The 216,648-nt window shown below is 41.7% G+C and carries 154 protein-coding genes and 1 tRNA gene; 83 read left to right on the top strand and 72 right to left on the bottom strand.

Features of this window, described 5'->3' with window-relative positions; genetic code table 11:
• The first annotated feature begins 193 nt into the window (after positions 1–193).
• The 4 genes from HMPREF9969_RS09225 to HMPREF9969_RS09210 all read left to right on the top strand — a co-directional run bounded on the left by HMPREF9969_RS09225 (position 194) and on the right by HMPREF9969_RS09210 (position 5,799).
• Complete coding sequence (locus tag HMPREF9969_RS09225; RefSeq protein WP_036895594.1) at positions 194–406, top strand: hypothetical protein; 213 nt, start codon at positions 194–196, stop codon at positions 404–406.
• A 33-nt stretch (positions 407–439) separates the two neighbouring features.
• The gene (locus tag HMPREF9969_RS09220) at positions 440–2,026 is read left to right on the top strand and encodes a fimbrillin family protein (protein WP_009435474.1); all 1,587 of its coding nucleotides are present in this window, start codon (positions 440–442) and stop codon (positions 2,024–2,026) included.
• 288 nt (positions 2,027–2,314) lie between these two features.
• Complete coding sequence (locus HMPREF9969_RS09215) at positions 2,315–2,785, top strand: HU family DNA-binding protein (protein ID WP_009435556.1); 471 nt, start codon at positions 2,315–2,317, stop codon at positions 2,783–2,785.
• Positions 2,786–3,228: 443 nt separating this feature from the next.
• Complete coding sequence (locus HMPREF9969_RS09210; RefSeq protein WP_009435471.1) at positions 3,229–5,799, top strand: beta-N-acetylglucosaminidase domain-containing protein; 2,571 nt, start codon at positions 3,229–3,231, stop codon at positions 5,797–5,799.
• Positions 5,800–6,029: 230 nt separating this feature from the next.
• On the opposite strand, the gene HMPREF9969_RS09205 is transcribed toward HMPREF9969_RS09210, so the two are convergent.
• From HMPREF9969_RS09205 to HMPREF9969_RS09185, 5 genes are all read right to left on the bottom strand, one after another.
• On the bottom strand, positions 6,030–7,103 hold the full coding sequence (locus HMPREF9969_RS09205) for an acyltransferase family protein (RefSeq protein ID WP_036895591.1): 1,074 nt from the start codon (positions 7,101–7,103) through the stop codon (positions 6,030–6,032).
• A 233-nt stretch (positions 7,104–7,336) separates the two neighbouring features.
• Entirely contained in the window at positions 7,337–8,749 is a 1,413-nt protein-coding gene (gene aspA, locus HMPREF9969_RS09200) for an aspartate ammonia-lyase (RefSeq protein ID WP_009435497.1), read from the bottom strand.
• Between the two features lie 52 nt (positions 8,750–8,801).
• Entirely contained in the window at positions 8,802–10,010 is a 1,209-nt protein-coding gene (locus tag HMPREF9969_RS09195; RefSeq protein WP_036895590.1) for a porin, read from the bottom strand.
• 182 nt (positions 10,011–10,192) lie between these two features.
• Positions 10,193–11,248 (bottom strand): L-asparaginase 2, encoded by a 1,056-nt coding sequence (ansB, locus tag HMPREF9969_RS09190; protein ID WP_009435453.1) that lies wholly within the window; start codon positions 11,246–11,248, stop codon positions 10,193–10,195.
• 90 nt (positions 11,249–11,338) lie between these two features.
• Positions 11,339–12,658: an anaerobic C4-dicarboxylate transporter family protein gene (locus HMPREF9969_RS09185; protein ID WP_009435481.1), complete on the bottom strand. Its 1,320-nt coding sequence runs from the start codon at positions 12,656–12,658 to the stop codon at positions 11,339–11,341.
• A gap of 403 nt (positions 12,659–13,061) precedes the next feature.
• Here HMPREF9969_RS09185 and HMPREF9969_RS09180 point away from each other — a divergent pair, with 403 nt between their 5' ends.
• Positions 13,062–13,700: a DUF4294 domain-containing protein gene (locus HMPREF9969_RS09180; RefSeq protein ID WP_036895589.1), complete on the top strand. Its 639-nt coding sequence runs from the start codon at positions 13,062–13,064 to the stop codon at positions 13,698–13,700.
• 368 nt (positions 13,701–14,068) lie between these two features.
• On the opposite strand, the gene HMPREF9969_RS09175 is transcribed toward HMPREF9969_RS09180, so the two are convergent.
• The 6 genes from HMPREF9969_RS09175 to HMPREF9969_RS09150 all read right to left on the bottom strand — a co-directional run bounded on the left by HMPREF9969_RS09175 (position 14,069) and on the right by HMPREF9969_RS09150 (position 20,661).
• Positions 14,069–15,091, bottom strand: coding sequence for a M28 family peptidase (locus tag HMPREF9969_RS09175; protein ID WP_009435439.1), 1,023 nt, complete (start codon positions 15,089–15,091; stop codon positions 14,069–14,071).
• A 24-nt stretch (positions 15,092–15,115) separates the two neighbouring features.
• A complete protein-coding gene (locus HMPREF9969_RS09170; protein ID WP_009435549.1) occupies positions 15,116–16,975 on the bottom strand; it encodes a gamma-glutamyl-gamma-aminobutyrate hydrolase family protein in 1,860 nt (619 codons plus the stop codon).
• 57 nt (positions 16,976–17,032) lie between these two features.
• Positions 17,033–17,497 (bottom strand): Lrp/AsnC family transcriptional regulator, encoded by a 465-nt coding sequence (locus HMPREF9969_RS09165; RefSeq protein ID WP_009435454.1) that lies wholly within the window; start codon positions 17,495–17,497, stop codon positions 17,033–17,035.
• A gap of 209 nt (positions 17,498–17,706) precedes the next feature.
• Positions 17,707–18,747: an FKBP-type peptidyl-prolyl cis-trans isomerase gene (locus HMPREF9969_RS09160; protein WP_009435533.1), complete on the bottom strand. Its 1,041-nt coding sequence runs from the start codon at positions 18,745–18,747 to the stop codon at positions 17,707–17,709.
• Between the two features lie 287 nt (positions 18,748–19,034).
• Positions 19,035–19,961 carry an FKBP-type peptidyl-prolyl cis-trans isomerase gene (locus HMPREF9969_RS09155; RefSeq protein WP_009435472.1) on the bottom strand — a complete coding sequence of 309 codons (927 nt, stop codon included), beginning with the start codon at positions 19,959–19,961 and terminating at the stop codon, positions 19,035–19,037.
• Positions 19,962–20,055: 94 nt separating this feature from the next.
• Entirely contained in the window at positions 20,056–20,661 is a 606-nt protein-coding gene (locus HMPREF9969_RS09150; RefSeq protein ID WP_009435419.1) for an FKBP-type peptidyl-prolyl cis-trans isomerase, read from the bottom strand.
• Between the two features lie 118 nt (positions 20,662–20,779).
• On the opposite strand from HMPREF9969_RS09150, the gene HMPREF9969_RS09145 reads away from it, so the two are divergent.
• A complete protein-coding gene (locus HMPREF9969_RS09145; RefSeq protein ID WP_009435489.1) occupies positions 20,780–21,472 on the top strand; it encodes an SIR2 family NAD-dependent protein deacylase in 693 nt (230 codons plus the stop codon).
• Positions 21,473–21,546: 74 nt separating this feature from the next.
• Positions 21,547–22,158, top strand: coding sequence for a glutathione peroxidase (locus tag HMPREF9969_RS09140; RefSeq protein ID WP_009435542.1), 612 nt, complete (start codon positions 21,547–21,549; stop codon positions 22,156–22,158).
• 285 nt (positions 22,159–22,443) lie between these two features.
• Here the strand turns inward: HMPREF9969_RS09140 and HMPREF9969_RS09135 are convergent, their stop codons facing one another.
• Positions 22,444–23,364 (bottom strand): YitT family protein, encoded by a 921-nt coding sequence (locus tag HMPREF9969_RS09135; protein WP_009435416.1) that lies wholly within the window; start codon positions 23,362–23,364, stop codon positions 22,444–22,446.
• A 262-nt stretch (positions 23,365–23,626) separates the two neighbouring features.
• Between HMPREF9969_RS09135 and ruvB the strand changes: the two genes are divergently transcribed.
• The 3 genes from ruvB (at position 23,627) to ybeY (ending at position 25,738) form a co-directional block, all read left to right on the top strand.
• Positions 23,627–24,664, top strand: a complete 1,038-nt coding sequence (gene ruvB / locus HMPREF9969_RS09130) for a Holliday junction branch migration DNA helicase RuvB (protein ID WP_009435515.1) — start codon at positions 23,627–23,629, stop codon at positions 24,662–24,664.
• A 151-nt stretch (positions 24,665–24,815) separates the two neighbouring features.
• Positions 24,816–25,262 (top strand): pantetheine-phosphate adenylyltransferase, encoded by a 447-nt coding sequence (gene coaD, locus HMPREF9969_RS09125; protein WP_009435467.1) that lies wholly within the window; start codon positions 24,816–24,818, stop codon positions 25,260–25,262.
• A 26-nt stretch (positions 25,263–25,288) separates the two neighbouring features.
• Complete coding sequence (gene ybeY, locus HMPREF9969_RS09120; RefSeq protein ID WP_009435537.1) at positions 25,289–25,738, top strand: rRNA maturation RNase YbeY; 450 nt, start codon at positions 25,289–25,291, stop codon at positions 25,736–25,738.
• A gap of 127 nt (positions 25,739–25,865) precedes the next feature.
• On the opposite strand, the gene HMPREF9969_RS09115 is transcribed toward ybeY, so the two are convergent.
• The 6 genes from HMPREF9969_RS09115 to HMPREF9969_RS09090 form a co-directional block, all read right to left on the bottom strand.
• On the bottom strand, positions 25,866–27,437 hold the full coding sequence (locus HMPREF9969_RS09115) for a S41 family peptidase (protein ID WP_009435475.1): 1,572 nt from the start codon (positions 27,435–27,437) through the stop codon (positions 25,866–25,868).
• Positions 27,438–27,756: 319 nt separating this feature from the next.
• Positions 27,757–29,700: a DNA topoisomerase IV subunit B gene (locus tag HMPREF9969_RS09110; RefSeq protein WP_009435465.1), complete on the bottom strand. Its 1,944-nt coding sequence runs from the start codon at positions 29,698–29,700 to the stop codon at positions 27,757–27,759.
• A 176-nt stretch (positions 29,701–29,876) separates the two neighbouring features.
• Positions 29,877–31,058: a hypothetical protein gene (locus HMPREF9969_RS09105; RefSeq protein WP_009435536.1), complete on the bottom strand. Its 1,182-nt coding sequence runs from the start codon at positions 31,056–31,058 to the stop codon at positions 29,877–29,879.
• A 289-nt stretch (positions 31,059–31,347) separates the two neighbouring features.
• Complete coding sequence (dprA, locus tag HMPREF9969_RS09100; RefSeq protein ID WP_009435447.1) at positions 31,348–32,466, bottom strand: DNA-processing protein DprA; 1,119 nt, start codon at positions 32,464–32,466, stop codon at positions 31,348–31,350.
• Between the two features lie 85 nt (positions 32,467–32,551).
• Entirely contained in the window at positions 32,552–32,968 is a 417-nt protein-coding gene (locus tag HMPREF9969_RS09095) for an acyl-CoA thioesterase (protein WP_004383025.1), read from the bottom strand.
• Between the two features lie 100 nt (positions 32,969–33,068).
• The gene (locus tag HMPREF9969_RS09090) at positions 33,069–34,427 is read right to left on the bottom strand and encodes a DUF2851 family protein (protein ID WP_009435500.1); all 1,359 of its coding nucleotides are present in this window, start codon (positions 34,425–34,427) and stop codon (positions 33,069–33,071) included.
• 174 nt (positions 34,428–34,601) lie between these two features.
• On the opposite strand from HMPREF9969_RS09090, the gene dapB reads away from it, so the two are divergent.
• The 3 genes from dapB to HMPREF9969_RS09075 are packed head-to-tail and all read left to right on the top strand — an operon-like array spanning position 34,602 to position 37,519.
• The gene (dapB, locus tag HMPREF9969_RS09085) at positions 34,602–35,357 is read left to right on the top strand and encodes a 4-hydroxy-tetrahydrodipicolinate reductase (RefSeq protein WP_009435539.1); all 756 of its coding nucleotides are present in this window, start codon (positions 34,602–34,604) and stop codon (positions 35,355–35,357) included.
• A gap of 14 nt (positions 35,358–35,371) precedes the next feature.
• Positions 35,372–36,901, top strand: a complete 1,530-nt coding sequence (gene lepB / locus HMPREF9969_RS09080; RefSeq protein ID WP_009435479.1) for a signal peptidase I — start codon at positions 35,372–35,374, stop codon at positions 36,899–36,901.
• Between the two features lie 3 nt (positions 36,902–36,904).
• A complete protein-coding gene (locus tag HMPREF9969_RS09075; RefSeq protein ID WP_009435404.1) occupies positions 36,905–37,519 on the top strand; it encodes a WbqC family protein in 615 nt (204 codons plus the stop codon).
• A gap of 668 nt (positions 37,520–38,187) precedes the next feature.
• On the opposite strand, the gene HMPREF9969_RS09070 is transcribed toward HMPREF9969_RS09075, so the two are convergent.
• Entirely contained in the window at positions 38,188–39,117 is a 930-nt protein-coding gene (locus tag HMPREF9969_RS09070) for a tetratricopeptide repeat protein (RefSeq protein ID WP_009435485.1), read from the bottom strand.
• Between the two features lie 142 nt (positions 39,118–39,259).
• On the opposite strand from HMPREF9969_RS09070, the gene yfcE reads away from it, so the two are divergent.
• On the top strand, positions 39,260–39,799 hold the full coding sequence (yfcE, locus tag HMPREF9969_RS09065) for a phosphodiesterase (protein ID WP_036895586.1): 540 nt from the start codon (positions 39,260–39,262) through the stop codon (positions 39,797–39,799).
• A gap of 90 nt (positions 39,800–39,889) precedes the next feature.
• Here the strand turns inward: yfcE and dusB are convergent, their stop codons facing one another.
• On the bottom strand, positions 39,890–40,846 hold the full coding sequence (gene dusB / locus HMPREF9969_RS09060; protein WP_009435493.1) for a tRNA dihydrouridine synthase DusB: 957 nt from the start codon (positions 40,844–40,846) through the stop codon (positions 39,890–39,892).
• A 135-nt stretch (positions 40,847–40,981) separates the two neighbouring features.
• Here dusB and HMPREF9969_RS09055 point away from each other — a divergent pair, with 135 nt between their 5' ends.
• The 5 genes from HMPREF9969_RS09055 (at position 40,982) to HMPREF9969_RS09035 (ending at position 47,810) form a co-directional block, all read left to right on the top strand.
• Positions 40,982–42,859 carry a heavy metal translocating P-type ATPase gene (locus HMPREF9969_RS09055; RefSeq protein WP_009435509.1) on the top strand — a complete coding sequence of 626 codons (1,878 nt, stop codon included), beginning with the start codon at positions 40,982–40,984 and terminating at the stop codon, positions 42,857–42,859.
• 268 nt (positions 42,860–43,127) lie between these two features.
• Positions 43,128–43,787, top strand: a complete 660-nt coding sequence (locus tag HMPREF9969_RS09050) for a hypothetical protein (protein ID WP_198005087.1) — start codon at positions 43,128–43,130, stop codon at positions 43,785–43,787.
• Between the two features lie 565 nt (positions 43,788–44,352).
• Positions 44,353–45,030, top strand: coding sequence for a succinate dehydrogenase/fumarate reductase cytochrome b subunit (locus tag HMPREF9969_RS09045; RefSeq protein ID WP_009435440.1), 678 nt, complete (start codon positions 44,353–44,355; stop codon positions 45,028–45,030).
• A 37-nt stretch (positions 45,031–45,067) separates the two neighbouring features.
• On the top strand, positions 45,068–47,050 hold the full coding sequence (locus tag HMPREF9969_RS09040; protein ID WP_009435555.1) for a fumarate reductase/succinate dehydrogenase flavoprotein subunit: 1,983 nt from the start codon (positions 45,068–45,070) through the stop codon (positions 47,048–47,050).
• 1 nt (position 47,051) lies between these two features.
• Positions 47,052–47,810 carry a succinate dehydrogenase/fumarate reductase iron-sulfur subunit gene (locus HMPREF9969_RS09035; protein WP_009435456.1) on the top strand — a complete coding sequence of 253 codons (759 nt, stop codon included), beginning with the start codon at positions 47,052–47,054 and terminating at the stop codon, positions 47,808–47,810.
• A gap of 370 nt (positions 47,811–48,180) precedes the next feature.
• Here the strand turns inward: HMPREF9969_RS09035 and HMPREF9969_RS09030 are convergent, their stop codons facing one another.
• The gene (locus HMPREF9969_RS09030) at positions 48,181–48,999 is read right to left on the bottom strand and encodes an oxidoreductase (protein ID WP_009435554.1); all 819 of its coding nucleotides are present in this window, start codon (positions 48,997–48,999) and stop codon (positions 48,181–48,183) included.
• A 297-nt stretch (positions 49,000–49,296) separates the two neighbouring features.
• Here HMPREF9969_RS09030 and HMPREF9969_RS09025 point away from each other — a divergent pair, with 297 nt between their 5' ends.
• From HMPREF9969_RS09025 to HMPREF9969_RS09010, 4 genes are all read left to right on the top strand, one after another.
• The gene (locus HMPREF9969_RS09025; RefSeq protein ID WP_009435441.1) at positions 49,297–50,493 is read left to right on the top strand and encodes a serine/threonine-protein kinase; all 1,197 of its coding nucleotides are present in this window, start codon (positions 49,297–49,299) and stop codon (positions 50,491–50,493) included.
• Positions 50,494–50,635: 142 nt separating this feature from the next.
• On the top strand, positions 50,636–51,367 hold the full coding sequence (locus tag HMPREF9969_RS09020; protein WP_009435532.1) for a M15 family metallopeptidase: 732 nt from the start codon (positions 50,636–50,638) through the stop codon (positions 51,365–51,367).
• Positions 51,368–51,494: 127 nt separating this feature from the next.
• A complete protein-coding gene (locus HMPREF9969_RS09015) occupies positions 51,495–52,805 on the top strand; it encodes a class I SAM-dependent methyltransferase (RefSeq protein ID WP_009435411.1) in 1,311 nt (436 codons plus the stop codon).
• On the top strand, positions 52,806–53,435 hold the full coding sequence (locus HMPREF9969_RS09010; RefSeq protein ID WP_009435526.1) for a hypothetical protein: 630 nt from the start codon (positions 52,806–52,808) through the stop codon (positions 53,433–53,435).
• A 208-nt stretch (positions 53,436–53,643) separates the two neighbouring features.
• Here HMPREF9969_RS09010 and HMPREF9969_RS09005 read toward each other — a convergent pair whose 3' ends face one another.
• On the bottom strand, positions 53,644–54,198 hold the full coding sequence (locus tag HMPREF9969_RS09005; RefSeq protein WP_009435403.1) for a DUF3332 domain-containing protein: 555 nt from the start codon (positions 54,196–54,198) through the stop codon (positions 53,644–53,646).
• Between the two features lie 56 nt (positions 54,199–54,254).
• Positions 54,255–55,916 (bottom strand): DUF6377 domain-containing protein, encoded by a 1,662-nt coding sequence (locus tag HMPREF9969_RS09000; protein ID WP_009435553.1) that lies wholly within the window; start codon positions 55,914–55,916, stop codon positions 54,255–54,257.
• A 233-nt stretch (positions 55,917–56,149) separates the two neighbouring features.
• Here HMPREF9969_RS09000 and HMPREF9969_RS08995 point away from each other — a divergent pair, with 233 nt between their 5' ends.
• From HMPREF9969_RS08995 to HMPREF9969_RS08975, 5 genes are all read left to right on the top strand, one after another.
• A complete protein-coding gene (locus tag HMPREF9969_RS08995) occupies positions 56,150–58,288 on the top strand; it encodes a glycoside hydrolase family 97 protein (protein ID WP_009435507.1) in 2,139 nt (712 codons plus the stop codon).
• A gap of 235 nt (positions 58,289–58,523) precedes the next feature.
• Complete coding sequence (locus HMPREF9969_RS08990) at positions 58,524–60,080, top strand: DUF6377 domain-containing protein (RefSeq protein ID WP_036895601.1); 1,557 nt, start codon at positions 58,524–58,526, stop codon at positions 60,078–60,080.
• Between the two features lie 787 nt (positions 60,081–60,867).
• Positions 60,868–63,162 (top strand): leucine-rich repeat domain-containing protein, encoded by a 2,295-nt coding sequence (locus tag HMPREF9969_RS08985; protein ID WP_009435442.1) that lies wholly within the window; start codon positions 60,868–60,870, stop codon positions 63,160–63,162.
• Positions 63,159–63,380: a hypothetical protein gene (locus HMPREF9969_RS08980; RefSeq protein WP_009435550.1), complete on the top strand. Its 222-nt coding sequence runs from the start codon at positions 63,159–63,161 to the stop codon at positions 63,378–63,380. Before HMPREF9969_RS08985 ends, HMPREF9969_RS08980 begins: the two co-directional genes overlap by 4 nt.
• Positions 63,381–63,509: 129 nt before the next feature.
• Positions 63,510–66,848, top strand: a complete 3,339-nt coding sequence (locus HMPREF9969_RS08975) for a glycoside hydrolase family 66 protein (RefSeq protein ID WP_009435518.1) — start codon at positions 63,510–63,512, stop codon at positions 66,846–66,848.
• A gap of 221 nt (positions 66,849–67,069) precedes the next feature.
• Here HMPREF9969_RS08975 and HMPREF9969_RS08970 read toward each other — a convergent pair whose 3' ends face one another.
• The 3 genes from HMPREF9969_RS08970 to HMPREF9969_RS08960 form a co-directional block, all read right to left on the bottom strand.
• Complete coding sequence (locus HMPREF9969_RS08970; RefSeq protein WP_009435457.1) at positions 67,070–67,573, bottom strand: TIGR00730 family Rossman fold protein; 504 nt, start codon at positions 67,571–67,573, stop codon at positions 67,070–67,072.
• Positions 67,574–67,727: 154 nt separating this feature from the next.
• The gene (locus tag HMPREF9969_RS08965; RefSeq protein WP_009435529.1) at positions 67,728–68,918 is read right to left on the bottom strand and encodes an FprA family A-type flavoprotein; all 1,191 of its coding nucleotides are present in this window, start codon (positions 68,916–68,918) and stop codon (positions 67,728–67,730) included.
• Between the two features lie 38 nt (positions 68,919–68,956).
• On the bottom strand, positions 68,957–69,895 hold the full coding sequence (locus tag HMPREF9969_RS08960) for a carbohydrate kinase family protein (protein ID WP_009435464.1): 939 nt from the start codon (positions 69,893–69,895) through the stop codon (positions 68,957–68,959).
• A gap of 142 nt (positions 69,896–70,037) precedes the next feature.
• Here HMPREF9969_RS08960 and HMPREF9969_RS08955 point away from each other — a divergent pair, with 142 nt between their 5' ends.
• From HMPREF9969_RS08955 to HMPREF9969_RS08940, 4 genes are all read left to right on the top strand, one after another.
• The gene (locus HMPREF9969_RS08955) at positions 70,038–71,279 is read left to right on the top strand and encodes a M16 family metallopeptidase (RefSeq protein WP_009435413.1); all 1,242 of its coding nucleotides are present in this window, start codon (positions 70,038–70,040) and stop codon (positions 71,277–71,279) included.
• 134 nt (positions 71,280–71,413) lie between these two features.
• Entirely contained in the window at positions 71,414–72,685 is a 1,272-nt protein-coding gene (locus HMPREF9969_RS08950) for an NAD(P)/FAD-dependent oxidoreductase (protein ID WP_009435551.1), read from the top strand.
• 782 nt (positions 72,686–73,467) lie between these two features.
• Positions 73,468–75,369, top strand: coding sequence for a DEAD/DEAH box helicase (locus tag HMPREF9969_RS08945; protein WP_009435483.1), 1,902 nt, complete (start codon positions 73,468–73,470; stop codon positions 75,367–75,369).
• 25 nt (positions 75,370–75,394) lie between these two features.
• A complete protein-coding gene (locus HMPREF9969_RS08940; protein WP_009435468.1) occupies positions 75,395–75,883 on the top strand; it encodes a methylated-DNA--[protein]-cysteine S-methyltransferase in 489 nt (162 codons plus the stop codon).
• A 275-nt stretch (positions 75,884–76,158) separates the two neighbouring features.
• Here HMPREF9969_RS08940 and HMPREF9969_RS08935 read toward each other — a convergent pair whose 3' ends face one another.
• The 12 genes from HMPREF9969_RS08935 to HMPREF9969_RS13290 form a co-directional block, all read right to left on the bottom strand.
• On the bottom strand, positions 76,159–78,282 hold the full coding sequence (locus tag HMPREF9969_RS08935; RefSeq protein WP_009435461.1) for a S46 family peptidase: 2,124 nt from the start codon (positions 78,280–78,282) through the stop codon (positions 76,159–76,161).
• Between the two features lie 58 nt (positions 78,283–78,340).
• Positions 78,341–79,786, bottom strand: a complete 1,446-nt coding sequence (locus HMPREF9969_RS08930; protein ID WP_009435478.1) for a lipopolysaccharide biosynthesis protein — start codon at positions 79,784–79,786, stop codon at positions 78,341–78,343.
• A 68-nt stretch (positions 79,787–79,854) separates the two neighbouring features.
• Positions 79,855–81,081, bottom strand: coding sequence for a nucleoside recognition domain-containing protein (locus HMPREF9969_RS08925; RefSeq protein WP_009435459.1), 1,227 nt, complete (start codon positions 81,079–81,081; stop codon positions 79,855–79,857).
• Between the two features lie 551 nt (positions 81,082–81,632).
• Positions 81,633–82,094, bottom strand: coding sequence for a copper resistance protein NlpE N-terminal domain-containing protein (locus HMPREF9969_RS08920; protein WP_009435407.1), 462 nt, complete (start codon positions 82,092–82,094; stop codon positions 81,633–81,635).
• Between the two features lie 91 nt (positions 82,095–82,185).
• Positions 82,186–82,662, bottom strand: a complete 477-nt coding sequence (locus tag HMPREF9969_RS08915; protein ID WP_009435450.1) for a DUF4625 domain-containing protein — start codon at positions 82,660–82,662, stop codon at positions 82,186–82,188.
• 149 nt (positions 82,663–82,811) lie between these two features.
• Positions 82,812–83,543 (bottom strand): DUF4625 domain-containing protein, encoded by a 732-nt coding sequence (locus tag HMPREF9969_RS08910; protein ID WP_009435501.1) that lies wholly within the window; start codon positions 83,541–83,543, stop codon positions 82,812–82,814.
• Between the two features lie 186 nt (positions 83,544–83,729).
• Positions 83,730–85,886: a TonB-dependent receptor gene (locus HMPREF9969_RS08905; RefSeq protein ID WP_009435415.1), complete on the bottom strand. Its 2,157-nt coding sequence runs from the start codon at positions 85,884–85,886 to the stop codon at positions 83,730–83,732.
• A gap of 261 nt (positions 85,887–86,147) precedes the next feature.
• Positions 86,148–86,486 carry a hypothetical protein gene (locus HMPREF9969_RS08900; protein WP_009435547.1) on the bottom strand — a complete coding sequence of 113 codons (339 nt, stop codon included), beginning with the start codon at positions 86,484–86,486 and terminating at the stop codon, positions 86,148–86,150.
• A 240-nt stretch (positions 86,487–86,726) separates the two neighbouring features.
• Positions 86,727–88,565, bottom strand: a complete 1,839-nt coding sequence (locus tag HMPREF9969_RS08895; protein ID WP_009435527.1) for a lamin tail domain-containing protein — start codon at positions 88,563–88,565, stop codon at positions 86,727–86,729.
• A 13-nt stretch (positions 88,566–88,578) separates the two neighbouring features.
• The gene (locus tag HMPREF9969_RS12885) at positions 88,579–88,773 is read right to left on the bottom strand and encodes a hypothetical protein (RefSeq protein WP_156787971.1); all 195 of its coding nucleotides are present in this window, start codon (positions 88,771–88,773) and stop codon (positions 88,579–88,581) included.
• Positions 88,774–88,988: 215 nt separating this feature from the next.
• Positions 88,989–91,244 carry a polyribonucleotide nucleotidyltransferase gene (pnp, locus tag HMPREF9969_RS08890; RefSeq protein WP_036895583.1) on the bottom strand — a complete coding sequence of 752 codons (2,256 nt, stop codon included), beginning with the start codon at positions 91,242–91,244 and terminating at the stop codon, positions 88,989–88,991.
• A gap of 138 nt (positions 91,245–91,382) precedes the next feature.
• A complete protein-coding gene (locus HMPREF9969_RS13290; protein WP_255346220.1) occupies positions 91,383–91,517 on the bottom strand; it encodes a hypothetical protein in 135 nt (44 codons plus the stop codon).
• Positions 91,518–91,998: 481 nt separating this feature from the next.
• On the opposite strand from HMPREF9969_RS13290, the gene HMPREF9969_RS08885 reads away from it, so the two are divergent.
• Complete coding sequence (locus tag HMPREF9969_RS08885; RefSeq protein WP_009435438.1) at positions 91,999–93,153, top strand: TlpA disulfide reductase family protein; 1,155 nt, start codon at positions 91,999–92,001, stop codon at positions 93,151–93,153.
• Positions 93,154–94,105: 952 nt separating this feature from the next.
• Here the strand turns inward: HMPREF9969_RS08885 and HMPREF9969_RS08880 are convergent.
• Positions 94,106–94,930, bottom strand: coding sequence for an alpha/beta hydrolase (locus HMPREF9969_RS08880; RefSeq protein ID WP_009435538.1), 825 nt, complete (start codon positions 94,928–94,930; stop codon positions 94,106–94,108).
• Positions 94,931–95,233: 303 nt separating this feature from the next.
• Between HMPREF9969_RS08880 and HMPREF9969_RS08875 the strand changes: the two genes are divergently transcribed.
• The 6 genes from HMPREF9969_RS08875 to HMPREF9969_RS08850 all read left to right on the top strand — a co-directional run bounded on the left by HMPREF9969_RS08875 (position 95,234) and on the right by HMPREF9969_RS08850 (position 102,057).
• Positions 95,234–95,770 carry an NUDIX domain-containing protein gene (locus HMPREF9969_RS08875; protein ID WP_009435448.1) on the top strand — a complete coding sequence of 179 codons (537 nt, stop codon included), beginning with the start codon at positions 95,234–95,236 and terminating at the stop codon, positions 95,768–95,770.
• A gap of 79 nt (positions 95,771–95,849) precedes the next feature.
• Positions 95,850–98,186: a type I DNA topoisomerase gene (topA, locus tag HMPREF9969_RS08870; RefSeq protein ID WP_009435473.1), complete on the top strand. Its 2,337-nt coding sequence runs from the start codon at positions 95,850–95,852 to the stop codon at positions 98,184–98,186.
• Between the two features lie 91 nt (positions 98,187–98,277).
• Positions 98,278–98,856 (top strand): shikimate kinase, encoded by a 579-nt coding sequence (locus HMPREF9969_RS08865; RefSeq protein WP_009435541.1) that lies wholly within the window; start codon positions 98,278–98,280, stop codon positions 98,854–98,856.
• Positions 98,857–98,913: 57 nt separating this feature from the next.
• Entirely contained in the window at positions 98,914–100,806 is a 1,893-nt protein-coding gene (gene speA, locus HMPREF9969_RS08860; RefSeq protein ID WP_009435484.1) for a biosynthetic arginine decarboxylase, read from the top strand.
• 269 nt (positions 100,807–101,075) lie between these two features.
• Positions 101,076–101,588 (top strand): RNA polymerase sigma factor, encoded by a 513-nt coding sequence (locus tag HMPREF9969_RS08855; RefSeq protein ID WP_009435466.1) that lies wholly within the window; start codon positions 101,076–101,078, stop codon positions 101,586–101,588.
• Positions 101,578–102,057, top strand: coding sequence for a hypothetical protein (locus HMPREF9969_RS08850; protein ID WP_009435544.1), 480 nt, complete (start codon positions 101,578–101,580; stop codon positions 102,055–102,057). The genes HMPREF9969_RS08855 and HMPREF9969_RS08850 overlap by 11 nt, the downstream gene beginning before the upstream one ends.
• Before the next feature lie 158 nt (positions 102,058–102,215).
• Here HMPREF9969_RS08850 and HMPREF9969_RS08845 read toward each other — a convergent pair whose 3' ends face one another.
• The 3 genes from HMPREF9969_RS08845 to HMPREF9969_RS08835 form a co-directional block, all read right to left on the bottom strand.
• On the bottom strand, positions 102,216–103,445 hold the full coding sequence (locus tag HMPREF9969_RS08845) for an anaerobic sulfatase-maturation protein (RefSeq protein ID WP_009435412.1): 1,230 nt from the start codon (positions 103,443–103,445) through the stop codon (positions 102,216–102,218).
• Positions 103,446–103,497: 52 nt separating this feature from the next.
• Complete coding sequence (locus HMPREF9969_RS08840) at positions 103,498–105,042, bottom strand: arylsulfatase (RefSeq protein ID WP_009435514.1); 1,545 nt, start codon at positions 105,040–105,042, stop codon at positions 103,498–103,500.
• Positions 105,043–105,141: 99 nt separating this feature from the next.
• Positions 105,142–105,531, bottom strand: a complete 390-nt coding sequence (locus HMPREF9969_RS08835) for a hypothetical protein (RefSeq protein WP_009435402.1) — start codon at positions 105,529–105,531, stop codon at positions 105,142–105,144.
• 468 nt (positions 105,532–105,999) lie between these two features.
• Here HMPREF9969_RS08835 and HMPREF9969_RS08830 point away from each other — a divergent pair, with 468 nt between their 5' ends.
• The 3 genes from HMPREF9969_RS08830 to HMPREF9969_RS08820 all read left to right on the top strand — a co-directional run bounded on the left by HMPREF9969_RS08830 (position 106,000) and on the right by HMPREF9969_RS08820 (position 112,776).
• The gene (locus HMPREF9969_RS08830) at positions 106,000–108,693 is read left to right on the top strand and encodes a 4-alpha-glucanotransferase (RefSeq protein WP_009435496.1); all 2,694 of its coding nucleotides are present in this window, start codon (positions 106,000–106,002) and stop codon (positions 108,691–108,693) included.
• A gap of 96 nt (positions 108,694–108,789) precedes the next feature.
• The gene (gene pulA / locus HMPREF9969_RS08825; RefSeq protein WP_009435423.1) at positions 108,790–110,703 is read left to right on the top strand and encodes a type I pullulanase; all 1,914 of its coding nucleotides are present in this window, start codon (positions 108,790–108,792) and stop codon (positions 110,701–110,703) included.
• Between the two features lie 228 nt (positions 110,704–110,931).
• Positions 110,932–112,776: a glycoside hydrolase family 13 protein gene (locus HMPREF9969_RS08820; protein ID WP_050899976.1), complete on the top strand. Its 1,845-nt coding sequence runs from the start codon at positions 110,932–110,934 to the stop codon at positions 112,774–112,776.
• 52 nt (positions 112,777–112,828) lie between these two features.
• On the opposite strand, the gene HMPREF9969_RS08815 is transcribed toward HMPREF9969_RS08820, so the two are convergent.
• From HMPREF9969_RS08815 to HMPREF9969_RS08795, 5 genes are all read right to left on the bottom strand, one after another.
• A complete protein-coding gene (locus HMPREF9969_RS08815) occupies positions 112,829–113,344 on the bottom strand; it encodes a hypothetical protein (protein WP_036895580.1) in 516 nt (171 codons plus the stop codon).
• A 42-nt stretch (positions 113,345–113,386) separates the two neighbouring features.
• Entirely contained in the window at positions 113,387–113,638 is a 252-nt protein-coding gene (locus HMPREF9969_RS08810; protein ID WP_009435546.1) for a hypothetical protein, read from the bottom strand.
• Between the two features lie 414 nt (positions 113,639–114,052).
• Positions 114,053–114,988, bottom strand: coding sequence for a redoxin domain-containing protein (locus HMPREF9969_RS08805; protein WP_009435525.1), 936 nt, complete (start codon positions 114,986–114,988; stop codon positions 114,053–114,055).
• A 101-nt stretch (positions 114,989–115,089) separates the two neighbouring features.
• Entirely contained in the window at positions 115,090–116,769 is a 1,680-nt protein-coding gene (locus tag HMPREF9969_RS08800; protein ID WP_009435418.1) for an ABC transporter ATP-binding protein, read from the bottom strand.
• 84 nt (positions 116,770–116,853) lie between these two features.
• On the bottom strand, positions 116,854–117,744 hold the full coding sequence (locus HMPREF9969_RS08795; RefSeq protein ID WP_009435488.1) for an NAD kinase: 891 nt from the start codon (positions 117,742–117,744) through the stop codon (positions 116,854–116,856).
• Between the two features lie 136 nt (positions 117,745–117,880).
• On the opposite strand from HMPREF9969_RS08795, the gene HMPREF9969_RS08790 reads away from it, so the two are divergent.
• The 4 genes from HMPREF9969_RS08790 (at position 117,881) to HMPREF9969_RS08775 (ending at position 123,074) form a co-directional block, all read left to right on the top strand.
• Positions 117,881–118,450: a DJ-1 family glyoxalase III gene (locus HMPREF9969_RS08790; protein ID WP_009435437.1), complete on the top strand. Its 570-nt coding sequence runs from the start codon at positions 117,881–117,883 to the stop codon at positions 118,448–118,450.
• A 14-nt stretch (positions 118,451–118,464) separates the two neighbouring features.
• Complete coding sequence (locus tag HMPREF9969_RS08785; RefSeq protein ID WP_009435499.1) at positions 118,465–119,133, top strand: 2-C-methyl-D-erythritol 4-phosphate cytidylyltransferase; 669 nt, start codon at positions 118,465–118,467, stop codon at positions 119,131–119,133.
• A 568-nt stretch (positions 119,134–119,701) separates the two neighbouring features.
• Positions 119,702–121,798, top strand: coding sequence for an ATP-dependent DNA helicase RecG (gene recG / locus HMPREF9969_RS08780; protein WP_009435455.1), 2,097 nt, complete (start codon positions 119,702–119,704; stop codon positions 121,796–121,798).
• A 271-nt stretch (positions 121,799–122,069) separates the two neighbouring features.
• Positions 122,070–123,074: a peptidoglycan DD-metalloendopeptidase family protein gene (locus HMPREF9969_RS08775; protein ID WP_009435490.1), complete on the top strand. Its 1,005-nt coding sequence runs from the start codon at positions 122,070–122,072 to the stop codon at positions 123,072–123,074.
• Between the two features lie 244 nt (positions 123,075–123,318).
• Here HMPREF9969_RS08775 and HMPREF9969_RS08770 read toward each other — a convergent pair whose 3' ends face one another.
• From HMPREF9969_RS08770 to rplM, 14 genes are all read right to left on the bottom strand, one after another.
• Positions 123,319–123,753, bottom strand: a complete 435-nt coding sequence (locus HMPREF9969_RS08770; protein ID WP_009435424.1) for a hypothetical protein — start codon at positions 123,751–123,753, stop codon at positions 123,319–123,321.
• Between the two features lie 107 nt (positions 123,754–123,860).
• The gene (locus HMPREF9969_RS08765) at positions 123,861–124,640 is read right to left on the bottom strand and encodes a glycosyltransferase family 2 protein (RefSeq protein WP_009435435.1); all 780 of its coding nucleotides are present in this window, start codon (positions 124,638–124,640) and stop codon (positions 123,861–123,863) included.
• Positions 124,637–125,911, bottom strand: a complete 1,275-nt coding sequence (locus tag HMPREF9969_RS08760) for a glycosyltransferase family 4 protein (protein ID WP_009435512.1) — start codon at positions 125,909–125,911, stop codon at positions 124,637–124,639. Before HMPREF9969_RS08760 ends, HMPREF9969_RS08765 begins: the two co-directional genes overlap by 4 nt.
• A 375-nt stretch (positions 125,912–126,286) precedes the next feature.
• On the bottom strand, positions 126,287–127,912 hold the full coding sequence (locus HMPREF9969_RS08755; protein WP_009435548.1) for a hypothetical protein: 1,626 nt from the start codon (positions 127,910–127,912) through the stop codon (positions 126,287–126,289).
• 57 nt (positions 127,913–127,969) lie between these two features.
• The gene (locus tag HMPREF9969_RS08750) at positions 127,970–129,451 is read right to left on the bottom strand and encodes a hypothetical protein (RefSeq protein WP_009435451.1); all 1,482 of its coding nucleotides are present in this window, start codon (positions 129,449–129,451) and stop codon (positions 127,970–127,972) included.
• A gap of 109 nt (positions 129,452–129,560) precedes the next feature.
• Positions 129,561–131,066 (bottom strand): hypothetical protein, encoded by a 1,506-nt coding sequence (locus HMPREF9969_RS08745; RefSeq protein ID WP_009435430.1) that lies wholly within the window; start codon positions 131,064–131,066, stop codon positions 129,561–129,563.
• 727 nt (positions 131,067–131,793) lie between these two features.
• Complete coding sequence (gene ispF, locus HMPREF9969_RS08740) at positions 131,794–132,297, bottom strand: 2-C-methyl-D-erythritol 2,4-cyclodiphosphate synthase (RefSeq protein WP_009435530.1); 504 nt, start codon at positions 132,295–132,297, stop codon at positions 131,794–131,796.
• A 35-nt stretch (positions 132,298–132,332) separates the two neighbouring features.
• Positions 132,333–133,502, bottom strand: a complete 1,170-nt coding sequence (porV, locus tag HMPREF9969_RS08735; protein ID WP_036895578.1) for a type IX secretion system outer membrane channel protein PorV — start codon at positions 133,500–133,502, stop codon at positions 132,333–132,335.
• A gap of 99 nt (positions 133,503–133,601) precedes the next feature.
• A complete protein-coding gene (porU, locus tag HMPREF9969_RS08730; RefSeq protein WP_009435476.1) occupies positions 133,602–137,186 on the bottom strand; it encodes a type IX secretion system sortase PorU in 3,585 nt (1,194 codons plus the stop codon).
• Positions 137,187–137,277: 91 nt separating this feature from the next.
• Positions 137,278–137,895, bottom strand: coding sequence for a fumarylacetoacetate hydrolase family protein (locus tag HMPREF9969_RS08725; RefSeq protein WP_009435428.1), 618 nt, complete (start codon positions 137,893–137,895; stop codon positions 137,278–137,280).
• Positions 137,896–138,045: 150 nt separating this feature from the next.
• A complete protein-coding gene (gene tsf / locus HMPREF9969_RS08720) occupies positions 138,046–139,044 on the bottom strand; it encodes a translation elongation factor Ts (protein WP_009435503.1) in 999 nt (332 codons plus the stop codon).
• A 120-nt stretch (positions 139,045–139,164) separates the two neighbouring features.
• Positions 139,165–139,980 carry a 30S ribosomal protein S2 gene (gene rpsB / locus HMPREF9969_RS08715; protein WP_009435436.1) on the bottom strand — a complete coding sequence of 272 codons (816 nt, stop codon included), beginning with the start codon at positions 139,978–139,980 and terminating at the stop codon, positions 139,165–139,167.
• Positions 139,981–140,202: 222 nt separating this feature from the next.
• The gene (gene rpsI / locus HMPREF9969_RS08710) at positions 140,203–140,589 is read right to left on the bottom strand and encodes a 30S ribosomal protein S9 (protein WP_009435516.1); all 387 of its coding nucleotides are present in this window, start codon (positions 140,587–140,589) and stop codon (positions 140,203–140,205) included.
• 11 nt (positions 140,590–140,600) lie between these two features.
• The gene (gene rplM / locus HMPREF9969_RS08705; protein WP_009435477.1) at positions 140,601–141,065 is read right to left on the bottom strand and encodes a 50S ribosomal protein L13; all 465 of its coding nucleotides are present in this window, start codon (positions 141,063–141,065) and stop codon (positions 140,601–140,603) included.
• Positions 141,066–143,050: 1,985 nt separating this feature from the next.
• On the opposite strand from rplM, the gene HMPREF9969_RS08690 reads away from it, so the two are divergent.
• The 11 genes from HMPREF9969_RS08690 (at position 143,051) to HMPREF9969_RS08645 (ending at position 162,583) form a co-directional block, all read left to right on the top strand.
• Positions 143,051–144,142, top strand: coding sequence for a lactonase family protein (locus HMPREF9969_RS08690; protein WP_009435505.1), 1,092 nt, complete (start codon positions 143,051–143,053; stop codon positions 144,140–144,142).
• Between the two features lie 419 nt (positions 144,143–144,561).
• Complete coding sequence (locus HMPREF9969_RS13050) at positions 144,562–144,723, top strand: hypothetical protein (protein WP_009435409.1); 162 nt, start codon at positions 144,562–144,564, stop codon at positions 144,721–144,723.
• A gap of 67 nt (positions 144,724–144,790) precedes the next feature.
• Positions 144,791–147,091 carry a hypothetical protein gene (locus HMPREF9969_RS08685; RefSeq protein WP_036895597.1) on the top strand — a complete coding sequence of 767 codons (2,301 nt, stop codon included), beginning with the start codon at positions 144,791–144,793 and terminating at the stop codon, positions 147,089–147,091.
• Positions 147,092–147,295: 204 nt separating this feature from the next.
• The gene (locus HMPREF9969_RS08680) at positions 147,296–149,926 is read left to right on the top strand and encodes a substrate-binding domain-containing protein (protein WP_009435445.1); all 2,631 of its coding nucleotides are present in this window, start codon (positions 147,296–147,298) and stop codon (positions 149,924–149,926) included.
• A gap of 195 nt (positions 149,927–150,121) precedes the next feature.
• A complete protein-coding gene (locus HMPREF9969_RS08675; protein WP_036895575.1) occupies positions 150,122–153,175 on the top strand; it encodes a SusC/RagA family TonB-linked outer membrane protein in 3,054 nt (1,017 codons plus the stop codon).
• A gap of 23 nt (positions 153,176–153,198) precedes the next feature.
• Complete coding sequence (locus HMPREF9969_RS08670) at positions 153,199–154,854, top strand: RagB/SusD family nutrient uptake outer membrane protein (RefSeq protein WP_009435444.1); 1,656 nt, start codon at positions 153,199–153,201, stop codon at positions 154,852–154,854.
• Between the two features lie 97 nt (positions 154,855–154,951).
• Positions 154,952–156,136 carry a DUF4960 domain-containing protein gene (locus tag HMPREF9969_RS08665; RefSeq protein WP_009435523.1) on the top strand — a complete coding sequence of 395 codons (1,185 nt, stop codon included), beginning with the start codon at positions 154,952–154,954 and terminating at the stop codon, positions 156,134–156,136.
• Between the two features lie 175 nt (positions 156,137–156,311).
• Positions 156,312–158,594: a LamG-like jellyroll fold domain-containing protein gene (locus HMPREF9969_RS08660; RefSeq protein ID WP_232212665.1), complete on the top strand. Its 2,283-nt coding sequence runs from the start codon at positions 156,312–156,314 to the stop codon at positions 158,592–158,594.
• A 66-nt stretch (positions 158,595–158,660) separates the two neighbouring features.
• Positions 158,661–160,352, top strand: coding sequence for a DUF4980 domain-containing protein (locus HMPREF9969_RS08655; RefSeq protein WP_036895574.1), 1,692 nt, complete (start codon positions 158,661–158,663; stop codon positions 160,350–160,352).
• 173 nt (positions 160,353–160,525) lie between these two features.
• Complete coding sequence (locus HMPREF9969_RS08650; protein ID WP_009435511.1) at positions 160,526–161,689, top strand: MFS transporter; 1,164 nt, start codon at positions 160,526–160,528, stop codon at positions 161,687–161,689.
• A 12-nt stretch (positions 161,690–161,701) separates the two neighbouring features.
• Entirely contained in the window at positions 161,702–162,583 is an 882-nt protein-coding gene (locus tag HMPREF9969_RS08645; protein ID WP_009435495.1) for a carbohydrate kinase family protein, read from the top strand.
• 283 nt (positions 162,584–162,866) lie between these two features.
• Here the strand turns inward: HMPREF9969_RS08645 and HMPREF9969_RS08640 are convergent, their stop codons facing one another.
• Both HMPREF9969_RS08640 and HMPREF9969_RS08635 read right to left on the bottom strand, forming a co-directional pair.
• Positions 162,867–164,195, bottom strand: a complete 1,329-nt coding sequence (locus HMPREF9969_RS08640; protein WP_009435498.1) for an MFS transporter — start codon at positions 164,193–164,195, stop codon at positions 162,867–162,869.
• 70 nt (positions 164,196–164,265) lie between these two features.
• The gene (locus HMPREF9969_RS08635) at positions 164,266–165,291 is read right to left on the bottom strand and encodes a LacI family DNA-binding transcriptional regulator (RefSeq protein WP_009435426.1); all 1,026 of its coding nucleotides are present in this window, start codon (positions 165,289–165,291) and stop codon (positions 164,266–164,268) included.
• A gap of 281 nt (positions 165,292–165,572) precedes the next feature.
• On the opposite strand from HMPREF9969_RS08635, the gene HMPREF9969_RS08630 reads away from it, so the two are divergent.
• The 4 genes from HMPREF9969_RS08630 to HMPREF9969_RS08615 all read left to right on the top strand — a co-directional run bounded on the left by HMPREF9969_RS08630 (position 165,573) and on the right by HMPREF9969_RS08615 (position 172,674).
• Entirely contained in the window at positions 165,573–168,641 is a 3,069-nt protein-coding gene (locus HMPREF9969_RS08630) for a SusC/RagA family TonB-linked outer membrane protein (protein ID WP_009435486.1), read from the top strand.
• 21 nt (positions 168,642–168,662) lie between these two features.
• Complete coding sequence (locus HMPREF9969_RS08625) at positions 168,663–170,297, top strand: RagB/SusD family nutrient uptake outer membrane protein (protein WP_009435460.1); 1,635 nt, start codon at positions 168,663–168,665, stop codon at positions 170,295–170,297.
• 105 nt (positions 170,298–170,402) lie between these two features.
• Positions 170,403–171,584: a SusE domain-containing protein gene (locus tag HMPREF9969_RS08620; RefSeq protein WP_036895596.1), complete on the top strand. Its 1,182-nt coding sequence runs from the start codon at positions 170,403–170,405 to the stop codon at positions 171,582–171,584.
• A gap of 82 nt (positions 171,585–171,666) precedes the next feature.
• On the top strand, positions 171,667–172,674 hold the full coding sequence (locus HMPREF9969_RS08615) for a DUF5115 domain-containing protein (protein ID WP_009435406.1): 1,008 nt from the start codon (positions 171,667–171,669) through the stop codon (positions 172,672–172,674).
• A 352-nt stretch (positions 172,675–173,026) separates the two neighbouring features.
• Here HMPREF9969_RS08615 and HMPREF9969_RS08610 read toward each other — a convergent pair whose 3' ends face one another.
• The 3 genes from HMPREF9969_RS08610 to HMPREF9969_RS08600 are packed head-to-tail and all read right to left on the bottom strand — an operon-like array spanning position 173,027 to position 176,761.
• Positions 173,027–175,573 carry an outer membrane beta-barrel family protein gene (locus tag HMPREF9969_RS08610; RefSeq protein WP_009435446.1) on the bottom strand — a complete coding sequence of 849 codons (2,547 nt, stop codon included), beginning with the start codon at positions 175,571–175,573 and terminating at the stop codon, positions 173,027–173,029.
• 4 nt (positions 175,574–175,577) lie between these two features.
• Positions 175,578–176,270 carry a DUF4974 domain-containing protein gene (locus tag HMPREF9969_RS08605; RefSeq protein WP_009435545.1) on the bottom strand — a complete coding sequence of 231 codons (693 nt, stop codon included), beginning with the start codon at positions 176,268–176,270 and terminating at the stop codon, positions 175,578–175,580.
• A complete protein-coding gene (locus tag HMPREF9969_RS08600; RefSeq protein ID WP_009435449.1) occupies positions 176,267–176,761 on the bottom strand; it encodes a sigma-70 family RNA polymerase sigma factor in 495 nt (164 codons plus the stop codon). Before HMPREF9969_RS08600 ends, HMPREF9969_RS08605 begins: the two co-directional genes overlap by 4 nt.
• 602 nt (positions 176,762–177,363) lie before the next feature.
• Between HMPREF9969_RS08600 and HMPREF9969_RS08595 the strand changes: the two genes are divergently transcribed.
• The 5 genes from HMPREF9969_RS08595 to HMPREF9969_RS08575 all read left to right on the top strand — a co-directional run bounded on the left by HMPREF9969_RS08595 (position 177,364) and on the right by HMPREF9969_RS08575 (position 186,825).
• Positions 177,364–179,388, top strand: a complete 2,025-nt coding sequence (locus HMPREF9969_RS08595) for an alpha-amylase family glycosyl hydrolase (RefSeq protein ID WP_009435504.1) — start codon at positions 177,364–177,366, stop codon at positions 179,386–179,388.
• Positions 179,389–179,802: 414 nt separating this feature from the next.
• Entirely contained in the window at positions 179,803–180,171 is a 369-nt protein-coding gene (locus HMPREF9969_RS08590) for a desulfoferrodoxin family protein (protein ID WP_009435463.1), read from the top strand.
• A 503-nt stretch (positions 180,172–180,674) separates the two neighbouring features.
• Positions 180,675–183,722 (top strand): SusC/RagA family TonB-linked outer membrane protein, encoded by a 3,048-nt coding sequence (locus HMPREF9969_RS08585; RefSeq protein WP_009435522.1) that lies wholly within the window; start codon positions 180,675–180,677, stop codon positions 183,720–183,722.
• 11 nt (positions 183,723–183,733) lie between these two features.
• Positions 183,734–185,656, top strand: coding sequence for a RagB/SusD family nutrient uptake outer membrane protein (locus HMPREF9969_RS08580; protein WP_083835316.1), 1,923 nt, complete (start codon positions 183,734–183,736; stop codon positions 185,654–185,656).
• Between the two features lie 35 nt (positions 185,657–185,691).
• Complete coding sequence (locus tag HMPREF9969_RS08575) at positions 185,692–186,825, top strand: SusE domain-containing protein (RefSeq protein ID WP_009435422.1); 1,134 nt, start codon at positions 185,692–185,694, stop codon at positions 186,823–186,825.
• Positions 186,826–187,343: 518 nt separating this feature from the next.
• Here the strand turns inward: HMPREF9969_RS08575 and HMPREF9969_RS08570 are convergent.
• Positions 187,344–187,417: transfer RNA gene (locus HMPREF9969_RS08570), tRNA-Asn, on the bottom strand.
• Positions 187,418–187,602: 185 nt separating this feature from the next.
• On the opposite strand from HMPREF9969_RS08570, the gene HMPREF9969_RS08565 reads away from it, so the two are divergent.
• The 12 genes from HMPREF9969_RS08565 to HMPREF9969_RS08510 all read left to right on the top strand — a co-directional run bounded on the left by HMPREF9969_RS08565 (position 187,603) and on the right by HMPREF9969_RS08510 (position 203,850).
• On the top strand, positions 187,603–189,291 hold the full coding sequence (locus HMPREF9969_RS08565) for a S41 family peptidase (protein WP_009435519.1): 1,689 nt from the start codon (positions 187,603–187,605) through the stop codon (positions 189,289–189,291).
• A gap of 487 nt (positions 189,292–189,778) precedes the next feature.
• On the top strand, positions 189,779–190,246 hold the full coding sequence (gene rimP / locus HMPREF9969_RS08560; RefSeq protein ID WP_009435524.1) for a ribosome assembly cofactor RimP: 468 nt from the start codon (positions 189,779–189,781) through the stop codon (positions 190,244–190,246).
• A gap of 5 nt (positions 190,247–190,251) precedes the next feature.
• Complete coding sequence (gene nusA / locus HMPREF9969_RS08555; RefSeq protein ID WP_009435452.1) at positions 190,252–191,517, top strand: transcription termination factor NusA; 1,266 nt, start codon at positions 190,252–190,254, stop codon at positions 191,515–191,517.
• Positions 191,518–191,652: 135 nt separating this feature from the next.
• The gene (infB, locus tag HMPREF9969_RS08550; RefSeq protein ID WP_009435408.1) at positions 191,653–194,514 is read left to right on the top strand and encodes a translation initiation factor IF-2; all 2,862 of its coding nucleotides are present in this window, start codon (positions 191,653–191,655) and stop codon (positions 194,512–194,514) included.
• A 356-nt stretch (positions 194,515–194,870) separates the two neighbouring features.
• On the top strand, positions 194,871–196,316 hold the full coding sequence (gene sufB, locus HMPREF9969_RS08545; protein ID WP_008823621.1) for a Fe-S cluster assembly protein SufB: 1,446 nt from the start codon (positions 194,871–194,873) through the stop codon (positions 196,314–196,316).
• 18 nt (positions 196,317–196,334) lie between these two features.
• Positions 196,335–196,739 carry a hypothetical protein gene (locus HMPREF9969_RS08540; RefSeq protein ID WP_009435506.1) on the top strand — a complete coding sequence of 135 codons (405 nt, stop codon included), beginning with the start codon at positions 196,335–196,337 and terminating at the stop codon, positions 196,737–196,739.
• Between the two features lie 12 nt (positions 196,740–196,751).
• Positions 196,752–197,507 carry a Fe-S cluster assembly ATPase SufC gene (sufC, locus tag HMPREF9969_RS08535; protein ID WP_008823623.1) on the top strand — a complete coding sequence of 252 codons (756 nt, stop codon included), beginning with the start codon at positions 196,752–196,754 and terminating at the stop codon, positions 197,505–197,507.
• Positions 197,508–197,759: 252 nt separating this feature from the next.
• Positions 197,760–199,103, top strand: coding sequence for a Fe-S cluster assembly protein SufD (gene sufD / locus HMPREF9969_RS08530; RefSeq protein ID WP_009435513.1), 1,344 nt, complete (start codon positions 197,760–197,762; stop codon positions 199,101–199,103).
• Between the two features lie 102 nt (positions 199,104–199,205).
• Positions 199,206–200,423: an aminotransferase class V-fold PLP-dependent enzyme gene (locus HMPREF9969_RS08525; RefSeq protein WP_009435528.1), complete on the top strand. Its 1,218-nt coding sequence runs from the start codon at positions 199,206–199,208 to the stop codon at positions 200,421–200,423.
• Positions 200,424–201,018: 595 nt separating this feature from the next.
• The gene (locus HMPREF9969_RS08520; RefSeq protein ID WP_009435410.1) at positions 201,019–201,621 is read left to right on the top strand and encodes a ribonuclease HII; all 603 of its coding nucleotides are present in this window, start codon (positions 201,019–201,021) and stop codon (positions 201,619–201,621) included.
• Between the two features lie 18 nt (positions 201,622–201,639).
• A complete protein-coding gene (locus HMPREF9969_RS08515; protein WP_009435443.1) occupies positions 201,640–202,593 on the top strand; it encodes a helix-turn-helix transcriptional regulator in 954 nt (317 codons plus the stop codon).
• Between the two features lie 57 nt (positions 202,594–202,650).
• A complete protein-coding gene (locus HMPREF9969_RS08510; RefSeq protein ID WP_009435510.1) occupies positions 202,651–203,850 on the top strand; it encodes an SGNH/GDSL hydrolase family protein in 1,200 nt (399 codons plus the stop codon).
• Here the strand turns inward: HMPREF9969_RS08510 and HMPREF9969_RS08505 are convergent, their stop codons facing one another.
• Complete coding sequence (locus tag HMPREF9969_RS08505) at positions 203,851–205,002, bottom strand: hypothetical protein (protein WP_009435543.1); 1,152 nt, start codon at positions 205,000–205,002, stop codon at positions 203,851–203,853. It abuts the gene before it with no gap.
• Positions 205,003–205,632: 630 nt separating this feature from the next.
• Between HMPREF9969_RS08505 and HMPREF9969_RS08500 the strand changes: the two genes are divergently transcribed.
• From HMPREF9969_RS08500 to HMPREF9969_RS08485, 4 genes are all read left to right on the top strand, one after another.
• Complete coding sequence (locus HMPREF9969_RS08500) at positions 205,633–206,088, top strand: energy transducer TonB (protein ID WP_232212664.1); 456 nt, start codon at positions 205,633–205,635, stop codon at positions 206,086–206,088.
• Positions 206,089–206,328: 240 nt separating this feature from the next.
• Positions 206,329–207,846, top strand: coding sequence for a 2,3-bisphosphoglycerate-independent phosphoglycerate mutase (gene gpmI / locus HMPREF9969_RS08495; RefSeq protein ID WP_036895571.1), 1,518 nt, complete (start codon positions 206,329–206,331; stop codon positions 207,844–207,846).
• Between the two features lie 108 nt (positions 207,847–207,954).
• Positions 207,955–208,620: a uracil-DNA glycosylase gene (ung, locus tag HMPREF9969_RS08490; protein WP_009435552.1), complete on the top strand. Its 666-nt coding sequence runs from the start codon at positions 207,955–207,957 to the stop codon at positions 208,618–208,620.
• A 44-nt stretch (positions 208,621–208,664) separates the two neighbouring features.
• On the top strand, positions 208,665–209,261 hold the full coding sequence (locus HMPREF9969_RS08485) for a DUF3109 family protein (protein ID WP_009435480.1): 597 nt from the start codon (positions 208,665–208,667) through the stop codon (positions 209,259–209,261).
• 82 nt (positions 209,262–209,343) lie between these two features.
• Here the strand turns inward: HMPREF9969_RS08485 and HMPREF9969_RS08480 are convergent, their stop codons facing one another.
• From HMPREF9969_RS08480 to rpsT, 4 genes are all read right to left on the bottom strand, one after another.
• On the bottom strand, positions 209,344–210,228 hold the full coding sequence (locus HMPREF9969_RS08480; protein WP_009435534.1) for a helix-turn-helix domain-containing protein: 885 nt from the start codon (positions 210,226–210,228) through the stop codon (positions 209,344–209,346).
• A 12-nt stretch (positions 210,229–210,240) separates the two neighbouring features.
• Positions 210,241–212,655 carry a glycosyl hydrolase family 95 catalytic domain-containing protein gene (locus HMPREF9969_RS08475; protein ID WP_036895568.1) on the bottom strand — a complete coding sequence of 805 codons (2,415 nt, stop codon included), beginning with the start codon at positions 212,653–212,655 and terminating at the stop codon, positions 210,241–210,243.
• 86 nt (positions 212,656–212,741) lie between these two features.
• Positions 212,742–214,715: a DNA topoisomerase (ATP-hydrolyzing) subunit B gene (gene gyrB / locus HMPREF9969_RS08470; RefSeq protein ID WP_009435517.1), complete on the bottom strand. Its 1,974-nt coding sequence runs from the start codon at positions 214,713–214,715 to the stop codon at positions 212,742–212,744.
• A 183-nt stretch (positions 214,716–214,898) separates the two neighbouring features.
• Positions 214,899–215,153 carry a 30S ribosomal protein S20 gene (gene rpsT, locus HMPREF9969_RS08465; protein ID WP_009435492.1) on the bottom strand — a complete coding sequence of 85 codons (255 nt, stop codon included), beginning with the start codon at positions 215,151–215,153 and terminating at the stop codon, positions 214,899–214,901.
• 206 nt (positions 215,154–215,359) lie between these two features.
• Here rpsT and recO point away from each other — a divergent pair, with 206 nt between their 5' ends.
• Positions 215,360–216,085 carry a DNA repair protein RecO gene (recO, locus tag HMPREF9969_RS08460; RefSeq protein WP_009435432.1) on the top strand — a complete coding sequence of 242 codons (726 nt, stop codon included), beginning with the start codon at positions 215,360–215,362 and terminating at the stop codon, positions 216,083–216,085.
• Positions 216,086–216,648: the final 563 nt, after the last annotated feature.

Raw genomic sequence — 216,648 nt, 5'->3', positions numbered from 1 at the left:
TCTCTCTCTCTCTAGTAGAGCAGGCGTAAATTACACATTTTTTCTTCTCGCGTACGCGCGCGCGAAGCGTACCGCAAACCCTGTAAACAAAGGACTTCTAGAAGTTTCCTTTGTTCTTTTTTTGTGTCCGTACCTAAACCGAAATATAGAAAAATTAAGCACGAAATAACAACTATTTTTAATCAATAAAACAATGGAGAAAAGGAAAGAAAAGAAGAGCTATTCTGCACCTAATTGCGTAATAGTTCAGGTAAACGAAACCACTAATTTAATGGCGGGGTCTCCTTTTAATGGTCAGCATAACCCAGCAACACCTGGAGGAACCATCAGCAGTGCTAAGCAAGCACCAGCATGGCAGGGAGCTGACAATGAGAACGAAGACGATTTTTCCGCTTGGGAAGACTAACAGAGAGTTATTAACAAAGAGAACTAAGTAAAAATGAAGAAAACGATGAAACGACATTCATTCATCACACGACTAGCGTCTTTGGCTATCGTGTGTGGTTTAACATTAGCCTTTGCCTCTTGTGCGAATGATGATTTAGCGCAGAACGGCAAAACCTCCACTGACGATAACGGCTTAACCGCATTCAGCACTGGCGAACCTGCAACGCGCACAACCATGGAGGCAGATGGTACATTTTATTGGGAAGCAGGCGATAAGATTTGGGTAAAGGATGATAGCGGCAATTGGAAGCAAAGTAGCAACTCGCCAACGGGCAAGACAGCCTCTTTCAAGTTCTTAATGCCAGGTAAATACACCGCCAAATCTTCATACGAAGTTTATTATCCTGGTAAGAATGGTAATCAAAACCAAGTGACCATCTCTGCGAATCAAACGCAAACAGAGCCTAACACCACTGCTCACTTCGGCGCATCAGGTGATTGCGGTATAGCCAAGGCAACACGCAATGCTACAAGTCACGAGTTCGAGTTTGCACTCGACCACAAGGCTGCTTACCTTGTTTTTAAGCCTTACACAAGCAATGATGTACTAAAGCATTGCTATCTCACTAAGATAGAAGTAACATCAGATAACGACATCACATCTACCTATACTCTTGACCCAACTGCAGCAACTGGTACAGGTGCATTGACAGGTATAGGGTCTGGTAAAAAGATAGAACTTATAACAAAAGGTAATTCAGGAAGTACATTCCAAAATGGTTTCCCATTGACAAATACTTCTGCCAGCTTAACAACGAATGGTGCTTACATGGTTATCAAGCCTGGCACGCACACTTTAAGGATTCGTTACTGGGTAAAGGATGTAGCAACGAACATAGAGGGAACAATTACCAAGATTATTCCTTCTCATACCTTTGCAAAGAATGAATATGTCAACATGGAAGCTGACCTACAAATAAAGAACTACGACGGTGACCATTACTATATGTGGGATGCACAGGAGCAATACTGGAAGGGACACGAATGGAACAATGGTGGCAGCCAGCCAACAATTAATAGAAATCAGCCAGGCGGTACAATTTCCAACGACTACGCCAAGAGCAACACAGACCTTCGTTACTGGAACAAAAGTTACCCAGGTGATGGTATAAGTAATCCAGCTACCCACAGCCCATGCGCAGGTCTTCCTAACGTAAATGAGATGGCATGGTACGCTGCAAAGGGCGATCCACGTTGGGACGCAGACGAGTTATGGACTACTATGGGTCATTTATATAAAGGTGGTATGTGGTTTAAGAAGAAGGCAAACATAAGCGAATTCGATCCTAATACTGCTGTAGACGGAAGAGATTGGCGAACAAATGGCGGTGAAAACAGCTGGCCTGCATCGAACACTCTCCCCTCTGCAGCCGATGCAAACAATTATTTTTACCTGCCCGCCTTGGGTAACTACGACTCTGGTAGAATGTTCAATGTTAGCTACTCCGGTCGCTATTGGTCGTCAAGTGCTCACCCATGGTCCAATACCGACGCGTACGATCTGTACTTCCGCAGTGGTGCAGTCAGCTTGACCTACGACCACCGCTACTTCGGTTACAGAATCGGGGCGTTTGAGTAGTTCTCGTGATATATTCATGAGTGGTTATCTTCTACTCTGTTTGATAAACAATAGTAGATAATTAATGTGAAAAAACATGACAAAAGAGAATAAAAATAGACTCTTTGTAAGTAATTAATAATCAAGGTCTTATAAATAGGGTGCCAAAGTATGATACTTAGGGGGTCTAAGTATGATACTCTGGTACCCTAAGTATGATACTTAGGTACCCTCAGTCCCATACCGAGGGTGGCTCGAATAAGAAAATAATTTACATATTGTATTTGCTAACTTTAAAACATTGGGATTATGGCATTTTTTAAGAAAGTAAAGAAGAAGCTAACAGGGCTATGGTATCCAGAAGCGATAACCGTAGGAAAACCCGTAACAACCGATCAAGTGGCTGACCGCTTGGCATTGATTTCAACGGTGAGTCGCGGTGACACGTATGCCGTGCTGAAGGATTTAGGTGAAGTGATGGCATCTTTTATGGCTGAAGGTCGCACGGTGAAACTGGAAGGTGTGGGTACGTTTTACTACACCATCAACGCCGATAAAGGTATCGCGAAGCCTGAAGAAGTGACGGCAAAGCAGATTAAGAATGTCCGTGTCCGTTTCATTCCCGAGACTTCGCGCACACAGAGCAATAAGGTTGCCACTCGTTCGCTAGTGTCTGATAATATTTATTGGGAGGAGTGGAAAGAGAAAAAAAGCCTCACCCCCGCCCCCTCTCCGAATGGAGAGGGGAGTGAAGACCACACAGGACCGCAGGCTGGGTAAAGCCTCCCCAAAAAGCCTCCCCAAGCCCCTCTGAGGGAGGGGATGTGCCTACGGGGCTAGTTAGGAAATGTGATACGGAAAGCCTTTCCAAGCCAAAGGAGGGGAGAGTGCCTAACGGGAGCTAGTTAGTAAGCGTTTTATTTGTATGATTTGAAACGATTTGCTAGATGTCTACTGTTAGGCACTCGTTGTTATTTTGTTTCTAAAGAGATATGTTACATTAGGTGTGTAGGTTCGTATGTTACTTTGTCTTTAGGACTCTGTTGATGCTGTTCTAAGGGTTTGTTTCCTTGCTTAAAGCAATTATGTTATTGTTATTCCGGCTCTAATTCCAATTAATTCCTTATCTTTGTAGCATTAATCAATATATTACGCAATAACATTCATACATGCTTGTCCGTGTTGATAGAGGGCAGGCAGGAATCTAAACATTAAAAACCTACATGATTAAAAAGAAACTTTTAGTTACATTTGCAGTAGGGCTATGTGCCTTAACTGCGGCTCATGCGCAGGATAATGAGTTCGATTTAGGTAGTCAGCGTTCGGAGATTCAGTTGGTAAATCCCGTTCCTGGCAATCGAATTGACCATCACGGACTCGTTATTAACCCAACTCCTCGTTCGTTGAAGATGATGAATGGTGAGACAATCGACGTCAGTAATGGTGTTCAACTCATTAATCCTGTTACGAACAAGAAGGTCAAGAGCATTGATTATCAGCCCGACCTCAACTTCATTCCATTGGTTAAGAAGGGGCTACCTCTGCGTATCGAGTTAGTGAAAAATACTGCCCAATTCACAAAGGATATGGCTGGCGTAGCTGCAACTAATGGTGCTTACGTGTTGAAGATAACTAAGAATGGAATCAACATACAGGCTGAGAACGATCTAGGAGTGTTCTATGCCATCCAGACCTTGCGCCAGATGATGGAGAGCCCAGCCGTTGAGATGGGTAAAAAACTACCTTGTTTGGAGATTACCGACAGTCCCGTTTTCCCTTATCGTGGCGTTGTTGAGGGCTTTTATGGTACACCATGGTCGCACGCTGTGCGCCTTTCTTTGATTGATTTCTATGGCAAATACAAGCTCAATACCTATATCTATGGCCCGAAGGACGATCCTTATCACAGCTCACCTAACTGGCGTTTGCCTTATCCTGAACGTGAGCAAAAGAACATCAAAGAGCTTGTTGACGCTTGTAAACGGAACCGTGTAGACTTCGTTTGGGCAATTCATCCAGGCAAGGATATCAAGTGGAACGAGGAAGATTATCAGAATCTTGTGCATAAGTTCGACCTTATGTATGCGGATGGTGTGCGTTCGTTCGCTATCTTCTTCGATGATATTGAGGGCGAAGGAACCAATCCTAACAAGCAAGTTGAGCTTTTAAACCGCTTGACTAAGGAGTTTGTAAAGGCGAAGGGCGACGTTTCTCCATTGATTATCTGCCCTACAGACTACTCCAAACTATGGGCAAAACCAGGTGAGGATGGCCCGTTGAGCATTTATGGAAAGACCCTTGATCCATCCGTGAGAGTGTTCTGGACAGGCGATGTAGTCTGCAGTGACGTTACAAAGAGCACCCTTGACTGGGTAAATAGCCGTATCAAACGACCCGCATTCTTCTGGTGGAACTATGCAGTTACCGACTATGTGCGCAACTTAATACTGCAAGGTCCGGTCTACGGATTGGACACCTCGCTCACAGCTAATGATATGTGCGGCCTCGTCAGCAACCCAATGGAACATGGCGAAGCCTCTAAGTTGTCCCTATATAGCGTTGCCGACTACACGTGGAATCCGTCTGCTTATAATGCAATAGATAGTTGGGAGCGTGGATTAGAGGTCATGATGCCACGCGCAAAGGCTGCTTATCGCACCTTCGCCATCCATTCTGCCGATACAGAAACAGGCTATCGTCGTGACGAATCATGGGAGACTGAACCCTTCCGGTTGGCTGATTACTCCAAAGAAAAGCGTGATAAGCTCTATCAAGAGTTCCAACGTGTGGCAGAGGCACCAGCTACTATAGAAGCAGGATGCACCGATTCGCTATTGCTCAAAGAGTTGAAACCATGGCTTGTAGAGTTTGGTAAGCTCGGAGAAAGGGGCAAGAAGGCTATCGAACTCATGGATCTCTATCGTTCAGGTGACGCTGGGAAGTTCTGGAAAGCGTATGTGAATAGTGGTATGACTGCGGCAGATAAGCAGGCATACGAGGCTCATAAGTCAGGAACAATGAAGTTACAACCCTTCTACGAGCACGCTATGTCCGACTTAGGCGATGCTTTTTACGAGCAGCAATCAGGTCAGAAAGCATTTACCTTGCGTGGGATTGGCTCTTACAAAAGCCTTAGTACTACCCAAAGTAAATTGATGTTAGATGGTGACAGCACCACTTTCTACACCTCAGGAGAGAGCCAGAAGGCTGGAGACTGGATGGGTGTTGCCCTCCCAGAACCTATGTCTTTGCGTGAGATACACGTACTTCAAGGTAGAAACTCTAAGGATGATTGCGACTTCTACGACCATGCTGCGTTGGAGTATTCCGTTGATGGCAAGACATGGAAGCCGCTTTTGAGCGATATGCACAACCAGTATGACATCCTGTGGAAGTCTGATAGTCCTATTGAAGCACGCTTTATTCGTTTGCGTCGACTCGATTCTGATCGTAAGAACTGGGCTTCTATTCGTTCGTTCGTAGTCACTCCTGTGGGTGCTGCTGATACAGCAACTGATGCGCTCCAGTTGGCGTTCGACCATCGTCCAGAGACTTCTTTCCATAGCACAGGTAGCCTTTCTTTCGAGGTTCCGAGCGGTATTACGGCTTACACCTTCCTACTTTCATTGCCAACGAACGAGCCAGTTTGCTTGCGACAATACGACAAGCGCGGTCGTTTGAAGGCGGAGATAAAGACCAACGAGCCGTTCTTCACCGCTAAAGTTGATAAGAAGGTAACCCGCATGGAATTAGTTGGTAAGGCTGAGGTCTACGAGATTATACCTAAAAAATAAGTTCATTCTTTATACGTTTTATCGCCCTTCTGCGATAGAACTAAAGCCAAAAACAGGGATACACAAGCGTGTATCCCTGTTTTGTTGATGATATTCTCCCTTGCTTAAAGCCTATTGTTCTCTATGAGTTCAGCACATTCCAGATTATTACAAAAGGCTTGTAATGGTTCTCCAAGTGCTTTGTAATGGTTCTCCAAAGCATTTGTAATAATCTGGAATGATATTTTCTGTTATTTTAAAAACGTTCTTTGTCCAAAGAAAAGGCGGGAGAGTCCGATCTTATCCATCACCCATGTGATGGCAAAAGAGCCCGTTATGGCAAAGAGAACGCTTATGAGAAGGAACAACATGCCCGTTGGTTCTATCTTAATCAGTAGGTTTTGATAGTACTTGGCAAGCATGGTGAAGATGGGAGAAAATAGCAATAAGGGGAAGGTATTGCGCCCAACAAAGAGCATGATACGGCGTAATTGCGTTGGAATTCGTAGGCGATAGAGCCACAATAACGTACTGATTACGAGATAAACGATACATATTCCGCCGTATGAAGCACGATTATAATTGTTGACATCAAGGCTAATTATGACCAAGAGAATGATGATCCACCATTGAGCAGGGAAACTTTTGCGGAAGTCTCCAACCCCTTGTCGGATGATGACCCCGCCTAAGAAGTAGGCTGCATTAGCCACTGAAAGGAGTTGACAACCATGGGATAGGAGCCAAAGAAACAAGGTTAGGAGGATTGTTCGACCTATCCAGAGCTGTTGAGGCTGGCTAAGAGTGTTGATGAAGTTAGCTATCTTGCCCTTTTTAGAGCCTTCTCTCGGCTTTAAATCCACATTGGTTGTATCTGTACCACTCGTCTTGAAAACTCGTTCTGACGGCGTTTTAAATGCCAAATAATAGGACAATCCACATAGAATTAACGTGTGTAAGTACCAATAAGGACCTATTGGATGTAGGAAGATATGGTCTAAGAGGATGGCAGGCGTTAGATGATTGATGTGTTCCCGAATGGGTAGGAGTGCCGCCATTAACGTGTAACTCGATTCCATAATGGCGTAAGGAATGAATATCCAAAGGAGCGTTTTGCCCAAAGCCGACCATGATTTGCGCACGTTAAAGAGGTAACCAGAAACTAAGAGAAAGCCTGGCATGTGAAAAGTATATACATATTGCTTAGCAACGGGATAGGTGTTACCGATGTAAACAAGGTGGAATGCAATCATTAAAGTTATGAAAACGCATTTGAGGAAGTCGAGTTCTTCCACCCTGGGCTTGGCTTTGTGTAATTGAATTATCATTTGCGCAAAGTTATGAAAAAGGTTGAGAATGACAAAGAAGAGTGTCGGTTTTCCTGTAAGAGTGGGTTTTCTTGTGGTTTTATATTATATGAAGAGAAGGGCGGTAGTTGCTTTGTTTGAGGCTAGATAAAAGGAAAGTGGATGTGTCGAAACCCTTGTTTTGACGCATCCACCTAACTTGTTTGTATGTGTTCAATAGACTTTATCGCCTAGAGAAACGCATGAAATTTACTTTACTTGATATGCTCTTCCGAGTGAAGCATGTGCTCTGGAGAGAGAATCGCATCCAACTTCTCCTTAGAAAGAATATTGTGTTTGAGGACGAGATCATAAACAGAACCACCAGTTTCGAGGGCTTCCTTGGCTATCTTTGTGCTGTTCTTGTAACCGATGTAAGGGTTCAGAGCGGTTACAATACCGATAGAATGCTTCACCATCTCTAGGCATCTTTCCTTGTTCACTGTTATGCCATCGATACACTTCTCACGTAGTGTGTCCATCGCATTAGGCAACCATGTGAGGTCTTCAATGAGGCATTCTGTGATGATAGGTTCCATGACGTTCAACTGGAGCTGACCTGCTTCTGCTGCAATCATGATGGTTGTGTCGTTGCCAATCACCTTGAAGCAAGTCTGGTTAGTGACCTCTGGAATGACTGGATTCACCTTTCCTGGCATGATACTTGAGCCTGGTGCCATAGGTGGGAGATTGATCTCGTTCAATCCACAACGTGGACCAGAAGCAAGCAAACGGAGGTCGTTGCAGATCTTAGATAACTTAACAGCTAGACGCTTCAAAGCGCTTGAGTAACTAACATAAGCACCAGTGTCTGGGGTTGCTTCTACCAAGTCTGAGCCTGCAACAAACTGATACCCGGTTAGCTCTGAGAGCTTTTCTGCACAGATCTTAGGGAATCCTGGGGCAGCGTTCAAGCCTGTTCCAATGGCAGTACCACCCATGTTGATCTCATGTAAAAGAGCTGCATTGCGGTTGAGATTAGCGACTTCCTCCTCTAGAGTGTTTGCGAAGGCGTTGAATTCCTGACCGCTAGTCATAGGCACAGCGTCCTGTAGTTGGGTGCGACCCATCTTGATGATGTTCTTAAATTCATTGCCTTTTTTGCGGAAGGCATTGATTAAGTGGTTCAGAGACTCTATCAGTTTGCTGTTGAGAAGGATGAGAGTTAGACGAATGGTAGTAGGGTAGACGTCATTAGTTGATTGACCACAATTAGCGTGATCATTCGGTGCGCAGTATTGGAACTCGCCCTTCTTATGCCCCATAACTTCGCATGCACGGTTCGCAATCACTTCATTGGCATTCATGTTAACTGACGTTCCTGCACCACCTTGTACCATATCGGTAACGAAGTTCTCATGCATCTTTCCACCAATAATCTCTCGACATGCTTGAGCCATCGCATCAGCTACTTCGTTGCTAATCTCACCTAACTGTCGGTTTGTCTCAAGGGCTGCTAGCTTCACATAAGCTATTGCTGTGACATAGTCAGGATAGTCACACATACGCTTGCGTGATATGTGGTAGTTATTGATGGCACGCTGTGTTTGTACACCATAATACGCCTCTTCTGGTATTTGAAGTTCACCTAGAAGGTCACTCTCAATACGAAATTTCTTTTCTTCCATTGCTTAATTAATATTTTGTTTAGTATTATTTAGTATGCTTTGATACGATACATTAGTATGCTTTAATGCGATACATGAAACCGAGTTCAATGCGGTTTGTATTGTAGTTACTCAATCCGCTAAGAGCTGTGTAATGCACCTTTTTACCTATGTAAGCCAGGAATATGCGTAAGTCTTGGCTCTTTACAGGATAGTATTCAATGCTCCCAATATAGCCATAACTCTTGCGGTAATCCTTGAGCGAGGTGATATCTTTAGCACTGGCAGTCTCATACATACCCTTTAACATTAGGTTCCATTGTGGTGCGAATTGCCAGTTTAACTTTGTGATAAACGAGTTGTAATGCACACCAGCAGCCCATACATTATCGTTATAGAGGGTTGGATTAGTTGATTGCATATCTCTAGAGACTATGCCTAAGCGGTCAACACTATCAAAGGAACCGATATAATCGAAGTACCATTGTAGGTTATCTAGGTTTAACTTCTGCCCTAGGAAGAGCATACGACTATACTTATGACGTGCCTCACTCTGTATTCCCCATGCCCAGCGAGTCTGTAGCTTGTTGCCAAGGAAGCTCCCGTTCCAATTGACAATATAGGTCAGTGGATTGCGGGCGGGCTTTAGCTGGTTAAGTGTAAGTCCATTACCATCTTCATACATGGCGTTCTGACCATACACTTCAGCAAACTTCTCGTTATGAGCATTAGATATTTCAACAGCAATCTCTTGCGTTGGTACTGGGTTATAAGTCACTGTCACGCCTGCAACGAAGTTGTCCATGTTGTTAAGCATATCAGAGTATTGATAGATGAACATGGGGTTCTCATCAAATTCAAAGCCTCCCCAAATCTGACACATCTTACCTGCTTCAACCTTCCAAGCGTCTGAGAACTTATAACCAACCATCATGATGTCGGTTGCCTTAGCAAAGTTATCTTCGCTTTTAGCGTCATTTGCCTTGTTTAAACGGTGCCTGAAACGATAGTAGAGTTTGTCTGTAAGGTTGCCTTTCACCTCTATTCTTAGTTGCTTGTTAGCAAAGCGTGAACTCCAGTCTTTGCTTGCGTCTTGTTCTACTTGCGCACTTGCAGCATAATTGAAGTACACATTAAACATGTCATTGTGCTTCTTTAGCTTCGCAATCTCTTCTGACAAAGACTTGAATTGACCATCACTAGCACCATATCCATGGTTGTCCTGCGCTGTAGCTGTTAGTGATAAAACTAGTAGACAGGCACATAATAGATTCTTTTTCATGCTTTTCAATCTGATTGATAATTGTTTTATATATAAGTATTAGGGCGCTTATTGATAAGTGATAATGAGTAGAAAGCAACGTTTCAGAGCTTTTTCATTTGTGTTTTTGAACCTTCTTGGTTCTTAAAATGAAATCATTTTTATCAGAGAAGTTGCTCTCTACCCCTTATTAATACTCCTATCTAGTATTCATTGAAGTACTGCTGAATCTTTTGCCAATCCTTTGTTTTAGTCAAGGCAAGCATTAGTAGTATTCGAGCCTTTTGTGGATTGAGGTTTAAAGAGGCTACAAAATGATATTTAGCATCGTCTACCTCGCCGTTCAAATTGGTTGGTCCGAACGCAACTCGGCTTGAGCGAACAATCTGGATACCGCTGTTTTGTGCCTTTACTGCTGCTTCGAATACATCTTTATAGAAGTTTCCATCACCTACACCAGCAACTACAATACCATTATACTTGGCATTTACGAATGCTTCAAAGGGTATTGCAGATGCGTTAGCATACCCATATACGATGCCAACTTTGGGTAGTGAGGTTAGAGAAGACACGTCGAACTCTGATGAAAGACCCTGTTTTGCAACTGGTTTATGCAAGAAGTAGGGCTTACCATTGTACACATAACCCATCTCACCATACAATCCTCCCTTGAAAGTAGACACATCTGTGGTGTGAGTCTTTATGAGTGCTTTAGCTTCAAAGAGCTCATTATTCATACAAGCCATCACTCCATGCCCCTTAGATGATGGGTCTACGAGAGTGCAGACACCATTATATAGATTGGCAGGACCATCTGCGCTGATAGCAGTTGATGGTCTCATTGACCCAACAAGCACTACTGGTTTATCTGAATGAACGGTCAATGAGAGGAAGTAAGCCGTTTCCTCCATCGTATCTGTCCCATGCGTTACCAATACACCATCATATCCTTCTTTATTCAAGAGGTCATTAATGCGTTTAGCCAACTTTAGCCAAACCTCATCATTCATATCTTGACTACCGATGTTAACAAGTTGCTCACCTGAAATATCAGCCATTTCTTTCACTTGTGGTACTGCATCTATCAAAGTCTGAACGCCTACTTGTCCTGCTCCATACGCAGAGCTAGTAGCCGATGCAGATACACCTGCTATGGTTCCACCTGTTGCAATAATGCGAATCTTTGGCTTCTGTGCCATGACGACAGTGCTTATGATCAATGCAATCACTGTCATGAATGTAATCTTGAAGATTCTCATAAGAATTTTATTTATTAGTTAAACGTTATTGAGTTAACTGATAGTTGGGGGATTCTTCCCTCTCTTTTCTGTTCTAGTAAGTCCTACTCTTTACAAGAACTGAATGACGAGTACACCCAAGAGGATGGACACTATCGTTGTTATAAAGCCTGGTAATTGGAAACTATGATTGATAACATACTTGCCAATATGCGTTGTTCCAGTTCTATCAAAGTCGATTGCTGCAACCTCTGTTGGGTAGTTTGGCAAGAAGAAATAACCATTGCAAGCAGGGAACATTGCTATCAATAAGAGGGGATTTACGCCTAGAACAATGCCCACAGGATAGAGTGTTGTGACTGTTGCTGCTTGTGAGAATAACATGATACTAAGCACGAAGAGTGCCACAGCAAATAGGATAGGAGCAGAAGTAATCATACTTGACAATGCTGCATTCAATACCTTTTCGTTCCCCATGTAGAATGTGTTTCCCATCCAAGCAATACCAAAGATAGCTACAACAGCATTCATTCCAGCCTTAAAGATGTTGCCATTTACAGCATTGGCTACCTTTGCTTTACCAACGAAAAGGATTAAGGCTGCATCTGACATCATTATCATTTCAATGGTTTGACTCATAGAGACTCCTTCTGGACGAAGGCTCGGAACGAAGCCAAACACTACAACCAAAGCAACTCCAAAGAGGAATGCGAAGACGGAACGTTTTGCCTCGGAACCACACTCTAAAGTAGACTCTTGAACGTTCTTAGCGTCTTCTTCTGGGTTGATAAGACCCTTTGCTATACGTCTCTTATACTCTGGATCGTCTACTAACTCTTTACCTACATGGTTCTGAACAAAGGCTGCCACAATGATAGATATTAGAGCCGTTGGAATACAGATCATTAAGACTGTCCCTAATTCAATGCCCTTTGCTCCGAGTAAATCTTGGCTTATTAATGCTGCTGTTGCTGCACTAACTGGACTACAAGTAATACCCAAAGAGGCTGCAATAACGCTCAGACTCAAAGGGCGTTCAGGCCTTATTTTGTTTGCTTGAGCAATCTCTGAGATAATAGGTAAGAGTGAATAAGAAGTGTGAGCAGTTCCTGCTACGACACAGAAGAGCCAACAGGTGATAGGACCAAAGTATGTGATATGTGTCGGATGCTTATGTAGAAATTTAGCAGCAACGCCCACTAAGTACTCCAAACCACCAGATGCCTGCAGTGCAGCAGCAGCCGTAATCACTGATACGATAATCATCATTACATCAATAGGAGCATTTCCTGGAGCCAGTCCGAAGCCGTAAACCAAGATGAAAACACCTATCATACCATAAATACCGAGGCCAATACCTCCCACACGAGCACCTATGAAAATAAGTGCCAAAATAATGAGTAGTTGTATAATTACTATTGTTGTAACCATTTCGAGATGATTATATTCTGTGAAGTGAGTTGTTTTTACAAAAGTAGGAAATTTATTAATACAAGTACTGGAGATGGCTAATAAAGATAAAGTGTTTAACAATCTTTAGTATCAGAAAGTAATCATCAAGATCATAGATAAGTGTTATTTGCGGATTAGAAGTGACATTCTGACAATTATTCTAAAAGTATTCTCGTGTCAAGAACATATACATTAGGAATACAGGTAAAGGTTCTTCTATAGTTTAACTCATATTCTTTATAATGCTTCTGGTTAAATGACAGAATAGAAGCGAAGCGTCTTTAACTGCCAACCAATGGTGTGTTTAGCCTTTAAGAAAATGATAAAAATAATATTAAAAACCTATTCGTCTTCAGAAATAAATGCTACTTTTGCCTATAATATGAGATTAATAAGAAAACTTTTCACGCTTTTGTCGCTGTTTGCCTTTGCTTCGGCTGCAATGGCACAAGACCATATTAACCCTGAAGATCGTGTTGTTGACATGAACTCTCCGACGTTTGTTCCGATGGTACACATCGGTAAAGCGAAGGTAGGAAGCGATAGTATTCAATACGTAAGGACAAGTAATGTGTATGTATTTCCGCCTATGGAGTTCAAAGATAAGGCTCAGGAAACGGCATATTATCGCTTGGTTTATAACATCAAGAAGGTTCTTCCTATTGCTAAAGAGTGTCATCAAATTATTCTCGAGACGGGTGCTTACCTCGAAACTATCCCTACAAAGAAGGAAAGAGATGAGCACATGAAGCGTGTGGAAAAGGAGATTTGGAACACGTATAAGCCTCGCATGAAGAAGTTAACATTCACTCAAGGCAAGTTACTCATCAAACTCATTGACCGTGAATGTAACTCTACTTCCTACGAACTAGTGCAAGCTTTCCTTGGTCCTGTTCGTGCTGGTTTCTATCAAGCGTTCGCTTGGGCGTTTGGAAGTAGCCTAAAGAAGCGTTATGATCCACAAGGAGCTGATCGTCTTGTTGAGCGTATTGTACTGCAAGTTGAGGCTGGTCAATTATAGTGGCAAGCCTTAACTATTACCCTGAATACACTTAGCTATACAGCAGAAGAGACTTATTAAATTTGAAAAATAGACTATTTTATTTTCGCTTTTAGTCTATTAATCTGTAGTTTTTAGTCTATTTTTATATCTGATAAACGCCTTTTCCCACTTTACATCAGGTTCTTTTCCTTCGTTGAAGGATGTTTCTTGGAGGATAGAAGAGGGTAGGGAGGACTGTGCAAAGCTTCATTCGGGGTAGCAATAGATGAGCTTTAATCTTTTAGGGAACGCTTTTCACTTGGCTTGAAAACATATAATATGAAAGAAGGCTAGCGTCTTTGAGATTACTCAAAGAGCTAGCCTTATATGGAAAAAACTTCTTTCTCTTATTTAGTATATAGAACTTGAATGATGGTCTGACCCACTGCCTGCAGTGTATTCTTATCAATGTGTTCCATCGTATCATTGATGGTGTGCCACGTAGGACCAAAGCTGCTCTGTGCGCAATCAGGGTAGTATGGGATAATATCTATCGTTGGTATACCTGCATTCTGGTTCACTGGGATATGGTCATCAGTAATCATTCCACCTGGAGAATCAGGGAAGTAAGAGCTAAAACCAGCCGACTTTGCTGCTGCCCACACCTTCTCAACAATGTTATTAGCGTATTGCTGCGACATTCCTTCACGATAGAACTGAGCGCCTTCACCGCCTACCATGTCCAAGAGAATGCCATATTCGGGCTTGATAGTGCCTGGGAAGTGCAGAGAATAGTACTGCGCACCGAGTGCCCAGCTGTCTCCTGTGTCCTTATAGTTGGTCTCCCACTGTGGAACTCCCCAATCCTCGGCATCGAAACAAACGAAGTCTACACCCATAGTAAACTTCTTATCTGCCTGTAACTGGCGTGCAATCTCAAGCATAACAGCAACTCCACTTGCGCCATCATTGGCTGCCATGACTGGTTTACGGTGGTTGGTAGAGTCTGGATCATTGTCTGCCCAAGGTCTACTATCCCAGTGTGCGCAGAGAAGAACACGTTTCTTTGCCTGTGGGTTGAGCCTAGCAATGATGTTAGTAGACTTTAGAACTGTTCCGTCATAGCCCTTTAAGTCTGCCTTTTGTTCCTCTACTTCACATCCAAAACGCTTGAATTGCTCCACAATCCACTTGCCGCATTGCTCATGGGCAGTAGAGTTCATGGTGCGAGGACCGAACTCGCATTGCGCAGCAGTGTATGCGTAAGCAGAGTCGGAATTGAACTTTGGACCAATAGGATGCGCTGTTGTAGCGGTATCTGCATCCGATGTCGTATTGTTATTACTTGCTTTTCCTTTGCATCCATAGGCTACGCTCGTCAGAGTGAGGGCTATGATGCACCCTAAAAGAATCCTTATTTTTGTTTTCATCATTGTTTATTGTAATCAAAAAAACTATCTTACACTCTGCACGCGAGCCATGACACGCAGCCAGTTACCACCCCATATCTTCTCTATATCACGTTCGCTATACTTGCGACGCAATAGTTGTAAGGTGAAGTTAATCATCTCGCTGGCATCAGCTAAGCCCCTTATCGTACCATCACCATCGAAGTCGGTGCCTATTCCTACATGGTCAATACCCATGATATCAATGGCATGTTCGAGGTGAGCAATAGCATCCATAATGGTTGCCTCACCGTCCTTCTTAAGGAATCCATGATACATAGTTATATGTGCAACACCGCCCTTCTTTGCCAGAGCACGCATCTGATCGTCAGTGAGGTTACGGGGTACATCACATAGAGCTTTACTATTGGAATGACTGCAGACTATCGGTTGTGTACTGATGTCAAGAGCGTCATAAAAGCTCTTCTCACCCCCATGACTCAAGTCGACCATGATACCATTTCGATTCATCTCTCTTATGACTTCCTCACCAAACTTACTAACTCCTCCATGCGTATTACAGCCTCGTGCCGAGTCACAAATATCGTTATCTCCGTTGTGACAAAGCGTGATGTAAACCACACCTCGTTGTGCGAAGTGCTTGATGTTCTCGATCTTATGCTCCAAAGCTAAGCCATTCTCTATGGCAAACATAATACTCTTGCGCCCCTTGCGCTTGTCTTCGTAGAGGTCGGAAGGAGTGCGAGCTATACTGATGTAACGCTGGTTCTGCTTCACAATCTCTTCTATCTTGTCGAAGATGAGATCAGCATATACCGCTGGAGAAAGATGGTCGAGAGCCTTAGAGAGAGTAGGGTTGTAATGCTTCAATCCAGCGACATCAATCTTAGAAGAGAAGCTCTCTCCAATCTTTGGTTGTGGAAGATAAGCAGCCATCGTTACGGCATCTTGATGTCCTTCTGTCATCTTATGAAGGTCGTAGAGAATACGTGGGTCGCGTTGGTCAAAACGCACTCCTTGAGGGAAGAACATCGGTGTGTCGCAGTGCGTGTCGAGTGTTAGAACACGCTTATGAAGCTGCTTGGCGATATAGAAGTTGTTAGCTTGTGTGACCAACCAAAGGAATAGTTTGCCTCCATCCTCACCCAAACACTCAGGGTGCCACTGCACTCCCATGATGGGTTTAAACTCTGTGCTCTCCATTGCCTCGATAACTCCATCAGGTGCAACAGCCGTTACTCGAAAGCGTTTACCTGGTGTTTTGACAGCTTGATGATGGAAGGAATTGACGTAGATGCGCTCTTCCTTGTAGAGAGCATAGAGTATTGACGACTTGTTAATCGTAATGCTATGCGTCCTCTCACTGCGTTCTGCGTCTTGAGAATGCTTGATGGTTGCGGCATGGAAGGTTGTGATTGTTTTATCCTTAGCTAATTTCTTCTCAACAGTAGCATCTGTTCTGATATATTCCTCATAGATATCCTGTTGTACAGAACCACCCAAGGCAGCAGCAAGTGTTTGTATTCCTCGACAGATACCCAGCATAGGTATCTGGCGATTGAAGGCTAATCTAGTAAGCATGAGTTCGGCTTGATCACGCTCAGCATTGATACCATGGAGATGAGTAGAGGGCTCTTCGCCTACCCAAAGTGGGTTTATATCAGCACCACCAGTCAATAGTAGTCCATCAAGATGGTCTAGTGTATTGACAAGAACATCCTTATCAGCAACTGGCGGGATGAGTATTGGAATGCCACCAGCGGTTACTACTTGTTTATAATAGACGTCTCTTAATGTGGCATCACGCTCTGTAAAGTTGGTCGTGATACCTATTATCGGCAGACGCTTTGCCTCGGGGTAAGTCGCATACACCTTGTCAAGATGCGACTGAAGGTCGTATTTCATCTTTCCGCTCTATGTTCTATAATTCGTTATATCGTTGTTATCAAGTCTAAAGCAGGCTTATAGTTCTTCTGTAATTGGTATTTCACGCTTGATACTCTGCTCTAATGAGATGAGAGTCTCCGTTGATACAACCCCTGGAATGCCCTGTAGTTGGTTGTTAAGGAGGTCCATTAATTGCTCATTATCACGTGCATATAGCTTTAAAAGAATGGTATATGGACCAGTTGTGAAGTGACATTCCACCACCTCGGGGATGGCACTAAGACGCTCAACTACCTTTTTATACATAGAACCACGTTCTAGGTTGAGGCCGATGTAAGTACAAGTTGTATAGCCCAAGCTCTTTGGGTTGACATCAAAACCACTCCCCGTGATAGCTCCATTCTCGATGAGGTGTTGTACACGTTGATGTATTGCAGCACGCGAAACACCGCATTGTGCGGCTACATCTTTGAATGGCATACGTACATTCTGCGATAGAATGCTTAAGATCTTCTTGTCTAATCGATCTACTTTCTCCATCTCTTTCTATTGATATACTTGATTTGTTATGTTGTTGAAAACGCTTATTTGAAGTAGAGCAAAAGTAGATAATAATTATTGAATAGGCAACAAAATGACAAACAAAATGCACCTCTTGGGTGCATTTTGTCTATATAGAAGCTAATAGTAAGGTCTTTCTTTGCCCATTAGCTTACGTTTCTTAATATCGAGGAAAGCGCCTCTAGACTTTATTTACCAGCCTTTGAAGATGCTTTCTTTGCGCTCTTTGGCTGAGATTTCTTCGCTGTCTTGCTATCCTTCTTAGCCTCGGTTTCCATAGAGGGAGTTGGCTGTGAAGATTTTACCACATGCACTCCATCAATGTCTTTAAGCTCCAATGTGAAGATAAGAGTTGAATAAGGAGCGATGTCGCGACCTGCTCCACGCTCACCATAAGCCAAGTTGTAAGGGATAAAGATTTCCCACTTAGAACCTACGGGCATAAGTTGTAAAGCCTCAGTCCAGCCCTTGATGAGCCCACCAACGTTGAAGGTGTCGAACTCGGTGCCGTGTTTTGCGGTTGAATCGAATACCTTTCCGTCGATAGTCTTGCCTTCATAGATTACCTGAACATCGTCGGTAGCCTTTGGAATGGCGCCTGTACCCTTCTTAATAATGCGATATTGCAAGCCACTAGGGAGCGTTACGACCCCTTCTTTAGCCTTGTTTTCAGCCATGAAAGCCTCGTTCTTTGCTTTATTCTCAGCCTCTCTTTGCTGTCTGATAGCTATCTCTTGTTCCTTAAAGAACTTTGCTGCGGTTGCAGGAGACATCGTTGTTGAGTCCTTGGACATAGCTGCTACGATTCCACTATATAGTATCTCTGTGTTAACTGGGCTCTTTGACTCTTCGAATTGACTAACCATATTCGGGAGCAAACGGCTTTCTATCTGGCGACTAACGGCTATTCCTACTCCATAAGCAGCAAAGTTCGCATCCTTGCGTTTGCAGATTCCTTCCTTCAAGCCCCTGATGAAGTCGGGCATTAACTCCTTTGTTATACCGAATTGTTGCTCAAGATAGGCGTCTAAGCCGTTTGACATGGTCATACCTGTTGCGTAACTCAATGAATCGGCAGCACTCTTCAATACGATAGGTGCCGTCTTGCAAGCCTCTGAACACTCTGTTGTAGCTTTGTTCTTCTTATCTTTTTTCTTACTCTGAGCGCTTGCTGTGTTAAAAGCTGAGCCTGCCGCAATAAGCAGAGCCAGCATGATTACTTTCTTCATAACCAATATTTGTTTAATTAAAGATGTTTCCCTCTCCAATAGACGTTGCTTGATTGGACTCGTGTTTCCAACTGATTATACACGTCTGTATAACTGATTATACTCGTGTGTATAATTGATTATACTCGTGTGTATAATTGATTATACACGTCTGTATAATTGATTATACTAGTGTGTATAATTCCCTATTCTATAAGAGATGATTGTTTACTTAAAAGGAGATGATTGAAAGAAGGTCAGGCTATGCACCTGACCCTCCTTATTTATTATCTTAAGATGTCTTGGAATTACTTTGCTGGCTTACCGCTAACCTGCTCTGGCATACCAGCAGGCATACCTGGCTGACCTTGTGGAGCCTTCTCAATACCCAACAACTCAACAGTGAACACAAGTGTTGAGAATGGTTTGATGTCTGGGCTAGGCTGTTGCGCACCATAAGCAGCACTATAAGGGATTGTAATCTCCCACTTAGAACCAACTGGCATAGTGGTCAATGCAGCTGTAAAACCAGGTATTACACCACCTACAGGCATAGTTGCATCATTGCGTTGATCAAATACCTTGCCCTCGATAGTCTTACCAACATAGTTGATTTTCACTACATCAGAAGCCTTTGGAACAGCGCCATTTCCAGCCTTAAGTTCTTTAATCTGTACACCCTGCGCAATGGTCTTTACGCCTGGTTTCTTTGCATTAGCAGCCATGTAAGCATCGCTCTTCTTCTTGTTAGGACCGTATGTCTTCTCAGCGTTCTTCATCTGAATTGCCTTTGAAGTAGTCTGCTCTATGTTACGAGCCTGCTCAACAGTCATCTTCTGATTCTTGCCCTTTGCACTTGCAGCAAAGCCTGCCAAGAAGTTCTTCAGAGAGATAGTCTTGGTTGAATCATCACCAAAGATCTGGCGGTTAATCTGCTGTTTAATGACCATATTCATCTGCTGTCCAACACCGATACCAGCGTTATAAGCAGCCTTCTTCTTGTCATCTGCACCCTGAACACCATCGTTCATACCCTTGATGAACTCGTCGATGTAAGCGGTATCAATCTGCATCTGCTGTAGATACTGCTTAACACTTTGACCTTGGTCAATACCGAATGCGTAGCTTAAAGAGTCTACATCAGACTTCAAATCCTCCTTAGGAGCAGAATTGCCACAGGCTGTGAAGCCTACAGCTGCCATAGCCATTGCGGCTAAAAGATAAACTTTCTTCATTTATTTTATTGTTTAGTTTTTAGGCATTAATATATGTTCTGTAGGGCTATCATAAATCATTAGGAGTACTTATAACGCCCTAGCAGATATTAATTTATAATACTTTGAGTAATTCAACATCGAATACAAGGGCTGCAAATGGTGGTATCTGTGCACCTGCGCCACGCTCTCCATAAGCGAGATTGTAAGGTATGAAGAAGCGATACTTAGCCCCTTCCGACATCAACTGTACGCCTTCTGTCCATCCAGCAATGACTTGGTTGAGTCCAAAAGTGGCTGGTTCGTTACGTTGATAGGAGCTATCAAAGATCGTCCCATCGATAAGTGTACCCTCATAGTGGCACTTTACCTGGTCAGTTGCGCTTGGTTTCTTACCATTACCCTCCTTTAGTACTTGGTACTGAAGACCTGATGGCAATACAACCACACCCTCTTTCTTTGCGTTCTCAGCCAAGAATGACTCTCCAGCAGCCTTTGCTACCTTTCCAGCCTCAGCCGCCGCAGCACGTTGCTTTTCCTCTTGTTCCTGGAAGAAAGCCTGTACTAAGGATTGTGCCTCAGCGTTATTAACCTTCAAAGGAGTGCCTGATATTACATCTTTAACAGCCTGTGCGAAGTCGTCGATATTTAATCCCTTCGCTCCCATACCAGCGAGTTGGGAACCGATACCGATGCCCAGTGCATAGCTTAATTTATCCATTTTAGTTCTTGAAGTTATTTATTATTAATGTGCAAAGATACTATTTTTTAAGGTATTGAATCACATTAATCGAATTAAAATAACTAAATTTGTGGAATAGAAACAAATGTAAGGTCGTATGAAGAAAGTAGTATTCTTAACGGGTGCAGGTATGTCTGTCGAAAGCGGCTTCAAGACTTTTCGTGGTAACGATGGGCTTTGGGAAGATTATCCCGTTGAGCAAGTAGCCTCACACGAAGGCTGGGAAGCAAATCCAACATTGGTTAACAACTTCTATAATAAGCTCCGAAGGAAACTTTACACAGCATTGCCTAATAAGGGGCATCAGCTGATTAAGGAACTAGAAAAGGCTTACGATGTGGTTGTTATCACGCAGAATGTGGATAATCTACACGAGAAGGCAGGGTCGAAGAAGGTTATTCATTTGCATGGCGAACTATCTAAGGTGTGCTCAAGTAACGACCCTTACGACTCGAGATATATAAGGGAATTGCCCCCAGAAGATTGTGAGGTAGCTCCCGGAACACTGGCTGGTGATGGTTCTCTGGAGCGTCCTTTCATTGTATTCTTTGGTGAGGCTGTACCCATGATAGAGCCTGCTATGGAGGAAGCTGCACAAGCAGATGTGTTCGTTATCATCGGTACTTCGCTGAATGTCTACCCTGCGGCAGGGCTCGTGAGATATGTTCGTCCAGGTGTCCCCATCTATCTCATCGACCCTGATAACGCTCCTGCAGGGAGTGCTGGACACGTCATTCACATTCAAAAGGGGGCTAGTGAAGGAATGGAAGAATTAATAAAGTTATTATAAAAGAACATCCACATTCATTGCAGCTACTCGATGAGTTTCGAAGGAGATGTGGCTTGGATGTGAAATAAAAGAGTATGAAAAGACTATTATCATTAGTTATCATTGCGTTGATGGCATTGCCTATTATGGCGCAGAAAAACGTTTATAAGTTCAGTGTAAAGGATGGCAATGAGAAGACCATCAAGTTGAAAGAGTACAAAGGAAAGGTGTTACTCATTGTAAACACAGCCACAAAGTGCGGCTTTACACCACAATATGAAGCCTTACAAAAGCTCTATGATACTTACAAGGATCGTGGTTTTGTCATCCTAGATTTCCCTTGTAACCAATTTGGAGCACAAGCGCCTGGATCGCTCAAGGACATCCACTCTTTCTGTACGGGTACTTATGGTATTATGTTCCCACAGTTTGCTAAGATCGTAGTAAATGGTAAGAGCGAGTCACCCTTGTACACTTACCTTAAGGTGCAACAGCCTTTTAAAGGTTTCGATACGACCACTCAGATTGGTAAATACCTTGATGAAAAGTTTAAGGCAGACAACCCTAACTATGCAAAAGACCCTAGTATCAAGTGGAACTTCACGAAGTTCCTCGTTGATAGAGATGGTCATGTCATTGATCGTTTTGAGCCTACTGCAGATATGAAAGACGTTGAGGCAGGTGTTAAAGCGGCTTTGAAATTGTAGAGAAAGCCCCACTCTGTCGCCCCGAAAAGCCCCACCCAACCTCCCCAAAAGGGGGAGGAGTGCCTAACGGAAGTCGGTTGGGTTATATAGTGGGAAGGGGTCGTTAGTGTGTAACAAAGTTGTGCCTCGTAAGCAAGAACGATAAGAATGAAAACAAAGAAACGCCCTTCTCGGATGGAGAAGGGCGTTTCTTTGACATGAAGAGAGGCTTTCTTTACATCAAAGAAAGCCTCTCTTCATATCCTACTATAATCTTCTCAATTTGAGAAGTATGCCATATTCTATCTAAATCGTCGTTGGTGTCTGTTCTTTATGTGCCTTACGTTTCACCTTAAACTTATCGAATCCCTTACCGAAAACACCCATTACTTGACTCTGTGTAACGAATGCGTCAGGGTCAATCTCATCTATCATACGATAAACGTAAGAGGCTTCTCGTTGGCGTGTAACCACGATTACAACCTTTAAGTCATGCCCCGTATAATAGCCCTTAGCGTCAATAATGGTGCTGGTGCGGTGAGGTTGGTCTTGAGATATCATATCGCATATTTCCTTATAACGCTCAGAAATAATCAAGAACTGCACTGACCTGCGACTTGAATTGATGACTTGATCAAGTACGAAGGACGTTATAATGAGGTTTACATAGCCATAAATCACTTGCTCCCAACTATGAAGAACGACGTAACTACCAGTTACGATCGTCATATCAACCAATAGGATGACCCGACCTAACGATATATCGCGATACTTGTTGACGATAGCTGCAACGATATCAGAGCCACCTGAGCTTCCGTTATACGATAGTCCGAAAGCAAGACCAACACCACAAAAGACTGCTCCGATGATTGCTGACATGAAAGGTTGCCCATGCAAGAGCATTGGATGAGGGAAGGCTTGGCTCAAGACATTCACTAAGATGGTAAGAACTACTACACCATAAATGGTGCGAATACAGAACTTTAAGCCTAAAACCTTTAGTGCCACAGCTAGTAAAATAGCGTTCAGACAGAAGTAAGTCCAGCTTACGGGGATTCCATTTCCCCAATAGATGATAGATGCAAAACCTGCTACACCACCATTGCCAATGTGGTTGGGCAATAGAAAGATAGTCCAACCGATTGCGTAGAAGAGCATTCCTGCGGCTATCATGATGTAGTCGAGGATCTCACGATAAAGTAGTTTCTTGTTCATTCTGTTGATCATACGTATAAGGATAAAGCGTTAGTTCATGTTGCAAATTTAGATAAATTTTCCGAAACAAAGCACCTGCACGGAAAAAATACACTACCTTTGCAGAAAATAAATAGCACTTGTAAAGAGCATAGGTCATATATCCAATTTGATAAAGAGTATATAACTGGAATCTTACAAACACTCAATAGATATTGAACGAGCCGTTTTGTCCCTACATAAGGATGTTTGACACGTTCGCAAGTACTCTTTTTTTCTAAAATAGAAAGATAACATGTCGGAAGATTTTGATATACATGAAGAGAGGATCTCATCGGCTGAGAAAGACTTTGAGAACGCTCTCCGCCCATTGAAATTCGATGACTTTAGTGGACAGCAGAAGGTTGTTGAGAACCTTCGAGTGTTCGTTGAAGCAGCGAAGTATAGGGGAGAACCACTCGATCATACGCTCTTGCATGGTCCACCAGGACTGGGTAAGACGACGTTGAGTAATATCATAGCAAACGAGTTAGGCGTTGGCTTTAAGATAACTTCTGGTCCAGTGCTTGATAAACCAGGTGATTTGGCTGGTATTCTGACGTCATTAGAACCCAACGACGTGCTCTTTATTGATGAAATTCATCGTCTTTCGCCTGTCGTTGAAGAGTATTTATACTCTGCAATGGAGGACTATCGCATCGATATAATGATTGATAAGGGACCTTCAGCACGTTCCATACAGATTGATCTGAACCCTTTTACACTTGTCGGAGCCACTACTCGCAGTGGACTTCTTACTGCTCCGCTTCGTGCGAGGTTTGGTATTAACCTGCATCTAGAGTATTATGACCCCGAAACAATACAACGTATCATCAAGAGGTCGGCGTATCTTTTGAAGGTCCCAATCGTTGATGAGGCTGCTGTTGAGATTTCTCGACGTTCGCGTGGGACGCCTCGTATTTGTAACTCATTGCTTCGGCGTGTGAGAGACTTCGCTCAGGTGAAGGGCAATGGAACGATAACTCCAGAAATAGCAATGATGTCCTTGCAGTCATTGAATATTGATCAATATGGTTTGGATGAGATCGATAACAAGATACTACTTACCATTATTGACAAGTTCAGAGGTGGTCCTGTTGGCGTATCAACCATTGCTACTGCCATTGGAGAGGACGCTGGAACGGTTGAGGAGGTGTACGAACCATTCTTGATTATGGAAGGTTTCATCAAGAGAACACCGCGTGGGCGTGTTGCAACTCAGCTTGCTTATGACCATTTAGGGCGCAACTCTTTTCATGACAACCCGCTCCAGCCTGGATTATTCGACCAATAAGAAAGTTGTTATCTATTTGGTTTTCTAATGGAAATAAACTATATTTGCGGTAGAAACAAGGAGGTAAACATGAATAGAACAATAAGTATTCCTGCTGCTGATAATGCTCTCTTGGAGATGTTGGCACAGAAGATTAGGTGGGAGATAATAGATGAATAAAGGACTCTTCGTTGGTAGTTTCGATCCATTTACTATTGGGCACGACTCTATAGTACGCCGTGCTTTACCGCTCTTCGACCATATTATCATTGGTGTAGGGGTGAATGAGCGGAAGAAGTGTATGTTGAGTGCAGAGGAGCGAGTGAAGCGTATCAAGCGTCTCTATGCTGATGAGCCAAAGATTGAAGTACGGGCATATAGCGACCTAACCATCGATTTCGCTCGTAGAGAGCAAGCGACATATATTATAAAAGGTGTTCGCAGTGTGAAAGACTTCGAATATGAACGGGAGCAAGCAGATGTGAATAGACTCTTATCGGGCGTTGAGACAATCTTTCTCTATGCTGAACCGCAGCTGTCAAGCATTAGTTCTACTATGGTGAGAGAGCTTCAACACTTTGGAAGAGATATATCGGAGTTCCTTCCAAAGGGGTATTAACAAGAATAGAAAAACAACTGAAGCAAATGATTACATATAGTGCAGAAGGCGTAAAAATGCCTAAAATCAGGAAACGTGATACTTCTCGTTGGATTAAAGCAGTCGCTGCTACCTACGGAAGGAAGGTCGGGGAAATAGGGTATATGTTTGTTGATGACGAGAAGATACTCGAAGTGAACAATGAGTACTTAGGGCATGATTATTATACGGATGTTATTACCTTCGACTATGATGAGGGTGATGTACTCAATGGCGATCTTGTAATTTCACTCGATACAGTGCGTTCCAATGCTGAACTATTTGGTAAGTTGTATGAAGAAGAGCTGTTTCGTGTTATCATACATGGCATACTTCATCTCTGTGGAATCAATGACAAGGGACCAGGCGAACGTGAGATAATGGAAGAGAATGAGAACAAGGCACTTGCATTGTTACGTCAGATGGAATCCGAAGAAGGTGTTTCGTTTATAAGATAAGGTTCTATTTCTGGAGGTTGATACACCTTATTAATATAGCGCATACACGATAAAAGGGGAAAAGGATAATGCTTATTGAGCAAGTCCTTTTCCCCTTTTATAGAATAGGAGAATCTTACTTCACTCCTTATTCTTTATCACTTGCGAGTTTAACAGCCTTATTCACAATGTCACTCTGTTCGTTCCAAACACGGTAGTATTCGTTCATATCCCATAGGTCACGTGCTACGAGTGCTTTTAATTGAACTTTGATATAAGGCATGGTAGCCGTTAGTTCTGCCTTATCCTTTGGTTCCACCTTCTCTTTCTTGCCCTCTGCTATGATCGTGTCAAGCAATGATTGTGGTACTACGTAATTCTTATTGAAGGTGTCAAACGATTTATAAAGTCCTTTCAGAGTTGTTCTGTTTGCATCAACATACTTCAGATAAGCATTCATAATGATGTTCTTTGCAGCCAAGAGACGATGATATTTCGTGTATTTAGTTGTATCTAAAGGCACGAAGTAATCGGGCATAATGCCACCGCCACCATATACTACTCGATGGTTACGAAGCGTGTAGAACTTCTGAGAAGTATCAAAGTGAATACTATCAGGATTGGTTAGTTCACCATGTTTCAGGCGTTTCTCAAGATCCATCTCATAGTCTTTCAAGTCGCCTTTCTTGTATGGTTTCTGAATACAACGACCGCTTGGTGTATAATAATGGGCGATAGTCAAGCGCATCATACTACCATCAGGGAAGTCGAAAGGACGCTGAACAAGCCCCTTGCCAAAGGTTCTGCGCCCAACAACTGTGCCTCGGTCGTTATCTTGAATAGCCCCCGTAACAATCTCTGCAGCCGATGCAGTGAACTCATTCACAAGTACATAAACACGTATCTTTTGTAGTCTTCCATTGCCAATAGCCTTGTAGTTCTGGCGTCGCACATTGCGTCCTTCGGTATAGACAATCATCTCGTTATCCTTTAGGAACTCATTGGCAATCTGTACGGCAGCCTGAAGATAACCGCCACCATTGTCTTGTAAGTCGAGTATCAGGCTCTTCATACCTTGCTTCTCAAGCCCCCTTACGGCATCCATGAACTCCTCGTGAGTCTTCATACCAAAGCTCTCTAAGCAAATATAACCCACAGTTGGGCGAATCATATAGGCTGCGTTGAGTGTATGAACAGGTATCTTATCACGTGTGACAACGAATGTTAGGATACCATTGACGCCTCGACGCACAATACCTAACTTCACCTTCGTTCCCTTCTTACCACGTAGCATCTTCATGATGTCGATACGTGGCATCTTTACTCCAGCTATTGTAGAGTCGTTCACACTGACGATACGGTCGCCCGCAAGGATTCCCACCTTCTGAGAAGGACCATTCACGATGGGTTGAATCACCACTAACGTGTCCTCAATCATGTTAAATTGGACGCCAATACCCTCGAAGTCGCCCTGTAAAGGCTCATTCATTGCCTTCGTTTCCTTAGCATCTGTATAAGTGGAGTGCGGGTCTAAGCCCTTTAACATCCCTCTTATGGCATCTTCCGAGAGCTTCTGTTCATTCACGGAATCCACATAGAAGTTAGTGATAGCCATCTCTGCTATCTGCAACTTACGTAAGGGTGAGTCGCTCTTAAGCTGCGCTGACAATGGTAAAAAGCTAAAGAAGCAAAGGAGTGAAAGATAGATATACCTTTTCATAGACTATTATTGTAAATTAATGAAACTCTATTTCGTTGAAAGACAACGCAAGGGAATAGTGTTCGAGTTCCTGCTCTTGTCTTTCTATCTTGTTGTTGTTATGATTTGTTGTTGCTTGTTTAATAGCATGTTCATGAGGATTGCAGAGCAAGTAGACGGCTTATTCTAATAGAACTAACGTCTCCTTTAAGAGAACACTCGACTGATTTGGAAAATTAGTCGAGTGTTTTAAAAAATCAGTCGACTGATTTGAAAGTCCCTATCGACTATGCTTTAGAGACGAGAAGATAGTAAATTAGCTTTATGACGAAGCCCTCCTTTACATCTCCCCTTGCTCTTCTGGCAAGTCCTCTTCGATTACGAGGTTGTCAATGATGAAGTTTTGACGCTCCATAGTGTTCTTTCCCATATAGTACTCAAGCAACTTTGCAACTTGATCATTCTTATGGAGTGTGACCTGCTCAAGGCGCATGTCGGGTCCTATAAAGTGTGCGAACTCATCAGGGGAAATCTCTCCAAGACCTTTGAATCGTGTTATCTCTGGTTCTGGACCAAGCTCGTTGATAGCTGCTACACGCTCCTCTTCAGAGTAACAATAACGTGTAATAAAGTCGTTCTTCTTCTCTCCTTTCGCACGACGAGCGTCGGCATCAGCAATAACCTGCTTATCCTTGATTTTTGTTCGACGGTTGCGAACACGGAAGAGGGGCGTCTGAAGGACATATACATGCCCTTTCTTTATCAGCTCAGGGAAGAACTGAAGGAAGAAAGTAATTATCAGTAAGCGAATGTGCATACCGTCGACATCGGCATCCGTAGCCACTATCACCTTATTATATCGGAGTGAATCGAGTCCGTCCTCAATATCGAGCGCAGCCTGAAGAAGGTTGAACTCCTCATTCTCATACACTACTTTCTTTGTCAATCCAAAGCAGTTAAGCGGCTTTCCACGCAATGAGAAGACTGCTTGTGTGTTGACATCACGACTCTTAGTGATACTTCCGCTGGCTGAATCACCCTCTGTTATAAAGATAGAACTCTCCTCCTTTCGATCGTTCTTCACGTCACAATAGTGTACACGACAGTCACGTAACTTACGGTTATGGAGGTTGGCTTTCTTCGCTCTCTCACGTGCCAACTTCGTTACACCAGCCATTGCCTTACGTTCCCGTTCGGTTTCTTTGATCTTACTCTCCAATATGTCGGTGAAATCCTCCTTGTGTATGTGAAGGTAATTATCGACATTTGTCTTAATAAAGTCGCCTACGTACTTGTTAATCGTCTCTCCATCGGGAGCCATAAGGGTTGAACCTAACTTGATCTTAGTCTGTGATTCAAACACAGGTTCCTCAACGTTAACAGCGATAGCAGCCACTAATCCGTTACGAATATCACCATATTCATACTTGCCGAAGAACTCTTTAATGGTCTTGGCAATATGCTCCTTGAAAGCAGTCTGGTGTGTACCGCCCTGTGTAGTGTGCTGTCCATTCACGAAGGAGTAGTACTCCTCGCCATATTGATTGGTGTGTGTGAAAGCTATCTCAATATCCTCTCCCTTCATGTGAACGATAGGATACAATGGATCTCCCGTCATGTTATCCGTCAGCAAGTCCTTTAGTCCATGCCTACTCAATATGCGTCTACCATTGTACATGATGGTTAGCCCCGTATTAAGATACGTGTAGTTGCGGAGCATCTCCTCGACTATGTCATCATGGAAAGAGTAGTTTTTGAATAGCGTGTTATCAGGTTCAAAGTAGATGTAAGTACCACTCTCATCGTTAGTCTTCTTTGTTTTATCACTTTGAAGATTACCTTTTTCAAACGAGAGCGCACGTACCTTACCCTCACGGAAGCTCTTCACCTCGAAGTGCGAACTAAGTGCATTAACAGCCTTGACACCGACTCCGTTCAATCCGACACTCTTCTTGAATGCCTTAGAATCGTACTTACCACCCGTATTCAGCACTGATACCGCTTCAACGAGCTTTCCCTGTGGAATACCACGACCATAGTCACGCACGCTAACACGCAGGTTGTCCTCGATATCTATCTCTATTCTATCGCCCGCATTCATCTTAAATTCATCGATAGAGTTGTCTATGACTTCCTTTAAAAGCACATAGATACCATCCTCGGGCAACTTTCCATCACCTAAACGACCGATGTACATGCCCGGACGGGTACGTACATGTTCCATATCCGATAGGTGTCGGATGTTGTCATCGGTGTATTCTACGGGTTTAACTAATTCGTCCATAAATATTAAAAGCTCACTTTCAATCCCTCTCTGAACGGAGAGGAGAGTTGTATGTTACCATGTGTGAGGAAAGGAACATACACTCTTTTGTCAGATAGAAGCTACTTAATTAATCTAAAATTAATGTATAACTAAACAATAACTATTATACCGAGACGAAAGGACTGAAGATCGAATTATTCACCTCCCCCTGCCCTTGTTTCAGGTGTGAGAGTGAGACTTCTTCTATAGCAACGCCTCTTCTTGTGGTTAATAGGGTCTAGTGGTCCCCACTGACTCTGCACTCCTTCGTTGCTCTCCATCTCTACTTGCGTCTCACCCCACTTGAATCCGTAGTTGACATAACGTGGGATAAGGTCGGCAAAGAGCAGTGCATTGGCTCCTTTAGACCTATATTCGGGTAGAAAACCCATCAAGAGAAGGTCCACACCATCGGTCTTATGGAACTTAATAGCGCGTAGTAAGTGCCACCAACCAAATGGGAACAGACGTCCGCGACGGCACTTTTGAAGTGCATGACTCAACGATGGGATTGTAATTCCTAGTCCGGCGAGTTGGTTGTCTTTGTTTCCATCCTCAATAACAGTGACGAGGTCGAGGTCAGCTAATGGGAAGTACATCTTGACATATTGGTCAATTTGACGATCAGTAAGCTCTGAGAACCCATAAAGATCACTGTATGTGAGATTGATGAGGTCGAAGAGTTTCTTGCCATAACCGCCTTGGAAGATGTCTTTCTTCGTCAGTTTGCGCACGTGGAGATTGTATCTTTTCTCCACCATCTCGGCTATCTTCGTATATTTCTCAGGTGATTTCTCTGGTACTACGAGGTAGTATTCAACGTAATCGTTGTCTTTCTCCCATCCACCGAGCTTCTCCATGTGTTGTGGATAATACTCATAATTATAGATGGTTGCCATTGTTCCCAGCTTATCGAAGCCCCAGGTCAACATTCCTTCAGGATCCATATCGGTGAAGCCAAGCGGTCCAACAATGTCATCCATACCTTTCTTCCGACCATACTCCTCAACAGCTTTAAACAAAGCACGTGATACTTCAATATCATCAATGAAGTCAATCCAACCAAAGCGAACGTCCTTCTTCTTCCATTTCTCGTTTGCTTTATGGTTGATAATAGCAGCCACGCGACCAACAATCTTCCCTTCTTTCAAGGCAAGATAATACTCTGCTTCGCAAAAGTCAAAGGCAGCGTTCTTGTTTTTTGATAGTGTATTTACTTCATCACTATAGAGATTGGGCACATCATAAGGGTTCCCTTTGTAGAGATCGTAATGGAACTCTATAAACCTTTTGAGGTCTTTCTTTGTCTCTACTCTCTTGATTTGAATCGATGACATTATATTATTCTATATTCGTTATATTCCTTTTCTTAAACGTGCAAAAGTACTAAAAAAAAGGTAGATGGGCAAATTTAACGTGTCTTTTAACTGATTGGCTGAGGTCATTCGAAGTTCCTTCTGAGGGAAAGGATGTTCCTAGTTGTCAGCATCGAACAAATCTTTTTCAATCGGACAATCGTATTTCTAGAATAAAGGAAACGCCCTTCTTACATCGAAGAGAGCCTCTCTTCGATAGGAAGAAAGGCTCTCTTTCAATCAAGAAGAGGCTCTTCTTTATTTCACTTGTTTATGCCATGAGATGATAACAACCGCCAGCCATAGTCCGAATGATACCTTTCATCTCCAAAGAGAATAGAATACCAGTGAGGCGTGAGATGGCTATGTCTGTTTGTACGGATAGCATATTTATCTGTAAGTCGTTGTTACTTTGTAAGGTACGAACAATCTGCTCTTCCTCTGGCGACAAATCAGGGAAAAGTTCCCGTTCGATTCCTTGTTGTTGTGCAAGCACTAGTTTCTGTTCATCATCCCATCCCATCGCCTTCACAAAATCGGTTGCTGAAGTGATGAGGGCAGCTCCGTTATCTCGAATAAGATTGTTGCAGCCTTCGCTATAAGTAGCTCCAATAGCTCCAGGAACGGCAAATACCTCACGACCATAGCTGCGGGCAATCCCACAAGTGATAAGTCCTCCACCCTTAGCAGCCGATTCTATGAGGATAGTTGCGTCCGAGCAACCAGCCACAATGCGGTTGCGTTGCACGAAGTTACGGGCTACGGGCTGTGTATGTGTCATGTATTCCGTGAGCAAACCACCCTGTTTTATCATTTTGAGGGCAGTCTCTTGATGTCCACGAGGGTAAAGATCGTCCAGCCCGTGAGCCAATACTCCAACCGTATCAAAGTCATTCTCCAGTGCAGCTCGGTGTGAATGGATATCCACGCCGTATGCTAGTCCGCTGAAGATAAGCACATCTGGGCACAGAGCCTTCAATTCTTTGATAAATAAACGGATGATGTCTTGCCCATAAGGAGTGCAATGCCGTGTTCCAACGAGGTTGATGGTCTGTCTTGCGTTGAGCTTTGTATTACCTTTAAAGTAGAGTAGGAGAGGGGCATCCACACATTCTCTCAACCGCTGTGGATAATCTTCATCATTCATACAAAGCGTTTGGATGTCATGTTGCAGACAATAATTCAATTCTTGTTCTGCCCTTGCACGAAGATGATCCACGTCCTTGAGTGCTTCAACAAGTTGTTTTGACGCATCTGGGAGAATCTCTCGAATATCGTTTTTATGCTCTATTACTGCTGTTGCAGAGCCTGCCCTGCGATATAATTCGGCTATTTCACGGAGGTGAAAACGAGTTAGGCGGGATAACAGAATGGCGTTGAGTGCTTCCATAATGATTAGTTTTTCTTATCGAATTAGAGGTTTATTGTGCAACTCTTATCCCTCTTTTGTCAGGGATAAGAGTTGGATGTCGAAACTACGCATCAGTTTCTAAGACCTTGGCGAACGCCTCGTCATAATCAGGACTAGAGCCCAATCGCCCATTGATAAGCACTACCAAGTCAACATCTGCATGGAAACACAGACGCTCATCACTAGCTCGGAAGAGGTCATGAGAGAACACCCAGCGTAGCCCCTGCTTCTTGAGTCCCATGCGAGAGATAATTTCATCATCGCAAGTCAGTGGCACTTTGTATGTCAGTTGCATTCTAGCAACGACCGCGTCAACGCCTTTCTCGTGTAGAGCAGAGAAACTCACGCCTAGCGAACGGAGGAATCTATGACGTGTATGTTCGGTATAATGCAAGTAATTGGCATTATTAACTATCCCTTGAATGTCGCATTCGTAATCACGAACCTCCATCCTTGTTTCAAAGATGTAATTAGTCTTCATTATTATGTGAGAGTGTTGTCTCGTCAGTATAAGCAATGGTTATGCCTTATTGGTAACGCTTTGCAATATACTTGATGAGGCTTTATTATTTGATAATTAATTAGTTTCTATTGTTTGAAATATCGCCCTTCTCCATCTCACCCATTGTGGGGGTAGATACGGATTGAGCCTTTAAATACTCGTAACCTATCCTGCATCTGAGGCAGTCCTTGGGGTCGCAATACTCTTTCTTAAGCTGTATGAGTGCTTGAGAGTCACCCGCCGTCTCCACTGATAGACCCACTTTTTCCCACATCTGGACAATGTGGTTGTGTTCAGCCTTTAGTGCTTCAAGGAAGTCGAAGGCACGTTCGCAAAGTTTCTCATTGCTTTTGTGCTTGCCATAAGCAAATAGAATGGGGATGACCGTGTTGATAATTTGTAAGTCCAAAGAGGCTTTTGTCAGTCGTTTCTCACTCCTTTTACTCTCAATGCCAAACATATAATGCGTCTCCCAATAGGCTGTTACCTGTGTCGAAAGAAGTTCGCGTGCCTGCTTGATAGTTTCACACTCTAATAGACAAGATAGTCCCGAACGCTGCTCGTAATAGAGGTTTGCTAACTGAGAGATGCGTATGTGGGGGAAATTCTGCGGTCTTAATCGTAGGAATCGCCACTGGTTTGCATCCATTGGGTGCAGTTGAAACTTATGAGATAGATATTGATACTCCGTCTTCAGACGCTGATAATAAGCATCATTGAGTGCTTCCTGCTGATAACGCTTAGGTATCGAGTTCTGTTCGAGTAGCCCTGCTTGCCCCAAGAAGAAGGCTTCTACTTGCATTAGGTCATCCCTATGATGACCGACGTCATGCAAGGGAAGAACCTTCGCCCACGTTTCGAAGGCATCACCATTTATGCTGAAACCATAGTTTCGGGCTAAGGTTACGAAGTAAGCAAGCTCCCAAGAGCCATTACATGATTGCAGTCTCTCCGTGATGGCATGTGCTTTCTGCTCTAAACGTTCAGCTTGTAAGGCATTCATCCACGCATGAATCATGAGCTTGGAGAGGTTGGGTATAATCCTGTAACAAGCTGGGTAATCATCGGTTGATAGTAGTTCTTGATAATGCTCACGCACTGTTTCTGGGATAGCAAGCCTCATTTGCGGTGGATAATCGCCTCGGCTGGTCTTGACGGCAAGGTCGATTGACTCTGCAACATGTAGTATTACATTATCATAATGTGGGTCTCTGTCATGATGATGCAGGTACCAATCAGACGAACGGAGGTGTATCTCCACATTGCCCACCCATAACGTCCCACCAATCTTCACCTTTGCATTGAAGAAGTCGGGACCTGCGTTGCGGTTAGGAAGCCCTGGGTCGATAACTTCAATGGCTTGACCATCGGTAGTCTGAAGTCCCTTTAAAGGAAATAACTTATGCTTCCATACATAGTGGATGAGCTGTTCCATCATAGATTCGTGGCTTATTAACAGAGGACAAATATACGAATTTTTTGATTATAAAGCCTTTCTTGTATGCTTATTTTTTATCTTTTGCTTGCTTATACCTTACTTAAAATAAGTGAAGTAATTTTGTTTTATGTCGTAAATCAGCTACCTTTGCATTGTTTTTAATACGTATTAATTATGAAGATAGCACTGATTGGCTATGGTAAGATGGGGCACATGATAGAACAAATAGCCCTCGAACGTGGCCACGAAATCGTTAGTATTATAGATGTAAACAATCCCGATGACTTCGACTCACCGGCTTTCTCGTCTGCAGATGTAGCCATTGAGTTCACCAACCCTACGGCTGCTTTCGGCAATTATAAGCGTGCCTTCGCACACAATGTGAAGGTTGTCAGTGGTTCAACAGGTTGGATGAATGACCATAAGGAAGAGGTAGAACGCCTTTGTACAGAGGGCGGTCAGACATTGTTCTGGGCAAGTAACTTCTCTATAGGAGTAGCCATTTTCTCTGCTGTCAACCGCTATTTAGCAAAGATTATGAATGGTTTCCCACAGTACAATGTAGCAATGGAAGAGGTGCATCATGTGCATAAGCTCGATGCTCCATCAGGTACTGCTATCACATTGGCAGAGGACATCATCGACTGTATCGATCGAAAGGATAAGTGGGTGAAGGGCTTTCAGCACAATGCAGATGGTACAGAGTCTGGCACAAATGATGTGGCTCCTAACGAACTACCTATTGCATCTATTCGACGCGACGAGGTGCCTGGTATTCATAGTATCAGTTATGACTCTGATGCAGATAAGATAACCATTACGCATGATGCTCATAGTCGACAAGGATTTGCATTGGGTGCTGTCTTAGCTGCAGAATACACCAAGGACCATACCGGTCTATTGACTACAAGCGACTTATTTAAGTTCTAACTGTATTTCAAGATATGATAGATAAGGAAAAAGCAGCCCTAGATCCAAGGAAGCAATGGGCGAAGTTTATTAGTGTTACTGTTCTATATCTTCTATTCCTACTATGGGTTGGAAGCTGGTGGGGATTAGTCGTTGTACCATTCATCTACGACTATTATATCACCAAGAAGATACGTTGGCAGTGGTGGAAAGAGGCTGAGGGTCCAGTCCGATTCATTATGGGTTGGGTGGATGCACTAGTGTTTGCTTTGGTCGCAGTGTACTTCATTAACCTCTTTTTCTTTCAAAACTATGTCATCCCATCATCGTCTCTTGAGAAGTCACTACTTACTGGTGATTACCTCTTTGTATCGAAGGTCAGCTATGGTCCTCGTATACCGGAAACACCGCTGACAATGCCTTTGACACAGCATACTCTCCCTATTATCAATACGAAGAGTTACATTTCTTGGCCGCAGTGGGACTATCGCCGTGTAAAGGGATTGGGCAAGGTTGAATTGAACGACATCGTTGTCTTTAATTATCCAGCAGGTGACACGATTATGAGCGAACCGAACTATCAAGGTCAAGACTATTATCAAACTGTCTATACATTAGGCGAGAATACATTGGCACAACAGCATCCGAACATCAAGTTGAATCAGATGAGTATAGCTCAACAACGTGCCTTTTATGATAATGCTTACACTGTTGGTCGGAACTACATTATTAATAATGTGGGTACTTATGGCACGTTGGATTGGCGTCCAACTGACCGCCGTGAGAACTTTGTGAAGCGTTGTGTGGGCCTTCCTGGACAAACTCTTCAAATCAAGAATAGGATTATTTATCTTGATGGTAAGCCTAACAAGGAACCAGAAAAGGTACAATATACCTATTTTGTAAAGCTCAATAACATCACAACAGCCGACCTTCTCAGTGCTCAATATGATGACCTTCGCAAGGAATTAGAGATTAGTAATGAGGATGTTCAGACCCTTACAAACCTACATGGAAGTGATATCAGCAGAGGAATGGTACTCAACAACGCTGCCTTGGAGTATGATGGTTACATGCCATTAACCAAGAGAGCCGCTGCAGAAATGAAGCGTTTAGGACTCATCAAGGCTATTCGTCTTGTCACAGATAAGGACATCTACTCTGGTCCTTACTATCCATTGAATGCTTTCACAGGCTGGACTCGTGATAATTACGGGCCTATCTGGATTCCTGCAAAGGGTAAGTCTATCACCCTCACCCTCAATAACCTCCCTGTTTACGAACGCTGTATTAAAGTTTACGAGAAGAACGATTTGCAGGTAAAGAACGGCAAGATCTATATCAACGGACGCCCTGCAACGCGTTACACATTCAAGATGGACTACTACTGGATGATGGGTGACAACCGTCATAACTCTGCCGACAGTCGTTACTGGGGCTTTGTTCCAGAAGATCATATCGTGGGTAAGCCTATCTTTATATGGTGGTCTAGTGATCCAGATCGTAAGGGTTTCGGTGGCATCCGTTGGCATCGTCTGTTCAACTGGGTCGATAATATCAAGTAAAGAATGGCGTCAGCACTTCTCTCTTCGACCTACTTTGGTCCCGTTCAATGGTATCAGAAGCTGAATAGATACGATACTTGTTTGATAGAGCAACACGACCATTTCGTGAAGCAAACCTATCGAAATAGATGTGTGATAGCAGCTACCAACGGACTACAAACGCTCTCCATCCCTGTGGAGAAGTTTGAGGGAGCGAAGTGCGAGATGAGAGATGTGCGCATTAGTGACCATGCCAACTGGCGTCATCAGCACTGGTATGCATTGCAATCAGCCTACGGGGAGAGCCCATTCTTCGAGTATTACGAGGACGATATACGCCCTTTCTTTGAACGAAAGTGGGTCTTTCTCTATGATTTCAACTGGGAGATCACGTTGAAGATGTGCGAGCTTATCGACATAATGCCCTGTATGAGGCGCACAGATAGCTATGAGCTGGAACCCTCAGAGGGCGTGATTGATTTCCGAGAAACGATTCGCCCGAAGCATCCAGGGCGTGATGACGAGTTCAAACCATGTACTTACTATCAGGTTTATCAGCAGAAGTACGGATTTCAACCGAACTTAAGTGTACTCGACTTGCTATTTAATCAAGGTAATGAGAGTGTCTTATTCCTATAATAAGAAAGGTTGTTTCAACGCATATTAACCTATTGGTTATTGCCTTGAAACAACCTTTTTGCTTTTCCCTCTATCCTCCTTTGTTCTTTACGCAGAGCTTTTCTTTCTTCCATGAAAGCCCTGTCTATCTTTGTCTAAACGCTCTGTTAAATAATAAGCGATACTTATTTCTCCAGCAGAAAACCTCTCGATAAAGAAAAAATAAACTATTTTTATAATATTATTAATCTGTTAATTGTTTATTTTTAGATTAGTTTTTGATGTAATTAATCGTTCTTTCAAATATAAACAAGTATTGCCTATGTAATTCAAGGGCGTTTTATCTTGTTTTGAATATGCTTACTTCCCATTCATCAATGCGATTATTTCTGACAAGAAAAGGACATTCCTCAATCGTGTAAACGGCTATCTTCTGCAGAATGAATTGTTATTTTGAGTGTTAGATAATGAATCTTGCATTACTAAAGAGTGCCACCTCCTATGTCTCCTCTTGTTTCTTTAGATTTTCCAAGTATCTAGATTAGTCTGTATAATCCGTGTTTTACGTGATAAAAAAGGTGTCAGCAAAGAATAAAAGAGCCCTTTCCTGTCCGATTTCTGTTAGTTATTCTTCCCTTTGAAGAGGGCTAGAAAGGGTATAAGGGGCGGTGTTTGGAGGAGCAAAATATCTACAAGATCAATTCTTTCACCACAATCTCTTGCTCCCGATAAAAGGCTTTTTCAGCTGCATCAGATACTGGATTAACTTCTGACAAACTAGCTGCAAGATTCTGCATTGCCCATGTGATGGTGTAACCAGCCTGTCGCCTTGCTTCAAGGCACTTGTCTAGTTCGTAACGCGCACGGGCTTTATCCTGTCTAAACAACAATTCGGCAAGCGTGAAACGCAGGCGCTGTCGAAACTTCTCATCCCTCTGTAATGTGATAGCCTTGCATAATAAGGCTATCTTATAACGCTCATCCTCAATGAGATTAGCCAACTCTTGGAACTCATTTGACTTCTTCGACCTACTTATCAAATGCCGATAAACATTGATGGCTTTGTCCTTCTTGCCCATAATCTGGTAGATGATAGCTTTGTAACGTTGGTTATCTCGGTTATAAGGACTATGTTTCAATGCTTCAGCAAGGATGGGGGCAGCCCGTAAAGCCATATCGACAGTAGGATTAGCAGCTACTTCCTTGAACACTTTCCCTACAATCCTCATCCCCGTGGAAGGCGTCACAAAGCCTTCATGCTGCGTTCCCTTCCAATCATCATCAGTAAGGCGTGTGATGTTCCAATGCGTTATGAAGTCGAGTATTGAGAAACTATTGTTGTGCTCGAAGACCTGTATTGCAGCCCTCATCATTGCACTCTGTCCCTTTAAATCAGTGTCTTTCATAGTGGGATAAAGCCTCATTAGACTCTTAAAGATCTTATATGCCTCCTCTAAACGGCGTTGTTGATACCGCAAACGCATCATATCTACACCCACCCAAAACATGGCTATCGTTGTATAATGCCCCTTGTGAGCAGCATACAAAGGTAAGATTGCAGCATAAGCATCCTCTGTTCGCCCCTGTCGGCGTAGTTCGAATACATCCTTCACATCCATAGTAGTAGTAATAGATAGTTGTTGTTGCAAATATAAACAATAATCTTGAAAAATGCAGAAGATGGTGAACTAAATCGTAAGGAACGATATTTTCTGAATGAATTGCAGTACCTTTGCCTTAGAAACAAACAACAGAAAGAACATGAAATATCTATTTGTATCAGATATCCACGGCTGTTTGCCGACCCTAGAGAAGGTGTTGCAATTCTATGATCGAGAGCAGTGTGATATGTTATGTATCCTTGGTGACATCCTAAACTATGGTCCGCGTAACTCTATTCCAGAGGGTATTAATGCCAAAGGGATCGTTGAAGTATTGAATAAAAGAGCGCAAGATATAATCGCAGTAAGGGGTAATTGCGATGCAGAAGTTGATCAAATGCTCCTGAAGTTCCCCTTGATGGCAGACTATATCATGCTCGTTGATGAAGGAAAACGGCTCTTCCTCACCCACGGACACATATATAATAAGGAGAAGATGCCCGTAGGTAACATTGATGCCATTGTATATGGACACACGCATCTGTGGGAGTTAACACATCAAGAGGATGCTCTGGTCTGCAACTTAGGATCGATTACCTTCCCTAAAGGAGGCAATGTTCCAACGTTTATGACATACGAGCATGGAGTATTCACAGCCTATAACTTGGATGGAGAAGTATTAAAGCAAGAACACATATAAGCCGTATCTGGCGCAAAAGAAAAGGGATTGAACGTATAAAGCTAACGTTTAATCCCTTTTTAATTTACCTTTATCAGCAATAAAGCTAACCTATTCTCTCAAACGCTCCCGACAATCTTCAAGAATTGACAAGAGTTCGTCCACCTTCGTAGCACGTAGCATGGAGATACGTATCTGTTTGAAGTCTGGAATGCCTTTAAATATCGGTGAAGCCGCAAGGTGGCGTCTTGTATGTAAGATACCACGATATTCATCAATGCGTTCAACATTGATCTTGAGCATTTCCTCTAGTACATCTATCTTCTCATCGAGGCTTATCTCATCTGCTTTTGGGCTGAAGATCCAGGGGCAACCGAATGTTGCTCGACCAATCATAACGGCATCTACGCCGTAAGTATCGAACTTCTCGCTTGCTTCTAAGCGATTCATCACATCCCCGTTACCAATGATTGGAATCTTAATACGCGTGTTCTTCTTCACTTCTCCTATGAGTGTCCAGTCCGCCTGACCTGTGTACATCTGCGAACGAGTGCGCCCGTGAATCGTTAATGCTTGTATGCCGCAATCTTGCAGTTGCTCTGCTAGGTCGGTAATGATGAGGTGTTCGGTGTCCCAACCTAGTCTTGTCTTCACTGTAACAGGTACATTTACAGCCTTAACAACCTCTCTTGTGATCTCTAACAGCAGTGGGATATTCTTCAACATACCCGATCCTGCCCCCTTGTTTGCCACCTTCTTCACTGGACAACCAAAGTTGATATCTATCACGTCAGGCTTTACTTGCTCCACAATCTTGGCTGCTTCAACCATAGAAGCAACGTCCCTACCATAGATCTGTATGCCTACAGGACGCTCACTATCGTCTATCACCATCTTAGAAAGCGTCGACTTGATACTCCTAATGATTGCATCTGCCGACACAAACTCGGTATATACCATTGCTGCCCCATATCTCTTACACATCTTCCGAAAGCCTATGTCGGTCACATCTTCCATCGGTGCAAGGAATAAAGGACGCTCTCCTAAATCAATCGAACCTATCTTCATGCCTGCAAAGGTAACAAAAAAGTGAAAGAGAAAACGCCTATTTCTATAAAAAGAAGTGGCATCTTTGCAACTGGGTTGCGAAAGTTTATGCTTAACTTTGCGGCAGAATATTAATCAAGTAACATATTTTTAGCTATGAATAAGAAGTTATTACGCATCATTCTCACCGCTATCCTGCTTGCAGGAGCGTGGCTCGTGGAGCATTATGCAGGACTTGCTATGTGGCAGGTACTGCTTGTTTATCTCATTCCTTACCTCCTCATTGGTTACGATGTATTGTCAGAAGCAGTGGAAGGAATCATGGATTTGGATCCATTTGACGAAGATTTCCTGATGGCATTAGCAACGATAGGAGCCTTACTCATTGGTTTCTTGCCAGGAGCAGAGCCTCAGTTCGTTGAAGCAGTGTTTGTTATGCTCTTCTTCCAGTTGGGTGAGTTGTTTGAAGACTACGCCGAGGACAAGGCTAGAGATTCGATAACTGAGTTGATGGACATACGTCCTGACACTGCAAACATCGAACGGAACGGGCGCATTGAGGCGGTTAGTCCAGAAGAGGTAAGCGTTGGTGACATCGTAATCGTTAAGCCTGGAGAGAAAATACCACTTGATGGTACGATCCTAGAAGGTGCTTCCAGTCTTAATACAGTAGCCCTTACGGGTGAGAGTCTACCACGAGATGTGCAAGAAGGAGACGCTGTTATCTCTGGATGTGTCAATCTATCGGGCGTTCTGAGGCTCCGTGTCGACAAGTCTTACAGCCAGTCTACAGCTGCAAAGATTATCCAGTTGGTGGAAGACGCAGGTAATAACAAGTCGAGAAGTGAGTCGTTTATCCGCCGTTTTGCCCGTGTCTATACGCCAATCGTGGTCATTTCAGCCCTTGCACTGGCACTTATTCCACCTTTCTTCTACGATAGTTACGCTCCAGCCTTTGCTACTTGGCTATACAGAGCATTAACCTTCTTGGTTGTTAGTTGCCCTTGCGCACTGGTGATTTCCATCCCATTAACCTTCTTTGCAGGTATCGGTGGCGCCTCACATAAGGGTATCCTTATCAAAGGAGGCAACTATATGGATGCCTTGGCAAGGCTTCAGACCATCGTATTTGATAAGACTGGAACATTGACATACGGCACTTTTGAGGTGGAGGCAGTGCATCCAGACAACTGTTCGGAACAGGAGTTACTACATTTGGCAGCGCATGTAGAACGTTATTCAAACCATCCCATTGCCATCGCCTTACGACAGGCTTACCCCCATGAGGCTGATAATTGCAGTATAGAAGATGTACATGAAACGGCTGGGCAAGGCGTTTCTGCAACGGTCAATGGGCGAGTTGTCAGCGTTGGTAACGACAAAATGATGAAAACATTAGGACTCTCAATCCCCGTATGTAGCCGTTGTAAGAATCATGTAGGTACTATCGTGCATGTTGCCATCAATGGTGTTTATGCTGGGCATATCCTTATCTCTGATAAACTGAAGGCTGACGCACGTGAGGCAATCAGCTCTTTAAAGACTTTAGGCGTGACTCGTACCATCATGCTAACAGGTGATAAGGAAGATGCCGCACGCCAAGTAGCCGCAGAAACAGGCGTAACGGATTATCATGCCGAGCTGCTCCCAGCTGATAAGGTAGCACGTGTTGAACAGCTGTTGAGCGATAAGAACGAGAACGGAACACTTGCTTTTGTGGGTGACGGAATCAATGATGCACCTGTACTAGCACGTGCCGACGTGGGGATAGCGATGGGTGCTTTGGGCAGCGATGCCGCTATTGAAGCTGCAGATGTTATCCTCATGGATGACAAACCATCGAAAATCTCACTTGCAATCAGGCTCTCCCGCCGCACCATCTTCATAGCGAAAGAGAACGCATGGTTTGCTATTAGCATTAAAGTGGCGGTCTTGCTCCTTGCCACCTGTGGCTTTGCAAGTATGGGATTAGCCGTCTTTGCAGATGTTGGTGTAATGGTTCTGGCTGTTCTCAACGCAATGAGAGCACGATAAAGAACGTACTTTATTGGTCGAAATAATACATGACTCGTTTGTCTGAAACCGATTGGGACTTGCAGACAAACGAGTCTTTTTATTTGTAAGATAGGATTTATAACATAACCAAAAACGCTTATCTTTACTTTAAATAATGTTAGTACCCTTTGTAATTAACCAAAAATTATCAACAAAGGAAAGCACAAATGGAAACTTTTATATAGATTTGCAGCAGAGAAGATGAGATACTTCTCACATGTAAACAGACTATTAACGAATAACAGCTATGGCTAGGTTATACTCAGCGATACAGGTGTCTCACATGGAAAAGAGCTATGATAATATTCGTATCATGGTTTTATTGCTGTGGTTATTGTGGGTATCTTTAATGGTAGCACATGCCCAGAAGACATTGGTTTGTGATGGTGCTACACACTTTCCCATACGTGATGTGCTGGTTAAAGTGGATGGTCGTAACCTCGGAATGACCACTTGGCAAGGACTAATCAATCTACCCGATACGTTCCAAACAGCCTCTTTTAGCAAGAAAGGGTATGTCCCCGAGAAATTGTTTAGAGCCGAGATTCTGCGTGATACCGTCTTTCTTTATCCTGCAGAACATTACTTGGATGAGGTTATCGTGACGGGTCGGCAAACTACAGATGGGCGTGCCTTGCTGGAGAAAATGCCGAAACGTGACATCTTAGAAAAGCGTCCGAAGTGTAAGAGAAGCGAGTTTGATATAGGTTTAATGCTCGATAGGAGATACCGAAGAGACAAACAGCACGTGGAGCAACTACGTAAGATTTTCAAGAAGATGGATGGAGTTGAAGACCATGAAGACCCTATTTTAAAGGCTTATAGACAAACGCTATTGGATCAGAGGAACGATTCCATCAAGCAAAGTATGCAACGGAAAGAGGGGACGAGTGAGCCTCCAAAATAGGAGAAGAGCACTTGTTAAAAGGCTAAAAGCACCCTGTTCAATAAGAGGTTACGAATGCTTGGTAGGAAAAATAATCTAAATTTAGTTGGTTTTTAGTCTCTTAATTCTTAGTTTTTAGTTTATTTTCCGTATTAAAGAAGGCTTCTTTGCAAGATAGGGTGTTGTTGTTAAGGAGATAGCTAAGGTTCATCTCTTAGATAGCAGATGGTTGTTATAAAATAATCAAAGTATTTTGTCGGAAAGAAGGAATGGTTGAAAGGAATAAAAACAGCGAAAAGTTAGCTCTGAGAAGAGCTTTTTCTCGTTTTTAATCTATCCTCATTTATTAGGATAGATAGCGTTTCCTTATTTTAAGTCTAAATACTATATATTTTGATGAAATAGCTTTGTTAAATCATTAAAATATAGTACTTTTGCAGCAAAATAGCCCCAGTAGCATACCAACTTTTTGGTATCTCTGAGGGTGAAAGATAGCATTGAGGTGGGAGTTAATTATTATCTTTCTGCCTAATAACCATTAGAAGTAATAATTCTAACAGTTTAAATATTTAAAATCAAAACATTTATGTGGTTAATCAATTCATCTATTGGTAGAAAGGTGATTATGTCCGTGACGGGTATAGCCCTTATTCTATTCATGACGTTCCACTGCTGTATGAATCTTGTAGCGCTCTTCTCAGGTAGTGCCTACAATATGATTTGTGAGCTATTAGGTGCTAACTGGTATGCAGTTGTTGCAACAGTAGGTCTTGGCGCGTTGGCTGTTTGTCACATTGTTTACGCATTCATCCTTACAGCACAGAACCGCCGTGCACGTGGCGACAACCGTTATGCAGTCACAGAAAAGCCTGCAAAGGTGGAGTGGGCAAGCCAGAACATGCTCGTATTGGGTATCATCATCTTGCTTGGAATTGCTCTTCACTTGTTCAACTTCTGGTATAACATGATGTTTGCAGAGCTTGTTGGCATGACAGTAGCACATCACCCAGCTGATGGCTTTGCGTTCATTCAGGACACATTTGCCAATCCTATCTACGTTGTATTGTATGTTATCTGGATTTGCGCATTGTGGTTCCACCTCTCACACGGCTTCTGGAGTGCTATGCAAACAGTAGGTGTCAATGGTAAAGTATGGTTCAATCGCTGGAAGGCAATCGGTCTTGTCTATGTGACATTATTGATGTTGTGCTTCCTTATTGTAGTACTCGCATTCGCTTTCGGATGTGCACCTAGCCTTGCATAGTTAAGTATCTAAATTGAAAACTAAATTCAAAACAATCATGACAAAGATATTAGATTCCAAAATACCAGCAGGTCCTGTAGCCGAGAAGTGGACTAACTACAAGGCACATCAGCGTTTGGTTAACCCAAAGAATAAACTGAAACTGGATGTTATTGTTGTTGGTACCGGTTTGGCTGGTGCCAGTGCTGCTGCTTCTCTAGGTGAGATGGGCTTCAACGTATATAACTTCTGCATCCAAGACTCACCTCGTCGTGCACACTCAATCGCTGCACAAGGTGGTATCAATGCTGCTAAGAACTATCAGAACGATGGTGACTCTGTTTACCGTTTGTTCTATGATACAGTGAAAGGTGGTGACTATCGTGCACGTGAAGCTAACGTTTATCGTTTGGCAGAAGTGTCTAACGACATCATCGACCAGTGCGTTGCTCAGGGCGTGCCATTCGCTCGTGAGTATGGTGGTATGTTGGCTAACCGTTCCTTTGGTGGTGCTCAGGTAAGCCGTACCTTCTATGCTAAGGGACAGACAGGTCAGCAGTTGTTGCTTGGTGCATACTCATCATTAAGCGCACAGATTCAGGCTGGTAAGGTAAAGCTCTATACACGTTATGAGATGGAAGACGTCGTTATCGTTGATGGTCATGCACGTGGTATCATTGCTAAGAACCTCGTAACTGGTAAGCTAGAGCGCTTCACTGCAAACGCAGTTGTTATAGCAACTGGTGGCTATGGTAACACTTACTTCCTTTCAACCAACGCTATGGGTTGTAACTGTACAGCCGCTGTTCAGTGCTATCGTAAGGGTGCTTACATGGCTAACCCATCTTACGTTCAGATTCACCCAACCTGTATTCCTGTACATGGCAACAAGCAGTCTAAGTTGACATTGATGTCAGAGTCTCTGCGTAATGATGGTCGTATCTGGGTTCCTAAGAAGCTCGAAGATGCTAAGGCATTGCAGGCTGGTACAAAGAAGGGCTCTGATATTCCAGAAGAAGACCGCGACTACTACTTGGAGCGTCGCTACCCTGCCTTCGGTAACCTCGTACCTCGTGACGTTGCATCACGTGCTGCTAAGGAGCGTTGCGATAAGGGTTTCGGTGTAAACAACACTGGTTTGGCTGTGTTCTTGGACTTCTCTGAGTCTATCAACCGCCTCGGTATTGATACAATTCTTCAGCGTTATGGTAACCTCTTCGATATGTATGAGGAGATTACAGACGTCAACCCAGGTGAGTTAGCAAATGAGATTAACGGCGTGAAGTACTACAATCCAATGATGATCTTCCCTGCTATCCACTACACAATGGGTGGTATTTGGGTTGACTATGAGCTGATGACAACCGTTCCTGGTCTATTCTCTATTGGTGAGTGTAACTTCTCTGACCACGGAGCTAACCGCCTTGGTGCTTCTGCTTTGATGCAGGGTCTTGCTGATGGTTACTTTGTATTGCCATATACTATTCAGAACTATCTTGCTGATCAGGCACTCTGGGCAAAGGTTCCAACCGATCGTCCTGAGTTTGAAGAGGCTGAGAAGGCTGTCAATGCAGAGATTGATCGCTTGATGAATATCCATGGTAAGCGTTCAGTTGACTCTATCCACAAGGAGTTGGGTCATATTATGTGGGAGTATGTAGGTATGGGTCGTACCAAAGAAGGACTCGAGGAAGGTCTCAAGCAGTTGAAGGCTCTCCGCGAAGAGTTCAACTCTAACCTCTTTATTCCTGGTAAGAAGGAAGGCTTGAACGTTGAGCTTGATAAGGCAATTCACCTCCGTGACTTCATCCTCATGGGTGAGCTCGTAGCTTATGATGCATTGCATCGTGAGGAGAGTTGTGGTGGTCACTTCCGTGAGGAGCACCAGACTGAGGAAGGTGAGGCTAAGCGTGACGACGAAAACTTCTTCTATGTTGGCTGTTGGGAGTATCAGGGCGATGACACCAAGACCCCAGAACTCATCAAGGAACCTCTCGAGTATGAGGCAATCAAGGTACAAACACGTAATTACAAGAACTAAAATGGCAAAGAATATATCATTCACAATTAAGTATTGGAAGCAGAACGGCCCACAAGATCAGGGTCATTTCGATACACATGAGATGAAGAATATCCCAGATGACACCTCTTTCCTTGAGATGCTCGACATCCTTAACGAGGAGTTGATAGAGGCTGGTGATGAACCATTCGTCTTTGATCACGACTGCCGCGAGGGTATCTGCGGTATGTGCTCACTATATATTAATGGTACTCCACATGGTAAGACAGAGCGTGGTGCAACAACTTGTCAGCTCTACATGCGCCGTTTCAACGATGGTGATGTAATCACTGTTGAGCCATGGCGTTCGGCTGGTTTCCCTGTTATCAAGGACTGTATGGTAGACCGCACAGCATTCGATAAGATTATTCAGGCTGGTGGTTACACAACCATCCGCACTGGTCAGGCACAGGATGCAAACGCTATTCTTATCTCTAAGGACAATGCTGATGAGGCTATGGACTGCGCAACATGTATCGGTTGTGGTGCTTGTGTTGCAGCTTGTAAGAATGGTTCTGCTATGCTCTTCGTATCATCTAAGGTGAGTCAGTTGGCTCTCTTGCCACAGGGTAAGCCTGAGGCTGCAAAGCGTGCAAAGGCTATGGTAGCTAAGATGGATGAGGTTGGTTTCGGTAACTGTACCAACACTCGTGCTTGCGAGGCAGTATGTCCTAAGAACGAGAAGATTGCTAACATCGCTCGTTTGAATCGTGAATTCATCAAGGCAAAGTTTGCTGATTAATTCGAAGTAATCGTTAGTAAATCACTAACGCAAACATAATTAAGAGGATATGTCGGGGCTTCCTGGACATATCCTCTTTCGTTATATAATAGGATTGAAACAGCACTGAAACCATCAGATGACGCATTGTCAATGAGTTGTAATGCGCTGTACAATGAGTTGTAACGTTAGTGTACAATGAATTGTAACGTTATTGTACAATGAATTGTCACGCATTGTATAATCAATTGTCACGTATGTGATAATCGATTATCACGTATATGATAATCGAGTATCACACGTATGATACTCAAGTATCATAAGGATGATACTGGGTGAGATAAGCCCATAATGTGGTTTATATAGTATTTATGATGACCTTTACTCCTGCTTAACTTGCGTGCATCATAATGAAATCGAACCAGCGAGTTGGTAATATTGTATGCAGGAAGACGAGGGGTTTCGCACCAAAACCAATGAGATAACGTGCCTTCGGACGACGTGCATTTGTGGCACGACTGATAGCCTTTGCAATTACTTCTGGGCTGCTCATCATGTTGCCACTATACAGCTTCCGCAGACCTTCAGCCACCTTCTTTGCCTGTTCCTCGTATGCTCCCCCCTTTGAGCTCTCCTCTAAGTGGTCGGCAGCAATGAAGCCCCAAGGCGTCTTGATACCACCAGGTTCGATGATAGCAACGTTGATTCCGAATCCTTTTGTCTCCATTCTCAAAGCGTCACTGAATGCTTCAAGGGCATACTTAGTCGCATGATACCATGCACCGAAATAGATAGTCAGACGCCCGCCCATCGAACTGATGTTGATGATAGTACCGCTATGTTGCTTGCGCATGTGGGGTAATACCTTCTTCGTTAACATAGCAACACCAAAGATATTAACGTCGAATTGCTTGCGTGCCTCCGCTATACTAACATCCTCAATGGCACCAAACGAGCCATAGCCAGCATTGTTGACCAATACGTCAATGCGTCCTTCAGCTGCGATAACAGTATCAACAGCTTTATTAACACTCTCTTCTATGGTTACATCCATCTGCAATGTCTTCACACCGAACTGCTTTAGTGCATCCATCTTCTCAACTCTTCGTGCTGCACCATATACAATATGACCTTGCTTCGCAAGCATCTCTGCCGTCTGATAACCTATACCACTACTTGCTCCAGTGAGGATGATTACTTTCTTTTCCATTGCTTAATTATAATTCTGTTAATTATTTGCTACCTAATTGTAGCGCAAAGGTAAGTATTTCATCTAGTATCGCAAAAGGCACATCAGAGTATATCTTGCTAATGAGAAGAGCTGGTAATGATTGGATACAAAATAAGCCGTTGGGTTCTGTCTGATGATGTCCAATATTGCTACTGATGCTTACCAGCTTAACATCTATTTATGCTTAAAAGCCTGTAACTATGCCCTATATCATTTTTTTTTGCTAATTTTGCGCACAGAGATACATATTAAGTTATTTAAGTGCGATAGATATTCATGACAGATAAGAACAATACATCCAACCAGTCTTCATTGACAGCTGAGGCTCCTTTGAAAGCTAGTTACACAGATTACGAGGTTATTCCTTCACACGGATATAGCCTAATTGTGAAATGTCGTAAGGGCGAGCAGACCGTCATCCTCAAAGGTTTAAAGGAAGAGAATAGCAAGCGAACCCTACTAAGAAATGCCTTGAAGCGTGAGTTCAAACAATGTCAACGATTGAACCACACGGGTATTGTGCGTTATCAAGGACTTGTGGAGGTTGACGGCTATGGGCTTTGTATTGAAGAAGAGTTTATTGAAGGTCGCACACTACAGGCTTATCTTAAAGAACAACACACTGACGATGAGAAGATAGTTATTGTAAATCAGATAGCAGATGCGCTCCGTTATGTGCATAACCAGGGTATCGCTCATCGCAACCTCAAGCCTTCTAATATTCTTATCACCGCTCAAGGCAATTACGTGAAGTTGATTGATTTCAGTGTTTTGTCGCTTGATGACGTTAAAGCAACCGCTGATACAACACGCTTCATGGCGCCAGAACTGAAAGACGAAACGATGACTGCCGACGGAACAGCTGATATCTATTCGCTCGGAACGATAATGAAAGTGATGGGGCTAACGCTTGCTTATAGTGATGTGATTAAGCGTTGTTGTGCCTTCAAGCGCAGTGATCGTTATGCAAACATCGATGAGTTCCTAACCGATCTCAATCATGAAGGGTCGTCATTCACCATGCCTACGATAGGTAAAGGCACCGTTATGGTAGCTGTGATTGCGGTGCTTGTGATTGTTCTGGGCATTCTGACATATAATTATGGTGGTGCTTTGCTCAATCAAATGGGCAAGATAGATGTCTCATCTGTCTTTAAGTCGGATGAGGAGACAGCTCCCGAAGATAGCGTAAAGGTCACTTCTCCTAACGAGCAGACCAACGACAGCACCCGTAATACGGCTCCAATGACAGGGAAACTCGCTTTCCTTAACACAATGAAGCCCGCTCTCTATCACGATTTGGATAACATCTTTGATAAGAACTCAGCTGATAAAGCAAAGTTATCGAAGGCAATCAAGAGTTATTATCATGGACTTATTCAAGCCAATGATACACTCGACTCTGAGCAAAGAGCTGAACTCGACCGTGTATTCGGTGACTATGTAAAACAAAAGAAAGCTGCTTTGAAATAAGATATAAACGCTATTTCCACAGTGATAGAAATAACAACAGGGCAAGTTCTATGTATTCCTTCAATCAATCATGGTTGTAAGAAAGCATAGAACCTGCCCTTGTTTTTATTCTTATCAATGGTTTATAAAAGAAAAGAACAGAATGAAGCAAATCTATTACGCACTACTAGCACTATTCCTTTCCACCACTTCTATATATGCACAGAAGCCTGCTACGGATCGTCGCTTGGCTGCTGGTCAATCGATGGAGAGGCAAGGGTTGGTGAATATTAAGCACGTTGTACCCTCAATAAAGGTCGCTTTAATGTATGCACGCACCGATAACTTCTGTAACCGACAGCTCTATCACGACCTTCGTGATGCTTATGTCCTCCCTCGTTGTGCAGAGGCTCTGCGTAAAGCACAAGCCGAATTGAAGCGTCGCAGACCTGACTTGAGTCTGTGTATATTTGATGCTACACGTCCAATGAGCGTTCAGCAGACGATGTGGGATGCCGTGAAGAACACATCCAAATACTTCTATGTGTCTAACCCAGCGCATGGTGGCGGTATGCACAACTATGGAATGGCAGTGGATATCAGTATTTGTAAGGCTTCATGGAACGATGCCACATGGCGTGCGGGAGCCGTGCGTTGCCACATAGACACAATCCCTATGGGGGCGAAAGTTGATTACATGGGGGCTGCAAGTCATATAGATAAGGAACAGGGATTACTTGCTCGGGGCGTTATCTCACGTGAGGCACTTGCCAACCGACGATTACTTCGAGAGGTTATGACCGCTGCTGGCTTCATGCCACTGCGCACAGAATGGTGGCACTTCAACCTTTGTACGAGGGAATGGGCGAAGAGTAACTTGAGAGTGGTTAGGTAGAGAAGCCTCAACAAAAGCCCCAACAAGCCTCACCCCCGCCCCCTCTCCGAATGGAGAGGGGAGTAGATAGTATCATTGGCTATTGTTAGATGGAAAGGGAAAGGTGTATAAGTAAGAACAAAAAGAGATGGTAAAACAGCAAAGGAATACGCTACAACAAGGAGAGTTTCCACTGCCTAAATACGTGCGAGAAGCCCTCGATAAACACAACATACCACTTCCCTCTCCACTTGGAGATGGTACTGGCGTGAGACTCTTAGCTCTTCAAGCGCATAACTATCCTGACATTGATATGCCCTTCTTGCTTAATCAGCTCACAGGATGGCTGAAGGCGCACACCAAGTTGCCCTCATGGGCTGCACAAGAGGATATTATCTATCCGCCACATCTATCTATGGAGCAGTGCTCAAGCGAGCAGACTGCATTGTATAAAGCTAACTTATTAGAGGAACTGAGTGGCTCTCATGCAACTTCTTCACCCACTCGCTTTGTTGATCTCACGGGTGGTTTCGGTGTCGACTTCTCGTTTATTGCACGCAACTTCACCCATGCCACCTACGTAGAACAGCAAGAACAGCTATGCAAAGTGGCACAACATAACTTTAAGGTGTTAGGTTTGAGTCACGTAGAAGTGGTCAACACGGATGGCACGGAATACCTCCATCAAATGCAACCTGCCAATGTTATCTTCCTCGATCCAGCACGTCGTAATGAGCAAGGAGGTAAGACTGTACTGATAGAAGACTGTTCTCCTGACGTGTTGACACTAGAGAAGGAACTCCTAGAGAAGGCAGACACCATTGTTCTGAAGCTCTCGCCAATGCTTGATTGGCACCGAGCTGTAAACGAACTAAACGTTATTAGCAACGTTGTACGTGAGGTTCATATCCTCTCTGTGCGCAATGAATGTAAGGAGTTATTGATTGTTTTGCAGAAAGAAGAGCCCCAGTCAGACACTACAGCAGCCTCAATACCTAAACTCCGCATCGTTTGCATGAATGATAATGAGGTCGTTTCCTATTATGAAGAAGAGACAGCAGGCATCTTACCGAGCATTCTTTCAACCCCACCAACAGCTGGTCAATATCTCTATGAGCCTAATGCTTCACTGATGAAAGCAGGTTGTTTTGCCCTAATCAGTCGTCGTTATGAGGTTTCTGCACTAAGTGCAAATTCTCATTTATTTGTCTCCAATAGTCTTATAGGGCACTTCCCTGGTCGCAGTTTTCGTCTTGTAGCCGTCTCATCATTTAATAAGAAGGAGTTACGTCGCACCTTATCAGCTATCAAGAAAGCTAATCTTGCCGTGCGCAACTTCCCTATGAGCGTTGCAGACTTGCGTAAGAAACTCAAGATAAAAGAAGGAGGAACTGATTATCTCTTCGCTACTACCGATGCAAATAACAATCATCTCTTACTCTTATGTGCGAAGGTGTGAGTGATAAACAACGATGACCTCCTCGCAAAAGATGCTAAGACTTTTGTGAAAGCTACGGCAGTTCCTACTGTTAAAACACAGTTCCTTCTTGTTGTGAAGGTAGGTGAGAACCTCTTTGCCGGTCAGACCGTTCAGGGCAAAAAGGGCTATGGTTATCTAAATGGATCAGTAGTAACAACTAAGAAAGAGGTTGTCTTTACTTCCGATGAAAACCTATTCTTTACATTGGAACAGGCTGCGGGAGGTTACTATATCAAGGATGCTAGTGGTCGTTACTTCTATCAGGATGGTACGCATAAGAACTTTAATGTAGTCAACTCAACCGATAAGGCAACTATATGGACAGTCACTCCAAATGCCGACGGAACATTTGTTATCACAAGTTCTGATGGTCACGTCGTACAGTACTCAACGCAATATAAGTCGTTTGGAGCATATAAACCAGCAAGCTCTGGGAACCTTTCTCCAATGTTATATGTATATGATGCAACAGCAGGAATATCAACTCTTAATGTTGTAAAGAGTGATGATAAAAACGTTTATAACCTACAAGGAGCGCGTATGCCAAAGGATGCGCAGCTCGCACCGGGTATCTATATCCGTGGTGGAAAGAAGTTTGTTGTAAGATAGATCGTCGGTTTTAATTCCCCGTTCTATGCGTATATAAAAAGAGAGAAAGGCGTCTTCTCCATTTAACAAGGGCGTTTCCTTGCATGGAGAAGAGCCTTTCTTTAGTATCAAGAGAGCCTCTCTTGAAAAACCATCTAGCCATCCCTTGAGGGGAAAGTGGCTAATGAATACTATGATAGTGTATGTTGATACAACCGAGACAATCGACTTATCGTCTTGCCATGAAGTATGTTGTACCAGCTTGAGCCTGCTGAACTTCTAACAAACCAGATGCATCTGGCGTTACATCAACAGTCAAGCCATTATTCAAGAAAGCCTTAACAGAACCATTACCATTAAACTGGATCACCTTTTGTTCTTTGCCTTCTGCATTCATATACCACGTGTTCTCTTGCTTATTGTACGTGAAGTAATAGACCTGACCATCGGGTTTTGTGATCTCATAACCATTCTCCAAGTACTTAACAGCGTACATTAAGCCATCGTCACCCTTGATGTTTCGAACCTTACCAACACGATTGGCAACAGGGTTATCACCGGTCCAGAACTCAATAGAGTTGAGTACTAACGTATCCGCAGCACCGCAGAATGCGTATGCAGGAGATATTACTAAGAAGATAATCTCATTGATGAACTTAGACTTAGTGGCGTGTTTATTCCACTGCGCAAGCTTGTTGAACAAGGCAAATGAACCTACACAAGAACTCATGAGGGTAGCTGCAACGAGCAAACTAACCATCGTTTTAATACCTTTTGTTGTCATACTTTTTGTTTTAAAGTGAATATTAATAATGTTGTTAACCTGTTTGTTGTTTCTAATTAGTCGTTTCCAATGACGCTACAAAGTTTTGATACTTCTGCTTCAAAGTTCGTTTTATCGATGGCTTTGGCTTTAAGTGCAGAGCGATAGTTGTATATTGTCTGTGGAGAATAGAACAGTAAATCAGCTATCTCGGCACTCTCTTTCACGCCAAGGCGTATGAGAGCCATGATACGTTGGTCTGTTGTTAGCTCGTTGGAATGGGTGTTTTTTATCTGACAATCCGCTTTTAGTAATGCGTTTAGCTCCTTTGTGAATGTTGGATAGAGGTCTAGAAACGCCTTGTCAAAGCGTGAGAGGAATGTAGAAGCATCCTCTTCGGACAGTCGACCAGATGAGAGTTGACTCAAGAGTTCGCTTGTTTGGTTTGCTTTTATCTTCCTTTTTACCAGCGTCTGTTGCTGTTTTAGTCTTGTAATGTACTTTGCACAAAGGTCAATATATAGCTTTGCCAATCCTTCTCGTTTGCGATTTGTGTCTATTAATAGGGCATTTAGCTTATGTAACTGTGTGTTTAAGCCTTTCTGTCGAGTGTTAAGTTCCGACAAACGATCATTGTTCTTTTGTAATTCTCGCTGTTGTAAACGCAGTCGTTTGGTCTGTTTTACAATATACGTGATGGCTACGAGTAGGAAAATTAGGAGCAATGAGATGGCTATGATAGCAATCATCTGCACCCGATTACGCGTGTTTAATGTCTGTTGATAGCTGTTGACAATGACTGGTAACTTATTAGATATCTCTATAATACGTAGTCGGTTGTTATAGAAACGAGCATCTTCAAGTGACTTCTGAATATACTCCTGTGCTCGATCAATTCGGTTTTTATCATGCTCAAAGATGTACATGGCAAGCGTTTGTAAGGCGTAATTCTCCATCGTACAGTTCTCTGCATCAGCAATACTGGACAATAGAAGATACCTTTCTTGCTGATCCGTTCGCCCTTCATTGGCGTAGCTTCCTGACAAGGCAAAGCATGCCATAGCATAAAATCGTGAGTCAGTGGGTAAGAGGCTAGCTGCTTTTAGATAATGAGAACGTGCTTTCTTGGGGTCATTAAGTACAAACACGCAATATTCCCCATAGTAGTATTCGTAAGTTTTTGCGGTTTCATCGCTATAATCCATTGCTTTAATCAATGCCTGCTTAGCTTTTTCTCTATGCGCAGGAGTGTATGTATGGTCATTACAGAAGTCTGCCCAATAAGTATGAATACGGAAGAGAGAGAGGTAAAAATCGAACTTTTGTGTTCTATCCAGCGCTGTTGTATCCACTAAACTTATTGTTTCTATAGCCTCATTGTATAATCCGCCGATAGAAAGAAGCTCCGCTTTATGAATGACATTGCTGTTATAATAATATGTATTCGCTGTTTCCTTTGCTAAGTCAATGCCTTTGTCGAGGTAAGTCATTGCTGAATCAAATTGGAAAACATAGTACTCTTGATAAAGCAAGTCGTATGTCTGCAATCGTTTTAAGGTCTTTTCTTCTGTGAGAAGTCCTTTTTTTATTCGGTTAATAGTCTCATTTTTCCTTTTAATATGAGCTGTTTGATGACTCAAGAGAAGGTCTAACTGCTCTTGTAAATGTTGTGTGTCATTGTCAGCAAAGAGACCTGTTGGCAATGCTAGTAAGGATATGTATAAAAGTAATTTGCGCATCTTTTAATCTCTTCTGACTGCAAAGATAATACTTTACCATCAATTAAGAGATATCTACTTAATATAATTATTATGTTAATGCAAAGGATTGATTGCTAATGTCTTAAACGATAATACTTCTCAAAGTTGTCTACTTATCAACTACTCAAAGAACCTTTTATTCACTTTTTTAGCTATCTTTGCAAGTAAAGATAATTAAAAATAAAAATCCAATTAATACTTTTAACAAAACAATGAAGAGATTCAATATTGCCCTTATGGGGCTTTTGATGGGTATGGCAAACCTTGCTTCTGCGCAGACGGTTACGTCTCCTAATGGTAAGATTGCTGTTAAGTTCTCACTTACAGGAAATGGTGTGCCAACTTATGAGATGACTTACAAAGGTAAGGAAGTCGTTAAACCGTCTCATCTTGGTCTAGAACTAGCAAAGGACAAGCACGCTAGTAAGGGGATGGATGAGACTAGTTTGATGGATGGTTTTCAGACAACTAACACAAAGACAACCACCTTTGATGAGACATGGAAACCTGTTTGGGGAGAGACTTCAACGATTCGTAACCATTATAACGAGCTTGAGGTAGACCTTAACCAACCGAGTAGTAAGCGTGACATCATCATTCGTTTCCGCGTTTATGACGATGGAATGGGCTTGCGTTATGAGTTCCCAGAACAGAAAGAACTAAATTACTTCATTATAAAAGAGGAACACACGCAGTTCGCAATGGCTGGTGATCACACTGCATGGTGGCTCCCTGGTGACTATGACACACAAGAGCAAGAGACGCAGGAGAGCAAGCTCTCTGAGATACGCTCACGTTTTCATGATGCTGTGAATTGGAGTAACTCTTCTGTAGGAGTGTTCTCTGAAACGGGTGTTCAGACCTCTTTACAGATGAAGTCAAACGATGGTCTCTACATTAATATACATGAGGCTGCATGTGAGAACTATGCTACGATGCACCTTAACTTGGATGATAAGAACATGGTGTTTGAGTCTTGGTTGACTCCAGATGCAACTGGTTTGAAAGGCTTCATGCAGACACCTTGCACAACACCTTGGCGTACGGTCATGGTGAGCGATGATGCTCGTGATATGTTAGCAAGCAACTTGATTCTCAATCTCAATGAACCATGTAAGATTGAAGATACCTCTTGGATTCATCCAACTAAGTACTGCGGTGTATGGTGGGAAATGATAGCTGGTGGTAAGTCATGGGCTTACACCGATGATTTCAACTCTGTTAAGCTCGGTCAAACAGACTATGCTCATGCCAAACCAAATGGTCATCACCCTGCAAACACAGCCAACGTGAAGAAGTATATAGACTTTGCTGCAGCGAACGGATTGGACCAAGTGTTGGTAGAAGGCTGGAACATCGGTTGGGAAGACTGGTTCGGACACTGGAAACAAGATGTGTTTGATTTCGTAACTCCCTATCCAGACTTTGATATCAAGGCTCTTAACGAGTACGCCCATTCGAAGGGTGTGAAGCTGATGATGCACCATGAGACCTCTTCAAGTGCTCTTAACTATGAGAGACACCTAGAGGATGCATTCAACCTAATGAATAAGTACGGTTATGATGCAGTAAAGACTGGATATGTCGGAGACATCATTCCACGTGGTGACCATCACTATTCTCAGTCAATGAACAACCACTACATGCACGTAATTAAGGAGGCGGCAAAGCATCATATCATGGTGAATGCACATGAGGCAACGCGCCCTACAGGTCTTTGTCGTACTTATCCAAACATGGTGGGCAATGAGTCTGCACGTGGAACAGAGTACGAAGCGTTCGGAGGAAGCGACCCTAACCACACTGTTATATTGCCTTTCACACGCTTACAAGGCGGTCCTATGGATTACACTCCTGGTATCTTAGAGACTCAACTGTCTACTTGGTGCAGCAACAAGAGCTGGGTTCACACCACACTCGTTGGTCAGCTCGCTCTTTACCTAACCATGTATAGCCCATTGCAGATGGCTGCCGACCTTCCTGAGAACTATCAGAAGTACAACGATGCATTCCAGTTTATTAAGGATGTAGCCGTTGACTGGGACGATAGTCGTTATCTTGAGGCAGAACCAGCACGCTATATTACAGTTGCAAGAAAGGCTAAAGGCACCAATAACTGGTTCATCGGAGGTAAGACGGGACTTGCTGCTCATACTAGCAACATCAAGTTAGACTTCCTAGACAAGGGTCGCAAATATGAAGCAACCATCTATGCTGATGCTAAGGATGCCGATTATGAGAAGAATCCAAAGGCATATACTATCACAAAGCGTAACGTTAAGAAGGGTGATGTTCTTAAGTTACAAGAGGCTCGCGGAGGTGGTTTTGCCATCAGTATCAAGGCTCTTTAAGGAGGGTGAATACACATTGATGTGTAATTAAATAATAGCAAGTCGCATGACTTATGCAGTTTTCTTGGAACTGACTTCATGCTGACATAAGTGTTGCGACTTGCCTTTTTCTCCCCTTTCTGATAGACTAATTCTCATAAAAAAGCAAACTTTTTTAACCCAAACATACTAAATACTCGAATGCTACGTATATATATTAATGAGAGATTTTAAGCCCAAATTAATCGTGATGAGAATGAGAAGAATCTTTATCTTAGGTGCATTCTTATGTGTTACCTCGCTTATGAAAGCACAGTTGTATGCGCCTACACTAGATGACCTTGATAAGGTTCTTGCTGCTTCGGGACAGTATGATAAGCAGTTTGAACATAATATTGAGAAGGTCAAAAAGCAATTTCATGCTGCCAAAACAAAGCAGAAAAGATACGAATTGACCGATAAACTCTTCAACTTATACATCTCTTATTCCGTCGACTCAGCCATTGTCTACGCTGAAAAGAAGCTACAACTGGCTAAGCAGATGAACAATAAAAGAGATATAGGGGACGCTAAACTCAATCTTGCCTACCTATTTATAAAAGGTGGACAGCTCAAGGATGCAAGCGACTTAGTCGAATCTATTCAACGAGATGAGCTTGTGCCGAGTCTTTCCTTTTACTATTTTTCAACACGGAAGACGCTCTATGACAACCTTGCCGATGCTGCCTTAACTCCATGGCAACGCAAACAATACACCCAACTAGCTGAAGTTTGCAACGATTCTATCGTTGATCATGGTACAAGAGTGGATATTTGGTCACGTGCAGAGAAGTTTGTTAACCATCATCAAGACGAACAGGCGAAGCAGATTCTACTTGAGGCTTATGCTAAGTTAAAGCCTTATGACAGGCAGATGGGCTTTGTTGCCTACTCATTAGCAGAGATATACAGACGCCAGAAGGAGGTTGATGAACAAAAGAAGTTCCTCATTGCAGCCGCAATCTCCGATATTCACAACTCCGTTAAGGAGTATCTTGCGTTACAGGAATTGGCTACCATTCTCTTTGAAGAGGGCGATAACAAGCGCGCCTACGCCTATATGGGGCGAGCTTTGGACGATGCCGTCTTCTGCAATGCACGTCAACGTACAATCGCAATGGCTGATGTTTGGCCTGTTATTCAGAAGTCGCACGAGCGTGAGAGCGCCTCTCGAACACTTTGGTTAACAATAGGATTGATACTTATCAGTCTGTTGTCTGTATTCCTCATTGTGATGATATTCTATATTAATCGTCGCCTCAAAGAGTTGAAAGAAACACGTAAGCTCCTCTCAACAACCAATGAGCAACTCAAGGAATCGAACCATATTAAGGACGAATACATCACTCGATTCCTTAACCAATGTTCAATGTATATTGATAAACTCGACACTTATCGCAAGCATATCTATCGACTTTTCTCTGCTGGTAAACGTGCTGAACTGATGGAAACACTCAAGTCGCAAGAGTTTGTCGATCGAGAGTTAGAGTCCTTCTATGCTAACTTTGATGAAACGTTCCTTGGGCTTTTCCCAAACTTTGTAGAAGACTTTAATACCTTACTAAAGCCTGATGAACAAATCATACCGAAGCAATCAAGACGTCTATCAACCGACTTGCGTATCTTTGCACTCATACGTCTTGGTGTGAAGGAAAACGAGTTGATCTGTTCGTTCCTGCGTTGTTCCAAGGCTACTGTCTATGCTTATCGCTCGCGTGTGCGCCTTAAATCATTATGTCCTGATAAGTTTGATGAACAGGTGATGAGGCTTTGATCGTATCTAACATTTGATAATTCAGATAATCGCCACAGCTCTTGTTATATGTAAAAGAGTTGTGGTGATATTCTTTTTATCCCTTTTCATCGATTAATTTAATGGCTCTTAGTCGAATGAAACACGCCCCTTTCTTATAGTGTAAACCATCCGTAATCATCGTGTAAACGCTCATACGTTATAAAAAATAGTCTAATTTTATTAGAAGATTAGTTTGTTTTAAAGTAACTTTTAGACTATTTTCTTGTTTAAAAGAGTATCTTTAGAGATAGAAACGATATTCTTTAGCCATTTTAAATATGCTCTTTCATTATTGTAAATACCACTAGAAGCGTTCTTATAAGCCTTTTCTATAAGCCTTACTTGTCAATTGTTTTTCTTAGAAATATTGTGTTTAACCTGTGAAGAGAGTTTAATATCACATTCATAAAAGTATTTGATTTTAGCTAAAAAACACTTGGTAATAGGTCTAATAACATTATGTTATACTTATAAAATCTGGTTTTTATAAATTGCTAAGTACTTAATAATCAGTTATTATACCCCTTGAAGCATTTGTATTAATACAATAGATATATTTAATATAAGCATATCTTTTTGTAACTTTGCACGTGTAAAAAAAGCGAGAGAACTATTAATGTTATAAAAAGTTGACATGTGATCAAGGGTACAAAGAGGACTATTTTCTAGGATGTAATAATCATTTAAACATTTATTTATCACACGACATCCAGCCAATGCGTGCCTATCAATCACCAAGAAAACTTAAAATTAAAATTTAAAACAAATGAAGAGAAAATTACTTCTGGCGTTGTTTGCAATCATCTCACTAGGATGTTTTGCAGACTCTCAACCAACAGATGCTCAGCGAAGAGACAATCTGTTCGTGTACAATGGTATGCTGTTTAGTATCCAGAAATTCGTGAGTACTACTTCACAGGAAAACGCTGTTGAGTTCTGTGGTTGGACTACTAAGACTGATTTGAGTACTGATGCGAAGAAGGACGAAGCTTTGACTGATGCGCAGTTTAATGCTATTCGTAAGGTAGGAGAGATTACTATTCCTGAAACTGTAACAGCTGCTGTCACTTACAGAGGGGTACTTCAAGGTTCTGCTACTTATAAGGTTACCATGCTTCGTGCTAACCTTTTCCGTGCAGCAGGCTCTGGTGTTACAAGCCAGATAACCAAGATTACAATCCCAAAGACAGTCGAGCACATCGAATCACGTTGTTTTGATGAGTGTGTAAACATGACTGAGTTTGTAATTGAAGGTGCTACTGATGGTACTTCTCAGTTGAAGGAGATTGACTCACATGCATTCTTAAACTGTAAGAAGTTGGCGTCTATCACGCTTCCAAATACAGTAACTTACTTAGGTGATGATGATCCAAACTCTATTGAGGGTGGTGTGTTTGAAGGTTGTGAGTCGCTTACCTCTTTCACATTCCCAAGTAGTTATGCTTCAAGAAACTTGCCAAGTTTCACCTTCAAGGAATGTAAGAACTTAGCAACTATCAATTGGAATGGTTATAATCCAAAGCGTTTAAACAAGAATGCATTCGAGAATTGCGATAAAATCACATGGTCTCAAGTTCCTCAATCTGTAGAGGAGTTAGGCGATAACTGCTTCTATATCTGTGATGATTTGACGTCTGTTGACCTCTCAAGAATCAAGAAGATGGACACAGGTGTGTTCTGGGGGACACCTTTAACATCTGTTGAATGGCCTGCAGCAGTAACTGAAATTCCTGCAAATACATTCTGGGCTTGTGGCCAACTAACAACTATCAAAGGTATTCCTGGGCAGCCAGGTGCATGGGATAACATCACTAAGATTGGTGCAAATGCATTCAATATGTGTGCTGCTTTGACTACTATTAAGTTGCCAGCAGAGCTTAAGACAATTGATGCGCAGGCTTTCCGAAGCTGTGATCATTTAGCTACAGTAGATTATGGTACTAAGGTTGAAACTATCGGTGATGGTGCTTTCTGGTCTACTGGTGCATTGAAGAAGTTCTTCTTCAAGGGTTCTGTTAAGACACTTGGTGCTGATGCTTTCCGAGAGAGTGGACTTACTTGTGTTCACCTCAAAGGTGATATGACTATCGGTAAAGAGGCTTTCATGGGCTGTACAAGCTTGAAGTATGTTGAATTCCCTGCTACATCTTTAACTACTCAGCCATTGACTTATGTGGCAGAAAGCATGTTTGCAGGTTGTACAAGTCTGCCTTTCATCACTCTTCCATCTACTGTAACAGAGATAAAGGCTAACGCTTTCAATGGTTGTTCAAACTTGAATTACGTTAATATCTTGGCTGAAACACCAGCAACATTGACTACTAACGCATTCGATAACACACCAAAGAATATCTATGTAAAGGCAAGTAAGTTGTCTGCTTATCAGGCAAATACTGATTGGAATACACTCAACTTGAAGGATACTTACGAGCAGAGACTCGCTACAAAGTATGCTACTTTCACCCACGACTTCCCTGTAGACTTCGTTGCTGCTAATGGTCGTGATGCTATGGAAGCTTACGTAGGTAAGAGCACATACAAGGTTACGCAGCCAACAAAGATTCAGAAGATATTGAAGATGACAAAGGCTACTTCAATCGCAGCCAACGAAGGTGTTATCCTTGCTGGTACACCTGGTACTACTTACACCTATCGTATCTCAGAGTCAGCTGTTGCTAAGCTCGCTGATAACAAGGTAATGCCTGTTCGCGAAGATACTCTTCTTTATCAGACAGAGACAGATGGTAAGAGTAACTGGACACTACAGTCTGATTATAAGTTGCACTTAACTCAGGACGCAAAGACCATCTACTGTGGTAGAGCTTACGTTCATGAAACCAACGAGCCAGGTGTTCAAGGAGCAAAGTCAGTAGTCTTCGGTTTAAGTCTTGACGATGAAGATGGTAATATGACCAACGATGCTACAGGTATCGAAAGCATTGATGCAGCAGGTAAGGCTGATGAAGACAATGTTTACTATACCATTTCAGGTGTTCGAGTAGTGAACCCAACAGAGAAAGGTGTATATATTAAGAATGGCAAAAAAGTTATTGTACGATGAAAAAGAACTATGTTAGTCCTGTCACAGAACAGGTAGAGATAAAGCTAGAGAAGCATTTGTTAGACTTGTCATTTGATGATACTCCAGCAGATCCAGGTACTGCTCTCGGTAAGAAACATGTATTTGATGACATGGACGATGACTATTCAGATAGAGTGAATGTAACATCAGGTGGTGACGTATATGTGGGTAACCGCAGGTCACTATGGGATGATTAAATATTAGAACTAAATTTATATTGAAAGGGCATTGCCACGTGTCTAGCCTAAAGGGGTTAGTGTGTGGCGATGCTTTTTATATTTAATAAGGTGGTAATTCATCATAGTTTTAATGAGAAAGGATAATTAATGAGATTGAAACGATTACTTTTTTTGTGTACAGCATTACTATCGTTTACAACGTCGTTTGCTGATGATTTTGTGCAAAATAGCATTAAATACACAACTAGTTCGGATAAGACTGTAACGTTGGTGGATGGTAAGTCTACCAGTGGTGACGTTGTAATACCATCCAGTGTAAGGTATGGTAAAAATGATTATGCGGTCACAGTCATTGAACATAACGCTTTCCAGGGGAATAACTCGATTACATCTGTGATTATTCCTAGTTCTGTTAACAGTATTGGTTATAGTGCTTTCAACGCTTGTAAGAACCTTCGTTCCGTAACAGATGCGTCAAGCAATGCTAATATGCAGGGCTATGAATACACTGATTGTACCAATCTTCAATCGGTCACATTGTCAGGTTCCTTACAAACGATTGGTTATCGTTCCTTTGCCAACACTGGGTTAACATCCTTGGTGTTGCCTGCCAATGTGAAAGAGATTGGTGGACAAGCCTTCCAAGATTGCCAACATTTGACACAGGTGCAGTTTGATAGCCGTTTAGAAGTTATCAAGGATCATGCCTTTAAGCAGACGGGACTTATTACTGTGGAGCTTCCTAGTGGTGTTAATGAGATTGGAGAATGGTCGTTTGAAGGTTGTCAAAACTTGAAGAAGGTAACCTTGCCACTTCGAGCAACAGCCTTAGGAACAGGTAGTTTTTTCCATTGTACATCATTGGAATCAGTTGTTATTCCTGGTAATATCACCACTTTCAATGACAATACCTTTAATGGTTGTAGCCGTTTATCGGCTGTTTATTATTTAGGTGATAACCAACCTAGCGTTAATCAATACACTTTTGCGGGTGTTGATAACAAATTTAACTTCTATGTGAAACCATCTGCTTTGGCAAACATAAGGGGTGTTGCTTATATATCAGATAAGGTGAAAGATAGCTTCCCCTATCAACAAAGTAGTAAGTATGCCACCTTCTCACGTGATTTTGCTGTTGATTTCGCTTCTGTGAATGGCTTGAAAGCATATATAGCAAAGGGTGTTGGTGAGAATAACTCAGTCAATTTGCTTCCTATTACGACTGCTGGTGCAGGTACTGGACTAGTTATTGAGGCTACACCAAACACTGTTTATCAACTCCGTTTGGCTGATAATGATACTCACTATGACGACAATGCACTTCATGTAGCAACTAGTGAGATTACCAACAATGCAACGATTCAGCATAAGGCTGACCTTACTTACCTTTCTAACCCAGTTGATTTGACAACTGATAAAGTACGTTATGAGCCTAATAGCACTGTTACCTTCACAACTAAGTATGCTTTCCCAGATGGAGCAAAGGTGCGTTATCTATATGGGAATAAGGTTGTTGCCACTGCAGATATTAGTGGAAAGACTTCATGGACATGGAAGGTTCCTGCTGATAACTTCACTGGTTATCTTGCAGAAGTGTATACTACAGTAGGTACAACTGACAATGTTTATGCAACAATAGGTATTGATGTCTCAACGGAATGGGGTCGTTTCCCACGTTATGGATTTGTTTCTCACTACGATGCAAGCAAGACACTAGATAAGGTAAAGGGAGAGGTTGCTATGCTCAATCGCTATCACATGACAGGTATTCAGTTCTATGATTGGCAATGGCAACACCATATTCTATTCCCTCAAGACTCTACACATTGGAAAGATATTGGTTTGCGTAATGTCTATAAGTCGTCAATAGAGAACTACATCAACCAGTTGCATGGTGTAGGAAGCAAGTGTATGTTCTATGACTTGATATATGGTGTGACTGGAAACATGAATGGTAACACACCTGAAACACCTGACAATCTTGATAAAGACGGCGTTAGCAGTGATTGGGGATGGATTGACTTGCATGAAAAGAAAGGTGGTGGTTACGATCTCCATCAGGTTCAGTATCCTCTTGGTAGTTGGCCGAGCATATACGTAATGAACCCTGGTAATCAGAATTGGGTCAACTATCTTGCAGGTTCTATCAATAAGGTTTATCAGAACTTTGGCTTTGATGGTTATCACATCGACCAGTTGGGTCATCAACGTGATGCTTATTACGTTAACTTGAAGAGTAAGAAAGTGAACGGAAAGAAGGTTTATACTGATGGTGACCGCCGTAACACGAATGACTTTGAGGGCTATTTTGCTAACTTCATCAACCGCATGAAGGCGGATAACCACAATAAGTATCTTGTGATGAACGCTGCTTCAAGCTTCGGAGGACCAAACATTGTGGGTACAAAGAACGTTGAATTTGGTTATAATGAGATGTGGGGAGGTGACGACTACTACTGGAATTATCGCAAGATCATACAGGATAACCGTCGTAACAATGGTAAGAACACCTTTAATACAGTGTTCGCTGCCTATTTGCATTGCCGCAATGGTCGCCCAGGAGAGCTTCGCTTGAGTAGTGCTTTGATGGGAGAAGCTACAATCTTTGCCCTTGGTGGGTCAAGAATAGAGCTTAGTGGAGACCACATGTTGTTCACGGAATACTTCCCAGATGACACTCGTCCAATGTCAAGTAAGCTGCAAAAGTCAATCATTCACTACTATGATTTCCTTACAGCATACGAGAATTACTTGCGAGATAACAATGCGGAAACAACTGTAAGTATGACGATGGATGGCAAGCAAGTGGCAGCTTGGGATCTCTCTAACCCTGATCCAAGTCTAAACGAACATCCAGAGAAGCAGACAATAGGACCTAAGCCTTACATGGTGAACACTTACAGCACCAAGAAGGGGGATGTTACAACAATCCAGTTGTTGAACTATAGCAATGTTTCAAGGGACAACTTTAATATTCGCGACTTGTCAGAAACAATGCCATTGCCTAATGTCTTGAACAATAAGAAGATTGTACTTGACGATGCGCAGCCTGTTGCACGTATTTGGGTTGCTAGCCCTGACCGTCTTGGTGGTGCTCCACAAGAGTTAGACTTCACGCAGAGTAGCGGTAAAGTAACGTTTACCTTACCTTCTTTGGAGTATTGGACAATGGTTGTTGTAGAGCATGGTCAGAAGTCAGTAGACAATAGTTCTCGTATTAAGAACTATGTCTTGAGTGGTGAGAGTTTCTCTTTGGCACAGCAGAATAGCCTTGTTGCGGGTGATGTTTATTTGTCTTTCCCTGCTTCACTTGTGTCAGCAACGACAAACGTAATGCCTTTGAAGATGGTTACAGAAGGTATTAAGAGCCTTACTAATGTGTGTGGCAATAGTTCAGATGACTATTACACGTTATCAGGAATAAAGCTACAAAAGCCTTCGAAAGGTGTTTACATTCATGATGGTAAGACTATTGTTGTGAAGTAAAGTAAACCATTAGATTGATAAATCCCCCTCTTTATTGTGTGAAACAATAGAGAGGGGGACTTTTTATAGTCATTTATTAGAGTGAATTGACGCGCAACTTGAAGTATAATTGACGTGTAAGTTAGAGTACAATGAACCTTTAAGTTAAAGTACAACTAAGCTTTAAGTTAAAGTAGGATCGTCGTTTAACTTAAAGTATAATGATCGTCTAATAATGGTTCTTAAAAGTCTTTTATCTCGATGAAATCGTGATAATTTCCACGAATCATATTACGCTTTTGTAAGTCGTCTAATAGTGCGATAAGGCTATTCCAAAAGCCTTTCATGTTATAGAGCACAACCTTCTTCTGATGATAGCCGATAGTGTTTGAGGCTATAATAGTGAAGACTTCATCGAGAGTACCTACTCCTCCTGGTAGTGCATAGAACACATCTGCACGCTCCATCATGATAGCCTTGCGGTCAGTGAGGTCTTCACAAGGGATTTCCACATCAACGTAATCACTCATTCTGCGCCCTTCCTCCATGATACGTGGGATGACGCCGATGGTTCGCCCACCTGCTTCATGAACGGACTTACCGATACATTCCATCAGACCAGAGTTCCCCCCGCCATATACTAAGGTGTGCCCATTCTCGCCAATCCATCTTCCCAACGTCTCAGTTAAGTGAAAGTAGTCTGGGTCGATATTGTTATTTGCGGAACAAAATACTGCTATTTCCATCTAATTACCTATGTTTGTTTGTGTACAAAGATACTAAAAAAACATGAATCGAGTGTGTTATATCAATGTTGCCTTCGTCTTTTATTCTATTAAAAAAAGGTTCGCTAAGTGTGATTAGCGAACCTCTTATAAGATCAATGGATGAGTATCAGTTTTATTCAGCCAATAGCTTAGCAGCCATCTCACGTCCTAAGCGAGCACATTCAGCCTTGATTTCTGGTGTGAGAGCCTGCTTCATCTCAACAGGTTCGCCCACCTTCTCGAAGTGGAGATGATTCTCATTCCATTCCCCGATAGCAGCAACCGCCTTTGAAGCCCATGAGTAAGAGCCGAACCAACCGATGTAATGGTTCTTAATGTCACGATTGGCAACCTCTTGGAGTAGTACGTCCATCTCGTGATAAAGCCCTGCATTGTAAGTAGGAGCACCCACGATGAGACCACGGAAGCGGAAGATATCTTGAAGAATGTAGCTGTGGTGCGTCTTTGATACATTATAAAGACGAATGTCCTTAACGCCTGCTAAAGATGCTGCACGTGCTATTTGTTCTGCCATTCGTTCGGTATTCCCATACATTGTACCATAGCAGATGACCAAACCAGGGTCTGTTTCATACTTTGACATGCGGTCATATAAACTGATAACTTTATCTACATACTTATGCCAAACAGGTCCATGTGTAGAGCAGATATAGTCTATGTGAATACCAGCGAGCTTCTTCAAAGCATTCTGAACAGGTGTTCCATACTTTCCAACGATGTTTGAGTAATAGCGAACCATCTCTAACCAGCACCAGTCGGTATCAATCTCTTGATCGATGAAACCGCCATTTAATGCACCAAAACAGCCGAAAGCATCGCCTGTAAAGAGGTGAGATACCTCACCTTTACATAATGTCATCATTGTTTCTGGCCAGTGAACCATAGGTGTCATAAAGAACTGTAAGGTGTGAGCTCCTAGTGAGATTTCCTCTTCGTTCTTAACTTCTATGGTGTTATCTTTGATTCCATAGAAGCCAGACATCATGTCGAAGGTCTTCTTGTTACCAATGACTTGCACGTTAGGATAGTATTTCTTCAATAGAGCTAACGATCCAGAGTGGTCAGGCTCCATGTGATTAATGACGAGATAGTCAATCTGTCGGTCGCCCAAAACCTCTCGGAGCTTTTCAATGAACTGTACGAAGAAGTCTACCTCAACGGTATCAATAAGGCAAACCTTCTCATCGTCGATGAGATAAGAGTTGTAACTAACACCATAAGGCAACGGCCACAAGCCCTCAAAGAGAGCTTTGTTCCGATCGTTAACGCCTACGTAATAAACTTTATTGGCAATTTCTATCATTTTTATATCATGTTTAGTGTGGTCTGTTCGGGTGTGTTTTAGGAGTGAGAGAGCTTCATTTTCTCCCCAAACTCCTTGCTTACATAGTTGAAGATGTCCTTACAACAATCAGCAGAGAAGGCTAAGGCACATTCAATCACCTTGTCCCATTGTTCTTCCGTTAAGCCCCTTTCGAGGTCAGCACGTGTAATACCATGTTTCAAGATACCGAATATAATACCTGCATTGAAGTTATCTCCAGCCCCGATGGTACTAACAACATTCGTGTTAAGAACAGCGTATGACTTCTTAAAATCACGTCCTCCACGTATCTCTACAGGTTGACTTCCGTGTGTATAAACAAATTGTTTGCAATAGAAAGAAATCTCTGCATTGTACACCTTATCGGCTTCCTCCTTTTTATAAAGGGTTGCAAAATCCTCATGACTACCCCGAACAATGTCAGCATAATCGAGGTTCTCTATCAGATTAGGTGTTATCTTGATGACCTCATCCTTATGTGCTAGTCGGAAGTTAACGTCATAATAGATGATAGCTCCACGTGAACGAGCATAATCAAGAAGTCCCATTACTTGTGGACGTATAACTGGATTCACCGCATAATACGATCCAAAAAGTACGATGTCATTGGATTGTATATCTGGATAAGTAAACTCTAGTTGGTCATGAGGGTGGTCTTTATAAAAGATGTATTCAGCATCATTGTTCTTATCAAGGAATGCCAATGATACAGGAGACTTCGAGTCAGGGAATATACTGACGTTGTCAGCATTCACACCATTGTCTTGTAAGAACTTAATGATGTATTCTCCAACATGGTCATTACCTGCTTCTGAAATGAACGTGACGTCCACTCCACACCGACCCAATGAAGTGATAGCATTGAAGGTAGAGCCACCTGGCACTGCTTCCACTGGTTTATTATCCTTGAAGATGATGTCTAAGACTGTTTCACCTATACCTATTACTTTCCGCATTTGATTGTGAATTACAATTGTGTTCCACTTTAGTTGTGCAAATATAGTGTAATTTAAGCGGACTACAAAAAGTTTCTCTCTTCTTTTTTTATTGGTCGCCAAAGACGCTTACTATATCATTCTTTTTTCTTACTTTTGCACTATGGTTGAATATCAAACGGCAGTTTTGGATAACGGACTGCGTATTATCGCTCTTCAAACAGCCTCACCTGTGGTTTATTGTGGCTACCAAATCAATGCAGGAGCAGCTCATGAGCAGTCGAACGAGGAGGGAATAGCACATTTCTGTGAGCATGTTACATTCAAGGGTACGACTCGTCGCACCGCTTTAGACGTCATAAACTGTCTTGAGGAGGTGGGAGGTGATTTGAATGCATTTACCACTAAGACCGATACGGTGTATTATTCTGCTATCTTGAAGGAACATCTTCCAAGAGCGATAAGCCTTCTTACGGATATAGTCTTTCATAGTGTCTATCCTCAGAGGGAGATTGATAAGGAGGTGGAAGTCATCTGTGACGAGATAGAATCGTATAACGACAGCCCTTCTGAACTGATATATGATGAGTTCGAGAACCTTATCTTTCATGGTCATCCATTGGGGCATAACATCTTAGGGGCGTCAGAACGTGTGAGAAAGTTCACTACCAAAGATGCACTTCACTTCACGCAGCAACATTACCGACCTGATAATGCCGTCTTCTTTGCCTATGGTAACGTTGATTTCAACATACTTTTGCAACTCTTGTCACAAGAGAATGGCACAAATGTGACCATGGTTGGCGAACTTGATAAGCATTTGGAGAAGTCATTGCCAGTATTGAGTGCATACGAGCCACAGACAATTAAGATTGACAAACACACTCATCAAGCACATGTAATGATTGGTAATCGTGCCTATGCAGTGCATGATAAACGGCGAATGGCACTCTATCTCTTGAATAACATATTAGGTGGTCCAGGTATGAGTGCACGTTTGAACCTTGCATTACGCGAACGGAGAGGGCTGGTGTATACGGTGGAAAGTACGATGGTAAGCTATTCTTCAACTGGATTATGGAGTATTTACTTTGGTTGTGACGCACAAGACGTGGATGAGTGTATGGCTCTTGTACGTGCAGAATTAGACCATTTCATCGAGAAACCATTGACTGATTCAGAACTAACAATAGCCAAACAGCAGATTAAAGGACAGATTGGTATTGCCTGCGACAATCGTGAGAACCTTGCACTCGACTTCGGTAAGGGCTTCTTGCACTATGGTTGGAAGAAGGACATCACGGCTCTTTATCGTAATATTGACGCTATTACGGCAGAGGAGATACAAGCAGTTGCACAAGAGTTGTTCGTTGAAGAACAACTTACGAAACTAATTTACGAATAGGAATTTATAGATATGAAACAGAGGTGTTTGACGTTTTTTTCTTTGAAAAAGGGATTGCTGTGGCATGATATTCTCTGTTTACTTTAATATAGGAATTAGCTAACAAACATACATAACATAAATAATGCAGGATAATGAAAGCAAACATTGCGCATACAGATAAGCAAAGAGTCGTTATCGTTGGAGGTGGACTAGGTGGATTGGAATTGGCATCTAAGTTGGTTGATAACGACTTTCAAGTGGTCTTGATAGATAAGAATAACTATCATCAGTTCCCTCCTTTAATTTATCAAGTGGCATCAGCAGGACTTGAGCCAAGTAGTATCTCGTTTCCATTCCGCCGTATCTTCCAAGGAAAAGACGATTTCTTCTTCCGCATGGCAAAGGTAGAAGCTGTGGATACTGCGGCTAAGAAGATTCAAACATCAGTGGGTGAGATACGTTATGACTACTTGGTTTTGGCAGCAGGAGCGAAGACAAACTACTTTGGAAACAAGGATATTGAGGCAACAACACTCCCGATGAAGACGGTGGGAGAGGCTATGCGCCTTCGTAATACCATCCTTCGTAATCTTGAGAAGGCTGAGACAGAGGATGATCCAGCACGCAAACAAGCTCTTATGAACATCGTTGTTGTGGGTGGAGGTGCCTCTGGTGTGGAGATCGCAGGTGCTGTAGCCGAGATGAAGAAGAATATTTTGGAGCGTGATTACCCTGATCTTGAGGCCTCACAGATGCACATTTATCTTGTTAATGCAGCTGATAGACTTCTTTCGGCAATGGATCCTGCATCCTCAGCAAGGGCTGAGCGCGATTTGAAAGAGCTACATGTGCATATTCGTCAGCCGCAGTTTGCAACAGAGTATAAGGATGGTATCTTGAAAACAAGTGCCGGGCTTGAGATTCCTGCAGAGACAGTTATCTGGGTGAGTGGTATTTGTGCGAACACTATCGAGGGTTTGCCGAAGGAAAGCATAGGTCATGCTGGTAGAATCCTTACCGATCGTTTCTGTCGTGTGAAGGGCTTACAAGATGTTTATGCTATAGGCGATCAGAGTTTGATAGAGGGCGATAAGGAGTATCCGTTAGGTCATCCTCAGTTAGCACAAGTGGCTTTGCAACAGGCAAAATGTGTTGCGCAGAATCTTAAAAACCAGTTGAAAGGACAGGAAGAAAAGCCATTTAAGTACAAGAACCTCGGTGTTATGGCGACCATTGGGCGCAATCATGCAGTTGCAGAGATTAATGGTCAAAAGTTTGGAGGATTCCCTGCTTGGTTCTTGTGGTTGGTAGTTCACCTTCGTTCTATTCTAGGAGTAAAGAACAAGACATTCATTCTCTTAAATTGGGTTTGGAATTATTTGAATTACAAACAGAGCCTGCGTCTGATACTGAAAGCCAAGTAAATCTTTCAGTTCAGCAGTCTAGTAGGATAAGAATTTACCCTTTGGAGCAATGGATGATAGCATATCAAACCTTGCACCAAAGGGTATTTTATTATCTGATAGATACTTCTTTTTGTTTGAAAGAATGTTTGTTTGTCGTGAAAAATAGTCTAAAAAATAGAATTAAATAAACTAATCTTCTTTGATTAATAGTTTATTTTTGTTTTTAACTAATGCTCCTTTGCACTATAGGAGTAAGTTTCCTCCGATTTTATTAGTTGTTATTAGGATTTTAATTAGGTGTTAGTAAGATAAGTATTAGATGTTAGTAATAAACAAAAAGACTTCGCATCCCTGCGAAGTCTTTCATTTAACATCTAACTTACTCACGTAAGTTGTATGCTTCTGTACTAACTCAAATAATTAACTTTAATAACGACTATTTTTCTATTTGACGTTACAAAGGTACGAAAAAAGTATTAAAAGAGGACATTCTGATAAGTAAATTCTTTTGCTTTTAGACTTTATAACAGTAAGAAAAGTTCGTCCATATTTATGCAAAGTATATATAGTGAACATCGTAAACTATTTGTTTCTTATTCTCTAAGAAGGCTGATTTATAGTTTGTTTTATTTGTAAGATCCAACTTCTTGGCGTACCTTTGCACCCCATAAAGGTAGCATGCCACCTGAGAGTCTGTGTGTTTTAGTTGAAGAGAAGAGCGCAGGCAAGTGTCTTTCTGTGGGTTCGTTTGGTGGCGAGTTTACCTTTTCTATAGGATAATAAATAATAAACAAACGAATTTGAAGACATTTGAAGAGTTGGGCGTGAGCGAAGAGATTCGTCGTGCCATTAGTGAGCTTGGATTTGAACATCCAATGCCTGTACAAGAAGAAGTAATCCCTTATTTATTAGGTAATCGAAATGACGTTATCGCCTTAGCGCAGACTGGTACTGGAAAGACGGCTGCCTTTGGCTTACCACTGCTTCAGCGGATTGATACAAGCAGTAAGTCGACACAAGCGATAGTGCTTAGTCCGACCCGAGAGTTATGCTTGCAGATAGCAGATGACCTCAAGGACTTCGGTAAGTACATCCCTCATTTGCACATCGCAGCTGTTTATGGCGGTGCTTCCATCGATACCCAGATTCATCAGTTGCGCCATGGTGTACAAATCATTGTAGCTACTCCGGGTCGATTAATCGACTTAATGCATCGTGGAAAGGCTCGTTTGGACCAAGTACGGAACGTTGTTTTGGATGAAGCAGACGAAATGCTGAACATGGGTTTCCAAGAGAGTATCACCGAGATACTCACTGGTGTGCCTGAAGATCGTAATACTCTTCTCTTCTCAGCAACGATGAGTAGGGATGTAGAAAAGGTGGCTAAGGGTTACTTACACGACTATAAAGAGATAGTTGTAGGCAGTCGTAACGAAGGAGCAGAGAGCGTTAACCATATCTATTATATGGTGAATGCACGCGACAAGTATCTTGCTTTGAAGCGATTGGTGGACTTCTACCCTAAGATCTACGCCATTGTATTCTGTAGAACAAAGGTAGAAACACAAGAGATAGCCGATAAGTTGATTAAAGACGGATACAATGCTGAGTCGTTGCATGGCGACTTGTCACAGCAACAACGTGACCTTACAATGCAGAAGTTCCGCTCTCATCTCACACAAATCCTCGTTGCGACTGATGTTGCAGCACGTGGATTGGATGTGAATGATTTGACGCATGTCATCAACTATGGGCTTCCTGACGATATAGAAAACTATACGCACCGTTCGGGTCGTACAGGTCGTGCGGGCAAGAAGGGTACTTCCATTTCGATTATCCACTCTCGTGAGAAATATAAGGTACGTAACATTGAACGTGAGATAGGTAAGGAATTTATTGATGGAACGCTTCCTTCGCCTGAAGAGATATGCAAGAAACAACTCTTCAAAACGATGGATAACATCTTGAAGACGGATGTGGATGAGGAGCAGATAGCACCTTACATGGAGGATATCAACCGCCAGTTCGAGTATATAGATAAGGAGGATTTGATCAAGAAGATTGTTACGTCCACCTTTGGACGCTTCCTTGACTATTATAAGAATGCGCCAGAGATTGAGAAACCATCGGCTCGCAGCAATCGTGAGGAGGGTCGTAGCGGTCGTAGTGAGGGCAGAGCAACACGCAGCCGTGGCGCACGTAAGGCAGAAAAAGGCTTTAAGCGACTCTTTATTAACCTCGGTAAGAATGATGGGTTCTATCCTGGTGAGGTGATGCAGTTCATTAATAAGAATATGAATGGGCATCAGGCAGTGGGGCATATAGACCTTCTTGCTAAGCAAAGTTACATCGAAGTGCCTGAACAAGACGCCCAGAAGGTGATGAAAGCCTTAGATGGTGCTGTCTATAAGAGGCGTAAAGTGCGTTGTAATGATGCTGATGAGCCAGGGCACGGACGCTCGGCTGGTGGTCGTTCCACTGGTAGTCGTGGTGGTTACGGAAGCCGTGGTGAAGGTCGCCAAGACGATCGTGGGCGCAGAGGTCGTGGTCGTCGTCAATCAGAGAATGACGCTCAGTTTGCTACACATAAGTTCAAGAAAGACGATTGGAAAGAGCTTATGAAAGGTGCACCAGCAAAGCTGAAAGGTGAAGAACCCGACTTCTCTGAAGAAGGGTGGGCACGTAGACGCCCGAAGAAGTAAGTCTTATCAACCTTCGTCTTCTGTTATGTTCTATTGTCGTTACCAATCTCCTTTGGGCATACTCGTGCTTGCTGAGGCTGAAGGAAAGCTAAGGTATTGCTGGTGGGAGGATGTTATGGAGAGGAAGATAGGCGATGATTGGACGGAAGTAGATAGTTCGGATGATTCCTTATTGGCTGAGGCTTGTCGGCAGTTAAACGATTATTTCTCAGGCAAACGAGGCTCATTTGACTTACCATTGAGCTTTGACGGAACACCCTTCCAGTGCCTCGCATGGCAGACCTTATTAACCATTCCTTACGGAGCGACCCTCTCTTATGCCGAACAAGCCCGAAGAATGGGACGAGAGAAGGCTGTGAGAGCAGTTGGGAACGCCAATGGTCATAACCCTTTAATGCTCTTTGTTCCTTGTCATCGAGTCATTGCTTCGAATGGAACCTTGGGCGGTTATGTGGGTGGAACAGACCGAAAAAGACAATTACTAAGCATAGAGAAAGAGGATGTGTCAGATTAGACACATCCTTTTTGTTGGTAGTAAGCAACCTGTCTCACGCTCCTTAATAATAATGAGTAAACTCCGCTTTGATGGAAGAAAAGCTGTGTTATCACAATAAGAAGCTGGGCTTTAATACCTATCTAGCGGTTTGTTCATAGCTAAAAAGAGGCTGTATCACATTCTTTTATCAATCGTTTGCATTGATAAGAGAACCGATACAGCCTCTTGGTTATTTGTGTTACGCTATCTGGTGATTGATATTCTCTTCATCAGATAATCGATTTTACTTGTGCTTATTGTGGATTGATCTCCTTTAATAGGCGGTCAGCATGCCCCCACTTATCCATGAGATAGAGTACAAAACGGATGTCAACGCCAATGCAACGAGCAAGTTTACGGTCGAAATTGATGTCACTTGAGAGGCTATCCCAGTTGCCATCAAAGGCGAGACCAATGAGTCGTCCCTTGCCATCAAACATCGGGGAACCAGAGTTACCACCAGTGATATCATTGTTAGTAAGGAAACATAGTTGCATTTTACCAGTCGTCTTGTCAGTGTAAGGACCGAAGTCTTTGGCACTCATAAGCTCTTTCATGATAGGTTCTACCTGATAGTCCTCTATCTTTGAGCCCTCATCCATCTTCTTAACAATGCTCTCTGCGGTTGTATAATAGTTGCTGTTGAAGCCTCCAATCATGTATCCTCCCACTTGTCCATACGATAGGCGCATGGTGGAATTGGCGTCGCTATAATGTGGCAAGTCCATCTCCATTTGTACTTTAGCCTCACACAACTTCTTCTCTTCAGCGTCAATCTCTTCCGTCTTATTGCTGAGGTCGGCAAGAATGGCACGATAATTTATCAATAAGCTAATGCCTAACAGCACTCCAGGGTCCTTGAGCGTCTTCTCGTTCTGATAGAACTTTTGACCTTTCTTGAGTAGTTTGCTCTGTGAATAAACGAACTTGGTGTACTTCTCATAATCGTTGCCGAACTCCGTCTTGATAGTCTCGTAGAAGTCAGGAAGGAACTTAGCTGGTACATGTTCACAATAGTTTTTAAGCATGGCAGCCGCCATCTCTTGGTCAAGGGCAGGGTTCCATTCATCTTGGTTATCCTCATATACCATGTACTGCTTCTTTGGTTCGTTCGCAGGACCATACACCTTGAGGGAGCCGCGAGCCATGTTAAGTGCTCTGGTGAATAACTCTGACGTTCTCCAGAACGACTCCATCCAATACATACTGGCAAGTTTTGCATCATTACTATTCGAATAGAGCTTAGCCAACTTATCGAAGTCAACCTTTACAGTTGGGTCTTGGATATTCTTCTCTTGGAGCCATGTACGAATGCGAGCTTCGTACTCTGCCTTCTGACGAATCAGTCCGATAGAGTCGATACACTTGTTCATTCCCATGGAGTTCTTCCAGTAGTTCGCAGCCTGGACGTACCTGTTCTCGTATTGTATGCGTGTCTTCTCGTTCTTATCCATGTACTTCTTCATGAGTGCGAGTTTGATATCTCGCGCTTGAACACGTACAGAATTGTCGATGTCACGGCGCTGTTGAATACCATAAGAAGACAAGTAACGACTTGTTGAACCAGGGTAACCAATGGTCATAGCGAAGTCCTTGTCCTTGTAACCCTGCATGCTCACGGGTGCCCAATGGGCTGGGTGATAAGGCACATTGTCCTTTGAGTAGGCTGCAGGACCATTCGTTTTAGGGTCTGCGTAGATGCGGAATACAGAGAAGTCACACGTCTGTCTCGGCCACATCCAGTTATCTGTCTCACCACCAAACTTACCCATACTCTTAGGTACAGTGAATACGAGACGGACATCAGGGAAGTCCTGATAAGTTGTTGCATAATACTTATTTCCCTCGTAGAAAGGGTCGATGTTGATGTGTAAAGTCTTATCAATCGCCTTGATGGAATCGGTTAGATGATTCGTGAGAGAGTCTATTATGGCTTCAGTCTGCTGTGCGTTCTTTCCTGCGATGAGCTTGTTAACACGTGCCGTAACGTCCTCTTGCTTCTTCATAAACGACACATAGAGATCCTCGTTAGGTAGTTCTTCAACGTAATTCTTCGCATAGAAGCCATCCTTCATATAGTCATGTTCTACGGTGGAGTGGGCATTGATAGCACTAAAACCGCAATGGTGATTGGTGAAGACCAATCCATCTGGAGATACGACAACGCCAGAACAATAACCAGAGAAGCTCACAACGTAATTGCTAATAGCGTTGGGTGAGTTGTAAATCATGTCACATGGCAACTGAAAACCCTCTGCCACCATCTGTTCGTAGACTGCATCTGGGAGGTTGTGGAGCGTCCACATACCTTCATCTGCATGGATAGAAGGACTGCTTAAAGCCAATGACGCAGCAATAAGTAAGGTTGATTTCTTCATGTTTAATATAATTGGTTGATGATATTCTTAGGTTCGTTTCATTCCTCAAACACTCTCCTTAACTCTTATGTCTCCGTATCTTTACCAGTGGAAGGTCGTGGTAAAGGACGTGAGCAACGAAGAGTAAGATGATAATCGTGTTCACGGTAAGGGCGAGAGGAACGGATAAACGTTCATTGCTAATCGTTATTCCTGCAAAGAAAAGACCACCGATGAGCACATACACAAAGATACTCTTCAATGGATAAGCAATGGGGTACTTACGTTGACCGACGATGTAAGAGAGTATCATTGCCGTTGCATTGCCTAAGAAACCAGCCCATGCACAGGCAATGTAACCATAACGTGGTACGAAGATAACGTTGATTCCAATGATTACTGCACATCCAATGCCAGAGAAATAGGCACCCCAAATGGTCTTATCAATGAGCTTATACCAGAAACTAAGGTTGAAGTAAACGCCCGTCATGATACCACCAGCCATCACGATAGGCACTACCTTCAGTCCAACCCAATAGTCACGACCAATGATGTGACGCAGAATATCCATGTAGCCCATTACCACCAAGAAGGCAAGTAAGGTGAAGATGATAAAGAACTTCATAGCTCTTGCGTATGTCTCTTTGTTGTCTTTGTCTCGAGACTTACCAAAGACGAAGGGTTCATAAGCATATCTGAAGGCCTGCGTAATCATTGACATGATCATAGCAATCTTACTGGCGGCACCGAAGATACCGAGTTGTGTATGTGCATCGTTATTCTTGTAGACATAAGGAAAGAGTATGTAACCTGCCGTCTGATTAAGTATTCCAGCAATACCAAGGATGAGGATAGGCCAAGAATAGGACAGCATCTTCTTAGCGAGAGGTACATCAAAGAGCTTCCCACTGCCGAAGAATCCGTCTTTCAGCTCTCTCCAGAAGCAGAAAGTGATAGTTCCTGTACATGCCAAGTTGATGTAGAAGGCATAACCCACCTCATGTCCACCTAATACGAGATAGTAAGCAAGGTTCAAGATGATATTCAATGCGATGAATAAGAGCTTGAAAGCTGCGAACTTGATAGGGCGTTTCTTATATCTAAGATACGCAAAGGGAATGCACTGGAACGCATCAATCGCTACAGTGATAGCCATTGCCCATACGTAAGAGGGGTGCTCCGAATAGCCCATAAAGTTACAGATGGGCTGTATAAAGATGAATACTAGAGCAATAAAGAGCAGGGATGTGAAGCCTACGAGCGTCAATGTAGTTGAATAGACACGCTTTGGATCTTGGTCACTCTTATTGGCGTAACGGAAGAAAGTGGTCTCCATTCCGTAAGTAAGAACGACGAGTAAGAGGGCAGTATAGGCGTATATGTTTGTGATAACACCATATCCTCCGCTCGCCGCACTAATCTTTGCGGTGTAAAGGGGTACGAGAAGATAGTTTAAGAACCTTCCGATGATACTGCTCATACCATAGATAGCAGTGTCTTTTGCAAGTGATTTTAAATTTGCCATTGCTTGTTTTTATTATTAGGCACATACTTCTAGAGAAGTAGTAACCCCTAATCGTCTTATATTGGTTACTAGAAGAAGATATAACAGATAGCGATTGCAGCTATTACACCAGCCAAGTCGGCTAGCAATCCACAGGCTACTGCATGTCGAGTGTACTTAATGCTCACACTACCGAAGTAGACTGCTAGGATGTAGAAAGTGGTATCTGTTGATCCTTGGAAGATACAACTCAGTCGTCCAACGAATGAGTCTGCACCATAAGTCTTCATTGCTTCAATCATTAGTCCACGTGCCCCGCTACCTGAAAGAGGTTTCATAAGAGCCGTAGGGAGTGCGTCGACGAATCGAGTGTCCAGTCCGCAGGTTTCGACAAACCATCTAATACCTTTCATCATAAGCTCCATACCACCTGAAGCACGGAATACTCCAACAGCCACTAAGATAGCAACTAAGTAAGGAATAATGCGTACTGCCGTATGAAAACCCTCTTTTGCTCCTTCGATGAAAGCGTTATAAACGTTTATCTTCTTTAATAGTCCGGCAGCAATGAATAGGACGATAATGGTCATCAAGATGAGGTTTGAGGCAATAGAAGTTACTGTTGCCATGGTCTGCTTGTCCATTTGTCCAAAGCTCCAGATGACTACTCCGACAAAACCCATCAGTCCGATGAGCCCTAAGAGGAGCGTGGGTTGGAAGATATTAATGCGTTGCCAGCCTGCTGTAAGTAGTATTCCAACCAGTGTAGCAATGGTTGTTGCCAATAAGATAGGGATGAATACGTCGGTTGGTTGGGCTGCCCCGTACATACTTCGATAGCCAAGAATAGCTGTTGGGATGATGGTTAGCCCTGAAGTATTCAGCACTAAGAACATGATCATGGGGTTTGTTGCTGTGTCTTTCTTCGTGTTTAGCTCCTGCATTTGGCTCATCGCCTTTAGTCCGGTAGGCGTTGCTGCATTGTCAAGACCCAACATGTTGGATGCAATATTCATGAAGATCGACCCCATGACAGGGTGGTTTCGTGGGATATCAGGGAACAACTTCGATAGAAAAGGGCTCAACATACGTGCAAGAACGTTGACAACTCCCGCTTGCTCACCTATCTTCATGATGCCCAACCACAATGCTAAGATACCAGTTAGGTTCAGGGATGTTGTAAAAGCGGTCTCTGATGATTCGAAAGTAGCTTTTACCATCTTTTCAAATATAGTCGTGTCGCCCATCAGAAGAGAGATGATTCCAAAGATGAAAGCGATGAAGAAGAACGCTATCCAAATGTAGTTCAGTGCCATTTAACCTATTTGTTACTGTTAATTCTTTATCTTTTGATTGATGAAAAGGGAACTACTGGTAGCGAATGTGCCATTCTTCCCATTGCAAAGATACGCATTTATACGTTAACATGGGGCATAATAAAGAAAAAAGATAGGTGTGTTCAAGGAATGAGAAGGGAAGAGGAAAGGTTAAAGGAATGCTAGTAAAAGCCTTTCCAAGCTCCTTCGAAGAAGAGTATGTGGCTATGGGGACTAGTAAAGGAACGCTTTTCTCCATTTAAGAAGGGCGTTTCCTTATAGTGAAGAGGGCGTTTCTTTGATGGGAAGAAAGCACTTCCTTAATAGTACTTATTCTCTATCTTGAAAAGAAACATTGTGTTTGTCTGTGATTCGTAGTGGTGTTTAGAACCTATCCTCTATCTCTGGATGAGGGTGAGAGGTGCTAACCTTAAATGAAGAAGATAGTCAAGCTGGGAAGCAAAAAGGCTACATAAGCGATTGCGCAAATGGTTGCGAATCCACTTATGTAGCCTATGCTTTAATCTTTTAAAACCTTTAGTCGACAGGAATTACTTCTTCAACTTCAAGTCATAATTCATGTCCTTGCTGTTAACAGCAGGCTCTTCAAAGTCAGAGTTAACCAATCGGAGGGTTGAATCATTTACTACGAGGAAGTTGGTGGTGTTGCCCTTGCCCAACTCAAACTGGTAGTAGGTATTCTTCTTACCCTTAACATCCTTTGCTACAACCTTATACTTACCTGTGTAGCTGTAAGTGGTGTCTACTTCTGTTTCAGACTTCATATAAGCCTCTGAAACGCTGTAGCCATTGGTTGAATCTTTCGCTAATGCGACATGATACTTGATACCTGCAACGTCTGCAGCAGGTGTCATTCCTTCATAAACTGATGAGTCAGCTGCAACAGAGTCCTGCGCTGTTGAATCCTTACTCTCTGCGTTTGTAGTAGTCTTGCCATTGTTGCAAGCTACCATAGCTGCGCATGCAGCTACCAATAACATTACTTTTTTCATAACTTTCTATACATTAGTTTGTAATTAATCTTTATACTCTCGGGCTGCAAAGATATTATATTTTCTTTGAAAGAAGCAAGTCTTTTAACCTTTATTTTATCTTTATAGCCATTGCACGCAATTGCTGATTACCTGTTTGATCGGTAACTCGAATGACGAAGTGATAGTCTCCTGGGTCAATATCTGTTGGTATTTTGATATCTTGCTTAGCGTCGAAAGACTTACTTCCGCTAGGAATCTTGAAACTTTCATCATAGTGGAAAGGCTTTACAGGCTTCTTCACTGGATCCATAGAGCAGCCTTGAGCCTGTGTTCCATGCGTGTGATGGTCGAAGTTGTTGTGTATTTCTATGTTGTAACTACCCAGTTCGTCATTATCAGTAAGGCGATAACGGAAGGGGATAATGCCTCCTCTTTGAAACACATCACAATCCATTGGAACGGCAGTAATGCCTTGATCGGTGATAGTTGGTAGTTGATTGTCTTTTACAATGTCGTCGTTATTAGTGCAAGCTACTGTTCCCAATAGCATTACAGCGGTTGTTAAACCGAATAAAACCTTTCTCATAAGTTTCTTGTTTTATGTTTGTTCGTTGTTAATTAGTTGGTTCTTCGAAAAGATGTAAGGTATATGTGTCCGCCACCTCATAGGGAGGGTAGGGCGGACACATGTGCTGTTTACTCTTGTTGTTATTGATGAAGAATACTATAAGGAGGTTATTTTACGATAAAATCCTCAATCTCTTCGGTTGTCTCGCGACCATCAACATCCTTTACTGTGAAGTGTATGTGATAGGTACCTGGTTTACATTCTGCAGGGACAGCAAGCTCTTTGTTAAATGTAATCTTACCTTTTTTACCATTGAGATCATTGATTTCTATCTCATGTTCCTTGTCTCCGTGGAACTCAATCTCAATCTCTTTAATATCTGAAGTTGTCTCTATGTTGGCTTGGAAAGTGAGCTTCTCATTAGGTGCAGCTGTCATCTTGTCAACATTTAGATTGGTTATCTTCGGTGCCTTCGTATCAACTGTCTTTTTCTTTAACTGGATCTTTTCACTGATGTAACGAGTGGTGTTATCAACCGTTGTAACTGCAATGATACAAGTATATTCGCCTTCTTCGAGGTCGTCAGAGAGCTTAAGATGCTCATGGAACTTGGTGTTTAATACGCCAACATACTTTGCATCTGTGTATGATTGAAGCTTTACTTGTTTATTATCCTTTAATAGGGCAACTTGGATAACACGGATTTTTGCATTTGAGACAATGTCACACTCAAGGTGAATATCACCTCCGATGATACCAATCTTGTTGTTGTCATGACCAAATTCAGGGTTCTTGAATTCAATAGAACTTGGTGTGATGTCTTCGTTGTCACATGATGTCAACACCATTGCAAATACGCTTAAGAGTGCTAAAGCACCAATAAATAGTTTCTTTTTCATTGTGTAAATTGTTTTAAGTAAGGCTTTCGCCTAGATTTGTAATCTTATAACTTGTCTTTAATGACTTGTTTGTTTATGTTTAAGGAAAGGGAGTCATGGGGGAAGAGAATGTGTATATGTCTGCCCACCACGCTCATCCTTTCACTATCTCAGATTTAATTTGTAAGATTAAGTGCTATTTCTTCTTTAGAAGTCCAGCCCTACCATTAATGCTACATTGCGTCCCGGTTCAGGCACATCGATGAGTCGATAGAAGCTAGTATGGTCGTAATACTTTCGGTTCAAGAGGTTTTCTGCATTGAGATTAATGTGTAGTTTCTTGTTACCGAGGTTGAAGTTCTTTCCTGCAGTGAGGTTTAGAGTGTAGTAACCTGGCGTCTGCTTCTCTGGTGGAACTATGTTGTTTTGTCTACCAGTAACATGCAAGTTGAATGCTACAAATCCCTCATTATCTATCTTCTCACGGCAGAAATCATACTTGATAGTGGCATCTGCTGACCAAGGAGTGCTGAATGGAAGAGTGTAACCCTTCTTTGCTCCTGATAACTGTTCGGCATATAGATACTCACCCTTTAGTTCCGTGTTCAGAGAAGGGAGTATCTTCCAGTTTAATTGTAGCTCTGCTCCATAGCGAATCACGCGACTTTGTGTATAAAAATACCATTGTAAGCCTTCGTAGTAATCGGGAGTTGGATTCATGTAGATGTAGTTCGGGAAGTAATTGAGGTAGGGATCGAACTGAATGGAAAGTCGATCATTGCCCCAGTGAATACCTGCATCCACTTGATAAGACTCTTCTGGTTTGAGGTCTGGATTACCTTTCTCGTATCTAAAGATGTGATAATTGACACCATCTGTACCGAGTTCCTTTGGTATTGGAACACGGAAACTCTTACCGATATTGAGCTTTAGAATCCATTGCTTGACTGCATAGTTTACACCAGCTGACCATGTCAAGCTATTGAAAGAACGGCTAAGATTGATGGAGCGTTCCTTATATACGGAGTCAGTAGCATTGATTGGTGTCTTGAACCAGTCGTTGTAACTGTGCAAGTGAGTATGTACATGGTCATAACGAACACCAGCATTCAGAATTAAGTCGTTCGTTACCTTAAAGCGGTCGAAGGCGTAGGCTCCGAACGAACTCGTCTCGAAGTCTGGAATAATAAAGCCCCATCCTGCACGGCGGTTATGCTGATATTCACTGTTGATACCTGTTGTCAGTGTGTGTCGTTCACCCATCGTGAGACGCATAATGACGTTGGCTGTGTAAGTATCTTTCTTAAATTCACGTTCAAGCGTATGTGGAGGAATTGGCATATAACCATGTGACACCGCTTCTGCAAGCTCCTTTCTATGGTTGTTCTGATAGGCTAGGTTGACTTCAAGAGCTAAGTTGCCATGTTGATAAACAGTGTGGCTCATTGCCTTAAAATGATTCACACTCTGATAGGGTAAGTCGATGTCTCGACGTGACTTATCATAGTCAATGCTTGACAATCTGACCTCCAGACCATGTGCATTAGCAAAGAATCCACTCTTTGAATATGTATCAGAAAACTTCAACTCAGTATGGAAGTTATAATGTTTGTAACCAATGGTTACGCTCCCATCACGCTCTAATCCAGCTGTGTTACGAAGTCTTTTCTTATAGAGAGGGATGTCGTAAGAGAAGTACTGAATACTATTGGTTGGTACTTTGTAATCGGCATAATCAATGTAAGTTGCGTTTGCTTTCCAATAGAAATGCTTACCAGTTCCTTGCAAACGGGCTGCTGCTCCAATAGATGCGTTATTGCTTCTCGTGAAGAGAGAGGCACTTCCTTCAAATGGTTTGGTAGGTATGAAGTTGGTGTAAAGGTTGATAACTCCACCAATAGCGTCCGATCCATAGAGTAGGGCAGCTGGTCCTTTGATCACTTCGATACGGTCGATAGCGAACTGATCAATCTCTAATCCGTGGTCATCTCCCCACTGTTGTCCTTCATGTTTGATGCCATCTTCTGTTACAACCATTCGATTAAAACCGAGTCCACGTATCGTGGGTTTCGATTGTCCGGAACCGATACTCATTGCCTTAACTCCAGGTATTCCGCTGAGTGATTGCATGAGACTTCCTGTGAAGTTTGTCCGTAAATACGACTTGTCAATGCGTACAGTATTGACAGAAGATGACATTTGTGTCTCTTTCTGACGATCGCCTAATACGGTGACATTTTGCATAACAATACTACTATCAACGTCGTTTTTTTCTTTCGCTGGAACGACTATTGAAGTGTGTTGTACGGCTACTGCTGTCACACAGATAGGTGATAAAACGAAAGCTAAAATAGCTTTATTCATTATCACGTGTTCTAATGTTTAAATAAAAGAAATGCTGTTTCAGCTCTCCTTTATATGCGTTGGAAGCAATATAAAAGAGGGTGTTTGTGCGCCATGACGACAGATTATAGACTTACAATAAGGTGTATTCTCCCCTATACGAGAGGATACAATATTACGATATAATCCCTGTCGTGATGACGGAAAGAGGGCTTAATAAAGGATAATAAGTTGATAATCAGGAAGACTAATAACAGTGATTATCATTTATGAACGTCCCCTTTAAAAACGTACAGGGGGAGCTCTAAGGCTGGTGACTTCTACTTCTGGGCGTACATAAGAGATGTGCGTAAAAAGGAAGAGGAAGCCCAATAAGATAAGGGTTGCTGTTGCAAGCAAGACATCCGCACCTTTTACAAAGTTGAAAAAGGCAAAGTGACAGATGGAACAAGAGTCAGGATTGTGGTTTTGACCTTGTTGTCCTGTTGCGTGATGACCGTTAGCAAGCTCAGTTTCAACCTGACATACATGCACAGACTTTACTACCATTGGTAACATGAAGAGTGCCAACAGCAGCCATGCAATAAGCATCTGTCTTGTACTTTGGTTTTGCTTAGCCATCTAACAGCCTTTGAATTTTCTGAGCAAAGGTATTTGTTATTTTGTTACAAAGCAAGTAATGGGTTTCTCTTTTTGTTATTATTAACAATAAGAAGTATGTGGAAAACCATTATTCAATGACAAAAGAGCTCATGTTAATGCCTTTTGTCATTGAATAATACTCCTATCGAACTTATATAATTAATGCTAAGCTAGATGTCATTTATTCTCTATTAATCAAATATCTTCTATTTGCTTTGCTTATGGAAGATGAATGATATTGGTGTAATAAGACATATCACGGTAGCGTTCTGGTCTATTCCCAATTCCACCATCTTTATAATCCACGAATGGTATGAACCTACTATCATAATCATTAAAGGTTCCAAGGAAGTTTAATCCGCTTGTTTCTATCGGCATATAATACCATCCCTTTGGATTAAATCCATTATAAGGAGCATTAAAAGGTGTCTCCTTTGAACGAACAAAATCCCTCTCTCCTAAATAATAATTATAATAGAAACCATTGCTGCCATTCGACAAATAGCTCACTTCAACACCAAAATTGTCTACTATATTATTGTTAGGGTCTTTCAAGTCGATGTTCCAACCGTCTTTACAAATATACTTTGAATAGTGTACACCACCTGTAACAGCCGATGGAGTAGACACTCCTGACCCTGTATTGATTACCTGATAAGCCTTATTCTTAGCTACAACTTCTGCATAGCCTGTACCCGCAGCTAAGCAAATAGACTTTCCCGCAGGTATCGATGTTGTTGAGTTTCCTGGCATACCAACACTACTGCTTCCTCGGCTCAATGCTTTGAGGTCAGTCAGGTTAGCGACATATAATGCTTTAAAAGGTTCCACATTCCATGGGTTTGGACTCACAAGATAATAGCCTTTCAACGATACTGTCTCTCTTGAAGCATTTGTTATCTCAATCCAACTGTTTTCTCCATTTTGTGCAGAAGAATGGTAATACTCTGTTATCATCAATGCTCCACGTGTCTCTTTCAGACTTGCATTAATACTAAAGTTATACGTATCACCATCTTTGAAGTCTACAATATCTTTCGCTTCACGGTAGAATCGATTACGCATAGACAAGAAATCAATCTGTGGAGCTACTGCGCCTGTCTTGCTATCAGCCTCACTGCGGAGGATAACTCTTGTTTTTGTCGTACTGGTGACACCTGGTGTAGCCTTTACCCAGATATAGAAAGGCTTGGTATACTTGGTTGTTCCTGCTCCATCAGCCTCACCACCGATAGCGAAATTATTGACTCTAATCGTATCACACTCGTCCAAAACCTTTCCTTGTCGCTTATCTACATTAATTCTGTATGGACCTGGTTTCCATACAGGAGAAGCTTGTGAGAGGTCAAATGTACCATCCATGTGGAGCACGTCAGACTTTAAGGCGACGGAATAAACGTTGCTCTTGTAATACATATCCGATTTTGCTCTAACGCCAATCCAGCTTCCTAACATTAAAAACTGAACTTTAGCGTGCTTTGTAGTAGGGTCTACTTTCGTCAACTTCGAATAGAGCGGGATGTTATAATCGTATGAACTCGCATCTATAACCTTTGGTCCAAAAACCCTCATGACGCCATTATAGCCTATACCTATTGTCCATGCACCATTTTCTACACCGTCTTCCTTACCCGTAGCCGATGCCACTTGTAGTTTAGACAAGTCAAAATCAGATGGTACGGAGAACGTAAAGTAACCCTTATTGGCTGAGATAATCTGCAAACCCTTGGCTACCTTTCTACTTATTTGGCGTGTTCCATCAGTGATATAGACAAATAAAGGAATCGTACTTCCAACCCTCCAGTTATAAGTCAATGACCCTTGCTTGTCGTAAGTAATAGGTGTACGGGTCGCAGCAGACTGTTCAGCATCCCATACATTTGTCATCTGTTTTGCGTTCACCATATCCTCTACATTCTTGTCTAATGTAACATCAATGGTGAAAGTAATTTCTTCTTTTGCTTTCTGTTGCTCAGGTGAATTGATATCTTCCTGCGAGCAGGCAACAAGTCCAAGTGTTATTGTCGCATAAATAAATGCTTTTACAATGTAATTCATTATTTCAGTTATTTCAAGATAAGATTGATGTATGTTTAGCTGGAACACTGAGAGTAGCTGGTTCGTCCATCTCATACTCCTCGTCTTCATCATCCACACTATGTCCTTCGGAACCTTTAGGGAGATCACCAGAGCCTGTCTCTAAGACAGAATGGTCCATTATGATTGGGATAACAACCATAGTGGGGGAAAGATAGCCTTTTTTCATTTTAGTGTTAATAGCGTTGTTTAAATTAAATGTAAGATCATTCTATCTCACAAAAGTGGTTAGATAGATGTGGTTTATATAATTTAGATGATGTGGTTTATATAGTCAGGTAGAATTGAAATTGTATCTACGTGGCCTTGTAGATATTGAAATATAATCCCCCAGCAAGCTATAGTCGACTTCTGGGGGATTATAGTATTATTTCAAACGAACGATTAGTCGTTATTCTCTACATCGTTATTCTCACGACGTGGACGACGCTCTTCATGACGATGCTCACCATCACGACGTGGACGACGCTCACCTCTTGGGCGACGTTGAGGCTCTACATAACCCTCTGGCTTCTCGAGTAATACACGACGAGAAAGCTTGTACTTACCAGTCTTAGGATCGATGTCGAGCAACTTAACCTTAATCTTGTCGCCCTCCTTGATACCAGCCTCTTCAACAGTCTCAAGACGCTTCCAGTCGATTTCAGAGATGTGAAGCAAGCCGTCCTTACCTGGTAGAATCTCTACGAAGCAACCGTATGGCATGATAGAACGTACAGTTCCTTCATATACCTCGCCAATCTCTGGAACTGCAACGATTGCCTTTATCTTACCAAGAGCAGCATCAATAGAATCCTTGTTAGGCGCAGACACCTGTACTTTACCTACTCCCTCTGTCTCTTCGATAGTGATAGTAGCACCTGTTTCTTCCTGTATCTGCTGGATAATCTTACCACCAGGACCAATCACAGCACCAATGAACTCCTTTGGAATCTCCAATTGGATAATACGTGGAACCTGTGGTTTCATTTCCTGACGTGGCTCTGCGATAGTCTCTGTCAATAGGTTAAGAATATGCTCACGACCAGCCTTAGCCTGCATCAAAGCCTTCTCCAAGATTTCGAATGATAGACCATCACACTTGATATCCATCTGTGTTGCTGTCAAACCATCCTTAGTACCTGTAGTCTTAAAGTCCATATCTCCTAAGTGATCCTCATCACCAAGAATATCACTCAATACGGCATATTTGTCCTCACCTGGGTTCTTGATAAGGCCCATAGCAATACCAGATACAGGCTTCTTCATTGGAACACCTGCATCCATCAATGCCAATGTTCCTGCACATACGGTAGCCATTGATGAAGAACCATTAGACTCAAGAATCTGGCTAACTAAGCGTACTGTATATGGGAAGTCTGCTGGAATCTGACCCTTCAAAGCGCGCCATGCCAAGTGACCATGACCAATCTCACGACGACCAACACCACGTTGCGCCTTAGCTTCGCCTGTACAGAATGGAGGGAAGTTATAGTGTAAGAGGAAGCGTTGATAGCTCTTATCTAACACGTTGTCAACCATCTTCTCGTCCATCTTGGTGCCGAGTGTACAAGTTGATAAAGACATCGTTTCACCACGTTGGAAGATAGCGCTTCCGTGTGGCATTGGTAGAGTATCTACCTCGCACCATATTGGTCGAATCTCATCCGTTGCACGTCCATCCATACGCTTGCCAGTGTCAAGTACACTGCGACGCATAGAGTCACGTTGAACATCAGCAAAGTATCTTTCTATTTCTGCGTGTTTTTCTTCGAGGTCGTCTTCACTTAAGTCAGTGTGTGCTGCATCGTATGCTTCAATGAAATCAGACTTGATTTTCTCGTAGGTTTCTTCACGATGTTTCTTATCGTTGTCACCACTTTGAGCCTCAGCATAGCAAGCATCGTATGTCTCTTTGCGTACCTGTTCGCGTAAGTCTTCATCATTGATTTCGTCGTCATACTCACGTTTTACGTCAGTACCACATGCCTTAGAAAGCTCTTCCTGCATCTCACACATAGGTTTGATAGCCTCATGTGCTGCCTTCAAAGCGCCAATAAGATCCTGTTCAGAAACCTCATCCATCTCACCCTCAACCATCATGATGTTGTCCTTAGTAGCACCCACCATGAGATCCATGTCTGCATGTTTCATCTGCTCGAAGGTCGGGTTGATGACATACTCACCATTAACACGTGCAACGCGAACCTCTGATGTAGGATAATCAATAGGGATGTCAGAAGCTGCTAAAGCTGCTGATGCTGCAAATCCTGCGAGAGCGTCTGGCTGATCAATGCCATCGGCTGATAACAGCATTACCTGTACATATACTTCGCAGTGATAATCTGATGGGAATAGTGGGCGAAGTACGCGATCCACAAGGCGTGAAGTAAGGATTTCATCGTCATTTGCTTTGCCTTCGCGTTTGGTGAAACCACCTGGATAACGTCCTGCTGCAGCATATTGCTCGCGATAATCAACTTGCAAAGGCATAAAGTCTGTACCCGGAACTGCCTCTTTAGCTGCACAAACAGTGGCAAGAAGTACTGTGTTGCCCATGCGGAGTACTGCGGCTCCATCTGCCTGCTTTGCAACCTTTCCGGTTTCAATTGAGATGGTTCTTCCATCTGGCAATTGAACTGTTTTCGTAATTACGTTCATCTAAAATTAAAAATACTTATTGTTTTGACCAACATCTAGGGAACAAAAAGTGATATGTACGTAAGGTTTGATACCTTCTAACGTCCCTTTTCACGCATCCCTTCAAAATTAATCCGTGCAAATTTACCTATTATATATTTAACGGACAAATAATTGGCTATTTATTTTCGACTGATAATCAATGATTTTAAAATTGTTTTCTCTTGTTGTTCTAACTTGTTGTCTAGGGAAAACCAGTGGTCTTCTATGTTCTTCATCATCAGCTTTCTCCATTATAGATGTAAGTCTTTAAAACGTGGTATAGAGCAAGATAGTCCTTTATGGGTATGTAACCTATGTTGCAAAAGTAACTATTGAATGTTTCTGAAAAGGCTTTTTCTAAATTAAAAATAGACTAAAAATATTTATTATAAAATTAAAATCTGATAATTATTAAATTAAAAGTAGATCTAAAGTAATGTACTCTTTATCTTAGAAGGTAATACTATAGCAAATAAAATCGCCTTATGAGCTGAAAAGAGAATATCTCTTTCTAAACTTATTTGGTGGTTGCGTAAATTGACGTAAAGTTTCTTGTGAGGTAGAAATGAGGCGTAGGAAAGAAAAATGGAATAGTCAGAAGATTAGGGAGAGAATACTTTGTTTTTTATATATCACTTTGATAATATTTGATACTAATTGCTTTGCTGTTTTATCAATTTACGTTACCTTTGCACGAAACTTTAAAAGTTAAAAACGTAATATCTATTAATTAATGAAGCATACTATCAAAAGAATATTCGTTGCAGGAATAATAGCAGTGGGGGTAATTGTGCTGGCTAGTTGTGCTGGAGAACAATTTCATGTTAATGGCTCAATTGCTAATGCAAAAGATTCTGTGCTCTATTTTGAGCATAATGGTCTAGAGGGTTTCTCTACAATAGATTCTGTAAAACTCGATGAAAAGGGCAATTTTTCGTTCTCTTCAGATAAGGTTGATCATCCAGAGTTCTTTCGTTTGCGTATTGCCGGACAGATTATTAATATTGCTATAGACTCTACTGAAACGGTAAATGTGCAAGCTACTTATCCGCAGATGGCAACAGATTATTCTGTAAAAGGTTCTTATGAGAATGAGAAGATAAAAGAGTTAGCGTTGAAGCAAGTTGACTTGCAAGCTCAGTGTCAAACTATTTATGCCGAGCGTCCTGATATAGCTGACTCTTTAGTGAATGTTCTTGTTAGTGGTTATAAGCAAGATGTGTCACGTAATTACATCTTCAAAGAACCAATGCGTGCTTATAGTTACTTTGCTTTATTCCAATACATTGTAGTGGGGAATGAAGCTCGTTTAATCTTTGATCCTACTAAGGATGCCAAGGATAACAAGGTGTTTGGAGCTGTTGCAACGAGTTGGGACACTTATTATCCTGGTTCGGATCGTACACAGAACCTGCATAATATCACCATCAAAGGGATGAAAGATGAGAGAATAGTGCAAGCACAAACTAAGCCTGTGGAGGTAGATGCGAAGGAGATGGGAGTTATAGATTTACCTTTGCGTGATAATCGTGGTGTAGAACATCATCTTACTGATTTAAAAGGAAAGGTTGTCTTGCTCGATTTCCATGTTTTCTCTGCAGAAGGATCAACTGAGTACATCATGAAAATGCGTGAACTTTATAACAAGTATCATGATCGTGGATTGGAGATATACATGGTTTCTCTCGATAATAACGCTCATTTCTGGAAAGAACAAGTAGCCAGTCTTCCTTGGATAAACGTTTATGATGATTCGGGTATCAGTCGTGCATATACTGCTCCTGCGCAGACTATGCCAATCATCTATCTTATTGATCGTGGTAATAACGTTGTAAAAAATCCATCACAGATACAGAATTTGAGTGAAGAAATAGAGAAACTATTATAAAAAAGATAGTAATCTTAGTGGGGATGTACAAACTTGTGCATCCCCACTAGTTTTTTGTAAGATAAATAAAGAACAATGATGAGAATAAAAAATCTCATTTTTGTCGTTGATGTCATTGCTGTCACAACTTAAACTTTGTATCTCGTTGGGAGTATGTTAGAAGCGAGTAATGTAAAAGTGACAGCAAAGTTAAAAACATACTTGTATTGTTAGAGACTAAAATCACAAATCACACCAATCACAATCACATTTAGGTTTTTTCATGTTTTCGCATAATTTAAATAGACATTATATATTATTATTTATTAATAAGGTATTATATTATATGGGATTCCATTTTGCATATTGAAACTACCTTTTTGTGATTTGTGATTTGTGATTTTGTGATTTTGTGATTGTTAGAGATGTAATATTGAACTTTTCTTCTTTTGATCATTTATTTTTGCTCTCTGGACTTTATTCCGTTAGGTCAGTGGTTAACTTGTTAAGTCGATATAGTCAGAAGGTTACATTTACCTTTATCTTCTTGTAATACAGTGCCTTACATCGGTATTTGCAATACTTGTTAGTCTTGTACCCCGAAAACCCATTGTTTTCTATCTAAAACTGCTTATCTTTGCAGCAGGAAAAGAAAAAGCAGGCTCACCCTCTACCCGTTGACCTCTGATTTTAACCTTATTGTCTTTTGCTAAATGGAGAACTGCGCCAAGTGTATAAAGTTCCTAGTTCAATAGTCAATGGTCAAAGTTCAAAAAGATTAGTGTTAGTCGATTCAAAGGTTAGTGTTAGTAGGCTCAAAGCTTAGTGTTAATAGATTAATAGTTCGATGTTCAAAAATAAATGCGGAATTGCCTCTGTAAAGGCAACCCCGCAAGAATTATAAGCTAATTAAGTTTTTCCAGATAACAATATGTTGTTAACTATTGTCTCTATGGATAACGTTGGTAAGAGTTTAGAAACTCTTCAACCATGCCTTGAGATCCATCATCATTTCTTCGTGATAACGGAAACCAATCTTACTACCCCAACCATGACCACCACCAGGGTAAACATGGAGTGAAGCACGAACATCATTGCGATAAAGTTCTGTGTAGTAGTTGACACCATTTGCAGGTGGAACAGTATCATCATCGTCACTAAGAGCGATGAATGCGCGAGGAGTAACACGACTAACGTTCATATCTGCACTGTATTTCTTCTCGTCACGTTTACTTGGACGTTTACCTAAGAAGTTGATACGACTACCTTCATGCCCATAGCCTTCTACCATTGAAATGACAGGGTAGAACAGAATCTGGAAATTTGGCTTTGCCTCACCTTGACTACATGTTGCAATAGTTGCTGCAAGATGTCCACCAGCAGAAAATCCCATGATACCAATGTCATTGCGATTAATCTTCCAACTGGTAGCATTCATACGTACCAACTTCATTGCTTGTTCGGCATCAGAAATAGGTACATTGGGTTCACCATGTGGTAAACGATACTTTAGAACGATAGCAGCTATACCTTGATTCTGGAAGAACTCCCCCCAATCATAGCCTTCTTTGTCCATAGAAAGAGAGGTGTATCCGCCACCAGGACAAATGACAACAGCACGCCCAGTGGCTTCTTTTTCCATTGGAAGGTATACGCGAACCTTTGCAGTATCCTGTGAGTCGCCGTTGTCATAGGGTGGACGACCATTATAGAGTTTAACATCAAAAGCCCTCTGAGCTGACATTGACATTGCAATAGCAGCTAATCCAGCTACAAGAAAAAGTTTTCTTAATTTCATTCTAATATAATGTTTATTTGATTCTTATCCGCTAAGATGTAATAATCAAAATTTTATTAATGCTGGAGGTAATGCCTCCTTGGTTACAAGCAGATTTGTAGCCTATTGGCGCAAAGTTAACAAAAATATAGGATTAAACTAGTGGAAGTTTAGAGTTTTTAGTATATTTGCAAATTGAAGAAGTAAAAGGCATTGAGTCTAAAGGTATTTTAATGATTGTGAGTTTTATGTTAACAACTGTTCTTTTGGTATTGGATATATCAGTTTTCTCTCAATCAATAATTCATCTCCAATAATCATTTTATGCACGTATTAGAGAAGTTTCAGTATTGCCCTGTATGCGGAAGTAAGCATTTTGTTGAACAGAATGAAAAGAGTAAACGTTGTGAGAGTTGCGGCTTTGAATATTTTCTTAATCCTAGTTCTGCTGTAGCAGCCTTTATTTTGAATGATAAAGGAGAGTTGCTAGTAACACGAAGGAAGTTTGATCCTGGACGTGGCACGTTGGATCTTCCAGGTGGTTTCTGTGATATTGGTGAAACGATAGGAGAGGCTTTAGCACGTGAAGTAATGGAGGAAACGAACCTCGTCATTAAGGAGAAGTGTTATTTCTGTTCGCTTCCCAATAAGTATCGTTATAGTGGCTTTGACATTCCAACACTTGATGCTTTCTTTGTTTGTAAGGTCGAAAATGAGGAAAAGTTGTGTCCTGCAGATGATGTAGAAAGTGCTATATGGACCCCTTTGAATGAAGTTCATACAGAACAATTTGGGTTGCGTTCCATCCGACAAGCTCTTCGTGATTTTCTTCAAAGGCATGACGAATACTTAAAAAAGTAGAAAAATTATCTATTATATAAGGTGTAAGCAAAAAGTTTAAGTACTTTTGCGTCCTTGAAAAAATGTACAATTAGTAATCATGCAAGAGAATCTGGTAATAGTAGAGAGTCCTGCAAAGGCTAAAACAATAGAAAAGTTTCTTGGTAAAGACTATAAAGTGATGTCTTCATATGGCCATATTCGTGACCTTAAGAAGAAAGAACTAAGCATTGACGTCGATACGTTGAATCCTGATTATGAAATCCCAGAAGAGAAGAAGAAGGTTGTCAGCGAATTGAAGAAGAATGCTAAAGCGGCTAAGAAGATTTGGTTGGCTTCCGATGAAGATCGTGAGGGAGAAGCTATTAGTTGGCACTTGTGTGAAGTGTTGGGGCTTGACGAAGAGAATACGAGTCGTATAGTCTTTCACGAGATTACCAAACCTGCTATACTCAAGGCTATTGAGTCTCCACGTCATTTAGATATGAATTTGGTAAATGCACAGCAGGCTCGCCGTGTGTTAGATCGTCTAGTGGGTTTCCGTCTTTCACCAGTTTTATGGCGAAAAGTAAAGCCTGCTTTGAGTGCTGGTCGTGTGCAAAGTGTTGCCGTTCGTCTGATTGTTGAGCGTGAACGAGAGATTCAAAATTTTCAACCAGAGCCTTATTATCGTCTGAATGCTATCTTTGCTGTTACTAGTGAAGATGGCTCAAAGAACGAGATAAAGACAGAACTGAATAAAAGATTTAAGACGCATGAAGAGGCTTTAGCATTCTTGGAATTGTGCAAACAATCAAAGTTTACGGTTTCATCGATTACGAAGAAACCATTAAAACGTATACCAGCTCCACCTTTTACTACATCAACTTTACAACAGGAGGCTGCTCGTAAACTTGGATTTACGGTTAGTCAAACAATGATGATAGCCCAGAGATTGTACGAAGCAGGACGTATCACTTACATGAGAACAGATAGTGTTAACTTGTCGGCTTTAGCCATTAATACAAGTAAGGCGGAGATAGAACGCTTATACGGCACAGAATATAGTAAAGTAAGAATGTATCAGACGCATAGTAAGGGCGCTCAAGAAGCGCATGAAGCTATTCGCCCTACTTATATGGAGAATGTTTCTATTGAAGGAACTAGTCAAGAAAAACGTCTTTATGATCTTATTTGGAAACGAACTATTGCATCTCAGATGGCTGATGCTCAGATAGAGAAAACGACAGTTAATATAGCATTGAGTTCAGAAGATGGTTCTTCTCAAACTGATTTGCAGTTTGTTGCAAATGGTGAAGTTGTTGCTTTTGAGGGGTTCTTGAAAGTTTATTTTGAGTCAACTGATGATGAAGAGGGGAATGAGGAATTGTCACATGCTTTACCTGTGATACATGAAGGTGAGGTGTTGGAGCGTCGTGAAATAGTCTCAACAGAGCGTTATTCACAAGGTCCAAATCGTTATACAGAAGCTAGTCTGGTTCGCAAATTGGAAGAACTGGGTATTGGGCGTCCTTCAACTTATGCTCCAACAATTTCAACTATTCAACAACGTGAATATGTTCAGAAAGGTGATCGTAAAGGTGAAGAGCGCAAATATGCTGTTGATTCCTTGCTTGGATTGAAAATAACATCAAAGAGCAAGAAGGAAATGGCTGGTGCTGACAAGGGAAAGTTGATACCAACTGATGTTGGTATAGTTGTTAACGACTTTCTAATGGAGAACTTCCCAGACATCATGGACTATAACTTCACAGCTAAAGTTGAGCAAGAATTTGATAAGATAGCAGCAGGTGAAGTGGAGTGGAATAAAGAGATGAAACTCTTTTATGAGAACTTTGAACCAGAAGTTGAGAAGGTTATGAATGCTCGCTCTGAACATAAAGCTGGTGAAAGAGAATTAGGAATAGATCCGAAAAGTGGTAAACCTGTATTTGTTAAAATAGGTCGTTTTGGTCCCGTTGTGCAGATAGGTAGTGCGGATGATGAGGATAAACCACGTTTTTCTCAACTCCCTACAGGAAAAAGTATGGAGACCATTACACTAGAAGAAGCGCTAGAATTGTTCAAATTACCACGTACATTGGGGCAGTTTGAAGGCTCAGATGTTGTTATTGGAGCAGGTCGCTTTGGTCCTTATGTACTCCATGATAAAAAATACACATCAATACCCAAGGGGGAAGATCCATTAACAATAACACTTGATGCTGCTATCAATCTTATTCAGAAAAAGCGTCTACAAGAAGCACAGCGTCACTTGAAGACTTTTGAAGAAGATGCTAAGATGGAGGTGATGAATGGGCGTTATGGTCCATACGTTGCTTATGATGGTAAGAATTATCGTATGCCGAAAGCTCTTTATGATAAGGCTTCTGAATTGACTTACGAACAATGTTTGGATATTGTTAAGAATGCTCCAGAGCCAAAGAGAAAAAAGTAAGATAGCTGATCTCTCCTTTATAATATAATGTTGATCACACTTTTTCTTACGACATAGAAAGTGTGTAATGATATATGAAAATTTCGTGAGTATGTCAGATAACAAGGCTGGAAACATACCGCTTCGCATCATTCTTATCGGTTATATGGGGTCTGGAAAGACTACTATTGGCCGAGCCTTATCGAAAGAGTTGAACATTCCTTTCTATGATTTAGATTGGTATATAGAGAGTAGGATGCGAAAATCTATAAAGCAGATTTTCGATGAAAAAGGTGAAGAAGGATTCCGAAAGATAGAAAAAGCAATGCTTCATGAGGTGGCAGAGTTTGAGAATGTTATTCTAGCTTGTGGAGGTGGTACACCTTGTTTCTTTGATAATATGGATTATATGAATACTCAGGGAGAGACCATATATCTGAAAGCTAGTCCTGAAGTGTTATATGGTCATTTGCAGATGGGAAAGTCTGTTCGCCCTCTGTTATTAAATAAGAAATCTGAGGAGGTACGCCAGTTTGTTTGTAGACAATTGCAAGAACGTGAACCATTCTACACCAAGGCAAAGCATACATTAGATGTTAGTTTGATGGACAACTATGAGAAGATTCAAATATCTGTAGGTGGTGTCTGTCAGTTGTTAGCGTTAGATATAACGTTAAACGGTAAGTTGTGAAGATTCATAATTTCTATTTATAGTTTGAAAAAGATATACAAGGGTTAGGAAACGACAATGAAAAAGTGGACGATAGAAGATTCTACAGAACTGTACAACACGTCGGGGTGGGGTACTTCTTATTTCGGTATTAATAATAAAGGTGATGTTTATGTAACACCATGTAAAGATAATACTCAAATTGATTTACGTGATGTTATGGATGAACTAGCCCTACGCGATGTTACACCTCCAGTGTTACTTCGTTTCCCTGACATTCTTGATAATCGAATTGAAAAGACTTCGTCTTGTTTTGAAAAAGCAAAAAAAGAGTATGACTTCAAAGCTGAGAACTTCATAATCTATCCTATTAAGGTGAATCAAATGCAGCCTGTCGTTGAAGAAATCATCTCTCATGGGCGTAAGTTTAACTTAGGCTTGGAAGCAGGATCAAAGCCAGAATTACATGCTGTAATTGCTGTTCAATGCCAGAGTGATTCCCTTATTATCTGTAATGGATATAAGGATCAGAGTTATATTGAGCTTGCTCTATTGGCGCAAAAGATGGGTAAACGTATCTTCATTGTCGTTGAAAAGCTCAACGAAATAGATCTTATCGCACGTGCAGCAAAGAAACTTAACGTTAAACCTAACCTTGGTATTCGTATAAAATTAGCATCTAGTGGCTCTGGAAAATGGGCTGAAAGTGGTGGCGATGCATCGAAATTCGGTCTTACTTCTTCTGAACTTCTTCAGGCTTTAGAGACGCTTGATGCAAAAGGGCTGCATGATAGTTTGCGTCTAATTCACTTCCATATAGGTTCGCAAATAACAAAGATTCGTCGTATTCAGACGGCTCTAAATGAAGCAGCACAGTATTATGTGAACCTGAGGAAGATGGGGTATAACGTAGACTTTGTTGATTGTGGTGGTGGACTTGGAGTCGATTATGATGGTACACGTTCATCCAGTAGTGAGAGTTCTGTGAATTATAGTATTCAAGAATACGTCAACGATTGCGTTTATACGTTTGTAGATGCAGCTAACAAGAGTGATATTCCACATCCAAATATCATTACGGAAAGTGGTAGAAGTTTGTCTGCACACCATTCGGTTCTTGTTATTGATGTTCTTGAAACTGCATCTTTACCTGAGATGTCTGAAGAATTTGAAGCAAAAGAGACCGATCACCAGCTAGTAAAAGACCTTTATGATATATGGGATAATCTTGATGCTCGTAATATGTTAGAGGATTGGCATGATGCAGAGCAGATTCGTGAAGAAGCCTTAGAATTATTCTCTCATGGTTTGGTTGACCTTCGTACTCGTGCGGAGATAGAAGCAATGTATTGGAGTGTATGCCATGAAATCAATAACTTAGCAAAGAACATGAAGCATGTTCCTGATGAGTTACGTAACATGGATAAACTTCTTGCAGATAAGTATTTCTGTAACTTCTCCCTTTTCCAGTCTCTTCCAGATAGTTGGGCTATAGACCAATTATTCCCAGTGATGCCTATTCAACGTCTCAATGAGCGTCCAAGCCGTAATGCGACATTGCAAGATATAACCTGTGATAGTGATGGGAAAATATCAAACTTTGTTGCTATGGGGCGTAGTAGTCATGTACTACCAGTTCATCCGTTAAAGTCAAATGAGCCTTATTATCTTGGTGTATTCCTTGTCGGGGCTTATCAAGAGATTCTTGGTGATATGCATAATCTTTTTGGCGATACCAATGCCGTACATATTTCAGTGAAGGATGGGGGGTATCATATCGATCAGATCTTTGATGGTGAGACTGTCGAAGAAGTTCTGGAATATGTTCAGTACAATCCGAAGAAGCTTGTTCGCCAATTGGAAATATGGGTAACAAAGAGTGTTAAACAAGGTAAGATCTCTTTAGAAGAAGGTAAGGAATTCCTTAGCAATTATCGTAGTGGACTTTATGGTTACACATACTTGGAATAGATTATGATTTCCTAGAGGAGGTAGAGCATACTTGGCGAATTAAAGAGTAATGCGATTTTATACAATCTAAATACTTAGTTAAAAACCAAAGTATGCTCTGCAATCTTTGATTTATTAATATAATATACTCTTGATTATTGAGATTGTGTTGTCGTAAACAATAAGGTGATAATCATAAATGATGTGTTATTAAAGGTTAAATAGATACTCTTTCGTTCTATTCTCTGTAACTTTTAGTCATATATAATCGTCATTTAAATAGTGAGAAGATGAAAAATATCAGTTTTCGAGATGATATCTTGCCGTTGAAGAATCAACTCTTCCGGCTTGCACTTCGTATCACACTCAACAGGTTTGAGGCTGAAGATATAGTGCAAGATACGCTGATAAAGGTTTGGAATCGTCGCTCTGATTGGGAGGACATAGACTCTATTGAAGCTTTTAGCTTGACGATATGTCGTAATCTCTCACTCGATCGCATCAAGAAAAAAGAGAATGATAATAACTCTTTAGAAGATGTAAAAGGAGTAGAACCATTATCTTCATCTAATCCACAAGACCGAATGATTCAAGCTGACAGGGTGAATTTAATTAGACAGATAGTAGATTCACTTCCTGAGAAACAACGAAGCTGTATGCAGCTAAGAGACTTCGAAGGTAAATCTTATAAAGAGATAGCTGTCATATTGGATATTACTGAAGAGCAAGTGAAGGTTAATATCTTCCGAGCAAGACAGGCGGTCAAACAAAGATATTTGAAACTAGATAATTATGGATTATAAGTACATTGAACAGTTACTGGAGCGCTATTGGCGCTGTGAAACTTCTCTTCAAGAAGAGGAGATTCTACGTGCGTTCTTCTCTCAAGAGGACATTCCAGCAGCTTTACTACCTTATCGCGACCTTTTTACATATAGTAAGAACGAGAAGGAAGAGAGCGTACTGGGCAGTGACTTTGATCAAAGGGTATTGGGGATCATAGAGAAGGATGAGCCTGTGAAGGCACGTATCATCACGATGCGTCATCGTCTTATGCCACTCTTTAAGGCTGCTGCTATAGTAGCAATTATCCTCACGTTGGGGAACGCAATGCAAGTTGCTTTCTCTGATGAAGACGCTTCACGTGCAGTATCAAGTACTGCTGCCGTAGACAAACCCCATGAAGGTCCTTCCGTTGCTAAGGCTGATTCTGTAAAGGTAGACACTTTGCAACATAAGATACAGACATCTGTGTCATCCATAACAAAGTAAGACAATTTCTATGCTTTCTCAATAAATAATCATTTAAAAGTAAAACAACTCGAGGCCGTGAGGTCTCAATATTCTCTCAAATTTTTCATAAATACTAACGTAGAAGAGCTGGTACTCGTTAAGAGTATCGGCTCTTCTGTTTCTTAATAAACGTATGTTTAGATTGCTCCTAACTGGTCAGCAACTTTCATGACATTGGCTGGTGGACGTTGATTCAGTAGTTCGTTCTTCATGTAGTCCATATATGGAGCAATGTGTTGGAAGAACTTCTTATACCCTTTACAGAGGTAGTTAAGACCAGGATTACCATACTTATCCTTTATAAATCGGTTCTTTGGACACTCTCCATGACAGGCAAATTCCCATTCACACTCACGACATTGAAGTGGGAGCGAGGCATGCTTGAGTTTGCTAAACTGCCGTTGTTTCTCCCCATAAAGCATATCAATCAATGTCTTATCTTTTACATTACCAAGTTTGTATTCAGGGAACACAAAGTGGTCACAAGAGTATACATCTCCATTGAACTCCATTACTCCAGCATGTCCACACTCCTTTGCATACACACAGATACCAGGTGTTTGTCCCACCCAGTTAGCCAATATGCAATCGAATATCTCCACGTAGGTTTGCCCCACATCATTGCGTACCCATTCATCAAAGATTGCACACAAGAAGTCTCCCCACTGCTCTGGTGTAACCGAGAAGTCCGCTATTGGCAACTCTTCCTTATCGGTTAATGTAGCTAGATGTCGCCCATCCTTATGTTGTATGATGCGCTCAACAATAGGCGAAATCTGTATGAACTGGCATCCAATCTCCTTGAAGAAGTGATAGAAGTCAAGCGGGTAATCAGCATTGAAATCGTTTACTACCGCCATAGCATTCCATTCCACGTGGTGTTTCTGGAGCTGTTTAATCCCCTTCATAACCTTTGACCATGATGGACCATTGCGTGCTGTGCGTCGGTATTCATCGTGAAATTCCTGTGGACCATCAATAGATACACCAACAAGCCAGTTGTTCTCACGTAGGAACTCACACCATTCATCAGTCAATAACGTACCATTTGTTTGTATAGTATTGCTTATTCTGCGCCCGTTAGCATACTTCCGTTGCAGTTCAACTGCCTTTTTGAAGAAGGATAGTGGGCGCATCATCGTCTCTCCCCCATGCCATGTAAAGAGAACCTCATTCATGGTTTGGGCATTGATATATTCCTTTGTGAATCGTTCTAATAGCTCTTCTGTCAGTATGCGAGTTGGTGTGTTCTTATAGAGATTTGCCTTTTCAAGATAATAGCAATACTCACATCTGAGGTTGCAGGAAGCCCCGACGGGCTTTAGCATGATATATAAAGGGTGCGAAAATGGCGCTATTGTGTTCATGTCTATGTGTCTTTTCTTATCTTACTTATCCTTATCTACATTTGCTTAATTGTCATCTTTTATCCAATGAAGGCATTGTAACAGGGAAAAGTTCACTATTCGTATGCTCTTTCTGAGCAATTTCTATCATCTTCTGTACGATATCTGGATGCTCATTTGCTATGTCATGATCCTCATGAAGGTCGTTTGCTAGATTGTAAAGATGTGGTATTCCATGAATAGTTATCAGTTTCCAATCCCCCATTCGAACAGCTGTTTGGTCCGTTTCAGCGAACTCCCAATAAAGATAAGGGTGCTTCTTTTGTCCGATTCCATCGTTTATGAGCGTAGGAAGAATTGATATTCCATCGAAGTAATCGATAGTCTTTTTCTTATTACGATAGCTTCGTACATAATCCTTTACACCTGCCATTTCTGCAAAAGTAGGCATGAGGTCATAGAAAGCAAAGGGCAAATTACTCTCTACACCAGCCTTAATATGTCCATTCCAGCGAGCTATGAAAGGTATTCTGATGCCTCCTTCGTAACATTGTCGTTTAATACCTCTTAGCTTTCCATCGCGGTTGAAGAACGAAGGATCAGCCCCACCTTCCTCATGAGGACCATTGTCACTGGTAAAGATAACGAGTGTGTTGTCTGCAAGACCTTTCTCATCCAATAGCTTGAGAATCTCTCCTACGTATGAATCAAGGCGTGTTATCATTGCAGCAAACTGTGCGTGCGTGTGAACAACAGCGTTATATCGTGAGCCTTCTTGCCCTCCCCAGGTCTTATCAGTGAAGAACTGCTTCTTATAAAACGCCACTAATGAGTCGTCCGGTTGCGTAAGTTCAGCATGAGGAAGCGTATAAGTGAATACTCCAAAGAATGGTTTATTCTTCGTTTGAGCCTTCAGCCAGTCCATGGCATGCTGGTGGATGAGGTCAGCCGAGTATTGCGTGCGTTTAAAGTATTCGTCTCCAAACATCGGATGATTGATGTTTTCTGTCAAGATAACACGTTTCACCGCCGTATCTCCTCGTTCTTTATAGTATTCGTTGAGGAAGTTTGGATAATAGAGATGGGCTTGAAATTGGCATATATAGCCATAGAAATCATCCACCCCTCGCTTATCAGGTGTTGAAACAGAGCCTTCGTAACCTCCTGCCCACTTACCGAACATTCCCGTTCGATAGCCATTATCCTTCATTATCTCTGGTAATATAATGTGATTGGGGTCGTAAGGATGCTGCCCAACAACGCTGAAGTCTTTGTTTTCCCCATAGTAAACAGGCTTGCTATTCTGCCAATATTCCTTGTTACCACGCACCTCCGTATGTCCCGAGTGCTGCCCAGTCATTAGGCAAGCACGCGATGGTGCACTCACAGGAGCACCTGCATAAGCCTGCGTGAAACGCATTCCTTCCTTTGCCATTCGGTCTATGTTAGGCGTAAGGATATACTTTTGACCATAGCAACCGAGGTCGCCATAGCCCATATCGTCACACATTATATATATAATGTTAGGCTTCTGTTGCTTCTTAGGAGTTGTGGCATTGCCTTGCACACAACTGAAAGCTGTGATGGGCAAAAGCGTTTTTACAATTTTAGAAATCATATTAATAGGTTTTTAGGTTTGGTTTCTTGCATAGAAACCCTATTGCTGGTTCTTTATTACTCGTCGTTTCTTCTTGTTTGAATGTACAACTTTTCAATCCTACCAAACCTCATCTCCATCACTAAACGACAGTGGGAAGCGACGGATAGTATCGGGTTGGATGATCGTAAGAGTTGTATTTCCTTTCTGCTTCACAATCCTGTTTCCAGCCCTTAGGTCTTTATCGGTTATTGCCCAGAACTTCGTTATTTCATGTACACGTGTGCGTCCGTCTCGGTCGACACCTTCTACTTGGTATTCCCGAGCAGACTTAAAGGACACCACTTTGAAGTCGAAGGTTTGCTCCTTAAGATACGCTATGTACTCTGAACGAGTGTCCCTTAAGCAATCGTAGAAGAATGCATAACCAACCAAAACATAGAGCATTACTTTTATAATTTCAGCCTTGTAAAGGTCTAAATAAGCAATATAATAGCTCAGATTGTGCATAGGCTATGATGGATCCATTGGTTATGTGCAAAGATACAAATATTTTTCTTTAATTGTGACAAGCTGTTGTTATAAATTAAAAGAGGCTCTTTTAAGGAGGAAGAGAGCCTCTCTTTGTATCAAGGAAAGGCTCTCTTCATGGCAAGGAAAGGCTCTCTTTAAATGGAGAAGAATATTTACTTTCTTGCACCTCCTTGTTTGTAACTAAAGAAGTGAACCTTCTTTATCTCTCACAATCATCCCTTCTTTTGTGCTGTTCTTTGTTTTTTGGAGTGCTTCTCTCACCCTCTTTGTATTTCAAAAAAGCTCTTGTAAATACTTAATAATGAGAGATTAAGCAAGTGAGGACCTATAAGTCAGGGTCGAAAGTGCAAACGATTACGCATAAATTGATATAAATCATGCAAAGAGCTATTGCTTATTCACATTATTATTATTAACTTTGACGAAAAATAACTACCCAACTCTATGAACATACAGTTTAACATAAACTATCAAACCTACTATGGTCAAGAACTTGTCTTGAGCATAATTACAGGGAGACACAACGGGGTGAATGAGACCTCACAGTACAGGATGCACACCTTAGATGGCTATCACTGGAGCGTAGAAGTACGTAAGGACGTGAAGCCAGGGACGCAGATTGATTACTTCTATAGTGTTCTTCGTGGCGATAACGAGGAGCGAAAGGAATGGAGCGTCATGTGTCATCGATTGAACTTTGATGCTGAACGCGGTTTAAACTATTGTGTTTATGACCACTGGAGTGATATTCCAGAGGATTCATACCTATACTCTTCTGCTATTGCTGATTGTGTTGTCGGTAAGAAACAAGAGAAGGTTAAACTCAACAACTTCAACAAATCGATTACACTCAAGGTGCGTGCGCCACAGTTGAGGGCTGAAGATCAACTCTATCTCATTGGTGCTGAACCAGCATTAGGCGCTTGGAACGAAAAGAAAGCACTGAAGATGACACAGCACAACATCAATGAGTGGATGGTAACTATTGATGGTGCAAAGTTGGCAAGCAGCCGTTTAGAAGTGAAGTTCTTCATTAAGAACAAAGCAGATAACGATGCTATCGTATGGGAATACAGCGATAATCGTATCGTAGAACTGCCTGCAATGGATGAAGGTGACGTCATGGTCTATGAGTTGGATGAGGCTTTTTTCCCACTTCCAGCCGTTCGCATAGCCGGAACATTAGTCCCTGTATTCTCTCTTCGTTCGGAGTCTAGCTTCGGAATAGGCGACTTTGGCGACCTAAAGAAGATGGTTGATTGGGTGAGTCTGACGCAACAACGTGCGCTACAGATTCTTCCTATCAACGATACAACCATCACTCACACATGGACGGACTCCTATCCTTATAGCTGTATATCCATCTTTGCACTTCATCCGCAGTATGTTGACCTCAACGCCTTACCTGCTTTAAAGGATAAAGAGCAGCGTGATAAGTTTGAAGCCTTGCGTAAAGAACTTAACGCCTTACCGCAGATTGACTATGAAAGAGTCAATGATGCGAAGACAGAATATCTACGTTTACTATTCGAACAAGAGGGTCAGAAGGTGCTCACGAGTGATGCTTTTAAAGCCTTCTTCATCGAGACAGAGAGCTGGTTAGTGCCGTATGCTCAATATTGCTACATGCGTGATAAGAATGGAACAGCTGACTTCTCACGTTGGTCCGACCATAACCAATGGGATGAAGCAGAGCGTAAACAGCTATCGTCACCAAAGGAGAAAGCATACAAGGAGGTCGCTTTCTTCTATTACGTGCAATATATCCTCAGCAGTCAACTAAAGGCTGTCCATGAGTATGCACAAGCGCATAAAGTGGTCCTGAAAGGCGATATTCCTATCGGAGTAAACCGTTATGGATGTGACGTGTGGACGCAACCTCGATACTTCAACCTTAATGGTCAGGCAGGCGCACCACCTGATGATTTCTCTGTAAATGGGCAGAATTGGGGCTTTCCAACATACAACTGGGAGGAGATGATAAGCGATGGTTGCAAGTGGTGGATACGTCGTTTCCAGAATATGTCGAAGTATTTTGATGCCTACCGAATCGATCATGTCTTAGGCTTCTTCCGTATATGGGAGATTCCAATAAGTGCTGTTCATGGTCTGTTAGGACAGTTTGCTCCATCGTTAGGAATGAGTCGTGAGGAGATTGAGGGTTATGGTTTACACTGGCAAGAGGAGTTATTTACCGAGCCATTCATCACTGATTGGATACTAGATCGTGTATTTAGAGAGCATGCAGATGAGGTTCGTCAAAAGTATGTTGAGCATATTTGGGGTGACAGATACAAGATGCGTTCAGCCTTCGATACGCAACGCAAGGTGGAAAAGGCATTTGCTGGTAAGACCTCAGATACTGATGTTTGGATACGTGATGGTCTATATTCTCTGATTAGCGATGTGCTCTTTGTGCGTGATCATAAGGATCCTAACCGCTTCCATCCACGCATTAGTGTGCAGTTCGCATTCATCTATGAGAGTCTTTACGATAGTGATAAAGCAGTATTCAACAGGCTTTATAATGATTATTACTATCGTCGTAATAACCAGTTCTGGTATCAGGAAGCAATGAAGAAGTTGCCTAAGTTGGTGAATGCAACACGTATGTTGGTATGTGCCGAAGACTTAGGTATGGTGCCTGATTGCGTTGCTTGGGTAATGAACGAGCTTCGTATCCTTAGCTTGGAGATACAGAGTATGCCGAAAGACCCGCATGTTCGATTCGGACACTTGGGTCAGAACCCCTACAGAAGTGTAAGTACTATCTCCACACATGACATGGCTACACTTCGACAATGGTGGGATGAAGACTGGGCAAGGGCGCAGGATTACTTCAATAGTATGCTTCATCGTGGTGGTCCAGCACCTCACCCATTACCTGGATGGCTTGCTCGTGACATCGTTAGTCGCCATTTGACATCACCAAGTATGCTCTGCATCTTAGGCATTCAAGACTGGATGAGTATTGACGAAACGCTCCGATTGGCTGATCCTGACGCCGAACGCATTAACATCCCGGCTAATCCTAAGCACTACTGGCGCTATCGTATGCATGTAAGTATCGAAGAGTTAATGAAGAACAAGGACTTTAATGGACAAGTAATTGACTTGATTAACCAAGCTGGAAGATAATTCTATTAGGCGATTATGATGCTTTGACAAGCGGTTATAATCGCCTATTATCAATAAAACCATCTATAACTATTCATTAAGAAGACTAACATAATAATGAAGATAAAGTATTATTTGGCTGCTTCTATCGCTACCTTAATGCTCTCACAAGGTGCTGCTGCACAAGAGAAATTCGATGAGGTGTCTTACACACCATCGGCTACAACCTTCCGTCTTAATGCACCATCAAAACCTGTACTAAGGCTATATGATGAGGGACTTGGTGGTAAGGCTTATAAGAAGTTGAAGCTCACACAGAGTGGTGATAATACATGGTCTGTGGTCGTGAAAGGCGACTTAAAAGGGAAATTCTATACTTTTGATATTGGTAAGGGAGAAACTCCTGGTGTGTTCGCAAAGGCTGTTGGATGCAATGGTAGTCGTGGAGCTGTGGTGGACATGAGGGACACGAACCCTGTTGGATGGGACTCGGATAGACGCGTTCCGACGAAGAGTCCAGCCGACCTTATTATATATGAGCTACATCATCGGGACTTTTCTATAGATAAGTCATCTGGTTTTGTAAACAAAGGGAAGTACCTTGCTCTGACGGAGCAGAAGGCTATTGACTATCTAAAGAAGTTGGGGGTGAATGCTATTCACATTCTTCCTTCCTTCGACTTTGCCTCTATTGACGAGTCGAAACCAGATGTTCCTCAATACAACTGGGGCTATGATCCGTTGAATTATAACGTACCCGAAGGGAGTTACTCATACGATGCCAGTCTGCCAACTCGTCGTATCATGGAGTTCAAACAGATGGTACAAGCATTGCACAAAGCTGGTATTAGGGTGATTCTTGACGTTGTTTATAATCACACTTACGACCTTGCTAACAGCAACTTCGAGCGTACCTTCCCTAAAGCCTACTATCGTTATAAGGCTGACGGAACGCCTTCTGATGGTTCAGGTTGTGGTAACGAGACGGCAAGTGAGAAGTCGCTTATGCACGAGTTTATGCTCGAGTCAATGAAATACTGGGTCAAAGAGTATCACATTGACGGCTTCCGTGTAGACCTCATGGGCGTTCATGACATTCAAACTATGAATGATATCCGTCGTGAACTCAATGCTATTGACCCCGAGATATTCGTTTATGGCGAGGGATGGAGCGCTGGAACTTGTGCTTATCCGCATGATAAGCTGGCGATGAAGGCTGCTATTCCACAAATGCCAGGCATTGCAGCGTTCTCTGATGACATCCGCGATGCTTTGCGCGGACCATTCTCTGATGATCACCAAGCTGGCTTTTTGGGTGGTTTGAAAGGTTTGGAGGAGAGCATAAAGGCTGGTATTGCAGGTATGATTGCCCACCCACAGGTTGATTACAACAAGGTGAACTATTCGAAGAAGCCATATGCAATAGAGCCAACACAGATGATCTCTTACGTAAGTTGCCATGATGACTTGTGCTTAGTAGACCGATTAAAGGCTTCAATACCCGAAGTGGTATATGATAAGGATGCGTTAATTAGATTGGACGAATTGGCTCAAACGGCTGTATTCACATCTCAAGGCGTACCTTTCATGCTGTCTGGTGAGGAGATGTTACGCGATAAGAAAGGTGTTCACAATTCGTTTAATTCACCTGACAGTATCAATCACTTGGATTGGAACAACCTAACTGCTTACCCGCAAGTGTTCCAATATTACAGTCGTCTCATCCGTCTTCGTAAGAACCACCCAGCCTTCCGTTTAGGCAATGCAGACCTTGTCCGCAAGCATTTGGAGTTCCTTCCAGTACAGGACTGCTTGGTTGCTTTCCGTCTAAAAGACCATGCTGGTGGTGATAAGTGGAACAATATTTACGTCATACTCAATGCTAATTCAAGTCTAAGAACCGTCAATATCCCTAAAGGGAACTACACGATTGTATGTGCAAATGGCGATATCAGCGAAGCAGGATTGGGTCAGATGGAAGGCGGAGAGGTAATGGTTGATGCGCAATCGGCATTGATCTTACATGATTAAACGCATCTCCTCCCTTCCTTACAAGGGTAGGGTTGCTAGCAAGAAGAGGCTAGCATGAAGTACCAGAAGTATAACTTTTCAACAAGTCTCCCCATCCTTCCAATGGATTGGGGAGCTTTCCGAATAACAATGAACCTAAAACAAACAATCAACAAAGCAGCTCTTTGTTCCGCAAGAAGGCTATGGAGCAGCTTATTCTTATTATCTTTATTCATCGTTCCAACAGCTATGACTGCTCATAACAGTACATCCGTACCTAAGAATCAATCGGTATCGAAAGTGGATATCACACGCATTGAACCAGAAAACTGGTTTGTTGGTATGAAAGATCCAACACTTCAGTTGATGGTTTATGGTAAGGATATCAAGTTCTCTGACGTATCGACTGATTATCAGAATGTGCGCATTGACTCACTTGTTAGGCTTGATTCGCCTAATTACTTACTGGTTTATCTCAATCTAAAAGATGCTAAACCGGGTGAGATGACGCTCTCATTTAAGGGCAAGGATGGTAAAGTTATCAAACGAAAGTACCAACTTTTGGCTCGTTCTATGGCTGGTGCTGACCACAAGGGATTCGATAACTCGGATGTTCTCTATATGCTCATGCCTGACAGATTCGCTAATGGTAACCCGAAGAATGACGTTGTTAAAGGTATGCAAGACCAACTTTGCGATCGCAACGAACCGAGTCTTAGACATGGAGGAGACCTAGAAGGTATACGTCAGCATCTCGATTATTTCACTCGTTTAGGGGTAACAGCTCTATGGTTCACACCCGTTTTGGAGAACGATAGACCAGCCGATAACGGGAAGAATAGTACGTATCATGGCTATGCAACAACCGATTATTATAAGGTGGATCCACGCTTTGGTACAAACGATGAGTACAAGAAGCTCATTGCTGAATGCCATCAGAAAGGACTGAAGGTAGTCATGGATATGATCTTTAACCATTGTGGAGACTATCACACATGGAACCGAGATATGCCCTCAAAGGACTGGTTTAATTACCCAAACTATGGTTTGCAAACAAGCTATAAACTAACTCCTGTGCTCGATCCATACGCCAGTAAGGTGGACATGAGGGAGACTGTTGATGGCTGGTTCGTCGCTTCCATGCCCGATTTGAACCAACGTAACCCACACGTCATCAAGTATCTTATACAGAACTCAATGTGGTGGATAGAGACAGTGGGTATAGATGGAATACGCATGGACACCTATCCTTACGCTGATCGAAAGGCTATGGCTGAATGGATGAAGGCATTGGATGCAGAATACCCAAACTTTAATACCGTTGGAGAAACATGGGTTACAGAACCTGCTTACACTGCTGCTTGGCAGAAGGACAGCAAGCTCTCTGATATTAACAGCTATCTGAAGACGGTGATGGACTTCTCTTTCTTTGATAAGCTAACGCTTGCGAAGAACGAAGAAACCGATGATTGGTGGAAGGGACTGAACCGTATTTACAACTCATTGTGCTATGATTACCTCTATACGAACCCATCTTCTGTGATGGCATTCATTGAGAATCACGATACAGACAGGTTCCTTGGCAATGGCAAGGACACAACGGCTCTGAAGCAGGCTTACGCTTTGTTGCTCACAATGAATCGTATTCCGCAACTTTACTATGGTACGGAAGTACTCATGAATGGTACGAAGGAGATTACAGATGGCAATGTTCGTAAGGACTTCCCGGGTGGTTTTCCAGGTGATAAAGTCGATAAGTTCACACGTGAAGGGCGCACAACTGCAGAGAACGCTATGTTCGATTGGACTTCAAGAATACTACATTGGCGACAAAACAATGAGGTGATTAGCAAGGGAAAACAAACCCAATTCATCCCTTGGCATGGTGTTTATGTACTCGCAAGACAGCTTGATGGCAAGACTGTTCTCACCATTCTCAATGGCAAAAAGGCTGATAATAAGGTGGAGGTAGCACGTTATGCAGAAGTGATAGGTCGACATACTACAGCCACAGACATCACAACTGACAAGACAATCGACCTCACAAAGGACATCCCACTGGGGCATCGTCAGACGATGATACTCAGTTTCTAAGCCCATAAACAACAAACAGCGAGAAGGCAATCAAGCCCTTCTCGCTGTTTGTTTATTTATTTTCTTTGTTCGACTCAAACTTTTGCAGACCTATTAACTGTACTAATTCTTCGAACTCGGGGGAGTATTTTACACCCTCCTTACCCCATTCGTACTCATGACGAATATTCTTTCCTGGATAATAGATAGTCACAAATAAGCTCCCTAGATCAGTACAAAAATCGTTATTCTTAACGGCTATCACATCCTTAGCAGAGCCTGTGACGTACATGTCATCCACGAGTTCTTTGACTCGAAAACTGCGCTCGTCACTAACCTGAACTATGTCTGTTGTGTCTTTCACCTTGCCTTCTACCGATACATTATGCTGTATATACTTACACGAACGACCCTGTTTATCTACTACCCAAGTAATGTATTTAGGATTTAAAACATAGCCTGGAAGTGACTCAATAACGACAGAGTCATACGCTTCTGACGTATTCTTCGCCGTCAACACTCGGTTTCCTTTGGAACAGCTAATGCCTATCAAGGCTATTACAACACATAAATAAACGGGCTTCCTCATCTGTTTTAATAAGCAAAAGAATGATAATTATCTAATAGAAGATTATAATGATTCAATCACTCTATTCTTAGTTCTACTCGTTCGGATGTCCTTTATAATGCTTTCAGTAGTCTTATCATCACGCCAAAGACCAGCAAACTGGTCTGCCCAATGCTCATCCTTCGCCTTTACTTCCCTATGAAGTAACGAGTCACTTAACAAAGAAATTAGTTCCAACTTAACGTTATCACTTAGGTTTTTAAGGATGTTCCAATACGGAATCCGCTCACTATTTAATGTGTAATTACCATCCATAACTATTCCTTTATATGCCTGTTGCAAAGATACACAATAATGTGTTTGCCTCCAAATAATCGTCTTTTAAGTTACTATTAACCGATAGCTCTATCAGAGTTCATGACAATCTTTGAGGCACTTCATGCTCTCCAGGATTATTACAAGGCTTCTGTAATACTTCTCCAAGCCTTCTGTAATAGTATTACAAGCCCTTTGTAATATTTCTGTAATACTTCAGGAAGATTCCAAAAAGGCTCTTTTAAAGACCAAGATTGTGGTTAAGAAGATACGAGATGAGTATTAGTAAGAATAGAAAATGATTTTTATTAATCCTTACTCTACGCCTTTTAACTGGTGAGATAAGGGTAAAAAAAGCCCCTCTCTGTAGGAGAGGGGGTGGGGGTGAGGCTTGTATCTTGAATTGAAAAGCCGTTAGGGTTGAAAGATGATAGGCACTGTTACGCGTGCTTGTATAGGGCGGTCGTTCTGCATAGCGGGCTTCCATCCCACCATGCGATTGGTTAATCGAACCGCTTGCTCCTTGTAGAACTCCACGCAATTAGCAAGTACTTGCTTCTGCTTAGCCGCATCCATCTTCATAAAATGCTTACTTGTGCCCTGCACATTCTTAACCTCTACGACACGAGCACCCGTCACGGAACCATCCATTTCGACGTTGAATAAGACGGTCATTTCGGCATGTACCTTCGAACGAATAGCCTGAATGCTATGGTATTGATTGCGTGCAAAATAGTTGGCGATGGCTTCCTGCCCTCCTTCAAACGTCGGGAGAACATCCGCCTTACTAACCTTTGGTTGCAAGTCGATGGACTCTAGCTTCGCTTTTAACTTGTTGATCTCTACCGTTCCCATAACAACTTTGCCGTTAGGATCGATGAGGTACATCGAAGGAATCCAATCAATCTTATATAACTTGTCGATAAATGTATTCTTCCTAAACTTCTTCAGCTCGCTTACCTGCGTCCAATTCATCTGATAACGATTCCAGTATGTCTTTGCCCAAGCCTCTCGGTCGGTATCAAAAGAGATACCAACGAATTGCACACCATAGTCACGGAACTGCTCATAGAGTGCTTTCATGGCTGGAATATCACGCCGACAATCAGGGCACCAACTCGCCCAGAAGTCTAAAACAACATAACTTCCTCGGTACTGACTCAGCTTGATATCCCTCCCATCATAGGTTCTCAAGGTAAACTCTGGGGCTTTCGTACCTGGTTTCAACATGTTAGTTGCATACTTTGCATCCAAGTCTATTGCGGCTTGAATGGTATCATTTGTTTGTGCGAGAGCAGCTGGAACCGCCATAAAGAACGCACATGCAGCTGTTAGGAAAATCTTTTTCATATCGTTACTTATCTACTTGCTGTTTTCTTACTTCACCTTATTTGTATTAGGTCTGTTGGTTATGTTGCAAATATACTATCTTATTTTCAATAACACAAGACCTATTGTATTTTTTCAATTGTCAGTGTTTGGTCGCAGTACTCCACAACTGCTGGACGGTGCGTGATGAATATCACCGTCTTATCATGTGTAGAGAGTATATTCTTGAGGAGCTTTTTTTCGGTCTCAGGGTCTAGTGCCGAAGTGGCTTCATCGAATATCATTATACTTCGATTACGCAGTAGGGAACGGGCAATGGCAATGCGTTGTGCCTGTCCTTCACTCAATCCGCCGCCTTGTTCGGAGCATGGAGTATCAAGTCCAAGAGGCAAGTGGAACACGAAATCAGCACAACTCTTGCATAACACCTCTTCCATCTCTTCTTGTGTAGCATCTACCTTTCCAAGTAGGAGGTTCTCACGTATTGTACCACTCAAGAGCGTGTTCCCCTGTGGAACATAGACGAAGTTTGTACGCATGAGAGGGGATAGTTCTCTACTTTCCTGCGCATTATAAATCTCTACCTTGCCCTTTGTTGGCTTCAATAATGCCAGTAACATTCTGATGAGAGTGGTCTTTCCTGCTCCCGTTTCACCCAATATGGCGGTACACGAACAAGGGTAGAAATCGAAGTTCAAGTCCCTTAGTATCTCTCGATCACCATCCTCGTAACGATAGTTAATACCCTTCAATCGAATGCCGCAAGGCGATGATAACTCTATCGGATCGCCCTGTTCTTCGAGTGGATTCTCCTCTAGTTCCATCAGTCGTTCGGCTGCTGTAAAGACAGAGACAAAGGCTGGGACAAGCTTTGTTAGTTGTCGGGCAGGACTTTGAATCTTATTCACTAACTGCAAGAAAGCCGTCATTCCGCCAAATGACAATGTATGAAGTGACATGCGAACAGCCGCCCATGTGAAGGCGACCAGATACCCAAATGCAAAGCCAAAGTTCAATACTAAGTTAGAGAAAACAGAGAACTTTGTCTTGCTAACAACCTTCTGTCGCAGTTCTTTCTGTGTACCTTCTAGCTTGCCAACTATCATCTCGTCGCTCTCAAGAGTCTTAATCAACATACGGTGTTGAATGGTCTCTTGGAGTACACTTTGTACCTTAGAATCAGAGTTACGAACCTCCCTTGTGAGGCGTCTCATTTGACGAACATAGACCTTACTAACCAATACAAACAATGGTATGATGACGACAATCAAGAGTGCAAGTCGCCAATCCATCGTTAAGAGGTAACAGAAAGCTCCGAGGAACATAGCCAATGTTGAGATAGAACTAGGGATGGTTTCGGTGAGGAAAGTGACGACATTTGCAACGTCAAGTTCCAATCGGTTCAATACATCTCCGCTGTGGTAACGTTCCCGACCATGCCACTCTGAGCGCAAGATACGGTCTAGCATGTTCTGTTGCATCCTATTCTGCGCCTTTATTCCCAGCAAGTTTCGCACCCAGACAGAGGCGATACTCAATGCAAAGTCACATAGAATCAAGCCTCCCATGATGCTAACAGCGATGTAAATACTGCCTGGTTTAACATGAGAAGCAACGTCAATGGCATTTTGGACAGCCCATACAGTAGCCAAAGAAACGCCCACACTGAGTAGACCTATCAATGCATTGAGGATTGCTTGCTTATGGTTTCCGCGCCACGCAAGCCATAACCAATGAAATATCTCCTTAGTAGTATAGCGTGTGTTAGGTATCTGGAAGAGCCTTCTTATCTTATCAATCATTGTATAATCTTTCGTTAGCTGTGGTTTATGTCTCGGTCTTTATCAAACAAAGAGAGTTAGTGGTTAGGACATGATAACAATCCGTTAGAACTTACGAGTATCTGCTCCCCACATGAGTTTCTCGCGTAGTGTGGAGAAGAAATGCTGTTCCTTCCGCTTTACAATACGCACCTTATGAGAGGCTTTCCTTATCTTTAGCGTCACACCCTCGCGTAGTTTCTCCGATCGCCCATCAACTGCTGCCAAGAAGTTATGGCTTCGGCTCTCTACTTCTAAGGTTATCTCGGCCTTGTCACTGATAACAATTGGACGAATGTTGAGGCTATGAGGAGCAACAGGAGTCATGCTAAAGATGTCCGATTGAGGGACTATAATAGGTCCACCGACGGACAATGAGTAAGCTGTTGAGCCTGTTGGCGTACTGAGAACGAGTCCATCTGCAAGATAAGTGGTGAGGTATTCACCATTAACAGTTGCCTTAATAGAAATCATCGCAGCGTTATCTCGTTTCAAAATCGCAATATCATTCAGTGCATATGGGCATCCCTCCAATGGTTCGCCAAGTGCTTCTAATTGCATAACGGCACGTTCTTCAATCTCGGCATTGCCTGCAAAGATAGCATCTAAGATGTCTTTTGCCTCATCAGGAACAACACTTGCAAGGAATCCTAAGCGTCCTATGTTCACTCCAATGATAGGTATTTGCTTCGGACCAACCTTACTTGCCGCCTTTAAGAACGTCCCATCGCCCCCAAGAGAGATAACATAATCGACATCAAAGTTCACCCCCTCAAACACACCAGCTATCTTTAAATCCTCCTGAAGTTTATTCTCTAAAGCATGAAAGAAGCCTTGCTCTAAGTAAATATCAGCCTCGTGTTGAGTCAAATAACCCAACAGTTCTTTTATCCGAATGGACTCTAAAGCTTTAGAAGCACTACCAAAAATGGCGAAACTCAGTTTCTTCTCAGCCATAAAAACATACCTTTTAAATATCTTTTAGCCTTGCAAACGGTACTAAACGACGAATAATTAGTATATTTGCAAGTACTTTACTTCTGCAAAAGTAAGGTTTTTAATTGGATTTATAGGCTTAAATACGAAATTAATTATGGCTAAAGTGTATGAGTTTCTGGCTAATGGTTTCGAAGAGGTAGAGGCATTAGCACCCGTAGATATCCTACGTCGAGGTGGCGTGGAGGTTAAGACTGTGAGCATAACAGGCTCCCCGCTCGTTGAATCATCGCATGGGGTGATGGTGAAAGCCGACTTACAAATAGAAGACCTAGGTGTTATTGATGATGCAGATATGCTCTTGATACCGGGTGGAATGCCTGGTGCACAGAACTTGAAGGACGATGCGCGTGTTGGAAAAGCACTGCTTCATCAGGTGGAAAGTGGTAAACGTGTGGGCGCAATCTGTGCTGGACCGATGGTTCTCGGTGCTTTGGGAATCCTCAAGGGCAAGCGTGCTACATGCTATCCAGGCTTTGAGAAGTTTCTTACTGGTGCAGAATACACCAAGGAATTATGCACTATTGATGGCAATGTGACAACAGGTAAAGGTCCTGCTGCTGCCTTCGTTTATGGTTTCAAGCTATTAGAACAACTCGTATCAGTTGATAAAGCAAATGAAATCAGGGAGGGTATGTTGATCAACGAACTTATTGCTCTGCATTAAAACATCGTCAGAAGATGACAAGATACGCTATTATCGTTGCAGGAGGAAAGGGCTTGCGAATGGGAACAGAGGTGCCTAAGCAATTCCTTCCCATCGCTGGTAAGCCTGTTCTGATGCACACTATCAGTAGGTTTCACGCCTATGATGAGCACTTAAAAGTCATCCTTGTCCTTCCAAAAGAGCAACAGGATTATTGGAATCAGCTCTGTGAAGAATATCATTTCACCGAAGATTACCAGCTTGCAGATGGTGGTGCTAGTCGCTTCCAGTCGTGCCGTAATGGCTTATCGATGATACCCAATGATACAGAAGGGCTCGTCGGAATTCATGATGGTGTGCGTCCATTCGTCTCAAACGAGGCTATCTCACGTTGTTATGACGCTGCAGAGAAAGAGAAGGCTGTGATTCCTGTATTGCCCGTAACAGATACCTTACGATTTGTGGGCGATTCCGATAAGGGGAGGAATGTGTTGCGAAGTGATTACAGAGTGGTTCAGACGCCACAAGTATTTGATATCCAACTCCTCAAAAAAGCATATAACCAACCCGAGAGTACCAGCTTTACTGATGATGCTAGCGTTGTTGAAAGCATTGGACAGGCTGTCACTATGGTGGAAGGGAATCGTGAGAATATAAAAATCACTACCCCCTTCGATCTGAAAGTAGCAGAGATTTTGGTGTAAAAAGGCTCTTCTGATAATTCAAAATTCATAATTCATAATTCAAAATTATGATTACTTCGAGTTGACGAGTGGGCAGGTTGACAAGTAAACGAGTTGTTTGTTCTGCAGGAAACAATACTATCTACTCCCCTCTCCATTGGGAGATGGGGCAGGGGTGAGCCTTTTTTAACAAAGAAGACACGAAGGGCACGAAGCCTAAAGGCGACACAGAGTTCCTTACGGAACAATAGAATCCACAGAAGCTTACGCCCACGTGTAATTCAAAATACAAGATTCATAATTATAAGTTATAATCAGAACAATTTGAGAAGGGCGTTCCCTTGCATTGAAGAAAGCCTCTCCTTGTATCGAAGAAACGCCCTCTTTAAATCAAAGAAAGGCTCTTGTTAAATGGACATAACGATTCAAACTGATTTCCGTTAGGCACTCCTCCCCTTAGGGGAGGCTGGGTGGGGTTCCAAAAGAGAGCCTCTCTTATTAGCTTCCGTTAGGCTACATCCCCTCCTTTGGAGGGGCTTGGGGAGGCTTTCGGTGGCAGTATTGAGATCCTCAAAAGTTGTTGTAACACATGGATATACTATCACAAGACATTATGTATCTACCAGGTGTAGGTCCGAAAAGGAAAGAGATTCTAAGCAAAGAGCTTGGCATCTGGAGTTATCGTGACCTCTTGGAGTATTTCCCCTACAAGTATGTTGACCGCACAAAGATATATCTTCTCTCTGAGTTGTCGGCTGATATGCCCTTCGTACAAGTGAAGTGCAAGATACTAAGCTACGAGGAGTTTGAAGTCGGGAAGCGTCGGAAACGAATTGTGGCACACGCTACGGATGGTCATGGGATATGCGATATTGTATGGTTCAATGGTACTAAGTATATTTATCAAAACTATCAATTAGATAAGGAATACATCATCTTTGGGAAGCCAACCTACTATAACGGACGCTTTCAATTCAGCCATCCTGATATCGACGATGCCAGTCAGTTGCAGCTCAATGACATGGGTATGCAACCTTTCTATATAACGACTGAGAAGATGAAAAAGGCTGGTATCACCTCTAGAGCAATGGAGAAACTAACGAAAACACTGCTTAGTAAGCTCACAACTCCGCTTGACGAGACCCTTCCCTCATTCATTACTAGTCCCTTACACCTCATCTCTCGTGATGCAGCCATGCGTAAGATTCATTATCCAAAGACGGTAGATGATACGCAGCGAGCACGTGTACGCCTTAAATTTGAGGAACTCTTCTATGTTCAACTCAATATTCTTCGCTATGCAAGTGACCATCGTCGCAAGTATCGGGGGGATATCTTCAATCGTATTGGAGCACAATTTAACTGGTTCTACACGCATAATTTACCCTTTGAACTTACTGGTGCACAGAAGAGAGTGATGCATGAAATACGTGCAGATATGATGTCTGGCAAACAAATGAATCGTCTCTTGCAAGGCGATGTAGGTTCGGGTAAGACGCTCGTAGCTCTTATGTCTATGCTCATAGCCATCGATAACGGCTATCAAGCATGTATGATGGCACCGACGGAGATACTTGCAGAACAACACCTACAGACTATCAAGGAGTTTCTCAAGGGTATGAACTTACGCATAGAACTGCTGACTGGCATTGTGAAAGGCAAGAAACGTAAGGAAGTACTTGCTGGGCTTTTGGATGGAAGTGTACATATTGTTGTCGGAACACATGCTATCATAGAAGATAAGGTGCAATTCCAAAACCTCGGGATGGCTGTTGTTGATGAGCAGCATCGCTTCGGTGTGGAGCAAAGAGCAAAGTTATGGAGTAAGAGTGACAATCCTCCTCACATCCTCGTAATGACAGCTACTCCTATTCCACGTACCCTTGCCATGACGATATATGGTGACTTAGACGTGAGTATCATTGATGAGTTGCCACCAGGACGCAAGCCCATACAGACGATACACAAGTATGATGACCAAATGACAAGCCTCTATCAGGGTATAAGACAGCAGATAAAGCTGGGCAGACAGGTGTATATTGTCTATCCACTCATCAAAGAGAGTGAGCGAATTGACCTCAAGAACCTCGAGGACGGATACGCTGCTATGTGTGAGATATTCCCTGACTTCAAGTTAAGTAAGATTCATGGTAAGATGAAGGACAAGGAGAAAGAGGCAGAAATGCAGATGTTTGTCAGTGGAGAAACGCAAATCCTTGTTGCTACAACAGTGATAGAAGTGGGTGTGAATGTACCGAACGCGAGTGTAATGATTATTCTTGATGCACAGCGTTTTGGGCTTTCTCAGCTCCATCAGTTGCGTGGACGTGTCGGAAGAGGTGCCGAACAGAGTTATTGTATACTTGTTACTAATCGCAAACTCACAAAGGAAACGAGTAAGCGAATTGACATTATGTGTGATACGAATGATGGTTTCGAGATCGCAGAAGCCGATTTGAAGCTAAGAGGTCCAGGTGATTTAGAGGGTACACAGCAAAGTGGTATAGCCTTCGACTTAAAGATTGCCGATATAGCACGTGATGGTCAGCTTGTTCAAATGGCACGTGAAGAAGCACAAAAGATAATTGATAGTGACCCAACCTGCCAAAAGAATGAATATAAATTACTATGGGATAGACTTAAAGCGTTAAGAAAGACTAACATAAACTGGGCTGCGATCTCTTAAAATTAATTTGTCGAAAGCTCTCACAATATGCACTTCTAAACGGCTTGACATATATCATCTACGAATCAAGAGATATAAAAGTCGTTTGTTAAACAGCCTATAAAAACTGTTAACCTGTTGTCTTTTTGTCATTTTTTCCTTATCTTTGCGAAGTCTTTTGATACTTAGTTCAATTCTTTGTTATAAGTTTTCAACATGTCAAGAGATAGGAACTTAACAATTTGTTCCGGCCTTTTTAGGCTTCATAGTACAGAAATAAAATAACTTGATTATGATGTTTAAAAGAATTGTTAGGACTTTCGCACTTACATCTCTATTCGCCCTAACAGCCCACACAGCTAACGCACAAGACTTGCTTGCACGTCAGGCACCAATTGATAGACGAGCTAAAGCACTTGATACAATGGTTATTAGTCGCTTACGTGAATCTGAGGAAGTTGAAGAACCAGCATCTGAACTCTACAACGATTGGAATAACAATTATGCACATAGGGGTGGTAACCTCCCTGATGTATACAAGATTGACCTCCGCGGATTCCATATGCCAACTCCTAGTCGCGTCATTACGAGTAACTTCGGACGCCGTTGGGGACGTCGCCACTTAGGTATGGACATTAAAGTCTACATCGGTGATACCATCCGCGCAGCCTTCTCTGGAAAGGTTCGTGTTGTTAAGTACGATGCAAATGGTTATGGAAAATATGTTGTAATACGCCATAACAATGGTCTTGAAACTATCTACGGACACTTATCAAAACAGCTTGTTTCAATTAACCAGACAGTTCGTGCTGGTCAGCCGATTGCTTTAGGTGGTAATACTGGTCGTTCTACTGGTTCTCACTTGCATTTTGAAACACGTCTTGCTGGCGTTGCTTTGAACCCAGCTTTATTCTTCGACTTTGCTCATCAGGATGTTACTGGCGACTACTATGTGTTCCATAAGAGTACACTAGCACAAGAGTCAGAACAAGCAACAGCTGCTCGTGGTACTTCTTCAAGCCTTGGTTATTCTCGTGAAAACATTCAAGGCACACGTGGACAGAGTTCTTCTACTCGTCAAGAGAAGGCTTACAATACTGATTTCTCTAATCACACACCACGCACAGAAGCTACAAGTAGTACTGGTCAGATTATCTATCACTCAGTAAAAGAAGGTGAGACTATTGAGTCTATTGCTGAGTTGTATGGTGTAACGATTGATAAGTTATGTCGCTTGAATCGTCTAGGTCGATACACGAAGGTAGACAAAGGATGGATTCTCAAGATTAGTAAGTAAACGAATTAATTGATAATACAAAAACACCTCGTTAGATATTTTATTCTAACGAGGTGTTTTTTATTAGGATAGCTTTTGTAATTTGCTGTCATTCCTGTCATCATTTTCGTGTGCACAACATACTGATTACAGAATAATATTATAAGTGCTAAAAGTGACAGCAGCTAATTTTAAAACTAAATTAGGGCTTTATGTAACCCAAAGTGGGTGTGATTTTTATTGAAAGGAATAGCACGGAAAGTACTTACCGATTGTCAGTACTATCTTTCTTGAATGAGTCGGAGATGCCTTTACCGAGCTTCTTAAAGAACTTCTTACCACCTTCTCCTATCTTGCGGGTTACCTCGCCCATAGTCTTCACTTCGCGTTTTACAACACGACCTATGCCACGTGACATTGTCCGCAAACCATCTTTTACCTCTGTCTCGCCAGAGTCTCTTCGTTCAACTCTAGTAGTTTCTACCTTCTTGCTGGTAGTAGGCTTTGTTGCAGAAGATGGTTGAGGCGCAGGCGTAAGATGCTTTGTTGGAGTTGCAGTGTGTGCTCTTGCCTCTGCTTTCTGGCGTGCTTTAACCAAATGTGGAGATGCGCCTGCAATTCCACTATACTCTGTTTGTGCTGTTGCTGATAGACTTATCAGCGACAAAACAACTACAAGTTTTGTTTTCATTCGTTCCATAGTCTTTCGTTTTATAACTTACTAATTAAACGATAAATGAGCATTGTAAATTATAGTCCTTAACAAACAATAGTACGCTTTAAAGGCCTTTAAAAGGAGGAGAAAAGCTATTTAAATACTTTACGAACAACAAACCACGCATGGAGCAAGATTGTCGTAAGAAGTCCGTAATGGCGTCTCATCACCTCAAAACGCTCTTTGAGGGAATCCTTATGATGAATGGTTGTTTGTCCTTCTTCCATATAATTAGCAACGACAGCATGTATGTTACGTAGAAGAAGGTGTCGCCGTTCCCCCTCTTTCATAACTCTTATACACCAGTCAACATCTGCTGAATAACGGAAAGATATGTCATAAGGAAGAGAGCGAGCAATATCCATACGTGCATAAAAGGCTTGATGGCATACCACCATGCCCTGACGGAAAGAACGCCAAGTAAGTCTTTCTGGGGGACTTAGTCGACGGTGATACAAGAAATTACCCTTGTCATCAATTATATCTGTATTTCCAAAGAGGACAGCTGGATGCTCTTCACCATCTCCCACGACAGCTGCTAACATTACCTTATTTAATGTCTCAGCATCAGGAAAGCGATCACCTGCATTCATAAATACAATATAGTCTCCTGTTGCTAATTGTAGCCCTTTGTTCATAGCATCATAGAGTCCCTTGTCTGGCTCGCTTTGGATTTTTACAACATGCCCATTCTCTGCATTATCAGATTGTTCTTGATAAGCCTTAGCAATACTTATTGTATCATCAGTTGACGCTCCATCAATAATAAGATGTTCCACATGAGGATAGTTTTGCATCAATACACTGTCTAGAGTAGGACGTAAGACAGTAGCTGCGTTATAGGTTATTGTGACAACAGAAAACGTAATCATAATCGATAATTCTTAAAGGCCATTGCCTCATTATATATATTAATGTATTGCAAAGCGACGCTACGTTGAGAATAACTACGCTGTACCTTTGTTATTGCTGATGAGGAGAGGTCTTGGTAATCGGCTTCTTCTAGAATCCAATGAAGTCCTTGTGCGAGGTCAGTAGCATCACGATACTTTGCAACATAACCATTTACCTTGTGGTCAATCTCTTCCGGAATACCACCCACCTTAAAGCCTACACAGGGTACACCACACGCCATTGCTTCCATAATGGTGTTAGGTAGATTCTCTGAGAGAGAAGGTAAAACGAAAACATCAGAAGCATTATAGACATCTACAATACGCTGAGTGTCGTTGATATATCCCAACTCATAGACTTCAAAGTCGAATTCCTCTCTTAGGTTCTCTGCATGACCACCTAGTATGGCTATAGCTGTTTTATTGACTATCTCTGGATAATCCTTTGCTAACTTATGGCAGGCTTCAATGAGATAAGAGATTCCTTTGTTTACATTTGTTACGCGTTGTGATGCAAAAAGAATAATTTTCTTGTCTAAAGGAAGTCCTGCATTTATGCGAGCCTGTTTCCTATCTGTGGGATGAAAAACATGTGTATCAATGGGATTGGGGATAGAGAAAACTTGTTGTCCAGCAAGAATAGCACTCTTGCTTGCCTCCTTTTCGAGCCATTTGCTACACGTTATAAACATGATATTGCGTCCTTCAAGCATCTTCTTCTTACGCTGAAGCACCTTATTAGATAAGTCCTTTGTAGAACCACCATTGGGTAGAAGGCGACAATTACCGCAATAAGACTGATAACGCAGACAGTTTAGTGTGATATGACAGATACCTGTTGCAGGCCAAATATCATGCATTGTCCAAACAACAGGCTTTCCACTATCAAGGATCTTGCGGATTCCTTTCAGCGAAAGCATTCCTTGATTGATCCAAGAGAGGTGTATAATGTCAGCCTCTTTAAACTCTGGTAGCTTTGTGATATCAACTCCAGAATTAGCAATATCTATCTCAAATAGGTGCTTACGACTGAAGTGTAGATGCCAAAATATGGTCCATCTTTCCCAAAGAAAGTGTAATTGATTGCGTAAAGTATGTGATAAACCAACAACAGTAATATCATCCGTCAGTTTATCACGTACTAACATCTTTGCTTTTACGCCATTGTTATTCAGAGCGTCCTTAAGTCGGTTGGCAGCTAAAGCAGCACCACCTGTCTTCTCACTGGTATTTACTATCAGAACTTTCATTCGCTTATTTCCTTTTCAGCAAAGTTACAAGAAAAGGCATAAACACACAAGGAAAGTAACAAAATATTAGTTGTTTACGGGCACAGAAGGTTGATTTGCGTCAAGAAAGGGGCGTTATCTTGATAAAACATAAGTAAAATGTTGCAAGGAAGTGAGAATCATCCTACCTTTGCATTGTCAAAAGGTTAATAGATTGTTTAGGTTAGTAGTAATAGATTTAGGTTTTTAGTTATTTTATTTTAGGTAAAACGTTTAACGATTGATCAGTGATAGCAAAGGTAGTCGTGAGATTCCCCTTTCACATAAAAAGATTTTTGGTTAAACATACTGATAACGCCGATGCTCGTTGAGAGTATCGGCGTTTACTTTTATGGATTACATCACTCGGTCTATTACAAAGTCCTTATAATATAGATTTCTCCGCACATCACCCTTTATCTGCAGTAGTTTTCCTTTCGTATCAAAGCGATATTCGTAAGAATCAATCCTAGTCTTCATATCCTGTATGGCTGGGTCTGATTCATCAACAAGATCACCATCTTTCACTTCGGGGTCGCCTTTAAGCGATACGACAAACCCTTGCTTATCCTTTGATATGTTATAAGTTCCATAGTCACCAAGTAGGTCGAAGTACTCTCTGCCAGTGGTCTCACCTTCATCAAAGTGCATCTCTAGTCCAATCATTGCCGTTAACTCGGGCATATATTGTATAAATGATCCATCTTTTATGAAGTTATCCAGGTGATATAAGATATTTTCACCTTCAGTTGTCCTCATCGTCTCATCAGTTACTCTAGAGAACTTTCTATTCCTTTTCCAGTCCTCTTGACACCATCGTTTGAGGTTCTTATACCACTGATCGAACATCTTCTGATCCTTCACCTCAACGTTGGTCTCTCCCGTCAGATTATTTGCTTCGATGATAAAATGCTGCTTGAGCATCTGTTGCAACGTCTTAGCTTCAAGTTTATTTAGTTCCTTGTCGTATGCACCTGTTTGCCAATCAGGCAGCTTTACATCTAGCCCCTCTACTATGCATTCTAGGCGACAAAGATCATTATTAACCACCAGCGGGACAAGTTTAAAGGTATGTGTTCCCGTTATCCATTTCATTTCACAATCCACTTTTATACGATAAGTGAGCGTATCACCCACAGTATATTGCGATGGAAGTAAGGGCTTATAAGTGGGTTCTTTCACAACTGATGCCTGCATACGCTTCATAAATAGTTGCCCCTCTGCCACATTCTTTATCTCTTGAAAAAATGAGACTCTTCTGTTGACTGGCACATTCTTTTTATCAATTGGCCATTGTAACTTATTATCAATCGCCATGTACACATCATCCTTCTGCAGATTATTATAGAGCTTGACTAATCGTTTTGCATCCTGACGAGTGAGCCTTAGTGTACCAGTAACGCTCCCATCAGAGATTTCATCTTTACGCACGGCAGTGAATGAGGCCGTAGGTATGGCATAAGGCGACTGCTTATCTAAGGCACAAAGGATTAGCCAATCATCCATCAGTTCGTTTATACCAAAGCCAAAGATGTAACGTGACGTGTCATAGAGTTGCTTCTCACGTGCTAGATTTAGCAACCTCATCACAATTTTCTCATCCTGTGGATTCACCTGCACATACGAATTCATGTGGAAAGCAACATCTTCTCCATTATCAGCTGCATCTGCCGCCGCTGCTGCAACATACCCGTCTGTATCGGGTAAGGTCCCGAAACGCTTCTTGAAAGCCGCTGTTGAGTTAGCTTCCGCTGCATTCTGATTCCCATAAATCTCGTCATTAAAGCGTCCGAAATACTTCACTAATGGGCGTGTCGTAATATGCTTCTGATAGGGTAGGAGCTTATCACTAATCGACTTCAGTAGTTCGTGTGGGTCATGTACTACTGGATAAAATGATATTTGCACGGGCTTCAATGCTTGCGCCATGGACATTTGCAGACAGCTAATAAGCATTAATAAGAGGAGGCTTATACGTTTCATAAAGTCTATATGTTTGATAATTTACATTCTAATTCGTCGTTCATTCATACCATCCGATTAGCTCATGCGCTCTATGAGATAGCCATAAGCTTCAACATCTGACATTCCTTTGTCCTTCTCTGTTGCTTCCTGTTTGACAATCCATTGATATTCTAACCGCTGTATGAGTCCTTGCTTATCTATATGGTAGATATATCTTTCCTCCGTATCACTATCCTTATCCTTTGTCTTGAGCGTGATAACAAGTCCCTCGTTAGCCTGTGCGATTGTATAATCGACTAAGTTCTTCGCACAAGGGAAGTAACACGTGCCTTGTGTCTGCCCCTCAGAGAAGAAATAATCCATTACCGTCATCACCTCCAATTCGGGTAACCGACGTGCCATATTATCACCCGTAAAGTCTGCACTCACCTCCTTCAATATTTCCTCAGCCATCTGCTTGGCTGCTCCTTGCATTTCCTCTTTGCTCGCACCAAACATAGCTGCATTCTCTATCAGATATTCCTCTATCTCTTTAAGGAACGTCTTGGAGTTAATCAATGTCGATACTGCTGTGTGTGTTGTCAGGTCAGTCTCTATCATAATATGACACTTGCGTAACCTGTCACAAGTATAATCTATTATCTTCTGAAAGACTTCTTCATATTCACGCATCTCCTTTTCATTTGCAGCGTGGAGGGTATCTTCAATACATTCTATGCGTGTCATCTTGTCGTTTACAAGTCTTGGTATGAAACGGAATACATGGGATTCCTTCTGCTTACCTTCCTCTTTTCGAGCTGTGAAGCGATAGGTCAAGGTATCACCTATCATGTATTGCGGACGATAAAGTGGTTTGAGTGGAGCTTCCTTTACAGCCGTTGACTTCAGGCGTTGCACAACCTCTTCCGCTTTAACCGCACCCATCTCATTCGGAATTTCTATCTCTGTAGTGGAAACCCCACTATCAACAAACATCGTGGCGAGGAACTTTCCATCCAGAAGAACCACAATATTATTGTCTACTTCTTGATAAGTCAACTTCGTAAACGCTATTGCGGCATCACGTGTAAGGCTTAGTTGGAATACGGGATAGCCATCAGAGCTCTTGCCGCAACGCACATCCGTGATTGACAATGTGGGGATAGCCACTGGGCTTTTTAAGTCTATGACGTGTAAGTCATACAAATCCTTATCCAAAGGTGACCTCGATAACAAGAGTTGATAATGTGAAGTGTCATACAATCCTTTCTCTTTGGCAAGATTTAAAAGGCTCTGCACCATACTTCTATTCTGTTCAGAAACATAGAACAAGGCATCATCAGTAGGGGAAGGGCTCGCTTTGTCAATCTCTGTGTCGATAAAGCCCAATAAGTCGATAAGCGACTTCGATGTAATATGCTTCTGATAAGGCAATAACTTCTTGTTGATTGGTCGAATAAGGCTTGCCACATTCTGAGAGGCTGGGTAGACTGACAGCGTTGCAGGCTTATCACTCTGCGCAATAGCACATTGTAGGACTGCAACAAGCAATAATAATGATAGGAAGAAACGTTTCATAAATTGTTCTGAAGTAGTTATATGCGACAAAAATAAGGATAATTCGTTTTATAAGGTTTATCATTTGGTTATTTGTTCTAAAGTCATACGCTGCTATCACCACAGCCGACTATCTTATGCGTTCTATAAGATAGCTCGAAGGAACACGGAAGGTTGGGCTCACGGCATTACGAGGTACCTTCGCATTAGCAATCGCCTCATACCTCAATTGTCGTATCAGTCCACGCTGGTCGATAGAATAGGTGTACCTTCTTGCCCCACCATTCTTATCTGCCTTGACAGTAAGCGTAATCACTAGTCCATCATCCATCTTCGTGATCGTATATTCTGCTATTTTATCCTCCAAATAAAGGTAACATGTGCCTTGTGTCTGCTGATTAGAAAAGCGATTATCGAGCTGTGTCATCACGTTCAATTCCGGTAGTATGCTTTCTATATACCCTTGTTCAAAGAATCCATCCCAGGCTTCTGCCAGCCTTTCAGCCACCTGCTCCAAGTCATTATGCCCAGACAATCCCATCACTTTGACCACTGCACTATGCGTTGTAAGATAGGTCTCCAACGCATGGGATAATGCTGGTAAATCCTTCAACATAGGCACAACAAAGTGAGACGACTGATCTGTCTCAATCATAAAATGGTTATTACGCAACTCATAGACGAAGTAACTAGCAAAGTCTTTATATTCCTTGTTTTCCTTAAAGAACTCGTCAATGGTAAGAGCAATAGAATCTACCACACATTCCATCCGTGTTATACTATCGTTCACAAGCCTTGGGATGAGTTGAAAGGTGTGCGAACGCTGTGCAGTACCCTTACTCTGTGGGAAAGAAACACGATAAGTCAGCGTATCACCCAATACGTATTGCGGACGATAAAGGGGCGTATAAGCAGAATCACTCACCACAGCAGCCTTCAGATGCGGCAATAGTTTCTGACCTTCCTCTTCTCTAAACCCCAATGATAGCTCGAGCGTCTTAGTAGAGATAACACTTCGAACACAAGGAGATGTGAGGAGCTTACCATCCACTAAAAAGAGTATCAGATTATTTATTTCGTGATAGGTAAGGTTTGTGAAAGCATCCGCAGCACCATGTGTAAGACTTATTTTAAATACAAAATCACCATAAGAGCCCTTGCTGAAACGTACATCTGTAAACGAAAGCGATGGAATTATGTAGGGATTCTTTAGGTCTATAACATATAAGGCAGACGGCTCTAATGCGGATTCTCCACTAGAGAACAAGAAGCGATAGCGGGTGGTATCATATAAATGTTTCTCCCTTGCAAGATCTAAAAGACTCTGCACCTTAGACTGATTAGTCCCTGCCACATAAAAGTAAGTGTAATTAACAAGATATGAGTCTCTATCCTCCTCTGTTGTACGACCCTTATCACCAGTATACGTATGGGGAACACGACTCATAAACTTAATAAGCGACTTAGAAGTAATATGCTTCTGATAAGGCAATAGCTTCTCGCTAATCCTATTGATAAGCCCCGTTGCATCGTTTACTGCCGGATAAACGGAAATTGTTGTAGGTTTATCACTCTGCGCAATAGCGCATTGAAGGACTGCAACAAGCAATAATAATGATAGGAAGAAACGTTTCATAAATTGTTCTAAAGTAGTTATGTGCGACAAAAATAAGGATAATTCTTGAAACGGCAAAGGGGATAAAGCATTAGATTCACATTTGATGTCAAGTATTCTCTAACGCCAGTAATGGTAAGTTCTGTATAAAGCCACGATCGCTTGAACCCTGTTTGCGCTCTTTGTCTCATAGGTTCCCGCATTCTTTCTCACCCGTTCCTCATTCCTTTCTCACGTGTTCCCCATTCTTTTCTCATGCGTCTTGCGTCTTTGTGTTCCGTATCTTTTTTTAGTTTCACCATGGTGAAACGAGTGTCTCATCATGATGAAACTAGTGTCTCTTCACGATGAAACTTGTGTCTCATCATGATGAAACTAACTTTATATGCGTGTGTAAATGATGCGCAACACGTGAGAAAGGAATGAGGAACACGTGAGAAAGAAATGCGCAACACGTGAAAGAGGAATGCTGGAACAGGTGGGAAACGATTCGCAAACAGGTGAAACGTTGATGTTCTGCCGCTGAAACAGACGCTCTTTGATAGGATTAGATTGTTTCTTGTAATATAAGCTGATTTTATTATCACCCTTTGGTAAGTCTATTGGAAAGCGAGACGCAAGCTGAAAATCTATACTGGAGAGCCTGACTCTTAGACTTTATAAGCCTGGAATATCCGTATAATAAAAACGGCTGATAGCAGTATGAAGAATCGCTATCAGCCGTTTTTTATTTAGTCTTTATTAGCCTTTACACCTTTACTATTAGGCATACCGCATAAGCCGCCATACCCTCTTCTCGTCCAACGAAGCCCATTCGCTCTGACGTGGTGGCTTTGATGGATACGGCGTCGATGTCGCAACCTATGATATAGGCTATACATTCGCACATTGCTGGTATGTGGGGATTTATCTTCGGACGCTCAGCGCATACGGTTGCATCGATGTTGCCCACACGATAACCCTTTGTAGCAAGTAGTTCGATGGTCTTACGTAAGATTACTTTCGAGTCCATATCCAATGTTTCGTTGGCGGTATCTGGGAAATGATAACCAATATCACGCATATTAGCAGCACCGAGTAGTGCATCACAAATGGCGTGAATGAGGACATCCGCATCGCTATGTCCGAGCAATCCAAGGCTGTGCTCTATCTTTATACCACCGAGATAGAGGTCACGCCCTTCAACGAGTTTATGGACATCGTAACCCATTCCAATGCGGAAAGATGGGATTGATTGAGTAATATTTGTCATATCTGTTAGATGATAGCCCCGCGGGGGAGGCTTGCCTATTTCCTCTTAAACAAGTCCTTTATACCATCCATATCGAATGATAGGGAGAATCGGAGCGTTTGGTCGAGTGGGTTGTTCTTAGCCGTTGCAATGACATAGCCCGCATCTAGTGCGAATACATTCATCTTGAATCCAGCACCTACGGTGAAGTACTTGCGGTTTCCCTTATTCTCACTCTCGTTGTGATAACCTGCACGAAGTGAGAACTTATCATTGTAGGTATATTCAGCTCCCACACTCCATTGCACCTCCTGCATCTCTTCAGAGAATCCATTGGGTGCGTCGCCGAAGCTCTTGAAGATACCCGAGATAGACGATACATCGTAGTAATCCTTCTGCAAGCGGTTGTCATAATCTACTTGCGATTCACCCGTATTACGCTTGGGGTAAGTTGGAACTAGCAACTTGTTTGCATCAGCAGCTATGGTGAACTTATTGAACTCATCAACTGGAATCATCAATGCGGCACCTAAGCGGAGATTGGTAGGTATGAACTCAGAACGATTATCGCCACCGAACGTTATCTTAGAACCAATGTTCGAGATATTCAAGCCTAGTCCTAACTGGCACTCACGCTCACCAATGTTGATATAATTCTGGTAATAGCAAGAGAGGTCGGCTGCAAAGGCGGAACCGGGAGATGTATCTTCCTTATAGTCATACGTGAGGTCGGAATAAATCCAACGCACAGCGGCTCCGAGTGAGAAGTGCTCACTTAACATCAAAGAATAAGCTACGTCTAATGACATCTCGTATGGGTTGATGGTCATATTAGAGCCGTCATTCGTCTGCACCTCACCCAAAGAGAAGTAACGAAGGGAGGATGATACAGCACTATAATCACCTATGCGATAATATCCGGCTACGTAAGCGAGGTCGATGTCACTCACCAACTGGCGAAGCCACGGGGTGTAGTTCAAAGAGACACCTGCACGAGATATATTAAAAGGATACTTTGCAGGGTTCCAATACTGGGAATTGACATCTGGGTCAGTGGCTGCTCCTACATCACCCATACCTGCTGCACGTGCATCAGGAGCAATGGTTTGTGAGGTAACGGAGGTAGTAACTGGGTTGAACATATCCTTCTTTGTGCCCTGTGCGAATGCGGCAGAGGAGGTCATAACGACCATGGTTAAGAAGGATAAACGAAGCTTTTTATTCATCTTATTTACTTGAATTGCTTATGGAATATTGCTATATAAAGAATCCATGATGCAGCTAGTTTGCCAGCTTACATCATGGATTAAAACGTCTTACTTATGTTACTTATTGTCTAAAACAATGAGTTTCTTAGCCTTTGACACCTTTGTTGCACCATCACAACTGAGGCGAACTCGATAGAGATAGACGCCTGTTTGCAATCGTGTTCCATTATCTACTATCAGGTTCCAGTTGGTTGAGATGGCATTACCTGATGATACGCCTGACTCCACGTGATGCCAGAGTAAGCGTCCACTCATGTCGAATACTTCTATCTCTACATCCACATTCGAACCCATGTAATTATGCGATACGATGAAGGTTGTTTCGTTGTAAGCTGGATTCTTCGATGCACTGACGCTATAGATATCGGGGGCAAGCCCTTTGACTACATTGAAGTGGAGCGTTACTGTTGACGCATTGTTTTGGATGTCCCATGCTCGGAACTGCAAGGTGTGTGGTCCTTCTGATAGTTCGGGTAGACTGTATCCCGTTGTGCCCGAAGTATAACTGCCGAAATCATAACGGAAGTTATCATTGAGGAGGTAGGTTTGTGTCAATTTACCATCTATGCACAACTGCATATCATGACCAATCCCATTGCCAGACGCATTGATTCCGTCCTTGTCGGTTATCTGTGCAACAAAGTATGGTGTGCTATTCACCTTGCCTCCGTCGACAAAAGAAGGAGAATTGAGGTAAGCGTAGATAGATGGTCCGATAGAGTCATTATAGACTACTTCTGACCCATCAATATTGAATCTATCTTCATATCCTTGCGCCATGAGAGAATGGTCTTCGTTGATAGCAGAGAAGTTCATCAAGCCCGTACCTGATGTATAGTTGATGTCACGAGGTACAGCGAAAGTAAGTGCAAACTCGCCATTGCGCACACTATCCGTACCATTGTAAAGCGTCTTCAGTCGGTCGTAATAGGTGAAGGCTACGTCGGCAGACTGGTCTTGTTTCTTGCATGTTACGAGTTCTTTGGTATCTCTTACGACCGCCGTGATGAGTCCATTGAAGTTCGTTTGCTTATTACCATCCTTTGTGATAGAGCCTTTCACCTTCACGATTGAGCCACCTTTAATAAGGATAGTATTACCAGTATTAACCGCCTGACCATTGATTGACTCTACGTTCACTTGTAGCTTTGGGAGGTTGAGGGCTAAAGCTGGATCACCTAAGAGGGCATATTGCAGTTTGTTTGGTGTAAGGTCTCTACTAGAGTTGATTAGCTCGCACTTTGCGAGTCGTTGCGCCTCACCGAGTGTGGTAGGCTTTCCGTTTGTAAGACTTAGCACATGCTTTAAGAAGGCAGTATTGATAGCCTTGTTATAATAAGTATATACTGTATGAGTCGTTCCCCAGAATGCTACCGAACCCCCTTTGCTATTCAACATAGCCGCTTCACCAATAGTTGGAATCACACCATCATACGGCATAATATCACAACTGGCAGTAATCCATAACGGAAGATTTGTATTGGAGAAGTTCTTGAAGTCAACAAGACGGAGTACTGCTTCATGTGAAATCTGATCTTCTTTACCATGCCCAGCATAATCCATTATCAATGCTCCTTGTGCTTGCTGTTGCTTGATAAGCGCACTAGCTTCTGGGTAGGTGTTCCCTGTAGCAGTAGAGATTCGAGGGTAAGCATCCCACATCACCTTCTTTATTTGATAAGCAGGGTAGGCGGATGATACCGATTCCGCAGTTTCATTCACATCGCGCATGTGGATATTATTATTGCCATCATCCCCCATGAACATAAGTACATTTTCCCAGCTTCCTCCATTCTTATTTAATGCGTAATTAATCGTCTTGTCAACAAGCGTCTTCGCATCAATAGCATTGGTAACAGGGAATCGTCCTACACCAAGATCCTCCTTATCTCGACGTAGAAGGTCAGCTCCTTCACCATCATCCATCAGCGTGAACCATCCGTCATTAATATAACAGTCTGTCTCACTAAATGAGTTCTCACTCTCGTAAGCAAGTAGGTAATCATCTGGATTCAATAGACGGCAAGAGCTGGTGTTCATGCGATTATCCCATACACAATCACCAAAGAGCAAGAGTGACTGGGGCATGGTCTGTGCATTTGTAGCACGATCATATAACATCTTCATGTAACGTCGGTAAGCCATTGCATCAGGTGTTCCACTAGAGAACTCGTTGTATAGTTCGTCAGCAGGGACAACTCGTACAGAGATGTTATCATGTGTTCTGTGGAAATCAGCTAGGCGCTCAGCTTGTTGTAAGAGCTTCTGACTTGTTGGGATGATAATCACCATATTGACAGGCTCATCGGCATGATGATCTTGATTGGTGATATTATATACATACTCTGGAGTTGGGAATGATGTACTCAGTGAAGGTGCTGGGGCAGGCGTTGGATAGGTCATTGTGAGATAATCGAGCCTTGTTGGACCACCTGAGATCGTCGTGAGTCGGATGCTATCTACACTTTGGAGGTTTGATACAGCATAATCTCTGATAACCTCATAACCTTTATCAAAGGAGTCACCAGGTGCAATATGTATCTCACCGAGTTCTCTTCCGTTGGCTTCCACCTTAATGGTTGATGTGTAGTCACCTGTTGTCACAGCAACAGTCAAGATACCTGTGCTGGCTTTTGCCTTATTCTTTAAAGTGAAGACCTTGCCCTCATTTAATTTTAATGGAGTCTCTTCAAAGAGATTACGACCACCATTAAACCAACTGAAGTTATCTACCTCGTGCAATGAATGGTAGTCATTTGCTGATGGATAAAAGCTATTTAAGAAGGTTGTACTATCTGATATGGATGCTGGATTACCTGCGTTATCTTCTGTAAGGAAGTAATATCCGTAATCAGAATAGGGATTGCGAGTGCGTCGAGTGGCTGAATTGCTATCCCAACTAACAGAACCTTTAGCATAGAATAGTCTCTTACCATGGCTTGTATAGGTTGGAACCTCTTTCAAATCATCATGCGATATGATATAATTAGCTGTCAGTTCTTCATCTTGGAGATGCCCACCATAGCCATAGATTTTCACCTTATCTAAATTGGTGAAGCCAGCTCGTCGAATCAAGTCATTACTTAATTGATACACACCATCAGCTGGGACACGTATCTTTGCCCATTTGCCAGTAGATAAGACGGAATGTTTAGCATAACGATTGGATACCTCTGAAGTCGTAAGCCCACCAGCTCTAGTACTCATCATAGATCTCATACCTCTCTTAGCATTCAACGACTTCGGACGTGATGTGAGTGCTATCATAAAGCTAACAAGGAACTGTTTCTTGCCATCACGTTCTACGATAGGTGTTAAAGAGAACTCTAACACACCCTTTTTACGCTCGACCGTCATCTGTTGGTGTATCTCTGGCAATGTTGGAGGTACTTGCTTTGTGAGAGAATTATAATGTTGTATGTCCTCAGGGCTCATGTTTATGAACTCTGGATAGCGTATCTCTAGCTCATAGATAGAGTCCGTATAATTCTCTCCAACGGGAATAGCGTAATGGAAATGAGGTAAGAGTGAGTCAATCGTAACATCTTCAACTGTTAGATTGAAGAATCGTTTCTGTTGTGCACTCATCGTTATACAGCTCAACAGAAGTATGAGGGAAAGAATAGTTATTCGTTTCGTCATTGACTTAATAATTCTTTTTGATGATTGTAGGGGACTTATTATAAGTTACTCAATCCTTATGCTTTGTTTTGATAAATAGCTTTTATACCTTTTACTTACAATGAAGATCCAGTACCTTACGTTCTTCTATATATCCTTCAAGGCGGTCGTTGATATGTACAGGGAATCCACTAGTAGGACAACCAGTATAAATAAGGTCTCCAGTCTTTAGTGTGAAAAACCGACTAATATAGCTTATGATTTTATCCACCTTATAGATCATATCGCTCGTACATCCTTCTTGCTTTGTTTCCCCATTGACATCAAGGTGAAAGCGAAGACGTTGAATATCCAAGAACTTATCTTTTGAAACCCATTCGCCTAGTGCAGCAGCTCCATCGAAACTCTTACTCATATCCCAAGGAAGTCCCTGCTGGCTCAGTTTCCTTAGTAAGTCACGTGCCGTAAAGTCGATACCCACTGTTACAGCATCATAATATCGAGAGGCAAAACGCTCGGATATAGACTTACCCAAACGGCAAACTCTTACAACGATTTCAGCTTCATATTCTATAGTTCCTAACTCATCTGGAATGAAGAAAGGCTTCCTATCTTTCAATAGAGAAGAGTCTGCTTTAGTAAAGATAACAGGATCATCTTGTTTCAATAACGGCTCATTTAGTGCTTTATTGTATCCGACATAATTCATGCCGACTGCAAATATTTTCATATCTTATCTTGCTTATCTCATCCACAACCATTAATCCCATCAATATGGACAGTCATGATTCTGATGAGCTAATAATCTAAAAAAGAGTTGCAGGAGCCTGATGGCTTTCCTACAACTCCTTGCTTATTTTGCTTTAACGATATACGTTGATTAGTCTGCAGAGAGTGTGAAACGCTTGTAAGCAACGATCTTCAAATCCTTACCTTGAGCCTTAAGCCACTCGCCAACGCTCTGCTTATCACCATCACCAAATTGGAACTCTTGATCAACCAAACAGTTCTCTTTGAAGAACTTGTTCAAACGACCCTTAGCAATGTTTTGAATCATTCCCTCGTTGAGGTTAGCGGCTTTCTCTGCACCAACAGTCTTACGAATCTCAATCGCCTTGTCAGCTTCCTCACGGGTCAACCAACCCTTGTTGATGTTTGACTCGATGTGATCATCACTATCAACCAAGTTTGCGTTGATACCAGCTTTCTTAATAGCTGCTACAACAGCCTTTTCAACCTGCTCTTCCTTTGTCTTCTCAACAGCCACCTTGAACTCTTCATCCTTTACAGATTGTGGTACAGAAGCTTCATCCAAAGCAACTGGTTTCATTGCTGCTACCTGCATCGCAATCTTGTGACCAGCGTCCTCGTTATTCTCATTGAGCTGAACCATAGTCGCAAGGGTATGCTTGTTCATGTGATCATAAACAGATACATTCTCACCCTCTAGGAAGTTATAACCATCAAGCTCCATCTTCTCGCCAGTTACACCAGAGCGCTGTTGAACAGCAGTAGCTACATCTTCTCCGTTAGCAAGCTTTAATGCCTTAACCTCATCGAGGCTCTGGCACTTGTTTGCCACAGCAGCATCCAAAATCTCTTGAACCAATGCAATGAAGTCCTTACCATTAGCCACGAAGTCGGTCTCGCACTTAACAGCAATCATAGCAGAAAAGCCATCAACCTGCTTTACAAGCACACAACCATTAGATGTCTCACGATCAGAACGCTTAGCCGCAATTGCTAAACCACGCTCACGAAGCAATTCTTTTGCTTTGTCGAAGTCGCCTTCAGCCTCTGTGAGAGCCTTCTTTACATCTGCTAAACCTGCGCCAGTCATAGCGCGGAGCTTCTTGATATCTTCAATAGATACAGCCATTTTTGTTTTTCCTTTCTAATATTATTAAATAATGTGGGCGTTGATGAGAGATGATGAACCTATATCTCAAAAGATACAAGAGTTCATTAGCACTCACCAGCGCCCACTATGTTTCATTTTTTACTCAGCAATTGGTGCTTCGTTCTTAGCTTTTGGAGCTTCTTCTGTTTTACGAGCAGAACGCTTTGGCTTAGCCTCTGGTGCTACTTCAGACTGCTCTGCATTAGCCTTCTCATCGGCCTTTTCAGCCTTACGCTCTGTAAGACCTTCAGCAATAGCCTCACAGCAAGCACCAAGGATTGCTGCTACTGAATCCTTTGCATCATCGTTTGCTGGAATAACATAATCGATGTTCTTAGGATCAGAGTTAGTATCAACAATACCGAATACAGGAATGCCCAAGCGATTAGCCTCCTTAACGGCAATGTGCTCTTTCATTACATCTACAACGAAGAGTGCAGATGGCAAGCGAGTCAAGTCAGCGATAGAACCAAGGTTCTTCTCGAGCTTTGCACGCTGGCGAGAGATTTGGAGCAATTCACGCTTAGAGAGGTTAGAGAATGTTCCGTCGTTCATCAACTTGTCGATGTTCGTCATTTTCTTAACTGCCTTACGGATTGTAGGGAAGTTGGTCAGCATACCACCGGCCCAACGTTCATTAACGTATGGCATATTAACAGATGCAGCTTTCTCAGCTACAACTTCCTTAGCTTGTTTTTTAGTAGCGACAAACAAAATCTTCTTTCCACTCTTAGCAATGCCCTTGAGTGCTTCTGCGGCTTCATCAACTTTAGCCACTGTCTTGTGAAGATCGATGATGTGGATACCATTGCGCTCCATGAAGATATAAGGCGCCATTGCTGGATTCCACTTACGACGGAGGTGGCCAAAGTGGCATCCTGCCTCCAATAACTGGTCAAAATTTGTTCTTGACATGTTGTTTTGTTTTTACTTGTTTACTTTCTTTTTAATTCTTTCTTGACGAATAAGCTTCGTCAGGCTTGTTAGAATCAATCAATGAGTAGTCCCCCGATAAAGGAATCTCATTAATTTAGATACTAAACTCTTTTTCTTTGATCTTCGACCTTTTATGTCTTTAATACGAACATACTAAATGTACATATAAATTCTCAAGATTATAAAGACCAAAGAAAAATATTAACGCTTACTGAACTGGAAGTGAGCACGAGCCTTTGGCTGACCTGGCTTCTTACGCTCAACAGAGCGACTATCACGAGTCAAGAAACCTTGAGCTTTCAATGCCTTCTTATCTTCTGCGTTAACCTTTACCAATGCACGCGCAATAGCAAGACGCAATGCCTGGCTCTGACCTGTAAAGCCACCACCATCGAGGTTAGCCTTAATGTCATACTGACCCTCTACACCGAGCAACTGCAGTGGTTGTTTAACCACGTATTGCAGGATAGCTGATGGGAAGAATTCAGTTAAATCTTTCTTGTTAATTGTGATCTTACCGGTGCCCTCTGAGAGGTAAACACGAGCGACTGCGCTCTTACGGCGACCAATTGCATTAATTACTTCCATCTTTCTCCTTATTATTTATACTGGTTAATATCAATTGCCTTTGGCTTCTGTGCCTCGAGACCGTTGAGCTCTGTACCGTCGATAACATAAAGGTTATCCAGCAAATGACGACCTAGAGGACCCTTTGGTAACATACCCTTTACGGCGTGACGAATCATCTTGTCAATACCATTCTTGCGAGCACGAAGCTGTGCTGGAGTATTGAAACGCTGACCACCTGGGTAACCAGTATAACGTGTGTAAACCTTATCTGTCTCCTTCTTGCCAGAGAATACAACCTTAGCTGCATTGATAATGATTACATTGTCACCACAATCTACGTGTGGAGTGAAAGTTGGCTTGTACTTTCCGCGAAGTAACTTAGCTACTTTAGAGCAAAGGCGACCTACAATCTGATCGCTCGCGTCAATAACGACCCACTCTTTCTTAGCTGTTTCCTTATTAACGGAAATAGTCTTGTAACTTAAAGTGTCCATTTTAAAAAATTAATAATTTTACTACTAAAAAACGTTTTCTATTTCACGAACATGCTTTGCCTAACCATGTCGCCCGGCCAAAGACAACACTATTAACATGATTCGTATGGGGCTCTAAGAGTACCCCTATAATAATCGGACTGCAAAGGTAATTGTTTTCTACCTTATATATATGATTTCCTATAACCATTCTGTGTTATTTACGATTATTTAACCAATCATCCTCTTCTTGTCCTCCCCAATCATAAGAAATCGTGCTTTTTTTATCATCATAATAATAAAAATACTCTTGTTATAATGCTTTCTCATCTTCAAAAATGTTTATTTTAAGACCACTAAAATTATTATAATGAAAAGCAGGGCAAAGTGAGGTTTTAGTGCTATAAGGATAAGGTTTTTAGTGCAAGGAATGGTTTTTAGCACAAAAAAGAACTGGTTTGAGTGCTAAATAATATAAGGTTTTGAGAGGGAGGATTATAGTTTTGGAATCGAATATATTTGTTTTTCAAAGGATGGGAATCCGAGATCTCTATTAGGAGGATATTGCAAAATCGCATAAAGAGAGGGGCATGTTTTGTTATTGCTTTTATAATGTGAATGTTTTTGGTAAGTGTTTTTTACACAGTTTTGCACTCTAACAGAAGGGGTTAATGTGAGGTTATAAAGCCCTCGCCAGGGGTAATTATCCCCTCTCTTCGAGGCTATAATCTTCAAAAAAGCCCGATTTCATCGAGGTAGATGAGTAGACAAAGCCTCCCCAAGCCCCTCCGAAAAGAGGGGATGTGTGCCCACAACGTGTCTACTCAAAAATCAAAGTTCAAAACTATGATTACTTTTCGATTACTGGAGTAATAACTATAGTAATAAACACGTTAGCTTGCATGCTAATTACCCGTTATTATTGTACGCCTCTTGCGTGAAAGGGCTCCCCTCCTTTCGGAGGGGTCGGGGGAGGCTTTTTCATGTTACACGTTACGCATTACACGTTACATTTTATACCTCACACGTTAATAAGGGGATAAAAATTGTAGAATTTAAGGGCAAAAAAAGGCATAATAAGACGAATAGTAGTAAAATGTAGATTTTTAAGGTAAATAAATTATAAATTAAAATATAAATAAAATTATTATTATATATAATATATATATTATATATAATAATAAACTTTCTCTCCCCCTGCCCCTGCATATTACCATCATCAAAAATGTAACGTGTAACGTGTAACGGTGTAACATGGGAAGCCTCCCCAAGCCCCTCCGAAAGGAGGGGATGTCCTATTTGCTGAAGATTTGTAATAATATCTTTTGTTTCCTCCTCTGAGCGAATTGAACTCCCCTCCTTTCGGAGGGGTCGGGGGAGGCTTTTTTTCACTCGTAAATGCGAAAACTGTGTTTGTGTATTATGCTGATTATTAGTTAGTTATCAGTGTTTGCGTCATTTTGTTGAGCACTAACACCTCCTCGTTACCCTCATTTTCTTGCTTCCTTCTTCGATTCTTCGTATCTTTGCATTGATGATTAAAAACCATTGACCTGTAACTTGTTAAACGAAAAATCCAGCGTTATGATTACTAAGATAATCCAAAAAATAAAATTCCAAAATCAATATAATGATTCCCTCGAGTTAGCGAATTTGCTAGTCGACGAATTGTTCGTAAAGGTGCTCTGTGCTTTCTCTTGCCTCTTGCGATACTCCGTGTATGAAGGCGAACTTTTTAACGCTGGATTAAAGAAATCTGCATTGAAGTGCTGGAATCCGTTTCGACGGAAGGTGCTGAACGAACAGATTTGTCTCGAACCATTTAAACCCTTTTTAATAAAGTTCTATTCATTTTTTTTAAAATCTGCGCCATGAAGTCAAAAAAGTAAAAAAGCCGAATCTTTCTAGAACTTTTCCTTACTTTTGCAGGCGTTCGGAGATTCTGTATGGCATTGCTAGATAGCGTTCTCTGAATAACAAAACAAACACCTATAAACATTTATTCAATGAAAACAAAAGCTATTTTATTGGGACTTACATTGGCTCTTATCCCTGGTCTGAATAGAGCTGAAAACGGCATTAAGATGGTTGTTGGTACTTATACTGACGCAGGAAGTAAGGGTTTATATTCCTTCTCTTTTGATGATTCTAATGGCTCTGCAAAGGAACTCAGCTCGTTAAAAGTCGATAATCCTTCTTATTTCACCTTTAGCAAGAATGGGCGTTTTATTTATGCTGTAAGCGAGAAAAACAATGCCACAGCAGCACTTAATGCCATCAGCTTTGACCCTGTGAAGGGCGACTTAGGATTGATGAACTCTCAACTGACGCATGGCGCAGATCCATGTTATGTTGATACTGACGGAAAGATTGCGCTCACGGCAAATTATTCGAGTGGTACAATTTCTGTATTCCCTATCTTAAAAAACGGCACGTTGGATAAGTCACTTCTTATGGTAAGTAGTAAAAAAGGCGGACCTAACAAGACGCGTCAGAATACGCCTCATGCCCATTGTGCTATCTTTGCCCCTGATGGTTATATTCTTTCAACAGACTTTAGTGGGGATCGGATACTTAGCTTCTATTATGATAAGGATAAGAAAAAACTTGAAGATCACGGCATAGCCGCTCATCTGAAAGCTGGTTCTGGACCTCGTCATATCACCTTCTCTCCCAATGGTAAATATGCTTATCTTATGAGTGAATTGTCAGGGAAAGTGACGGTGTTCACTTATGAAGAAGGAAAGTTGAAGGAAATCCAAACGCTAGTGGCTGATGATGCACGTGCGCAAGGAGGTGCAGATATTCATGTCAGCCCAGATGGTAAATTTGTTTATGCTAGTACACGCCTAAAAGGGGATGGAATCACGATCTTCCGTGTGAATGGCAATGGAACGCTAACGCGAGTAGGCAAACAATCAACGGGCAAACATCCCCGTAATTTTGCCATCACGCCCAATGGTAAATTCCTCCTTGTGGCTTGTCGTGATGCTAACAAAATTCAAGTTTTTTCACGAGACAAGAATACTGGTATGCTCAAGAATACGAACCAGGATATCCATCTGAGTCATCCTGTTTGTGTAAGATTCTATAATTAAAATTTTACTAACTATTGTCAATACTTCATACAATCCTTTCCCTCTCTTCTCAACCTTCAATCTAACTTTAAATGCTCAAGAACCTCACAATTCTCAGTAATATAACCTCGTGTCAAAGTATAGACAAATATTTACATTTTAAGTCTTATTTACTTATAACGAATCAAGAGGAATGATATTCATTATAGTTAAAATATTAAAATTGTTCTCGTTAACACATTGTTATTGTGCGATTTATAGTTAACTTTGCATCCGTTTTGGAAGACTATTTTTCAAGAGTGTAAAACCACTATTGTTTTATTCACGACAATTAACTTCGATAATTTTAGATTGTATAACAAATTATAAACCATAATTTTGGAGTTCAACGTCCTCAGTAATATTAAGGTGAGGAAACTCCGTTTAGTGATTATTTTGATATGAAGAAGAAAGATTATGTAAAGCCTAACGCACAGGTGTTAAGCCTTTACACTGACGAGTTTATGGAGGGTGGATTCCATGCACAAAGTGGTATACATGGTAGTATTGATTCTGGTGAAGATGCAGATGACCCAGAAGAGTCTAACCCAACAGCTTTCTAAAATTTAAAAGACTATTAACGTAATGGGATCAAAGAAATCCCAAGACATAATTAAGTTTAAAAGACAGATGAAGAAATTACTTTATTCGTGCATCGCTTTCTGTACATTGATATTTGCGAGTTGTGCAGACAAGGATGTATCAGAGACAAATGCGACTAATAATGATGGACCTGGTGTAAAGGTTTCTATGGCGATGGAAGGTGAAATGCAGAGTGATGCAGTAGTACACCCCACTAGTCGTGCTATTGGTTATGAAGTAAAGGACAACGGAGGTTTCCCAACCGCTAAAGGTCTTTACAATGGTGTTGGAGCAAGTGCGCACGAGCTTACCACAGGCACGAAGGTTCCTGTTATACTTATATTCAAAAGTGACAACGCAAGCCAGCCTGTAACAAAGGTGAAGACAATGTGGACTTACACACAGGGTGGTAAGTTGACTTTGAAATCAAGCGAGACTTTCGAGATGAAAAGTGGTACTAACCTTAGCCAAGGCACATGGTATGTATGTGGTATCTTAGGTGGAGAGTTGGACAACACAAATAGTAATGTTAAGTTCGATGGCTTCGTTGGAGATTATACACCTACAACAAGTGGAAGCAAGACAACCTTTGGCGCAGAAATCCCTTACGTCTTCGGTTGGCGTAAGTTGGAAACTAACCAAGCAAAGAAAACAATTAAGGCAAATGTTCCTGTTCGTTTCAAGCAATTTGGTTCTATCGTACGCTTGAAGGTGACTAACAATACTGGTTTCGGCTTTAAGTATGATGGTGTCCGTATCATCACAAGTAACATTCTCGTTGGTCAGTTCGACCTAAGCTCATTTGATAATGTAGCAACTTCAGACCTTGCTGATACACAAGATGGCGTCCTCAATGATGCGACATCAAATGATTATAAGAAGGTATTCAAGGCATTTAATTTCACTCAGCGTGCTATTACTGATGCTAAGATAACAAGCTTGGCTTCAACAAATAAATTCAGCATACACAATGACCTTAGCTATTACGATTATAAGTTCAATGACTTCGTATCGCTTGCAAATGGTGGTTCTGACAAAGGTTATGTATACGTTTGGATGGCTCCTAAACAACAGACAATAAATATATACAGCTCTCAAGAGGGAGTTGGTAATCCTGTTGAGACAAAACAAATCTCTAAGACACAGTTCATGTTGATGGCAATACCAACAGAGACAAGTGCAGGAAACAAGGTTGTACCAACATCTATCAATATGATACCTGCTTATGGTACACGTGCTGATTATGTGTCTGGTAGAAACTATCCAGCTAAGGGAAGTGTTGTATATAACTTCCCTCCATTGAGCTATATTGCTAAACACGATAACTTCGGTACTGATGCTGAACTTTCAAGTGATGCTAATCAGGACGTCGCACATACACAACGTTATTCATATAGTGAGATAGAGACTAACGTTAATAACCCTTCAAAGGTTCCTGCTGGTTATATGTTTGCACACCACGAATATTGGCGTAGTATTCTTCCACAATTCTATGGATTCTCTGGATTCCGTAATAATGGAAATACATATAACTGCTCTATGGGCATCGTATCACCAGCAAGATTACCAGGTTGGAATGGAACGAAACTTGTATTCCAATCTTACTCTAAGGGTGTAAGAGATAGCCAAGGAAATCTAATAGCTTATATGATTGGTTTGTCAAAACAACCAAGCTATATAAGCAATACAGGTGAAGGACAAGCTTACCAAGGTTATGCCAAGAATCCTCTAACAAGAGCAAGTTCTGGTGTTTTCGAATCAGCACCATGGATTGACAAGAATGACTATCGTTATGTTATGCGCTGGGAAGACAAGAATGGCAATGCAATCCTTAAACAGCGTTATCTTGGTCCACGCTTTGTTCTTGATATGGATGATATTGCTAACGAAGACTTCTGGGCTAAACCAATTACTGGTACATATCCAAATGATGTAGAACGTATCGTTCCTTACGCAGGTATATATGATGTTGCATCAACTAAAGACCCTTCAAAACCTGCCAGTTCAAATGAAGGACAAACATGGTGGTACTTTAATGCTAACACTATTGGTAAGTGTGCACAATATTGGACACCAGATGATGCACCAGCTGGTGGACGTTATGCAACTCAAGCTCCTGGTGGTGGTGCAATGCAAGATAATGCCCACAAAGCACCAAAGTTGTCTGTAACATTTAGATATTCAGTTGTTGCCGACGATATAAGTGGATTCTTCAACTGTTATCTTTACACACGTACGCCATTAGATCAAGATCATAAGAAGTCTTATGTTAACGACTCACGATTTGTTGAAGGTCTCATCATGAAGGCTCCTATCCGTTTGTGGAAGACAATTCCATACGCTGACTAATACAGAAACATTATATGATAAAGGTATCGGCAATGTCCTTCAAAGGATGTTGTCGATATTTTTTTTGTGTGTAAGACTATTTATTTGAAGTACTGGTTTCTATGAAAGACGAATAAATGAATAACATTTGCGTATATAGAAGAAAGGGTGTCTCTTTGTAAATTTTTGTACCTCTATAATATAATGTTTAAGATCTGAATTTATATGAGACAATACATTTGGATGATTCTTCTTGCCCTTCTTCTCACTAATTGCACAGATAATAATGGGAAGAAATATGTTATTGGTGTTTCACAATGTTCGGGAGATATATGGCGTAATAAGTTGAATAACGAACTAGTGATGAGCACTTATCAACATGATAATGTGAGTTTGAAGTTTGCATCAGCCAATGATAACGATCGCTTACAAACTAAGCAAATTAATCAATTCATCAATGAAGGCGTTGATCTTCTTATAGTCTCTCCTAACCAAGTACATACAATCTCTGCCGTTATTGATAAAGCATACGACAAAGGTATACCTGTTATTCTTTTCGATCGGAAGACAGATTCTAAGAAATATACAGCCTTTATAGGGGCGGATAACTATGAGGCTGGACACGAAATAGGCCATTTCATCGCTCAACAACTTGAGGGGAAAGGCAATATAGTAGAGATTTGTGGATTGAAGGCATCATCGCCCGCCATAGAACGTGATCGTGGTTTCATGGATGCACTAAAGGATTATTCAGGGGTAAAAGTGATTGCTCGTAAGCATGGAGATTGGGTAAAAGAGAGTGGTGTAATGGCTATGGACAGTATACTCACACAAGCACAAGAGCCTATCCAATATGTCTTCGCACAAAATGATCGTATGGGCTTGGGAGCTTTGCAAGCCATTAGGAAACATGGGGCAAAGGGGATAAAGATAGTCGGAATAGATGCTCTTCCTGTTCCAGGAGGTGGTATGGAGAATGTGCGGGATGGTAATTTAGAAGCTTCTTATATCTATCCTACTCGTGGTGATGCCGTTATGCAATTGGCATTGAATATCCTTGAGAAGAAGCCTTATAAGCGTGATAACTATCTAAAAGGTGCATTAGTGACAAAGGCAAATGCTAATGTTCTTCTTATGCAAAATGAAGAGATGATTAAGCAAACTGCTCGTCTCAATGCACTTCATGGGAAAGTGGATACTTATTTAGTGCAATATAATCATCAAAAGATGTATATTGTGCTTTTTAGCATAATCCTTCTCTTGCTGATAGGTATTATGGTTTATATCTATCGAACCATCCTTATGAAGCGAAGAATAGAGGAAGAAGCCAACAAAGCAAAACTTCAGTTTTTTACAAATATAAGTCATGAATTGCGTACACCACTTACGTTGATAGCTGACCCTGTGAACTATATTATTCATGATGATAACCTTAATTTACAACAACGAAATATGCTTCAGATAGTACAACGTAATGTGCTTGTCTTGACACAATTGGTTAATGAAATTCTAGACTTCCGTAAAGTTCAAAATGGAAAGATGGAGCTTCGCCTCTCTGACTTTAATCTTACAGAGAATATGAAGCAATGGATTAAACTATTCAATACATCTGCACAGAAAAAGCATATTATCATCAGTATGGATGCCTCTGAAAAAATAATGCTCAGAGCAGACCATGATAAGATAGAGCGTATCTGTTATAACCTTCTTAGTAATGCTTTGAAATATACATCGGAGGGTGGGAATATTCTTTTCAAAGCCATCGAAAAAGATGGACACGTCACCATTAGTGTGACAGACAATGGTTGTGGTATAGCCTCTGACGAACTAGCTTATATCTTTAACCGATTTTATCAAGCCAAAAATTCAGGTCGTGGGACGGGTATTGGGTTGGCTATTGTGAAAGCTTTCACAGAGTTACATCACGGAGAGGTGAGTGTCAAAAGTGAGATAGGAAAAGGTAGTACATTTACTATCAATATTCCTCGTTGGCAAGAGGGAAAAGTGACAGAACAATCAACCGATTCTATTGAACAGGTGGTTGACTACACCGAAACGCAAGAGATTCCTAATCAGGCACGACATATTGATGACCTTATTCAGCTTTATCAGACTGATAAACCAGAGGTGTTGATCATTGATGATAATAATGACATTCGTACTTACCTAAGAACTGTGTTGTCTGAGAGTTATAATGTGAGCGAAGCAAGTGATGGAAAGAGTGGGTTAGAATTGGCAAGAAGGATTGTTCCAGACATAATTCTGTCGGATATTATGATGCCCATAATGGATGGTTTGGAGTTTTGTCAAGAACTCAAGACAGACAAGGCCATCAGTCATATTCCTGTCATTTTACTTACAGCACGTAATCTAGACGAACAACGTGCAGAAGGTTATGAACATGGGGCAGATGCCTATATAGCCAAACCTTTCTCTTTACGACTGCTTCTTTCACGCATTGAGAATCTTATAGAAAGTAGGAAGAAGCTAAGTCAAGTACTATCAAAAGGCGTTGAGGACGATCAAATCGGTAATTTATCGAATGAAACGGACAGGTCTTTCCTCAAACAATTACGAAAGATTATACAAGAGAATCTTGCAAATAGTGATTTAAGTGTAGAGCAGATTGGCGATGAAATCGGACTTTCTCGTGTACAGCTTTATCGGAAAGTAAAGGCTCTTACTGGTAATTCTCCTGTAGAAATCGTACGTAAAGCCCGTCTCACTCGTGCTCGCCATCTCCTTCAAACGACTGAACGTACGGTGTCAGAGATAGCATATTCTGTAGGATTCTCCACTCCTAGCTATTTTTCTAAATGTTATAAGGAGGAGTTTGGAGAGAATCCGAAGAAATGAGGAGGAAATACTTACTTTTTTCTTGGATTTAAATAAAAGGATTTTCGTTAAGAACGTACATTTTTATCAATTATCAACTCTAGGTAACATTTGTTATATAGAGAGAACGATAATTGCACATGTTTTTTATCTTCAAATAGTAGTTTTGCGTCAGAATTCATAAATCCAAAATTACTAACATCAATCATTTTCTTAATGGAAAGAATAAGGAAAATCGTTTTGAGTGCAGTACTTCTTATGTTCTGTTCTATCATTTATGCACAGAACAAGATTACTGCAAGTGGTACCATAGTCGATGAGACTGGCGCACCTGTCATTGGTGCCACTATCATGGAAAAAGGTACAGCCAATGGAACTGTAACAGACATTGACGGTAACTTTAGTTTAAAAGCCAACGAGGGGTCTCCACTCACTATCTCTTACATTGGTTATTCAACTATTGAAGCAAAAGCCTCATCAAAGATGAATATTAAGCTGAAGCAAGAGGCCAATGAATTGAATGAAGTAATTGTTACAGGTTATACTACTCAACGTAAAGCCGATCTTACTGGTGCTGTTGCTGTTATGGACATGAAGGGTGCAATGAGTAAGTCTGAACCGAACATGCTTAGTTCTATGCAAGGTAAATTAGCTGGTGTGAACATTGTCACAGATGCAGCACCTGGTGGAGGTAGTTCCTCAATCCATGTTCGTGGTATGAGTACTATCAACGCATCAAATCCTCTTTACATCATTGATGGTGTGGCAACTAGTGAAAACCTAAACTCTTTAAACCCTGCAGATATCGAGAGCATTCAGGTATTAAAAGATGCTTCTTCAGCCTCTATCTATGGTAGTCGTGCCGCAAATGGCGTTATTATCATTACTACAAAGAAAGGTAAGGGTAATCGTTTAATGGTAAACGTTGATTATAGTGCATCACTTCAGACTATCGCAAAGACTTATAAAATGATGAATGCTGAGCAGTGGGGGCAAGCTTACTGGACGGCTAATAAGAACGCAGGTCTTCATCCATCTCATCCTTTCTATGGTGCTGGTAATGAGCCTAAACTCGTTGAGTATCTTGATGCTGAGCATAAGATAAAGGCTTCTAATACTAATTGGCAAGATGAAGTTTATTCACCTGCTTGGACTCATAACCTTAGTGCAAGCGTTCAGAATTCATCGGAGAAAGGCTCAATGCTCTTCAGTGCAAACTATATTAAACAGAATGGTTTGATAGACAAAACTTTCTATCGTCGCTATAGTGTTCGCCTCAACTCAGACTATAATATATCTAAATATGTGAAGTTAGGAGAGAACCTTATGGTTAGCCAATGGTCAAATCTTGGAGTTGCAACGAATGCTGACCGTGGTATTCCTTATACCGCAATGCGTCAACACCCTGCTATCCCCGTTTACGATGCAGATGGTAGATTCGCTTCTCCAATGAAGTTGGCTAATTCTGATATTGCCAACCCATTACAGGAGATTTACAATGCTCGTGATAATGAGAATGATAGCTGGCGTATCTTTGGTAATGGTTATTTGGAGATATATCCAATCAAGGGTCTATCTTTAAAGACGAACTTAGGATACGAACACATACAATACAAAAATCAGACTTTAGGTCGTAGAATTTTAGCAAGTGACAATAATAGTGTAGATCGTGGTTATGGCGAAGGTAATACTTTCACATGGACGAACACAGCAAACTATTTACTCGATATTAACGATCGTCATCATTTCAACTTCCTTCTAGGTACTGAGTTCATCAAATACTCATTTGATGGTTTTAGTGCTTTCCGTAATGGATATGCCTTTGAGGATGCCGACTATATGGTGCTAGATGCTGGTGAGGGAACACAAACTAATGGTGGAAACAAGAGTGAATGGGCGTTATTCTCTCTTTTTGGAAAGGTTGATTACAACTTCATGGATCGTTATCTTTTCAGTGCAACATTACGTCGTGACCAAACATCACGCCTCTTTAAGAACAACAACTCTGGTGTCTTTCCTGCGTTCTCTGCAGCTTGGCGTGTTTCTGAAGAGAAGTTCTTTCACAAAAACGACTTTTTAAACGATCTTAAATTACGTATCGCATGGGGACAGAATGGTAACTCTGCCATTGATTCTCCTTATGCTTATTACACCACATACGCTTACAATCTTGGTAATGGTAGTTATGACCTTAATGGCACGGGTAAAGATGTAGTTGGTGGTATGACCGTTAAGCGTATGGGTAACAAAGATCTTAAATGGGAGACTACCACACAGACCAACCTTGGTTTTGATGCTCTTCTTTTTAAGAACACCCTCTCACTATCATTCGATTACTATTGGAAGAAAACCTGCGATATGATTACCATCCCTCCAACGTTGGCTGTTGCTGGTGAGAATGCACAGTACTACATGAACACTGGAGACATGGATAATCATGGTTGGGAATTGAACCTCGCTTACCATTCAGCACAGCATGGTGACTGGCAATGGAATGGTTCTTTGAATATATCTCATTACAAGAATAAGGTAACTAGACTTAACGATAAAGTGGAATCTATGGGTGGTGACTATCGTATCATAGAGGGTCAACCAATGGGAGTTTACTATGGTTATGTTTGTGATGGTATTTTCAAAACAGCAGAAGAAGTCGCTAACCATGCTGTATACGCTGATGGTATAAAACAAGTTGGACATCTTAAGTTCCGAAACCTAGATGGAAACGATGTTATCAATGAGGCTGATCGTACTATCATAGGTGACCCTAACCCAGACTTATCTCTTGGTTTGAACCTCAATGCAAACTATAAGAACTGGTCACTAGATATGTTCTTCTCTGGCGACTTTGGATTTGATATCTATAACACAACTAAGCGTCAGTTAGAGTTTATGAGCTATGGTGGTGTTAGCACAAATCGTAGTACAGATGTCCTCAATGCATGGAGTGTAAGCAATCCTAATGCTTCTATTCCTGCAATCTCTGTCGCAGATAACAGTAATGATGTACGTATGAGCAATTACTTCCTAGAGGATGGCTCTTACTTGAAACTGAAGTATATAAAGCTTTCATATAACTTTGGAAGCAATGTGTTAAAAGCACTTCACGTATCAAACTTAAGCATATATGGTCAGGTAGAGAACATCTTTACTATCACAGGGTATAAGGGTCTCGATCCAGAAGTACCACTCGGGGCTTATGGATCACGTATTGACAATGGTCCATATCCACGTTCAAGAACCTTCACATTAGGCGTAAACTTGACATTCTAAAGTAACTAAATAGATTAAAAGAAATGAAAGTTATATATAATAAAATAGCCTTGGGCGTAGCTATGCTAGCTCTATCTCTCACAGTTGTATCTTGTAATGATGCATTGGATTTAGCACCAAAAGGCGAGATTACGAAAGAACAACTCAATGATAATAGTGTTGAGTCTCTTTTATCTGCGGCATACGCTGGACTTGAATGTCACTTCTTTGGTAACAATGAGAGCTTTGCTGGTCCTATTACAAACTGGGTCTTTGATGTTCGTTCTGATGATGCTTACAAAGGAGGTGGTGGTATCTCTATGGAGGGGAATATTCATCAGTTAGAAGTAAGTAATATATCATCTGACAACCCAACCTGCCTTTTCAAATGGGAGAATAACTACTATGCAATTTCTCGTGTACACAAAGCTATGAATGCTATCAAGGATTCAAAGCTATCTGATGCAGAGAAGAGTGAGCTGTTGGGTGAGTTGAAGACACTTCGTGCCTACTTCTATTTTGATCTTAATCGAGTATTCAAGAACATCGCTTACTTCGATGAGACAGAAGATCCGAATGGTAAGACAAATACAGAGTTTACCAAGGCTCAAATCTATGAGAAGATTGAGAATGATTTGAAAGACGCTGTCGCCGTACTACCAGAGAACTCTATTCAGGTGGGACGTGTTAACAAGTTTGTTGCTGCATCCATCCTCGCAAAGGTCTATGCGCAGACTGATGACTACACAAATACACTGACTTATGCGAACATGGTAATCAATAGTGGGAAGTATCAGTTGTATGATAACTTTAGCGATATGAGTAAGATAGCTTACAATAATAAGAAGGAGTCTATATTTGCTATTCAGTTCTCAACAGCAAATAACAACGCACATATCAATTGGAACAACCTATTGAACACAACTTATAGTGATGGTAATCTATTCGGGAATGGCGATGATTTCTTCCTTGCAAGCCAGAATCTTGTCAACGCCTTCCGCACAGATGCAAACGGATTACCTTATCTTGACGGAACATTCAATAATGTTAAACTAACAGACGATTATACAGACAACATAGATCCACGCCTCGACTTTACTGTAGGACGTATTGGTTTCCCATTCCGTGGACATATTTACAACGATAAATGGTGTCGTGCAAAGGATATCTACGGAGAGTATTCTGGTAAGAAAGGGCTCATCGATCCTTCTTCGCCTGATATGGTCAAAGGGTTTCCATGGGGTGCAAGTTCTTTGAACTTCATGCTTATTCGCTATGCAGATATTCTTCTTCTAAAAGCAGAAGCTGAAATAGAATTGAACCAAAACCTTGATGATGCACGTAATATAATCAATCAGATTCGTCAGAAAGCAGCTCGCTCTGTCGACGCAAGCTATAGTCCAGTAGACCTTGACCCTAACAAGGCTAGCTATTATGTCGGACTCTATCCAGCAACTGGTTGGACACAAGATTATGCTCGTAAGGCTGTACGTATGGAGCGTCGACTCGAATTAGCAATGGAAGGACAGCGTTGGTTCGACCTCATTCGTTGGAACATAGTCGTTCCTACTGTCAATACTTATATGCAAAGTGAGGCACAACTCCGTCCTTACTATACGGGTTGTAGTATAACAGAGAATGAGGTTTATCTTCCAGCACCAGTATCTGAAATAGATAATTCACACGGACTCTATAAGTAAAAGGTGGTAAAGGAACGAAAGTAGTCTCTTTCTTTCCTATAACCTCAATCGATACTTCATAATGATTAAAAGAAATCTAACTAAACATCGTAACAAAATGAAAAAGATATATTTAAGTCTTGTCACTGCACTCATCGTTGGTATGGGATTTAGCTCATGTTCTGATGTAGACATTCCTTCTGCAGTTACTTCTGAGAAGGTTAGTGATCTCAATGCTGATGTCGCAGGGCGTAACGTTACACTCAAATGGATAAATCCGACAGGAGCAATTGGTGTTAACTTGTATAAGACTGATGCACTTGGCGAGCATTTACTCATTGGCAAGGATAGTCTTTTCACAAGCTATCTTGACAAGCATGTAGCTATTAACCAGGATTTAATCTACACGGTTAAGGCACGCTATGTAGATGGTCGTGTATCTGATGGACAATCTGTCACAAAGAATGTAGCTTATACTGCAAATGCGAAGGTGGGCTATCTCATTCCTTATAATAGTGTGAATGATATCGAAGATGATGATGAGAAGGCTGCAGCTACATGGTTTCAAAAGACTTATCCGAATGGCGTTATCCTCACACCAGCTGACCTAGATAACCTATATCCTGATGAGTATAGTATGATTTGGATTCAGATTGACCGCATTGGATTAGCTAAGGGATGGAATAATCTACCTTCCGAGTTTATTAGCAACAAGGCTATTGCTGCATTGAAACAATATGTACAGGAAGGTGGTAACCTTCTCTTAACAAAGCAAGCGACACAACTCTCTGTTGCAATTGGTAGAATTAGTGAACGTTTTGCACCAGGTATATACAGTGCTGGTACCGGTGGAGTTGGTACAGATAATTGGACCATGCAGGCTGTTATCGGTGCAGGACAATCTGAACCCTACGATCATCGTTCGCATAAGGCATTTGAAGGTCTGACTATTAACCATGATTTCGCACATGAAACATTTGGCTTGGAAGGACCAGGTATGCGCGAAGATCACAACTGTATGTGGGATTTGAATGCCTATGGCTTACCACAGACTTCACCTAATGCGGGTAACGTCGTAAAGGCTTTTGAGGGTGAGACTAATTCAACCGTACTTGCAACATGGGGACACGTAGAGGATTATTGTTGTGCAGGCGTTATTGAGTTCAATCCAACGGCAAACTATGCTGGACGCATTATTGCTATTGGTCTCTCTGCATACGAATGGGAAGAGAACGGAACAACAAACATTTATCAAAATAATATAGAGCGGTTCACAAAGAACTGTATTGATTATTTGAAGTAATTGTTTGTCGACCTTTCTCGATGGTGTTCTACACGTTTGTATAATTTGTTCTACAAGCTTGTAGGGCACAAGAGGTCTTATTGAGCGTTGGTTTTAAACATACATAAAAGTCTTTTCTAACACTAGTTTTGTTGATTTGACACGGAACATATAAATATAATTACGCTATAACGGCATGAATAAATCGGTTATAATTGCTTTATTAGTCTCTATTGTGGGAGGAAACACAGCTATGGCACAATCGGCTGTACACCTTTCTTTAGATGGTACAGACAATAACATAGAATGGAAGGGAGTGCATGCATCAGAGTTTGTAACGGCTGCTATTGGTAAAGGACTACGTACTGATGGTTACTCAACATACGGAATTGCCACCACAGATATGTCGCACGTGGATAGAAAGAAGGTTAGTTTCTCTCTTTGGTGTGCGATGGAGACTTATCCGATGATGAATGCTCAGGAGGCTGAGGTCAATCCTACTTTTGCGACTATTGCTGGCGACTATGATGTAATAGAGAAGAAAGGATTTGCTTTTCAGGTGTCATCACAAGGCGACTGGCGTTTCGTCTGTTCAGCCAATGGATGGGAAACCATAGTAAAAGCGCAAGGTAAACTTCCTTGTTATTGCTGGAATCATCTCGTTGCAACGATAGATAGAGATAAGCGTAAGCTCACACTTTATAACAACGGTAAGCAGGTAGCACAGAGGAATATTAATAATGACTTTATGCCTGGTTCTGGTAAGGTCTATATCGGAAAGTCAAATGAAGAACAGAAGTTTGGACCATTCAATATCAATACATTTAATGGTATCATAGATGATATCGACATATACAATAAAGTGTTGACTGCCGACGAAATGGGTACAAAGGATGGACAAGTAATGTTCCCTGTATCTGTTAGTAGATTTGCTGATAGCCAACTCCGACCAACCTTCCATGGTATGCCTACTGCTAATTGGACGAATGAGACACATGGGTTGATTTACTATAATGGTAAGTATCACCTATTCTTTCAGAAGAATGCCAATGGACCTTATATGGCACGTTTGCATTGGGGACATCTGTCAAGTACGAACCTTGTAGATTGGAATGAGGAACAAATTGCAATTGCTCCCAGTGAAACTTATGATATAAAAGGGTGTTGGAGTGGTGCGCTAATGATGGTTAATGGTAAGCCTAATGTTATTTATACAGGTGTTGATAATGTTAAGGCACGTATGATTCAAGCTACACCAAATGATGACGAACTCATCAATTGGACAAAAAAGGGCGTTATCATCGATGGTAGACCGCAAGGTCTTAGTGACGACATCCGCGATCCTTATTACTTTGAAGCCAATGGAGAGAAGTATATCATTGTAGGAAGTTCGAAGAATGGCATCGGTGCTTGCACGCTACATCACTTTGTAAATGGAAGCTGGAGTAATGATGGTAAGATCTTCTTTCATGGTAATAATGCTACAACAGACGGCACTTTCTGGGAAATGCCAACGCTAACAAAGATGGGAAACAAGTGGCTCTTTACTATAACTCCACAAGGAACAGGTGCGGGGGTTCGTACACTTTACTGGGTCGGAAGTATCAATGCGGATGGGTCATTTAATCCTGATAACCAAACCCCACGTCAGTTAGAACTTGAAGGGACTAGTCATGATGGATATGGACTTTTATCCCCTAGTTTCATGCAAAAGGATGGGAAGACTATTCTCATGGGTATTGTTCCAGATAAATTGTCATCAGAAGATAACTATAAGATGGGGTGGGCACATACTTATAGCTTCCCTCGTGAGGTGACACTATCGACTGATGGCATTCTAAAACAGAAGCCTTATGATGTTGCACTGGCTAGTCTCCGATTCGGACAAAGAGTTACTAAGACCAATCTCCAACTAAACGGAACGGAATCATTAGCCCCTGTTGACGGACGAGCATTTATGGTGAATGGCACATTTTCTGCTAATAATGTTGCCTTTGGAGTACAGTTCCTTGATGGTGCAAAGGTTATTATCGATCCTAACGACAATAGTGTTAGCGTGAATGTAGCTGCTATATCTCGAATAACCAACGACAACGGGACATATAACGGAGTATATAAAGGCTATTTAGCAACCAATATTAAGAATACAGATGTGAAACTTTGTGCACTCTTCGACCATAGTATTCTTGACGTATTCATCAATGATAGTTATGCTTTCTCGGTACGACTCTTTCCTACAAGCACTACTGCTAACGACGTTAGTATCTTCTCGAATGGTACAACAATAGTAAAGAACCTTCAAGCAGTTACCATTATCAATGAAGAAACAACGGGTATAAACCTACCAACAAAGCAGGTTAAAAGACAAGACAATGCCGTCTTTAACTTACAAGGAGAGTATGTGGGGACAAGCATTGAGGGCTCTCAACTATCTCGTGGCATTTACATACAAAACGGAAAGAAACATATCATTAGATAGTTGTTATTATCGATAAAACTCCTATCTTTGTCCATTAGAAGTCAAAATAACTATACATAACCTGCAATGAAAAGAAAGTTAATGACATGGGCTATATGCCTTTTTACAAGTACTACGCTTATGCATGCACAATCATTTTTAAGTCAGAACCACGCCATTAAGCGTGTTATTACATCGGATAAGTACATTCTTCTACCAGTGGAAGAGGATGAGCATAATGCGCATATTCGTGTTATCAAGGATAACCAAGTTGTGAAAGAGTTTAATTGTAAGCTCGCCATCAATAAAACTGATTATAGTGTTCCACTCGATATCAGTGAGTATGGTGGTGATGTATTGCTCGATATCCAATTCACGGGAGATAAACGTAGTATTGGACTAATAAAGGACTTTGCTTGTTGGAAGGATATAAAATTGTCGAGCGTATTCGATACTAAGAATCGTGAGAAGTTCCGTCCTATCTATCATCACACTCCAGCTTATGGATGGATGAACGACCCTAATGGTATGTTTTATAAGGATGGTGTATGGCATCTGTACTATCAATACAATCCATATGGTTCTCAGTGGGAGAATATGACATGGGCACATAGCACGTCTACTGACCTCATGCACTGGGAAAATCAAGGTGAAGTTATACAACCTGATGCGCTTGGAACTATCTTTAGTGGTAATAGTGTTGTTGACAAGGAGAATACGGCTGGTTTTGGTAAAGATGTTGTGATAGCCTTTTATACATCTGCTGGTAATGCCCAAACACAAAGTATTGCGTATAGTACAGACAATGGAATGAGCTTTAAGAAGTATGCCAACAACCCAATAATCACCAGTGATGTGCCTGACTTCCGTGATCCAAAGGTCTTTTGGAATGATGATTTAAACCAATGGAATCTTATTCTTGCATCTGGACAACAAATGAATATCTATAGTTCTAAGAACTTGAAGGACTGGAAGTATGAGAGTTGTTTTGGTGAGGAATATGGTAATCATGGTGGTGTCTGGGAGTGTCCTGACCTGTTGAAGATAGGTGATAAATGGGTTCTTATTTGTAATATCAATCCAGGAGGACCCTTTGGAGGAAGTGCGACACAATACTTTGTTGGAACATTCGATGGTCATAAGTTCACTTGTGAATCAAAGCCAGAGGTGACAAAGTGGATGGATTATGGTAAAGATCATTATGCCACGGTATCGTTTAGTAATGCTCCTAATGGTCGAATTGTCGTTCTTCCATGGATGAGTAATTGGCAATATGCTAATCAAGTGCCCACTCAACAGTTTCGTTCAGCCAATGGCTTGCCTCGAGATGTGAGCCTTTATAATTATAATGGTGAAGAGTATGTTAGTGTTAAACCCTCTCCAGAGGTCTTAAATGCCTTCGAACAGAAAGCATCTGGACGTTTCCAAATGGCATCTTATCTTGAAGTAACCAATATCAAGAGCAATGCTTCTATTGTATTGAGCAATGATAAAGACGAATATGTGACAATGGTTTATGATGGAAAGAATGGTACATTTAGTATGGATCGCACACAGAGTGGACTTACAGAGTTCCATAATGACTTCAAATCAAAGACCATTGCGCCCACCAATGGAACTATCAAAGGTATGCAGATATTTGTTGATCGTTGTAGTATTGAAGCCTTTGATATAGACGGGAAGGTCGCAATGAGTAATCTTGTATTCCCTTCTAAGCCTTATGATAAGATTGTGGCTAAGGGATGTAAGGTGAAGGTTCATGCATTAAAGGATGAATAGTTAGAAGGGAGGAAAGGTTGAAGAATTCGTTTATTGACTTATAAATAATCATGTAAAAGAAGTGTTTGTTTGTATCAATGGACACGTTTTTCAATCTTTTTCCACCATAAAAAAGTAACTTTGCAAGTATTATCTAGAATAATTCAACTACACAAACTAAAAATTTAAACATTATGTCGAAAACCAATAAAATGGCTATGCTTCCAGTCATGCTATGCTTCTTTGCGATGGGCTTTGTGGACTTGGTTGGTATTGCCTCTAACTATGTAAAGGACGATTTACACCTAACTGATTCTACGGCTAACGTCTTTCCATCTCTAGTCTTCTTCTGGTTTCTCATCTTCTCAGTGCCAACTGGTATGTTGATGAACAAGATTGGACGTAAAAAGACTGTCTTACTCAGTCTCATCATCACCTTGTTTTCATTGCTACTCCCTATCTTTGGCGAATCATACGGGCTTATGCTCGTATCGTTCTCACTCCTAGGTATTGGCAATGCACTGATGCAAACCTCGTTGAATCCGCTTGTTTCTACCATTATGAAGGGTGGAAATCTAGCTTCAACACTCACCTTTGGACAGTTCGTTAAGGCTATCGCCTCTTTCATGGCGCCCTATCTTGCCATGTGGGGAGCACAAGCAAGCATTCCTGCCTTTGGACTCGGATGGCGTGTTCTATTCCCTATTTATCTTGTAATAGGTATCCTTGCCACCCTTTTACTCTTCTCAACTCCTATCGAAGAAGAGCCTATTGAAGGTAAAGTAAGTTCTTTCATACAATGTTTAAGCCTATTGGGTAAACCAATCGTATTGCTTAGCTTCCTTGGAATCATGTGCCATGTAGGAATCGATGTAGGTACTAATACCACTGCACCAAAGATTCTTATGGAGAGATTCAACATGTCTTTAAATGATGCGGCATTTGCGACATCACTCTACTTCATCTTCCGTACGCTTGGATGTCTTACTGGTTCATTCTTCTTGAGAGTAATGAATAATAAGGTGTTCTTCACTATTTCGGTATTGATGATGGCTCTTGCTATGGTCTGGCTAGGCGTTGGAACACGTGATACAGCCGTATATTTTGCCATCGCACTAGTAGGTTATGGTAATAGCAATATATTCTCGATGATATTCGCAAGAGCCCTTCAGAGCGTTCCAGATAAGCAAAACGAAGTAAGTGGATTGATGATAATGGGACTCTTTGGAGGTACTATCTTCCCACTCTTCATGGGCTTTGCCAGCGATGCTATGAACCAACAGCTCGGTGCTGTACTTGTAATGGTTGTAGGCGTGCTTTACCTCTTCAGCTATATTCCAAAGATGAATAACAAATAAAGAATAGCGTATATGAAACAAGTAATTGTCGGCCTCGGAGAGGCACTATGGGATTGTCTCCCTGAAGGAAAGAAGCTTGGTGGTGCACCAGCAAACTTTGCTTATCATACAGGACAGTTCGGTCATGATTCCTTAGCGATAAGTGCTGTAGGCAATGATGCCTTAGGTAAGGAAACTATCGATGCCTTCGAACAAAAGGGCGTACACTATATTATGCCTGAAGTAGACTATCAGACAGGTACCGTTCAAGTTGAGCTTGATAGCGAGGGAGTACCAACTTATGATATCAAAGAAGGTGTGGCGTGGGACAATATCCCCTTTACTCCAGAGATAGAGGAGGTCGCAAAGCATTGTCGTGCCGTATGTTTTGGTTCATTGGCTCAGCGTAGTAGTGTCAGTCGACAGACTATCCAGAAGTTCTTAGAGACGACTCCTAAGGATTGTCTAAAGATCTTTGATATCAATCTTCGCCAAAACTTCTATACGAAGGAGATTATCACTAACTCGCTCCACCATGCTAATATCCTCAAAATTAACGATGAGGAGCTTATCACCATTGGTCGTCTTTTTGGCTATCCAGGTCTTGATATAGAGAATAAATGCTGGCTTTTGTTGGGCAAGTATAACCTTGATATGCTCGTACTGACTTGTGGTGTGAATGGATCTTACGTCTTTGCACCTAATATCCAATCGTTTCAAGAGACGCCAAAGGTTGATGTCGCTGATACTGTTGGTGCTGGCGATTCTTTCACAGCAAGCTTTACTTCTGCTATTCTCGCTGGTATGTGCATCCCAGAAGCACATAAGTTAGCGGTTGAAGTAAGTGCGTATGTATGCACGCAAGATGGTGCAATGCCTAAGATTCCACAGACAATGTTGGATAGAATTAAGTAATAGTATCATCCTTTCAAGAGCCTTACAATCCTTGATGTAATATCCAATAATAGAGGAAACACAAATAGGAGTAGGCACAAGAAAGAGAACTTTATATCATAAGAGGGCGTTCCCTTGCATCAAGAAGAGCATTTCCTTGCATTGAGGAAAGGCTCTTCTTAATTTAAGGAAAGGCTCTCTTTGTTTCTTCGCTATAGTTATTACAAAGTAAAAAGGCATATCGGAACGCTTCCCGATACGCCTTTTCGATTTAGAGAGAGTTATAAAAAAGTAATGTATTTATCTATTCACTTGCTTTATGCTCCTTGATGACTCCCACCGAGATAGCACCTAATACTAAGGCTATACCAGCGACAATCATCATGTGACTCTGCTCAGGACCGACTAACTGAAGTAGTAAACCACCAATAGCAGCTGCAATGATTTGTGGAATACAAATCGTTCCGTTGAAGAGACCTAAGTATGCTCCCATGTGCCCATAACCCTCCAGTGCGTTGGTGACAAAGGTGAAAGGCATGGCAAGCATTGCTGCCCACGCACATCCGATGAGGATGAATGGAATGAACATAACGTACTGGTTGTGTATATAAGCCGCCATGACAAAACCGATACCACCGAGAATGAGCGATAGAGCATAGGCTAACTTGCGATTCTTGAATTGTGGGAGAATGGTTGCCCAAACGACTGATCCAATGGCTTGTATTGCGAAGAGGATACCTACCCAGTTACCAGCTTCTTGATAACCTGCCGTTGTTGTGGCATCATGTGCAAGCATATCGACGTTCCAACAATTTGCTGCAACTGTGCCATTCGTGTATGTCCACATATACATAAAGGCGAACCAACAGAAGAATTGAACCACTCCTACTTTCCAGAAAGTGGCTGGTGCATTCTTTAATAAGGTCATCCACCCCGTCTTCTGTTCGTTTTCTGGTGTCTTCAAACTATGATATTCGGCATATACCTTTGGTGGCATCTCTTTGACCTTAGCTGTAGTATAGATGACGCAAAGGATGAGTATAGCCGCACCAATATAGAAAGAATAAACAACGGAGTCGGGGATTACACCTAAAGGAGCTTGGTTTGAAATACCAAGGAAGGTGAATAAGAAGGGGAAGATATAACCAGCAATGGAGCCAGCGTTGCATAGGAACGATTGAATAGAGTAGGCGAGTGTCTTTTGTTTCTCGTTAACCATGTCTCCAACAAGCATCTTGAAAGGTTGCATTGCCATGTTGATACTGGTATCAAGGAACATCAATGAAAGCAAACCAAAGACCATTGCTGTGGATACAGCCATACCTAATGACCCTGCATTAGGCAATAGACACATGACTAATACAGCAACAGTTGCTCCTATAAATAGGTAAGGTATGCGTCGACCAAAGCGTGTCCACGTTTTGTCGGATAGGGTTCCAACGATGGGTTGCACGACGATACCCATTAGAGGAGGGAGTATCCAAAAGTAGCTGAGCTTATGTGGATCAGCTCCAAGTGTCGCAAAGATACGAGAGATGTTAGCACTTTGAAGTGCATAGGCAATCTGAACTCCAAAGAAACCGAAGCTCAGATTCCATAGCTGCCAGAAACTTAAATTAGGTTTTTGTTTCATTACTTATATTCTTTATAGGGCCTCTTTAATAGCTCCAAAGGAGTATCTTTTGAAGGCAGACTTTGTTTTCTTATCTAGTTGTACCTCTTATTATCAACCTTGTACGTATTATTCTCTTTTCGATACGAGTCTTGGGTATCACTCCTTCCACCTGGTCTATGAGGATATTAGCGGCCTCTTCGCCTACACGCATACCACGTTGTTCCACTGTTGTTAACATCGGATCGCAGGCAATGGCACGCTCTCCATTCGTGAAACCACAGATAGATATATCTTCTGGCACACGATAGCCCATACGTTTACAAGAGTAGAGTATGCCTATTGCTGTGTCATCATTGACAGCGAAGAAAGCATCAGGAGGATTGGATAAAGACATTACATCAGGGGTTATAGACTCTGCATCTGCACGATTGTCACAAGTTCTTATCAGCTGTTCATCGGGTTTTAATCCATGCTTCAAGAGCGCATCTTTATAGCCATTATATCGGTTTTTACCAATCTCCATGGTTAGTGATGTACCATAATAAGCGATGTTTTTACAACCTGTATCTATAAGGTGGGATACAGCTGCATATGCCCCCATATAATCATCAACGACAACTCGACTAGCATTGACTCCTGTGCTGATACGATCGAAGAAGACAAGAGGTAGCCCTTGATGGATGAGCTTTTGGAAGTGATCATACTTCGTTGTATTCTTCGCCTGAGACACAATAATGCCGCAAACCTTGTTCTCGTGGAAGGCTTTACATATCCTTACCTCGTTCTCATACTTCTCTTTACTTTGAGCAACCATCAGTTGATAGCCTCTAGCAGATGCCTCCTCCTCTATACCAGAGAGGATGGATGAGAAATAGAAATGCGACAATTGAGGGATAATCACACCTATTATCTTTAATGGTTGAACCTTGCTTTTACGCAAACTCTCAGCTATGATATTGGGAAAGAAGTTGTGTTCACGCGCATAACTCTTAATCTCTTCACGCTTCTCAGCCGATATTCTTGGGCTGTCTTTGAGTGCGCGAGAGACAGTAGCAACCGATACTCCTAAGTCTCGGGCTATATCTTTCATTGTTATGCTGGGCTGATTGTTCATCCGAATTAATAGGTTCCTTTATCCTTATATATTTACTTCTGTAGCGCAAATATACACATTTTTCACAAATCATTTGACTTATGTCAATTTATTTATAGCCTTTTTATGTGTGCAAACGTTTGCACAGTTTAAATAACATATTTAATACCCAAAAAGTGTGAAAGTAATCTTTCTCATTTAACTTTGCACTTACTAACCTCTCAAAATCGGCTATTAACCGACCTTGATGATGCTGAACATATATACTTTAATCAATTTATAACACTTTAATTAACAAAAAGATGAAGCAGGTAAAATGCAAGTTTCCTGTTAAGGTGATGGGGCTCTTCGCTGGTCTCTGCCTTTCAGTCAGTGCTTTTGCACAATCTACTACTGTCACAGGACAGGTGAAAGATGCTTCAGGTGAGCCTGTTATTGGTGCCTCAGTTCTAATTAATGGAACTTCAAATGGTACTGTAACGGATCTTGATGGTAACTTCTCTGTCAATGTACAACCTGGTGCTACACTTACAATCTCTTACATTGGTTATCAGAAACAGCAGGTTGCTGCATCCAATGGTATGGTCATTACGTTGAAGGATGACCAAGCTCAACAGATGAATGAAGTTGTTGTTATTGGATACGGAGCCGTTAAAAAGAGCGACTTAACAGGTTCTGTAACAGCTCTGAAGCCTGATGGGAAGAATAAAGGACTTGTTGTTAATGCACAGGATATGCTCTCTGGTAAAGTTGCTGGTGTGAGTGTAACGAATGATGGAGGTACTCCAGGTGCTGGTTCTACTATCCGTATTCGTGGAGGTTCGTCTTTGAACGCATCTAACAATCCATTGATTGTTATCGATGGTGTGGCTATGGACCAAACTGGTGTTAAGGGTGTCACCAACCCATTGTCGCTTGTCAATCCACAAGACATTGAATCATTTAACGTCTTGAAGGACGCTTCTGCGACGGCAATCTATGGATCTCGTGGCTCAAATGGTGTTATCATCATTACAACAAAGAAGGGTCGTCGTGGAACACAGATATCTTATAATGGAAGCTTTACTGTTAGTACGAAATCAAAGAATCTAGACGTTTTGTCGGCCGATGAATATCGTAAACTTATAACAGAGAAGTTCGGTACGGCATTGTACACACTAGACGCTAATGGTAACCAAGTTCCTACTGCTTATGCTCGTTTGGGTAAGGCAAATACTAACTGGCAAGACGAGATCTTCCGTACAGCATTTAGTCATGATCATAACGTTGCTGTATCGGGTCAAGCTGCAAACTGGCTTCCTTATCGTGTAAGTGCGGGCTATACTAATCAGCAGGGTATCATTAAGACTTCTAATTTCGAGCGTTTTACTGGTGCTTTGACATTGAGTCCTTCTCTTTTGAATGACCATTTGAAGTTGACGTTGAATGCAAAAGGTATGTGGACAAAGAACCGCTATGCCGATGGTGAAGCGATAAAGGCTGCACGCCAGTTCGACCCAACTCAGCCTGTTCGTGCAAATGGATTTGATAACTTCGGAGGTTATTATCAGTGGTTGGATGATGGTACTGCGCTCAATGACCCTACTTGGCCACAGACTTTCTTCTCATTGGCTACTAAGAATCCAGTGTCTATCCTCAATTTAAGGAACGAACGCGCCATTAGTCGCGACTTCTTAGGTAGTGCTGATGTTGATTATAAGGTACATGGTTTCGAAGACCTCCGTTTACACGTTACTGCTGGTATTGATATTGCCAAAGGACGTCAGACAAAAGATATTGATCCTGCTTCTCCACAGGCTATTTACTATGGTTCACATGGTTGGGAATCACAGTTGAAGCGCAATATGCAGCTTTCTGCTTACGCTCAATACTACCATGACTTCAACGACAAGGCTAAGAATCACTTTGATATCATGGCTGGTTATGAGTGGGCACACTTCTGGCATAATACGCACAACTCGTATTGGAGCTTCTTCCCAAAGACCAATAACGATGCAACACTTGCTGGTAAAGAGCGCAATCGTACGAAGTATGACTATGCGACAGAGAATTACCTCGTATCTTTCTTCGGTCGTGCTAACTGGTCATTGATGGATGGTCGCTATATGGTAACAGCTACTGTTCGTGATGATGGATCATCTCGTTTCAGAGATCACTGGGCTGTATTCCCTTCATTCGCATTCGCTTGGCGTATGAATGAGGAGAATATGTTGAAGCAGATTGATTGGTTGTCTGACCTCAAGTTACGTCTTAGCTGGGGTATGACTGGTCAGCAAGAAGGTATCGGAGATTATAACTATTTCGCCGTTTATGAGATGAATACTGGTAGCGAGTCTTACTATCCAGTCTATGGTGATGGTACGTTAGCTCGTCCAAAGGCATTCGATCCGAATCTGAAGTGGGAGACGACCACCTCTTATAATATTGGTCTAGATTGGGGTATCCTCAAGCAGCGTCTTAGTGGTACAGTTGATTGGTACTATCGTAAGACAAGTGACCTCCTTAACAGTGCAACTGTGTCTGCTGGATCTAACTTCCGCAATCAGGTTATGAGCAACATCGGCTCTATGTTCAACACAGGTGTTGAAGCAAGTATCCACTGGTTAGCCGTTAATACCAAGCTATTTAACTGGACAATGGATTACAACTTCACCTATAATTATAATAAGATCACCAATCTTAACGGTGGCAATGATGCGAACTACTTTGTTCCAACAGGTGGTATCTCTGCTGGTACAGGTGGTAACATTCAGGCACAGCATGTAGGTAACGCTGTCAACTCCTTCCACGTATTCCAACAGGTATATGATAAGAGTGGAAAGCCAATAGAAGGTGTAGTTGTAGACCGCAATCGTGATGGTAAGATAACAGATGCAGATAAGTATTATTACAAGGCACCTGCTGCTCCTGTAACAATGGGCTTTGCTTCTCGCTTTGAGTATCGTAACTGGGACCTTGGTTTCGCACTCCGTGCAAGTCTTGGTAACTATGTTTACAATGATGCTTTCGCAAGTGTTGCTAACATGTCAAACTCTGAGTTGTATTCAAAGAGTAAGTATCTTGTAAACCGTCCATCGGATGTCTTGGCTGATAACTGGCTCACCACAGAGACAAAGTCTATACAGACTGACTACTGGGTACGGAATGCTTCATTCCTAAAGATGGATAATATCACCCTTGGTTACAGCTTCGCTAACCTCCTCAAACAGGGTAAATGGAATGGAATCTCTGGTCGTGTTTACGGTACAGTGAACAATGTCTTCTGTCTTACAAAGTATAAGGGACTTGATCCAGAGGTCTTCAATGGTATTGACAATAACCTCTATCCACGTCCAATATCATTCATCTTGGGTCTGAATTTGAACTTCTAATCCGTTTAAAGAGTAGTTACAATGAATACAAACATTAAATATATATTCTCTGCAGCAGCCTTTATGCTGTCTGTAGGACTTACCTCTTGTACTGGTGATTTGGATGTTAATCCTATTGATCCAAATCTAAAGACAAAGGTTAATACAAAGGCTGAAAGCGCCTTAAACAAGTGTTATGCTACCATCGCAATGGCTGGTAATGGAGGAGCTAATGGCGATAGTGATGTCGATGGTATAGATGGTGGTACGAGTGGTTATATCCGTCAGTTGTTCAATACACAGGAACTTACAACCGATGAAGCCATCTGTGCTTGGGGTGGTGATGAAGGTATTCTCAACTTCAACTTCAATACTTATGATGCTTCACACCCTATGTTGAAGGGCTTTTATAACCGTCTTTACGTAGGCATTACTTACTGTAACCAGTATCTTAAAGACTACGGCGACTATAACGAAAAAATGTCCGCTGAGGCTCGATTCCTTCGTGCTTTGAACTATTATTACCTCTTGGATGAGTTCGGTAACGTACCATTTACGACAGCAATATCGTCTAGTAAGCCTGATCGTATCGAGCGTGCTGATCTTTACAAGTGGCTTGTTGATGAACTAAAGACTAATGTTGAGCCTAAATTGGCTGAACCTCAACCAAAGACATCAGCTACTGCTGGCTATGGTAGTGTTGATAAGGCTGCTGCATGGATGCTCTTAGCTCGTCTTTATCTGAATGCTGAGGTATATACAGGTACAGCTGACTGGGCTAATGCTAAGCTATATGCAAAGAAGGTTATCGACTCTCCTTACAAGCTCTACACAACCAAGAAAGGACAGTGGAGTGCTTATCAACAGCTCTTCATGGGCGATAATGGTGAGAATGGAGCATCTGTTGAGGCTATCTTCCCAATCCTCCAAGATGGTAAGACAACTACCTCTTATGGTACAACTCTTTACCTCATGGCTGGCTCAAACGACAACAGCGAGCACATAAAGGATGCCACAACAAAGGGTAACAACACAACAGCAGGATGGGGTGGTAACCGTATGCGCCCAGACTTGGTACAGAAGTTCTTCCCTAACAACGACGCTCCTAATATTGGTGCCTACGCTATGCCAGCTGCTGCCGATGATGATCGTGCACTCTTCGATGGTGATGGAAGAAACGTAGATAATGGTAATAATGAAACTGAGGTAAAGGTGTTTACCAACGGATTTGCCGTTTGTAAGTTCACTAACTTTAAGACGGATGGTTCTGCTGGACATGACTCTAATTTCCCTGATACCGACTTCTTCCTCATGCGTGCTGCTGAAGCTTATCTGATATATGCTGAGGCTGATGCTCGTATGAACGGTGGAACGACAACAACCGATGGTACACAGTATATCAATGACGTACGTCGTCGTGCGCACGCTACCACTCACACCGCTTATTCTCTTCGTCAGATCTGTGACGAATGGAGCCGTGAGTTCTACTTCGAAGGTCTCCGTCGCACCACACTCGTGCGTTTCGGTTACTTTGGAGGTGACGTTAACTATAACTGGAGTTGGAAGGGTGGCGTAAAGAGCGGCCGTAACTTTGATACTCACCTCAATCTCTTCCCTATTCCTTCATCTGACTTGACAGCCAACAAGAAACTTGTTCAGAACCAAGGATATAATTAAGGTATATGCCAATACTTAGCCGATGGCGCACACTAGAGGCTAAGTATTGGATAGAAAGAAGATTGAACTATCGAATAGAACATAAATGATTAAATGATAATTAATATGAAATCAATAATAAAGTCTTCATTGTTATTGTGTGCAGGTGTAGCTCTGTTCTCTGCTTGTGACAAGGACTTGGACCATAATCCAACCCTTCAAACACCAAAGACATTCACCTTGAACACTCCTGGCTATGCTGCACAGACAGTTGACCTAAAGGTTGCTGATAAGTTGAACTTCACTTGGTCACAGCCAGAATATGGTGCTCCGATAGCTGCCGAGTATGGTATGCAATTCTCAACTACCAATAAGTGGACTAAATCAGTCGACAAGGTGGTTGATATGGATGCTGAACGTGGCGACTACGCACCAGTAGGAACACCAACAGGAACATGTAGTACGTCAGTTAGTGCAGCCGAACTTGCGACCGCAATAGAGAAGATGGAGCGTTATGAGGAAGGTCATGTGCCAGCAAGTCAAGACCTCTATGCACGCGTTTACTCAATTGTTAAGGGTGATACCATCTATTCAAATGCCGTTAAGGTGAGTGTTGCTTCTTATTATGTTGAGCTATCTGATGCTCCTGTTGAGACCTGGTATCTCGTTGGTGGTAACTTCGGTGATGGCTCATGGGGCAATACTCAGGTCGTACCTTTGCTTCCACAGGAAGGTCAGGAATATGACAAGAAGACTGGTAAGGGCGTTATCTCTTGGACTGGTTATCTGTCAACAGCAGGCTTCAAGTTGAAGAAGAACCCTGCAAGTTGGGATGATGGTCAGGTTGGTCAAGGCGCAAGCTTTGGTGATTTCAAATATAACGATGGCGGTTCATCAGATATTAAAGTGCCAACAGCAGGCTACTATACGATTACATTCGATACAAAGAATCCTAAGTTGAAGATTGTACCTTACACTGGTGCTGCACCTACTGTCTATACTTCAATGGCATTGCCAGGCAAGCACGATGGCTGGACTGTTGCAGGTGGTACACCAATGACTGCAGAGACATCTGTTGTTGAGAACCACGATTGGAAGGCTACAGTGACATTCACAGAGAAGTCTACAGGTGCTGATGGCGAAGGCTGTAAGTTTGCTGCCAATGGCACATGGGACGTAAACTGGGGTGCTGAAAACTTCCCATACGGTGTTGCAACTAAGGGTGGCAAGAACGTTCGTAACTTGAAGGGAACGTACACTGTTTACTTCAACGACATCACTGGTCAGTATTCTTTCGTAAAACAATAACAAATAAAAGATACCTTTTAGAGGGTGTGTGCCTTTGGGCATGACCTTAGGGCACACCTTCTTCTTAATAACAAGAATTGATATGAAGAAGATATTAGTCTTAGCAAGTACTGCACTGCTCCTTGCTTCTTGTGGTAGCAATGAATATGAAGAGTGGGCTAAGCCACAGTCTAATGCTGAGGAGACGGCTAACTCTGTGAAGTTCACTGTAGCTGAAGCACCCGCAATCGACTTCAATACCGTGACAGCCGACTCTGTCCAGCTCTTTACTCCATCAGTGGTTTCAACTGATGCCGTTGCTGAACAGACCTTGACTGCCGTACTTTCTAACAACAATAAGACGGCAACCTTGAATGTTAGCGATGCGGGAAAGGTGAAGAGTACAGAACTTGTTTCAGCCATAGAGAACCTTTATGGTAAGAATGGCGACCAGCATGAAGTTGCCATGGCGGTGACCAATAAGATTAAATTACAGCGTGGCGAGGGCTATAGTCTGTCGCAGAATGTAAAGGCAAAGGTCACCTGTGTAGCTCCTGCCTTCACACAGTATCTCTATATGTCGGGCGACGCTAATGGTTGGTCATTCAGCAATCCGCTCTATAGTCCAGCTGCCGATGGCAAGTACACAGGCTTTATGTATCTCAATCAGAACGGCTTTAAGTTTGCTACCCAACAGAATTGGGATGGTACTGACTATGGTCAGGGACTTGTAGAGAAAGGGGCTAACATTGTTATGACAGAGCCTGCTGGCTACTATAAGGTAGACCTTGATCTGACCACACAAAGCATTACTTACACCGCAATCAATAGTGTTGGTATCATTGGTTCTGCCACTCCTAATGGTTGGAGTTCAGATGCAGCAATGACCTACAATGCGGCTCAAAAGTGCTGGGAACTTGATAACGTAACCCTGACAACAGGTGAGATGAAGTTCCGTGCGAATAGTGATTGGGTGTTAGACTGGGGTGGTTCTTTGGATAATATCACCTTTAAGGGCGGTAATATCAACGTAACAGCTGGTAAGTACAACATCAAGTTGTATCTCTCTTGTGACAGCAAGTCACACTGCACAATGGAGCTTGTTCCATAGACTCTGAATTTCTATTTATATATTTAAGGTGCGTTGGTTCGTTGTTAGCCAGCGCACTTTTTTATGCTCTTTGTGCATATCTGTCCCCGTGTCAGATATGTTTCATTCCAGTCTCAGTCTATGAAACTCATCGTTTCAGTACATGGAACGCAGGGTTTCAGTACATGGAACGCAGGGTTTCATCCTATGAAACGCATCGTCTCAAGCTTTGAAACGCACAGTCTCAAGCCTATGAAACATAGAGTTTCAAGTATGTGAGACACAGAGTATCAGGCGCTGATACACACCGTCTCACGGCGTGAAAATCCCATTACCATACGCTGATAATGTCTATTATATGAGTTCTGCTTGGCTACAATCTGGACTTCTCTGCATTGCCAGCACCCGTACCTTTGTATTTGCTTCGCTTAGCATTAAAGTTGTAAGTGACGGTCAGTGAGACAGCGCGGGAGTAGTTGTAGCAATCTTTGTCTAATGTTGTTCCATAGCCATGAAGCGTCCATCGCTCACGTTCGGACTTGAAGATATCGTCAGCCGAGATTGTGAATATGAGTTTTTCGTTGCAGAATGACTTGCGAAGAAATATATTGGTCTTTGCGAATCCATTGATTGTTTGGAATCCATCGTACAGCTTCGTGCGTGCTCTGAAGTATATGCTCGCTATGAAAGACTTACTGAAAGCAAACGTATTGTTTAATGAGAAGATGAAACAAGGGCTGTTCTTCACTAATGTTCCATCGTCTGATGGTGCGTGGAAACACTGCTGCATGTAATGAAACTGTGCTGTTGGATGATATAACCCGAACTTAGGAGAAGCTGAGATACTTGCATAAAGGTTCTCAGAATGGTCGTAGTTGTAGGTTGAAGAGAATGAGATAGCCTGATTATTGTATAGTTTATGAGTCCAGAACATCACGTCTTTGTAGTACTTATAGCCTATCGAGAGACTCAACCAACGATATATCCCGTTTATTTCTACGTTGTGTATCTGTTCAGGATGCAGTTCCGGATTACCCCCTTCATAGGCATAACGATTGTTATACTGTATGAAGTTGCGCAGAGTACGGTAGCTTGGACGATGGATTTTACTGTTATAATTGAGTTGAAAGCTCCACTTCTCGTGATTCCATGATAGGGAAAAGGAAGGGAAGAGATTGCTGTAATGTTTACTGGCATCGTCTTGTTTCACTCCAAAAGAGTAATAGTTGGAGGTTACATGCTCATATCTTAGTCCTGTGTTAAGTATGAAATTGCCGAAAGAATGGGTATATTCAGTGAATAGCGCATGATACCTTCCCTTGATATTGGTCTCTGATGCCGCTACAATCTGCTCTTTGTTATTGAAATCTCCACGTGAGTTTGTGCTGGAAAGTTCCGTTCCCCAGTATATATTTCCACCCCATAACGGGTGACTAAGAACCAGTTTCCCTGCCCAGAGGTTGCTGTGTTGGTTACCCGTGGAGTGTACTTCACGATTAGGGAACTCGTTGGAGTGTTCCGATTGGGCGTGTCTTTCTTTTGTGCCTATACTCATGTAAGAAGCATTGAAGTCTATGCTAAGTTTTCCAAGCCGTCCCACATAATACAAGTCTGCCTGATGTCGAGCAGGAACACGCACTTCCACGTCTCCTTTCTGTGCTATTGTTCCTTCTAAAGTACCATTCTTATAGATGTTTTGGTTGTTATCTATAGACCCATCCATGTGATAGTCGGTGTAATAACGATAAGCTCCACCGATGGTATTGCTATCGTTTACCAAGTAAGAAGCACCAATATTTTCAGAAAGGATATTATGGTTACTCTCGTATCTGATATGTTGTTGCGTCTCAATATCCTCTCTACTGGTATGTATTTGAGAGCAGAGATAATTCTTCTCTTGGTCTTTATAGTTCATCCAAGTGAGGTTATTGAAAAGCTCCCAGTGCTTAGTTCTATAGGTAAACTTGGTTGCCTCCGAACCTGTCCACTTCCCATTGTATTCTATCCGAGTATCATTGCGAAAGCTAAGACCGTCAGCTTGCCTGCGAATAGTCTTGATTCGGATGACAGACTGTACTTGTGCATCGTATTGCGCACCGGGACTTGTAATGACTTCTACACTCTTTATGTTGTCAGACTTTAGTTCCGTAAGTTCTTTCATATCGCTTATTCTGCGATTATTGACGTATATAAGCGGTGTACCCTTGGCAAACACCTGCACATTATCACCATTGGTTGTGACACGAGGGAGCTGTCCTAAGACATCCATAGCTGTTCCTAATTTCGATAAAAGGGAATTTTCAACGTTGATACTCATCCCTCCACTGGTCTGTTTGTATAGTGGACGGGACGTTTTAATGGTCACTTCCTTCAGTTTTAAGGCATCGGGTTGAAGCTGAATGATACCTGCTTGTTCTGTTGAAAAGGTACGATAAACTGGTTTATAACCCACGTAACTAATGCGGGCGATGACCTTTGATGGCTCAAATGGTACTACGAAGACACCACTTTCATTGCTAACTCCACCTGATATAGCAGTGGAGTCGACAACAGACAATAGTAGAATATTAGCGTAAGGCACTGGCTGCCCAGTCTCATCAATGACCTTTCCTGTCAGATGTCGCCTTGTCTTGTGTGTACATTCCACCATGATAACGTCTCCGCGACGTGTCATTCGGATGGGATAGAAGCCTATGAGTTGTTCAATAGCATCTGGAACACTCTTGTTCTTGATGTTAGTAGTGATGCGGAAGTCCTCTAAGTCGTTGTAAATGAAGTTCACGGTGTATCGGTTTTGCAGGTAGTTTAACTCCTTCAACGCCTGCGCCATGGATACATTATTATATTGTCGACTGATACGTTGGGCTGATACTCCATGCGAGCTGATGAGGAGTAGCAGAATAATAAGATATCTTTCCATAGCTTTACTCTATTGTTAATGTGTTATCAGAATAGCTAACTTTTACGCGGTCAAAGGCATTCAGCAGTTCAATATTCTGTTGAAGACTACACTGTCTATCCCATTTGAAGTAGAGACGGATGTGTGTTGATACTGGATTTAGCACTTTCACGTCGACATGATAATATGCTGCCATAGCATCAACGATGGTCTTCAAGGATGTATCCTCAAACACAATAGGTTGCGGAGGAATACTATCTGTCTTGTGAAGGAGTACTCGGTTAAGGCTGTCTGAAACTACTTGGCGTTCTGCCTGCGCCTTCTTTATAGAGTCTGTAGCCGTTATATGAGGAGTTTTTGGGTGTATTTCAACCTCCTCTTTACTATTAAAGAAAGGCAGAATACCCAACTGAACTGTAGCAGCAAACGCCAAGCCTGATATAAAGATGATACCGATAGTAGATGCTGCAATCCGCTTCCAGTTACGTCTTTGTGGTATAGAATGTTCTATCGCAAAGCGTTCCCACTCGGCATTAACGTCTATGTCCTCTTCCTCATGACGTTTCATAGCACGTTTAGTCATAGCCAGATAGGATGCAAACGAGCTTATCTCCTTATCCGCAAGCAGTGCTTCTATCTCTTTCGTCGTGTATTTCTCAGGATGGTCCAGCATGTTGAGGAATATCCTTTGTTTCTCTTCTGATTGCTTGTTGTTCATTGTCTTGCTTGGTTAAGTTGCCTTTTAATGATGTTAATAGCCTCTGAAAGATGGTGATACACAGTTACTCTGCTCACTCCTAAGTCATCGGCAATGCGCTGAAAGGGTAGTCCTTGCACATGACGTAGGCGCAGAATCTGACGACGAATAGGCGGCTCTAAATGTTCAATGAGTAGCATTAGGCGGTCAAGTAGGGTTTCGTCATGTTCGGAGAGAATAGTCTCTGCATCATTCAAAAGTAGTTTTGAGGTTCTTTCTCGTATGTCTTTATGTGCAATAATATTCAGACAACGATTGCGAACAGCCCTTATCAAATAGCCTTCCTCCGTCTCTGGAAGCAGTGTTATACCCTCTTCAAAGACCTTGGCAAACACATCGCTCACCACGTCTTTACATTCATCTTGATCGTAGAGAATCCCTTTTGCCACCCGGAACATCGGTTGGTAATAGCATTTGAAGAGTCTTTCTATGTCAGTATTTTCATGTATCATACACTATTCTTACAGCTCAGAAGGTGGAAATGTAAAGCTTGACAATGATTTTTATTGTATTAGATTACAAAGGTAACGATTATACTTTAATAAGCTGTTTATGATCAAGAAAAACGTTAAAGTACGCTATTTGTATGTCATAAAGACTTATCTTTCCTCTTCAATGATAGTCTTTTTCATTAGTGGTATATATTGTTTGTTTAAGTTTCAGCCTATGAAACTTATTATCTCAGTAAATGGAACGTAGAGTTTCAGTACATGGAACGTAGAGTTTCAGTACATGGAACGCAGGGTTTCAATACATGGAACGCAGGGTTTCAATATATGGAACGCACAGTCTCAATGCTTGAAACTCTCATTACTATGCATTGGTAGTGATTGAAAGTGTATTATCTTGAATCAGAATGAGCGTATCGTAGGGTGGAGGAAAGGAAGACGTGGGGAGGGCATAGCCGTTAGTTGTGGTCGTAACTATACCTAGCTCGAAGTGCAAACGTTTGCATGCAAAAAAGCGTATGCCATTATCTGTATTGATAGACAATGTGTTGAAAATCACTAACTTTGTGCTCATTGACAAGAATTAACTAAAAATTGAAATCTACATGAAACGTATTTTGACAAGTTTATGTGCCTCTTTATGTTGCATCTGTGCGATGGCACAAGGTTGGCCAAGCAGTTATGGTGGTGTGATGTTACAAGGTTTTTATTGGGATTCGTTCGATGATTCGCAATGGACAGTGCTTGAAAAGAAAGCCGACGACCTATCGGGTTACTTCGACCTTGTATGGGTTCCGCAGAGTGGTAAGGCTGCTGCAACGAAGTCGATGGGCTATGATCCGCTCTATTACTTCAATCAGAACTCATCGTTCGGTACGGAGGCAGAACTCAAGAGTATGATTCGTACCTTCAAAGAGAAGCATATTGGGACGATTGCCGATGTAGTGATTAATCATCACGGAACGAATAATGGATGGTTTGGATTCCCTGCCGAGACATATAAGGGAGTTTCTTATCAGCACCAGTCAACTGATGTCTGCGCTAATGATGATCGCGGAAAAGCGGGCGAACAGGCTCGGAAAGAGGGCGTGCAATTAAGTAGGAATAATGATGAAGGAGAGGATTGGAGCGGTATGCGCGACCTTGATCACAAGAGTCAGAACGTACAAACGATTGTCAAAGCATACGAAGATTACTTGCTCAATGACCTTGGTTATGCTGGCTTCCGATATGATATGGTGAAGGGATTTGGCGCTTCGCATGTTGGTGATTATAATAAGGCAGCAGGCGTGAAGTACTCTGTTGGCGAGTATTGGGATGGCAATGCGAATACGGTAAAGGCATGGATTGATGGTACGGGAAAGTGTAGTGCCGCCTTTGATTTCGCCTTCCGTTATTCCGTTCGTGATGCTATCAATAGTCAGGATTGGCGTAAATTAGGCAATAGTACTATTACGGGTTTGAATGTAGATAATGGTGCTTACAAGTGTTATTCAGTGACTTTCGTTGAGAACCATGACGTTGAGTATCGCTCTGTTTCAGAACAACAAGACCCTATCCGAAGGGATACGTTGGCTGCTAATGCCTATCTTTTAGCTATGCCAGGAACGCCTTGTGTGTTCTATAAACATTATGTTGCCTATCCTAAAGAGATAAAGGCTATGATTGACGCACGCAAGTTGGCAGGGATTACTAACGAGAGTGCGTATCAGATGTATCGCTCTTCAAAGGATTATTATGCCAATGTTGTGACGGGACAGAAGGGCAATTTGCTTGTCGTTGTGGGTAAAGGTGCGAACCAACTGAATGTGTCTTCTGCTCGATACACAAAGCTGTTGAGTGGCTATCATTACGCTTATTATCTTGCAAGAGAGGCTGAATTGCCATGGGCGGATAAGGCGAGTGGAAGTTATGAAAGTGAGAACTTGAAGGTTAAACTGGTGGCAGTTTCTGCTGATGATAACGCTCGATTGGTTTATACCTTAGATGGTTCAACACCGACGATAGGTAGTCATAAGGTGGCAAATGGTGCTGAAATCACATTGCCTGAGGGGAAGACTATATTAAAGGTGGCAGTGTTGTCGAATGGTAAAGTAGGGGAGCAGGTGCTCACACGCACGTATATGGTGAAGCAGCCGGCGCCTTTCGTACCTCAAACTATCCGTGTTTACGTGAATACGGAGCAGGTGGGTTGGAACGATTATGTGAATATTCACTCTTGGGGTGGTACTCATGTCGGAACGTCTTGGCCAGGTGATAAGGTGACAAATAAGGCTACAGTGAATGGTAAGACCTGGTTTTATAAGGACTATACGCTTAATAAGGCGAATGATTATGTTAACTTTGTTTTTAACATAGGAACGGCTACAACGGCTGCTAATAACCAGACCCTTGATATTGAACGAGTGAATAAAACCTCTTACTTTGTGGTTACAAGTACGAAAGAAGATGGGAAATATAAGGTGAATGATGTGACTTTTAGCGTGACCAAGATTGATAATGTACGTGGTAAAGAAGCACCAGCTAGCACCGATAACCATTATTACACCCTGTCTGGGCAATGCCTTTCTAGTGTTCCCACACAGCCCGGAATCTATATTCATAGGGGTGAGAAGGTTGTTATAAAATAGATAAAAGCTGCTGAAAATCATACTTTCAGTAGCTGTCAAGAAGGTTGTTTCAGTATAAAACTCATACTTTTAAATGATGTATAACTAATAAGTTCGGGTTTAATCTCATACTTTTAAATGATGTAGAATTAATAAGTTCAGGTTTAAGGTTTTATGTTTGAATGATTCAAAACGATATGCTTTCTCAGATAATAAGTTTTGAATAACGATGGAAGAAGGTGGGCACAGCGGTGTTCACCTTCCTTTCTTTTCATGTTAAGTCTCGAATCTTATTCCCTTAAACTCTACTCTCTTCCTCATTTAATAGCGCTAATTGTTAAATAATGTAAGGCTTGTAATATTTACAAAGAATAGTTTTCTTTCTTCCAACAAATACTCTTAAATTTGCATTCGAACATTAATTAATAATTTATTATGGCGACAAGAAATAATGTATATAAGTGCCCAAAGACTGGCAGTTTAGTAGAAGTATTAGTTGGAGGCGAGTGTGAATTAGGTGACTTGCAACTATTGAAAGAGAACACAACAGATGCTGCTACAGAGAAGCATGTACCAGTTGTTGAGAAGATAGAAGGCGGTTATCGCGTTACAGTTGGTGAGGTTGAGCACCCAATGACAGCTGAGCATTCTATCCAGTGGATTGAATTGATTACTGAAAACAACGAGGTTTTACGTAAGTACTTAGACCCAAGTGAAAAGCCTGTTGCTGTTTTCAAGACTGATGCAAAGGAGGTTTACGCTCGTGAATATTGCAATCTTCATGGTCTTTGGAGATCAAAGTAAGTAAGAGACAAAGCGTCTATTTATAATAAGAGAGGATACATCGGCTCTTTCATAAGAGTCTTGTGTATCCTCTCTTATTATATTCTATTTCTTAGTAATGATTCCTTCTTTCTATAAACCACGATAGAAACGCTCCTTCGATGGAATCGATATATTTAGTCAAGACACCTTCTTTTATTGTTTTATACTTTTTTCTTATAAAGGAAAATAGACTCTGTTGATAGTCAGGGAGATGCGAACTCCATTGTTAGAAATTCTTTATACATATACTAATAGAACTTAGGTAACTGCAGTAAAATGTTTAATTTTGCAACAGAATCTAAACTACACCTTGATGAGATGTACTCAATTTATCATGTAAAGAGTGTATTTATTAACTTTACCTATTAAATATAATGAGACAAAAGCAAATGTTTTTTTGCCGTAGTATGCTTAATAGGCGTACCTTAAGTACAGCATGCCTTGTTGCGTGTTTGTTCTCTGGTGGTGCCTTAAATACTGTCATGGCAACCCCTACTGATTTAATGGTAAGTCAGCAAACAAAGACTTATAAGGTAACAGGTCAGATTACTGACTTAGCGAAAGAACCTTTGATTGGAGTTACCATAACGGTAGTTGGAACCAATGGTCCAATACGTGCAATTAGTGATATTGACGGTATATTCTCCCTCAATGTACCTGAAGGTGAGAATAAATTAGAGTTTTCTTACGTCGGATACAAGAAGCAGACAATATCAGTATCAGGTGCAAAATCATTGAATGTTGTACTTGAAGAAGAGACGAAGGATATTGATGAAGTTGTGATAACGGGCTTTAGTAGTCAGAAAAAAGCATCTATTGTTGGTGCCATTCAGACTATCCAACCTAATGATTTGAAGTTTGGTAACACTCGTTCTTTATCTAATAATCTTGCTGGTAAACTATCTGGTGTCATAGGAGTTCAACGCTCTGGTGAACCTGGATATGACGATTCTAACTTCTGGATTCGAGGTATTAGCACCTTCTCTGGAACACGTGCACCATTGGTGTTAATAGATGGTGTTGAGCGTGATCTTAATAATGTTGATGTAGCCGAGATAGAATCTTTCTCGGTATTAAAAGATGCTTCTGCAAGTGCCATGTATGGTGTTCGTGGTGCTAATGGTGTTATCGTTATTACGACAAAACATGGAAAGATTGGTGCTCCGTCGGTCAAGTTCCATGTTGAGCAATCGGTTAATACGCCAACTCAATTACCAAAGTTCTTAGATGCACCAGCCTATATGGGTTTACTCAATGAACTCGCAGGTGAAGCTAGCGCGCCTCTTCCTTTTACACAGCAACAGATAGACAGAACACGTAGTGGATATGATCCGGACCTTTATCCGAATGTGAATTGGATAGATGCTATTACGAAGAAATATGCTTATTCAACACGTGCTAACCTAGATGTAAGCGGTGGTTCCGACTTTCTCCGTTATTCCATCGTGGCTTCTTACTTCCGTGAAACGGGTATGTTAGCACAAGATAAATCATTGCCATTTGATAATTCAACCAATAATCAGATGTTCAATCTTCGTTCTAATATTGACATGGATGTGACTAAGACAACCTTGTTACGTGTGAATATTGGTGGATTCTTGAATCGTTTTAGACAGCAGAGCTGTAATACTGATGACGCTTTCAAGCAGGCATTTGAAACGTTACCCTTCGTATCTCCAATTCGTTATAGTGATGGAACAATACCAAAAGTATCGAATCGAGCTAACCCGTGGGAAACGGTAACACAGCATGGATATGACTTCTATACAAGCTCTAAGATTCAAACACTCTTCTCAGTAGAACAGGATTTGAAGATGGTTACTCCTGGTTTAAAGGTGAAAGCTCTCTTTAGTTTTGACCGCTGGAACAAGAGTACACGTAGTCGTACTGCCAATCCAGGAACAGTTCTTCCTGCAACAGGACGCGATGCAGAGGGTAATTTGTTACACCTTCAAGGAAGTGTAGGAGATGAGTCCATGGGTAGTAGTAAGGGAAGTGAGTATGGTAATACACGTGTTTACTTTGAAGCAGATATGTTGTATAACCGTCGTTTCGGAAAGCATGATGTAGATGCACTCTTCCTTTATAATCAACAAGCTTATGATGATGGTGATATTCAAGATTATCGTAAACAAGGTGTAGCAGGGCGTCTCTCTTATACTTATGATAATCGTTACGTTGCAGAGTTCAACTTTGGTTATAATGGTTCAGAGAACTTTGCCAAAGGTAAGCGATTTGGTTTCTTCCCTTCGCTTGCTGTTGGCTGGTTAATGAGTGAGGAACCTTGGATGCAGAAGTATCATAACATTTTTAATAAGATAAAGTTCCGTGCCAGCGTTGGTAAGGCTGGTGATGATAAGATTGAGGGACGTCGTTTTGCTTATTTAACGACTTTGAATCAGTCTGCTCAAGGTTATACTTGGGGAACAACGGGGCAGGTTAATTATGAAGGGGATGTCAAAGGTATCAGTGAGGGTGATATTGGCGTGAGCAATCTGACATGGGAGACGGTAGAGAAGTATAATTTTGGCTTTGAATTAGGTCTATGGAATATGATTGATTTTAACCTTGACCTCTTCCGTGAGAAGCGATCTAATATCTTCATGAAACGTAGTATTATTCCTTCACAAAGCGGATTTATCAATAACCCATGGGCAAACTTTGGTAAGGTAACTAATGGTGGTGTAGAGATGAGTCTTAACTTCCATAAGCAATGGAATAAGGATTGGTTCACCTCTGCTTATGCTAACTTTACATACGCAAAGAATCGTGTTGATGAATATGATGAACCAGAAAAGAAGAAAGGTACCTATCGCGCACAGACAGGTCGATCTCTTTATGAACTTCAAGGACTCACAGCTGAGAGATTATTTACGAATGATGACTTCAATGCCGATGGCTCATTGAAAGCAGGTATCCCATCACAAAGTGGTGTAGGTGGTACAAATCTCAAACCAGGTGATGTGAAGTATGTTGATAAGAATGGTGATAATGCTATTACAGAAGAGGATGCTGGATTCATTGGGGGTACTATTGATCCACGGATTGTTTATGGATTTGGTGGTGTGATAGCCTATAAGAACTTTGATTTTAACTTCTTTTTCCAAGGTGTTGGAGATTCTCATCGTATTATAGGTGGTACACCATATTTTATACCAGGTAGTGGTACAACTGTACAAGGGAATGCTTATAGTGAGAATATCAGCAATCGTTGGACTACTGATAATCAAGATCCATATGCGTTCTGGCCACGTTTTACTTATGGACCTAATGTTAATAACTATCGTGCCTCAACTTGGTGGAAGAAGGATATGAGCTTCCTTCGCTGTAAGACAATAGAACTTGGTTATACACTTAATACTAACTGGCTTAAGAGTCTATATGTAAAGAGTATGCGTGTGTATGTCAGTGGCAATAACCTCTTTGCCTTCTCTAAGTTTAAGTTATGGGATCCAGAATTGGGAACGAGTGATGGTTTAAGATATCCAATGAATCGTTCTATTCAGTTTGGTGTAGACATTAATTTCTAATGATGTTAATTATGAAATCTATAAAAATAGCTAAATACTTTGCAATTGGTTTGTTGACCTTAAGTGCAACAACGTCTTGTTCTGATTATCTTGACAAAGAACCAGATACAGAACTAGACATGAAGACTGTATTCACAAATCGTGATAAGGTTTATAGAATGCTGTCTTATGTTTATAATATCATCCATACTCCAGATAAATTTGCCTTAACAGAAGATGGATATGAGGTGTTTGCTGATGATTTAACACCATCACGGCGTTGGGAACAATGGAGTTGGGATCAAACAATTCCGAAGCTGTTTGGACAATGGACGATAAATTCTTCGTGGCGAGGAAACCTATGGGGGGATATGCCTAAGTATATTCGCCATGGTTACATCATGGAGAATATGTTGCATGCATTGCCTGATCAAGACCTTCCTCAGCGTGAAGTTGACAATATCAAGAACGAGTTGAAGTTCTTAACAGCTTATGGTTGGTGGCAAGCTGCAGAGGCTTATGGTGGTATACCATTCAAGCCAGACTATATTACTCCATCTGATTTTACACTTTCGGAATTGATGGTTGGACAATCAAAGTTCGATGATATCGTTGACTATTGTGATAAACAAATGCTAGAAGCTGCTAATGCTTTACCTGCTACTTATGCTGACCCTTCAAAGTATGGGCGGATAACAAAGGTCATGGCACTTACTGTTCGTGCACGTATGTTGCTCTTTGCTGCAAGTCCATTAGTAAATGGTAACTCTTGGTATAACAATTATAAGAACAAGAATGGAGAGCTAATTTTCAACCAAACTTATGACCCCAATAAGTGGAAAAAGGCTGCAGAAGCTTGTAAGCTATGTATTGATGAGGCTGAGAAAGCAGGATATGAATTATATAAAGAGTATAATGATGATGGTTCGATAGACCCATTTATGTCAACGTATAATGTTCACATCAAACGTTGGAGCGAAGGAAATCATGAGATAACATTCCCAGTAACCAAGCACAACGCATATAAAGACATTACAGGATTGCTCAATTGGTGTTCTGTACGTGAAGTTGGTGGTGGTAATGGACTTGGTGTTTATCAAGGTCTTGTGGATGCTTTCTTTGCAAAGAATGGCCTTCCTATAAATGATCCCAACTCTAACTATCGTGAAGAAGGTTTCTCTACAGTAACTGATACACGAAATACAAAGTGGGAATATGGTACAGGTCATATGGGAGAAGTAACAGCTCCACACACCTATAATATGTATTGTAATCGTGAACCACGTTTTTATAACGCAGTAACTTATAATGGTGCATGGCTTACATATGTTGGTCGCAAGGCTGATATGCTATATAACCATACAGATAATGTACGATCAAGTTCACCGCACGATGCACCTCAGAATGGTTATCTTCTTCGTAAGGCAATTAACTTGACAGATAATGTTAAGACGGGAAAGATTACTGATAGACAAGGTTTCATCTATCGTCTAGCCTTCACATATTTGGATTATGCAGAAGCAGAAAACGAAGCCTTTGATGATCCTGCAGCTCGTTCTTCGGCATTGGTATATCTAAATCGTATTCGTGAGCGTGCTGGTGTACGTCAGTATACATTTGATAATGTAAGCCTTCAGGATGATAAGTATATTCATATAGACAACTCCCAAGCTGCACTTCGTAAGGTTATTCGTGCAGAACGTCGAGTAGAGTTGTGCTTTGAAGACAATCGTTGGTATGATATCCGTCGTTGGAAAGATGCAGAAAACTTGCCAGAGATGATAGGTGATGGTTACGGTATGAACTCTTTGGGAGGTGATGAAGCTAGCTTCTATAAGCGTACAGTCTTCCAACATCGTATTTGGAAGCGTCAATATTATTGGATGCCTGTATATATTGATGAATATGAGAAGAACCCGAACTTGGTGCAAGGTCCATTCTGGGAAAGCGAATAGTCCAACATGAAATATGAATTATAATTGCGAAAACAATGAAGACAATCAATAAAATATTCGGACTTCTTAGTATCCTTCTAGCATTTACTGCTTGTAATGAAGATCCTACTTATTTTCAACTACCTAATCAGCCAGATGATATGCACATTCAAGCATCTGTTCCTGAAGTGGTCTTGAATAAGGGACAAGAAGGTCAGCCCGCTATTACTTTCAAGTGGGATGAGGTGAAAAGTCCTATTAAGGACTATGATTCAATCACCTATAGTATTAGACTCTATGCCACAGAATCAAAGAGTGATAACCATACGGAATTTATTTCTATAGGTAAAAAACGAGAAGTTACATTCACTCATAAGGAGCTTAATGATATAATAGCTCGGTGGGTTCCAGCTGGTACAAAGCTTTCTGTGACAGCGGAAGTAGTAGGGTTGATAAATAATGAAATCAAATATATTAAGCCAGAATCCTCAATGGTAGAGTTTAGTGTGACTGGTTATGAGAAGACTCCAATGTACCTTTATGCTCATCTCAAGGATGATGCTACGGGGGCTGAACGTGTAGAACGACTAAGTCAGCGTCAGTTGGGCTCTGGTATTTATGAAGGTACATTCCCTGTAACTCCTTGTAGTTATTATTTCACAACATCACCTACATCAGATCGTCCTGCTTATGGTCAAGATAGTGGTGAGAAGCTGAAGTTTGTTAATGAGGGTAATGTCTCAAACTTTACGAATACAGCATCTGGCACACGAACATTTATTGTTGATATTAATGATGAGTTCATGGATTGTCGTGTCGTGAACATTGTTCAATTACCAACTCGTGAAACAATCCGAATCGTTGGTGATGGTTGTTCTATTGGTTGGGATCCTGGATCATCAGAAGGTTTATTTAAGATAGAGAATCCTCGTTATCCTTATATCTACTCATGGACAGGAGAATTTAAGAACGGAGAAATCAAGGTAAATACTGGTACGAACTGGGGTGATCAATTCTTCTTTGCTCCAGAGTCGAATGCTGATCCTGCTGTTAATCACCAATTGAATATGTTTAGATATGAAGGAGCTGGTGGTGATGTGAAGTGGAAAGTTACTACTCCTGGGCGCTTTAAGTTTACCCTTTGTTTGGATGCAGATAACTTACACACATCCTTTGAGCCTGTACAATAATAGGTATAAACAATCTTTGTGATTGATTCTTCAAAAAGAGATATGTTGCAATTTCCTTAGTTGTAGCATATCTCTTTCTTCTTATCTAAACTTGTGGAAACTCTTTTCTAGTATCGATAGGGTGTATTCTCTTATGATTTTATTCTTGCTTTTGCTACCTTTTCCTATTTGAAAAAGCCCTAATTTAGTTTTAATTATAGTTGATGTCATTTTTAACAATTGCTGTAGTTGTTTTGATTTTAGTGATTTATGTTCGGTAAGAGGGTGCCAAAATTGGTAGTAGAAATATTTTTCTTCGTTTTTATAGGTCTTAGCCCTTTTTAAACTCCTTTGTATTCTTCATCCTTTAGGAATCTTCGAACTACTAGTGTAAATAGTCAATACGACTTATGTTCCTTGTTAACACAATAAGTCATTAAAGCAAGTAGATAGCTAATAGAGTGGGGCTTTAATGTGAATATGTTATCTTAGAAAAAGAAAAAAAGGAAATTCTCTAATTGAGAATTTCCTTTTCTATGCGCTCCAGGATGGGCTTGAACCAACGACCCCCTGATTAACAGTCAGGTGCTCTAACCAACTGAGCTACTGAAGCAGGTGCTTGTTTCTTGTAAGCGGTTGCAAAGGTACGATGTTTATTTGTAACTACCAAATATTTTGAGAATAAATTTCAATAAAAGAGTAAAATACTTTAATTTCCTATGCTAATTATGTATTTTCCATTATAATAATGTACTTTTGCCCCCTATAAGCTCATAACTTACAAACAAAACATACGTGATGAAAAAACTATTCATAGTATTCTGTCTTTGGATTCTTGCTTTTGGTGGTGCTGCAGTGGCACAAAATAATTCGGACAAGGATCATAATTTTAAGGTTGCAAAGAACCTTGAGACCTTTTCTGCAATATATAAATACCTCGATTTGATGTACGTTGACACCCTCAATGCAGATGAGGTCGTTGGTAATGGTATTAATTATATGCTTCATTCGTTGGACCCTTATACGGTGTATTATCCGGAAGATAAGGTGAAAGACCTTGACCTAATGATCTCAGGTAAGTATGCTGGTATCGGTGCGGTGATACGTTATAACTTTGCTATAAAGAATACGATTATTGATCAACCATACGAAAATATGCCTGCTTCAGAGGCTGGATTGAAGAAAGGGGATATTATTCTTGCTATTGGTGACTCGTCTATGGTGGGTAAAGATGTCTCCTATGTAAGTAATAGATTACGTGGTGATGCTGGCTCGCGATTTGTCCTCACGATAAAGAGACCATCAACAGGTAAGAAGATGAAGTTTAAGATTACACGTCGTTCAATTCAACTTCCTGCTGTTCCTTATTATGGTTTGCAGGATGATGGAGTAGGTTATCTGAATCTCAACTCCTTTACAACTGATTGTTCAAAGGATGTGCGACGTGCTTTTCTTGATATGAAGAAACAAGGAATGAAGTCGCTAGTCTTGGATCTTCGAAATAATGGAGGTGGTAGTTTGCAAGAGGCTATCAATATTGTTAATATGTTTGTTCCTAAGGGCATAACATTGGTGAAAACCATTGGAAAGATAGAACGCGCAAATAAAGAATATAAGACAACTGTTGAGCCAATAGACACTATTATGCCGATAGTTGTTCTAGTGAATGATGAGACTGCAAGTGCCAGTGAAATTACTAGTGGCAGTTTACAAGACTTGGATCGCGCGGTTATTCTTGGTACACGAACCTATGGAAAGGGGCTTGTGCAAGTGTCAATGGATCTTCCTTATAATGCTAATTTGAAGTTGACAACCAGTAAATATTATATTCCTAGTGGACGTTGTATTCAAGCAATCAATTATAAACATTCTAATGGTGGATACACCGAACACGTGCCAGATTCCTTGACGCATGTGTTCTATACTGCTGATGGTCGTGAGGTCAGAGATGGTGGAGGTATTAAGCCAGATATTGAGGTGCAACCAGACTCTTTGCCTAATATTGCTTTTTATCTTACCTCATCTGGACGTGATTCAAGTGAAGTGATGTTGAATTGGGAATTGAAGTATTTGAGTACACATCCTACAATTGCTCCTGCAAAGAACTTTGTTATCTCCGATGCAGATTACGCAGACTTTAAGCAGGCAGTGCTAAAGAGTGGCTTCAAATATGATCGTGAAAGCAAGAAATATCTAGAAGGTCTCGTGAAATTAGCAAGGTTTGAAGGTTATTATGATGACGCTAAACCTGAGTTCGATGCATTGGAGAAAAAGCTCAATCATAACATTGCTAAGGATCTTGATTACAACAAGCAAACCTTAAAACAATTGTTGACAAGTGATCTTGTTTCTGCTTATTACTACCAGAGAGGATCAATGGAAAATAGTTTGCAGTTCGACAAACAATGGAAAAGGGCAGTAGAGTTGTTGAAAGATCCAGCTGCATATAAGAAAATACTGCAACCATCTGTTGATATTAAAAAGTAGTAAGTATTAGATAAAGCGTAAGTTATTAAGATTATCAATAGATACCTTCTTAAAGAGAAAAGATGCCCTTTGAAGTAATCAAAGGGCATCTTCTTGGTTATTAAAGGGTATCGATATACTTGTGAAAGGAATTTTCTTTGTGGAGAAAATAGTTTATTTATAATTATTAAATAATCTGTTTATAGTCAACTTTTAGATTATTTTAAAGCAAAGTAATTGTTTCCCCTAATTAAATAGAGCGTTTTCTGCTTCACAAGAAAGGCTAGCTTGGGGAATAATTAAAAGTATGTTTACTTTAAGGAGCATTGGATTAGTTCGGGTTGGAAAGTCTTATTACACATCACTTGCGTTATATGTATTAGAACAAGTGAAGTCTTAAGAAAAAGTAGAAAACATTTGGCTTGTGTCGAATTTATTTGTAACTTTGCACACGTTCAGAGGAATGAGGGGCTTTCGATAGCTCCTCATTTTTCATATTAAAACGCTTATGATAGATAAAAACGTTGTAAAGAGTCTCGTTGACGAGTGGCTGGAAGGTAAGGAATACTTCTTAGTTGACATTCAAATCAGTTCAGATGACAAGATTGTCGTTGAGATTGATCATGCCGATGGGGTGTGGATAGAGGATTGTGTAGAGCTGAGTAAATATATAGAAGATCGCCTTTCACGTGATGAGGAGGATTATGAGTTAGAAGTTGGTTCTGCTGGTCTAGGACAGCCATTCAAGGTTCCTCAACAGTATGTGAACTTCATTGGAAAGGAAGTTGAGGTGTTGGATAAGGATGGGAAGAAGGTTAAAGGCGTTTTGAAGAGCGTTGATGGCAATGATTTCGTCGTTGCAGTTAATGAGAAAGTACAAGTGGAAGGAAAGAAGCGTCCAGTGAAAATGGATGTAGACCATGCGTACAAGATGGATGAAGTAAAGTATACAAAATATATAATAAGTTTCAAGTAAAGGCTATGGCAGCAAGAAAAGTAGAAGAAGAGCGTCCGAATATGATCGAGACCTTTAAGGAGTTTAAAGACACCAAGAGCATCGATCGCACAACACTTGTGAGTGTATTGGAAGAGAGCTTTCGTAATGTTCTCGCAAAGATATTCGGTAGCGATGAAAACTTCGACGTGATTGTAAACCCTGATAAGGGTGATTTCGAGATACATCGTAATCGCGTGGTTGTGGCTGATGGCGAGGTTCAGGATGAGAATAAGGAGATTAGCCTTACGGATGCACGTAAGATAGAAGCAGACTATGAGGTTGGTGAAGATGTTAGTGAAGAGGTCGATTTCAATAAGTTTGGCCGCCGTGCTATCTTGAATCTTCGTCAGACATTGGCTTCTAAGATTCTTGAGCTGGAGCACGATTCTCTATATAATAAGTATAAGGACCGTGTGGGTCAGATTATCTCTGGTGAGGTTTATCAGACTTGGAAACGTGAAGTACTGCTTGTTGACGAAGAGAATAACGAGTTGATTCTCCCTAAGGGCGAGCAGATTCCACGTGATCAGTATCGTAAGGGCGAGACTGTTCGTGCAGTGATCCATCGCGTTGATAACGAGAATAATAATCCAAAGATTATCCTCTCACGTACTGCTCCAGAGTTCCTTGAGCGTCTGCTTGAGGCTGAGGTACCTGAAATCAACGATGGTTTGATAGCTATTCGTAAGATTGCTCGTATGCCTGGTGAGCGTGCAAAGATTGCAGTTGAGAGCTTTGATGAGCGTATCGACCCAGTAGGCGCTTGTGTAGGTGTACGTGGTAGCCGTGTTCATGGCATTGTTAGAGAGCTTTGCAACGAGAACCTCGATGTTATCAATTGGACAGCAAATACCAAACTCTTCATTCAGCGCGCACTTGCACCAGCTAAGGTGAGCAGCTTGACAGTTGACGAAGAGAATAAGAAGGCCGAGGTTTACTTGCAGCCAGAGGAGGTTAGTCTTGCTATCGGTCGTGGTGGTATGAATATCAAGTTGGCAAGTATGCTGACAGGATACACCATTGACGTGTTCCGTGAACTTGACGAAACGAACGCAGAGGAGGATATTTACTTGGATGAATTCTCTGATGAGATAGACCAGTGGGTTATCGATGCCATCAAGGGTATCGGACTCGACACAGCACGTCAGGTGCTCAATGCTCCACGAGAGATGTTGATAGAAAAGGCAGACTTGGAGGAAGAGACCGTAGACAGCGTGTTGAACGTATTGAGATCAGAGTTTGAACAGTAAAAGGTGATTGGTTGGTGGGTGATGGTTGTTGACTGAAAGCTAACGGGTGTGACTATTCAGCAACTCCATGTTCGGAACCCCTCTCTACCAAAAGGCATTTCAACAACCAACACCCTACACCGTAAAATAAAGTTAATGAGCATCAGATTAAACAAAGCAATTCGTGAATTGAATATAGGACTCCAAACGGCAGTGGAGTTCTTGGAGAAGAAGCCAGAGTTAGGCGAGGTGAAGAACGAGCTTAACTTTAAGCTAAGCGAGGACCAGTATAAGGCTCTCGTAGGTGCCTTCAATAATGATAAGGAGGTAAAGAAGGACGCAGCTAAACTCTTACAGAAGAAGACTAAGGAGAAGAAAGGCGCTACTGATCATAAAGGTGAGACGATCTTGAAGGCTGAACGCCAGCAGTATAAACCTGTCGGAAAGATAGACCTTGATCAGCTGAATAAACCCGCTGCTAAGAAAGCTGTTGCTCCTACAGAGGAAAAACCTGCTCCTGCTCCTGCTGCAGCTGCCGTGGAACCAGCAGAAGAGAAGAAGGAGGTTGAGAAGCATGAGACAAGTAAAAAGCCTGTAACAAGCAAGGAAGAGGTTAAACCGGTGGCTCCTAAGGTTGAGAAACCAGTAGAGAAGAAGGTTGAGCCTGTAAAGAAGGAGGCTCCTGTTGTTGAGGCTGAGGTGAAGACTAAACCAGAGGTTAAGAGCGAACCTGCTACTTCTAAGCCTCAGGCTGAGCCTGCTGCTGTAGAAGAGAAGAAGGATAATGGCTTGTTCCAGACCAAGAATGAGAAGAAAATCTTGAATACTCCTAAGGTGAATGTCTTAGGTAAGATAGACCTTAGTACGCTGAACCAGAGTACTCGTCCTAAGAAGAAGAGTAAGGAAGAACGCCGTAAAGAGCGTGAGGAGAAGGCTGGTCAGAATAATGGTCAAGGCAAGAAAAAACGCGTTCGTATTAATAAGGAACGCGTAGATATCAATGCTGCCGCTAATCAACAGCAAAACCAGAATGGTAAGAAAGGTAATAACAATGGCGGTGGCAACAAGAATGCGGGTAAGAAGAACCGCAACCGTAATCAGAAACCATTAGAGGTTGATGATGAGGCAGTAGCACGTCAGGTAAAGGAGACTCTTGCTCGTCTGACAAGTAAGAGCCAGAACAAGAAGGGTGCTAAGTACCGTAAGGAGAAGCGTGATGCTGTTCAAGAGCGTCTGAATGCGGAGGCTAAGGCAGAGCGCAAGGAAAGTAAGATATTGAAGCTGACAGAGTTCGTTACTGTTTCAGAATTGGCTACAATGATGAATGTTCCTGTAACGAATGTCATCTCAACATTGATGTCTGTCGGTATCATGGTTTCTATCAACCAACGTTTGGATGCTGAGACTATCAATCTCGTTGCTGATGAGTTCGACTTCAAGACAGAGTATGTCAGTGCTGAGGTGCAGGAGGCTGTTAGCGAGGAGGTTGATGATGAGAACGACCTTGTTTCACGTGCTCCTATCGTTACTGTCATGGGTCATGTCGACCATGGTAAGACTTCTTTGCTCGACCATATCCGTAACACGAACGTGATTGCTGGTGAGGCAGGTGGTATTACCCAGCATATTGGCGCATATAGTGTAACATTGGAGAATGGCCGTAAGGTTACCTTCCTTGATACTCCGGGTCACGAAGCCTTTACTGCTATGCGTGCTCGTGGTGCGCAGGTTACCGATATCGTGATTATCATCATTGCGGCGGACGACTCTGTCATGCCTACTACCAAGGAGGCTATTGCGCATGCGCAGGCTGCTGGTGTACCAATGGTATTCGCTATCAATAAGATTGATAAGCCAGGAGCTAATCCTGATAAGATACGTGAAGACTTGTCACAGATGAATCTGCTCGTTGAAGAGTGGGGTGGTAAGTATCAGTGTCAAGAGATCAGTGCTAAGAAGGGATTGGGAGTAAATGAGCTTCTTGACAAAGTCCTTCTTGAAGCCGATATGATGGATCTTAAAGCTAACCCTAACCGTAAGGCTACAGGTACTATTATTGAGTCATCACTCGATAAGGGTCGTGGTTATGTAAGTACGGTTCTTGTGTCTAATGGTACGTTGAAGATTGGTGATAACGTTATCGCTGGTACTTCATGGGGACGTATCAAGGCTATGTTCAATGAGCGTAACCAACGCATCGAGAGTGCAGGACCAGCAGAACCAGCTATTATCCTTGGTCTGAATGGTGCACCAACAGCTGGTGATACCTTCCATGTTATGGAGACTGAACAGGAGGCACGTGAGATTGCTAACAAGCGTGAGCAGTTGCAACGTGAGCAGGGCTTGCGTACACAAACACGTCTTACTCTGTCTGATATCTCTCACCGAATCGCTCGTGGTGAGTTCCATGAGATGAATATCATCGTGAAGGGTGATACCGATGGATCTATCGAGGCATTGTCTGACTCATTCATCAAGCTGTCAACAGAGAAGGTTAATGTGAACGTGATCAGTAAGGCGGTAGGTCAGATCTCTGAGAGTGACGTTATGTTAGCATCTGCTTCTGATGCTGTCATTGTCGGCTTCCAGGTTCGTCCTTCTGCCGATGCACGCCGCTTGGCCGACCGTGAGGGTGTTGAGATCAATACTTACTCTGTCATCTATGATGCTATCGATGATGTGAAGTCAACGATGGTGGGTATGCTTGACAAGGTGAAGAAGGAGATTGTCACTGGTCAGTTTGAGGTGAAACAAGTCTTCAAGATATCCAAGGTTGGAACGGTTGCCGGTGGTATGGTTACTGAAGGTAAGGTTCATAGCAAGGATAAAGGTCGCGTAGTCCGTGATGGTATTGTTATTCATACAGCTCCTATTGATGCTCTGAAGCGTTATAAGGATGATGTGAAGGAAGTCGCAACGGGTCTCGAATGTGGTATCTCGCTTGTCAACTATAATGATTTACAGGTGGGTGACATCATCGAAACCTTCACGGAGATTGAGGTTGAACAGAAATTGTAACAACATAAAAAAACCGTCTTCTCTCCGGTAAAGGAGTAAAGACGGTTTTTTCTTCATGGTAACAAATGTTGCCGTAGAACTTCATGGCATACATCTTGTATGGTCATAGAGTGTATATTTAGTATCGAGAATAGAGATGGTGAGAGCTAAAAAGACCTATTGTCGGATGAAGAGGAACGATAGGTTTTGATGCGTCAAGCAATAGGTATAAGAAAGGTAAAGAGTGTTTTTCAGATGGGCTAAACGTTAGAGATAAAGAGATCTACGGCAATTGTAAGTATTGATCTTGAATTCTCTGACACCCTTTAACCTCTTTAACGACTGAACAGCCTCTCCTCTCTTTAATCACAAAACAAATGTCTGAGAACAAGAATAATGAATTTGTAAAGAAAGTCGCAGAGCAGAAGTATGAGTTCGGCTTTACGACTGATGTACATACGGAGGTCATTCCGAAGGGTTTGAACGAGGATGTCGTTCGACTTATTTCGCAGAAGAAAGGGGAACCAGAGTGGCTCCTCGATTTTCGTTTGAAGGCTTTCCGTTACTGGCAGACGCTCCCTATACCAACGTGGGGACACTTGCATTTGCCAGAACTACATTTGCAGGATATCTCTTATTATGCTGATCCATTGGCGAAGAAGCCTAAGAATAAGGAGATTGATCCAGAGTTAGAGAAGACTTTCGATAAGTTAGGTATTCCTTTGGAAGAACGATTAGCACTGAGTGGGACGGCTGTTGATGCCATCATGGACTCAGTATCAGTGAAGACAACCTTTAAGAAGCAGTTAGCAGAGAAGGGAATCATCTTCTGTTCTATTGGTGAAGCTGTCAAAGAGCACCCTGACTTGGTGCGTAAATACCTTGGAAGTGTTGTTCCTTATCGTGACAACTACTCTGCAGCACTCAATTCTGCGGTCTTTAGTGATGGTTCCTTCGTATATATTCCTAAAGGTGTCCGCTGTCCGATGGAGCTTAGTTCGTACTTCCGCATCAATGCGATCAACACTGGTCAGTTCGAGCGTACATTGATTGTAGCTGATGATGATTCGTATGTTAGCTATCTTGAGGGCTGTACTGCTCCTATGCGTGATGAGAATCAGTTGCATGCTGCAGTAGTTGAAATCGTTGTGTTAGACAATGCTGAGGTGAAATACTCTACTGTTCAGAACTGGTATCCAGGTGATGAGAACGGTAAGGGTGGTGTCTTGAACCTCGTTACAAAGCGTGGTGAGCTTCGTGGTGTAAACTCAAAACTGTCATGGACACAGGTAGAGACGGGTTCGGCTATTACTTGGAAGTATCCTTCTTGTGTGTTGAAAGGTGATAACTCACAGGCAGAGTTCTATTCTGTTGCTGTGACAAACAACTACCAAGAGGCTGATACGGGTACGAAGATGATTCACATGGGTAAGAATACGAAGAGTACAATCATCTCGAAAGGTATATCTGCTGGCCATAGTCAGAACTCTTATCGTGGTCTGGTTCGTGCTACAGCCAATGCGGAGAACGCTCGTAACTACTCAAGTTGTGACTCTCTTCTCTTAGGTTCCGATTGCGGTGCACATACATTCCCTTATATGGACATCCACAACGATACTGCTATTGTTGAACACGAAGCAACTACTTCGAAGATTAGTGAGGACCAACTCTTCTACTGTAATCAGCGTGGTATTCCTACCGAGGATGCTGTCGGCTTGATTGTCAATGGTTATGCGAAGGATGTTCTCAACAAACTTCCAATGGAGTTTGCTGTTGAAGCTCAGAAACTTCTCTCTGTAACACTTGAAGGAACAGTAGGATAATATAACTGAATAAACAACATGCGAAAGGTCATTCTTATCACGTTTGGTTTGCTGCTTACAACAATGCTTCAAGCCCAATCATGGCAGATAAAGCCGTGGCAGAAGTATTTGATTGATGAGCAAGTAAAGCAGGATACGGCGATTATATGCCGGTCGGTGATGGGGTTGCCGTATACACCCAAGCCCTTTGATACTCGTCTCTATCGTACAGTTACGGGCTCGGAGATGATAGGTAACTTGCCTGCTTACAAGAAGAAATCAAAGTCTTTCTTTGGTAAAGATGCTTATTCGTCCTCGCTCCTTGAAGAGCAAATAGAGCAAGAGAGAGTAGAAAAGATGGCTCGTGGTGAGTATCACTTCTCTGATTTCGTGTTCGATACGTTGTTAGATGTTGTTAATTCATTTTTAGTGAAGGATAATTAAAGCAAAGATAATATGTTAGAAGTAAGAAACCTGCATGCTACCATCGCAGGAAAAGAAATATTAAAAGGTATCAACCTCACGATAAAAGATGGTGAGGTGCATGCTATTATGGGACCTAATGGTTCGGGTAAATCAACGCTGAGTGCCGTACTGACGGGTAATCCTCTCTATGAGGTGACCGATGGTATGGCTATTTTTAATGGCAAAAACCTATTGGAGATGAAGCCAGAAGACCGCTCTCACGAGGGTTTGTTCCTCTCTTTCCAATATCCTGTTGAGATACCTGGCGTGAGTATGACTAACTTCATGAAGGCTGCTATCAATGCAAAGCGTGCCTATGAAGGATTAGAACCAATGAAGGCTGCTGAGTTTATGGCACTCATGCGTGAGAAACGTCAGTTGGTGGGGATGGACTCTACACTCTCTCGTCGCAGTGTAAACGAAGGCTTTTCGGGTGGTGAGAAGAAGCGTAATGAGATCTTCCAGATGGCAATGTTGGAGCCAAAACTTAGTATTCTGGACGAGACTGACTCTGGTCTTGACGTTGATGCCATGCGCATTGTAGCTGATGGCGTTAACAAGATGCATACTGATAAAACCTCATACATCGTCATTACGCACTATGAGCGACTGCTTGATATGATTAAACCAGACGTTGTTCACGTGCTTTATAAAGGTCGTATCGTGAAGACGGCAGGTCCAGAATTGGCGAAGGAGATTGAACAACGCGGTTACGATTGGATAAAGGAAGAAGTGGATAACGACTGATAACGTCGTGTAAGAAAAAGTATTTACATAATGGAGCGAGTTGGAAAAGAGTTAGTAGAAAGTTGAAATTGTCTTATAAGAAAATTCAAATTGTCCTATAAAAGAATTCAAATTGTCTTATAAGAGATTTTTAATTGTCTGTAAGATAGTGGTTCTCAAAGAGTTATAAAACATCTTTTTAGGTTGTAATAAACGGTAAAAAAGGATTACAAAGACTGCTCTTTCATTGCTCCAAAACTTCTTAAAACAAACATGCAAAGCGAAAAACAATATATAGACCTCTACACAGATGCGCAGCAAATCATAAAGGATCACGCTGCTCCTGTGATGAATGAGGTGCGCGATAAGGCTTTTGACGATTTCCGTCGGCTGGGCTTTCCATCAAAGAAGGTGGAACGCTATAAGTACACGGACATGCAAAAGCTATTCGAACCAGATTATGGTTTGAACCTCAACAGACTTGAAATACCCGTTGATCCATACGAGACATTTAGATGTGATGTGCCCAATCTCAGTACATCTCTTTACTTTATAGTCAACGATCAGTTCTATACGAAGGCACTTCCAAACGTAAAACTCAACGATGGAGTAGTCATTGATAGCTTGAGTCGTGTGGCTAAAGAGCATCCAGAGTTGGTGAAGAAGTACTATGGTAAGCTGGCTGACACTGAGAAAGATGCTGTTACGGCACTGAATACGATGTTAGCACAAGACGGGCTCTTTATCTATGTGCCTAAGAATGTGCAACTTGACCGTACAGTGCAGGTGATAAATATCCTCCGTTCTGATGTTGACTTGATGGTCAATCGTCGTGTACTTATTGTGCTCGAAGAAGGTGCTAAGGCGCAATTCCTCTTCTGTGACCACGCAGCTGACGACCGAAACTTCCTTGCAACACAGGTGATCGAAGCCTTTGTGGGTGATAATGCGAACCTGGAACTGAACTGTATGGAAGAGACACATGCTAAGAATGTACGTGTTTCGAATGTTTATATCGAACAGCAACGCAATTCACGTGCAAGTCATAACGTCATCACGTTGCACAATGGAGTAACTCGAAACATGCTCGACCTTGTCTTTAAGGGTGAGGGTAGCGAATGTTTCTGTAATGGTTGTGTGATAGCTGACAAGAATCAGCATGTTGATAACAACACACTTATCGACCATCAAGTGCCTCACTGCACAAGCAACGAACTCTATAAATACGTACTCGACGAGAATGCTGTGGGTGCTTTCGCCGGTCGTGTACTCGTTCGTAAGGGCGCACAGAAGACACTCTCACAAGAGAATAACCGTAACCTCTGTGCCAGCAAGACTGCCAGAATGTTCACGCAGCCAATGCTTGAGATCTATGCTGATGATGTTCAGTGTAATCATGGTTCAACGGTTGGGCAGCTCAATGATGCCGCTCTCTTCTATATGGAGCAACGTGGTATCGATAGAAAAGAAGCTAAACTCCTCCTTGAGTTTGCCTTTATCAATGAAGTTATCGACAAGATGGAACTCGAACCACTGCGTGACCGTCTCCACCATTTGGTAGAAAAGCGCTTCCGTGGTGAGCTTGATAAGTGCGAAGGTTGCAACTTGTGTAAGTAATTAGGTCTAAGGTTTATTGGACTAATTAGCCTTATTAGCCCAATAGCCCCAATAGCCTTATTAGCTCAATAGGCCTAATATGGCCCATTAACCCAATAGAAGATGTACGATATTAATAAAGTTAGAGAAGACTTCCCGATACTCTCTCGCACCGTCTATGGTAAGCCGTTGGTTTACTTTGACAATGGTGCTACCACGCAGAAACCGCTCTGTGTGCTGGACGCCATGCGTGAAGAGTATCTTAATGTGAATGCAAATGTGCATCGTGGAGTACACTGGATGTCGCAACAGGCAACTGACTTACACGAGGCGGCACGCGAAACAGTGCGGAAGTTTATCAATGCTCGCTCCACTACGGAGATTGTCTTTACACGTGGAACGACGGAGAGTCTGAACCTCGTTGCCTCCAGCTTCACTGAAGGATGTATGCAAGCAGGCGATGAAGTGATTGTCTCTACAATGGAACATCACTCTAATATCGTTCCATGGCAGTTGCAAGAACAGCGCAAAGGGATTGTTCTGAAGGTTATCCCAATGACCGATGAGGGAGTTCTCGACCTACAGGCTTATGAGCAACTCTTCTCCGAACGTACGAAACTCGTCAGTGTAATGCAGGTAAGTAATGTTCTTGGCACCATCAATCCAGTAAAGGAAATGATTCGGATAGCCCACGAACATGGTGTACCAGTTATGATTGATGGTGCACAAAGCGTACCGCATTTTGCTGTTGACGTACAGGATTTAGATTGTGATTTCCTTGCTTTCAGTGGGCATAAGGTCTATGGTCCTACGGGCGTAGGTGTTCTTTATGGTAAAGAGAAATGGCTCGATAAGATGCCACCTTACCAAGGTGGCGGTGAGATGATAGAGCATGTCAGCTTTGAGAAGACCTCCTTTGAGCGTCCACCATTGAAGTTTGAAGCTGGAACTCCCGACTATGTAGCTACTCACGGACTTGCCAAAGCCCTCGATTATGTCTCTGCTTTGGGAATGGATAACATCTTTGCGCATGAGCAAGACCTCACACATTATGCCCTTCAGCAGTTGTGTGAGATAGAAGGAATGCACATCTACGGGCATGTTGGTGATAGTGGCGATGCCGTTATCAGCTTCAATGTAGGCAATATCCACCACATGGACCTCGGTACACTCCTCGATCAACTTGGCATTGCAGTCCGGACTGGTCATCATTGTGCCCAGCCCTTGATGGACCGCTTGGGTGTTCTCGGAACTGTTCGTGCCTCTTTCGGACTTTATAACACCCGTGAGGAAGTAGACACCTTGGTGTCTGGTATCAAGCGAGTGCTACAGATGTTTTAGTGTTGAAATTGGTTTGTTCTTGTGCATAAGTGTAGAGACTTTGTTTTCCAAGCGTATTATCTTTTAGCTTCATCGTAGCTATAAACATGAAAAAGGATGTACGTCAAGTAGAAGAAAGTCTATAATTCCGCATTCAAAGTTCATCTTCTTTTACACATCCAGAGACTTCGCATGAACCATAAGATAGTGATAATATGCAGCCAGATAGACGACATTACACGGAATGCTGATAGAATAAATGCTATTTGAACTTGTGTTATGTACGATGTTTGTCGGCTGTTTACTTCCTATTCCAGGATTTCACTATAGTATCTGCAAAGCCATTCTACAGATGCATGTAGCTAAAGACTAACCTCCTTAAAGAGTCTACTTAGGTCGTTGTTAGAAGTGTTCTGCTCATCGAAAATAATTTCTTTTTTCATATCGTTTTGGTTTTGTTTGTTGCTATATATTATATATAAGGTGTAAGAACCATCTTTGGTTTGCATTTACAAAAGTAACTTTGCCTTGTGTAGAGGATGTTCTCTTAAAGGAAAATGTTTGTTATATATATACTTAGAAGGAAAGGTTCTTTAACGATTAAGATGCGTTATTCATGTTGAAAAGTCATTATTATGAAGGATTAGTAGAGGCTGGTTGTGATGAAGCCGGGAGAGGATGCCTTGCAGGGAGCGTCTATGCTACGGCCGTCATCTTACCTGAGAACTATGAGAATGACATGCTAAACGATTCTAAAAAGTTGTCAGCTAAAAAGCGTTATGTACTCCGAGAGATCATAGAACGTGATGCCCTTGCATGGGCGGTAGGTATTGTTACACCCGAAGAAATTGACAAGATAAACATTCTCAATGCTTCTTTTCTTGCTATGCATCGTGCTTTAGATCAGTTAGGAACACATCCTGAGGCAATTATCATTGATGGAAATCGTTTTAAACCCTATCGAGATTTACCCTTTACCACAATAGTTAAAGGTGATGGCAAGTATCTTTCTATTGCTGCAGCATCTATCCTTGCTAAGACATATCGTGATGATTACATGCTTTCGTTGGCTAAGGAATATCCTCAATATGACTGGCAGTCGAATATGGGATACCCCACAAAGAAGCATCGTGAGGCTATTCGTAAATATGGAATAACACCATTTCATCGAAAAAGTTATAACCTTTTAGGAGATGGACAACTATCTTTTGATTTCTAAAGTATCTAACTATAAGTCATGAGATTTGATAAACTAAAGAAGCAATTGGAACTTATCATCCTCTTATCTGATGGTAATAACTATGCGATACAAGACTTGTGTGAACGCATGGACTTATCTCGTCGCAATTTTTATTACCTACTTGATTTTATCAAACGTGCAGGTTTTATAGTATTCAAGCATGATGGATGTTATCATATTGACCGACGGTCTCCTTTCTTTGTAAGACTTCTTCAGCGTATTCAATGGAGTGACTCTGAGGTGAAGATAATCCATAGTCTCTTGGTGATGGAGGGTAATAATAGTTTAATGATCAATCAACTTCGACAGAAAATAGAAAGCGCTTATGACTTCTCTGTAGTTGTAAATTCACCAATTCATCGGCAGATTGAAACCAATTTAAAGGTTTTGAAAAATGCTATGGAGCATAAACACATGGTTAAACTATTGGGTTATTCTAGTCCACATAGCCATACAATAAAGGACAGAATAGTAGAACCTTACCTTCTTTTGCATAACAATGAGGATGTAAGATGCCATGAAATACTGTCTGGAGAGAACAAGACTTTCAAGATATCACGTATGGAAAGCGTTGATGAACTTGATACTTCATGGTTACATGAGGATAAACATCGACAAGTTTTCACTGATATCTTTATGTTTAGTGGGGAGCTTCGGCATCGTGTGAAACTTCTTCTTGGACAATTATCACGCAACCTTTTTGTTGAAGAATACCCACAAGGAGCCTATTTGTTGACGCAGGTAAAAGACGATATATGGCTTCTTAATATTGAAGTTTGTGATTATCGTGGACTCGGTAGGTTTGTTCTTGGACTTTTTAAGGATATTCGTATAGTGGAAGGTGATGGTTTTAAGGAATATATAAAAGGTGAGATAGAAAGTCTTACTCGTCATTCTTCTCTTTTAAATAGCGACGTGCATGACGCATACAAATTGAAAAATTTGAAGTAAAGAGATAATCGATTAAATCGGTAAGAATTGGTATTCAGGATTAAATATAGTTATAATATGACACGTAAAATTGCATTTGTTTTATTGTTATTCATTGCTCTGACTGCCCATGCTCAGCAATCACATTGGGTGGGAACATGGGCTTGTGCGCCACAAACAGTTGATAAGTCATTTATGCCTTACAACAATCAGATGACTAATAGGTCTGTTCGTCAGGTGGTGAAGGTTAGTATTGGCGGAAATGTGATTCGTTTACAACTTAGCAATGAACTATCTTCGGAACCAATAGAAATAGCTAGTGTATATATTGCAAAAGCGGGTAATGGCTCAGAGATATATAAGACTTCTGCGAAGTATTTACAATTTGGAAAGAAGCGAGGAGTAATTGTTCCTGCTGGAAAAGCAGTCTTTTCTGATGCATTAAAGTTTAAGTTACAACCCTTAGAGCGTGTTTCTATCACTATTAATTATCTAAAAGCACCGAAGGAACCAACCGTTCACATGGGGTCGCGCACCACCTCTTATATTCTTCGTGGAACGACTAATGCGTACTCAGACTTTACAACAGCTTTCAAGGAAGACCATTGGTTTAATATCTCAGCGATTGATGTTCTTGACGCGACATCATCGAGTATAGCCATCCTTGGTAATAGTATAACAGATGGTAAAGGAAGTACAACTAATGCTCAAGATCGTTGGCCAGATTTCCTTTCAGCAGCATTGAATAATGGTGCAGGTACTAATCCTTCTAAAGTTGGGAAGACTGGTGTCTTGAATTTAGGTATTGGTAATAATCGAATCTTATCAGTAGGTTTAGGTGAGCCAGGAAAAGATCGATTCGATCGTGATATACTTGCTCAAAGAGGCTTGCGAGCCGTTATCATCTTTGAAGCAATTAATGATATAGGGACGTCAACCAACCCAGAAGAGACTGCACGAAAGCTCGTTGAAGCCTATCAAGTGATGATAAAGAAAGCACGTCAACGTGGTTTGAAAGTCTATATGGGTACGATAACTCCATTCCGTGGATGCCGTAGTTATTTCACAGAAGAGCGTGAAAAGGCACGTAAAATAGTCAATTCATGGATTCGAACAACACGTGAAATTGATGGATTCATCGATTTTGATGCTCTTATGAGAGATCCTTCTTCACCGGAGCAGTTGCGTCGTGAATGGCAAATTGGCGATTGGCTGCATCCTAATCCATCAGGTTATAAACAGATGGGAGAGTATGCAGCAAGATTCTTGATGCAGTGATTAGTTCTGTTCCAGTTTCTTTTTAAGTCTACTTTTAATAGACCTTATGGCTTGTGCTGTACAGCAGAATGCTTGTGCTTTCAGGTCATCTTCTATCCCATAATGCTCCATAATATAATAGAAACACTCCTTTGGTGTGAGCGCAAAGCGTGGATTGTTGAGGATATAAGATAGTTCGTAATCATAGTTGGGCATAATCATGTTAAGAGCTTGTTGCTCTCTTTTGCCCATCTGTGATAAGTTTCCTCCTTTTAAGATAGTATATAAGGTATCGATTCCGAGTTTGATTTGTTCGATGGAATCGGACGTTTTTATGTTTTTATTGTGGGCTTTGATAGAATACCGAAGTTGATTGAGTTCATCGAGCTTGCTATCTATTTCTGCCTTCATCTCATCTATCGTGGCATCTTTTCGACGTAGTGTTAGTTGGATATTATGTTCTGTTTCCTGTTGTTGTTGGCGATAGAACTGAAGTTGTTGACGCATACGGCGACGAAACCATATCGTAATTCCAATTGAAACGAGGATGAGTGTAAGGAGGAGATAAGCAATATAAAGTTTCAATTCAACTGCCTTGCGTTGTGCTAAGGCTACCTCATAAAGGTCTTGCAGTTGTACAATTTCAATGTCTTTACCTGGTGATATGGCGACAATTTGGTGCCTTTTGATGTGTTGTCGCATCTCTTCTATCCGTTTCTCTTGGTCCTTTCGAATGCGAGGTTTGTACTTCTCAACTCTTTGTAAGCTGTTAAGAGCGGAATCCCGTTTGCCCATTTGATTGTAGATAAAGGCTTTTTCTATGTATATATCAGTCATTCTGTGGCTACGCTTCACGTCATTAGCATTTCGTGCCGCATGCTTTAAATATTCTAAAGCAATTTTGTAAGCACCATCTTGAGCATTAATTTGTGCAATGTGATAGTAAGTAAGAAACTTTAGCGAATCCTCTGTAACGTTGAAAAGGCGCTTTTCTGCGGCCTTTAATTGGTACATTGCCTTGTGTAAATCATGTTTTTTTGTATATATAGCGGCACTATCAAGGTGCATACGAGTAATCCCATCATCTGTAGCTGGATAATGTGGAAGTTTCTTTTGACTGCATGATAGCAACGACAAAAGACAGATAAATAATAAAAGAAACTTTCTCTTCATGTGTACAAAGATAGATAATTAAAGTGGAAAAGGCAAGTTTGCTGATGTTGAGAACTATAATTTTGTGTCAAAGAGAGGTAGGTGAACTTTGTAAGTGCTTGTGATTGAGACGTCTTTTCATTATCTTTGTGTCAACAATAAGAGTGCTATTGCATTGAAGCAAAATCCTCCTTACCTTTGCATTGACGATTAGTTCCAATGATTGTCATCTGCATTTCATAAACCCGCAGCGGTGTGATTGCGTTTAAGCACTGGTGCGGGTTTTGAATAGAAAAGGTTTCGGAGACCTCTCTAAACACCTCAAAAAAGTGGATGTAGCCTATCGGAAGATAGTTAGAATACAATAGCTTGATTTCCAAGATATTGCTTTAGAAAAAAGAAGAGATGCTTTCCTTGATTTGAGAAGGGCGTTTCTTTGATGTGAAGAGGGGCTCTTTTGAAGTGGAAGAAAGGCTCTGTTAAAAATGAGGAGTAACTCTTCTTTTTAGATGATAAAGATATTTTGAACTGATAGAAATGTTGAATAAGAATATTTAAAAGTGTATGGTAATGATGAAGAAATTGTTTTTTGCGTTTTTAATCAGCTTTCTTATGATTGGAAATGCTACAGCTCAGCATCGTAAAAGAACGATGAAACCGAAGAAAATTGCCCCTTCTGGACCTACATGGCGTTATATGTGTGCAGATCCTTCGCAGGAGTTTTTAGACAAGATAAAGCCTGCGAAGAGTGATACAAACAAAGTTGATACCTGCAAACAAGTGCTAACAGAGAAGAAGGATAGTACTAAGAACTTTGTTTGTGAGCTCGGTCCGAGACCTTTCTTTCCTGGTGATTTACCAGAGTTCATCGCTAAGAACTTGCGTTATCCACCTATTCTTGCAAATATGTGTGTACAAGGTCGTGTTATTATTGGGTTCTTTGTAGATGTTGACGGGACATGCAGTAATTTCAAAGTAGTGCGTTCCGTTGACCCTATTTTAGATGAAGAAGCATTGCGTGTAGCCAAGTTAATGCCTAAATGGAAGTGGACTTCAAAGCCTAAGAAAGGTATGCCTTTTTATATACCCGTTGGTTTCCGAATGTAAAGGTGTTGTTTTTGAAGCTGGATAATAATGTTTAGTCGTATTAAAGAACATTGTTAAACCTGTTTTAATTCATCGATTGAAAATCAAAAATCAGTAGGCTTTATGCTATCATCTTAGACTTTTATAGTACCTTTGCAAAAGATAGGCTGCGGTCGACAAATAGAGTATATATTCTCTTGGTTATCGTTGGCACTATCTTTGCAAGACGTAGATAATAGTGTAAAATATAAAGGTAAAATTATGGCAAAGAAAGCTTTATTGATGATCCTCGATGGTTGGGGTAACGGAAAGCATGGTAAAGGTGATGTGATTTATAATACTCCTACACCTTACTTAGACTACTTGAACGCTGTTAGTGCACACTCTCAGTTGCAGGCATCAGGCGAAGATGTAGGTCTTCCTGATGGTCAGATGGGTAACTCGGAGGTAGGTCACTTGAATATAGGTGCCGGTCGTATCGTTTATCAAGACTTGGTTAAGATTAACAAGGCATGCCAGACAGGAGACATCCTAAAGAACCCTGGTATTGTTGAAGCATATAGTTATGCACAGAAAACAGGTAAGAAACTCCACTTGATGGGACTTACTTCAACTGGTGGTGTACACTCTTCTTTGGATCACCTATTCAAACTCATTGAGATTGGAAAGGAATACAATCTAAAGGATGTGTACGTTCATTGTTTTATGGATGGTCGTGATACAGACCCAAAAAGTGGTGCTGGTTTTATCGCAGAGATTCAAAAGGTGTGTGACAGCAATGGTGCTCATATCGCTTCAATCGTTGGTCGCTTCTATGCAATGGATCGTGACAAGCGTTGGAATCGTGTGAAGGAAGCATACGACCTACTCGTTGAGGGCAAGGGAGTTCAGGCTACTGACATGGTGAAAGCGGTTGAAGATAGCTATGCAGCAGACGTTACTGACGAGTTTATCAAGCCTATCAATAACTCTTCTGTAGATGGAACAATCCAAGAAGGTGATGTTGTTATCTTCATAAACTTCCGTAACGACCGTGCTAAAGAGTTGACACAAGTGTTGACACAGCAGGATATGCCAGAGGAAGGTATGCATACAATCAAGGACTTGCAGTACTATTGTATGACACCATACGATGCTAACTTCAAGGGTGTATATGTACTCTTCCCTAAGGAGAATGTGATGGATACGTTAGGAGAATACCTCAGTCGTCTTGGTAAGCGTCAGCTTCATACAGCCGAGACAGAGAAGTATGCGCACGTAACCTTCTTCTTCAATGGTGGTAGAGAACAGCCTTATGAGGGTGAAGATCGTATTCTTGTACCTTCTCCAAAGGTTGCAACCTACGACTTAAAGCCTGAGATGAGTGCTTTCGAAGTGAAGGATAAGCTTGTTGGAGCTATCAATACACAGGAATATGACTTCATTGTTGTGAACTTTGCTAATGGTGATATGGTAGGTCATACAGGTGTTTATCATGCCATCGCAAAGGCTGTTTGGGCAGTTGATCATTGTGTAAAGGAGGTTATCGAGGCTGCTAAGGCTAACGATTATGAGGCTATCATTATTGCAGACCATGGTAATGCTGATAACGCAATTAACCCTGATGGCACGCCAAATACAGCCCATTCACTAAATCCAGTACCATTCATTTACGTTACTGATAATAACTCTGCAACAGTGAAGGATGGTCGTTTGGCTGATGTAGCACCTTCTATCCTTCATATCATGGGCTTGGAACAACCTTCAGATATGACAGGTGAGAACCTAATTACTGATTAATTCAACTTGAATTAAGCTAAAATTAATATAGAGGAAGTCGTGTCGAAAGGCACGACTTTTTGTTATCTCAGAACTTTGTAGTACTTTTGCAGGCAAAGAGTTAAAGCTATGCAAGTAAAGATAGAACCCTCGTGGGGGATAAAACTCGGTGGTGAGTTTGAGAAACCTTACTTCCAACAACTGAGCGAACAGGTGAAGCAGGAGTATAAACATTATGCGTGTTATCCTCCAGGTAAGCTGATTTTTAATGCCTTTGACCTCTGTCCTTTCGATAAGGTTAAGGTTGTTATCCTTGGACAAGACCCTTATCATGAACCAGGACAAGCAATGGGCTTGAGTTTCTCAGTACCTGATGGTGTGCGACTTCCACCTTCTTTGGTGAATATATATAAGGAGATTGAAAGCGACTTAGGTGTTCCTGTAAAGACTTCTGGTGACTTAACTCGTTGGGAAGAGCAGGGTGTTCTCTTATTGAATGCCACGTTAACTGTTCGTGCGCACATGGCTAATAGTCATCAAGGACTGGGGTGGGGAGTGTTCACGGATGCGGCTATTAAAGCTCTTAGTGATGGGCGGGAACATTTGGTGTTTATGCTTTGGGGAAGTTTTGCTCGTAGTAAGAAAGCATTGATAGACACGCATAAACACTTTGTTCTTGAGAGTGTTCATCCCTCTCCTTTATCAGCTAATAGAGGTGGATGGTTTGGTCAACACCAGTTCTCCCGTTGTAACCAATACTTAAAAGAGCATGCTATTGAACCGATAGAATGGTAGTAGTGAAGCTTGCAGATGTAATGATTTAAGGTAAGAATAAGTTGATGGGTAATACATACGAACATATATTCATGGTGGGAAACGTCTTAGTTTCTCCTGATATCATAAACGTCAAGTTCTGTTGTGATTTAGATAAGTGTCATGGTCAATGTTGTATAGATGGCGATGCTGGAGCACCAGTGACACTGGATGAGACAATGGCTATTGAGAATGTATTAGATACTGTTTGGGGGGATTTGTCAGCATCAGCTCAAGCCGTTATAGATAAGCAAGGCGTTGCTTATACGGATGTGGAAGGCGACTTAGTAACGAGTATTGTCGGTGGAAAGGATTGTGTTTTCACCTGTTATGACAAGGGATGTTGCCTCTGTGCATTGGAACGTTCGTATCGAAAAGGGGATATTGATTTTGTGAAACCTATCTCCTGTTCGCTATATCCTATCCGTGTAAAGGAGTTTGAGAATGGTACTTGTGGTATCAATTATCACCATTGGAAGATCTGTGCAGATGCTCGAAAGAAAGGAGAAGAACTGAATCTTCCCCTTTATAAGTTCCTAAAAGAGCCACTTACTCGGCGTTTTGGAGCTGAATGGTATGGTGAGTTATGTGAGGTTGCACAGCAGTTGACAAGTGAAAAATAGACAAGTAAACCTATTACTTGTATTAGGTAATTTCCCTGACGATACCAGTATTAACTCGTCAACTTATTAACTTGTACACTTGTCAACTCTTCCTAAATAATGAAGGGCTCATTCCTACATGCTCTTTGAAGTATTTACCCATAAAGCTCTGATTAGCGAAATGAAGTTCATCGGCTATTTCCTTTATGCTCATCGTGCTATTTTTCAGCATGACACAAAGCTCACGTACTACATACGAATCGATCCAATCGCTGGGTGTTCGTTTACTGATTGTTCGAATCGTCTCGGATAGATATTTCGAAGTAATACATAGATTCTTAGCATACCAACTGACACGACGCTCATGTCGGAAGTTCTTTTCAACCATTTGAATGAAGTCTCTAAAGATTACTTCTGCACGTGTTTGCCCCTCTGTTTCCAGTTGTTGGAACTGATAGATAATGTTACTCATGTCGTAAATGAGAGCTTTTAGCATTGTCATCACAAGTTCCTTGCGGAAACGATGTTGGGTATCTATGATTTTCTCTTTGATGTGGAAGATATAATTCTCCAGTTCCTTCGTTTGATGCTTATCTAGATGAAAGACTGGATGTGTACGTGCGAAGAGGAAGAGAGCAGACAATTCATGGATACCACTAACAATGTTGTTGAAGAAATTATACGACAAAAGAATGGCAATACCTTTGCAGTCTAGGGATAGCTGATAGTCTCCGACAACTTGTCCTTCACTAATGATAATGACATCTCCTTCGCTTACTTCATGCTTATGAGTATCTACTGTGTATTGCGCTTTGCCGTCAGTACAGAGTGCTAGAAATAGACTTTTCATGCGAGAAGATCTCGAAGGGAGGGGCACTTTTGCCATATCTTCGAACAATATCAGGTCATTGTCTATGTATTTCCCTGCTGGGTAAACGTATTTTGCATGGGCTACGTCGACCTCAGCTAGCTTTATTTGATTACTCATGACACCTTATTTTTATTTACAAGATGAGATATTAATAATCCCACCTTTCCTTAATTTCATTTTTGAAGACTTATTGTTATAAGTGATGTTGACGTCTACATCTGTAGCGGCTTTTATTTGTAAAGACGTTACAAGTTTGTTTTCCCACTTCATGTCGATGGTTAAACCGCCGCGCGTTCTTATACCTTTTATCTCTCCATTCGCCCACGCATCGGGTAGAGCGGGGAGGAGGTGGATGTTGTAAATAGGCTTCTTAGCCGTCATATCAACCGAACTTTGCACCAGCATTTCACATACTCCAGCAGTACCACCGAAGTTTCCATCAATTTGGAAAGGTGGGTGAGCATCGAAGAGGTTAGGGTAGGTTCCACCATGATGCACGGCATCCTTCCCACGATACCCTTCGGGTGAGACGTATGAAAGAAGGTTTTGGTAAATCTTGTAAGCATGGTTCCCATCACCCAATCGTGCCCATAGATTGATTCTCCATCCAGTGCTCCATCCTGTACTCTCATCGCCTTTCTGAATGAGTGTTTGGCGTGCTGCGGCTAAGATTGTGGAATCTTTCGTTTGCTTAGCTAGCGCCTGTAAGTGCATACCAGGATATAATCCTATTAGGTGTGACTGATGCCTGTGATGTATATCATAGTCCTTCCAATCGTAATACCATTCGTTTAAGTCGCCTTGAGAACCTACAGTATAAGGATGCAAGCGATGCAGTTTATCATCTATCTCTTTGTCAGGCTTCAAACCAAGAGACTTACGTGCTTGCTGCATATTCATGAATAATTCACGGATAATGGCTAGGTCAGCCGTACCACCATAACAGGTTGTTCCGTGGTAACCCTTATCTGTTACATATTCGTTCTCAGGGCTAGTACTAGGCGCTGTAATCAGTTCGTTTGGTTTGTTGGGATTGGTAACCAACCATTGTTGGAAGAACTTGCTAGAGCCTTCCATAAGTGGGTATATGGTGTTTTGAAGTAACTGCTTGTCTTGTGAATATAGGTAATGATCCCAAAGCGCATTGACTAACCAGGCACCACCGAGGTTCCAGTTAGCCCATTCAGGGCTTTCCTTTCCCTCTCCAACGGGGGAAGTCTTGCACCAAGGGTCACTATTATGAGCAGCACACCAGCCCTCATTTATGCCATAGAAGTTGCGTGCAGTGTGCTTACCAGTTGCCGACAAACCTTTGACAAAGCCAATCAGCGGTTGGATAGTTTCTGACATATTAGCTGGATCGGCAGGCCAATAATTCTCTTCGAGGTTAATGTTCATCGTGTAATTCCCACGCCATGGTGAGAATAGGTGCGGTGTCCATAATCCTTGAAGATTGGCAGGGATATTTGGAGTACGTGAACAAGAGAGCAGGAGATAGCGTCCAAATTGGAAATAGAGGGTCTCCAAATAGCGTTGTGCAGCCTCTGGGAGTGGTGCTGTTGATGATGAATAGCGACGCAGGAGTTGATCCGTTGGCAGATTGTTCGTATATTCCTTATTTCCTAATTTTAATTTAACACGATTATAAATCTGCTGATATTCCTTTATATGTCGGTCTTTGAATTCATTATATGTGAAGTTTTGTGTGTGCCAAGCAGCATTGACAGCATTGTCTATATAGCTTGCCCCATCTTTGACGGGATGCTTGTCGAAACCATTAAAACTCGTGGCATTGACAATGTATATGGTGGCATTATCAGCATTGGTTAGTGTGAGCGTGCTATCAGAAGCTATAACCTTTCCACCTTGAGGTAATAATCTTACGATCGTGCAAGCGTGTACGCTCTCTGTTTCTGAACCTGTTGTATGCCCCGTCATTGTCAACTGATTATTCGTTGCTTTAACCTTATGAGGAGTCTGTGCCGTCAGTTGGATGCGGAGGTTTATGGCTCCTGCTTGATTAGCTTTAATGTGTATGGCTATAAGACTATCACGATGAGTTGCGAAATATTCACGTGTGAATTGAATACCATTCTGTTGGTAGCTTATATGCACCAACGCACTATCTAGGTTCAGCTCTCTATAATAATTAGAGACAGCACCTGTGTTTAGATTAATGATATTCAATGTTCCTAGAGGTTGGTAAGAGGCTGATTGTTCGCCTTGAACAAAGTGTTGTAAGGAGTCAGCAGTGCGATAATTCTCTGCAAATAGAGCCTTTCTTATCTCTGGAATCCATTTAGCTTTACCCAATCCTTCGTTTGGATCAACGGGGTTTCCTGTCCAATAAGTGATATCATTCAGGTAGATTGTGTCCTTTTGAGTACCACCATAAACCAATGCACCTAACTTGCCATTACCTAAGGGAAGACTCTCTTCAAAGAAATGAGCAGGTTGGTTATACCATAATCGCATTGCCGGTTGTTGTGCCTTAACACTGACAAAAATTGCTAATAAGGATATACAGAATAAGATTCGTTTCATTGTTTAGGTTGTTATTGGGTAAAAGAAAGACTCCCCTCCTTATCTCATGAGGAGGGGAGTAATATTTATTTATTGTTTATAATGACTTATGCATCGATATTAGCGTAAGTTGCATTCTTCTCAATAAACTCTCTACGTGGCTCGACATCATCTCCCATCAGCATTGAGAAGATTTCATCAGCATCCGCAGCGTTCTCTATCGTTACTTGCTTCAAGAGGCGTGTCTTTGGATCCATTGTTGTTTCCCAAAGTTGCTCAGGATTCATCTCACCAAGACCTTTATAACGTTGTGTATGGATGGTTTTACCATCTTCTACTCCATTACCATATTTGTCCAGGAAGGCTTGTCGCTGCTGTTCGGTGTAACAATATTCGCTTACCTTCTTGTAAGTACACTTATAGAGGGGTGGGGTAGCAATGTACAAATGACCTTGCTCGATAACCTTCGGCATATAACGATAGAATAGCGTCATAATCAGCGTGTCAATGTGTGAACCATCGACATCGGCATCGGTCATGATGATAATCTTATCGTAACGGAGCTTATCAGTATTGGCCTCGAAGTCACCTTCATTCTCTACTCCAAATCGAACACCAATCGATTGAATGATATTCATAACAGATTCTGCCTCGAATACGCGGTGTCGTTGAACTTTCTCAACATTCAGAATCTTACCACGGAGTGGCAAAATGGCTTGTGTGTAACGATCACGACCTTGCTTTGCAGAGCCACCTGCAGAGTCGCCCTCTACAAGGAATATCTCGCAGTCCTTGGGATCTTTGTTGGAACAATCGGCTAGTTTACCAGGCAGACCGCCACCACTCATCACGTTCTTACGCTGTACACTCTCACGTGCCTTGCGTGCTGCTACACGTGCTGTAGCTGCTAAGATAACCTTGTTGCATATCATCTTAGCCTCGTTAGGGTGCTCCTCCAGGTAATCAGAGAGCGCCTCGCCAACTGCTTGTTGTACTGCACCTGCTACTTCGGAGTTTCCTAATTTCGTTTTTGTCTGACCTTCAAATTGTGGTTCTGCCACCTTTATAGCGATAACAGCTGTCAATCCTTCACGGAAATCCTCACCTGCTATCTCTATTTTAGCCTTTTCAATTTGCTTAGATATTTGTGGGTCATTGTCAGCGTATGACTTTAGTGTACGGGTCAAAGCTGCACGGAAACCCTGTAAGTGAGTACCGCCTTCTATGGTATTGATATTGTTAACGTATGAATGGATGTTCTCCGTATAATCAGTGTTATACATCACAGCCACCTCAATAGGGATGTTTTGCTTCTCTGTCTTGAGATAGATAACATCATCGAAAAGGTGCTGACGATGACGATCAACATAACGGACAAACTCCTTTAAACCATCCTTAGCATGGAAAACCTCTGTGCGAGTCTTGCCCGTCTCTGGGTCTGGACGCAGGTCAGTGAGCGTAATCTTAATACCTGCATTTAGATAAGCTAACTCACGCATACGGCGTGCAACGATGTCCCACTGATAAACTGTTGTTGTGAAGATCGTTGGGTCTGGCCAAAATTGTTGGCGTGTACCTGTTTTCTGGGTTTCGCCTACAACCTTTACAGGATAGAGTGGCTTTCCTTTCTCATACTCCTGCTGATAAATCTTTCCATCACGATACACCTGTGACATCATGTGTGTGGAAAGGGCGTTAACACAACTTACACCCACACCATGTAGACCACCGCTGACCTTATAAGAACCCTTGTCGAATTTACCACCAGCGTGTAGCACAGTCATAACAACCTCAAGGGCACTCTTGTGAAGTTTCTTATGTTCGTCAACAGGGATACCACGACCATCATCTTCAACCGTAATGGAGTTATCCTCGTTGATAGTTATTTCGATATTCTGACAGTAGCCAGCCATCGCTTCATCGATAGAGTTATCGACAGTCTCATTAATCAGGTGGTGAAGACCTTTCTCGCTGATGTCGCCAATATACATGGCTGGACGCTTACGTACAGCCTCTAATCCCTCTAACACTTGGATGTTACTGGCGGAGTAATTATTCTCGTTTTCTTGATTTTCTGCCATTTTTATTAGATTGTTCTTATAGTATGCAAAGATACTATTTTTCCTTTAGATGGGGAAATAAAAACTTGCTAAAAACATTTAAGAAGGTGTATGAAAGAGCCTAATTAAATCTATCTATAAAAAAAGCCATAACTCATTTGAGTTATGGCTCTATTATTCGTTTCAGCTATGACTGAAGTTCTTTTATCCTAATGCAGCAACGTGCTTGCAGAGAGCAGACTTGAGGTTAGCTGCCTTGTTCTGGTGAATAATGTTGGTCTTTGCCAACTTATCCAACATCTTCTGCACAACAGGATAGAGCTTTACAGCCTCTTCCTTATCCGTCATATTGCGCAACTTGCGAACAGCATTACGCATAGTCTTTGCATAATATCTATTGTGTAGCGTCTTTACTTTGTCCTGACGGATTCTCTTCAATGATGATTTGTGATTTGCCATCTTTGTTCTTCTTTTATTTTACTAGTAGTCCCTAGCAGAGTCGAACTGCTCTTTAGAGAATGAAAATCTCTCGTCCTAACCGATAGACGAAGGGACCATATCGAATTGCGGGTGCAAAGGTACTTCTTTTATTCGAACCTACCAAACTTTTCTCGAATAAATTTCCTTATAATGTTGTCTTTTTGTACTTTTGCACAAGAATTTATATGATTTTAAAGTCAAAAGCCATAGTTTTACGTAGTATGAAGTTTGGTGAAGCATCGCTCATTATAGATATGTTCACCGAACAAGAAGGGCGTATTTCGTTCATTACACGCATACCTAAGACTGCCAAAGGAAAGATAAAGAAACAATACTTTCAGCCTTTAACTTTGTTAGAGCTTGAGTTTGATAATCGACCGCATACTTCCTTACAGCATATAAAGGAGGCTCGTATTCTTCATCCATATTCCTCTATTCCTTTTGATCCCATCAAATCGGCTATCTTGCTATTCCTCTCTGAGTTCTTATTTCATGTTACACGAAGTGAACAGCAGAATCTCCAGCTTTACAATTATGTGTGTGCTAGTTTGCAATGGTTGGATGGTGCAGCGCGTAGTTACGCCAATTTCCATCTTGTATTTATGATGCGTCTAAGTCGGTTTATAGGTTTCTTTCCTAATTTAGAGGCTTATCATGAAGGGGTATGTTTTGACTTACGCACTGCTTCATTTACTCATAGTATTCCTCTTCATACCGATTATCTTCTCCCAACAGAGGCCACTGCTATTCATCAACTGATTAGAATGGATTATGAGAATATGCATCTTTTCCGCCTTTCACGTGTAGATAGGAATCGAATTGCCAATCTGATCCTGCGTTACTATCGTATTCATGTGCCGAATATGCCCGACTTAAATAGTCTTCAAGTGTTGAGTGATCTTTTTGATTGATATGCTTCATGCCCTCCGCACCCTACGTGTACCTTAATGTAATTTGTAATCTGTAATTTGTAATCTCCAAGGGGGAAGTGAATAAAAGGGAATGCTGATTTGCCTAATCACAGGTTCGTCTTTGCTGTTAGTTTTTAATCCTCATTGCAAAAGTATAAAAAATAAATGATACTACCAAATCTTGATGAGATTTTTCCTTTTTAAATCGTTGTAATGTGCTAATAGTCAGGTGTTTAAATTTGTTTAAGGTAGAATGAACTCTAACTGCTTATAGCAGAATGGTTTCAAGATAATAGCAATTTTCGTTTTCCCTCGATTGCAAATTACAAATTACATTAAGGTCGTGGGGGGATGTCTGCCAGTAGATAAGGAACAAAAGTTTATTATTATTTTATTCATTATAAAACTATCATTTTTCACCTATTCGGCACCATGCGAAAAGCCTGATGAACCTTAATGTAATATGTAATTTGTAATTGTGTAAGTTCCATTGTTTCTTTATTTTAAAGTTTCCAAATACAAAGATAAGAAAAATATGGGCTTACACACTTTTTTAAGACAAT

This window comes from Prevotella sp. oral taxon 306 str. F0472, from assembly GCF_000257925.1.
In the GTDB taxonomy this organism is placed as follows: Bacteria; Bacteroidota; Bacteroidia; order Bacteroidales; family Bacteroidaceae; genus Prevotella; species Prevotella vespertina.
The sequence above is the reverse complement of the archived record's forward strand: the minus strand, read 5'-3'. Positions and strand labels throughout refer to the sequence as shown.

Excerpts from the sequence above, each read along its gene's own strand:
- HMPREF9969_RS09225 (WP_036895594.1), top strand. The coding sequence starts at position 194 with ATGGAGAAAAGGAAAGAAAAGAAGAGCTATTCTGCACCTAATTGCGTA.
- HMPREF9969_RS09220 (WP_009435474.1), top strand. The coding sequence starts at position 440 with ATGAAGAAAACGATGAAACGACATTCATTCATCACACGACTAGCGTCT.
- HMPREF9969_RS09215 (WP_009435556.1), top strand. The coding sequence starts at position 2,315 with ATGGCATTTTTTAAGAAAGTAAAGAAGAAGCTAACAGGGCTATGGTAT.
- HMPREF9969_RS09210 (WP_009435471.1), top strand. The coding sequence starts at position 3,229 with ATGATTAAAAAGAAACTTTTAGTTACATTTGCAGTAGGGCTATGTGCC.
- HMPREF9969_RS09205 (WP_036895591.1), bottom strand. The coding sequence starts at position 7,103 with ATGATAATTCAATTACACAAAGCCAAGCCCAGGGTGGAAGAACTCGAC.
- aspA (WP_009435497.1), bottom strand. The coding sequence starts at position 8,749 with ATGGAAGAAAAGAAATTTCGTATTGAGAGTGACCTTCTAGGTGAACTT.
- HMPREF9969_RS09195 (WP_036895590.1), bottom strand. The coding sequence starts at position 10,010 with ATGAAAAAGAATCTATTATGTGCCTGTCTACTAGTTTTATCACTAACA.
- ansB (WP_009435453.1), bottom strand. The coding sequence starts at position 11,248 with ATGAGAATCTTCAAGATTACATTCATGACAGTGATTGCATTGATCATA.
- HMPREF9969_RS09185 (WP_009435481.1), bottom strand. The coding sequence starts at position 12,658 with ATGGTTACAACAATAGTAATTATACAACTACTCATTATTTTGGCACTT.
- HMPREF9969_RS09180 (WP_036895589.1), top strand. The coding sequence starts at position 13,062 with ATGAGATTAATAAGAAAACTTTTCACGCTTTTGTCGCTGTTTGCCTTT.
- HMPREF9969_RS09175 (WP_009435439.1), bottom strand. The coding sequence starts at position 15,091 with ATGAAAACAAAAATAAGGATTCTTTTAGGGTGCATCATAGCCCTCACT.
- HMPREF9969_RS09170 (WP_009435549.1), bottom strand. The coding sequence starts at position 16,975 with ATGAAATACGACCTTCAGTCGCATCTTGACAAGGTGTATGCGACTTAC.
- HMPREF9969_RS09165 (WP_009435454.1), bottom strand. The coding sequence starts at position 17,497 with ATGGAGAAAGTAGATCGATTAGACAAGAAGATCTTAAGCATTCTATCG.
- HMPREF9969_RS09160 (WP_009435533.1), bottom strand. The coding sequence starts at position 18,747 with ATGAAGAAAGTAATCATGCTGGCTCTGCTTATTGCGGCAGGCTCAGCT.
- HMPREF9969_RS09155 (WP_009435472.1), bottom strand. The coding sequence starts at position 19,961 with ATGAAGAAAGTTTATCTTTTAGCCGCAATGGCTATGGCAGCTGTAGGC.
- HMPREF9969_RS09150 (WP_009435419.1), bottom strand. The coding sequence starts at position 20,661 with ATGGATAAATTAAGCTATGCACTGGGCATCGGTATCGGTTCCCAACTC.
- HMPREF9969_RS09145 (WP_009435489.1), top strand. The coding sequence starts at position 20,780 with ATGAAGAAAGTAGTATTCTTAACGGGTGCAGGTATGTCTGTCGAAAGC.
- HMPREF9969_RS09140 (WP_009435542.1), top strand. The coding sequence starts at position 21,547 with ATGAAAAGACTATTATCATTAGTTATCATTGCGTTGATGGCATTGCCT.
- HMPREF9969_RS09135 (WP_009435416.1), bottom strand. The coding sequence starts at position 23,364 with ATGATCAACAGAATGAACAAGAAACTACTTTATCGTGAGATCCTCGAC.
- ruvB (WP_009435515.1), top strand. The coding sequence starts at position 23,627 with ATGTCGGAAGATTTTGATATACATGAAGAGAGGATCTCATCGGCTGAG.
- coaD (WP_009435467.1), top strand. The coding sequence starts at position 24,816 with ATGAATAAAGGACTCTTCGTTGGTAGTTTCGATCCATTTACTATTGGG.
- ybeY (WP_009435537.1), top strand. The coding sequence starts at position 25,289 with ATGATTACATATAGTGCAGAAGGCGTAAAAATGCCTAAAATCAGGAAA.
- HMPREF9969_RS09115 (WP_009435475.1), bottom strand. The coding sequence starts at position 27,437 with ATGAAAAGGTATATCTATCTTTCACTCCTTTGCTTCTTTAGCTTTTTA.
- HMPREF9969_RS09110 (WP_009435465.1), bottom strand. The coding sequence starts at position 29,700 with ATGGACGAATTAGTTAAACCCGTAGAATACACCGATGACAACATCCGA.
- HMPREF9969_RS09105 (WP_009435536.1), bottom strand. The coding sequence starts at position 31,058 with ATGTCATCGATTCAAATCAAGAGAGTAGAGACAAAGAAAGACCTCAAA.
- dprA (WP_009435447.1), bottom strand. The coding sequence starts at position 32,466 with ATGGAAGCACTCAACGCCATTCTGTTATCCCGCCTAACTCGTTTTCAC.
- HMPREF9969_RS09095 (WP_004383025.1), bottom strand. The coding sequence starts at position 32,968 with ATGAAGACTAATTACATCTTTGAAACAAGGATGGAGGTTCGTGATTAC.
- HMPREF9969_RS09090 (WP_009435500.1), bottom strand. The coding sequence starts at position 34,427 with ATGATGGAACAGCTCATCCACTATGTATGGAAGCATAAGTTATTTCCT.
- dapB (WP_009435539.1), top strand. The coding sequence starts at position 34,602 with ATGAAGATAGCACTGATTGGCTATGGTAAGATGGGGCACATGATAGAA.
- lepB (WP_009435479.1), top strand. The coding sequence starts at position 35,372 with ATGATAGATAAGGAAAAAGCAGCCCTAGATCCAAGGAAGCAATGGGCG.
- HMPREF9969_RS09075 (WP_009435404.1), top strand. The coding sequence starts at position 36,905 with ATGGCGTCAGCACTTCTCTCTTCGACCTACTTTGGTCCCGTTCAATGG.
- HMPREF9969_RS09070 (WP_009435485.1), bottom strand. The coding sequence starts at position 39,117 with ATGGATGTGAAGGATGTATTCGAACTACGCCGACAGGGGCGAACAGAG.
- yfcE (WP_036895586.1), top strand. The coding sequence starts at position 39,260 with ATGAAATATCTATTTGTATCAGATATCCACGGCTGTTTGCCGACCCTA.
- dusB (WP_009435493.1), bottom strand. The coding sequence starts at position 40,846 with ATGAAGATAGGTTCGATTGATTTAGGAGAGCGTCCTTTATTCCTTGCA.
- HMPREF9969_RS09055 (WP_009435509.1), top strand. The coding sequence starts at position 40,982 with ATGAATAAGAAGTTATTACGCATCATTCTCACCGCTATCCTGCTTGCA.
- HMPREF9969_RS09050 (WP_198005087.1), top strand. The coding sequence starts at position 43,128 with ATGGCTAGGTTATACTCAGCGATACAGGTGTCTCACATGGAAAAGAGC.
- HMPREF9969_RS09045 (WP_009435440.1), top strand. The coding sequence starts at position 44,353 with ATGTGGTTAATCAATTCATCTATTGGTAGAAAGGTGATTATGTCCGTG.
- HMPREF9969_RS09040 (WP_009435555.1), top strand. The coding sequence starts at position 45,068 with ATGACAAAGATATTAGATTCCAAAATACCAGCAGGTCCTGTAGCCGAG.
- HMPREF9969_RS09035 (WP_009435456.1), top strand. The coding sequence starts at position 47,052 with ATGGCAAAGAATATATCATTCACAATTAAGTATTGGAAGCAGAACGGC.
- HMPREF9969_RS09030 (WP_009435554.1), bottom strand. The coding sequence starts at position 48,999 with ATGGAAAAGAAAGTAATCATCCTCACTGGAGCAAGTAGTGGTATAGGT.
- HMPREF9969_RS09025 (WP_009435441.1), top strand. The coding sequence starts at position 49,297 with ATGACAGATAAGAACAATACATCCAACCAGTCTTCATTGACAGCTGAG.
- HMPREF9969_RS09020 (WP_009435532.1), top strand. The coding sequence starts at position 50,636 with ATGAAGCAAATCTATTACGCACTACTAGCACTATTCCTTTCCACCACT.
- HMPREF9969_RS09015 (WP_009435411.1), top strand. The coding sequence starts at position 51,495 with ATGGTAAAACAGCAAAGGAATACGCTACAACAAGGAGAGTTTCCACTG.
- HMPREF9969_RS09005 (WP_009435403.1), bottom strand. The coding sequence starts at position 54,198 with ATGACAACAAAAGGTATTAAAACGATGGTTAGTTTGCTCGTTGCAGCT.
- HMPREF9969_RS09000 (WP_009435553.1), bottom strand. The coding sequence starts at position 55,916 with ATGCGCAAATTACTTTTATACATATCCTTACTAGCATTGCCAACAGGT.
- HMPREF9969_RS08995 (WP_009435507.1), top strand. The coding sequence starts at position 56,150 with ATGAAGAGATTCAATATTGCCCTTATGGGGCTTTTGATGGGTATGGCA.
- HMPREF9969_RS08990 (WP_036895601.1), top strand. The coding sequence starts at position 58,524 with ATGAGAAGAATCTTTATCTTAGGTGCATTCTTATGTGTTACCTCGCTT.
- HMPREF9969_RS08985 (WP_009435442.1), top strand. The coding sequence starts at position 60,868 with ATGAAGAGAAAATTACTTCTGGCGTTGTTTGCAATCATCTCACTAGGA.
- HMPREF9969_RS08980 (WP_009435550.1), top strand. The coding sequence starts at position 63,159 with ATGAAAAAGAACTATGTTAGTCCTGTCACAGAACAGGTAGAGATAAAG.
- HMPREF9969_RS08975 (WP_009435518.1), top strand. The coding sequence starts at position 63,510 with ATGAGATTGAAACGATTACTTTTTTTGTGTACAGCATTACTATCGTTT.
- HMPREF9969_RS08970 (WP_009435457.1), bottom strand. The coding sequence starts at position 67,573 with ATGGAAATAGCAGTATTTTGTTCCGCAAATAACAATATCGACCCAGAC.
- HMPREF9969_RS08965 (WP_009435529.1), bottom strand. The coding sequence starts at position 68,918 with ATGATAGAAATTGCCAATAAAGTTTATTACGTAGGCGTTAACGATCGG.
- HMPREF9969_RS08960 (WP_009435464.1), bottom strand. The coding sequence starts at position 69,895 with ATGCGGAAAGTAATAGGTATAGGTGAAACAGTCTTAGACATCATCTTC.
- HMPREF9969_RS08955 (WP_009435413.1), top strand. The coding sequence starts at position 70,038 with ATGGTTGAATATCAAACGGCAGTTTTGGATAACGGACTGCGTATTATC.
- HMPREF9969_RS08950 (WP_009435551.1), top strand. The coding sequence starts at position 71,414 with ATGAAAGCAAACATTGCGCATACAGATAAGCAAAGAGTCGTTATCGTT.
- HMPREF9969_RS08940 (WP_009435468.1), top strand. The coding sequence starts at position 75,395 with ATGTTCTATTGTCGTTACCAATCTCCTTTGGGCATACTCGTGCTTGCT.
- HMPREF9969_RS08935 (WP_009435461.1), bottom strand. The coding sequence starts at position 78,282 with ATGAAGAAATCAACCTTACTTATTGCTGCGTCATTGGCTTTAAGCAGT.
- HMPREF9969_RS08930 (WP_009435478.1), bottom strand. The coding sequence starts at position 79,786 with ATGGCAAATTTAAAATCACTTGCAAAAGACACTGCTATCTATGGTATG.
- HMPREF9969_RS08925 (WP_009435459.1), bottom strand. The coding sequence starts at position 81,081 with ATGGCACTGAACTACATTTGGATAGCGTTCTTCTTCATCGCTTTCATC.
- HMPREF9969_RS08920 (WP_009435407.1), bottom strand. The coding sequence starts at position 82,094 with ATGAAAAAAGTAATGTTATTGGTAGCTGCATGCGCAGCTATGGTAGCT.
- HMPREF9969_RS08915 (WP_009435450.1), bottom strand. The coding sequence starts at position 82,662 with ATGAGAAAGGTTTTATTCGGTTTAACAACCGCTGTAATGCTATTGGGA.
- HMPREF9969_RS08910 (WP_009435501.1), bottom strand. The coding sequence starts at position 83,543 with ATGAAAAAGAAACTATTTATTGGTGCTTTAGCACTCTTAAGCGTATTT.
- HMPREF9969_RS08905 (WP_009435415.1), bottom strand. The coding sequence starts at position 85,886 with ATGAATAAAGCTATTTTAGCTTTCGTTTTATCACCTATCTGTGTGACA.
- HMPREF9969_RS08900 (WP_009435547.1), bottom strand. The coding sequence starts at position 86,486 with ATGGCTAAGCAAAACCAAAGTACAAGACAGATGCTTATTGCATGGCTG.
- HMPREF9969_RS08895 (WP_009435527.1), bottom strand. The coding sequence starts at position 88,565 with ATGAATTACATTGTAAAAGCATTTATTTATGCGACAATAACACTTGGA.
- HMPREF9969_RS12885 (WP_156787971.1), bottom strand. The coding sequence starts at position 88,773 with ATGAAAAAAGGCTATCTTTCCCCCACTATGGTTGTTATCCCAATCATA.
- pnp (WP_036895583.1), bottom strand. The coding sequence starts at position 91,244 with ATGAACGTAATTACGAAAACAGTTCAATTGCCAGATGGAAGAACCATC.
- HMPREF9969_RS13290 (WP_255346220.1), bottom strand. The coding sequence starts at position 91,517 with ATGGAGAAAGCTGATGATGAAGAACATAGAAGACCACTGGTTTTCCCT.
- HMPREF9969_RS08885 (WP_009435438.1), top strand. The coding sequence starts at position 91,999 with ATGAAGCATACTATCAAAAGAATATTCGTTGCAGGAATAATAGCAGTG.
- HMPREF9969_RS08880 (WP_009435538.1), bottom strand. The coding sequence starts at position 94,930 with ATGAAATTAAGAAAACTTTTTCTTGTAGCTGGATTAGCTGCTATTGCA.
- HMPREF9969_RS08875 (WP_009435448.1), top strand. The coding sequence starts at position 95,234 with ATGCACGTATTAGAGAAGTTTCAGTATTGCCCTGTATGCGGAAGTAAG.
- topA (WP_009435473.1), top strand. The coding sequence starts at position 95,850 with ATGCAAGAGAATCTGGTAATAGTAGAGAGTCCTGCAAAGGCTAAAACA.
- HMPREF9969_RS08865 (WP_009435541.1), top strand. The coding sequence starts at position 98,278 with ATGTCAGATAACAAGGCTGGAAACATACCGCTTCGCATCATTCTTATC.
- speA (WP_009435484.1), top strand. The coding sequence starts at position 98,914 with ATGAAAAAGTGGACGATAGAAGATTCTACAGAACTGTACAACACGTCG.
- HMPREF9969_RS08855 (WP_009435466.1), top strand. The coding sequence starts at position 101,076 with ATGAAAAATATCAGTTTTCGAGATGATATCTTGCCGTTGAAGAATCAA.
- HMPREF9969_RS08850 (WP_009435544.1), top strand. The coding sequence starts at position 101,578 with ATGGATTATAAGTACATTGAACAGTTACTGGAGCGCTATTGGCGCTGT.
- HMPREF9969_RS08845 (WP_009435412.1), bottom strand. The coding sequence starts at position 103,445 with ATGAACACAATAGCGCCATTTTCGCACCCTTTATATATCATGCTAAAG.
- HMPREF9969_RS08840 (WP_009435514.1), bottom strand. The coding sequence starts at position 105,042 with ATGATTTCTAAAATTGTAAAAACGCTTTTGCCCATCACAGCTTTCAGT.
- HMPREF9969_RS08835 (WP_009435402.1), bottom strand. The coding sequence starts at position 105,531 with ATGCACAATCTGAGCTATTATATTGCTTATTTAGACCTTTACAAGGCT.
- HMPREF9969_RS08830 (WP_009435496.1), top strand. The coding sequence starts at position 106,000 with ATGAACATACAGTTTAACATAAACTATCAAACCTACTATGGTCAAGAA.
- pulA (WP_009435423.1), top strand. The coding sequence starts at position 108,790 with ATGAAGATAAAGTATTATTTGGCTGCTTCTATCGCTACCTTAATGCTC.
- HMPREF9969_RS08820 (WP_050899976.1), top strand. The coding sequence starts at position 110,932 with ATGACTGCTCATAACAGTACATCCGTACCTAAGAATCAATCGGTATCG.
- HMPREF9969_RS08815 (WP_036895580.1), bottom strand. The coding sequence starts at position 113,344 with ATGAGGAAGCCCGTTTATTTATGTGTTGTAATAGCCTTGATAGGCATT.
- HMPREF9969_RS08810 (WP_009435546.1), bottom strand. The coding sequence starts at position 113,638 with ATGGATGGTAATTACACATTAAATAGTGAGCGGATTCCGTATTGGAAC.
- HMPREF9969_RS08805 (WP_009435525.1), bottom strand. The coding sequence starts at position 114,988 with ATGAAAAAGATTTTCCTAACAGCTGCATGTGCGTTCTTTATGGCGGTT.
- HMPREF9969_RS08800 (WP_009435418.1), bottom strand. The coding sequence starts at position 116,769 with ATGATTGATAAGATAAGAAGGCTCTTCCAGATACCTAACACACGCTAT.
- HMPREF9969_RS08795 (WP_009435488.1), bottom strand. The coding sequence starts at position 117,744 with ATGGCTGAGAAGAAACTGAGTTTCGCCATTTTTGGTAGTGCTTCTAAA.
- HMPREF9969_RS08790 (WP_009435437.1), top strand. The coding sequence starts at position 117,881 with ATGGCTAAAGTGTATGAGTTTCTGGCTAATGGTTTCGAAGAGGTAGAG.
- HMPREF9969_RS08785 (WP_009435499.1), top strand. The coding sequence starts at position 118,465 with ATGACAAGATACGCTATTATCGTTGCAGGAGGAAAGGGCTTGCGAATG.
- recG (WP_009435455.1), top strand. The coding sequence starts at position 119,702 with ATGGATATACTATCACAAGACATTATGTATCTACCAGGTGTAGGTCCG.
- HMPREF9969_RS08775 (WP_009435490.1), top strand. The coding sequence starts at position 122,070 with ATGATGTTTAAAAGAATTGTTAGGACTTTCGCACTTACATCTCTATTC.
- HMPREF9969_RS08770 (WP_009435424.1), bottom strand. The coding sequence starts at position 123,753 with ATGGAACGAATGAAAACAAAACTTGTAGTTGTTTTGTCGCTGATAAGT.
- HMPREF9969_RS08765 (WP_009435435.1), bottom strand. The coding sequence starts at position 124,640 with ATGATTACGTTTTCTGTTGTCACAATAACCTATAACGCAGCTACTGTC.
- HMPREF9969_RS08760 (WP_009435512.1), bottom strand. The coding sequence starts at position 125,911 with ATGAAAGTTCTGATAGTAAATACCAGTGAGAAGACAGGTGGTGCTGCT.
- HMPREF9969_RS08755 (WP_009435548.1), bottom strand. The coding sequence starts at position 127,912 with ATGAAACGTATAAGCCTCCTCTTATTAATGCTTATTAGCTGTCTGCAA.
- HMPREF9969_RS08750 (WP_009435451.1), bottom strand. The coding sequence starts at position 129,451 with ATGAAACGTTTCTTCCTATCATTATTATTGCTTGTTGCAGTCCTACAA.
- HMPREF9969_RS08745 (WP_009435430.1), bottom strand. The coding sequence starts at position 131,066 with ATGAAACGTTTCTTCCTATCATTATTATTGCTTGTTGCAGTCCTTCAA.
- ispF (WP_009435530.1), bottom strand. The coding sequence starts at position 132,297 with ATGACAAATATTACTCAATCAATCCCATCTTTCCGCATTGGAATGGGT.
- porV (WP_036895578.1), bottom strand. The coding sequence starts at position 133,502 with ATGAATAAAAAGCTTCGTTTATCCTTCTTAACCATGGTCGTTATGACC.
- porU (WP_009435476.1), bottom strand. The coding sequence starts at position 137,186 with ATGACGAAACGAATAACTATTCTTTCCCTCATACTTCTGTTGAGCTGT.
- HMPREF9969_RS08725 (WP_009435428.1), bottom strand. The coding sequence starts at position 137,895 with ATGAAAATATTTGCAGTCGGCATGAATTATGTCGGATACAATAAAGCA.
- tsf (WP_009435503.1), bottom strand. The coding sequence starts at position 139,044 with ATGGCTGTATCTATTGAAGATATCAAGAAGCTCCGCGCTATGACTGGC.
- rpsB (WP_009435436.1), bottom strand. The coding sequence starts at position 139,980 with ATGTCAAGAACAAATTTTGACCAGTTATTGGAGGCAGGATGCCACTTT.
- rpsI (WP_009435516.1), bottom strand. The coding sequence starts at position 140,589 with ATGGAAGTAATTAATGCAATTGGTCGCCGTAAGAGCGCAGTCGCTCGT.
- rplM (WP_009435477.1), bottom strand. The coding sequence starts at position 141,065 with ATGGACACTTTAAGTTACAAGACTATTTCCGTTAATAAGGAAACAGCT.
- HMPREF9969_RS08690 (WP_009435505.1), top strand. The coding sequence starts at position 143,051 with ATGAAAACAAAAGCTATTTTATTGGGACTTACATTGGCTCTTATCCCT.
- HMPREF9969_RS13050 (WP_009435409.1), top strand. The coding sequence starts at position 144,562 with ATGAAGAAGAAAGATTATGTAAAGCCTAACGCACAGGTGTTAAGCCTT.
- HMPREF9969_RS08685 (WP_036895597.1), top strand. The coding sequence starts at position 144,791 with ATGAAGAAATTACTTTATTCGTGCATCGCTTTCTGTACATTGATATTT.
- HMPREF9969_RS08680 (WP_009435445.1), top strand. The coding sequence starts at position 147,296 with ATGAGACAATACATTTGGATGATTCTTCTTGCCCTTCTTCTCACTAAT.
- HMPREF9969_RS08675 (WP_036895575.1), top strand. The coding sequence starts at position 150,122 with ATGGAAAGAATAAGGAAAATCGTTTTGAGTGCAGTACTTCTTATGTTC.
- HMPREF9969_RS08670 (WP_009435444.1), top strand. The coding sequence starts at position 153,199 with ATGAAAGTTATATATAATAAAATAGCCTTGGGCGTAGCTATGCTAGCT.
- HMPREF9969_RS08665 (WP_009435523.1), top strand. The coding sequence starts at position 154,952 with ATGAAAAAGATATATTTAAGTCTTGTCACTGCACTCATCGTTGGTATG.
- HMPREF9969_RS08660 (WP_232212665.1), top strand. The coding sequence starts at position 156,312 with ATGAATAAATCGGTTATAATTGCTTTATTAGTCTCTATTGTGGGAGGA.
- HMPREF9969_RS08655 (WP_036895574.1), top strand. The coding sequence starts at position 158,661 with ATGAAAAGAAAGTTAATGACATGGGCTATATGCCTTTTTACAAGTACT.
- HMPREF9969_RS08650 (WP_009435511.1), top strand. The coding sequence starts at position 160,526 with ATGTCGAAAACCAATAAAATGGCTATGCTTCCAGTCATGCTATGCTTC.
- HMPREF9969_RS08645 (WP_009435495.1), top strand. The coding sequence starts at position 161,702 with ATGAAACAAGTAATTGTCGGCCTCGGAGAGGCACTATGGGATTGTCTC.
- HMPREF9969_RS08640 (WP_009435498.1), bottom strand. The coding sequence starts at position 164,195 with ATGAAACAAAAACCTAATTTAAGTTTCTGGCAGCTATGGAATCTGAGC.
- HMPREF9969_RS08635 (WP_009435426.1), bottom strand. The coding sequence starts at position 165,291 with ATGAACAATCAGCCCAGCATAACAATGAAAGATATAGCCCGAGACTTA.
- HMPREF9969_RS08630 (WP_009435486.1), top strand. The coding sequence starts at position 165,573 with ATGAAGCAGGTAAAATGCAAGTTTCCTGTTAAGGTGATGGGGCTCTTC.
- HMPREF9969_RS08625 (WP_009435460.1), top strand. The coding sequence starts at position 168,663 with ATGAATACAAACATTAAATATATATTCTCTGCAGCAGCCTTTATGCTG.
- HMPREF9969_RS08620 (WP_036895596.1), top strand. The coding sequence starts at position 170,403 with ATGAAATCAATAATAAAGTCTTCATTGTTATTGTGTGCAGGTGTAGCT.
- HMPREF9969_RS08615 (WP_009435406.1), top strand. The coding sequence starts at position 171,667 with ATGAAGAAGATATTAGTCTTAGCAAGTACTGCACTGCTCCTTGCTTCT.
- HMPREF9969_RS08610 (WP_009435446.1), bottom strand. The coding sequence starts at position 175,573 with ATGGAAAGATATCTTATTATTCTGCTACTCCTCATCAGCTCGCATGGA.
- HMPREF9969_RS08605 (WP_009435545.1), bottom strand. The coding sequence starts at position 176,270 with ATGAACAACAAGCAATCAGAAGAGAAACAAAGGATATTCCTCAACATG.
- HMPREF9969_RS08600 (WP_009435449.1), bottom strand. The coding sequence starts at position 176,761 with ATGATACATGAAAATACTGACATAGAAAGACTCTTCAAATGCTATTAC.
- HMPREF9969_RS08595 (WP_009435504.1), top strand. The coding sequence starts at position 177,364 with ATGAAACGTATTTTGACAAGTTTATGTGCCTCTTTATGTTGCATCTGT.
- HMPREF9969_RS08590 (WP_009435463.1), top strand. The coding sequence starts at position 179,803 with ATGGCGACAAGAAATAATGTATATAAGTGCCCAAAGACTGGCAGTTTA.
- HMPREF9969_RS08585 (WP_009435522.1), top strand. The coding sequence starts at position 180,675 with ATGGCAACCCCTACTGATTTAATGGTAAGTCAGCAAACAAAGACTTAT.
- HMPREF9969_RS08580 (WP_083835316.1), top strand. The coding sequence starts at position 183,734 with ATGAAATCTATAAAAATAGCTAAATACTTTGCAATTGGTTTGTTGACC.
- HMPREF9969_RS08575 (WP_009435422.1), top strand. The coding sequence starts at position 185,692 with ATGAAGACAATCAATAAAATATTCGGACTTCTTAGTATCCTTCTAGCA.
- HMPREF9969_RS08565 (WP_009435519.1), top strand. The coding sequence starts at position 187,603 with ATGAAAAAACTATTCATAGTATTCTGTCTTTGGATTCTTGCTTTTGGT.
- rimP (WP_009435524.1), top strand. The coding sequence starts at position 189,779 with ATGATAGATAAAAACGTTGTAAAGAGTCTCGTTGACGAGTGGCTGGAA.
- nusA (WP_009435452.1), top strand. The coding sequence starts at position 190,252 with ATGGCAGCAAGAAAAGTAGAAGAAGAGCGTCCGAATATGATCGAGACC.
- infB (WP_009435408.1), top strand. The coding sequence starts at position 191,653 with ATGAGCATCAGATTAAACAAAGCAATTCGTGAATTGAATATAGGACTC.
- sufB (WP_008823621.1), top strand. The coding sequence starts at position 194,871 with ATGTCTGAGAACAAGAATAATGAATTTGTAAAGAAAGTCGCAGAGCAG.
- HMPREF9969_RS08540 (WP_009435506.1), top strand. The coding sequence starts at position 196,335 with ATGCGAAAGGTCATTCTTATCACGTTTGGTTTGCTGCTTACAACAATG.
- sufC (WP_008823623.1), top strand. The coding sequence starts at position 196,752 with ATGTTAGAAGTAAGAAACCTGCATGCTACCATCGCAGGAAAAGAAATA.
- sufD (WP_009435513.1), top strand. The coding sequence starts at position 197,760 with ATGCAAAGCGAAAAACAATATATAGACCTCTACACAGATGCGCAGCAA.
- HMPREF9969_RS08525 (WP_009435528.1), top strand. The coding sequence starts at position 199,206 with ATGTACGATATTAATAAAGTTAGAGAAGACTTCCCGATACTCTCTCGC.
- HMPREF9969_RS08520 (WP_009435410.1), top strand. The coding sequence starts at position 201,019 with ATGTTGAAAAGTCATTATTATGAAGGATTAGTAGAGGCTGGTTGTGAT.
- HMPREF9969_RS08515 (WP_009435443.1), top strand. The coding sequence starts at position 201,640 with ATGAGATTTGATAAACTAAAGAAGCAATTGGAACTTATCATCCTCTTA.
- HMPREF9969_RS08510 (WP_009435510.1), top strand. The coding sequence starts at position 202,651 with ATGACACGTAAAATTGCATTTGTTTTATTGTTATTCATTGCTCTGACT.
- HMPREF9969_RS08505 (WP_009435543.1), bottom strand. The coding sequence starts at position 205,002 with ATGAAGAGAAAGTTTCTTTTATTATTTATCTGTCTTTTGTCGTTGCTA.
- HMPREF9969_RS08500 (WP_232212664.1), top strand. The coding sequence starts at position 205,633 with ATGAAACCGAAGAAAATTGCCCCTTCTGGACCTACATGGCGTTATATG.
- gpmI (WP_036895571.1), top strand. The coding sequence starts at position 206,329 with ATGGCAAAGAAAGCTTTATTGATGATCCTCGATGGTTGGGGTAACGGA.
- ung (WP_009435552.1), top strand. The coding sequence starts at position 207,955 with ATGCAAGTAAAGATAGAACCCTCGTGGGGGATAAAACTCGGTGGTGAG.
- HMPREF9969_RS08485 (WP_009435480.1), top strand. The coding sequence starts at position 208,665 with ATGGGTAATACATACGAACATATATTCATGGTGGGAAACGTCTTAGTT.
- HMPREF9969_RS08480 (WP_009435534.1), bottom strand. The coding sequence starts at position 210,228 with ATGAGTAATCAAATAAAGCTAGCTGAGGTCGACGTAGCCCATGCAAAA.
- HMPREF9969_RS08475 (WP_036895568.1), bottom strand. The coding sequence starts at position 212,655 with ATGAAACGAATCTTATTCTGTATATCCTTATTAGCAATTTTTGTCAGT.
- gyrB (WP_009435517.1), bottom strand. The coding sequence starts at position 214,715 with ATGGCAGAAAATCAAGAAAACGAGAATAATTACTCCGCCAGTAACATC.
- rpsT (WP_009435492.1), bottom strand. The coding sequence starts at position 215,153 with ATGGCAAATCACAAATCATCATTGAAGAGAATCCGTCAGGACAAAGTA.
- recO (WP_009435432.1), top strand. The coding sequence starts at position 215,360 with ATGATTTTAAAGTCAAAAGCCATAGTTTTACGTAGTATGAAGTTTGGT.